Here is a 225,425-nt window from a genome sequence, read left to right as displayed (position 1 = left end):
TGGTGGCCGGTGCCATGCGGATCACAAGATCGCCTGCAGCCGCAGCGCGTCCGCCGCCGCCGCGCCCGATGCGGTGTTGTCGAAGATGCACCAGCGCTCGGCCGCCCGCGGCCAGCGCTGCAGTTCGGCCGCACGCGCGTGCAGCCAGTCGTCGCCGTAGGCCGAGTAGTAGGTGCGCGGCGAGCCATGCCACCGGTGGTAGACGACGGCGCCGGCCCCGTCGCCGGCCGGGCCCAGCCAGCCCCCGGGCACCGCCGCCGCGGGCCAGCGCGCCGGATCGGCCGCCACGCGGCCGATGCGCAGCTTCACCAACCAGCGGTCGGCAAGCGGCTCGAACCAGGTGGCATGGCGCGGCTCGCAGACCACGGCGCCCTCGAACAGGCCCGCCAGCAGGTCGAAGAAGGTGCGCACCGGCCGGGCCTCGAACACCAGCGACGGCGGCAGCTGGACGAGCAGCACCCCCAGGCGGTCGCCCAGCCCCGACACCTCTTCGAGGAAGCGCGTGAGCAAGGCGCGTGACGCCCGCAGCCGCTGGTCGTGCGTGATGGTGCGCGGCAGCTTCACGGCGAAGCGGAAGCCGGGCGGCGTCTGCGCGGCCCAGCGTGCGTAGGTCTCGGGCCGGTGGCTGCGGTAGAACGAGGTGTTGATCTCCGCGCAGTGGAGCACCCGGGCATAACGCGCCAGGTGGCTGCCTTCGCCTGGGAACGACCCGGCCACGGCACGGGGGATGCTCCAGGCCGCCGTGCCGACGCGCACGGGGTGCGAAGCCTGCTTCATGCAAACCGCCGGCTGACGAAGCGCGAGCCGTGCAGGCCGAAGCGCCACGGCATGTCGACGGCCTTCGAGATGCCGATGCGCACCCCGACGAGCACCTGCTGCGCCGACGGCGCAGGCTGCAGCTCGAACGGCGGCCGATCGAGCGGCAGGCCGTCGTGCGCCCGGGTGATGCCCAGCGCCTGCCCCACGCGCCCCGGGCCCGCGCACAGCAGCCGGTCGTCGACCGGCCCGCGGCGTTCCCGCATCACGGCCAGCCCGTGGGTGGGCTCCAGCGCCCGGATCAACACCCCGGCGCCATGGCCGGCCTCACGGCAGACGATGTTGAGGCACCAGTGCAGGCCGTAGGAGCGATAGACGTAGGCATGCCCGCCCGGGCCGAACATGGTGGCGTTGCGCGCCGTGGGGCCGCGGTGGCTGTGCGAGGCGGGGTCGTCCACGTCGTAGGCCTCGGTCTCGACGATCCGCCCGCCGACGCCGTCGACCAGCAGCACGGCGCCGATCAGGGCGCGCGCCACGTCCACCGAGGGGGCGTCGAAGTCGAACGGGGCGTGTCGCGGCATGCGGGCGTCGTCGTCTGCAGAGGTGATCCCCGCTCCGCAGCAACGGGGGTGCCCGCCCGCGGCCGCCCCTCTCAGCCCAGCAGCAGGCGGTGCGCCAGGCCCGCCAGCCCGCAGGCCAGCACCACCGTGATCACGCCGAGCCTGAAACGGAACAGCGCCACCGCGGCGGCCACGCCGATGAGGGCGGCCACGGCATCGAAGCGGCCGCCCAGGCCCTCAGGCCAGAGAACGTGGTAAGCGAAGAACACGGCGAGGTTGACGATGACGCCAACCACCGCCGCGGTGATGCCCATGAGCGGCGCCGTGAACCTCAGGTTGCCGTGCGTCGATTCGACGAACGGCGCCCCGAGCAGGATGAAGCAGAACGAGGGCAGGAAGGTGAAGAAGGTGACCACAACCGCGGCCGCCGCGCCGCCGAGGAACAGCGCATCCGGCCCGAAGATGGCCTTCGTCCAGCCGCCCACGAAGCCGACGAACGAGACCACCATGATCAGCGGGCCGGGCGTGGTCTCGCCGAGCGCCAGGCCGTCGATCATCTGCACCGGCGTCAGCCACTGGTAGTGCTCGACGGCGCCCTGGTAGACGTAGGGCAGCACCGCGTAGGCGCCGCCGAAGGTCAGCAGCGCCGCCTTGGTGAAGAACCAGGCCATGTGCGTGAGCACCGCCTCATGGCCGAACGCCAGCACCAGGGCGCCCATCGCGGCGGCCCACAGCCCCAGGCACACCGCCAGCACGCGGCGCAGGCGCGCCCAGGTGAACCGGGCGTGCTCGGGCACGGGCGTGCCGTCGTCGATCAAGGCGGGCGCGCCGCCGTGCGCGGCGTGCCCGCCGTGGGTTGACGCCGCGTGGAAGGCACGGGGCCGCCACCGGCCGCCGGCCATGCCGAGCACCCCTGCGGCCACGACGATCAACGGGAACGGCAGCCCGAACAGGAAGAGCGCGCAGAAGGCGGCCGCCGCGATGCCCCAGAGCCAGCGGTTGCGCAGCGTGCGGCTCCCCAGCCGCCACGCCGCGTGCACGACGAGCACCGTCACCGCGGGCTTGATGCCGTGGAACACGCCGGCCACCGCGGGCAGATGGCCGTACGCGAGGTACACCCACGACAGCGCGACCAGGATGGCCAGCGAGGGCAGCACGAACAGCACGCCGGCGACGACGCCGCCGGCCGTGCGGTGCATCAGCCAGCCGATGTAGGTGGCGAGCTGCTGCGCCTCGGGGCCGGGCAGCACCATGCAGTAGTTCAGCGCGTGCAGGAAGCGCCCCTCGGAGATCCAGCGGCGGCGCTCGACCAGTTCCGCATGCATCAGCGCGATCTGCCCGGCCGGGCCGCCGAAGCTGATGAAGCCGAGCTTGAGCCAGTACAGCACGGCCTCGCCGAAGCGGGGGTAGCCGGGCGCGCCGGGGGCGTCGGGCGCGGGGGGCGCGGCGTCTGCGGAGGTCATCCGCGGATTGTCGGTGCCCGGCTCGACCGGCGATGCGGCGGCGCCATCCACAAGATTGACGACGTCCTGGGGGGCGCCCCCTGCGAAGTGCCGTCGCCAGCCGTTAGGCTGAAAGCTTGCAGCAAACCTGCATCCGATGGGAGGCGACGATGGCTTCTGTGGTCATTACGGGCAACCGGTACCGGACCAAGCCGGAGGAGGCGGACAAGTTCGGCCCCTTCAGCCACACCTTCCTGGCGGAGGGCGACTCCTGGATGGATGCGAGCGCATGGCGGCAAGGTTCGTTGCCGGAGTTCCTCGCCCGGGCGTACAACACACAGGGACGCACGAACCTCATCATCAACATCTCGACATCGGGCCATACCCTGACGCGCATCGTCGACATGATGAACGACGACTTCGTGTGGTGGTTGAGGCAGTCGGCCTATGACGGCATTCTCCTCAGCGTAGGCGGCAATGACTTCATCGACGCCGCCCGCGACCCTTCGCCGGGCAAAGGCCTGTTGCACGACATGCGCGGACAGCCCCTGCCGCAGAACGGCTACGACTGCGTCAGCCAAGCCGCGCTGAAGCGCCTGGTCGACGACTACCTGAACCCGAACTTCGAGGCCATCTATCGCGCCGTCCGCCGCAACAGGACGAATGCTCTGGCGCCCATCTTCCTGAACTGCTACGACACCCCGACGGCACGCGATGCACCGGCCGTCCGCAACATCTCCGGCCCCTGGCTGTTTGCCGCCTACACGAAGAACGGCATCGCCCCTTCACTGTGGCCCAACCTGACGAGGGGGCTCTTCAGCGACATCCAACGGACGATCAAGGCCTGGGCGGTGGGGCGGACGGCCGTGGTGGTGGTCCCCACGACGGGCCTGCTCCAGCCAGCCGCCGGAGGGGAGACCGCCCAAAGCGGCGACTGGATCAACGAGATCCACCCCAACAAGAGCGGATGGCGGAAGCAGGCTGCGGCGTGGCTGCAATGCCTGCCAGCGTGAGCCCAAGGAAATACCTGGTAGCCCATTACAACCTTGACGCCCTATCCAGGCAGCAGGCCGACGCCCACGTGCGTGCCCTGGAGGATCTGGCCAGGGCCCTGCCTAAGGGAGGTGAGGCGTCGCTCGACACTGAGCCGGCGCCCACCGCGCACTCAGCGCCCGGTGAACACCGGCGCCCGCTTCTCGCGGAACGCCGCCTGCGCCTCGCGGGCGTCGTCGGTCTTGCCGATCATCGCGGTCATGTCCTGCTCGTAGCGGTAGCCGTCGCGCAGGCTCATGTCTTCGATGACGTTGAGGGTGTGCTTGCCCAGGCGCGTCGACACGGGGCTCTTCGACGCGATGGTGGCGGCCAGCTCCATCGCCGCGGGCATCAGCTCGGCCGGCGGCACGCAGGCCTCGACGATGCCCAGGCGGTACAGCTCGGCGCCGGGCACGCGCATGCCGGTCAGCATCATCCGGCGCAGGCGCGAATGGCTGAAGAGGCGCATCGCGTGCCGGCAGCCGCCGAGCAGGCCCACGTCCACCTCGGGCAGGCCGAGCGAGGCCGTCTCGCTGCACAGCAGCACGTCGCTCGACGCGGCCATCGCGAGGCCCGAGCCGAGCGCCGCGCCGTTGATCGCGCAGATCACGGGCTTGGCGCATTCGCGGATCGCGTGGAAGCACTCGCGCGTGCGGCGCGAATGGGCGGGCAGGTCGCCCGGGCCCTTGATGTTTTCGGCGCGGCCCTTCAGGTCGGCCCCCGCGCAGAAGACCTTGCCCGCGCCGGTGAGCACCACCACGCGCACCTCGTCCAGCTCGCTGATGCGGTCGAGCGCCAGCGTGAGCTCGTCGTTCAGCGTGCGCGTGAGCGCGTTGACGGGCGGCGCGTCCATCGTCAGGGTGGCGATGTGCGCCTCGATGTGCACGCGCAGTTGGGTCAGGTCGTCCATGCTTGTCGTCTCCGAGGTTCGCGGCAGCATACGGAACGCCCCGGGCAGGAGCCAGCCCCGGCGCGTCAGAGCAGCTATGCAGCGTGAACGCTTCGCCGCCGCGACGCTCCAACCTGCCGCCCCCACGGAGATCGCGCATGACGACCGCCCACGACCCGCACCGCTGCCCGCACCCCGCCCGCCGCCGCCTGGTGGCCGGCGCCCTGGCCGCCGCCACGCTCGGCTGCCCCGCCATCCTGCGGTCAGCGCACGCGCAGCAGCCGCTGCGCCCCACGCCGCGGCAGACCGAGGGGCCCTTCTACCCACCGGTCTTCGAGGGCGATGCCGACGCCGACCTGCTCGACCGCGCCGGCCGCCGCTACGCGCACGGCCGCCCGGCCTGGGTGCAGGGCCAGGTGACCGACACCGCCGGCCGGCCGCTCGACGGCGCGGTGGTGGAGATCTGGCAGTGCGACCACGCCGGCCACTACCGCCACGCGCGCGACGGCGACCGGGCCGACGAGGCCTTCCAGGGCTACGGGCGTGTCACGCTCGGACGCGACGGCCGCTACCGCTTCCGCACCATCCGGCCGGTGGCCTACGGCGGGCGCACGCCGCACATCCACCTCAAGGTGCTGCAGGGCCGCGGCGAGCTGCTGACGACGCAGCTCTACGCCGAGGGCGACCCGGGCAACGCGCAGGACTTTCTCTGGCGGCGGCTGGACGCGGCCGACCGCGCCGCCGTGACCCGGCCTTTCGCCGCCGGGCCGCAGGGGCTGGCCGCGGAGTTCCCGATCGTCGTCGCCGCGTAGCAGCGCCGCCCTGCTCAGCTGCCGCTCGGCGCCGGCGGCCGCAGCAGCGCACGCATCCCGATCAAGCCCAGCACCGGCCCCGGCGCCAGCAGCCACAGCGCCGGCGCGCCCCAGGCCGGCAGCGCGTGGCTCATCACGAGGATGCTGACGACGGTGATGAAGAAGCCGATGCCGTTCTGCACCAGCAGCCCGCTGGCCAGCACCTCCGGCGGGCACTGCTGCGCCGAGATGGCCGAGAACTGCGGCGAATCCGCGACCACGCACACGCCCCAGAAGCCCAGCGCCGCCAGCTGCCACAGCGGCGCCGTGGCCGGCAGCAGCGGATAGGCCAGGCACATCGCCCCCGAGCCCGCCAGCGCCAACGCGGCCACGCGCGCGCTGCCGATGCGCCGCGCCCACTGGCCGCCGAGGATGCAGCCCAGCGCGCCGACGCCGATCACCGCAAAGCTCAGCAGCGCCACCGAGGGCGCCGCCGCGCCCTGCCGCTGCGCCAGCGCGGCGCTGATGGGCGCGCACAGCCAGGGCAGCACACCCCAGAACGCATACAGCTCCCACATGTGGCCGAAGTAGCCGAACGCGGAGGCACGGAACCCCTGCACGGCGAACACGCGCCGCGCCACGCCCCACAAGCCCGCCCGCGGCGCCGCGGCGGCCGGCGGGTCGGTGACGCGGCCGGGCGTCCCGGGCACCGGGGTGGGCTTGCCGCCGGCGCGCACATGCCCGCCTTCGCCCAGCCAGGCCACCGCCGCGCCGCCGAGGACGGCCAGGGCCGAGGACGCCAGCAGCACCGCCTGCCACGGCCATTCGGCGCCTGCGGCCCGCAGGCCGTGGGGCATCGCGGTGCCCAGGGTCAGCATGCCGATCAGCCAGCCCAGCGCCGCGGCCGGCTTGCCGCCGACCCACTGCACGATCATCTTCATGCCCAGCGGGTAAATGCCAGCCAGGCACAGGCCCACCGCGAAGCGCAGCACGCAGGCCTCGGCAAAGCCCACGGCCGGCAGCGCCACCGCGGCGTTCACCAGCGCGCCGGCCACGCAGCTCCAGGCGAAGATCCGGCTGGCCGGATGGCGGTCGGCCGCGCCGCTGGCCGCGAAGGCCAGCGTGCCCGCAATGAAGCCGAGCTGCGTGGCGGCCAGCAGCACGCCGAACGCCGCCGGCCCGAGCTGCAGCCGCAGCATCAACCCGTCGGCCGCCCCGCTGGGGCTGAACCACAGCGAGGTGCCCAGCCATTGCGACAGCACGATCACCGCGACGGCGGTGCCGGGCCGGATCATGCGGGGCATGCCACGCAGCAGGGCGGCGCGGCTGGTCGGGGAGCGTGTGGGGGCGGCATGGCGTGAGTAGACATCAGGCTAAGCTCGCCGGCCCGACTGCAGCCACCGGCTTCCGCGCATGAGCGACTACACGATCTACCACAACCCCGCCTGCGGCACCTCGCGCAACGTGCTCGCCGCGATCCGCGCCGCCGGCATCGAGCCGGCGGTGATCGAGTACCTGAAGACGCCGCCCAGCCGCGAGACGCTGCTGGCGCTGATCGCCGCCACGGGCCTGCCGGTGCGCGAGGTGCTGCGCAGCAAGGGCGATGTCTACGAGCAGCTGAACCTGGCCGACCCGAAGTGGACGGACACGCAGCTGGTCGACGCCATGCTGGCGCATCCCATCCTGATCAACCGGCCCATCGTCGTGTCGCCGCGGGGCACGCGGCTGTGCCGGCCCGCCGACACGGTACTGCCGCTGCTGCCCGCCGGCAGCGCCTGAGCGCCGCCCGTCGGGCGGGGGCCGTCAGGCCGGCACGGCCTCGGCGCCGGGCGCCAGCCGGAACACGGCCACCGCGTCGACGAGTTGGCGCGCCTGCAGCTTCAGGCTCTCGGCGGCGGCGGCCGATTCCTCGACCAGCGCGGCGTTCTGCTGCGTGGCGTGGTCCATCTGGCTCACCGCCTCGCCGACCTGGGACACGCCGGTGCTTTGCTCGCCGCTGGCGGCGCTGATGCCGCCCATGATGTCGGTCACGCGCTGGATCGCCGCGACCACGCCCTGCATGGTCTCGCCCGCGCGGTCGACCAGCTCGGCGCCCCGGTCGACCTGGCCGACGCTGTGGGTGATCAGGCCCTTGATCTCGCGCGCCGCATCGGCGCTGCGCTTGGCGAGCTGCCGCACTTCGCCCGCCACCACCGCGAAGCCCCGGCCCTGGTCGCCCGCCCGGGCCGCCTCGACCGCGGCATTGAGCGCGAGGATGTTGGTCTGGAAGGCGATGCCGTCGATCACCTCGATGATGTCGCCGATGCGGCGGCTGCTGTCCTGGATGCCGCGCATCGTCTCGACGACCTGGGTGACGACGCCCCCGCCCTCGCCGGCGGCGATCGAGGCCTGCTGCGCCAGGCGGTTGGCCTCCACCGCGTTGTCGGCGTTCATGCGCACCGTGGAGCCCAGCTGCTCCATCGACGCGGCGGTCTGCTGCAGCGCGCTGGCCTGCTCCTCGGTGCGCTGGCTCAGATCCTGGTTGCCCTGCGCGATCTGCGCGCTCGCGGTGGCCACGCTCTCCGCGTTGCCGCGCACGGTGCCGACGACGCGGCTCAGGCTGGCGCGCATGGTGCCGAGCGCGGCCAGCAGCTGGCCGGCCTCGTCGCGCCCCGCGGCCGGCACCGCCACCGACAGGTCGCCCGCCGCCACCGACTGCGCCACGCGCAGCGCCGAGGCCATCGACGACGTGGTGACCCGGGTGATCAGCCACATCAGCCACAGCGCCGCCGCCGCCAGCCCGGCGATGAGGCCGAGCACCGCCAACAGCCGCTGCGTGGCGGCGGCCGCGTCGTCGGCCACCGTGCGGCCCAGCTCGCCGAAGGCCGTGTCGATCAGCTTGAACTGTTCGTCGATGACGCGGGTGATCGCTGCGAAGTAGTCGGCCTGCGGCAGCAGCGCGCCCTTGGGCAGCACCTTCTCCTCGATCAGGCGCAGGCCCTCGGCCGCCGACTGGTCGGCGCTGCCGGACTGGGCGGCCATCGCGTCGCGCAGCAGCGGATCGCCGCCGACGGCGAGCGCCAGCGACTTGTGCACCGCCAGGTGCTGCGCCCGCGCCTGCGCGACCAGCAGCTCGATGCGCCGGCGGTCTTCGGGCCGCGGGTCGAACTGCGCCAGCAGCGTCGCGCCGAGCGCACGCAGCTGGCCCAGCGATTCGGTCAGCCGCGGCAGGTGCTGCAGCACACCGTTCTGCAGGAAATAGGTGCCGCGGCGCGGATGCAGCACGATGCCGGAGGTGTTGGCGATGTCTTCCAGCAGGTCGACCTGCCGGGCGATCAGCGCGGTGTGGCGCGCGAAGCTCGCAGGCCCGTCGATCGAGCGGCCAGAGACCGCGCCCGACACCTCCCGCCACTGCGCGGCCAGCTGCTGCGCGGCCTCGGCGAGGGCCGCGTCGGGCAGGGCCCGGACCGCGGCGGCGACCGCCTCCAGCTCCTGACCGACCTGGGCCTGCTTGGCCTCGCGCTGCGCGGCCATCTCCTCGTTGCCGGCCAGCACCACGGCCGACAGGCCGCGGTGCTGCTGCGTCAGCCGCACCAGCGTCAGCACCGCGCGCGCCGGCGCGATGCCGGCCTGCTGCTGCTGCGCCGCATGCAGGTTGCCAAGGTCGGCCCGGACGATCATCACCGTGGGCGGGATCAGCATCAGCGCGGCGAGCAAGGCCACCAGGGCGAACTTCCGGGCCAGGCTGAGCTGGGACAAGTACTGCTTCATCTCGTGCTCTGTCGGCCGACGGGAGGGGCCGCTACCTCCTCCCTATCGGCGTGACCGGAACACGCCTTGAACCTGTTGCAACCTGTGCAAAGCTGGTGCGGTGCGCACGCACCATCCTGGTTCTTCCGGTGGTGCAGCGGCCTCGTCTTGGTGCGCGCCACCGGTGCAGATGCGCCGATCAGCCCACCGCGGCAGGCCGGATCCGCCCCGCCTGCCCCGCGCAGCCGAAGGCCTCGAAGCGCTCGGCGCACAGCTCGCGCGCGGCCGCCAGGGCCTCCTTCAGGAACTTGCGCGGATCGAACTCGCTGCGGTCCCGGGCCATCGCCCGGCGCATCGCGCCCGTCATCGCCAGGCGGATGTCGGTGTCGATGTTGACCTTGCGCACGCCGTGGCGGATGCCCTCGCGGATCTCGTCCACCGGCACGCCGTAGGTCTCCTGGATCTCGCCGCCGTGCTCGCGGATGACCGCCAGCCAGGCCTGCGGCACCGACGACGAGCCGTGCATCACCAGGTGCGTGTCCGGGATGCGCGCATGGATCGCCTTGATGCGGTCGATGGCGAGGATGTCGCCCGTGGGGGGGCGGCTGAACTTGTAGGCGCCGTGGCTGGTGCCGATGGCGATGGCCAGCGCGTCGACGCCCGTCCTCGCGACGAAGTCGGCCGCCTGGTCGGGATCGGTCAGCAGCTGCTCGTGCGACAGCTGGCCTGCGGCGCCCACGCCGTCCTCCTCGCCCGCCGTGCCGGATTCGAGCGAGCCGAGGCAGCCCAGCTCGCCCTCCACCGACACGCCCACCGCGTGCGCCATCTCGACCACGCGGCGCGTCACGTCGACGTTGTAGTCGTAGCTGGCGGGCGTCTTCGCGTCTTCCTTCAGCGAGCCATCCATCATCACGCTGGTGAAGCCGGAGCGGATGGATTGCAGGCACACCGCCGGGCTGGCGCCGTGGTCCTGGTGCATCACGATCGGGATGCCGGGGTACATCTCGGCCGCGGCCTCGACCATCTTGCGCAGGAAGGGCTCGCCCGCGTACTGGCGGGCGCCGGCGCTGGCCTGCAGGATGACCGGGCTCGAGGTCTTCTGCGCGGCCTGCATGATGGCCTGGATCTGCTCGAGGTTGTTGACGTTGAAGGCCGGCACGCCGTAGCCGTGCTCGGCGGCGTGGTCGAGCAGTTGCCGCAGTGAAATCATCGCCATGGGGCGTCTCCTCGGTTCGTGGGGAATCCGGTGGCCGCGCGTCAGTTGGCGCTGAGCGCCACGTGCTGCAGGGCCTCGTCGTGCACGGGGTGCGCCCGCGGCAGCAGCCGCAGCGCCCGCTCGGCCACCGCCTCCGGCGTGAAGCCAAAAAGCTTGAAGAGCTGCGCGGCAGGGGCCGATTCGCCGAAGCGGTCGAGCCCGACCACGTCGCCCTGCTCGCCGACGTGCTTCCACCACAGGCCGCTGCTGCCGGCCTCGATGGCCAGGCGCGGCAGGTGGCGCGGGATCGTGGCGGCCCGGTAGGTGGCGTCCTGGCGCTCGAAGCGGTCCAGGCACGGCACGGAGACCACCCGTGCCGGCACGCCCTGCTGCGCCAGCCACTCGGCCGCCGCCAGCGCAATGCCCACCTCCGAGCCGCTGGCCAGCAGGGCCACGCGCTCGCCCGCCGGCCGGCGCAGCACGTAGGCGCCGCGGGCGATGGCCTCGGTCCGGTCGAAGCCGTCGCCCGCGTGCGGCAGGCCCTGGCGGGTGAGCAGCAGGGCCGAGGGGCCGTCGCCCCGGCGCAGCGCCTCGCGCCAGGCCACCGCCGTCTCGGTGGCATCGGCCGGCCGCCACACGTCCAGCCCGGGGATCAGCCGCAGGCTGCTCGCATGCTCCACCGGCTGGTGGGTGGGGCCGTCTTCGCCCAGGCCGATGGAGTCGTGCGTGAACACATGCACCACCGGCAGCTTCATCAGCGCCGACATGCGCACCGCGTTGCGCGAGTAATCGGAGAAGGTCAGGAAGGTGCCGCCGTAGGGCCGGTGGCCGCCGTGCAGCGCCACGCCGTTCATCACCGCGGCCATGCCGAACTCGCGCACGCCGTAGTGCACGTGGTTGCCGGTGCCGCGGCCGGTGAGCGGGCGGTGGCCCTTCCAGTCGGTGAGGTTGGAGCCGGTGAGGTCGGCCGAGCCGCCCAGCAGCTCGGGCAGCTGCGGGCCGACCGCGTTCAGCAACTCCTGCGAGGCCTTGCGCGTGGCCACGGCCGCGCGGCGCTCCTCGGCGACGCGGATGGCCTCGGCCAGCGCCGCTTCGGCCGATGCGGGCAGCGCGGCCGCCGCCGTGCGGCCGGCGGTGCGGCGCAGCAGCTCGTGCGCCAGCTCGGGGTAGTCCTCCGCATAGGCGGCCATGCGCCGCTCCCACGCGGCATGCCGGCTGCTCCCCGCCGCGGCGGCCGACCACGCACGCGCCACCGCCTCGGGCACCTGGAACGGTGCTGACGTCCAGCCGAGCGCGGCGCGTGTCAGCGCGATCTCGGCCTCGCCCAGCGGCGCGCCGTGCACGTCGGCGGTGTTGGCGCGGTTCGGCGACCCATGGCCGATCTCGGTCTGGCAGCACACCAGCACCGGCCTGTCGCTCGCCATCGCCTGGCGGATGGCCTCGTCGAGCACCAGCGGGTCGTGCCCGTCCACGTCGCGCAGCACCGTCCAGCCGTAGGCCTCGAAGCGCGCAGGCGTGTCGTCGGTGAACCAGCCGCTCACCTCGCCGTCGATCGAGATGCCGTTGTCGTCGTAGAAGACCACGAGCTTGTTCAGGCCCCAGGTGCCGGCGAGCGAACAGGCTTCGTGGCTGATGCCTTCCATCAGGCAGCCGTCGCCCGCGAAGACCCAGGTGCGGTGATCGACCACGGGGTGGCCGGGGCGGTTGAACTCGTCGGCCAGCAGCTTCTCGGCCAGCGCCATGCCCACCGCGTTGGCCAGGCCCTGGCCGAGCGGGCCGGTGGTGGTCTCGACGCCGGGCGTCACGTCCACCTCCGGGTGGCCGGGCGTCAGGCTGTGCAGCTGGCGGAAGCGCTTCAGCTCGTCCAGCGGCAGCGCGTAGCCGCAGAGGTGCAGCAGGCCGTACAGCAGCATCGAGCCGTGGCCGTTGCTGAGCACGAAGCGGTCGCGGTCGATCCACTGCGGATGTGCCGGGTCGTGCTTGAGCACGTGGCGCCACAGCGCCTCGGCGATGTCGGCCATGCCCATCGGCATGCCGGGGTGGCCGGAGTGGGCGGCCTGCACCGCATCGATGGCGAGCATGCGCAGGGCGTTGGCGCACTGGGTGCGCAAGGGCAGATCTGTCGTCATGGCGTGGGTGTGCGTTGACACCCTCTCCCGCGCGCGGGAGAGGGTTGGGGTGAGGGTGTCGGCAGGGATGAGGTTCGCCAGCCTCAGGCCGCGAGCGCCTTCTTCCGCCGCTCGACCAGCCGCAGGATCATCGGCGTGAAGATCAGCTGCATCGCCAGCTCCATCTTCCCGCCCGGCACCACCAGCGTGTTGGCGCGGCTCATCCACGAGTCGTGCAGCATGCTCAGCAGGTAGGGGAAGTCGATGCCCGCCGGGTCCGCGAAGCGGATCACCACCAGGCTCTCGTCGGCCGTCGGGATGGTGCGCGCGATGAACGGATCGGAGGTATCGACCACCGGCACGCGCTGGAAGTTGATGTGCGTGCGCGTGAACTGCGGGCAGATGTAGTGCACGTACTCGTGCATGCGGCGCAGGATGACGTCGGTGACCGCCTCGGTGCTGTAGCCGCGGGTGGCCTTGTCGCGGTGGATCTTCTGGATCCACTCCAGGTTGATCACCGGCACCACGCCGATCAGCAGGTCGGCAAAGCGCGCCACGTCGACCTTGTCGGTCTTCACGCCGCCGTGCAGGCCTTCGTAGAACAGCAGCTCGCTGGGCGGCAGCGCCTGCCACGGCGTGAAGGTGCCGGGCGGCTGCTTGAACGGCTCGGCCTCGTTGGCGTCGTGCAGGTACTTGCGGCTGTGGCCGGTGCCCGACTCGGCGTAGTCGCGGAACAGGCCTTCCAGCTCCTCGAACAGGTTCGCGTCCTCGCCGAAGTGGCTGAAGTGCGGCCTGCCGCCCTGCTCGGCCTCGGCCATCGCGGCCTTCATCGACTGCCGGTCGTAGCGGTGGAAGCTGTCGCCCTCGATCACCGCGGCCTGCAGGCCTTCGCGGCGGAAGATGTTCTCGAAGGTGCGCGTCACCGACGTGGTGCCCGCGCCCGACGAGCCGGTGATCGCGATGATGGGATGTTTGTTCGACATGGCGAGGCTCCCGCTTCAGGCCATCGCCGTCGTGGCGAAGAGGCCGCGCTTGCCGAACAGCGGCGACTGGTAGGTGTCGATCGGTTCGTCGCGGTGGTAGCCCTCGATGCGCTCCACCTCCTCGGCCGAGCCGAACACGAAGCCGATGCGCTGGTGCAGCGCCTCCGGCTGCACGGTCATCAGGCGGCGGCGGCCGGTGCTGGCGCGTCCGCCGGCCTGCTCGATCAGGAACGAGATCGGGTGGGCTTCGTACAGCAGCCGCAGGCGGCCGGGCCTGGCCGGATCCTTCGTGTCGCGCGGGTACATGAAGACGCCGCCGCGCATCAGGATGCGGTGCGTCTCGGCCACCAGCGAGGCGATCCAGCGCATGTTGAAGTCGGCGCCGCGCGGCCCCGTCTGGCCGGCCAGGCATTCGTCGACGTAGCGCTTCACGGCCGGCTCCCAGAAGCGGCTGTTCGACGCGTTGATCGCGAACTCGCGCGTCTTCTCGGGGATGCGCAGGTGCGGGTGGCTCAGCACCCACTCGCCGAGCTGCGGCTCGAGCGTGAAGGCGTGCGTGCCGTTGCCCAGCGTCAGCACCAGCATCGTGGTGGGGCCGTAGATGGCGTAGCCCGCGCCCACCTGATCGGTGCCGGGCTGCAGGAAGTCCTCCGGCCTGGCGTCCTCGCCGGGCGTGCGCGCGCGCAGGATCGAGAAGATGCTGCCCACCGAGACGTTGACGTCGATGTTCGACGAGCCGTCGAGCGGGTCGAACAGCAGCAGGTACTTGCCGCGCGGGTACTGCGGCGGCAGCGTGTAGGCGGCCTCCAGTTCCTCGGACACCATGCCCGCGACGTGGCCGCCCCACTCGTTGGCCCGCAGGAAGATCTCGTTGCTCAGCACGTCCAGCGGCTTCTGCTCCTCGCCCTGCACGTTGACGCCGACCGGCGCGGTGGGCAGGCCGGCGTCGGCCGCCAGCACGCCGAAGGCGACGCGCTTGGCGATGGCCTTGCAGGCCAGCGACAGGTCGGTGACCAGCGCGTTGAGTTCGCCGGTTGCGTTGGGGTGGCGTCGCCGTTCCTCGATGAGGAACTGCGTCAGCGTGGGCCGGGCGCCGATGGGCATGGTGGGTCTCCTCAGAAATGAACCAATGTGTTCTGTGTTGTCACGGCCGTGCACATGGCCGGCAGCAGGGCATCGCGCAGCTCGGCCGGCGTGCCGACGCGCCACGGCGCCGGCCCGTCCCAGCCTTCGGCCCCGTAGCCCCAGCCGGCCAGCGCCACAGGGCAACCCGCCGCACGTGCGGCCATCAGGTCGGCCCGGCCGTCGCCCACCATCAGCAGCGGCGCGCCGGCGTCCAGCCCGAGCCGCGCTGCGGCTTCGTTCAGCAAGACGGGTGCCGGCTTGCGCTGCTCGGGCCGGTCGGCGCCGTGCACCGCGCCGAAGAAGGGCAGCAGCCGGGCCGCATCGAGCAGCGCACGCGCCAGCGGCGTGGGCTTGTTGGTGACCACCACCAGGCGGTACTGCCGCGCCAGGTCGGCCAGCAGCGCGGCGATGCCGTCGAACACCGTGCCCAGCGCCAGCGGCGCGGCGAGCGCGGTCTTGTCGAAGCCGCGGCGCAGGTGCGCCAGCAGTGCGCGGCCGGGCGCGTCGTGGGGGTCGATGCCCTGCGCCGCCATCGCGCGGGCGATGGTGGCCTCGGGGCCGTCGCCGATCCAGCCGCGCACCACCTCCAGCTCGAAGCTGCGCATGCCGGCCTTCTGCAGCGCCGAGTTCAGCGCGTGGCGGATGTCGGGCGCGCTGTCGACCAGGGTGCCGTCGAGGTCGAAGGCGATGGCCTCCAGCGCTTCGATGCGCGGCTTCATGCGGCAGCCTCCAGCGCGCGGGTGTCGGCGGCCTCGGCACGGGCCTGCAGGCGGCCGAGTTGCGCGCTGGCCCGGATCGCATCGATCGCGGCGCGGTACTGCCCCGCGCCGCCGCTGAACACGGCCGAGCCCGCCACCAGCGTGTCGGCACCTGCCGCGGCGATGCGGCCGGCGTTGGACGCCTTCACGCCGCCGTCCACCTCCAGCCACACGTCGCGCCCGCTGGCGTCGATGCGGCGGCGCACCGCCTCGATCTTGCGCAGCATGCCGTCGATGAAGGCCTGCCCGCCGAAGCCCGGGTTGACCGACATCACCAGCACCAGGTCGAGGTCGTCGAGCACATGGTCGAGCACCTGCACCGGCGTGGCGGGGTTGAGCGCGAGCCCCGCCTTGGCACCGTGCGACCGGATCAGCTGGATCGTGCGGTGCACGTGCTCGCTGGCCTCCGGGTGGAAGCTGATGAGCCCGGCGCCCGCCTGCACGAACATCGGCACCAGCGCATCCACCGGCCGCACCATCAGGTGCACGTCGATCGGCACCGCGCCGGCGTGCGGGCGGATGGCCTCGCACACCAGCGGGCCGACGGTGAGGTTGGGCACGTAGTGGTTGTCCATCACGTCGAAATGAATCAGGTCGGCGCCGGCCGCGACCACGGCCTCCACCTCGTCGCCGAGGCGGGCGAAGTTGGCCGAGAGGAGGCTGGGGGCCATGCGCAGGGACGGATCCATCGGCTGGCTTTCGGTGGAGTCAGTGGTACAGGGCCTGGATCGCGTCGGGCCGGCGCCGCGGCGCAGCGCATTGCAGCAGCTCCTCGATGCCGAGCCACGCGGCGCCCTGCAGCACGCCGCCGGGCTCGCCGGGCACCGGCTCGTCCGGGTCGCCCAAGTGCGGCAGCACGAGGCCGGCGGCGCCGAAATCGCTGCCTTCGGTCCAGAAGGTGGGGGTGACCAGCGTCCACAGCCCGGCGGCCACGGCCGACTTCAGGCCGTTGGGCGAATCCTCCACCGCAATGGCGCGCTCGGGCGCCACGCCCAGCGTGTCGAGCGCGAGCTGGTAGATGTCGGGCGCGGGCTTCTTGGCGCGCACCTGGTCGCCGCACGCGATCACGTCGAACAGCGACAGCCCGCGCGCGCCCCACGCCGCCTGCAGCAGCGCGTCGACGTTCGCGGCCGTGGTGGTGCTGGCGATGGCCAGGCGCAGGCCGGCGGCGCGCGCCTCGTCGAGCAGGCGCTCCACGCCCGGCCGCAGCGGGATGCCGCCGTCGCGGGCGATGGCGGTGTAGACGGCGGTCTTCTCGGCGTGGATCTCGGGCACGCGCGCCATCAGCGCCTTGCGCTGCGCCGGCGGCGGGTCGAGCTCGTCGATCCATGCGGCGATGCGCTCCTTGCCTCCGGTGGTGGCGAGCAGCCGGCGGTAGGCCTGCGGCGTCCAGTGCCAGCCGAGGTACAGGCGTTCGAAGGCCTGGTTGAAGGCCTGCCGGTGCGCCTCCTCGGTGTCCGCGAGCGTGCCGTCGACGTCCAGGATCAAGGCTTCTATGGTCATGTCATAGCCTCCTGCGTCTCACACCGCGCGCACCGCGGCGGGCGGCGCTTCGCCGAACACCCGCGAGGCCAGCACGTCCTCGGCCTGCAGCGTGCAGAGCTGTTCGCGCGTCAGCGCCGAGCCGGCGCCGAACAGGCGCGTGGCGTGGCGCAGGCGGATGCGGTCGAGCGCGTTGCGGATCGAGCGTGCGTTGGCGAAGTGCGGCTGCTGCCGGCGCAGGTGCACGTAGCGTGCGAAGGCGGCCGAGGCTCCGTCGTCGAAGCCGTAGTTCAGGCCCCTGAGCATCAGCTCGGCGATCTGCATCAGCTCGCCCTCGGTGTAGTCGGGAAAGTCGATGTGGTGCGCGATGCGCGACGCCATCCCGGGGTTGCTGCCGAAGAAGGTGTCCATGCGGTCCTTGTAGCCGGCGAGGATCACCACCAGGTCGTCGCGCTGGTTCTCCATCACCTGCAGCAGGATCTCGATCGCCTCCTGGCCGTAGTCGCGCTCGTTCTCGGGCCGGTAGAGGTAGTACGCCTCGTCGATGAACAGCACGCCGCCCATCGCCTTCTTGATCACTTCCTTGGTCTTGGGCGCGGTGTGGCCGATGAACTGGCCCACCAGGTCATCGCGCGTCACCGCCACCAGGTGGCCCTTGCGCACGTAGCCGAGCTGCTTCAGCACGCCGGCCATGCGCATCGCCACCGTCGTCTTGCCGGTGCCGGGGTTGCCGGTGAAGCACATGTGCAGCGAGGGCGGCGCCGACTGCAGGCCCTGCTCCTCGCGCAGCTTGTCGATCAGCAGCAGCGCGGCGATGTCGCGGATGCGGCCCTTCACCGGCGCCAGGCCGATCAGTTCGGCATCGAGCTGGTCGAGCAGGGCCTTGACGCCGGAACTCTCGAACAATGCGCGGGGTGCGGTGGCCGTGTCCACGATGGTGGGTCCTTCCGTAGGGCAGGCTCAGGCGGTGTAGCGGGCGCCTTCGGGGCGCTGCGCCACGGCGTAGCTCTCGATGCTGTAGCGGATCGACCGGCCCGGCTCTTCGGTGCGGATGACGCGGAAGCCGGGTTCCTCCGCCGGCCGGTTGACGATGAAGCTCAGCACCACCGACTCGGTGCCGTGCGTCGAGTCGAACGCGATCAGCCGGATGTAGTGGCTCGGAAAGGTCTTGCGGCAGGCGTTGACCTCCATCAGCACGCCGGCGGCGTCGCGCAGGTCGAACATCGGGTTGCCGAACATCTCCCAGAAGGTGTTGCGGGGGTGCGGGTCGTCGGTGTATTCGATGCCCAGCGCCCAGCCCTTGTCGAGGCAGTACTGGATCTGGCGGGTGATCTGGGCGTCGGTGAGTTCCGGCAGGAACGAGAAGGTGCCTTGCGTGATGCGCATGTGAAGCTCCAGGACGATGTCAGGCGACGGAGGGCGTGGGCACGAAGTCCGAGGTGTCGGTCGGCGTGTAGTTGAAGGTGATGTCGCCCCAGGTGTCGAGCGCGGCCGCCAGCGGCGAGCACCACTTGGCCGCGTCGCGCAGGATCTGCGGGCCTTCTTCCTTGATGTCGCGGCCTTCGTTGCGGGCCAGCACCATGGCTTCGAGCGCGACGCGGTTGGCCGTGGCGCCGGCCTGGATGCCTTGCGGGTGGCCGATGGTGCCGCCGCCGAACTGCAGCACCACGTCGTCGCCGAACAGGTCGATGAGCTGGTGCATCTGGCCGGCGTGGATGCCGCCCGAGGCCACCGGCATCACCTTCTTCAGCGCGCCCCAGTCCTGGTCGAAGTAGATGCCGCGCGGCAGGTCGACCTGGGTATGCGTGTCGCGGCAGACGTTGTAGTAGCCCTGCACGGTCATCGGATCGCCTTCGAGCTTGCCCACCGCGGTCCCCGCGTGGATGTGGTCCACGCCGGCCATGCGCATCCACTTCGCGATCACGCGGAAGCTCACGCCATGCGTCTTCTGTCGCGTGTAGGTGCCGTGGCCCGCGCGGTGCAGGTGCAGCACCATGTCGTTCTGGCGGCACCAGTGGGACAGGCTCTGGATGCCGGTGTAGCCGACCACCAGGTCGACCATGACGATGACCGAGCCCAGGCTCTTCGCGAACTCGGCGCGGCGGTACATCTCCTCCATCGTGCCGGCGGTCACGTTGAGGTAGCTGCCCTTGACCTCGCCGGTCGCGGCGCTGGCCTTGTTCACCGCATCCATCACGAACAGGAAGCGGTCGCGCCAGTGCATGAAGGGCTGCGAGTTGATGTTCTCGTCGTCCTTCATGAAGTCGAGGCCGCCCTTCAGGCCCTCGTACACCACGCGGCCGTAGTTGCGCCCCGACAGGCCCAGCTTCGGCTTGGTGGTGGCGCCCAGCAGCGGCCGGCCGAACTTGTCCAGCCGCTCGCGCTCCACGATGATGCCGGTGGGCGGGCCGGCGAAGGTCTTCACGTAGGCCACCGGGAACTTCATGTCCTCCAGCCGCGCGGCCTTCAGCGGCTTGAAGCTGAACACGTTGCCGATGACCGAGGCCGCCACGTTGGTGATCGAGCCCTCCTCGAACAGGCTCAGGTCGTAGGCCACGTAGCAGAAGTACTGGCCCGGGTTGCCCGGCACCGGTTCGACGCGGTAGGCCTTGGCGCGGTACATGTCGCAGGCCGTCAGGCGGTCGGTCCACACCACCGTCCAGGTCGCGGTGCTCGATTCGCCGGCCACCGCGGCGGCGGCTTCCACCGCGTCCACACCGTCCTGCGGCGTGATGCGGAAGAGGGCCAGGATGTCGGTGGCCTTCGGTTCGTAGTCCGGGTCCCAGTAGCCCATCTGGGCGTACTTCAGCACGCCGGCCGCATAACGCTTCTTGCTGTCGGTGATCTGCTTGGCTTCGCTCATGTTGCCCATGGGGTCTCCTCGTTGATGCGGATGACGTGGCGGGGGTGCCGTGAAGCCAATGTAGGGAGATCGCCCTTCGATGAGAAATCAAACTTTCTGCCCTTGGCATCAGGTTTAGCTAATATCAAAGCATGCCGCTGACCCGCAACGCCACGTTCCGACAGCTCGCGGCCTTCCACGCGGTGGCGCGGCTGGGCAGCGTGTCGCTCGCCGCCGACGAGCTGCACCTCACGCAGCCGGCGGTGTCGCTGCAGATCCGCGCGCTGGAGGATTCGGCCGGCACCGCGCTGCTGCAGCGTGCGGGCCGCGGCATCCGCCTCACCGAGGCGGGCGAGCTGCTGGCGGGCTACGCGGCCCGCATCGTCGACCTGTGGCGCGAGGCGGGGGAGGAAATGGCCACGCTGCAGGGCGTGTTCTCGGGCACGCTGCGCGTGGGCGCGGTCACCACGGCCGAATACCTGCTGCCGCCGCTGCTGGTGACCTTCGCGAACGAGCATCCCAAGGTCAAGGTGAAGCTGCAGGTCGGCAACCGCGACGAGATCGTGCGCATGCTGGCCGGGCAGGAGATCGACCTGGCCATCATGGGCCGCCCGCCGGCCGAGCTGAAGACGCAGGCGACGGCCTTCGCCAAGCACCCGATGGCGTTCCTGGCATCGCCCTCGCACGCGCTGATGACGGCGCGCCGCGTGACGCTGGCCGACGTGGGCGAATCACGCCTGCTGGTGCGCGAGCGCGGCTCGGGCACGCGCACCACGGCCGAGCGCCTCTTCCGCGAGGCGGGGCTGCCGCTGCGCATCGGCTCCGAGCTGTCGAGCAACGAGGCGCTGAAGCAGATGTGCGCCGCGGGCTTCGGCGTCGCCTTCCTGTCGATGCACACCTGCGTGCTGGAGCTCGACGCCGGCGTGCTGGCGCTGCTGCCGATGCCCGGCAACCCGATCGAGCGCGACTGGTACGTGATGCACCTCGACGGCCGGCAGCTGCCGCAGGTGGCGCTGGCGTTCGAGCAGTTCCTGGTGGCGCAGGGGCAGGCGCGCATCCAGCGGCAGCTGGCGCAGCACCCGGGCTTTGCCACCGGGCGGCGCCAGGCCGTGCGCCGGCGCCGTTAAGCGGCAGGACGGGTCGCGCGGCACGTCGGCGCCGCACTTCGCCCGCCGCTCAGGCGGCCGCGCCGGCCTGCTGCTGCGCGCGCCGCCACGCCGCCGGCGGCATGCCGGTGGCGCGCTTGAACGCACGGGCGAACGCGGCCTCCGAGTCGTAGCCGACCTCCAGCGCCACGGCCGCGACGGTGGCCCGGCCTTCGCGCAGCAGCTGGGCGCCGCATTGCATCCGCCAGCTGGTGAGGTAGTGCATCGGCGCCATGCCGGTCAGCGCGACGAAGCGCTCGTGCAGCGCCGAGCGCGACAGGCCGATGCGCCGGCCGAGCGCCTCCAGCGTCCAGGGCGCGGTGGGCTCGGCATGCATCAGCGCGATCACGCGGCCCACCTGGCGATCGCGCAGCGCGGCCAGCCATCCGCGCGACGCCGCGGGCAGCGCATTTAGGTAGCGCCGAGCGCCGTCGACGAACACCATCTCGCTGACCCGCTCCAGCATCGCCGCGCCGCCGGCACGCCGCGCGCTCGATTCCGCGGCCGCGTGCTCCAGCACCGGCGCCACCCAGGCGCCGACACCTTCGGCCGGCAGGTGCAGCAGCCTCGGCAGCGCGTCGATCAGCGGGTTGAACGGCCGCAGGTCGCAGGCGATGAAACCGCAGACGATGACGGTGCTGGCGTCCTCGGCCGGCAGCAGCACGCCGGGCTCGACCATGCCGCCGCGGTAGGTCACCGGGATCGGCTTCGGATCGCCGAGCATGCGGAAGAGCCGCTCGTCGTCGGGCGCGGGCCGCAGGCCCGGCGCGCTGGAGACCACGTGCGCGTCGCCGTGGGGCAGCATGACGATGTCGCCGCACGCGAGCCTCAGCGGCGGCTCGCCGTCCACCGCGACCCAGCCCTCGCCCTTGGCGAACAGGTGGTACTCGATGACGTGTTCGGCGCCCGGCATCACGGCGGGCGCGATCTCGCGCGAAGGCGCCGCCCGCGCGGCCCACTGGCCGTGGCAGCTGACCTGGAAGAAGACCGAACCGCGCAGCCGGACGCTGCGCAGGACGTCGGAGAGCGGGTCGGGGCCGGTCATCGTGCTGCAGCCGCCGGATCGGCGGACGCCCGAGCAAACAGGCGCGACGGCGGGTCAAGCGGGCCGCGGCCGGCGGGCGAATCATGGGCACACCGAACGCTGCCGCGTCGGCCCCCATTCATCGCCAAGGAATCCACCATGACCTCCATCACAGCCACCCCCGCCGCCACGCCGGACTATGCCGCGATCAAGCAGCGCCAGCAGGCCACCTGGGCCAGCGGCGATTTCGCCATCGTCGGCACCACGCTGCAGATTGTCGGCGAGATGCTGGCCGAAGCGGCCGATGTTCGTGCCGGCGAGCGGGTGCTCGACGTGGCCGCCGGCAACGGCAACGCCACCCTGGCCGCGGCCCGCCGCTTTGCCGAGGTGACCTCGACCGACTACGTGCCGGCGCTGCTGGACAAGGGCCGGCGGCGCGCCGAGGCGGAAGGGCTGGACGTGAAGTTCGAGGTCGCGGACGCCGAGGCGCTGCCCTACGAGGCGGCCAGCTTCGACGTCGTGCTGTCGACCTTCGGCGTGATGTTCGCGCCCGACCAGGCCCGCGCAGCGCGGGAGCTGCTGCGCGTGGTGCGCCCCGGCGGGCGCATCGGCCTGGCGAACTGGACGCCGGACGGCCTCATCGGCCGGCTGTTCAAGATCGTCGGCGCCCACGTGCCGCCGCCCGCCGGGCTGCGGTCGCCGGCCCTCTGGGGCACCGAGCCGCACCTGACGGCGCTGTTCGGCCCGCAGGCCCGCGAGCTGCGCGTGGAGCGCAAGACCTTCCCGTTCCGCTACCGCTCGGCCGCGCACTTCGTGCAGGTGTTCCGGGACTGGTACGGCCCCACGCTGAAGGCCTTCGCCGCGCTCGACCCAGCCGGGCAAGCCTCGCTGGAGCGCGAGATCACGGCGCTGCTGAACGAGATGGACATCGGCGGCGGGCGCGGCCTGGTCGCGCCGAGCGAGTACGCGGAGGTGGTGATCACGGTGGCGTGATGCCGCCGATGGCAATCCCTATAACGCCAGGCCCGTCCCGTCGGAACAAAGGATGACGGGGCGGCGCTTGTCCTGCATCGTGCTGCCGGCAAACCCGGCAACCGGAAGGAGACGATGCAGACCATGAGCACACCCATCGCCGCGTCCCTGGCCCTGCTGTCCTTGCTGGGCACGGCAGGGGCCCAAGCCGCCCCCACGTACCTCAACGGCACGAACATCACCGTGTCGGTCGGCCCGGGCACCTCGCCCGGCAGCTTCAACAACACGTTCGCCAACGGCGCCACGATCGCCAAGGTGATCGACGCGCCGTCCGCCGCGGCAGAGGAGTTCCACACGCAGGCCACGCACATCTGGTTTACCGCCGACCAGGCGGGCGGCGGGCTGGAACTGCTGTTCGACTTCGGCACGGCCTACGACATCGGCACGCTGCACTTCTGGAACTACACGAGCGAGGACTACGACGTCGACCACATCGCCTTCTCGTTCTTCAACCAGGCCAACGCCCTCGTCGGCACGCTGGAGGTCACGCCGGCGCTGGGCAGCAGCCCCGGCATCCGCGCACAGGACATCCTGCTGGCCGCACCGCTGAACGTGCGCTACGTGACGGCGTTCGTGAGCGGCAGCAACCGCCAGGTCGACTTCCAGAACATCGGCTTCACCGCCGACGTCTCGGCCCCCATTCCCGAGCCCGGCACGGTGGGACTGATGGCGGCGGGCCTGCTGGGCCTGCTCAGCCACCGGCGCTGGCGCCGGGGCGCACACCGCTGACCGGCACGCCGCCCGGCGCCGCGTGAAAGCGCCGGCCCGGGCGCGCATCGCGCCAGCGCAGCAGCAGCCGAACCAGCAGCAGCAGCAGCGCGGCGGGCGCCAGCAGTTCGCGCAGGTCCAGCGCCACCGGCACCTGCCGCTCGAAGGCCGGGGCGGTGAGCGCGGCCGCCAGATCCTGCGCGCCACCGAGCCGGTGGAAGCGCAGCCCGTCTTCCGAGGCCAGCAGCCGCAGGTAGGGCTCGCGCAAGCCCGAGAGGTGCTCGGTGCCCGGCGTGGCGCCCACGGCGGCGGCGGGCCCGGCCGCATCGTCCGCCAAGGCCTCGCCGGCCACGCTGCCGCCCCGCCCGCGGCTGCGCGGATCGGCCTGCAGCACCTCGTCGGGGCCCCAGGTGCCCAGCGGACGGCCCCGCGCGTCGAGCTTGGGGATGGGCGAGGGCTGCGCCTGCCCCACGCCGACGATCAGGCCCGCCACCTCGCCGGGCGTGCCGTCGAGCCGGGGCCGGTGGCGGGGGTGCAGCGGCGGCGCCTCGTGGCCGTCGGTGACGAAGACCAGCGAAGGCCGCTCCGGCAGCTGGCGCACGATGCCCATGCCGCTGTGCAGGCCCTTGGCCACCTCGCTGCCGCCGATCCAGGCCATGCGGCCGTCCAGGTTGGCCAGCGTGGTCCGCAGTTCGCCCAGGTTCGCGCACACCTCCACCGGCGCCATCACGAGCAGCGAGCGGTACTCGGTGAACACGCCCCAGCCCACGCGCGAGCCGCAGGGCAGCGCGTTCAACGCCTGCCGCAGGGCCTGCTTCGCGAACGCGAGCCGCGCCACCGGCCGGCCGGCGGCGGACATGTCGGGCACGTTCATGCTCTGGGTGATGTCGAGCACGATCACGTGGTCGAAGCGCGCGCGCTCGACGGTGAGGCGCCACGGCAGGAAGCAGGCGGCCAGCGCCAGCGCCGCGGCCGCGAGCAGCGCCGCGTCGCGGTGGGCGCGCAGGCCGCGCAGGCCGCGTACCGCGAGCGCCTGCAGCCGGCCGGGCGGCCGTGCGGCGCTCACCGAGGACCTCCGCCCTGCCGGGCTGCGGTGTGAGCGCCTTCGGGCGGCCGTGCGGCGCTCACCGAGGACCTCCGCCCTGCCGGGCTGCGGTGTGAGCGCCTTCGGGCGGCCGTGCGGCGCTCATGGCAACCCCGGCGAATGCCCGCGCATGGTGGTCACCGCGCGCTCGCTCTCGGGCGCCGGCTCGCCGGCCTGCAGCTCTTCCTCCTCCGCGTCGGGCAGCAGGCGCTGCGCGCGCTCGAGGTTGTAGCGCGCGGGCCAGAAGCCCGGGTCGTGGCGCAGCACCTCCCGGTAGCCCTCCTTGGCCAGTTCGAGCAGCGCGATGGCCTGCCCCGGCTGCTGCGTGGCGCGCACGGCCATCGCCTGGCGCATCAGCAGGTTGGCGCTGTTGAAGCGCGCCGCCTGGCCGAGCGGGGTGTCGCCCTGCAGCGGGCGGTAGCGGTTGAGCGCGGCCTCGGCCGCGGTGCGCGAGGCCTGCTGCCCGGCCTGCAAGGCCTGGGCATAGGCCGCGGCAAACCGCAGCTCCGGCAGCGCGCCCTCGGGCAGCGAGGCCGCGCCCTGCGGCGGCGCCGCCCCCGCCGCCACCTCGGCGATCGCGGCGTTGCGCTGCGTGTCCCGCCACAGCAGGCTGCCGTCGAGCGCCGCGGCCACGGCCAGGCCCGCCGCCAGCAGCAGCACGGCACGGGTGCGCCGGCGCGTTGCCCAGGCGGGCTTCGTCACGTCCATCGGCGTATCTCCGCCAGGTCGGCCGCCAGCAGCAGCAGCACGGCCGCGAGCGCCGCCGCCAGCGCCCAGGGCGCGAGGCTGCGGCGCGGCACCACGTCCTCGTAGACGATGGGCAGGTTTTCCAGCCGGTTCACGTCCTCGATGGCCTTCTGCATCGCTTCGGGGTTGTCGGCCTCGTAGGCACGGTACGGCGTGCCGAGCGACTCGAAGAAGCGGTGCAGGAAGTATTCGGGCGCGACCTCGGCGTTCTCGGCCGCGGCCTCGGCGCCCGGCGGGGCGACGAGGCCGGTGCTCATCGCCGAGCGCAGGTAGATCCAGTACACCGCCACCCGGTGCTTGCGCACGAGTTGCGCGATGCGCTCGCGGATGGCCGCGTCGAGCCGGTCGCCGCCGTCGGACACCAGCATCACGATGCGCGAGCCGGTGTAGGCCCGTTCGTCGAAGAAGCCCAGCGCGCTCTCCAGCGCGAGCCCGATGTTGGTCTCCGACAGGCCCCGCCCCACGTTGCCCGCCGCGATCGCCGCCTGGATCGGCTCGGGCTTCTGCGTGAACTCCAGCACCCGCAGCGGCAGCGTGCTGAACAGCACCATGCCGAAGCGGTCCTCCGGCCGGCGGGCCGCGAAATCGGCCAGCAGCTGGCGCGCCACCTGGCCCTTCGACTCGCGGTTCTGGGAAGCGCGCAGGCGCGCGTAGTAGTCCAGCGCCTCGGGGCCGGTGCCGCGGATGCCGTTGCCGGCGCCCCGCGTGCCGGCGAAGCCCTGGTCCATGCTGCGGCTGCGGTCGAGCACCAGCACGATCTCGGCGCCGCGGCCCACGCGCTCCACGGTGTACTCGGGCCGGTAGGGGCCGGCCAGCGCGATCACCAGCGCCGCCAGCGCCATCACGGCCGCGGCGTGGAGCAGCAGGCCGATCGCGTCGGAGGGCCCGTCGCGCGGCAGGCTCGCGAGCCAGGTGTTGGCGAGCGATTCGCGGCGGCGCAGCAGCCACGGCAGCGCCGCCAGCGGCAGCAGCCACAGCCAGCCCGGCGCGTCGAAGTGCAGCGCCGTCATGCCGCGCCCCGCTCCGCGTCGCGGCAGCGGCGGCAGAAGGCGCGCAGCCAGGCGAGGTCGTCGTCCGCCGGGCTGCCGGCAAAGAACGCACGCCGCGAGCGCTCGAAGAACGCATGCAGCTCGGCGCGCAGCGCCGCATAGCGCGGGTGAGCGGCCACGAAGCCCTCGACGCCGGCCTCGAACAGCGTGCTGCCCGCGGTGGAGTTGAGCGCGCCGTGCACCCGGGCCCAGGCCAGGCGGTGCTGCGCGCCGTCGGGCTGCGAGGGCATCGACTGCAGCCATTGCCAGGCGGCGCCGAACGGCCGCCGCCGCCGCGCCCACCACGGAAAGCCGACATACACATGGAACAGGTAGGCCGCCAGCACGAGGCCGGCCGCGCCGTACAGCAGCAGCCGCAGCCGGGGCGCCGAGACGTCGATGGGCGGGGGCGGCACGTCGGGCTGCAGCTCGCCGAAGCCGCGGCGTGCAGGCGCCTCGGCCGCCACCAGCGGCGAAACGGCGACGGGCCACGCCTCGACCCGCAGCGTGGTGGCCGCGCCGCGGGCATCCTCGAAGCGCAGTTCGAAGCCCGGCATCTCCAGCACGCGCGGGGCGCGCGGCGACAGCAGCACCTGGTACTCCAGCCACAGCTCGCGCCCCTGGCGGAAGGCGACGCTGCGCAGCTCCAACGCGCTGCCCCGGCGCCCCGGCCTGGGCAGCGACGCCGCATCGAGCCTGACGCCGGCGGGCAGGTCGAGCGTGACCGTGCGCGCCACCGTGTCGCCGACCAGGTAACCGTAGGCGCGCGGCTCGTCGGCCTGCACCGTCTGCGCGGCGGCGGGCCCGGTGGCGAGCGCCATCGCGGCGAGCAGCAGGGCCGGGCGCGTCGTCATCGCCGTCCCGTCATGCGAGGAAGTGGCGGGTGACGGCCTCGGCCTCGAAGCCGCCCTCGATGACCAGCGGCGACAGGCGCCGCGACCGCAGCGCCTGCAGCAGCCGCTCGCGGTGCGCGGCACGCGCCGCCTGCCAGCGCGCGCGCAGCGCGGGGCGCCACCACACCAGGCGGCGGTGGCCGGTCTCCGGGTCGACCACCGGCAGCAGGCCGCGCCGGGCGGCGGGCCCGAATTCCAGCGGATCCCACAGCACCACCGGCACCACCTCGTGCGCGGCCAGGCTGTCGAGCACCTGCTCGACCAGCGCGGGCGGCAGGTGGAAGTCGGACACGAGGAAGACCAGCGAGCGCTGCCGCGAGAGGTGCTGCACGGCATCGAGCAGCCCGTGTGCGCTGCGGCCGGTGGGCGTGTACAGCCGCAGCGCCCGGGCGACGATGCCGCCCGCGCCGCGGCTGCGGGTCTGCGGCTGCAGCATCGCATCGCACACCACCGCCTCGCAGCCGACGAAGCCGAAGCTGTCGCCCGTGCGCCAGGCCGACCAGGCCAGGCTGTCGACGAAGTCGGCCACCACATCGAGCTTGCGGCGCGTGCCCTCGAAGCCCATGGAGGCCGACAGGTCGACCACCATCGCCACCGGCACCGCCATGCGCTGCGCATGCACCCGCACCCGCCAGCCGCCGAACGGGTCACGCAGGCTGGCGTGCAGGTCGAGCCGGCGCGGATCGGGCGCATCGAGCAACGAGGCATGGCCGCGGAATTCGAAGCCGCTGTCGCCGCGCGTGCTGCGGTGGTGGCCGGGGAAGTGCCCGCGCACCGGCCCGCCGACGCGGTAGTGGATCTCCTCGATCATGGCGCCGCCACCGCGCCCAGGATGCCGGCCATCAGCGGCGCGGCGATCTCGCCGCGCCGCATCTCGTACACCGGCTGGAAGCACAGGCGGTGCGCCAGCGTGTCGACGAACACCGACTGCACGTCCTCGGGCGTTGCGTAGCCGCGCCCGTCCAGCCAGGCGGCCACGCGCGTCGCGCGCATCAGCATGCTCATGCCGCGCGGGCTGGCGCCGGCCAGCATGAGCCGCGCGGTGTCGAGGTCCGACAGGCGCACGCCGTACTCCGCCGGCACCGCCGTGGCGCGCCACAGCGCGAGTGCGTAGTCCTGCAGCGCGGGCGAGGCCTGCACGTGGTGCTGGATCGCCTCGGCCACGTCGTTCAGCTCGGCATGCGGGACCATGCCGCTGCGCAGCCCGCCGACGAGGCGGTCGGTGTCGTGGAAGCGGGGATCGAACATCAGCTGGCGGCGGTCGTCGTCGGTCGCCGGTGCGTCGATCGTCACCTCCATCATGAAGCGGTCGCGCGCGGCGGAGGAGATCTCGAAGGTCTCCTCCCGCTCCACGCGGTTCCGGTCGGCGAACACCAGCAGGTGCGGGAAGCGCACCTCGCGGTTGAAGGCCGAGACGCTGCGCTCGGCCATCACGCGCAGCAGCAGCGAGTGCACCTGCGGCCGGGCGCGGTTGATCTCGTTGAAGAAGAAGATCGCCAGGTGCTCGCCGTGCTCGATCAGCGGCCCCGGGTCCACCGCCGGCCGCCCGTCGGCGCCGATGTAGGTGTAGTAGACGAGGTCGTTGGGCATCAGGTCGATCGTGCCCTCGGTGCGCGCGAAGGCGCCGCCCAGCACCCGCGCGAAGGCGCGCAGCAGCGTGGTCTTGCCCACGCCCACGTCGCCTTGCAGCAGCACGTGGCCGCGGGCGAACACCGCGGTGCTGACGGCCCGGATCACCCGCCGCTGGCCGATCACGGCCTGCGCCACCTCGGCCTCCAGCGCCAGTGCACGCTGGCGCCAATCGTTCAGCAACGCGTCGTCTCGCTCCAATTGCAGGCTCCCGGGCCGCTCGGGCGGCCTCTGCCGGCCGGCCGCACCGCGCCCGATGCGCGGCACACACTGTCACGCCCGTGGCACAGGCGCGGCAGCGGCGGTCGACGCGTGGAATGGGAGCAAGAGCTGCGCCTTCCGGGCAAACCCGCGGGCGGCCGACGCTTGCGACGACCCAGGCAGACGAAACAACCGGATGGCTGACAGCCATGCACATACATTACTGCGCGACGCGGCGATATCAGCTTCGATGGACCGAGATCCCAGATGTCACGCCAATACAAAACGCTCCTCCTGGCCGCGATGGTCTTGGCCGGCGGGGTCGGGGTGCTGTTGATAGCGCCGTTTCACAGCGCAGAGGCACCAGGGCGGGCTGGAACAGCCCATAGCAGGGTTGCGGTGCCTGCTGGTCCGCCATCCGATCCCCCCGCCGCAGCGACACCAAACCAGCCGGCACAGGCCCCGTCAGAGGCCATCGGGGACATGCCAGCCCACCCGATGCTCAAGGCGTTCTATGAAACGAAATCCGGCAGGGCGTTTGTTCAATACGCCATGCAGCATCCAGAACGGGGGGGCATGTTCTATTCACGCGCCTTTCTAAGGCAGTGCGGACTTGTCCGTGCGCAGGACGATCAACTGCAACATCTGCAGGCCGCAACGGAGCAAGAACACGACGGTCATACGCATCGCCGCCGAGTGGAAGCTTTGCGGTTCCTGAGGGACAAGTGCACTGACTTTACCTCTGCAGAATTGAGCGGCGCCGACTTCCCCGCCACCCTGGTTGACCAAGACAGTTTGGAGGCCTCCTCTGCCAGCTTCTATAAGGAGACGCAGAATAAAAACATCGAAGCTGCTCGCCTCGCAATAAAGTCGATCCTGGGTCTCGCCGATCCGGTCCAACTGGACCAGATAGGCGTTCGGATCCTTACCCCGGGCCTCCAATCGACCAAGACGTTTCATTTCGACGGCCATCAGTATCCGGTTGCGTCGGAGGTGGTGCATACGGCTGCATACTTATTGCCTTGCGAGCTCGGGCTGGCCTGTTCGCTCGAAAATGACTTGGCACTGGCGCTCCAATGTGCCACCGGCCAGACTTGTTTTCAAACCCGCCAAGACCGTGCATTGGCAGAAATGGCCAGCGGGAGCGAAGACACTTATGAGAATGCGAAGCGGCTGTCAAAGCAGATGGCAAACGCCATTCGCTCCGGCAACGTCGACGCCTTTATTCCGGCAGCGAAATGATCTCCGGCTCGTGATGTCTGGATCCAGCTGCGGGGCATGGCAGCTTTCATCCCTTCGAAGATGCCTTGAGCCGCAAATCGGCGAATGCGGCTCACACCATGAGCCGCAAACGCTGCACGAACGGCGCCGCCTCGGCCCCTGCCCTCACTTCCCGAAGCTGTACCTCACCCCCGCCCACACCGTGCGCGGCGCGCCCGGGGCGTAGAAGGTGGAGTGCTGCAGCGGCCGCTCGCCTTCGGCATTGGCCGGGAAGGGCCGCGCCTGGAAGTTGCCGTTGGCGTCGAAGCCCGTGGCGCCAAGCTGCGCGGCCGTGGCGTACTGGCGGTCGAACACGTTGTTGACCTGCACGAAGAAGCGCCAGCTCGCGTTGGGCTCGTAGTCGGCGCTCAGGTTCAGCACCGCGTAGCCGCCGCTGCGGCCCTTGCCGAGGTAGTAGGTGCCGTCGGGCTCGTGCTCGCCGTTCTCGTTGCCGCGTGCGATGGAGCCGCCCACCGCAGTGACGTCCGCGCCCAGCGACCAGCCGCCGCCCACGCGCCAGTCGGCGAAGAGCTTGAGCATGTGGCGCGGGATCAGCGGGATGCGGTCGCCCGAACGGATGTTGATCGTGCCCTCGGTGCCCGGGTTGCCTTCCTCGGCCTCCTCGTTGCTGCTGTTGCTGGAGCCGTCGACCACCTCGGCGCTGCGGTAGGTGGCGTCGAGGTAGGTGTAGTTGACGCCCAGCGTCAGGTCGCGCGAGAAGGCGAAGTTCAGCCCGGCCTCCAGGCCCTGGCGGCGTGTCTTGCCGAAGTTCTTGAAGTAGCCGAAGCCGGCCTGGTCGTCGGCGACGAAGAGGATGTCGTTCTTGTTGTCGGCCCGGAAGACGCCGACGTTCCAGCCGTAGCGCCCCGGCACGCCGCCGCGCAGCCCGGCTTCCAGCGTGCTGGTGACGACCTGCTTGAGCGGCGGGTCGCCCGCCATCGAGTTCGGCAGCTTGCAGGGGTTGGCCGGGTCGGCGCAGCCCAGCTCGATCGCCGACGGCGCGCGGCTGCCCTGGTTGAAACCCACGTAGGCGTTGAGCGCATCGGTCGGCGAGAAGGTCAGCCCCACCGCCGGGTTGAAGCGCTTGAAGGTGTGGCGCCCGTCGAGCGATCCGGGGCCGCCGCCCGGCAGGATCGCGTCGCTGCTGCGGATCGTCGTGCGGTTGTAGCGTCCGGCGAGCGTCAGGTGGGTGCGGCGCGACAGCGCCAGCGTGTCGCTTGCGAACAGGCTCCAGGTGCGGGTGCGGGCCGAGAGGTCGACCCGGGTGTCGTAGGGCTCGCCATCCTCGTTGCCGCCGGTCACGCCGTCGCCGAACGCGCCGACACCGACCACGCCGCGGTCGGGCGTCAGGTAGCCCAGCTCGGAGCCCTGCAGGAAATGCACGCGGCTCCAGTCCATCGCCGCGCCCAGCGCGAGCTGGTTGCGCAGGCCGCCGAGCTGGCCGTCCCAGTTGAGCTGGCCCGACAGGCCCCAGTTGCGCTGCGTGGTGCGCGTGGTGTTGAGCAGGCCGTTGCACTTCTCGGCCGGCTCGTCGACGAGCAGCGCGTTGGCGATGCAGCGCCACTTCGGGAACGGGGTGTTGGCCGGGCTCTCGCCGCTGGTCGGGAAGCCGGTGTACCCCGCTTCGGCCAGCGCCTCCTGCTCCTCGTCGCCGGGCTGGTAGAGCGACTCGGTGAGCGAGTCGTCGTTCAGGTCGCCGTTGAGCGTGTGGGTGCGCACCCGGCGCCAGTAGGCGTTGCCCGACAGCGAGAAGCCGTTGCCGAGCTGGTGCGTGGCCGCCAGGTTCAGCAGCATCGCGCGGTTGTGCGTCTCGTCGGGCTTGGTGTAGATGCTGCTGTAGTCCCTGTCGAGCAGGCGTTGCTCCTGCAGGCCGTTGCCGGTGAGGTCGTTGTCGGCCACCGCGGCGCTGATCGCGATGCGCGTGTCGGCCGAGCGGAAGCCGAGCTTGCCGAAGAGCTGCCTCACGTCGCTGGGCGAGGCGTCGCGCCAGCCGTCCTCGCGGAAGCGGTTGCCGGTGACGTACCAGTCGAGCCCCGTCGCGCCCTGGTTGCCGCCGGTCTCGAAGGTGAGCTGCCGGCGCTGGTGCGAGCCGACGAGGAACTCCACCGACGTGCCCGGGTGGCTGATGCCGTCCTTGGTCTGCACCGACAGCGCGCCGCCGAGCGTGTTGAGGCCGAACAGCGGGTTGCTGCCCGGCATCAGCGTGATCGACGAGATCGCCGCGCGGGGGATGAGGTCCCAGCTCACCACGTCGCCGAACGGCTGGTTGACGCGCACGCCGTCGACGTACACCGACAGGCCCTGGCCGGTGCCGAGCAGCGGCGAGGCGGTGAAGCCGCGGAAGTTGACGTCGGCCTGGAAGGGGTTGTTCTGGATCTCGTTGACGTGCACGCCGCCCAGCGTGCGGTTCATGTAGTTGGTGAGGTCGGGGGCATGGCGGCGATCCATGTCGGCCGCGCGGCCGGTCTGCACGTTGGCCGGCACCTCGTCGCGCGGCACGCCCAGGCCCGGCAGCGGCGTGACGCCGATCACCGTGACCTGGCCGGCGGAGGGTGCATCGGCGGCCTGCGCCTGCGCCCAGGCCGGGGCACAGGCCGCGGCGGCGGCCAGCGCCAGCAGGGTGGGCCAGCCAGGCCGCTGCGCGGCGCTTCGGGTCGTCGTCATGGGGTCTCCTCGCGTGGTGTTGTCGAACGGCTCGCGCGTCGCGCGCGCATGGCCGCATGCTGACAAGGCCGCCCGGCGGACGACAGGGAAAACTTCCCGGCGGGGATGAGGACTGACCCCGATCCTGTGCCACCGCCCATGGCATTCATTGCCATTTCCTGCCACCCGTGCTGGCTTGACGGGCGGATATGACGTCTCTGGAGTCTGCGATGCAAAGCATGAACATTTCCCTGCCCGACCCGCTGAAGCAGTTCGTCGACGGGCAGATTGCGCAAGGCCGCTACAGCAGCGTCAGCGAATACATTCGTGAACTCATCCGGGCCGACGAAAAGCGCAAAGCCGAGGAGGAACTGGAAACCAAGCTGCTGGAGGGGCTGCAGAGCCCCAAGTCTGCGCTGACGGCCGCGGAATGGAGTTCCATCCGCAAGGAAGCGCTCTCCAGGATCGCCACGCCCAGATCCAGGCGCTGATGCCCACACTTCATCAACACGACGCCGCAAGGCGCGATCTGGTGGAGCACTTCGTCTACCTGGCGGAACACGCCAGCGTGGAGACGGCCGGACGCTTCTTGCACCACGCGGAGTCCACGTTTGATCACCTGGCCCGGCAGCCGGGTATCGGCTCGCCGATGCGCCTGCGACACCTAGAGCCGTCCTAAACCGCCGCCGGCAGCCCGATGACCCCGTGCAGCAGCGCCAGGTGCGCCAGCGCCGCGCTGGTGTGCACGCCCAGCTTGTCCTTGATCACCGTCTGGTGGTTGGCCACGGTCTTCGGGCTCAGCTTGAGCGCCTGCGCGCATTCGCTCGACGAGCGGCCCTCGGCCAGCAGCCGGAAGATCTCGAACTCGCGCGGGCTCAGGGCCGAGAGCGCATCGTCGCCGGCGGCGCCGGCCGCCGGCTCCAGCAGCGAGGCGGGCAGCTCCGGCCCCAGGTAACGGCGGCCGGCGGCCAGCGCCCGCACGGCGTCGACCAGGCTCTCCGGCGGGCTGGCCTTGGTGAGGAAGCCGCGGGCGCCGGCCTCGAAGGCCTGCCGCACCAGCGAGGCGCTGTCGTGCATGCTGAAGACCAGCACCCGGGCCCGCGGGTCGCGGCGCATCACGCGGCGGATCAGCTCCAGCCCGCCGCCGGGCATCGACAGGTCGGTCACCAGCACGTCGGGCATCTGCGCCTGGTGCAGGGCGTAGGCCTCGTCGCCGCTGGCGGCCTCGCCCACCACGCGCAGGTCGGCCTCCATGCCGAGCAGGCGCTGGTAGCCGCTGCGCACCACCGGGTGGTCGTCGGCGAGCAGCACGCGGATCATGCGGCCGCCTTCATCGCCGACGCCGCCGCCGTGGCGGCCGCACCCAGCGCCGTGCACGGCAGGGCCAGGCGCATCGCGCAGCCCGCGCCGGGCGCGCTCACCACCTGCAGCGTGCCGCCCACGGCCGCGGCCCGCTCGACGCAGCCCAGCAGCCCGAGCCCCCGCGTGGCCGCCTGCGGGTCCATGCCGACGCCGTCGTCGCACACCGCCAGCTGCAGGCCCTGGGCGGCATCGAGCCGCAGCAGCACACGCACCGCCCGCGCCTGCGCATGCCGCTGCACATTGGTCAGCGACTCCTGCACCACGCGGTAGACGGTGATGTTGACGAGGTCGGGCAGCGGTGCGTCCAGCCCGTCCTGCTCGAAGCTGCAGGCCACGCCGGTGCGCCGCGACCAGGCCTCGCACAGCGTCTGCACCGCCGCCACCAGCCCGAGTGCGTCGAGGTCGGCGGGGCGCAGCCGGCGCAGCAGCTCGCGCACCTGCTGGTAGAGCGTCTGCGCCGCCAGGTCGGCCCGGGCCGCCGCGGCGAGCAGCACGGTGTCGCCGGCCGGCGCGCAGCGGCGCAGGCAGGCGGTCTCGACGCGGATGGCGCTGCAGCCCTGGCCCAGCTCGTCGTGCAGCTCGCGCGCCAGCGCCAGCCGCTCGCGCTCCTGCACGCCGATGAGCTGTTGCGCCAGCTCGCGGTTGTGCGCGAGCAGCGCAGCGGCGTGCGCCTCGGCCGCGCGGCGCCGGCCCAGCTCGACCCGCACCTCGCCCATGCGGCGCCACGCATACCAGGCCAGCCCGACGGCGAGCACCAGCGCCGTCAACGGCAGCTCGTCGACCTGCCAGCGCTCGTAGCGGCCGAACCAGCGCACCATGCGCTCGTGCAGGTCGATGCGCACGGAGACCACGTAACACGCCGCGGCGGCCAGCAGCACGCGCAGCAGGTCGCCACGCCAGCGCGGCGACGGCGGAAGTGGGACGGGGTCAGCCACCGGTGCTCTCCCTGGCGACGCCGAGACGCTCGGCATTGAGGCGCTCCTGCGCGTGCAGCGCCCGGCACGCGGCTGCATAGTCGGCCGGGCCGAGGTAGTCGACGTCCTGGTCGTACTTCGCGATCTCCTGCACGAAGCGCGGATCGAACAGTGCCTTGCGGAAGGCCTGGTGCAGCACCTCGACCACCGACGAGGCCATGCCCCGCGGCCCGACCAGGCCGTAGGGCGACTGCGCGACGATGTCGAAGCCCAGGTCGCGCAGCGTCGGCACCTCCGGCCAGCGCCGCGAGCGATGCGCCGCGAAGGTGGCCAGCAGCCGCAACCGGCCGGTATCGACCGCCGGCCCGAAGCCCGTGGAGTTGACGCCGGCCATCACCTGCCCTGCGGAGATCGCGTTGAGCTGCTCGCCCGTGCCCTTGTAGGGCACGTGGATGTAGCGCATGCCGCGGGCGGTGAACAGCGTCTCCAGCACGACGTGCGGCGTGGTGCCGACGCCGTTGGTCGCGATCGACAGCTCGCCGGGGTGCGCCCGCGCGTAGGCGAACAGGTCGTCGAGCGACATGAACGGGCTGCCCGCCGCCACCAGCACGCCGAAGGTCACGCCCGAGACCTGCAGGATCGGCGTGGTGTCGCGCACCGGGTCCCACAGCACCTTCTGCGTGTGGGCGATGCGGAACACCGGAAAGGGCATCTGCGCGATGGTGTAGCCGTCGGGCGCGGCGCTCTGCAGGATGGGCATCACCAGCGTGCCGCCGCCGCCGCCGCGGTTCTCGGTGACCACCGGCTGGCCGAGGTGGTGCGAGGCCAGCTCGGCCAGCAGCCGCAGCGCGATGTCGGTCGCGCCGCCCGCGGCCCAGGGCACCCACAGCGTGACGGGCCGCGTCGGAAACGCCGGGCCGGCTGCCCGCACCGCCGACATCGCCGCGCCGCCGGCCGCCCAGGCCGCCGTCCCCGCGAGGAGCTGCCTTCGCGTGACCATCTCAGCGGCTCCCCGCCAGGCCAGGACCCAGCGGCCACCGCGGATCCGGCTTCGCCGGTCCGCTGGTGGCACCCCCTCGAGAGGGAGTGCCGAAGGCGCAACGGGGGTGGTTCATCATCCCCGCTTGGCCAGGCCGCCAAAGCCGCGCTGCGGGTCGTAGCCCCAGCAAGCGACGACGAAGAACACCACCAGGCAGCCCACCACCACGTAGGGCGCGAGGCCCGGGTCCTTGCCGTAGAGCGCGAAGCGGATCCACTCGATGGCATGGGTGAAGGGGTTGACGCGGGCGAGCTGGTAGACCCATTCGGCGCCCGACTCCTGCAGCTTCCACAGCGGGTACAGCGCGGTGGACATGAAGTACATCGGGAAGATGACGAAGTTCATCGTGCCGGCGAAGTTCTCCAGCTGCCGGATGTGCACCGACAGCAGCAGCCCCAGCGCGCCCAGCATCAGCGCACCGCACAGCAGCGCGAGCAGCGCATGCAGGCCCGCCCACGACAGCACCGGCAGCGTGGTGCCGACCAGCGCCGCGACGGCCACGAAGGCCAGCGCCTGCAGCACCGACAGCAGCGCCGTCGCGCACAGCTTGGAGAACAGCAGCCACGGCCGAGGCAGCGGCGCGGTCAGCAGCAGCCGCATCAGGCCCATCTCGCGGTCGTACACCATCGCCAGCGACGACTGCATGCCGTTGAACAGCAGCACCATGCCCACCAGCCCCGGCGCGATGTAGACGTCGTAGGGGATGTAGGTGTCGTAGGGCTCGACGATGGCCACGCCGAACACGTTGCGGAAGCCCGCGGCGAACACCGCCAGCCACAGCAGCGGCCGCACCAGCGCCGACACCAGCCGGCCGGTCTGCTGCGAGAACTTGAACAGCTCGCGCAGCACGATGGCCTGCAGCGCCTGCAGCGCGTGGGCGGGGCCGCTGCGGGCGCCGGTGGCGGCGGGCGCGCCGGCGGCGCCCAGCCCGCCCGGCGGGCGCTCGGCGAGGTCGCGGGCGGGGCGGCGGTCGTCGCTCATCGCGCGGCCTTGCACAGCTTCTCGGGCCCGTCGGCGCCGAGGGTGTCGAGCGTGTTGGTGGGATGCAGCAGCCCCTCCACCGGCGCCTGCGCCACCACGCCCTGGCCGTCGGTCAGCAGCAGCGTCTGGCGCAGCTGCCCGTCCCACGGCCGAAAGCCGAGCGGGGTGCCCTTGGAGCCGTCGAGCGAGAGCCCGGGCAGCGCCTGCGTCCAGGCCGCCGCCGCCACGGCCTTGCCCGGCGGCGCGGAGGTCGCCAGCGCCACCAGCGCCTTGCCGGCCATCCACGCCGCCCAGTCGTTCGCGGTCATCGGGCGCTTGGCCGCCTTGGCGAAGCGCCGGGCGACCTGCGGCGCACCGTAGCGCTCGAACTGGGCGTGCCAGCCCAGCGCGACCAGCCCTGCATCGCCCACCACCGGCCGCGGCAGCACGGTGCGGTACGGCAGCGTGCGGGCGAATTCGCCGTCGCTGTCGACCACCCACACCACGTCGTAGGTGCTGCCGGCGGTCAGCAGCAGCGGGTTGGCGAGGTCGCGCTCGCGCGGATCGGCCGAGAGCTTGTACGGCTTGTTCGCCACCAGCTGCAGCCCGTAGCGCTTGAGCGATGCCTGCGCGGCGGCCGCCCGCGCCTGGTCGGCCGCGCCCTGCCCCGCGAGCAGCAACACCTTGCTCCATTTGCGCGACACCAGCAGCTGCGCCAGCGCATCGGTGCGCATGCGCTCGCTCGGCAGCAGGTGGTACAGGCGGGCGCGGCAGTCCTGCTGGCGCAGCCGGTCGTCGGCCGCGCCGATGTTGAGCACCGGCAGCTTCACCGCATCGGCCACCGCCAGCGTCCACGCGGCGGACAGGTCGGTGAGCAGCACGGCGGCGCCCGCCTGCTCCGCCTTCTGGGCGGCGGCGCGGGCGGCCTCGAGCGACGCGGCCTCGGCGGTGTCGAGCGCCACCTCGTGGCCGGCCGCGTCCAGCTCGAAGCGGCCCTCCTCCAGCGCCACGCCCACGCCGTCGGAGGCGGGGCCGGTGGGGTGGCCCAGGTAGGCCCGCTCGACGCGGCTGCGCTCCAGGCGCGGGTCGTCCTGCGGCGCGATCAGCGTGGCCTTGAGCGTGGCGGCGGCTGCCAGCCCCGGCACGGCGGCCGCCGCCAGCAGCGCCGCCAGGCACGCCGCGCGCCTCGGTGGCCGTGCTCCGGTCATTCGACGATCACCAGCCCGTAGGGCACGCGGCCCACCGGGATGCTCTTGAGCGCCTTGGCGCCGGCCACGTCGACGACGGTGACGTCGTCGCTCAGCCCGTTGACGACGTAGAGCCGCTGCTCGGCCTTGTCGAGCGTGACGTTCCAGGCCCGCTTGCCGACCAGCACGAGTTGCGTCACCTTGCGCGACGCCACGTCGACGAACGCGACGTGGTTGGCGCGGCCGAGCGCGACGAAGGCGCGCTTGCCGTCGCGCGTCAGCTGGATGCCGACGGGCGTGATGTCCTCGGTGCGCGCGCCCTTGACCTCGAACTTCAGCGTGCCCACGACGCTGTGGTCGACGGTGGAGACGATGCTGACGGTGGCGTCCAGCTCGTTGGTGACCCACAGCTCCTTGCCGTCGGGCGTGAAGGCCATGCGGCGCGGCCGCTTGCCGGCCTTGATGTTCTTCACCACCTTGGCGCTGGCCACGTCGATCACGTGCACGAGGTTGGCGACCTCGGAGGTGACGTAGAGCGTCTTGCCGTCCGCGCTGACCTTGACGCCCTCCGGCTCGCCGCCGACCTTGACCGACTGCAGCACCTTGCCGGTCGCGAAGTCGATGAAGCTGGCCTCGCCGTCGTCCTCGTTGGAGACGTAGATCGTCTTGCCGTCGGGCGAGAGGTCGAAGGCCTCCGGCTCGTCGCTCAGCGGGATGCGGCGCAGCGACTTGTTAGTCGCCGGGTCGATCAGGTCGGCCGCGTTGCTGTCGGTGCAGGCCACCAGCAGCTTGCGGTCGGGCGTGAGCTGCAGGTGCCGCCCGCGCTTGCAGGTGGGCACCGTGCCCTTGACGGCGAGCGTGCCGAGGTCGATCAGCGTGAGCGCGTCGTCCTTCTCGCTCGACACGTAGGCCGTGCCGTTGGCGAAGGCGCCGCCGCAGGCGGCCAGGAGGGCCAGCGCGGCCAGTCGGGTGGGAAAGTGCATGGGCGTGTCTCCATCGTTGTCATGCCGTGCGCCGGATGAAGCCGGCTTCGAGCGTCGCTTCTCCGAGCGACTGGGCGACCGCCGCCGGCGTGCCGTCGGCGATCAGGGAACCCTTGTGCAGCACCAGCACGCGGTCGGCGGCCTCGGCCTCCTCGACCCAATGCGTGGCCCACAGCACGCAGGTGCCGCGTTCGCGCACGTCGGTGCGCAGCGCGGCCAGCAGGTCGCGGCGCGACTTCGGGTCGAGCCCGACGGTCGCTTCGTCCATCAGCAGCACCGCAGGCTGGTGCAGGCCGGCCCGCACCAGTTCGACCTTGCGGCGGTTGCCGCCCGACAGCTCGCGCACCTTGCGGTCGAGGTCCGGCTCCAGGTTGAGCCGCGCGCAGCCGGCCTCGATGCGCTGCAGCGCCAGGCGCCGCGGCAGGCCGTGCAGGTCGGCCTGGAACAGCAGGTTGCGGCGGATGCTCAGGTCGAGGTCGAGCGAGACCTGCTGGAACACCACGCCGATGTGCCGCAGCGCCGCCGTCGCGGCATGGCGCAGCGAATGGCCGGCCACTTCGGCCTCGCCCTCGTCGGCGGCGAACAGGCCGGTGAGCACCTGGAACAGCGTCGACTTGCCCGCACCGTTGGGCCCCAGCAGCGCGACGAATTGGCCGGCGTGCAATTGCATCGACAGCGATTGCAATGCCGTGTGCTTGCCGTAGCGCTTGGTGAGGCCGTGGGTTCGGAGCATTGGATGGGGGTCTCTCGGTGCATCGTGGCCTGCAACTTCCGCGCCCTGGGCACGGTGCCCGGCCCGCAGAGGGAAGACCTCCCTGCATGAGCAGGGCGCCTGCGCTCATCCTGCAACACTCTGCGCCAAAAAAAGGATCGCGACTGTCGCGAATCGCATCGACGGACACCCAGGTCGCCATGCCATCCGGGCATCGCCAGCGCTCTGCAACTCCCCGTGCTTTCCCTGATGTTGCCCGCCGCGACCGAATTGAATTAGCCGCCACCGGCGGCAATGCAAGGACCAATTAACAGGGTTTCACCTGATGGCCCGCACCCTCCTGCGGCGTTGCCAGGAAAAGTGGCTCGCGGGCCGCACGCCGGCCGCCGCCGGCCGGCATCGATGGGCATGGTTGTTGCGGTCAGCGCTGTCTGCGTATCAGCACCGAAGGGCCTCGGTGGCGGACCTTCGCACAAACACAGACCACCTCCAGAGAAGGAGACATCGATGAAGCTTTCCCGGCAATCAAGCGTATGCCTTGCGCGTCGCTTGGGGCTCGCGCTGTTGGCTCTCCCGGCCTTGGCCTTTGCCAACGCCGACGTGGAGAAGAACATCGCCAACTCCAAGAACTGGGCGATGCAGGCGGGTGACATGTTCAACCAGCGCTACAGCAAGTTGAACCAGATCAACAAGGGCAACGTCGGCAAGATGCAGGTCGCGTGGACCTTCTCCACCGGCGTGCTGCGCGGCCACGAAGGCTCGCCGCTGGTGATCGACGGCACGATGTACCTGCACACGCCGTTCCCCAACAAGGTCTTCGCGCTCGACCTCGAGACGCAGAAGATCAAGTGGAAGTACGAGCCCAAGCAGGATCCGGCCGTGATCCCGCAGATGTGCTGCGACACCGTGAACCGCGGCCTGGCCTACGCCGAGGGCAAGATCATCCTGCAGCAGGCCGACTCGATGCTGGTGGCCCTGGACGCGAACACCGGCAAGCTGCTGTGGAGCACCAAGAACGGCGATCCGAAGCTGGGCGCGGTGAACACCAACGCGCCGCACATCTTCAAGGACAAGGTCATCACCGGCATCTCGGGCGGCGAGTGGGGCGTGCGCGGCTTCATCGCGGCGTACAACCTCGCGGACGGCAAGCTGGCCTGGAAGGGCTACAGCGTGGGCCCCGACGCCGAGATGCTGATGGACCCCGAGAAGACCATGACCTGGACCGACGGCAAGATGGCGCCGGTGGGCAAGGATTCGTCGCTCAAGACCTGGCAGGGCGACCAGTGGAAGATCGGCGGCGGCACCACCTGGGGCTGGTTCAGCTACGACAAGGCCACCAACCTGATGTACTACGGGACCGGCAACCCGTCGACGTGGAACCCGTCGCAGCGCCCGGGCGACAACAAGTGGTCGATGACCATCTTCGCGCGTGACCTGGACACCGGCATGGCCAAGTGGGTCTACCAGATGACCCCGTTCGACGAATGGGACTTCGACGGCGTCAACGAGATGATCCTCGCGGACATCGACGTCAAGGGCAAGCCGACGAAGGCGCTGGTGCACTTCGACCGCAACGGCTTCGCCTACACGATGGACCGGGTGACCGGCGCGCTGCTGGTGGCCGAGAAGTACGACCCGCAGGTGAACTGGGCCACGCACGTCGACATGAAGACGGGCCGCCCGCAGGTGGTGTCGAAGTACTCGACCGCGCAGAACGGGCCCGACGTCAACACCAAGGGCATCTGCCCGGCGGCGCTCGGCTCGAAGGACCAGCAGCCCGCCTCGTACGACCCCGAGACCAAGCTCTTCTACGTGCCGACCAACCACGTCTGCATGGACTACGAGCCGTTCAAGGTCGAGTACACGGCCGGCCAGCCGTACGTGGGGGCGACGCTGTCGATGTACCCCGCGCCGGGCAGCCACGGCGGCATGGGCAACTTCATCACCTGGAACGCCGGCACCGGCAAGATCGTGCAGAGCAAGCCCGAGAAATTCTCGGTGTGGAGCGGCTCGCTCAACACCGCGGGCGGCCTGTCCTGCTACGGCACGCTGGAGGGCTACCTGAAGTGCGTCGACAAGAACGACATCAAGAAGGAGTTGTTCAAGTTCAAGACGCCCTCCGGGATCATCGGCAACGTGTTCTCGTATGAGTTCAAGGGCAAGCAGTACATCGGGGTGTTCTCGGGCATTGGCGGCTGGGCCGGCATCGGCATGGCGGCAGGCCTCGAGAAGGACCAGGATGGCCTGGGCGCCGTGGGCGGCTACCGGGAACTGTCCCAGTACACCGAACTGGGCGGATCGCTGACAGTGTTCGCGCTGCCCAACTGATCGATCGACAGCGACTGCGGAAGTTTGAATGGGTGGGGGGGCCGGTATCCGCCGGGCCAACGGCGGGTCCGCCCCTCTTTTTTTCTCCGGATCCTAGGGATGGAAAAGACATGAAGTTGAAGTTGAAGCAGCTGCTGGCCCTGGTGGCGTGCGCGGGCGGCACGGTGGTCGGCGCGGCGCAGGACAAGCTCTACACGGTGGTCGACGGCACGAAGGTCGACGCGAAGACGATGGACGGCTTCCGGGCCTGGCGCGCCGCCGCCTGCGACCGCTGCCACGGCGCGAACCAGGAAGGCATGGTCGGGCCCTCGCTGATCGCCAGCCTGAAGACGCTCAGCAAGGACGAGTTCGTGAAGACCGTGCGCGACGGCCGGCTCGACAAGGGCATGCAGAGCTTCGGCAACAACGAGATGGTCATGAAGAACATCGACAACCTGTACGCCTACCTCAAGGGCCGCTCCGACGGCGCCATCACGCAGGCCAAGGTCTCCCCCCTTCCCTGAGGACACCCCGCATGACCCACCGCACACCCGTGCTGCGCCCGGCCCTGGCCGCGCTCGTGATGGCGGTGCTCGGCTCGGCGGCCTGCGCGCAGCAGGCCCCGGCGGGCGCCGCCGAGGCGCCCGCGCCGCGCAAGGCGCTGCGCGTGTGCCAGGACCCGAACAACCTGCCCTTCTCCAACACGAAGGGCGAAGGCATCGAGAACCGCATCGCGGAGCTGTTCGGCCGCTCGCTCGGGCTGCCGGTCACCTACTACTCGTTCCCCAACCGCATGGCCTTCATCCGCAACACGCTGCGCATGAAGGTGCCGGGGCAGGATTACCCCTGCGACATCGTGATGGGCGTGCCGGTCGGCTTCGACCAGGGCGTCTCCATCACGAAGCCGTACTACCGCTCCACCTACGCGCTGGTGCTGCCGCGCGGCAAGGGGCTCGACGCCGTGCAGACCGCGGACGACTTCCTCAAGCTGCCGCCCGAGCGGCTGAAGTCGCTGCGCATCGGCATCTACGACCGTTCGCCCGCCACCGAGTGGCTGAAGAAGCACGGCCTGATCGACCAGGGCGTGCCCTACAAGATGATGAACGCCGACCCGGCGCAGTACCCGGGCGAGATCATCGAGAAGGAGCTGGCCGCCGGGGCCATCGACGCGGCCATCGTCTGGGGCCCCATCGCCGGCTACTACGCGCAGCGCGTGCGCCAGCCCGCGCTCGCGGTGCTGCCGCTGGCCTCCGAGGACGGCGTGCAGTTCGACTACGAGATGGCCATGGGCGTGCGCTACGGCGAACGCGAATGGAAGCAGCAGATCGAAGGGCTCATCGCCGCCAAGCAGGCCGACATCCAGGCCATCCTGAAGGAGTTCGGTGTTCCGCTGCTCGATCCCGCCCCGGGCGACCGGCGCAACTGAGCGCCCGCGCGCCCCGCTCGCGGCCGCCCGCCGGCGTGCCGGGATGCTGGCCTGCGCGCTGGCGCTGCTGCCGGCCGCGGCACCGGCCTCCACGCTCGACCGGGCCGGGCTGATCCGGCTCAGCGCCAGCGTGGTCAGGGTCGAGGCGGCGCGGGCGCAGGGCGGCTACTCGCTGGGCTCCGGCGTGGTCGTCGGGCCCGGCAAGGTGGCGACCAACTGCCACGTCACGCGCGAGGGGCGCACGATCCACGTCGTGCGCGGGGGGCAGCGCTGGCCCGCCGACGGCCAGGCGAGCGACCCGCACCACGACCTGTGCGTGCTCTCGGTGCCGCTGCTGGAGGCACCCGCGGTGCCGCTCGGCGACACCCATGCGCTGCAGCCGGGCGAGCGGGTCAGCGCGGTGGGCTTCACCGGCGGCATGGGCCTGCAGCACAGCGCCGGCAAGGTGGTGGCCCGGCACCGCCTCGACAGCGCGGAGGTGATCCAGAGCACCAACTGGTTCAACTCCGGCGCCAGCGGCGGCGGCCTGTTCGACGGGTCGCAGCGGCTGGTGGGCATCCTCACCTTCCGGCTGCGCGGCAGCCATGCCCACTACTACGCGGCCTCCGTCGAGTGGCTGCAGCCGCTGCTGGACGACGGCGCGCTGCGCAGCGTGCAGCCGCTCACCGGCAGCGAGGCGCCGTTCTGGGAGCAGCCGCTGCCCGACCAGCCCCGCTTCCTGCAGGCCGCCGTCTACGAGCGCGAGCAGCGCTGGGAAGACCTCGACGCGCTCGCCACCGCCTGGGCCGAGGAAGACACCACCGACGCGCAGCCCTGGGTCGTGCGCGGCCTGGCGCAGCAGGAGCTCGGCCGGTGGCCCGCCGCGCAGGCCTCGCTCGAACAGGCGCTGGCGATCGAACCCGCCTCGCGCAGCGCGCTGCTGCGCCTGGGGCTGCTGCATGCGGCGCAGGGCCGCATCGACAGCGCCCGGGCGCTGCTGCTGCGGCTGCAGCGCCTGCACTCCGAACTCGCGGCCGAACTGGGCCGTGCGATCGAGGGCCGCTGAGCCTTCGCCCCTCACCGCAGGACAGGCCCGCACCATGCCACGCCCGAACCCGCCCGACCGCCGCGGCGCCGATGCCGGCCGCCGCCGGCTGCTGGCCCTGGCGGCGCTCGCGGCCGCGGCGCCGCTGGCCCGCGGCCAGGCGAGCGCTGCGTACTCGCCCGCCGAGCAGGCCCTGTTCGTGCGGCCGCACCTGAGCGGCCTGCGGCCGGGGCAGGCGCTCGGCTACCACTTCCGCCACGGCGGCTCGATGGAGCCCGGCTTCGAGGACCAGGTGACGATCCGGCTGGGCCCCGCGGCCGACGGCCGCTGCTGCAGCGCCCGCGGCGAGTTCCTCACCGGCGCGCGCGCGCTGATGCTGCCCGACCTGCCCTCGGCCACCAGCAACCCGGTGATCCTGTACTTCCTCGAGCGCGACGTGCGCGAGATGCAGCGCCTGACGCGCGGGCAGCAGAACCACTTCCGCAAGCGCATCCGCGTCGCGCTGGCCGACCACGCGCAGGTGCGCGAGCTCGCGCTGCGCTACCGGGGCCAGGCCGTCGGCGGCAGCGAGATCACCGTGTCGCCCTACCTCGACGACCCCCACCGCGCGCGCTTCGAGCGCCTGGCCGGCAAGCGCTACCGCTTCGTGCTGAGCGAGGCGGTGCCGGGCGGTGTGGCGGCGATGTCCACCACCGTGGCCGATGCCGCCGCCGGCACGCCGCTGATCGAGGACACCCTCACGCTGGAGGGCGCGGAGCCCCCGCCACCGGCCTAGCGTTTTCCACCCCCGCACGACCCACGAGAACGAGACATGAAGCAGCACCTCCCCTCCCTGCTCCTGGCGGCCCTGGCCGGCGGCGCCAGCGGCCTGGCCCAGGCCAATGACTACCCCACCGCCGAGCGGGTGCTCTACGTGCAGGAATGCGTGGCCACGCACCCGGGGCCGCAGTACGAGATGGTCAGCAAGTGCTCCTGCGCGCTCGACGCGCTGGCGCGCGAGCTGAAGTACGACGACTACGTCGAGCTGAGCACCGCGAGCAAGGCCACCACGATCGGCGGCGAGCGCGGCAGCTACATCCGCGAGGCCCCGGCCCTGCAGAAGGAGGCCCGGCGCTACCGCGAGCTGCAGTCCAAGGCCGAGAAGGGCTGCTTCCTCGGGGCCGCCGTGCCCCGCTGAGCCGGCACCGGCCATGACGCTGCAGGCCGCCGCACCGCTCGCCCGGGCCCTCGTGGCCGGCTGCGCGCTCGCCGCGCTGCAGGCCGCGGGCGCGGTCGAGCCGCTGCCCGTGCGGCAGCTGGCACAGGGCGTCTTCGTGCACGCCGGGCAGGTCGACGACTGGCTGCCGCGCAACGGGGGCGACGTGGCCAACCTCGGCTTCGTGGTCGGCAGCCGCTGCGTCGCGGTGATCGACAGCGGCGGCACGCCGGCGCTGGGCGAGGCGCTGCGCGCCGCGGTGGCGCAGGCCACGCCGCTGCCGGTGTGCTACGTGATCAACACCCACATGCACCCGGACCACGTGCTCGGCAACGCCGCGTTCCGCGGCGCGGGGGCGCGCTTCGTCGGCCACGCCCGCCTGGCCGCCTCGCTCGCGGCGCGCGAGCCCTACTACCGGCAGGCGCTGCAGCGCACCTTCGGCCGCACGATGCCGGCCGAGGACATCGTCCCCCCCGACCTGCCGGTGGCCGGCCGCCTGGAGCTCGACCTCGGCGGCCGCGTGCTGCAGCTCGACGCCTGGCCCACCGCGCACACCGACAACGACCTCACGGTATACGACCGCCGCACGCGCACGCTGTTCCTGTCGGACCTGCTCTTCATCGGCCACCTGCCGGTGATCGACGGCAGCCTGAACGGCTGGCTCAAGGCGCTGGACGCGCTGTCCGCGCTGGACGTGGCGCTCGCCGTGCCCGGCCACGGCGCGCCGACGGCCGACTGGCCCGCCGCGCTGGCGCCGCAGCGCCGCTACCTGGAGGCGGTGCGCAGCGAGACACGCGCGGCCCTCAAGGCGGGGCTGCCGCTGTCGCAGGCGGTCGACCGCATCGGGCTCGATGCGGCGGCGCCCTGGCAGCTCGTCGACACCTTCCACCGCCGCAACGTCACCGCGGCCTATGCCGAACTGGAGTGGGAAGAATGAACCGCGGCCTGCACCACCTGCTCGTCGCCGTTGCGCTGGCGCTCGCCGCGTCTGCCGCTGCGGCCGCCCCCACCTCCGTCGAGGGCCAGCCCGATGCCAGCCCCCACTGGCTGAAGATCCGCAGCAGCCTCTTCGCCCAGCGGGAGATCACCCCCGCCGGCAGCGAGTTGCTGACGCTCGAGATGCCGGTGCGCGCGGAAGACGCCGCCGTGGTGCCCATCGCCGTGCGCACCCGGCTGCCCCAGGGCGCGGCTCCGTACGTCGAGAAGCTCTACCTGGTGATCGACAACAACCCCTCGCCGATCGCCGCGGTGTTCAGCTTCACGCCCGGCAGCGGGCAGGCCGACATCGAGACCCGCGTGCGCATCGACGAATACACCCACGTTCGCGCGATCGCGCAGATGAGCGACGGCCGGCTGCTGATGGCCACGCGCTGGGTCAAGGCCTCGGGCGGCTGCAGCGCCCCGCCGGGCAAGGACCCGCAGGCCGCGCAGGCCAGCCTGGGCAAGATGCGCCTGCGGGTGGAGGGCGAGCCCGCCCCCGGCCGGCCGGTGCTGGCGCAGCTGATGGTGAGCCACCCCAACAGCTCGGGGCTGGCGATGGACCAGTTGACGCGCCACTACGTCCCCGCGCACTTCGTGCGGCGCATCGACATCAGCTACGCGGGCCGGCCGGTGCTCTCGGCCGACCTCGACATCTCGATCAGCGAGAACCCGAACCTGCGCTTCTGGTTCATTCCGCAGGAGGCGGGGGGCGAGCTGAAGGCCCAGGTGGTCGACAACCGCGACCTGCAGTTCGAGAGCAGCCTGCGGCTGCAGCCGGCGCGCGGATCGTGAGGCGCCGTGCACCGGGGCCTGCGCGGTGGCTCGCGCTGCTGCTGCTGGCCCTGCCCGGCGCAGCGGCCACGGCCGCGCCGCTGGCGTGGATCACCAACCAGGGCAGCCACGACGTCTCGGTGATCGACTTGGCCACGCAGCGCGTGATCGACACGGTGCCGGTGGGCCGCTCACCCGCCGGCGTGGTGGCGGCGGTGCGCGCGGGCAAGGTCTTCGTCAGCAACCCCGACAGCCAGACCGTCTCGGTGATCGACATGGCCACGCGCCGGGTGGCCGCGACGCTGCCGGCGGGCAGCGGGCCGGTGGGCATCGACGCCTCCCCCGACGGCACGCGGCTCTACGTGGCCGACTGGTTCGCGCAGCAGCTGCTGGCCTACGACGCCGGCAGCGGCCGCCTGGTGGGCCGCGTGGCCGTGGGCCGCGCCCCGGCGGGCGTGGCGGTGCATGCGGACGGGCGCACGGTGTTCGTCGCCGAGCGCGACGACAACACGGTGGCGCTGGTGGATGCGGCCACGCTGGCGGTGCGCGCGCGGGTGGCGGTGGGCGACCATCCCTTCGCGCTGCTGCACGACGCGGCCCGCGACCGGCTCTATGCACTCAACGTGCAGAGCGACGACCTCACCGTGATCGACACCCGCGGCGCCGCCACCCGCCCGCCCGAGGTGCTGGCGACGGTGAAGACCGGCAAGGCGCCCTACGGCGCGGCGCTGGCCGACGGCGGCGCGCTGCTCTACGTGACCAACCAGCATGCCGACAGCGTCAGCGTGATCGACGCCGCCACGCTGCAGCCGCTGCGCACGCTCGGCGGCTTCGGCTACCCCGAGGGCATCGCCGCGCACGGCGACCGGGTCTACGTCGTCAACTGGATGGACGACCGGCTCAGCGTGCTGGACGCCCGCAGCGGCCGCACGCTGCACACCATCGCCACCGGCCAGGGGCCGCGCGGCTTCGGCGCGTTCATCGGCGCGCCGGCCGCGCCCTGAGCCCGGCCCGATCCCCGATTCCCGATTTCCCAACGACAACCCCCAAGGAGACCCGACGCATGCCGATGACCCCACCCGCCCCCCCGCTGCGCCGCGGTGCGCTGCTCGCCGCCGCCTCGGCCCTGCTGGGCCTGGCCGCCCTGCCCGCCGCGGCGCACGGCCCCACGCGCCAGAAGGTGGTCGAGACCATCGCCATCGATGCCCCGGCCGACGCCGTGTGGGCGCGCATCCGCGACTTCGCCGCGCTGAAGGACTGGCACCCGGCGGTGGCCGAGAGCCCGGCCGACCGGGGCAACACGCCGGGCTCGGTGCGCACGCTGAAGCTCAAGGACGGCGGCCAGCTCGTCGAGACGCTGGAGGCCTACAACGAGGCGCAAAAGAAATACAGCTACCGCGCCAAGGACGGGGGCGCGCTGCCGGTGACCAACTACACCTCGACGATCAGCGTGGCGGCAGCCGGCGACCAGAAGTCCACCGTCGAGTGGCGCGGCGCCTTCTACCGCGGGCACCCCAACAACGATCCGCCGCCGGACCGCAACGACGAAGCCGCCGTGGCCGCCGTCACCGGCGTCTACCAGGCCGGGCTGCGGCACCTGAAGCAGATCGCCGAAACAAAATGACCGGGCACGCCTTGCCATGAAGCTGCGCGGCGGCCTCGCCCACGCGGCCGCCGCCGGGCTGCTGGGGCTGGCGCTGCTGCTCGCGGGCTGCGCGCAGGGCGGCGCGCCGCGCATCGACGCCGAGCTGCGGGCGGTGCCGGTGGCGCCGGGCGTGTACCTGCTGCCGGGCGTGCCCGGCGAGGCCGACCGGCGCACGCTGGGCCGCATCGGCAATGCCGGCTTCATCGTCGGCCCCCACGGCGTGCTCGCCATCGACGCGGGCACCTCGACGCTGCACGGCCGGGCGCTGCTGCGCGCGATCCGCCGCACCACGCCGCTGCCGGTGCGGGCGGTGCTGCTGACGCAGACCAAGCCCGACTTCCTCTTCGGCGCGCTGGCCTTCCGCGAGGCCGGCATTCCGGTGCTGATGCACCGCGAGGCCGCTGCGCTGATGGCGGCGCGCTGCCGCGTCTGCCTGGAGCGGCTGCGGCGCGACGTGGGCGAAGCGGCGATGGCCGGCACCGAGCTGTTCGTGCCCGACGAACTCTTCGACCAGGCCCACGTGCTCGACCGCACCGGCCGGCCGGCGCAGGTGCTGTACTTCGGCCACAGCAGCGGGCCGGGCGACGTTGCTGTGCTCGATCCGGCGACGGGCGTGCTGTTTGCGGGCGGGCTGCTCGACGAGCGCCGCATCCCCGACCTGCACGACGCCGACCTGCCCGGCTGGCACGGCGCGCTGGCCGCGCTGCGGGCGCTGCCCGGCGTGCGCGGGGTGGTGCCGGGCCACGGGCCGCCGGCGACGCCGGCGGTGATCGACGCGGTGGAAAGCTACCTGTCGCAGTTGGAAGACCGCGTGCAGGTGTTGCTCGACGAGCATGCGCCGCTGAGCGAGGTGGCCGACCGCGCGGCGCTGCCGGGCTACGCGGGGTGGGATGGCTACCCGGGCCTGCATCGGCGCAATGCGGCCACGCTGTTTTTGCGCCGGGAGCAGGAGGCGTTTGGGCGGTGAGGGGCCAGCGCAGGCAGCGCTACGCGTGATACTTCGCGTAGCTCAAGTCGAACCGGTCTGCATTCATGACCTTGGTCCATGCGGCGACGAAGTCCTGGACGAACTTCTGCTCGCCGCCCTTTTGTGCGTAGACCTCGGCGACCGCGCGCAGCTCGGCATTGGAGCCGAAGACGAGATCGGCGCGCGTCGCGCGCCAGGTTTCCTTGCCTTCCTTGCGGTCGCTGGCGACGAACTCCCAGTCGTTGTCCTGGCTCGCCTTCCAGACGTTGGTCATGTCGAGCAGGTTGACGAAGAAGTCATTGGTCAGCTGGCCCGCGCGCTTGGTGAAGTGGCCGTGGCCGCGCTCGCCGTGGTTGGCGCCGAGCACGCGCAGGCCGCCGATCAGCACCGTCATCTCGGGCAGCGACAGGCCCAGCAGGCTGGCCCGGTCGAGCATGATCTCCTCGACCTTCACCGCCAGCTTCTTCTTGCCGACGTAGTTGCGGAAAGCGTCGGCCTCGGGCTCCATCACGTCGAAGCTCGCGGCGTCGGTCTGCTCCTGCGTGGCGTCGCCGCGGCCGCCGGTGAAGGGCACCTCGCACGACTGGCCGGCGTCCGTGATCGCCTTCTCGAGGGCGACCACGCCGCCCAGGACGATCGCATCGGCCAGGCTCATCGAGCCCCGCAGACCGTCGAGCGTGCCGATCACCTTGGCGAGCATCGCGGGCTCGTTGACCTCCCAGTCCTTCTGCGGGGCCAGCGCCACGCGCGCACCGTTGGCGCCGCCGCGGAAATCGGACTTGCGGTAGGTCGAGGCCGAGGCCCAGGCGGTCTTGACGAGCTGGCTGACCGTCAGGCCGCTGGCGGCGATCTTCGCCTTGACCGCGGCGACCTCGCTTTCCGAAGGTTGCTTGCCGGCGGGAATCGGGTCCTGCCAGATCAGGTCTTCCTTCGGCACCTCCGGCCCGAGGTAGCGGATCTTGGGGCCCATGTCGCGGTGCGTCAGCTTGAACCAGGCCCGTGCGAACGCGTCCTTGAAGGCGGCGTGATCGTTGCGAAACTTTTCAGAGATCTTGCGGTAGGCCGGGTCGCGCTTGAGCTGCATGTCGGCGGTGGTCATCATCGTCGGGACCTTCTTCGACGGGTCCCAGGCCGCCGGGGCCAAGTCTTCTTCCTTCGGGTTGATCGGGGTCCACTGGTGCGCGCCCGCCGGGCTCTTGACCAGCTCGTAGTCGTAGTCCAGCAGCAGCCGGAAGTAGTTCTCGCTCCAGCGGTTGGGCGTGTTGGTCCACGAGCCTTCGAGGCCGCTGGTGACCGTGTGCTCGCCGATGCCGCCATGGTCCTGGTTCGAGACCCAGCCGAAGCCCAGCGCGGCGATGTCACCACCCGCCGGCGCCTGGCCCAGCGTGGACGGGTCGCCATTGCCGTGGCACTTGCCGAAGGTGTGCCCGCCGGCGGTCAGCGCGACGGTTTCCTCGTCGTCCATCGCCATGCGCTTGAAGGTCTCCTTCATGTCGCGCGCCATGCCGGCGTCGTCGTGTGGGTTGCCCTGCGGGCCCTCCGGATTCACGTAGATCAGGCCCATCTGGATCGCGGCCAGCGGGCCCTCGATCTGCTGCATGCCGTGTTCGGGCGAGATGCGGGTCTGGACGCCCTGGTTGACCCACTTGTCCTCAGAACCCCAGTAGATGTCTCGCTCGGGCTCGAAGACGTCGGGCCGGCCGCCGCCGAAGCCGAAGGTGGGCCCGCCCATGCTTTCGATCGCGACGTTGCCCGCCAGGATCATCAGGTCGGCCCACGAGATGTTCTGGCCGTACTTCTGCTTGATCGGCCACAGCAGGCGGCGCGCCTTGTCGAGGTTGCCATTGTCCGGCCAGCTGTCCAGCGGGGCGAAGCGCTGCTGCCCGCTGTTGGCGCCGCCGCGGCCGTCGGCTGTGCGGTAGGTGCCCGCTGCGTGCCAGGCCATGCGGATGAAGAAGCCGCCGTAGTGCCCGTAGTCCGCCGGCCACCACGGCTGGCTGTCGGTCATCAAGGCCTTGAGGTCGGCCTTCAGCGCAGGGTAGTCGAGCGCATTGAACGCCGCCGCGTAGTCGAAATCCGCGCCCAATGGGTTGCTCGCACCATTCGGGTTGAGGATCTCGGTGGGCAGCATCTCCGGCCACCAGTCCTTGTTGGTGCGGCCCAGCAGCGACCTCGTATCACCATGCTGCATGGGGCAACCGCCCAAGGTTCCCGTCTTTGCGTCCATCATCGATCTCCTCAGTTAATGTCTCGAAGCCGCGACGGTCGTCGCACTGTCTTCTCGGGCCGCCTGCACGCGCTCGTTCACGTCGAAACGCCAAGCGCCGTTCGAGATCGGCCTGCGAGCGGCAGGGCGTCGGGACCCATACCGACACAGTCATCATGCGTAAGCGGAGACCGACCGCTATTGAAGTTCTTCATGTCCGTCATTGGCGCCGTATATGCGCGGGGGCGGGCAAGCTGTTGCACCACGCGCCGGGTCGATGCATCCACCGCGCGATTCGGGTTCACACCGGTTCCGTGACGCACACCGCGGTGCACTATCGGCGCCGTCGACCCAGCGGCATCGCGACAGGAGGCGACATGGACGATCTCGACCGACTGCCCTGCATCAAGCAAGGCCTGTGGTTCTACGGCGGCGTCACCTGTTGCCATGTGCGCATCGTGCGCGACCAGATGCTGCACGGCAGCCACGACGCCGACGACCCGCCCGAGCTGGCGCTCGATCGGATGATGGACTGCTTCTACGTGCGCTACGACCTGCCGCATGCCCCACGCCAGCCTGCCGACTGGCACGACGGCGGCGCTGCGCTGTCTCTGCGCGAAGCCGTGTTCCTGGCCGAGCGGCGGCTGGGCCCGTCGATCCATTGGAACGATTGAGCGCCCGGCACGAAGTGGCCATGCCGACGCACATGGGGTCGGCAAGTGGATGTGCGGGCTGGGCGCCGACCCCTATTGCGGCACCAGGCCCGCGGCCTTCACCAGTTCGGCGTGCAGCTTGATGTCGTGCGCGATCAGTTGCTGCAGCTCCTCGGGCGTGCTCGTGGCCACCTCGATGCCGCTCTCGGCCAGCTTGGCGCGGAGTTCGGCATCGAACGCCGTGGACACGGCCCGGTTGAGCTGGTCGATGATGGCGCGCGGCGTCTTGGCCGGGGCCAGCAGCGCCATCCACGCGGAGAGGTGGAGGTCGGCCACGCCGGCCTCGGCCATGGTGGGCACCTGGGGCAAGGTGGGGGAGCGCTTCGGGCTCATCACGCCGAGCGCCTGCAACCGGCCCGTCTGCACGAACGAGACCGCCTCGGGCATCACCGCGAACATCACGTCCACCTGCCCGCCGATCGTGTCGTTGATGGCCAGCGAGCCGCCGCGGTACGGCACGTGCAGCAGCTTGGTCTGGGTGCGCGACTCGAACATCAGGCCGGCCAGGTGCTGCGGGCTGCCGTCGCCCGACGAGGCGTAGGTGACGGTGCCCGGCGCGGCGCGGGCCGCGGACACCAGTGCGGCAACGGTCGGGAATTTCTGGCGGTCCTTCACGACCAGCACCATCGGCTGGTTCACCAGGCGCGAGATGGGCGCGAAGTCGGCTTCCGGGTCGTAGGGCAGCTTCTTGAAGACGCTCTTGTTGGTCGTCAGGAACGACGCCGGCGACACCGTGAGCGTGTAGCCGTCGGGCGCGGCACGCGCGACCGCCGGCATGCCGATCTGCCCGGAGCCGCCGCCGCGGTTGTCGACGATCCAGGGCTGGCCGCTGGCGGTCTGCAGGCGCTGCGCGAGGGCGCGGGCGATCATGTCGACGCTGCCGCCGGCGGGCAGGGCGACGATGAGCTTGGTGAGTTGGTCGGGGTATTTGGCTTGGGCCCACGCGGGCAGCGCGGCGGGCAAGGTGCTGGCGGCGGCCAAGGAGCCGATCCAGCGCATCGCCTCGCGGCGGGACAGGGTGTTGGGCTTGTTCATGCGGACGTCTCCTGGTGGCTGGCTCCCAAAGGAGCGGCTAGCAGGCTCTGTGCCATCTGGCGCTGCTCGGCCCATTGACAGCGTCGGCTTGACCAGCATCGACCACCTCGCAGGAGACGATCGGCTAAGCGCTTAGTGACGGCGCGGCGATGAGGAAAATCCCATCAGCACCAGCACACAGGCAAGCTGGCAGATCTCGGCAACAGCGGCTATACCAGCGTCGCAACAGTTGGGGCGCTTAGGAGGATTGCGGCTGCGACTCGGTCTGCGGCGTGAGAGAGCCTTCTGGAGGCGATAAGCGACCAAGGCTAAGCCTAAATAGAGATCGATCCGGTCTGAGAACCGATCCGACTTCATGCAAATATTGACATCAGAGATGCCGCCGCGGCCGGTAACTGATAGAAACATGGCACTGCCTGCGTGTGCAGCTCCGGTCTTCTTAAACGACTCGCGGACATATACCCCATGCCAATTTCTCAGGCAGACCTTCGCAACGCAGCGAACCAAGCAGGCGCTCAAACGAGAGTCGCAAAAAGGGCCGACCAGAGGACGGCATTTCTCTGCCACAGCCACCATGACCACGAGCTTGCGTTAGGTCTACAAGCCCTCCTTCGTCAACAAGGACTAGATCTCTACATTGACTGGCAAGACTCGACCATGCCGCCTGAGCCAAACGCCGAAACTGCGAAACAACTGCGTCGGCGCATCATGAACTCCGAGTGGTTCCTATTCCTCGCAACGGCCAACTCTACAGCGTCACGCTGGTGCCCATGGGAGCTCGGCTACGCCGACGGCAAGATGCCCAACGAGAAAATCGTCATCGTGCCGACCCGCGATAGTCAGAAGACTCACGGTAACGAATACCTGCAGCTCTATCGAACGATTGAAACGGACAGCGTTGGAGGCCTCAGCATATTCAACCCCAACACCAAGTCCGGCTATCGCGTCAGCAGCATCTGACTTGCGCCATGCCAGTACCTCTCTACCAGTGTCTGATCTTCGGCAAGCCGACACTGCAGCAGTTCGAAGCCCTGAACGCCACCATCATGAAGTCGATGGAGGACTTCGGCCTCAAGCTTGGCGATCACTTCACCATCACTGATGGATATGGCGATCACTTCGTCGAAACGACGCCGGCCGTAGCACTGTTCTTCGGTGCCCCTGGTGCCACGTTCCCTGAGCACGCCAACCTTCTTCGGCTAAGCATCCCGGTCATTCCCCTGGTAAGCCACCTGCACAACGTCAGCGCTGAGCTCCCGGAATGCCTCTGGCCCATCAATGCCCTCGCCTTGAATACAGGCGATAGCAACTTGGTCAAACCCGCCGGTTCGGCGCTCCAGTGCCTCGGCCTGCTGCCTGCTCAGCGTCGTGTCTTTGTAAGCTATCGGCGCAGCGATTCTCGCGACGCCGCTGTTCAGCTATTTGAAGAGCTGTCCGCCAGGCAGTTCGACGTATTCCTCGACACCCATTCTGTCGGTGTTGCCAAGAACTTTCAGGCCATGCTGTGGCACCGCCTATGCGACTCCGACGTAGTCGTGATGCTCGACACCCCTGGCTTCTTTGACAGCCGCTGGACTCGCGCCGAGTGGGGTAGAGCCACGGACAAGCACATCTCTATGCTGCAGGTGCTTTGGCCAGGACACAAGCCATCGCGCTTCAGCGCCCTGGCCACGCCCCTGCAGCTTGACGAAGACGATCTGGTTGACAAATGCTTCACCGACGCCGTCGTCGAAGCTATCGCACTGCGAGTTGAGGTTCTCCGAAGCAAGAGCGTGGCCGTGCGCCACGCCAACATAGCTGGGCATCTACGCAGCTCCATCGAGCGCCTGGGCGGCAAAGTGGAAGGTGTTGGCCAGCGGCGAACAATCTTGCTCAACATGCCCTCTGGTGCGCCTCTTGTTGCGCATCCCAGCGTGGGCGTGCCGACGGCCGTCACGTTGCATGAAGCCGTCCGCGAGGGGGACGAACGGCCCGCAGTCGTCGTCTATGACCACGTCGGCCTATCCGATGACTGGATGACCCATCTCGAATGGCTTGGCACCAACTTCAAGCCTGTGAAGTGGATTAGGAGCCGTCAAGCAGGCTGGGACCTGTCTGAGCTCGAAGGCATCTGACATGGGAGCAATCTTCATGTCGGCCAGCGTGCCTCTTCCAGGGCGCGCTCCCTTCGACCAAGACTGCGAGCCACAGATGATCCAGTCGGCCGTCAGCGCCTTGGCGACCGTCGCGCTCGGTCGCAAGACTCTCGTATGGGGCGGACACCCCGCAATCACCCCGATGCTCTGGGCTTCTGCTCAAGACCTGGGCGTGCAATACGCCACCGCCGTTCGCCTCTTCCAGACAAAGTTCATTCCCACAGAGGACTTCCCAGAAGAGAACAAACACTTCGCGAATGTGACGTACGTCGAGGCGGTCGACGGCGACTGCACGAAGAGCCTGCTGGCCATGCGCGTGGCAATGCTTCAGTCGACCAAGTTTGATGCCGCGGTTTTCATCGGCGGCATGGACGGCATCATCGACGAGCACGCTCTATTCAGTCAGATGCATGCCAATGCCAGATGCATTGTCATCGGAAACACTGGGGGAGCAGCCCGGAGTTTGGCAGCATCGCTCAACTACACAGTCCCGGCGGACATCGGACCGCTTGATTTCATAAGCCTCCTTTACCGCGAACTCGACATTTCACCCCTCGACAAGCGGCACAGTTAAGCCGGTTAGTGCGAGTTTTTTATCCTGCATCTGATGGCCAAACGAGTTTTCTTCAGTTTCCACTATCAGGACGTCATCGACTTTCGGGCGAACACAGTTCGCAACCACTGGATGACAAAGTCGGACCGCGAAGAGGCTGGGTTCTTCGACGCATCCGTGTGGGAAGAATCCGAAAAGAAGGGCGACCAGGCACTCAAGCGGCTTATTAACGGAGCCCTATACAACACGAGCAACACCTGTGTGCTCGTCGGCTCGCAGACCTATCTGAGACCCTGGGTCCGCTACGAAATCATGAAGAGCTTTACTCGCGGCAACCATCTTCTAGGCGTCCATATCAATTGCATAAAGGGCAAGGATCAGAAACTCAAAGCCCTTGGCCCCAATCCATTTCCGAAGACGGCCAAGTAGGCACCCTCCACGAGGTGATTAAAGGGGAGTGGGTCAAGTACGAGAAGATCGATGGCTCAGCAAACTTCAGTGTCAATGTGCGACCCGAGCACAAAGGCAAAGGCTTCAAGCTATCGCGCTTTTTCAAGCTGCACGACTGGGTTGAACATAATGGCTATGAACGCTTCACCACTTGGTTGAATTAGTTGTAACAGACAGCTATGGAACACTCAGAGACATCCAGACTCAGAAAATTTTCCCATAACCATCAGCACTTATCTGATTGCATTTTTACTAGTCAGACCTATCAGGTCAGTGACACAGATAATATTTCTTCAGCAAATGACAACGACTCTGAAGCAATTATATGTGGAGGCTTATCCGCTATCGTTGAATCAAGTCTCAGATGTTCGGCCGTAAGTGCGCCGTCATCTTTGTTGGTCATCTAGTAGATGTCGTCTTGGACTACAGCGGCCGCTACCGTTGCAGGTCGATAGAGCGTCATGGAAAACAAGCTCAAGCACCTGGAGTTCCTCCAAGGGGCCGTCAACAGAATGGCGAGCAACTTATTTCTACTCAAGGGCTGGACCATCACGCTAATAGCAGGCCTCTTCGCACTCTCAGCCAAGGATGCCAACGCGGCGTATGTGCTCGTAGCGTTTTTCCCCGCGCTGGTCTTCTGGATTCTGGACGGCTACTTTCTCTCTCAGGAGAGGCGCTTTCGCGCGTTGTACGACGAAGTCCGCAAGCTGCCGGAGGATCAAATTGATTTTTCAATGGATACCAGACCGTTCAAGCGCGAATATCGGAATACGTGGATTGGCGCGATGTTTTCCAGAACGCTGCTGATTTATTACGGCATGCTGGTGACTTTCATGGTCGCTCTAACGTTCGTCCTGAGATAAAAACCCGGATCAAGGATGAGATTGAAATATGACCAAGCAAAAGAATGTTTTTATTAGCCATGTACATGCGGATGATCATGGACTAGGAAAGCTGAAAAATCTTCTCAAGCCTCAGGGCGTTGAGATCCGTGACTCTTCTATACACACTGGAAAATTCAACAATGCAAAAGATCCCGCCTACATAAAGACGCAAATCCTTGCTCCCGCTATTAATTGGGCTGGCGTATTCATCTGCTACGTATCCCCAAAGACCAAAAGCAGCGATTGGGTCAACTGGGAAATTGAGTACGCGGCGAAACAGGGCAAGCGGATCGTCGGCATCTGGGCGCATGGCGAAAAGGAGTGCGAGCTACCGGCGGCGTTGAAGGAGCATGCCGATGCGCTCGTTGGATGGAACAGTGGCGCGATCGTGGATGCCATCAACGGCAAAGACCAGTTTGAGACTCCCGATGGTGGCCCCTGTGCGGTCGTTCCGATCAAGCGACACCCCTGCTGATGGCAACCGCCCTGCACTCATACGTAGTCCGCTACGACAGTGGATTTGCGCCAAACCCCTTCTTTGACTACTGCACGCTGGCCACATGCAAACCCAAGATCCGGGCTGCCGCCAAGGTCGGGGATTGGATCCTCGGCAGCGGAAGCACGTCGGCCGATCCGGGTCAGGCGGGCCGACTGGTGTATGCCATGCGTGTCGAGGAAGTGCTGTCATGGGATCAGTACAGCGCGGATCCTCGATTTATCAGGAAGCGGCCCTTCCGGCGCGGAAGCAGGAAGCTGACTTGCGGCGACAACATCTACTTCCGGAAAAGCCCCACGGCTCCTTGGCAGCAACGCGACTCTTTCCACAGCTACTCTGACGGCAGCATTGATGCAAAGCACTTGGGTATCGACACTGGCGTTGACCGGGTCCTCGTGAGTCAGCAGTATCTCTATCTCGGTGGTGAGGGGCCCGCGATCCCAGATATCCGTGATGCGAGGGGACGTCCGCTCTGCAAAATAGGGATCGGTCACTCGAAGTTTCAAGACCCGCAGCTAATCGACTCATTCGTCGCATGGCTACATTCCCTGCGAATGACCGGGTTCAAAGGTGTACCGTATGAATGGCTCAGTTTGCGACCAAAAGAATCATATGGTGACTGAATCCATAGCGCTGTCAGCGTACGCAAGAGAAATCGCCCCCACTGATATTCTCGACCCGACAGATCTTCGCCCTGTTCTGCTGGGCCTCTACGGAGAAGTAGGCGGAATTATGTCGGCCGCCAAAAAGCACAAGCGTGACCCAGCCAGTTTTCCTGGCTATGAGCGCGCGGCACGCGAGGAGTTTGGTGATGCGCTTTGGTACTTGGCAGCGCTGTGCCGACGCCTTTCGATCGACTTGGAAGGTCTCTTTGCGGAGGCGTCATCGGGTGACGGGTACCGTTTAGTCAGCATTGCGAGTGATCTCGCGGGAGGCGCCTGCGCAAGTGCCTTTCTCCCGACATCCACTGCAGATCTGGACGCTAGGCTCTTCAAGTTGGGGCGTTCGGCTGCTGCCCTGCTTGTCAGTAAACCTGAACGAACGATGCTTGTTGGGCTTGCGAGCGACTACCTAGAGGCTCTTCATGGAACCGGCCTCTCATTCGCCAATGTTGTTCGTTTCAACCTAGCAAAGGCTAGGGGTGCATTTCTGGAGCCGAATTCCACTCAACTCAGAGACTTCGATGCAGATTTTGACTCTGAGGAACAGTTGCCTCGCGCATTCGCGATTCGCGTTAGCCAGCGGCCAAGCGGCAAGACTTACTTACAGTGGAACGGCGTCTTCGTAGGCGACCCACTAACCGACAACATCGGCGATCCCGATGGTTATCGATTCCACGATGTGTTCCATCTTGCAAACGCCGCCGTTCTACATTGGTCACCTGTTATGCGTGCGCTTATCAAGCACAAGCGTAAGAGCAAGCCCAGTTACGACGAGGCCCAGGATGGAGGGCGCGCGATCGTCGTCGAAGAGGGCGTGACAGCCTGGATCTTCAGCCAGGCCAAGGAACTAGACTTCTTTGATAATCAGAAGAGCGTGTCCCTAGGTCTCCTCAAGTCAATCGGCGACTTCGTGAAAGGCTTCGAGGTCGATACGTGCCCCCTTAAGCTATGGGAGAGGTCCATACTTCAGGGTTATGAAGTGTTTCGGAATATCCGTAAGGCCGAAGGTGGTTGGATCGTTGGCAATCGAGAGGAGCGGACTGTGACTTACAAGCCACCTGAGTGGAGACCTATGTGAAGCTGAAGTGCCACCCCTTTGTTGATGCCGTCGCCGCTCTTCGGTTCGAAAACTGCTTCAACCCTTACATTGATCGCTGCAAGGTGCACGACGTGCCCGACGCACCGCATCGTCGTGCTGCAATGCTCTCCGCATTGATCGAAAAGGCTACCCTTGCCCCAGTCGATGCGATTTGGATCGGCCGTGACCTGGGCTACCGGGGTGGTCGAAGGACGGGGCTGGCGCTCACTGACGACGTCCACATGCTGCGCCACGGGCAGCGTTGGGATGTGCCGCTCGAGAAGCCAACAAAAGGGGACGCCGTGGCCGAACGTACCGCCTCGGTGATCTGGGACGTGCTCGACCTAATCGAGGATCGAGTCTTTCTGTGGAACGTCTTCCCACTGCATCCCCATGAGGCTGGGGATCCATTCACCAACCGCACCCATAACGCCAGGGAGCGGCGGGCGGGTCAGGAACTCCTGAGTGTGCTTGTTGATCTGCTTAAACCGCGCAGGGTGGTTGCGATCGGCAACAACGCTGCGCAGGCTGCCGAACGCTTGGACCTTTCTAAGGTACCAGTGATCAAGGTTCGCCACCCAAGCTACGGTGGCCAAGCAGATTTCCTACGGGAGATCGCAATTCTCTACAAGCTACCCCGCAAGCAGCCGGCGCTCTTCTGACCGGCGATGTTAGCCAACGACTGAGAGCCTGCAGTGCTCTTCCTGTATAGCGATCCGTAGTGGAGGCAAGTGACCGCGTCAGCAAGGGCACCGAACGCCCGGCCAACCAGTCACGGAGGCCCGCACAGGTTGACGCAAAGGACAGGGGCGGTGATAGTTCCATCTCAACGCCAAGCACCTTGCTACTCGCAGCACTATGGCGAGCGCAGCTCTTAGGCGTTCAACAGCGGCCTGGTCTACGGCAACGCCTGCGACACGGCCAGCGCAGCCAACCGCCGCGAGTTGGCCGGATCCCGAAACACCAGCGGCCTTTCCACCACTGTGACGCCACCGCTCTCCGCCTGCGCCAAGGCCGCCGCCACCACGCCATGCTTCGGGCTCTTCGGGCACACCGGGTCGGCCGCCGCCGGGTCCTGCGCCAGCATGTACGCCTGGCACCGGCACCCGCCCAGATCGACCTCGCGCTGGTCGCAACTGCTGCAAGGCTCCTTCATCCACCCCGTGCCGCGGTAGCGGTTGAAGCCTTCCGACTCGTACCAGATCTCGCGCAGCCAGTGCTCGCGCACGTTGGGGAAGGCCAGGCCCGGCAGCATCTTCGCGGTGTGGCACGGCAGCGCGGTGCCGTCGGGCGTGATGGTGAGGAACATGCTGCCCCAGCCGTTGACGCACTTCTTCGGCTTGCCGTCGTGGTAGTCGGGCGCCACGAAGAAGAGCCGCATGCGCTCGCCCAGCTTCTCGCGCCACTCGGCGGTCACGGCCTCGGCCCGGCGCAGTTGCTCGGCCGTGGGCAGCAGGTGCGCGCGGTTCTCCAGCGCCCACGAGTAGTACTGCGTGTTGGCCAGCTCCAGGTACTCGGCGCCCAGCTCGGCGGCCATGCCGATGATGCGGTCGACGTGGTCGATGTTGAGGCGGTGGATCACCACGTTCATCACCATCGGCCAGCCGTTGTCCTTGATGATCCTGGCGACCTTGTTCTTCAGCTCGAAGGTCTTGGTGTGCGACAAGAAGTCGTTGACCTCGCGCGTCGAATCCTGGAACGAGAGCTGCACGTGGTCGAGCCCCGCGGCCTTCAGCGCAGCCGCGCGGTCGGCCGTGAGGCCGACGCCGGAGGTGAGCAGGTTGGTGTAGTAGCCCAGCCGGCGCGCTTCGGCCACCAGCACTTCCAGGTCGTCGCGCAGCAACGGCTCGCCGCCTGAAAAGCCGCATTGCACGGCCCCCATCTCGCGGCCCTGGCGCAGCACGCGCAGCCAGCCTTCGGTGTCGAGCTCGTCCGGCTGCGTCGCGTAGTCGACGGGGTTGTAGCAAAACACGCAGTGCAGCGGGCAGCGGTAGGTCAGCTCCGCCAGCAGCCACAGCGGGGGGCCGATCGTGCTCATGGCCGCCCCTTCATTCCCACGCCAGCCAGCGCTGCTTGCCCGCCATCTCCACGAAGGCCACCACGTCGGGCTGCAGGCCTTGCGCGTTGAACGCGGTCTCCAGGTCGACGACGATCGCCTCGATGTCGCGCTCGCCGTCGCAGCGCTTCAGGATCTCGCCCGCGCTCTGGTTCAGCTTGACCATGCCTTCGGGGTACAGCAGCACGTGGCAATCCTGCGCGGGCTCCCATTGCAGGCGGAAGCCGGCGCCGATGCGCGGGCGCGTGGTGGGGGTCACGGCCGCGGTCACGCCTTCACCTCATCAACGCCCTGCACGCCGTAGCGAGTGGCCATCGCGTCGTTCATCGCCCACAGGATGTCGAGCTTCAGCTGCAGCACCTCCAGCGCACGCTGCTGCAGCGGCCGCGTGGTGAAGTGGTCGAGCGTGATCGCCAACCCCTGCTCCACGTCGCGCCGCGCCTGGCTCACGCGATTGCGGAAGTAGCTCAGGCCCTCGGGCTCGATCCACGTGTAGTGCTGCGGCCAGGTGGCCAGGCGCTGCTTGTGGATCTCGGGCGCAAACAGCTCGGTGAGCGACGAGCACACCGCTTCCTGCCACGGCGCGCGCCGCGCGAAATTGACGTAGGCATCCACCGCGAAGCGCACCGCCGGCACCACGTGGCGCAGGTCTTCCACCTCGTCGCGCCGCAGGCCCACGGCCTCGGCCAGCCGCAGCCAGGCCTCTATGCCGCCGGGGTCGCGCACGCCGTTCAGCTCGAAGCCGTCGTGGTCGAGGATGCGCTGCACCCAGCCCCGGCGCACCTCGCGGTCGGGGCAGTTCGACATGACCGCCGCGTCCTTGATGGGGATCGCGATCTGGTAATAGAACCGGTTGGCCACCCAGCCGCGCACCTGCTCGGGCGTCGCATGGCCGGTGTTCAGCATCACGTTGAACGGGTGGTGGATGTGGTACGCGCGGCCCTTGGCGCGCAGCTGCACCTCGAATTCCTCACGGGTCCAGGCAGGCTCGGTCATCGCGTTTGTCTCACAGCTCGATGTGCATGCCGTCCTCGCAGACTTCGACGCCGGCACGCGCCACTTCGGCACGCGGGGCCGAGTCCTCGTCGAGGATCGGATTGGTGTTGTTGATGTGGATCAGCAGCTTGCGCGTGGCCGCGGGCAGGCGGGCCATCACCTCCAGCATGCCGCCTTCGCCCGATTGCGGCAGGTGGCCGATGGCACGGGCGCGCTGCGGGCCGGCGCCGGTGGTGATCATCTCGTCGTCGGTCCAGAAGGTGCCGTCGACCATCACCGCGTCGGCGTTCGACATCGCATCGAACACCGCGGGCGTGACGGCCGCCAGGCCCGGCGCGTAGAAGAGCCGGCCGCCGCTGCGGCGGTCGGTCACGGTGATGCCGAGGTTGTCGCCGGGCTCGCCGCGCTCGCGGTGCGGCGAATAGGGCGCGGCCTTGCTGTCGAGCGGCATCGCGCGGAACAGCAGGTCGGGCACGCCCGGCACCTCGAACGGTGTGCCGTCGAGCGCGATGGCGTGGCGGTCGACGCCGCAGTAGTGGCCCAGCACCCGGAAGACCGGGTGGCCGGTGGTGAGGTCTTCCGCCACGGCGTCGGTGCACCACAGCGGCAGCGGATCGGGCGCACGCCCGCCGGGCCGCTCGGGCGCCGGGCGCGAGCGTTCGCGCAGCATGAAGAGGCCGGTGACGTGGTCGATCTGGCCGTCCATCAGCACCACGCCGGCGATGGCCGAGTCGCGCAGCGCGCGGCCGGGCTGCAGCTCGGGGTTGGCGCGGATCTGCGCCAGGATGTCGGGCGAGGCGTTGAACAGCACGCCGTCGGCGCCGCCGTCAGGCCGGATGAAGATCGACGACTGCGTGCGCGCCTTCGTGCGCAGCGTGCCGGCGCGCAGGCCGGCGCAGTTGCGGCAGTTGCAGTTCCATTGCGGGAAGCCGCCGCCGGCAGCCGACCCGAGCACGGTGATGCGCATGGGAACCCGTCAGGTCAGAAGAAAGAGGAGGAAGGGGCCACCGGAGTGGTTTGCCGGTGGCCGGGCACCGTCAGCGGTTCGCGACGTACAGGCTGATCTCGAAACCGAAACGCCAGTCGATGGCCGCCGGGGTTTGCCATTGCATGTTCATAAGAGTCTCCTTTCTCGGGTTGCACAGCGCCGGCTGGCGGCTGCGGGAACGGCTTGTGTTCCGTGGCCCATGGTCGCTGCAAGCGCGGCCCGGGCCCAGCCGGGTGAGCATGAATCGCGGTTCATGATTTCCATGAACCGGATTGCGGGTTCGGGCCGATAGGATCGGCCGTGCCCGCTGTATCCCTGTACCCCGACGTTCCGCCGTTCCACCGCTTCATGCTGCCCGTGTCGAACGGGCATGTGCTGCACGTCGAGCAATGGGGCTCGTCCTCGGGCCTGCCGGCGCTGGTGCTGCATGGCGGGCCCGGCTCGGGCTGCTCGCCGCTGCTGCGCCGCTTCTTCGACCCGGCCCGCTACCACGTGGTGTGCGTCGACCAGCGCGGCGCCGGCCGCAGCCGGCCCGCGGGCGGCATCGTGCACAACACCACCGGGCACCTGGTCGCCGACCTCGCCCAGTTGCGCCGGCACCTGCGCTGGCCGCGCTGGCTGGTGGCGGGCGGCTCGTGGGGCGCGACGCTGGCACTGGCCTACGCCGCGGCCGAGCCGCAGGCCGTGGCCGCGCTGCTGCTGCGCGCGGTGTTCCTCGCGCGGCCGCAAGACATCACCGGCTTCTTCGACGGCGGCGAACGGGCCGCCGCCTGGGCGCCGCTGCGCGCGCTGCTGCCGGGCGGCGCGGCATTGCCGGCGGCCGGGCTGCCGGCCGCGCTGGCCCAGGCCTTCGACGCCGCCCGCGAGAGCGACGGCGACCACGTCCGCGCCTTGGCGCTGGCCTGGCGGCAGGCCGAATCGCGCCTGGCCGGCGAGGCGCCGGGCGAGGCCCCGGAGGGCGCCGCGCTCGATGCCCTGGTGCAGCGCTACCGCGTGCAGAGCCACTACCTGCGTGCCGGCTGCTGGCTGCAGTCGCCGCCGCTGCTGGCTCGCTGTGCCGGCGTGCCGGCGGTGCCCACGCTGCTCCTGCACGGCACCGAGGACCGCGTGTGCCCGCCCGAAGGCGCCGCGGCGCTGCACGCCGCGCTGCCGCAGGCCGCGCTGCACTGGGTGGCAGGCGCGGGGCACGATCCGACACATCCCGCGATGGTCTCGGCCATGGTGGGCGCGCTCGACCGCTACGCCACGCACGGCGCCCTGGACATCACCGGGGGGCCGGTGTGAGCTTGAGGCTCAAGATCAACCTGCTGGTCAGCGTGCTGACGCTGCTGTTCCTCAGCGGCGTGATGGCGCTGCAGCTGCAGAACATGCGCGAATCGGTGCGCGAGGAGGTGGTCGCGGCCAACCGCGTGGCCTCGCAGATCCTGAAACGCACGGCCTGGGTCTACGCCTCGCAGGGCACCGGCGCGCTGCTCAGCTTCCTCGAGGGCATGGGGCGCGTGCGCTCCACCGACATCTCGCTGGTCAACGTGCATGGGGCGGAGCTGTACCACTCGCCGCCCTCGCCCTACAAGGCGGGGCGCGACGCGCCCGACTGGTTCGAGCAGATGATCTCCCCGCCGCCCAGCGAGCAGTTCATCGACTTCCCCGGCGGCCGCATGGTCGTGCGGGCCGATGCGTCGCGGGCCATCATCGACGCCTGGGACGACGCCACCGTGCTGATGGGCTCCGCGCTCGGGCTGCTGGCGGCGGTGAACCTCGTCGTGTTCTGGCTCGTCGGCCGCGCGGTACGGCCGTTCGGGCGCATCGTCGACGCGCTGGGCGAGGTCGAGGCGGGGCGCTTCGGCGTCACGCTGCCGCGGCTGCCGGGCATCGAGGCCGGCGCGATCGGCGCGGCCTTCAACCGCATGGTGCTGCAGCTGGAGGACCACATCGAGACCGAGCGCCGCGCTGTGCGGGCGGAGATGCAGCTCTCCGACAGCCGCGAGCTGGCGCGCTGGCTGGAGCAGCACATCGAGCAGGAGCGCCGGCTGATCGCCCGCGAGCTGCACGACGAGCTGGGCCAGTCGGTCACCGCGATGCGCAGCATGGCGGTGTCGGTCGCGCAGCGCATGAAGGCGCAGGACCCGCAGGCCGAGCAGGCGGCGCGGCTGATCGCCGAGGAATGCTCGCGCCTCTACGACGCGATGCACGGCATGATCCCCCGCCTCGCGCCGCTGGTGCTCGACCAGTTCGGCCTCGGGGAGGCGCTGGCCGACCTGGTCGAGCGCACGCGCCGCGCACAGCCCGGCGTGCACGTGGCCCTGCACGTCGACATGGACAACATCGACGTGGCGCCCGACACCGCGCTCGCGCTCTACCGCGCCGCACAGGAGGGCATGACCAACGCGTTGCGCCACGGGCAGGCCCGCAACGTCCGCATCGAGCTGACGGGCGGCGCCCCAGAGCTGCGGCTCGCCGTCACCGACGACGGCAGGGGCCTGCCGGCCGATGCGGCGGCACGGCTCGGCGGCCCCGGCCACCACGGCCTGCGCTGGCTGGCCGAGCGGGTCGAGGGCCTGGGCGGGCACTTCGGCCTGGCCCCCGCGCCGGGCGGCGGCGCCTGCCTCGAAGTTAAGCTGCCGCCGGTACCGCAGGATCCCCGATGAGCCCCCCCTCCACCTCCCCGCTGCGCGTGATGCTGGTCGACGACCACGCGCTGGTCCGCATGGGCTTCCGCATGCTGCTGGCCGATGCGCAGATCGACGTGGTGGCCGAGGCCGGCACGGGCGAGGACGCCTGCGCGGCCTACGCGCAGGCCCAGCCCGATGTGGTGGTGCTCGACCTCTCCATGCCCGGCATGGGCGGCCTGGAGGCGCTGCGCCGCCTGCTGGCGCAGGACCCGAAGGCCCGCGTGCTGGTGCTCTCGGCCCACGAGGACACGGCGCACCCGCGCCGCGCGCTCAAGGCCGGCGCGCTCGGCTACCTGGGCAAGCGCAGCGCGCCCGATGCGCTGATCGCCGCCGTCACCGCCGTCGGTGCCGGCCGGCCCTATGTCGATGCGGCCACGGCCCAGGTGCTGGCCCTGGCCACCGTGACCGGCGAGACCAGCCCCGCCGAAGGGCTGAGCGAGCGCGAGTTCAGCGTCTTCGTGCAGCTGGCCCGCGGCCTCAGCGTGGCGCAGATCGCCGAGAACCTGAAGCTCTCGCCCAGCACCGTCGGCACCCACCTCTACCACGTCAAGCAGAAGCTCGGCGCCAGCAACCAGTCGGAGCTGACGCTGGTGGCGCTGCGCTGGGGCTTGATCGAAGCCTGAGCTTCGCGTCAGCCGCGCGCGATCGACACGCCGCCGTCGACGAGCGAGGCCGTGCCGGTCACGAAGGACGCGTCGTCCGACGCGAGGTAGAGCACCGCGCGCGCCAGCTCCTCGGGCCGGCCCACGCGCTTGAGCGCATGCAGGCCGGCGACGAAGGCCTGTGATTCCGCGGTGCCGTTCTTCGCGCGGTACATGTCGGTATCCACCGCGCCGGGCAGCACGGCGTTCACGCGCACGCGCTGCGGACCGTATTCGGCGGCGAGGGCCTGGGTCAGGCCGATCAGCCCCGACTTGCTGGCCGCATAGGCCGCCATGCCGGGGAACGCGGAGGTGTGGCCGATGAAGGTGGAGGTGAAGATCACCGAGCCGCCGCCGTTCTCGAGCATCTGCGCGATCTGGTGCTTGGCCCCCAGGAAGGCGCCGGTCAGGTTGATCGCGAGCGTGTCGTCCCAGCCCGCCTGCGACACGCCGGTGCTCGGGCCGCCCTCGCCCAGCGTGCCCGCGTTGTTGAAGGCGACGTCGAGCCGGGCCCCTTCGGCCGCGAACAGCCGCGCGGTGGCGCGGCCGATGCCGGCGCTGGCGCCGGTGATGAGGGCTGTTTTTCCTGAAAGACGGTCCATGGGGTTCTCCGGGTGGGCGCCTGCGGGTATTCGCGGGCATGGAGGCAGTGTGGAAGCCGGCCGTCGTTCTCGGTAGAGTGCAGCTCATGGATCTGCCTTCCGGAATCACCGAACAATGCTGAAGCTCGACGGCATCGCGGCCTTCGTCTCCGTGGCCGACAGCGGCTCCATCAGCGAGGCGGCGCGGCGGCTGCACCTGTCCAAGTCCGTCGTGAGCGAACGGCTGGCCGAGGTGGAGCGCGCGCTGGGCAGCCGCCTGCTGCACCGCACGACGCGCAAGGTCAGCCTGACCGAAGACGGCGCGGCCTTCCTGGAGCGGGCGTCGCGCATCGTGCGCGAGGTGGCCGACGCCACGGCCGACATGGCGGAGCGGCGCGGCACCTTGACCGGGCCCCTGCGCGTCTCGGCGCCCGTGACCTTCGGCCGCATGCACCTGGGCCCGGCGCTCTACCCCTTCCTCGCGCAGCACCCGCAGCTCGAGCTGACGCTGGACCTGGACGACCGCCGCGTCGACGCCGCGGCCGACAGCTACGACGCCGTGGTGCGGCACGGCGCGCTCGACGACTCGCGGCTCGTGGCCTGGCAGCTCGCGCCGAGCCGGCGGGTGCTGGTGGCGTCGCCGGCCTACCTCGCGCGGCACGGCACGCCCGCGTCGACCGACGCGCTGCAGCAGCACCGCGGCCTCTTCTACATGAACCGCGGCGTGGCCGACTGGCGCTTCCAGGGCCCGGCGGGCGCCGTGGTTGTGCGGGCGCCGGTGGCGCTGCGGGTGAACAACGGCGACATGCTGCGGGACGCCGCGGTCGCGGGCCTGGGCATCGCGCTGCTGCCCACCTTCATCGCAGGCGAGGCGATCCGCTCGGGTGCGCTGCGCGCCATCGACCTCGGCATGCAGCCGGCGGCCGAAGCCGTCTACGTCGCCCACCCCGAAGGGCGCCGGTCCTCGGCCAAGCTGCGCGCCTTCGTGCAGTGCCTGCGCGAGGCCTTCGGCGATCCGCCGTACTGGGATGCATGACGGCGCCGATGCCGTTGCGCCGCCCGCGTGTTTCGCCTACCGTGCCCTGCACGCCGCACCCGCGGCCGACGCGGCCCACACCCCAGGAGACACGCATGATCAAGGTATCCGTGATGTACCCGAACACCCCGGGCGCACGCTTCGACCACGACTACTACCGCGACCGCCACATGCCCATGGTGCAGGAGCGCCTGGGCCCGGCCTGCCGGTCGTACACCGTCGACAAGGGCCTGGCCGGCGGCGCGCCCGGCTCGCCGCCCACCTACGTCGGCATGTGCACGCTCTTCTTCGATTCGGTCGAGGCCTTCCAGACGGCCTTCGGCCCGCAGGCCAAGGAGATCCTCGGCGACATCCCGAACTACACCGACCTGCAGCCGGTGATCCAGATCAGCGAGGTGGTGGTCGGCTGAGGGCGCCCGCCCCTCAGAACAGCCAGCGCATCCCGGTAGCCACCGAGGTGCCGCGCGACAGGCCGTCGATGCGGTCGGACTTGACCGCGGCGTAGAGCCAGCAGTCCGGCGCCAGCCGGTGGTCGGCGCCCAGCGACACCACCCGCTCCGATGCCGCGCTCCCGCCGTCCAGGTCGGTCTGGCGGATCCGCGCGACGGACACCTTCAGCGTGGTGCGTCCCAGCGGCACGGTGGCGCCCAGGTCCCAGGCGCGCGACTTGGCCCGCACCTGCGTGTCGCGCTGCGTCGCGTAGGCGACGAAGAGCTTCGCCACGCCGAAGTCGTGGCTCAGCGCCGCGAGGCCGATGCGCGAGCTGCGCCCTTCGTCCAGCCCGGTCTTGGCCTGGGCCAAGCCCAGCGTGGCGTGCCAGGGGCCGCCGGCGTATTCGGCCGTGGCCGCCACGTCGTTGCCGTTGGACTTCTCCTCCTTGGGCGCCCACAGCACCGAGAAATGCGCACCGCCCCACGTGGGCGAGGTGTAGCGCACCGAGTTGTCGTGCGCCCGGCCGATCACGTGCCCGCGGCGGAACGCACCGACCGTGAGCGCCGGCGAGAAGTAGGACTCGCCGAACGCGTTGCCCGCGGTGGCCGCGTAGTAGAACGGGTTGCGGTTGCGCCCGAGCGTCAGCGCGCCCAGGCGGCCTTCGAGGCCCACGTAGGCCGCGCGCCCCCAAAACGGATCGTCCGGGTAGAAGGCGCTGTAGGCCACGCCGTTGTCCAGCGCGACGTAGGTCTCCAGCGAAAACACCGCGCGCAGCGAGCCGCCCAGCGGCTCGGCGCCGGAGAAGGCCAGGTAGCTCGGCGACCACAGCCCGCTTTCGACCCGGCCGACCCGCTCGCCGCCGGGCGGCTTGAAGGTGCCGAAGCCGGCGTCCAGCTCGCCGTGGATGCGCAGGCCGCCGGCCGCACCGGCCCCTTGCGCGTGGGCCGCCACCGCCGCGGCGGCCAGGCAGGCCGCGAGCGCGGCGGCGGCAGGGCGCGGCCGCGCACCGGCCGGCCGGAAGCTTGGCGCCCTCACCGGGCCTTGGCGCCGGTGGCGCGGCAGGCCAGCGCGCGCATCGGGCAATAGCCCACCAGGCCCGAGACCGCCGTGCCGGCCGCGCAGGCGGCCGCGATGGCGCCCAGCAGGCCGGGCAGCCAGTGCAGGCAGGCCCAGACGCCGGCCGCGCCGGCGACGAGGCGGAGCACACGCTCCCAGGCGGGGAGATTCTTGACGAACAGCATGGCGGTTCCTTGTGGCTTCGACGACAGGCGTCGGGGGGCACGACTCTAGGAACAACCCGCCGCCAAAGCCACTGGCTACCTGGCCAGTGGTCCGGCGGCGGCGGCGCGGTTGCAATGGCCGCCCGCGATCGGCAGCCCGCCGCGCGACCCAGACCACTGCAGCAGGGATACGTGATGAAGATCGGCGAAGCCGGATCCGAGAAGGTGCCGACGACGGTCGTCCACAAGGAGTTCGACGAGGACGTGCTGGTGGCGAACATGCGCGGACTGATCCCGTCGTGGATCGGCCCGCACGTGCTCGCGGCGCCAGGGCTGGCCGAGGTGCACCGCGAGGCGCTGCGCGCGGCCTACTGCGTCGAGCGGCCCGGCCCGACGCCGGGCGAACGCCTGCTGGGCCTGCGCACGCTGCCGGCGGTGCTGGAGGAGCGCCGGATCGCACCGCTCGCCGAGGAGACGCGCGAGGCCGTGCGCCGCCACTACCGCGCGGAGCACGGCCGCTGGTGGCTGGCGTCCGAGTACGTCGACGAACTCGACCAGGTGGTGCTGATGAGCCACCTCGCCGACCGCTCGGCCCACCTTTCCGACGTCGACCGCTACGTGATCTCCGCCGCGCTCGACGGCATCCCCGGCCTCGTGCGCCCGAAGGTGGCGTGCTTCAGCATGGTGATGGACACGCAGAACTACTTCTTCTACCGCAAGCACCACGAGCACGTGCCCGGCATCATGCTGATCGAGGTGGTGCGCCAGGCGATGTACGCCCAGTACTACCGCTACGCGGCGCTCGCGCGCGGCGAGGTCTCGCTGACGATCGAGAACCTGTCGGTCGACTTCCTGGGCTTCGTCAACGCCAACTATCCCGTGCGGATCCAGGTCGAGGACGTGCGCACGCCCGAGCAGATCGCCGCCACCCCGACGGAGGAGCGGCTGGCGACGTTCTCGCAGCTGGGCCGCGTGGTGATGAAGGCGACGATGCGCGCCAACCCGATCCGGATGAGCCTGTTCAAGCGCCTGCGCAACATCAAGCCGCCGGCCAAGGCCCGCTTCATCCCGACCAAGAACATCGCGCCGCAGGGGGTCTTCACCTGGCCGGGCAGCCCGGCGCTGGACGGCCGCATCCAGGACCTGTCGGCCGGTGGCGTGAAGGCGCTCTTCGACGGCGCGCCGGTCATCGAGCCCGGCAGCCAGGCCCGCTTCTCGATGCTCGTCGAAGGCATGGGCTTCGTGCACGCCACCCTGGCCGTGCGCTGGACCCAGGACGAGCACGGCCGCACCGGCGTCGGCTTCCAGATCGTGGACATCGACCTCACCTCGGTGCAGCGGCTGCGCGAGGCGATCAAGAACTTCACCTTCGTGAACACCCGCCGGGGCGAGCTGTGAGCACCGGCACCCCGGGCCTGGCGCCCGACGCCCCGGTCGCCCGGGCCGCGGCGGGCCGCGACCGCTACCCGCTGGCACTGGCGCCGCTGCAGGTGCGCGGCGTGACGTTTGCCAACCGGCTCTTCTTCGCGGCGATGGGCGTGGACCTGGCCGACCATGCCGGCGGGATGTCGGAGGCGCTCGACGGCTTCCTCGACGGCCTGCTTGGCAGCGGCTGCGGCGCGCTGGTGCTGAGCAACGCCTCGGTGTCGCGCGATTCGATCCTGCAGCCCAAGGGCCTGCGCATGGTCACCGCGGCGCATGCCGATGCGATGCGGCCGTTCCTGCAGCGCGCCGAACGCGCCGGCGTCGTCGCCGGCGTCCAGCTGCAGCACTACGGCGGCCAGGGCACCACCACCTTCACCCGGGGGCAGCCGCTGTGGACGCCGAGCGGCATCGGCTCCAAGGCCGTGGCGAAGCTGGATCCCCGGTACCGCACGAAGGCCATGTCGGTCGACGAGATCCACGCCGTGCAGCAGCAGTTCGCCGCCGCCGCGGCGCTGTGTCGCGGCGCGGGCGCGCGCATGGTGCAGCTGCAGGCGTCCAACGGCTACCTGCTGGGCAGCTTCATGTCGCGCCACACCAACCGCCGCACCGACGGCTACGGCGGCAGCCAGCCGGCGCGCAACCGCATGCTGGTGGAGACGGTCGCGGCCGTGCGCCGCGCGCTCGGCGACGAGATCGTGCTGGGCGTGCGCATCGGCATCGACGACGGCCTGGGCCCTGAGGGCCTGGTGCCCGACGACCTGAACGAAGCGCTGCCGGCGCTGGAGCAGGCGGGTGCCGACCTCTTCGAGGCCTCGTTCTACATCGCCGACACCTTCGGCCAGCTGGCGGCCCGCACGCCGGAGGCGATCGCCCGGCTGCACGGCCAGGTCGCCGCGGTGCGCCGCCGCTGCCGCGTGCCGCTGGGCTTCGCGGGCTACGTGGACGGGCTGCCGCACGCCGAGTCGGTGCTCGCGGCCGGCGTGGCCGACATGGCGGGCATGGCACGCGCCCTCTTCGCCGACAACGACCTGATCCTGAAGACCGTGGAAGGCCGCGAGCACGAAATCCACCGCTGCCTGTGGGACGGCAAGTGCTTCAAGGACAAATACAACCCGCGCTTCGACCGGGTGTATTGCTGCGTCAACCCCAAGTACCTGCGGCCGGCCTGAGCGCCCGCCGCGCATCGGAGGACATCGAGATGACGACAAGACGCTTCGAGGGGCGCCACGCGCTGGTCACCGGCGGCACCGACGGCATGGGCCTGGTGGTGGCCGAGCACCTGGCGCGCGAGGGCGCATCGCTGGTGGTCTGCGGCCGCGACCGCGGCAAGGGCGCCGCCGCCGAACGGCAGCTCGCCGCCCACGGCGGCCGGGTGCGGTTCTGGCCCTGCGACATCGCCCGCCCCGAGGAGGTGGCATCGATGGTGGAGGGCGCGGCCGACTGGCTCGGCGGCCTGGACACCGTCTTCAACAACGCCGGCGTGACGTCGAAGCGCGCGCTGGTGGGCGAGTCCTCGCTGGACGACTGGCAGCACGTCGTCGGCATCAACCTGAACGGCATGTACTACTGCCTGCGCAGCCAGCTGAAGTACATGGCCGCGGCCGGCGGCGGGGCGATCGTCAACAACAGCTCGCTGGCGGGCATCACGGCGATCGCGGGCCAGTGCGCCTATGTGGCCAGCAAGTTCGGCGTGGTCGGCCTGTCGCAGGCCGCGGCGCTGGAATACGCGGTGGCGACCGGTGAACGCGCGGCGGTGCGGGTCAACGTCATCGCGCCCGGGCCGATCGCCGGCGGCATGAACTCCTCCGAGAACCTGGCCGCCCACCCCGAGCACACCCGCCGCAAGATCGCCGCCACCGCCATGCAGCGGCTGGGGCAGCCCGAGGAGGTGGCGTCCGCGGTGCTCTGGCTGCTGAGCGACGGCGGCAGCTACATGACGGGCGCGGTCATCCCGGTCGACGGAGGCGCCCGTGCAGGCAAGTTCTGAAGCGCCGCCGGACAGCGTGCCCGGCGACGTGCTGGTCACCGGCGCGAGCCGCGGCATCGGCCTGGCGCTGGCGCGGCAGCACCTGGAGCGCGGGCACCGCGTGTTCGGCCTGAGCCGCACGGTGCCGCCCTCGCTGGCCGGCCACGCCGGCTACGTCCACGTGACGCTGGACCTCGCCCGCTGCGACGGCCTGGGCGATGCGCTGCGCGGCAAGCTGATCCGCCCGCACGGCCTCACGCGCCTGTCGCGGCTCTTCCTCAACGCCGGGCAGTTCAGCCCGCGCATCGCGGATGTGGCGCAGGTGCCGCTGGCCGAGCTGCAGGCGCTGATGGACCTGAACGTCTGGGCCAACAAGCTGCTGCTCGATGCCCTGCTCCAGCACGGCGTGGGCATCGAGGCCTGCGTCGTCTCCTCGTCGATCGCCGGCGTGCGCGCCCGCGGCGGCAACAGCGGCTATGCCATCTCGAAGGCGGCGCTCAACATGCTGGTGCGCCTGTATGCACTCGAGCAGCCCGCCACCTACTTCGCGCTGCTGGGCCTGTGCAACGTCGATACCGAGCTGGCCCGGCGCATCGGCGCACTGCCGCTGGAAGGCACGTTCCCGGACCTCGAAGGCCTGCGCCGGCGCGGCGCGCAGGCGGGCTACCTCGCCACCGCCGCGCAGCGCGCGGACGACATCCACCGGCTGCTGGTCGCAGGCCTGCGCGAGCACCTGCCCAGCGGCGAGTTCGCCGAAGTCCGCACGCTGAAGGAGGCGCCCTGGTTCCAGGCCGCCGCGTGCGCACCGGCCCCTTGCAAGGAAACCGCATGAAGACCCTGGTGCTCGTCGCCCACCCCAACCTGGAAACCTCCCGCATCAACAAGGCCTGGGCCCGGGCGCTGCGCCGGCAGCCCGGCGTCACCGTCGTGGACCTCGCCGCGAAGTACCCCGACCATGCGATCGACATCCTCGAGGAGCAGGCGCTGCTGCTCGCGCACGACCGCTACGTGCTGCAGTTCCCGCTGTACTGGTACTCCAGCCCGCCGATCCTCAAGTCGTGGATCGACGCGGTGCTGCAGCCCGGCTTCGCCTACGCGGTGGGCGGCACCCGGCTGCGTGGCAAGGAGTGGATGGTGAGCACCTCGGTCGGCAGCACGGAAGACGGCTACCGGGCGGGCGGGCACAACCAGTTCACCGTCGACGAGATGTTGCGGCCCTTCCAGCAGACGGCGGCCTACACCGGCGGGATCTACCGCTCGCCCTACTGCTTCTACCGCGCCATGCTGGCCACCGAGGCCGACATCGTCGAGGGCACGCGCCGGATGCTCCAGCACGTGCTGCGCCCCGGCATCGATCCGGAAGGCGAGCATGAGCGGTTCGTGATCGACTCGCTGAACGCCATCTTCCAGCGGGCCGATGAGACCCCGGCCTGAGGCCGGCCCGGCGGACCCGCCCGGCATGGACTGGCTGCCGGCGGTGCACTTTCATGAGCGGCACGGCCGGCGCGGCGTGCCTTGCACACCGGAGGCGCTGATCGCCGCGGTGCGCGGCTTCGACGACCGCAGCGACCCGCTGCTCAACGGCCTGCTGTGGCTGCGGGAATGGCCGGCGCGGCACCTGCTGCCGGCCGGCGCCCGCCGCCGCATTCCTGCCGAGCGGCCGCGGTTCGGGCTCGCGCAGTTCGTGGTGCTGGAATCGACGCCGGCCCGCATCGTCTACGGGCTGGCAGGCCGTTTCTGGCAGGCCGACTTCGGCCTGGTGCCCCTCGCCGACGGGCAGGCCTTCCGGCGGTTCGGCGAGCCCGGCGCGGCCAAGCTGGTGCTGGCCTTCGGGGCGCGCGCCGCGGCGAGCGGCCGCGGCAGCGACCTGGAGACCGTGACCGCGGTGCACTGCTGCGACGCCGCCGCCCGCAGGCGCTTCCTGCCCTACTGGCTGCTGGTCCGCCCCTTCAGCGGGTGGATACGCCGGCGGCTGCTGTCGCGCATCCAGGCCGCGTGCGCGCCGGATCGGCAGGGTGCGTGACCAGGCTGAACACGAGCGAGGCCCGCGACGACACCTGGTGCATGCGCATCAGCCTGCTGACGTGGTACTTGATGTTGGCAACGCTGGTGCCGACGATCTGGGCGATCTCCCAGTTGGTCTTGCCGAGCAGCAGCCATTCGACGATGTCCTGCTGCCGGGAGGTCAGCGCCGCCGGGGCCTCCCGGTCCGGCAGGCCCTGCATGCGCACCCGCGTGGCCGCGCAGTGCAGATGCGGCATCAGCCGCGCCACCAGCCGGCGCTGGTCCTCGGTGACCGAGGCCGCGAAGCGGTGGAAGCTGAAGTAGGTCAGCAGCCCTTCGCGCGGCATGAAGTGCCCATGGGCCAGCACGTTGCGGAACTCGAAGCGGCGCGCCAGATGGAGCTCCTGCGCCGACAGCTCCGCGTTGCTGCGGCCGAGCTCCATGCACACCGGCTTGCCGCTGCGCAGCCAGCGGGCCAGCACCGCGCTGCGCAGGCTGGCCGACGGCCCCCGGATGGTCTCGAGGTACTCGGCAGGAAAGTCGTCGGTGACGAGCATCTCCGGCACGACGCGGCCGCCCGACACACGGCCCAGGCCCCCCACCACGCAGCCATAGGGCAGCAGCGCCTGCACCTCGCGGCGCAGGCAGTCGACCAGTTCCTCGACGCTGTTCACCAGCAATAGCGCGTCAACTGCCGCCAGGAAGGCGTTGCGCCCGTGTGGCGCCGCCAGCAGTGACTCCGTCATCCCTTGTTCCCGTTTCCTCTGTCAAATCGCACGCACCTGCCGGGACTGCTTCGGGGCCGCGCGGGGGCGCCAGGGAGCAGGTGCATGAACGGCGTGCGATCACCAGGTCGCCCGCCAGCCGGCAGCATAGCTTGCAGGCTGTGAACAATTCCCCACAGGGCCGCCGCTTCGATGCTGCCGCACCACACAGACCGGCGGCGACGTGACGAAGTGGCTGCCGGCCCGGCTGCTAGCATGCCCCGCATGTTCGAACAGATCACGCCCTTCCTCGTCCACTGGGCCATCACGGCGCTGTCGCTCTGGGTGGCCAGCCACATCTTCAAGGGCCTCCGGTTCGACAGCACCGGGGCGCTCGTCGTCTCGGCGCTGCTGCTGGGCTTCGCCAACGCCATCGTCAAGCCGCTGCTGATCGTGCTGACGCTGCCGCTGACGCTGCTGAGCTTCGGGCTCTTCCTGCTCGTCATCAACGCGCTGATGATCCTGCTCGTCGCGGCCCTTGTGAAGGGCTTCCGCGTCTCGGGCTTCTGGACGGCGCTGTTCGCGAGCCTGTTCGTCTCGGTGCTCAGCCTGCTGATCGGCGCCTTCGTCAGCGGCAGCGATCCGGCGATGCAGATCCAGATGCCGCAGGGCTCGGGCACCTGGCTCTAGTCAGGCCCGCTCGCCCGTCTGCCGCAGTTGCGGCTGGCGCCGCAGCACCTCCTCGCGCGGGCCGGCGTCGCGCACCTGGCCGGCTTCCATCAACACCACCGTGTCGAAGTGCGACAGCAGGCTCAGGCGGTGGATCGACGCGATCAGGCACGCCTGGGGAAAACGCTCGGCGATGCGGTCGAGCACCTTGGCCTCGGTCGCCGCATCGAGCGCGCTGGTCGGCTCGTCGAGCAGCAGCAGCGAGCTGCCCTGCGAGGCGAGCACGCCGCGCGCCAGGCACAGCCGCTGGCGCTGGCCGCCCGAGAGGTTGAAGCCGCGCTCGGTGAGCGGCGTGTCGAGGTCGCCGTGCATCGCGGCCAACACCTCGTCGAACGCACTGGCGTGCACCGCGGCCTGCAGGTCGGGTTCGGGCTTCGGCTGGCCGAAGCCCAGGTTCTCGCGCACGCTGGCCTCGAACACCTCGGTCTCCTGCGGGATCAGCGTGGCCAGCGTGCGCAGCACCGGCCAAGGCTGCACCTGGCCATCGAGCGCGACCGTGCCCTGCGTCGGCACGTACAGGCCCGCCAGCAGCCGCAGCAGCGTGCTCTTGCCGCCGCCGCTGGGGCCCACCAGCGCCACGCGCTGGCCGCGCCGCAGCGCGAGCGCCACGTCGCGCAGGCCGCCGCCGCGCGCGCTGTCGGCATAGGCCCAGCCGAGGCCTTGCACGTCGAGCCGCTGCCAGCCCGCGTCCGCCCGCAGCGCCTCGGCCCCCTCGTCGGGCCGCGCCGGCGCATCGAGGATGGGCTGCGCGCTGCGGAAATCGGTGTGCATGCGCGCGAAGCTCTGGAAGTTGCCCGCCATCGAGCCGATCACGCCGGCCGTCTGCTGCGCGTACTGGTAGATCATGAACACGCCGCCCAGCATCACCGCCTCGCCGGGCGTGCGCGTCTGCCACACGTACATCACCACCAGGCCCCAGGTGAGCCCCAGGCCCATGATGTCGACTGCGAACCACTTGCTCTCGTTGACGACGACCGCGCGCTTCAACGGCCCGGACACCGCCTGCATGCGCCGGCGCATCAGCAGCCGCGACGCCGAGGCCAGCCGCAGCCCGATGACGGTGGAGGCGTTGCCGATGAAGTCGAGCAGCGCGGCCACGTAGCGGCGGTCGGCATCGTTCTCCTGGCGCACCAGCAGCATCAGCGCGCGGTCGAAGCGCAGGATCACCAGCGCGATGCACACGTAGCCGCCCAGCGCCAGCAGGCCGCTGCCGAGCGACAGCAACGACAGCGCCACCAGCGGCCCGACGAAGTTGACGATGTTCTGCAGGTACACGAACTGGTTCTGCGCGAAGTCGGACAGCGCCCGGCTGGCCTGGTGCACGCGGTGCTGCAGCTCGCCCGAGTGGTGCCCGCCGTGCCAGGCGAGCGGCGCGCCGGCGATGCGGCCGTAGAGCCGGTCGGCCAGCGCCTCGCGCACGCGCACACCCACGTTGCGCTCCAGCACGCGGCCGGGGCCATGCATCAGCCACGAGACGAGGTACACCAGCATCAGCCCGCCGATCCACTTGGCCGACGCCTCCATCTGCCCGCGCTGCAGCGCGTTGATGGCCTGTGCCGCCAGCCAGGGCATCGTCAGCCGGATGAGCTGCGAGCCGCCCAGCAGCGACAGCGCGCCCACGAGCTGGCCGCGCGCGCCTTGCGCGTAGTGCCACAGCGCGCCGTACAGCTCGCGTGCGGCGCGGGCGGGGGTGGCGGGTGCCGCAGGCGATGATGAGGATGTCAAACGGGAGGTTCCAGGGCAGGCCGTTGCCCGACGATGGGCCAACCGCGTTGCAACGCATGTGCCTGCAACGCCGCATCGGGCGCCACCGCGACCGGGTGCGTGACGGCGCTCAACAGCGGCAGGTCGCCTGCGGCGTCCGAATAGAAATGGCTTTCGGCGAAGCCGGACAGCGCCAGGCCCTGCCGCGCCAGCCAGGCATCGACGTGGCCGAGCTTGTGCTCGCGGTGGCAGGGTTCGCCGACGATGGCACCGGTGGGCACGCCGCGTGCGTCGAGCGCCGGCTCGGTCGCCAGCACGTGCGGGATGCCGAACAGCCGGCCGAAGGGCTCGGCGATGAAGCGCGTGGTGGCGGTGACGATGGCGCACAGGTCGCCAGCCTCGCGGTGGCGCCGCACCAGCGCCTGCATGTCGGCAGGAAGGCGCGGGGCCATCGCCAGCTCGAAACGGCGGGCCCAGTCATCGAGCTGCACCCGCGTGAACGCGGCCAGCGGCGCGACGGTGATGCGGTGCATCTCACGGATGTCCAGCTCGCTGGCCACGTAGCGGTGGCACAGCGCCAGGTAGGCGCTTTCCGCATCGGCGGGCAGCGCGCCTTCGGCGGCGAGGAAGCGCGTCCACGCCATGCCGCTGTCGAACGGGATCAGCGTGAGGTCGAGGTCGAACAGCGCCAGGCGCATGCGGTGCGGGCGGCGGGCCGTCAGGCCGCGGCGCGATGGCCCGGAGCCTCGGCCGGCCGTTGCGCGGCGGGCGACAACAGGCGCGCGGGCAGCGTGCCGCGCAGGGCGTTGCACACCATCAGGCCTTGCGCACGCTCCACGTCGGCCAGCGTCAGCGTGCGTTCGGCGGCGGCCCAGGCCGGGTCTTCGAGCACCAGGCCGCGCAGCGTGCCGGGCAGCACGCCGTCGGCCACCGGCGGCGTGTACCAGCGGCCGTCGAGCTGGACGAAGACCGAGCTGCGCCCACCTTCGAGCAGGCGGCCGTCCTCGGCGAAGAAGAGGCTGTCGAAGCCGCCGGCGCGCTCGGCGGCCTGCACGCCCGCGTCGTACACGGCACGTTGCGTGGTCTTGTGCATGGCGAGCGCTTGGCGCACCGGCAGGCGCTGCGGCGCGATCAGCAGGCCCACCGGCGTGGCGGCCAGCGGCGGCAGCGCGGCGTGCGTGAGCGACAGCTGGCCGTCGTGCGCCAGGGCCAGCCGCACGCGCGAGGTGACGGCCGGCGCCTCGCGCGCCGCCCAGTCGTGCAGCGCCGCGCGCGCGGCCGCCTCGTCCCACGCGAAGCCCAGCGCGTGGGCGCTGCGGCCGAGGCGGCCAAGGTGACGGTCGACATGCACCAAGCCGGCGCCGGGCTGCCACCGCATCGTCTCGAACAGCTCGAAGCCGGGGTTCAGCCCGGTGAGGAAGCGGGCCTTCAACCGGCATTCCTCGTATTCGTCCTCGGGCACGCTGTCGAGCACGATGCCGGCGCCGATGCCCAGGCGCGCGGGGCGCAGGCCGCCCTCGTCTTCGGCACCCAGCGTCAGCGTGCGGATGGCCACCGACAGGCAGAAGTCGCCGAGCCGGCTGCCCTGCGGCGGCGCGTCGATCCAGCCGATGGCGCCGCAGTAGAGGCCGCGCGGCGTGGTCTCCAGGCCCGCGATCAGTTCCATCGTGTGGTGCTTGGGCGCACCGGTGATCGAGCCGCAGGGGAACACGGCGCGCAGCAGCTCGGCGAAGCCCACGTCGGCCCGCGGCTGCGCCTGCACGGTCGAGGTCATCTGGAACAGCGTGGTGTACGGCTCGATCGAGAACAGCGCCGGCACGCGCACCGTGCCCGTGCGCGCGAGGCGGCCGAGGTCGTTGCGCAGCAGGTCGACGATCATCAGGTTCTCGGCGCGGTTCTTGGTGTCGATGGACAGCAGCCGCGCGGTCTCGCTGTCGCCCTCGGGGCCGCCCAGCGGCGCGACGATGCGCGGCGCCGTGCCCTTCATGGGCCGCGCGGTGAGCAGCCCGCGCTCGTGCCGCAGGAAGAGCTCGGGCGAACACGACAGCACCGCCTCCTCGCCCGCTACGATCAAGGCCCCGTACGACACCGGCTGCCGCGCCCGCAGCCGCCGGTACAGCGCCAGCGGGCTGCCGTAGGCCTGCCCGGTGAGCCGGTACGTGTAGTTGATCTGGTAGGTCTCGCCCGCGCGGATGGCCTCGTGCACGCGGCCGATGGCGTCGACGAACGCATCGTGCCCGACGCTCGCCTGCAGCGCCCCCACGCCCGCCGCGGCCGGTTCCGCGGCGCCTTCCTGCGCCGCCAGCCACGCATCCACCTCGTCGCGCGACAGCCGTGACAGCCGGCGGAACATCAGCACCCGCAGCGCCGAAGCGTCGTCCGCCGCAAGCCCGGCGTGCCCTGCCTTCAGCAGCTTGGCGCCCCACTCGTAGTCGGCCAGCAGCACCGCATGCAGGCCCGCCCGCTGATCGGCTTCGACATCAGCCCACACCGCATCCAACGTCGCCGGATCGACGCAGCGCCGCTCGTGCGAGAAGTCCTCGTACAGCCGACTCGTCGGCCGCAAGGACGTCGCATCGCGATCGTCGAGCAGTGCAAAGCAATCGTTCATCACCGGGAAGATAACCCAGCCCACCCGCCAACGACGGCGCAGCCTACCTCTTGACCAAGCCCCACACCGAGGATCCGGCTCCGCCGGTCCTACGGTGTGCTCCCCCTCGGGGGGGCGACGCCGCCAGGCGTCTTGGGGGCTCAATCAGCTCCAATCATTCATGTCGTGCTTGATCCTGTGCCGGTTCGCGATCAGCTCCTCGACCGTCGGCTCGTTATTCAGCGCCCGCTTCAGGGCCAGCTTGGTGGCCTCGTAGTTGGTGCGGTACATGTCCCGCTTGTCCAGGTTCGGATCCTTCGCGCAGCGCGGGTCGATCCACACCAGGCTGATGATGCACAGCTCGTTGGCCAGGTCCTTCGGGATGATGCCTTCGACCAGGCAATCGACCACCGCATCGGCCGTGGCGCTCTGCACCACCCCGCCGAAGAGGTCGATGTTGGCGGTGTCCTTCAGCGTGACCTTGGGCACCATGATGGTCGCCGGCCGCACGAGCTGGTTGCAGGCACGGATCGCGAACATCGCGGTGTGGCCCTTGCTCTGGGCCATCATGTTGGCGAAGGCCTGGCCCACCGGGCCGTCGGTGCGGCCGATCAGGATCTCCGGCATCGCGTCGGTGAACTGGCCGTCCTTGGCCAGCACGGTGGCCTCGCCGGCGTGGAACAGGTATGTCTGCGTCATGGATGGTTCCGTGGTCAATCGGGTTCTACGAAGATGAGTTCGCCCTTGCCTTGTGCAGACAAGTCGCCGAGGTGGCGAACGATGCGCCGCGTGGCCAGCATCGCGAACGGGCCGCCGTGGCGGGCCAGGCTGCGGGCGAGCAACTGCCAGGCCACCGGCACGTCGGCAATGGCGGGCACGAAGGTGGGCGAGACGTCGCAGCGCGCAGCCGCGAGCACCACGCTGCCGCGCCGCATGCCGTAGCCCACGTGGGCGCCGGCCCGGCCGCCGAGGCCGATGGTGCCGGCCACCAGCCGCGATGCAAGGAAATCGCCCGCGTTGCCGAACACCAGCGCGGTGCCGCGGCGCATGCGGTCGCCGAAGCGCTGGCCGGCATGGCCCTGCACGATGAAGAGGCCGCCGCGCATGCCATCCATGCTGCCGGGCAAGGCCGCCGCGGCGAAGTCGCCGACGTTGCCGTCGATGCGCAAGGTGCCGCCGGCCATCTCGCAAGCCGCCAGCAGGCCCGCGTCACCCGCTACTCGCATCTCGCCGCCGGCCAGCCCGGCGCCGGCGTAGTCGCCCACCGGGCCGTCGACGACGAGGCGGCCTTCCAGCATCTGCGTGCCGATGCGGTCGAAGCGGCTGCAGTCGCCCGACAGGCGCAGCTCAGCGCCCTCGCCCTGCGTATCGGCGCGCTGCACGCCGAACCATTCGGCCAGCGGCACGCGCCGGTTGCCGTGGCCGAAGGGCAGGCGCTCGATCTCGCCGACCGACAGGCCCGCCAGCGCCGAAGGCAGCAGGCCGCGCAGGTCCACACGCAGCGCGGGCGCCTGCTTCAAGGAAAGTTCGATGCGCACGCCGGTCATGCCCCCACCTCCGGCAGCAGCTGGTGCAGGTGGAAATGGAAGGGCCCGAGCTTGCCCCCGTAGTTGCCGGCCGAGATGCGCAGCAGCCCGCCCGCCGCGCCGATGGCCACGCCCGCGGCGATGCCGGCGCGCATCGCGGCAGCCACGTCGGCCTCGGCCAGGCCGTCGATCACCACCTCCATCACGCAGCGCGTGTCGGGCGTGATCTCGCTGCGCTCGACCAGGCCGTACAAGGTGGGGCAGAACGCGTCGTTGGTCGAGGCGCCGAGCGACGCGTACTTGCTGCCGACCTTGGAGCCCGAGCGCACCACGCCGCCGGGGAAGGGCATCACCACGTTGGGCAGCTTCTTCATCGCGGCCACCGCGGCTTCGGCCACGGCCAGCGCGGCGTCGACATCACGCGCCATGAACAGCAGGTTGCCGCCGCCCACGGCCTTGGTGATGGCGGTGGTTTCCTGCGCGACGAACTCGCCGTCCATCACCGGCACGCGCCAGTAGCGGATGCCGTCGATCACCTTGGAGATCTGCCAGCCGTCGCCGAAGAAGCGCAGGTTCCTGCCGAGCGCCACCGCCTCGCCTTCGGGCAGGCCGGCGCCGGGCCGCCCCAAGCCGGCCTGCGCCCCCTCGGGGGGCGGGGCGGCGTACCCGCCGACCCGGGGGCCGACAGGAAGACCCGCGTACACCGCGGTGGTCGGGCACGTCAGCACACATTGGCCGACACGCCGCTCGAGCTGCTTGGCCAGCTCCTTGCCGCTCATCGAAAAGATCAGCACGCTGACGCCCGGCCGGCCGTCGGGCGTTTCATCGGCCCCCAGCTCGCGCTCGATGCCCGCTTCGCAGCCGCAGGCGATCACCGAGGTGGCGAAGCCGGTGGCGCTGGTGGCGGCGTTCAGCGCCCATTGCCGCGTGTGCGCGGTGATCAGGATGCGCGTGGCCTTCATCGGGAAGGCTTCGGCGAAGCCGTCGTCGATGGCGACGCCGTTGAGCACCTGGGAGGCGCCCCCGCTCACGCCGCCACTCACGGCGCCGCCCCTTCACCCGCGAGGCACTCCACCGGCAGCAGGCGCCCGCCGTTGCAGCAGCTGCACAGCTCGTCGTGGCTGATGGCGGCCGAATCGAAGGGCACCGAGCCCAGCCGGTCGAAGTGCTTGCGCAGCGTCTTCTCGATGCCCTTGTCGAACGCGGGCTCAACGAAGTGCGTGCCGCCGGTGGGCACCGCCATCACGCGGCCGGCCTGGGCAACGAGCACGCCGTCCTTGAACACCTGCTCGGGCTGGCGGAACATGGCCTCGCGGTCGGGCCCGTCGCGGTACACCGCCACGTCGGCGCCCGCGCCCACGCCCAGGTGGCCGCGGTCCTTCAGGCCCAGCAATCTTGCGGGCGCAGCGCGGGTCATGATGGCGATCTCGCTCAAGCTCAGCTCGCGGGTGATGGACTTCAGCGCCGACTGCTGCGCCACCTCGGGGTGCAGCTTGGCGAGCTGCTCCTCGCGGAAGCCGCGGTCCATCAGCAGCCGGATGAGGTGCGGGTAGCTGGTGAACGGGCCGCCGTTGGGGTGGTCGGTGGTGAGCACCACGCGCCAAGGGTCCTTCACCATCAGGAAGATCTCTAGCCCGATGACCCACTGCAGCGCGTTCACATAGCTCTGCTCTCGGTAGCGGAACGGCACCACGCCGCAGCCGGCCTCGCATTCGATGTCGGCGCCGATCCACTTGCGCGGGTGCGCGAAGCCCGACTGGGCGTGCTGCCGCATCGTGTCGCCCGAGGCGGTGACGGTCTGGCCGAACATGATCTGGCCCACGTCGATGCTGACGTTGGGGTTGGCGTTCACCGCTTCCACCAGTTGCAGCGCGGCCGATGAGAACTTCTTCGGCCCTTCCTTGCCGTAGGCGTGGAACTGGATGTGCGTGAGGTGCGCCGGCAGACCGTCGAGCGCCTGGATGGTCTGCAGCGTCGATTCGATGTTGCCCGCCACGCCCAGGTTGCTGCCGTGGATGTGCAGCGGGTGCGGCACGCCCAGCTCGCGCAGCGCGCGCGCCAGCGTGTGCACCACCTGCCGCGGCGTGACCTGCCAGTGCACGTGGGCCTCGTCCACGTCGAGCTTGCGCTGGTTGAACTTGAAGGCCGAGATGCCGGCCGGGTTCACCACCTTGATACCCATGGCCTTGGCGGCGTTGATCGTCCAGCCGGCGTAGTCGCGGATGCGCTCGAAGTCCTCGCCGCGCGCCAGCATCTCGAGGAACAGCTCGTCGTTGCCGAGCATCACGTAGGCGCCGTGGTCGAGGATGGGCGTGTCGCCCATCTCCATGTGGGTGTGGCGGGCGTTGCAGGCCATCATCGCCGGCTCGAACGCGGCGGTGTAGCCCATCTCCACGTAGCGGTAGCCGGTGGCCAGCGTGCCCGGCGTGCAGGTGCCGCACGAGGCCAGCTCCAGCGCGTTGCCGGGCAGCGCGATCGGCGAGCCGCCGGGGCCGCGGTGGTCCTCGGGCAGCAGCAGCCGCGCGAGGTTGACCTTGCCGCCGCCGATGTGGGTGTGCAGGTCGATGCCGCCGGCCATCACCACGCAGCCGATGGCGTCGATCACCTCGGCGCCGTGGGTGGATGCGGCGTCGGGCGCCACCACGCGGCCGTCGCGCAGGTACAGATCGCGGACGTCGTCGGTGCCGTGGGTGGGGTCGATCACCCGGCCGCCGCGCAGCACGGTGGTCTTGGTCATGAATGCCCCTGCGGAAGCGCCTGCGTGATGCGGCGGAGCACGTCGGCCGCGGTGGGGAGCGTGTCGTCGTAGAGCGGGCGCAGCGGGAGCACCACCGAGCCGTCGGCGCGAAAGAGGTGGCCGGCCGAGCCGATGCCGGGGGTGGAGACGGGGATGAAGACCGCGTCGCCGTCATCCGCATCGCTGGCGGCCTGCTCGGGATGGCCGATCACGATGCGCGGCACGCCCGCGGCCTCGGCCGGCACCGGCAGCACGCCGAAGCTCGACAGCCACAGCAGCACGTCGGCCGCGCCGTCGGCCAGCAGGCGCCGCGCATCGAAGCGCAGCGGCTCGTGCTCCAGCCCCGCCGGGCCGGCGCGCGAGCGCAGCGGCAGGCCCGACAGCCAGGTGAACACCTGGTTCACCGTGTAGGCGCCATCGCCGCCGCCCAGGCCCAGCGCGGCCGCGCGCGTGCTGCGGTTCAGCGCCGCCACCGTGCGCTGCAGCGCCTCGATGGCCAGGCCGCCGTGGGCCGGCAGGCGCCTGGTTTCGTAGACCAGAACCGCGTAACGCGCGGCACGCAGCCGGTCGGCCACCTCGACCAGGGCGGCCGGCGCACGCGCCCGCACGGCACCGCGGCCCTCGGCCAGCGCGGCCAGCAGCGCCAGCGTGTCGAACAGGTCGCCGGCTTCGACCGGCAACGCGAGCAGCTCGGGGCCGGGCTCGCCGCAGCGGTCGAGCAGGTCGCGCACATCGTCGGCGGGGGACGCGTCGGTGTCGGGCGTGATGCGCAGCAGCAGGTCGGCGCGTGTCGCCACCTCGGCGATCGTGGTGGTGAAGCCGCCGCGGTCCTGCTGCGCGCGCACGCCCTCGAACAGCACGGCGCCGCCGGCCGCGTCGCAGATGGCGCCGGTGGCACAGGCCAGCGGGTAGAGGGCGCGGGCGCCGGCCACGTCGGTGCCCAGCCCGCCGAAGAGCGGCTGGCCGGCGGCCGCGAGCAGCCGGGCGGCCTCGGCCACCGCCTCGTCGAGCGTGGCGGCGCGGCCGGCCACCCGCGGCGTGGCGGCCGAGGGGGTGTCAGCGAAGCGGGCCAGGCCGCCGGCCGCGCGGCGGCAGCTGCCCCCTGCGGGCGCGAGCTGCGGGCCGGGCCGCACCCCGGCCGTGCTGCACAGCAGCGGGCAGAAGGGGCAGGTCCACGGGGACGTCCATGAATCGGTCATGCAGGCTCGGCAACGCAAGCGATGTGCCACGCGCAGCCTGCGGTGCGGCCCGGGCGGTCGGTGTGCGCCCACCCGGTGCCGAGGCCAGATGTGCCACACAGTGTTCCGCTTTTGGCGGCCGGCAGCCCGCGCAGCGCCGCGCGGGCCGGTGGCACGAATCGTGATGCAGGCACCGCCCGTGACAGGGCGAGGAGGTGATCGGTGTCTGTGTGCGCTCGTCGGCGCTTGCCAGGGTTTTGCCGGATGGCTGCCGCAGGGCGTCAGGACGCGGCACGCGCGGCGGGTGGCAGCTGCAGGTCGTGCAACGCACTGGCGACGAGCCAGGCGTCGGCCCCGGCCTGGCGTGCAGGCGCCAAGTCCTCCGGGCCGCGGATGCCGCCGGCGCCGATCACCGTCGCGGCCGGCGCACGCTGGCGCACCGAGCGCAGCGTCTCCAGGTCGGGGCCGGCGCCGGTGCCCACACGCTCCAGCGTCATCACGATGACCCGCTGCGGCCACAGCTCCGGCGCCTCCCAGCAGCCGGCGGGATCAAGGGGCCGGCCGTCGCGGCGGTCGAGCGACAGCGCCGCGCGGGCACCGAGCTCGTCGCTGCGGTCGAACGCCTGCGCCATGGCCTCGCGCGAGCGCAGCGATTCGCTGCCGTACACCGGCACCACGTGCGGTGCCGACATGTTGCCCAGCCGCGTCATCAGCGCCGCGGCCGCGGCCGCATCGGCAAAGCCGGCGTCCAGCCACAGCTCGATGCCCGGCACGGCCTCCAGCAGCGTGTGCAGCACCCCGAACTGGGCCGGGCCGCCCATCAGCGCATCGAGGTCGGCCACGTACAGCCGCGTGGCGGCGCAGTGCGTGCAGAGCACCTGGGCGACGGTGGCCGGATCGCTGCTGCGGCACAGCGCCGACTCGATCGGGCGGTATGCCTGCCGGTCGCCGCGCACGCCCCGAACCACCTGGCCGCCGAGCAGGTCCATCACGGGAATCAGCGAGGTGTCGGCGGTCATGCAGGAGCAAGGATGAAGCGCGTTTTCGTGTTCGAGTATCTCACCGGGGGGGGCGATGCCGGCATGGCCGAGGCGGGCGAGGCGCTGCTGCAGCAAGGCCGCGCGATGCGCGATGCCGTGGTGGCGGACCTGCTCGAGGTGCCCGGCGTGCAGGTGTCGGCGGCGGTGTGCGAGCAGGCCGCGCGGCTGCCGCCGGGGGCCGCCTCCGCCTGGGCCCGGCCCGGTGAATCGGCCGCGGCCTTCGTCGCCCGCGAGGCCGCCGCGCACGACCTGGCCTGGGTGATCGCGCCCGAGACCGGCGGGCTGCTCGCCCAGCTCAGCCGCCGGGTCGACCCCGCGCGCTGGCTGGGCTGCGACACCGCCGCGATCGAGGTGGCCTCGTCCAAGCGCGCGACGCTGCAGCGGCTCGCGCAGGCCGGCATCGCCACGCCGCTGGCCTTTGGCGACGAGGCGCGGCGCTGGGTGGTCAAGCCCGACGACGGCGCGGGCACCGTCGACACGCGTGTGCACGGCCACGTGGGCGCCGCCGAGCAGGACCATGCCCGCCGCCTGCGCGCCGGCCAGCCGTCGACCCTCGAGCCCTGGGTGGAGGGCGAGGCGCTCAGCCTCTCGCTGCTGTGCGAGCCCGGCCGGGCCGACCTGTTGAGCGTGAACTGCCAGCAGGTCGACGTCGACGTGGCGGGACGGGTGTCGTTCGACGGCGTGCGCATCAACGCGCTGCCGGGCGCCGAATCGCTGGTGCGCATCGCGGACGCGGTGGCGCGGGCGCTGCCGGGGCTGCGCGGCTTCGTCGGCATCGACCTGGTCTGGCACCGGCTGCGCGGCCCGGTCGTGATCGAGGTCAACCCGCGCGTGACCTGCGCCTACGAAGGCCTGTCGGCCGCGCTCGACCGCAGCATCGCCGCCGAAGTGCTGGCCGCGCATGTCCGGGAGCCGGCCTGTGCGTGAGGGCCTCGTCGTCGGCTGGGACATCGGCGGCGCCCACGCCAAGGCCTGCCTGATGGTGGACGGCCGCGTGCTCGACGTCGCGCAGTGGGCGTGCCCGCTGTGGCAGGGCCTGGAGCACCTGGAGCAGGTGCTGGCAGCGGCCCAGGCGCGCTGGCCGGAGATGACCGGCGCCCCCCACGCGTTGACGATGACCGGTGAGATGGTCGACCTCTTCGCCCACCGCGAAGAAGGCGTGCAGCGCATCGCCGCGCTGGCGGCGCGCCGGCTCGGCCAGGTGAGGTGCTTCGCCGGCGACGGCGGCTGGATCGACGTGCACGAGGCCGGCGCCCACTGGGCGCAGATCGCGTCGGCCAACTGGCTGGCCACCGCGCGCCATGCCGCGCAATGCGTCGACGAGGGCGTGCTGGTCGACATCGGCAGCACGACGACCGACCTCATCGCCTTCCGCAAGGGCCGCGTGCTCGCCCGCGGGCGCAGCGACGCGGGGCGCCTGGCCACCGGGGAGCTGGTCTACCACGGCGTGGTGCGCACCCCGCTGTGCGCGCTGGGGCCGCGCATCGCCTGGCGCGGCGAGCCGCTGAACGTGATGAACGAGTTCTTCGCGACCACGGCCGACGTGTACCGGCTGACCGGCGAGCTCGACCTCGCGCACGACCTTCATCCGGCGGCCGACGGCGGCGCCAAGGACATGCAAGGCACCCGCCGGCGCATGGCCCGCATGATCGGCCTCGATGCGCGCGACGGCACGCCGGCCGACTGGCTGTCGATGGCACACGCCTGGCGCGCCGCGCAGGTGGCCGAGCTGGGCGGGCAGTTGCAGCGCGTGGCGGCGCTGCACGGCCTGTCGGAGGCGGCGGTGGCGGTCAGCGCCGGCTGCGGCGATTTCCTCGTGCCCGACGTGCTGGCGCATGCCGGCCGGCCGCACCGCTGCCTGCCCTACGGCACCGCGGTGGCGCGTGCCGAGCCAGGGCTGGCCGGCTGGGCGCAGGTCTGCGCGCCCTGCGTGGCCGTGGCCGCGCTCTACGACAAGGAGTGGCGCTAGATGTGGATCGTCAAGCTCGGCGGCAGCGTCTGCACCGACCCCCTGCTGCCGCAGTGGCTCGCCCTGCTGGCCGAACTGGGCGGCGGGCGCGTCACGGTGGTGCCGGGCGGCGGGCGCTTCGCCGACGAGGTGCGCCGCGCACAGGCGCAGTGGCAGTTCGACGACCTCGCGGCCCACAACATGGCGGTGCTCGCGATGGCGCAGACCGCCTACCAGCTGCAGGCCCTCAACCCCGCGCTGCTGCTGGCCACGCGGCGCGCCGACATCCACCGCGTGCTGCACGCCGGCCGCACCGCGCTGTGGCTGCCGCTGGAGCTGCAGCGCCACGAGGCCGATGACCGCACGCACTGGGAAGCCACGTCCGACACCATCGCCTTCGACCTCGCGCAGGGCCTCAATGCCGAGCGGCTGGTGATGATCAAGTCCTGCGAGATCGATCCGCAGCACACGCTGGACGACCTGGGCCAGGCCGGCGTGATCGACCAGCCGCTGGCCGCGCTGGCGCGCAACGCGGCCTTCCCGATCGAGGTGCTGCACAAGGCCGATCTGGCGCAAATGCGCGCGATGCTGCTCGGCGGCGTGGGCGGCTACCTGCGCGCGTAGGCCGCGTCGACGTCGAGCGACACGGCCCGCACCAGACCGCCGAACTCGAGCACCAGCGCCGAGACGTCGTCGCTGCGCCGGTTCATGATCACCGGCGACACCACGCCCGGCTCCTGCAGCGGCACGTAGGTCACGCCCTCGCGGTGCATCGCCTGCACCGACGACGGCACCAGCGCGTAGCCGATGCCGGCGGTGATCAGCCCCACCGCCGTCTGCAGCTCGTTGGCCTCCAGCGCGATGCGCGGCTGCAGGCCCCGGCCCTCGAACACCGCGAGCACCTGGTCGGCATAGCTCGGCCGCGGCTTGGCCGGGTAGAGCAGCAGCGGCTCCTGGGCCAGCGCCTTCAGGCCCACGCGGCGCCGGCGCGCCAGCGGGTGGCCGGCCGGCAGCGCGGCGACCAGCGGCTCCTCGGCCACCACCACGCCGGCCACCTTCGGGTCGCCCAGCGTCAGCCGGCCGAAGCCCACGTCGATGCGCCCGGCCTTCAGCGCCTCGATCTGCTGCACCGTCGTCAGCTCGGCCAGCCCGACCTCCACCTCGGGATGCAGCGCCCGGAAGCGGCGCAGCACCTCCGGCAGCACGCCGTAGAGCGTGGACGGCACGAAGCCGATGCCCAGCCATGCGCGCTGGCCTTGCGCGATGCGGCGCGTGGCCTCCTGCAGCTCGCCCACGCGCTCCAGCAGCTGAACCGCCTGGGTATGGAAGAAGTGCCCCGCGGGCGTGAGGCGAAGGGGCCGGGCACCGCGGTCGAACAGCGCCGCGCCGAGCTCGTCCTCGAGCTGGCGGATCTGCCGGCTCAGCGGCGGCTGGGCGATGTGCAGCCGCAGCGCGGCGCGGCTGAAGTTGAGTTCGCCGGCCACGGCGACGAAGTAGCGCAAGTGCCTCAGTTCCATGTCTATACCTGGTGGGTATGGAGAGCGACCCAAACGATATTGGACGCCATGCACGCCCCCGGGCGACGATGGCGGCCATGCAAACCGCTCCCGCCTCCCTCCGCGTCGACGCCGTCGAGGCGCTGATCGTCGACCTGCCCACCATCCGCGCCCACCAGCTGGCGATGACCACGATGACGAAGCAGTCGCTGGTGATCGTGCGCGTGGCGTGCAGCGACGGCATCACCGGCATCGGCGAGGCCACCACCATCGGCGGCCTGGCCTACGGCGAGCAGAGCCCCGAGGGCATCCAGCTCGCGGTGGCCACCTACATCGCGCCGCTGCTGGCCGGCGCGGACGCCGCCAACCCGGGCGCCGCGATGGCGCGTGTGCACCGGCACGTGCAGGGCAACTCGTACGCCAAGTCGGCCGTGGAAACGGCGCTGCTCGACGCCCAGGGCCGCCGCACCGGGCTGCCGGTGCACGCGCTGCTGGGCGGCGCGCAGCGCACCGCCCTGCCCGTGCTGTGGACGCTGGCGAGCGGCGATGCCGCGCGCGACGTGGAGGAAGGCCTGTCGCTGATCGAGGCACGCCGCCACAAGGTGTTCAAGCTGAAGATCGGGCGCCGCTCGCTGGCCGACGACCTGCGCCACGTGCAGGCCATCCGCCGCGGGCTGGGCGACGAGGTGATGCTGACCGTGGACGTCAACCAGGCCTGGGACGAGTCCACCGCCGTGCGCGGCATCGCGGCGCTGCAGGACATGGGCGTGGGCTTGGTCGAGCAGCCGATCGACCGGCGACAGCACCGCGCACTCGGCCGCCTGGCCGCCCGCTTCGACGTGCCCATCATGGCGGACGAGGCGGTGCACGACGCCGTCGATGCGTTCGACCTCGCGGCCGAAGCGGCCGCCGACGTCTATGCGTTGAAGATCTCGCAGGCCGGCGGGCTGTGGCCCACGCTGCGCGCCGCGGCGGTGGCCGATGCGGCCGGCGTCGGCCTGTATGGCGGCACCATGCTCGAGGGCACGGTGGGCAGCATCGCCGCGGCCCACGTGTTCGCCGCCTGCCCGCAGCTGCGCTGGGGCAGCGAGCTGTTCGGCCCGCTGCTGCTGACCGACGACGTGGTGCAGGCGCGCCCCGTCTACCGCGACTTCGAGCTGCAGGTGCCCGGCGGCCCCGGCCTGGGCGTTGACCTCGACGCCGACAAGCTCGCCTTCTACCGCCGCGACCGCGGCCCGCGCCCCGTCGCGATGACCGCCTGAAAGGCCCTGCCATGCTGTTCCACGTCACGATGACCGTGCGCCTGCCGCACGACATGCCCGCCGCCGAGGCCGATGCGCTGAAGGCGCGCGAGAAGGCGCTCGCCCAGGAACTGCAGCGCGCCGGCACCTGGCGCCACCTCTGGCGCGTGGCCGGGCGCTACGCCAACGTCAGCATCTTCGACGTGGCCGACAACGCCGCGCTGCACGACACGCTGATGAAGCTGCCGCTCTTCCCGTACATGGACGTCGAGGTGCAGCCGCTGTGCCGCCACCCCTCGTCCGTGCACGAGGACGACCGCTGACCCCTTCGACCCACCCAGGCACCCCGAGGAGACAAACCCATGAACGAATTCTCTTTCGGCCAACGGCTCGAACGCGCGCACGCCCTCGACCACGCCTGAACCACGGACCCGACCGACATGCAACGACGCACCCTGCTGGCGGCCACCGCCGGCCTCGCCGCCGCGCCTCTGGCCGGCATCGCCCACGCCCAAGGCACCTACCCCGCCAAGCCCGTGCGCTGGGTCGTGCCCTTCCCGCCTGCTGGCGCGATGGACGTGATCGCCCGCACGCTGGGCGAGCAGATGGGCCGCCAGCTCGGCCAGACCTTCGTGATCGAGAACCGCCCCGGCGCCGGCGGCAACATCGGCAGCCAGGACGTCGCGCGCTCGCCGGCCGACGGCTACACGATGATGATCGTGGCCAACGGCATGGCGGTGAACCGCTACCTGTACACCAGGCTGGCCTACGACCCGGTGAAGGACTTCGCGCCCGTCTCGCTGGTGGCGGTGGTGCCCAACGTGCTGGTGGTGCCCGCGGCCCATCCGGCACGCACCGTGGCCGACGTGATCCGGCTGGCCAAGGCGGAGCCGGGCCGGTTCACCTATGCGTCCGCCGGCAACGGCACCTCCATCCACCTGGCGGGCGAGCTGTTTGCGTCGATGGCCCGGCTCGACGTGCTGCACGTGCCCTACAAGGGCAGCGGCCCGGCGGTGACCGACCTGATCGGCGGCCAGGTCGACATGATGTTCGACAGCATCACCTCGGCACGGCCGCACATCGAATCGGGCCGGCTGCGGGCGCTGGGCGTGACCACCGCGGCCCGCTCCAGCGCGCTGCCCGACGTGCCCACGATCGCCGAGGCCGGCCTGCCGGGCTACGAGCTGTCGCCGTGGTTCGCGGTGTACGTGCCCGCCGGCACGCCGGCGCCCGTGATCGACAAGCTGAACGGCGCGCTGCTGGCCGCGATGCGGCTGCCCGAGGTGAAGGCGCGGTTCGCGGCCATCGGCGCCGAGGCGGTCGGCGGCAGCCCGAAGCAGCTCGCCGCCCACCTGGAGGCGGAAATGGCCAAGTGGGGCCGCATCATCGCGGAGCGCGGCATCCGCGCCGACTGAACGCCGGCCCGGCGCTATGCCGGCAAGCCGGCGACGGCGGGCACCCGCAGCCCGCCCATGAAGCGCGCGACCGTCGGGACGGCGGAGGCCCGCGCGACGGCCACCAGCGCCTGCAGGCGCGCCGCATCGAGCGCCGAGCCGCGGCTGCCGTTGCACACCGCCGAGCGGAAGCCGGCGAAGTCCGGCGCCAGCGCGTGCACCGCAGGCAGGTGGTGCACGCGCAGCGCGCCGGCCACCCCCACCCGCTGTCCGGCCGCGCGAACGGTATCGACGAACCGCTGCAGGTCGGCCGCCGGCAAGGCGTCGAACAGGCTGCCGGCCCGCTTGTCGGCGGTGTCGACCATCACGCCCGCCAGTGGCAGGCCCGCCGCGTGCGCGACGGCGGCGAAATCCAGCCCCTGGTCGGCCAGGAACACCGGCACGACGTCGTGGCTGCAGGCGGCCAGCGCATCGAGCACTGCGAAGGCCTGCGGCCCGCGTTCGATGCCCACCTTGACGATGTCGACGCCGCAGGAGCCGACGGCCCCCACGCAGTCGAGGATGCCGTTGAGGTCGCCGAGCGGCACGTCGCCGATGGTCGCGCTCACCGGCAGGGTGCTCCCGGCTTCGCGCAGCGCTGCGACGATGCCGCGGATGATCGCGCGCGGCAGCCCGCCGAGCGCCCCCGTGCGCGGCTCCTTCAGGTCGATGAAGTCGGCGCCGCCCCTCAGGGCGGCCAGCGCCTCGTCGGCGGTCCTCACGCTCACCAGCAACTGCACGGCCATCACGCCATCTCCTTCGCCCGCTGCGCGCGGTGGGCCGCAACGGCCTCGTGGAGCCAGCCCCAGGCTTCCAGTTCGCCGGGGCCGGCCGTCTTGTCGATGGCGATCTGCAGGTAGGCCATCTCGTCGTCCACCTTCTGCGGCGGCAGCATCCGCAGCCGGCTGACCAGCACCGCGCCTTCGAGCACCGCCGCCTGCGCGCGGTTGAAGCCGATGAACGGCGCATGCTGGGCCTCGTGCACCCGCGCCATCCGCAGCACCGGGCGCTGCGCGTCGTCCTGCCGCTCGGCGAGCTTCAGCTCGACGTGGCCGAGCGCGCAGGCCAGGCGCACGCCGGGCACCCGCTCGGCCGGACGCGTGGGCCACTGCCTGCGGCCGGTGACGCAGCCGGCGAAGACCCGCACGTCGGTCAGCAGGTTGAGCACGGCGTGGCCGGTCGCGACGACGTTGTCGTGCGTGGCCGACGGCTTGAAGGGCATCAGGATCACGTCCGGCCCGCCGCCGGCGGCCGACTCGCGGTAGCGCACGCCCATGGGGGCCACGTGCGGCGCGCCGTCGGGGGACACGGTGGTGACCACGGTCTCGAAGATCACGTCATTCATCGCGAGGGGACTGTTCGAATCCTGCGCACTCTGTGCCACCCGTGCCGGCTGTGCAGCCGCTGCCCTGGCGCCCGGCCTCCGCCGGACCGCCTTGCACCGCAACGTCTGCAAATTCCGCGCCGGGGCGGGCAGCGGCCGCCGTCCGGGCGTCGCGCGCCTGCCCGAACGCACGGCGGTCGGAAATCCGGCCGAAACGGCGGCGGGGCAGGCGTGAATCCGACCGCCGCCGGGCCCGGCGGGCGCGGCCGCGGGCCACCCCTCGTCAGGCCTTGCCGGCCGGCGCCTCGGTGGTGCCGGCCGGTGCGCGGACATCACCGCGCGCGCGGCCAGCCGGCATCGTCGTGCCCGGCGCACACCAGCCGGCCAGGTCCTGCACCGTCGCCTCGGCCGCGCAGCCCCAGGCCAGCGGCTGGTCCTGCACGTAGCGCTTGCCCAGGCGCCAGGCGATCTCGGCGTGCGCCAGTTCCACCCCCATGTAGAAGGCATGCGCGGCGTCGTGCTCGAGCTGCAGCTGCGGCCACAGTTCGAAGGCGCCCTGCCCCAGCCGCAGGCCGTCGCGGTTGTAGACGTGCAGGCCCTGCGCCGACACCTGCACGCGGAAGTTCGGGTCGCGCACCTGCGCCGCGGTGTCGGCGATCTCCTGCGGCGAATCGGGGAACGGGTGCTTGTCGTGCACCGTCATCAGCGCGTCGCTCATGCCCTTGGGCAGCGTGTTGCGGCTGCGCGCGGCATGCATGATGCGGCGCGCCCAGTCGGCCTCGCGCACCGCGCGGCGTGCATGGGCGCTGACCTGCGTGGTGAGCACGGCGGCGGCATCCAGCTCGGCGCAGATGCCGAACAGCACGGCGTTGATGCCGCTGGTGTCGGCCTCGGTCAGTTCGGTGACGTTGCCCACGCCCACCATGATCGGGATCTCGGGGAAGCGCTCGCGCAGCCGGTGGTAGCGCACCACCGACGCGGTGAAGCCGAACGGGATCGGGTCGAGGATCGCGTCGGCCAGGAAGGGCTTGCCGCGGTCGAGCAGGCGCTCGACGGCCTCGTGCAGCGAGGCCTCGTCGGCCGGCGTGCGCGGGATCAGCACCGGCACGGCGGCCACCTCGTCGGCCACCCACAGCGTGTCGAGTGTCAGGCTCAGCAGGTAGTCGGCGCCCGCTTGCGCACCGCGCAGCAGCTCCTGCGGGTCGCTCGAATCGACACTGACCTGGAAGCCCTCGGCCTTCAGCGCGCGCACGCTGTCCTCCAGGTGATCGAAAGCCGTTTCGGGCAGGCTGCCCAGGTCGATGACGTTGGCACCATCGGCGGCCAGCATGCGGGCGCGCTCGACGATCTGCGGCACCGCGAGCCGCGGGGCATCGACGATCTCGGCAAAGATCGCCACCTCGTACTCGCTCAGGTCGACCGCCTTCGCGGCGCGGTTGAAGAAGCGCGGCAGGTCCTTCAGCTCCTCGGGCCCGCGCTGCACGGGCATGCCGTAGTGTGCCGCCAGCGCCTCGACGTCGCCCCGGCAGCGGCCGGGCAGGATGATGCGGTCGGCCTGCACCGGCGCGGGCACGCGGCGGCGGACCATCTCGGCCGTCATCAGGCCGGCCACCTGCAGGCCGATCTCGCGGACCTCCCAGGTGAACGGTGCGGCCGCCATGGACCGCAGCACACGCTCCAGACTCGGTTGCGCGAGGCGGCCGGTCAGGAAGACGATGTGTTCCATGCGAGTGACAGTTCCTTCAGGCGCGTGTCGAGCGCCGCTTCGAGTTCGGCCGGGGAGCTGACGACCTGGCAGAAGTCGATCTGCATCAGCCGCTCGACGTTCTCCAGCTCGATGCGCCGCGGCCGCAGCGTGACCCAGTCGTGCGGCGACTTCGTCACCACCACCGGCTCCGTATCGCATGCAAACACGATGCCGGGAATGCCGAGCTTGCCGGCCTGCGCGAACATGTTGGTCGGCAGCGAATCGCTGATGCCGAACGCGCACTTGGCCACCGTGTTGCTGGTGGCCGGCGCCACCACCACGGTGTGGTAGACGTCGTCGTACAGCATGCCCACCGGCACGCCGCTCGCGCTCTTGTCGCGCAGCACGCGGAAGCGCTTGCGCAGTGCTTCCAGGCCCAGCTTGTAGAGCGGCAGCACCTCTTCGCCGGCCGCCGAGAGGAACAGATCGACGTCGGGCAGACGCGCCGCCAGCGCCATCGATTCCTCGAGGTAGTGGCCCGAGCCCGTCACGCACCACGCGAAGCGCGAGCGCGGCGTTGCAGGTACCACGGCCAGCGCGTCGTCGCCCTCCCCAGCAGTCAAGGGCAGCGGCGCATGTGTTGATCCAGCTCCCCGCCACGGATCCGGCTCCGCCGGTCCGCTGGCGGGCGGCCCCCCCGGGGGGTAGCGAGCGTCAGCGAGCTTGGGGGCTCCATCAGGGGTGGCTGATCTCGATGTGGAGCTTGTGGAGCTTGCGGTAGAGGGTGTTGCGGCTGACATCGAGCGCCTTGGCGACGTTGCTGACGTTCCAGCGGTGCTGTTCGAGCATCTGCAGCAGCACCTGCCGCTCGTTGGCCTGGATCGGGTTGAGCTTGGGCAGCGGCGCGGGCTCGGGCGCTTCGCCGCCGTCGGCCACCGCCTCGGCCGGCAGCACCGCGGGGCCCGCCGGCGGCAGCGCGGCCTGGGGGCGCGGCACGGCCGGGCCGCCGTCAGCGAACAGCGAAGGCAGGTGCTCCCGTCCGATCGGCTTGCCGTCGGCCAGCGCGGCCGCGCTGCGCAGCACGTGGCGCAGCTGCCGGATGTTGCCCGGCCAGGCGTATTCGAGCAGCAGGCGCTCGGCCTCCGGGCTCAGCACGCCGTCGCCGCCCGATTCCGAGGCCAGCAGGCCGTGGATCAGCTCACGCTTGTCGCTGCGCTCGCGCAGCGGCGGCAGCGTGAGCTCGATGCCGGCGAGCCGGTAGTACAGGTCTTCGCGGAAGCGGCCCTCGCGCACGAGGTCAGGCAGGTGGCCGTGGCTCGCGCTGATGAGCTGGAAGTCGACCGGGTGCGTCTCCTCGGTGCCCAGCGGCGTGACCTGCCGCTCGTCGAGCACGCGCAGCAGCCGCGCCTGCAGCTCCAGCGGCATGTCGGCGATCTCGTCGAGGAACAGCGTGCCGCCGTCGGCCTGCAGGATCTTGCCGCGCCGGCCGGTGCGCTGCGCGCCGGTGAAGGCGCCGGCGCGGTAGCCGAAGAGTTCGGACTCGATCAGCGTCTCGGGCAGGCTCGCGCAGTTGACGGCGACGAAGTTGCCGTGTGCGTGCGGGCTGCCGTCGTGCACCGCTCGGGCGAACACTTCCTTGCCGGAGCCCGTCTCGCCGCGCAGCAGCACCGGGGTCTGCCGCGTGATGACGCGGCGCGCGGTCTCGAGGTGCGCGGCCAGGCGCACGTCCTTGAACGTGGCGCCGGCGGGCGCCGGCCGCGCCGCGCGCGCGGCGGCACTGCGGCCGGCCAGCGACGAGGCCGAGACGCCGCCGCCGGCCGCGGGCGTCGACAGCGCACGCAGCGGCGCGGCATCGGAGGCCGGGCGCCGCGCGACCGCGAAGAAGCGCAGCGCGGCGTTGGTGCGGTAGGTGACGACGGGGTGGAACGACGACGAGCTGCTGCGCTGCAGCATGTCTTCGAGCGAGGTCTGGAACAGGTCTTCGATGCGGCGCGAGCGCACCTCGTCCATCGACTGCAGGCCGAGCTGGAACAGCGCGCTGCGGTTGGCGGCCAGCACCCGCCCGTCGCCGTCGACGGCCAGCTTGCCTTCGTGCAGCGTGTAGACGAACTCGGGCCGGCTGTGGAAGTGCAGCGGGTGCGCGTTGCTGAAGCGGCGGTCGATCAGGCGGTTCTCGATCATGCGCGCCGTCATGCCCAGCAGCACGAGCAGGTGCTGCTGCATCAGGCTGGAGCGGCTGGTGACGTCGAGCACCGCGGCGATCTCGCCGGACGGGTCGAACACCGGCACGGCCGAGCAGGTGAGGCCGGTGAACTGGCTGAAGAAGTGGTCCTCGCGCCGGATCGACACCGGGCTGGCCGAGGCCAGGCAGGTGCCCATGCCGTTGGTGCCGGCCTCGCGTTCACTCCAGACCGCGCCCACGCGCAGGCCCAGCGGCGCGGACTCGGCCGCGAACTCGGGCGACGAGACCATGTGCACGATGGCGCCGTCGGTGTCGGTGAGCACCACGGCCGATTCGGCATCGCCGAGCTGCTGGTACAGCGTGGTCATCTCGTAGCGGGCGCACTCGATGACGTCGGCCTGGCGCTCGAAGCGGCTCTGCATCGCGGCGCTCGAGATGATGGCCGGCTCGCGCGGATGCTCGGGATGCAGCTGGTACTCGTTGAGGCAGCGCATCCACGACCGCGTGACCACCTCGTTGCCCGGGTCCTGCAGCCCGTTGCGGACGACATCGAGAATGCGGTCGGCGTGTCGATCGTGGCCTTGCAGCACCAATGTCATCGGGACTTCCTCAGCATCTGGCCCATCGGCCTGGGCGGGACGACCATTCTGTGCCCAACCACCGTCGACGGTACCGGGTGAAACACCGTGTCGAAAGCGCCGAAGGCACTGGCTCGCATTTTGCACCTCGAGGCGTGCGCACCCCAGCGCGGATACGAACGGAGACAAGCCTTGAGCCCGACCCCCAGCGCCCTGCCGCCGGCCCTGCCTTCGCGTGCGCCCGCCCGCATGGACATCATCTTCATCGAAGGCTTCGTCGGCCACACGGTGATCGGCATCCACGACAGCGAGCTGCACGCCACGCAGCCGGTGGTGATCGACGTGCACGCGGGCGTGGCGCGCGCACGCGCCTGCGACACCGACCGCATCGGCGACACGATCGACTACAGCGTGGTGCGCGAACGGCTGCTGCGCCTGCTCGCCGAGCACCGCCTGCAGCTGCTGGAGGCGCTGGCCGAGGCGATCGCGGACATCCTGCTGCTGGAGTTCGGGGCGCGCTGGGTGCGCGTCAGGGTGGCCAAGCCGCGCAAGTTCGACGACCTGCAGGCCGTGGGCGTGCAGATCGAGCGCGATGCGTCCGACCTGCCCGCCCCGCCGAACCGCGATGCCACGGTGATCCAGCTGCTCGGCAGCGGCTTGGCGCCGGCGCCGCGCAAGGAATGAAGGGACACGCGCCGCGCCCAGGGCGCGGCATGAGGGCCGCCCCGGGCCTCGCGGCCCGGGCGGCTGTGTCCGCCGGGCCGTCGTGCTATTGGTGGGCAGCGAACGGATGGGCCGCGGAGCCCTTCTTGGCCACCACCTCGGCCGCCGTCGGCGTGCCGGCCACGGCGCGCTGGATCGACTCGCGCACGGCCTGGTAGTTGTAGTCCTGGATCTTCTTGTCGTCCTCGGCCAGCCAGTGGATGAAGACACCGACGCAGATGAACAGGTTGTCGGCCTCGTCGGCGGGGATGGTGCCGTCCTCGACCGAATCGGCCACGGCCATCGCGACGGCGCGCTGCGCCGGGCCGAACATCTGCACCGCCTGCTTGGCGCCCTTGATGGTGACCTTGTTGAACATCACCGTGGCCGGCTTGGTGAGCAGGTTCGGCGCGACGACGGCCAGCAGCGAGGTGAAGCCGTCCTTGTTGTTGGTGAGTGCATTGGCGAACGCCGACTCGGCCGGGCTGCCGCGGGGGCCGATGATGAGGTCGATGTGCGCCACTTCGTTGCCGTCGCCGACGAGCGATTCGCCGACCAGCATGCGATCAATCTTTGCCATGGCTTGGGGTTCTCCTGTCTAGTCTTTCGGGTGAGCACGACACCGGCAGCAGGGCCGGCGTGACACCTTCGGTATCACGTTCCGTGCCATGCGGGCCCCAGCGCCGGGGCCGGTACGCACAGGGCCGCGAGCAGCAGCGTGGCCACCGTCAGGTCCGCCGTCGTACCGGGGTTGATGCGGGCGCCCTTCAGCGCTTCGTCCCATGCCGCGAACGCGGGATCGGCCTCCCATCGCGCCGCTTCCCGCGGCGCCCAGCCCTGCGCCGCGGTCATGACACTGTGTGCCAGCGCCTCGCCGTGCTTGCGAACAATGTGTGAATCGGGCCAAGCCGCCAGCAGCGTCACGTACAGCGCCTGCACGGCCGCGGCGGTGGACGCGGAATCGGACGCCGCCATCGGCGAAAGCGCTGCCGGCCAGGCCGCCAGCGCCAGGCCGAACAGGTCGTCGAAGCCGTCTCGGTACTGGCGGGCGATGCGATCACGCCCGGCGGCCAGCGCCATCGCCTCGCGCAGGCCCATGCTGGGCGGCGCATGCACGTCCTGCTGCGGTGCCTCGCCCAGGCCTCCCGGGTTGGCGCGGGCGATGGCGCGGAACGCTGCGGCGGCGTCCTGCACGTCGAGCCCTTCCAGCACCCGCCGCAGGCCGGCGTGCAGGCCCGCCGCCGTGACGGCGCAGCCGGGCGCCTGCACCGACTCCCAGGCCGCGGCGATGGGCGCGCACAGCAGCACGATGCCCAGGTTGGTGTTGCAGCCGGCGGCCGCCCAGCTCGCCTGCACCGCCGCCTCGATGCGCTCGCCCACGCGGGCCCCGGTGCGGAACAGCGGCCCGGCCGCGGCTTCGGCACTGGCGATGAACTGCGCGGCCTGCATGCCGTGGCCCGGCGACACGCGGCTCACGTTGCCGGGCTTGCGCACGGCCACGTCGAGCGTGCAGGCGCGCACGAAGGCCGCCTCGGCGAAGGACCGCGGCGTCGTCATGCCCGTCGCACGACGGCCTGTGCGAGCCGGCGGTCGATCAGGTCGGCCACCAGCGCCTGCGCGATGTTGAAGGACGTCACCCGCTGCAGCCCGCGCCACGCGGCGACGCCGTTGACCTCCAGCACCACGATGCCCTGTGCCGACGGCATCAGGTCCACGCCGGCGTAGTCCATGCCCAGCGCAGCCGCGGCGGCCTCGGCGGCCTGCGCCAGCGCGGGGGTGAGCGGGGCGGCCACGCAGCGCGCGCCCTGGGCCACGTTGTGCACCCAGTGCTCGCTGACGCGCCGCATCGCGGTGGCGGCGCGGCCGCCGACCACCAGCACCCGCCAGTCGAAGCCCGGCACGCCCTGCGGCGGCACGAAGCGCTGCAGGTAGGCCAGGCGGCCGTCGACCTGCTGCAGCGGCGGCAGCGGATGGTGCGTGCCGTCGATGCAGCCGATGCGCTGCAGCCCCTTGCCCTGCGAGCCGAACAGCGGCTTGAGCACCAGCGCATGGCCGGCGGCGCTCTCGCGCATCACGATGCGCTGCGCCTGCGCGGCCGACTCGGTGGCCCAGGTGGGCGGCGCCGGCACGCGTGCGGCCTGCAGCAGCAGGCTGGTCATCGACTTGTCGACGCTGCGCTCGATGGCCCGCGCATCGTTGTAGACCGGCACGCCCAGCTCGCGCAGCGCATGCAGCACGCCCAGGCGCTTGGTCACCTGCTCGAAGCTGCCGGCAGCGATGCCACGCACGATGGCCGCGTCGGGCAGCTCACGGCCGAAGCCGGGGATCACCAGGCCGTGCCAGGCGGCCGTGGTGTCGACGTGGCAGTCGGCGAGGTCGACGCAGCGGCCCACCGCGCCGCGCAGGCGCAGCGCGGCCTGCAGCTGCCTCGTATGCCAGCCGGCCTCGTCCGCGAAGATCGCGACGCGCAGGCCCCGCGCCGTCACGCCTGCGCCTCCCGCAGCCAGAGCCTGCGCAGCAGGTCCATGTCGACGGCCCCGGCATGCCAGGTGTTGCCGCTGTCGACGTTGCTCACCCATACCTCGGCCGGCGCGAACAGGGCCGGGTCGATCTTGTAGAAGTCGTACGCCACTTCCTTGAAGATCTCCGCGAACGAGCGGCCGTGGTCGCGGGAGTTGCCCGAAGGCAGCCGCTGCGCGAGCGCACGCGCCGCCTCGTCGCTGCCGCGCACGGTGAGCTGCACGCGCCCGCCGTAGAGGATGGCGTCGTTGGTGCGGCCCATGGCTTCCACCCCCTCCGGGCTGGGCGCCGGCAGCGGGGCGGTGCCGGCGCCGTCGACGATGTCCGCCAGCGCGAAGCCCAGCTCGTGCGCCTTGTGCATCGCCACCTCCAGCACCCGCGCCACCACCTGGGTGGTGCCGGCGCGGCTGCTGGTGGGCGTCAGCACGAGGGTGAGCCCGTCGGGGGCGAGCCGGCAGTCCCGCAGCACCTTGTCGACGACCACCGACGGCGGCGGGCGGTCGACCTCGAGCACCAGCACGCCGGCGTCGCTTTCGTCGCGCCAGCCCAGCTCGCCGAAGAGCTTCTCCTTGGCCGCCAGCGCCCGCGCCGGACCCGAGCCGAGCGCGAAGAACTTCTTGCCGCCGGTTTCCTCCTTGCTCGCCGCCAGGCTCCAGCCGGCGTACTGGCTGCCCAGGCAGGCCAGCACCGGCTGCGAGCTGCGCACGTCGAGCCACGTGGGCCAATCGGCGCCGCCGGCGCGCAGCCTGACGCGGCCCAGGCCGCCCATGCAGATCTCGCCCACCAGCAGGCCGGCCGCCACGCTGCCGGGGGCCTCGACGCCGGCATCGACGATGCACAGGCCGCGCTCGTCGCGGTGCACCGCCACGCCCAACGCGTCGGCCTCGGCGAGCAGGCGCGCGACCAGTGGCCGGGCGAGCGTGTTCACGCTCAGGGCGGGCAGCGCCGCAGGTCGGGGGGTGGTCATGATGCAGTCTCCAGCAAGTCCAGCAGGTGGGTGTGGGCGGCCGCCAGGCGCTGGCGCACGCCGGCGGCATCGGCGCCGCCGGCGCTGACGCTGCACACCGGCTCGCCGGCCGCGAAGCGGGCGCCGGCGCAGGGCAGGTCGTGTGTGTCGGCGCGGTCGGCCAGCGTGCCCGCCAGCTCGGCGCCGAGCCGCAGCGCACGGGGCGCGAAGACGATGCGATGGCCTTCGACGTGGCGCGGCGCATCCGGCCGCCGCGGCAGGCCGGCGGGCAGCGTGCCCTGCGCACAGGCCTGCACGTGGGCGGCCATCGGGGCGGCATCGGCATAACAGGCCAGGCTGGCGGGCGGCCGGGGGTTGATCTCCAGCACCTGCCAGCGGCGGCCGTCGAGCAGGAAATCCAGGCTGCCCAGGCCGCGCAGGCCGAAGGCGCCGGCCAGCCGGTCGACCGCATCGGCCACCGCGCCGGCCACCTCGCCCGGCAGCGGCACCGGCCCCACCAGCCCGGCGAACACCCAGCGGCGCTCCCCCATCGGCTGCACGATCTGCGCGTTGAAGCCCAGCACCGCCGCACCCCGGGCGTCGGCGATGAACGTGGCCGACATCGGCCTGCCGTGGGCCAGTTGCTGGTAGACGTGCCGCGGCGGCGCGGGCCGGCCCGCCGGTGCGCCGTGCGCCGGCCGGACCTGCCAGCCGCCGCACCCGCCCAGGTCCTTCAGCAGCCAGCCGCTCGGGTCGGGCGGCGACACGGGCGACACCGGGGGATGCGGCACACCCAGCGCCGCGAGCGTCGCGAAGAAGCCTTGCGGATCGCGCACGGCACGCACCACGTCCGCCGGGTTGCCGATCAGCGGCAGCCCGGCCGGGCCGTCATCGTCCTCCAGCAGCGACGGCAGGCCTTCGAAGCCGGGGCCGGGCACCCAGCCGGCCACGTCGCCATGCTGCGCGAGCAGGCGCAGCGCCGCCCGCGTGCAGCCCGGGTCGATGCGCAGCGCGCCCGGCTCGCCCAGCGGCAGCCAGCGCGATGCGGCGCGGCAGGTGTCGACGTCGCCGAACAGATCGAGCGCGACCACGCCGAAGCCGTCGCGCGCGGCCGCCTCGGCCATCGCGCGCGCCGACACGCCCGCCACGGCCAACGTCGGGGCCACGTCAGCCTGCCTGGCCGGCCACGATCTCGCGCGCCTTGGCAAAGGCCTCGGCAAAGCCCAGCACCACCGCCTGGTTGCCCTCGACCATCTGCACCAGCAGGCGGTGCTGGGTCTGGTACTTGACGTTGCCAACCGCCAGCGCCCCGATGCCCACGGCCCCCGCCGCGCCGGCGGGCAGCGGCTTGCCATCGTCCATCACGCCGACGCCGGCGATGCCCTCGGGCGGCACGGCGTTGACGTCGGCCGCCACCTTGAGCGATGTGGCCAAGCCCAGGTCCTCGGCCGACAGCACCTGCACGCCGGCCGCGGCGCAGGCCAGCACCACGTCGGCCTCGGCCACCGAGCTGCGCACCGCGGCGCGGTCGCCGCCGGACACGCCGTGCAGCACGACGCCGAAGCGCCGGGCCGTCTGCTGCGCGGCCTCCTCCGCCACGTCGATGCCGTTGCGGCTGGACAGGTGCACCTCGGCACCGGCCTGCGCCGCGATCACGCCGGCAATGCGGCCCACCGGGCCGGTGCCGCCCAGCACCACCACCCGCCGCCCGTCGAGCCCGAGGCCATGGTGCTTCCGCAGCGCGCCCTCCACGCAGGCCACCATCGCGGCGGCGGTGGTGTAGGCCCCGCTGGGGTCGGCCATCAGCGACACGATGAAGGGCTTGACCATCGAGTCGCGCGCCCGCTCCAGCATGTCGGCTGCCAGCACCGCGTCGCGTCCGCCGATGAAGATGCCGGTGCGGGCCACGCCCTTGGGGCCGCGGGAGAAGATGGTGTCCTGCGTCAGGCCGCGGATGGCGTCGAGCCCGACGTCGGCATAGGGCACCACGAGCTGGTAGCCGGCGTCGGCGGCCATGTTGATGTCGAACGGGCTCATCTGCCGGCCGGGCGTGAACATGTGGAGGATGTAGGGGCGTTCCATGGCGTTGTCTCGGTGGTGTTCTGGGAGGAGAAGGCTGCAGCCGTTGGGCGTGCCGGTCACGGGGCCTCAGGGCATGCGGTGGCCGCGGGCGTCGAGCAGGCAGGCGCCGTGGTCGCGCGCCGTGACGATGCGCAGCGACAGGCCCGGCGCGACCCGCCCGGCCGCCTGGGCTTCGGCGACCAGCGCCGCGGCCTGGGCCTCGGACGGCAGGATCGCGAAGCCCGTCGGGCCCCAGGAGCTCTGGCCGACCGCGGCGCCCGGCGCGCCACCGGGGCCGCGGGCGGCCTCGGCGATCCCGTCGAGCAGGCGGCCCACGGCCGGGCTGGTGTAGCGGCCGCCCTGCGCCGGCGCGAAGTGGTCGCCCAGCACCTGCTGCACGTGGCTGACGCCGGCGGCGAAGGGCGCGAACTCGCCGCCGGCGGCGCCGGGCAGCACCCGCATCAGCACCTGGTGGCAGATGTCGGCGGCGAGCGGCCGCGGCAGCGGCGGCAGCACGGCCAGGGCCTGCTTCTCGCGCTGGCCCGACAGGCCGTGCAGGCTGTGGTCCTGCACGACCAGCACGCGCCAGGCGGCGGGCAGCGTGAGCCGGGCCAGCAGCGGTGCCGGCCGGCCGTCGGCCCCGGGACCGCCATCGACCAGCAGGCCGCCCTGGTCGAAGCCGGCGATGCCCACGCCCGAGCGCAAGCCGCGGCCCAGCCAGTGCGCGAGCGTCGGCGTGTCGACGTCGAGCCGGTGCCACTGCGCAAACGCCCGGCCCACCGCCAACGCGAGCTGGGTGCCCGAGCCCAGGCCGGCGTGGGCGGGCAGCACGTCGAGCAGCCGCAGCCGCAGCGGCGTGCGCAGGCCGCTGCGCTCGCGCAGCACCTCGAGGTGCCGGGCGGCGCGGGCCAACTCCCCCTGCGCGGCCGGCGTGGCGGCTTCCAGCACGTCGGCCGGCGCCGCGCTCAGCTCGACCGCCGTCTCGAACCCGTCGATCACCAGGCCAAAACTGCCGAAGGCACGGCCGAGCGTGGCGGTGGGGTCGAGGAAGCCCAGGTGCAGGCGCCCGGGGGCGCGCAGCGTCACCGCCTCGCGCGGGACGGCCGGGGGGCGGACGATGGCGGCATCGCAGGAGTACATGGGGTCGCTTCAAGCAAGCACCGTTCCCCCGCTCCAGCGCGCGCCGGCAGCCGCTGCGGGCCGGCGGATGTGCCGGGTTCAGGACACTGTGTCATGGCCTTGCGTTGATCGTCCACGGGACGGTGCTCTGCCTGCCGTCAGCCCCGGGCGACGTGGTCGCGTCGATCACGATCGGGCGCGGATCACGGTCGTTGAGGTTGATCGTTGCATCGCCGCCCGCGTGCAACGCGTGCAGCCAGCGGTAGCCGCCGGGCGTGGGTTCCCGGAAATGCGGCACGCGGAACCAGGCGCCCGCGGGGCGCTGGATTCGTTGCGACTGGCCCACTGCCCGAGGCGCGAGGGGTCTGTTGACAAGCGTGTTACGCGTCGCCGCCGTCGCGAACCAGCGTTGAGAGAGTGCAGGTGCTGGCCGAGCGCCACCTCCCCGAGGGTGCGCCTCCTGCATCTCCCTGGCGCCGCGGCTGCGATGGGCCGCTTCGGGGCGGTCAAGCCTGCGCGGCGGTCGCCCGCTGTCGACCCTCGGCCGACATCCGCGGCCCTGGATTGGCCGCCCCGAAGCGGCCGCTCGAGTTCGTGCGGAGGCCCGTAGGAGGTCCCGCAACTGCGCGCGCACGGCTGCAGGCGCCGGATGGCGCTCCCCGCCACTACGGGCGGGTGGTACGAAGCAGATGGCCTATTGCTTTGCAATCTCGGGCTTGGGCCACGGCTTCTGGCCGCGCCTCTAAGAGTAAGCGCCGCGGTGCTTCCGCCCGCCGCAAGCTGGCAGCCGTGGAATCGGCAGTCCATGTTGTGCTGGCCCATCGCGTTGCAGCGACCGAGCGACGTCTCATCTGAACGGGTTGTCCGCGGCGCCGGACGCAGCTGTCGGGCTTGCATCATCGCCAGGCTTGGATGCCTCCCCCGCCGCGGCCTGCAAACGAACCTCGCCAGTGGCGCCGTTGTGCCGCTCAGCTGCGTAGGCAATCCATGGTGGCTCGCTGCACATGAGCACTCGCACTTCCTTAAGCTCCCCTGCGTCGGTCTTCTGAGCGGCCTGTCGCCCCTCTTGAATGGCCGCGCGCAGTAGTTGTTTGCGCACCGTTGCGTCGTCGCCGATTGGCAATGCTCGCAGGACAGCATCCAACAGCTTGCGTTCGAGATCGCTCGGGGCGTCCTTGTGCCGAAACAGTGCTTCCGCGAGTCGCTGAAGAATTCGACTTGCCGCTCCGAAATGGCACGGGCCTCCAGTCGCTAGCCGCTGCAAGAACTCAACCGCCACCCTGAGAGCGGAATTGAACTCAGTTTCGGGCAACGCCAAGTGCTTCGCGAAGCGGGACATGCCGAACTTGAGCCAGTCGGTTCCTTGGTACGCCATAAGCGCGAGGTCTTCGGCTGCCACCGAGATGAACGTTCTGTTCGCGAACATCTGGCGAATCGTGGCTAAGGAGTAAGCCGAACGCGGGAGCTTACCTAGGTCGCGCGCGTACATCAGTAGCACCTGTGGCCACACGCCCGGAATGCCCAGATGAGCAGCCAAGAAGCGCAGACGGGCATCCAGCGAAATCAACGTTGCTCCGTGCTCGGCAGCGGCGAGGACAGCCGAGAGCTCCTCGCCTGAAATAGCCCGTTCTAGCTGACTTGCGATTGGAGCCAACGCATCGGTGCCGTAGGCCGGAACTACCCGACAGTGCATCCGCATGGCATCGACGACACCTTGCAGGAAGCGAATCTCTTGCTGGCGCTGCTCCGCAGTCACTTCGACGAAGCCCAGCTTTCCGTCCTGCTCAAAAGCCCGGCCCTCGGTCCTCTCGGTCCGCGCTTCCGCGAGCTTCGCCTCCAAGGCGTCTCTCGTATGGGATGTAACGAGGAGGCCAGGCACGACGGTCAAGACATCAAGACACTCCAACGTGCCGAGTTCCACAAGTGTCGCCGCGTCGATGAGGTACGGGCCCTTGCCTGACTCGAGGCCTGCAATGACCTGTCCGCGCTCTTCCGGGCTGCCCCCACTGACCTGCATAGCTGGCCCATCCAACCGCCAGCCACGCACGACATCGAGCACATCGCGCCCAAGCAGCTTGGCAAGCCCGCCCAAAGTAATCGGGGCGGACACGTATGCGTCGATGGACTTCGCGGCATGGTCGCTGAATCGCTTGAGCTGTCGGGTGAGACCACTGAAGTCAGGTTCCCCGGTCTCCTCGTCGTGAATCGACACCATGCGCGCTACGGGCGACGGCGTCAGAGGTGCGTTGAGAGCAAGTTGCGAGAGCTCAAGCAAACGCCGATACGCCGAGTAGATACGTCGAACCGTCAGTACCCTCGGCTCGCCTTCCCCATCCGGTATTGAAATGTTGGCGCCAATGCTGAGGTCGACAATGACAGCAGCCTCTTTCGACCCAGCTCGTAAGAACTCCGAAGTCGCTGGAAGCTCCGGAAGATTGCCCGGGTCGATGGTGAAGACCTGGTTTCTGCCCTCCTTGTCCACCACCGTCACGCAGGTGCCCGCAGCCACGACGGGAAGCTCTTCCTCCATGTGAGGTAGCTCATCCGTGACTGCCAAATGCGCGACGACGTGCGCGGCAGCGGCTTCCGTGCTGTCCAGCCGCGCTCGCCGCATGACGTAGAGACGGCGAAGTGCCCGCTCCTTGTACCCGTGCCGTAGTTCGAGAGTGGCGAGCTGAGTCACCTCTTGGATGCTCCCGGACAGCTCGAGAGGTGCTTCCCGCAGAACGTTGCCAACTTCCTCAGAGGAGGTCCGGGTTGCGACCATGACTCTCAGAAGCCAGCTCCGAACCTCTCCCGGCGCCTGGCTGAACTCGGCCGGGACTAGCTGGGCGAGCAACGACCAGTCGCCAGCGAGCTGCCCAAGCTCCATGGCCATATGGCGCGTGTCGGCATGCGACTCCCAGCCTGCAGGGAACGCCTCTATGAGTTCCTTTGCCTTTGCGCGTCGGCCGGTCCTGAGATAGCAGAACAGAAGGTCAGCGTGTAGCTGGCTATGCTTGCCCGGAGGCGCGAGCTGTTCAAAGACTGCGGCAGCCTGTCCGTACTCCCGCGCGAACAGCAGGGCCTGCGCGACAAGGTACCGGTCGCCAGATTCGCTGTCGTCCTTGAGCGACTCCAGCGCCCGCTTGAGACGCTCCGCTGCCTCGTCAGGAAACCCTGCGTTTCGCAGGACTTGCGCTCCCGCCACCAATTCAGGCACCGAGTGGGACGCGGCCCAATCGGCGACACGCACGGCTTCAAGCGCAGCCGGCTGATTTGACCTGGCCAGCACGGTCCACCGCATTCCGGTGATGTTCCGCACCAAGGCCGGCTGCGGCGGGTCAAGCCGCGTTGCCGCCTCGAGAGCCTTGTCGACTGCATCAAGGTCGTCGGCCTCGCCGGCCAGCTGCGCAAACGTCGCAAGTGCCTCCTTCGGCAGGGCATCGATCTGAGGCTTGCCAACCGCGATTGCGCCTTCCCTGTTGCCCGTCGCCGTCAAGCCTTCGAACTCGACTCGCAGGAAGGCGGGGGAAGAGATGCCGTGAGCGCGCGCCTCTTGCAGCACCGTCAATGCGACGTCTGGCTGTCCGAGTAGAAGATGCGCCGTCGCAAGATTTGCAGCGGCCGCGGCAACCGTCTCGGGGCTCTGGACTTGCCACAGACGCTCCTCACGCGGCGTGAACTCACAGGCGCAGCGCTCAAGTGCGAGCCTCTCATCCGTACCAAACACGCGAAACGTCGCCGAAACTCCGTCGCCAGCAGCTTGGTCCAAGCACAGAGTCAGAGCAGTGTCGCGTGTGAAGAAGCTTGGAGTAGCCGCGTCAAGCGCCTGAAGCGCGGCCTGCGCTGCTCCGACTTTGTCGCCGTGCCTGTGGCGGCTCCACGCGAGCATCTGCAGGGCATCCGCCTCGGTCCTCAACGCTGGTGGAATGTCCTCAAGGGTCAGCTGCGCGCCGAGGTTCAGTCGCGCATTCGCAGTCGCCTGCCACACCGCGAGCGAATCCGGGAAGGTCTTCAAGGCCTCAGCGCCTGCCGACGCAGCCGCAGCGGCATCTCCCTGCAGCAGAAGCCCGCGGACTCCTGCCGCGGCAAACTTGTCCTCGCCCTTGTAGAGTTCCGCAGCGCGAATGAAGTCGGGTGCGGCCGCGTTCCCACCTTCAATGTGCCACTTGCACGTGCCACGCAACAGATGCCAACGTGCCTTTTGGTGCGCGTCGAACTGGTCATGGGACTCGCCCACCCTGACCAAGTCCTCTAGCGCGTTCCGATACCGAAGCTCCTTGATGCGCGAGTGCACTGCGTCAAGCTGCCCGGAAATCAGCTTGTTGACAGAATCGTCACGCGCCGCAGGTAGTTGGTCTCGAAGTGCGGACTGGAGACTGCTCTCCTTGATGGACTCGACCAACCCCGACAGGCGCGCCAGTTCCGCAGCAACCGCTTCGGGTGATGGGCTCCTTGGCCCTTGCTTCGCCAACGGGGCCACTGCGTAGGGCGAAGCGAGAAAGCTTCGCGCACCGGCGAAGAGGCCGTTGAGACGTTTGCCGATAGCAACGTCCAGGTTGTCGAACGTGACAGTGCCTGCCGCGCCGTTAGCCGACATGCAGGCGGTCACCAGTGCGGACCAAATTTCCTGCGGGTGGGCCACTTCCCCGACCAACGCAGCCGCATGCCGTATCGAGTTCAGCTGAAAGACATGCTCAGCAGTGCCGTCTTGGTCGAGGTCATGTGCCAAGCAGTTCAGATGCTTGACGAAGTCATAGAGCTCGCGAGCTTCGACGTCCCTGCCGGCGTAGGCCTCGGCAATCTTCTTGATTGCCGCCAGCGCGTTGCGGTTTGCTGGGTTGCTGAAGTTCGGTTCGTCTACCTTCTTGAGAAACTCGGCCGGCGTTGCCGAGTAGCGGGCCCAGTCGCAGACGGTTGATGCCCCCTTCATCGCGGCCGCGCTGGCCGTGTCATAGACGAGGAAAATGGAGTCCTGGCCGCGAACGAACTCCGTGGAGTTGTAGTCGGTCCAAGCCGCACCGATTGACTCCTTGAACGCCGCATCCTTCTCGCGTGCGCTCAGCGAGCGTTTCATCTGCAGCAGCGTTCGAAACCGCTGGCCGTCGCTTCGCTCAATGCTGCAGACTAGGTCGTCCGTGTGGTGCCCGTGGATTCGCGCTTGGAACCGCAGTTCGACGATGCGCCCGTCATCGACGCCAGGCACCAGTGCGCCGAGGCACATCGCAAGCAGGCGAGAGGCTTGAACGCGGCTTTCAAAGGACGAGCCACCTCCCCCAGTGGATGCCGGGTTCGACAGCTTCTTCGCCTTTGGCTTGTCGGTGCCTTTGCCCTTACGAGACGTCATTGAAGTGCGCTTCTCACCGCGCATTGTCTGCTATGACGTTCCCATCCCCATCGTCCAGCGCCGACGCATCTCCGGGTCGGCATACGGTGCAGCCATCGAGCGAAAGTTGGATGCCAACATGCACGCTGCAGCCCTCGACCTTTGCTACCTGAACGCGCGCGTGCACTGGAAGTGCCACCAGACGTTTCTCGTCATGGCCAAACTGGCCGAGGTCATCGGATTGAAGTCCGCCGGTACGTTCGCGGCATCGGCCGTCAGAGGCGGGCTACGGTGGAAGGCGCCAGCATGCTCGACACCCGTCGCTCGCGAGCGTCCGCAACTGGCCGGTACGCGACCCAAAGGAGCGGCGGCTGCCTGGCAATTTGATCTCCCTGGAATCTGCGCGTTCAGGGCAACAACTTTGCCGCCAAAGCCCCCAGGCGAAGAAACTGGTGCAGGACCTGCAAGCACTGACCGGCGCAGGCCTCGCTACGTGCTTGTCGGCGCTGGCGCGCAAAATCAACTACTGCGGCGCCCTAGGGCCAGTCCATCCCCGCCGACTCGATCATCCGCAGGCCCGGCCGATGGCCAGCTGACGTGCCGACTTGCGCCCATACCGCGCGCCAGGCCAGGCTCTGGCGCATGCCCCGGTGCACGACGTCTTAGACCTCACCCGAGGACTGCGCCGAGTCAGCCAGACCCAGCCGTTGAAATCGGCGATCCGCCCGCCGCGGTCAGTCGTACTTGAGGTACTTGAAGCGCGGATCGTCCGGCGTGCCTTCGAGCACCCGGGGCTCCGCGGCGCCCGGCTGCCACATCACCACCTCCTCGATCTTCGCGGCCAGTGCGAAGTCCTTGTCGGTGATGCCCTTGGCCGAGTGCGTCACCAGCTTCACGACCACGAACGCGTACGACACGGTCAGGTCGGGGTGGTGCCAGGCCGCCTCCGCCAGGTGGCCGACGGTGTTGACGACCATCAGCGTGGCCTTCCAGCCGCTGGTCTTGTACTTGCGGCGCAGCCAGCCGTCCTCGACATACCAGCGGGGCAGTTCCGCCTGCAGGCGGGCCTGGATCTCCTCGTCGGTGTAGGTCTCGCCCGCCGAGGTCTTGCGCCAAGCGCTCATGGTCGTCTCCTGAAGCCCAGGGTGCGATCGTGCCCCCGAGGCCTTGTCCGCGCCAGCCGCCGGGTCAGAACAGCACCGGCCCCGCGCCGAACCGGCCCAGCGTGGGCAGCACCGTGCGCAGCTCGTCGGTGCCCAGGCCTATCCAGGCGCCGAGGCTGGCGGCGAGCTGCGTCACGCTGGTGGTGGGCAGCAGGCGGCCCGAGCCGACGTCGTCGGCCGTGCCCAGCGCGGTGACCGGGAAGCGGCCCTGGATCGTGCGGCCCCTCACCGCGCCGCCCAGCACCAGGTGGTGCGAGCCCCAGCCGTGGTCGCTGCCGTCGCCGTTGCTCACCAGCGTGCGGCCGAAGTCGCTGGCGGTGAAGAGAGTGACGTTGCTGCCCATGCCCAGGCCGGCGAGCGTGCCGTGGAACCAGGCGGCGGACTGCGCCACCCGCGCCATCAGCAGCGGCTGGTCGTGCATCTGGTGGCTGTGGCTGTCGAAGCCGCCCAGTTGCACCATGAACACCTGGCGCCGCATGCCCATGCGCGGGGCGGCCGCGATCATCTGCGCGACCACCCGCAACTGCTTCGCCAGCGGATCGCCGGCGAGCACGATGCGGGCCCCGCCGGGCAGCGTGAGCGGCGCGGTGGGCAGCGCCGGGACCGGGCTCGCCTGCAGCGCCGCCTGCAGCGCGGCCGCGGTCTCGAGCGAGCGCTGCACGGTGCGGCGGACCTCGGCCTGGTACAGCGTGTCGCCCTCCATCTTCAACACCCGGGCCAGCGCGGCGGCGGCCGTGCTGCTGCCATGCAGCCAGGGCTCGCCGAGCCCCCGGATGGCGAGCGGCCCGTCCAAACCCACGCGGTACGGGATCACGCTGCTGCCGCTGAGGAACACCGCATTGCCGGCCGCCGACACCGCGGTGAACACCGGGTGCGGGTTGGCCGAGGCCAGCAGGTCGCCCATGCGGCCGCCCCAGCCCGACGGAGCGCCCTCCGGCGCCAGCGCCTGCCACATCGACTGCTGGTCGTTGTGGCTGAAGAGCTTGCTCGGCAGGCCCGCGCCGCCGGCCAGGTACTGGGCCTGCGTCAGCGGCTGCTCCAGCGGGCCCACGTTGGCCACCACCGCGCACTGCCCCGCCTCGTACAGCGCCTGCAGCGGCTGCAGTTCCAGCGGCATGCCGAAGCTGCGGCCGCTGCCCTGGTGGCTGCTGGTGATCGGCAGCAACTGGCCGCGCGGCCAGGCCAGCTCCTGGCGCACGCGGGCGTAATCCGCGTAGCCAGTGGCGTCGGTCGGCACGATCCAGTTGTGCTGGTCGCTGCCGCCGGCCATGAAGAGACACACCAGCGCCTTGTAGCCGCTGGTGTCGGCCGCGTGCGCGCTCTGCGCGGCCATCGCCCCAAGGCCGGCCAGGCCCAGCGCCATGGGGGCATGGAAGCCCAGGCCGGGGCGGCTGGCGGCGGCGAGCAGGCCGCTGCCGGCCCGCAGGAACTCGCGTCGGGATGCGTTCATCGGGCGAAACCTTGTCAGCGTTGCACTTGGAATTCGTTGGAGGCCAGCGCCACCAGCAGCGCGGCGCGGGCGCGGTGCAGGTGGCTCTCCTCGGTCGTGCCGCCGACGCCGAGGACCGTGTCCACCACCGCCTGCCGCAGGCCGGCCGACATGCGCCCGGCGAACAGCAGCAGGTCCAGCCGGTCGACCAGGCCGCCCACGTTGCCCGCGCGGGCCAGGGCCGCCAGCGGCGCGACGTCGGGCACGATGTCGCGACCGGCGCCTGTCCAGCCCAGGCCGTCCCAGCTCATTGATAACGCCAGGTCCACCCAGGCCGCGGCGCTGACCTCGTTGACGATCTGCAGCTCCGGCGCCGTCACCCCGCCGGCGGCGAAGCCCGGCAGCGGGGGCACGTAGCCCGGCCGGTAGTAGCCGAACACCGAGGGCGGGAACATCGGGTGCTGGCCGCTCGGCTCCAGCTCCCACGACAGCAGGTACTCGCCGGTGACCGAGCGGGCGCCGAGCGCGCGCATCCAATGCGCGACGCGCAGCACCGGCTCGCGCAGCTTGCCTTCGGCGGGGCCGGCGCCCGGCGTGCGTGCCTCGGCGTCGAGCAGGATGGCCTTGACCACGGCGCCGAGGTCGCCGCGCACCCCCTGCCCGTTGTTGTTGAACACGCCGGCGACACGTCCCACGTAGCCCGGGCTCGGGTGGCTCTTCACCAGCCGCTGGATGAGCTGCCGACCGATGAACGGGCCGACGTTGGGGTGCCTGAACAGCGCGTCCAGCGCCAGGCGCACGTCCTCCTGGGCGGTGTTGCCCGCGGCGAGCACGACCGCGTGCGGCTTGCCCGCGAAGAGCCGCTTCTCCGCGCCGGAATGCTGGCCGGGGTAGGCCTTCATGCGCTGCAGGTCGGCCTGGTCGTCGCGGGCGGCGCTGAGCTCGGGCTCGCGCCAGCGGAAGTTGGCATCGGTCAGCTGGTTGTCGGCGAAGCCCCAGCTCCAGCCGGTGAACACCCTGGCCAGCGCCGACACGTCGGCATTGCCATAGGTCTCGATCGGCCGGCCTGCGGCATCGCGCCTGGGTGTGCCGTCGATGTTCAGCTCGTGCAGGCCGATCGTGAAGAGCTGCATCAGCTCGCGAGCGAAGTTCTCGTCCGGCACGCGGCCGGTGGCGGCGTCTTCCTTGCGGTTGCGCAGGTGGCTCAGGTAGAGGCCCGTGGCCGGGCTCAGCGCCACCGCCTCCAGCAGCGCGCGGTAGTTGCCGAAGGCATGCCGGTTCAGCGTGTCGAGGTAGCCGGCGTAGGCACGGGTGTGCGCCCACAGGTTGGGATCGGCTTGCGACACCGTCAGCACCTGGTGCAGCGCCCAGCCGACGCGGTGGCGCAGCTGGTCGGGCGCCTTGGCGGCGTTGGCCCAGAAGTGCTGGCCGATCCAGGTGGGGTCGTAGTTGGCGCCGCCGGGGCGCCACGCGTCGCCCCGCGCGTACCGGCCCTGTACGTGGTCGACGTAGCTCGGCGTGAAGGGCAGCGCCATCTGCTCGGCGATCCACGCGGCCGGCGTCATCTGGCTCACGCGCGTGAGCTCCGCCATCGTGGGCCCGAAGCTGCCCTGCATCAGCAGCCGCGCCGCGGCCTGCTTGGCAGCCACCGCCGGGTCGACCGGGGCGGCGGGCCACGTGAGCCGCAGCGCGCCGGACCAGTACAGCCCGCTCTGCGCAGGCAACAGGTCAAGCCCGTCGAAGGCCAGGGCGCCGCCGCCGCGGTCGAACACCGCACCGGCGGCCTGCGGCGTCACCGTCTGGCTGCCGCTGGCCAGCGAGCCGACATGGAGGTTGCGGTCCTGTCCGTTGCCGCCGCCGTCGTTGAGGAACACAACCTCGACCTTCGAGCCGGCCTGCAGCGCCGGCACCGTGAAGCGGTAGTCCGACGCCGCGGTGCTGCGCACCTCGACCGTGCCGATCACCTGGCCGTCGACACGCAGTTGCATTTGCGCGCCCACGTCGGCGGCCAGGTCGGCCCAGGCGCGCAGGGTCAGGGTGGCGGCGCCGAACGCCGGAGCCGCGGCGCAGGCCAGCAACGCCAGCGCAGCGGCCCGCCGCGGGGCAGGAAAAAAGGTGGACGGTGTCATCGGTCTCGCGTTGAAAGTGCGTCTCGGTGCCACACCGCTGGCGCCGGACACGAGCTGCCCGCCACCGACCCCGAAGGATCAGTCTTTCATGGCGCTTCGCGCCATCACAAGCGCTTTAGCACGCTGTTGCTTCTGACGGCGCGGTCTGTCTTGCCGGAGCGACAGCACCGCCGGGCGCCCCTACCGCGCCGGGCCGCCTGCCGCTTCCTCGAAGCGGTCGACCTGGCGCAGCGGCTTGAACGCCACCGCCCAGGTGCCGACGACCGCCAGCGTGCACACCGCCCCCGCCACCGCCGCGGGCACCGCGCCCAGCCACGCGGCGCTGCTGCCGGCGCGGAACTCGCCCAGCTCGTTCGACGAGCCGATGAACAGCATGTTGACCGCGTTGACGCGGCCGCGCATGTCGTCGGGCGTCGAGAACTGCACCAGCGCGCCGCGCACGTACACGCTCACCATGTCGGCGGCGCCCGCCACCATCAGCGCCGCGAACGACAGCCAGAACAGCGTCGACAGCGAGAACACCAGGTTGGCCACCCCGAACACCGCGACCGCGATGAACATGCGCGACCCCACGTGGCGCTTGAAGGGCCGCGCGCTGAGGTAGAAGCCGGCCCCCACCTCGCCGATGGCCATCGCGCTGCGCAGCGCTCCCAGGCCCTGCGGCCCCACGTGCAGCACCTCGTGTGCATAGATGGGCAGCAGCGCGACCACGCCGCCCAGCAGCACCGCGAACAGGTCGAGCGAGATCGTGCCGAGGATGATGGGGCGCGAACGGATGAAGTGGATGCCGGCGCCGAAGCGCTGCCAGATCGTGCCCTGCGCCAGCCCGCGCGGCCCGGCGTGGGCGACCGACACGCGGGCGAGCAGCAGCGTGCCGAGCCCGAAGCACGCGAGGCACACGAGGTAGGTCAGCTCGCCGCCGCCGGCCGCATACAGCAGGCCGCCGATGAGCGGGCCGCCGATCGCGGCGCCGCGCATCAGCATGCTGTTGGCGGCAATGGCCTGCGCGAGCTGCTCGCGCGGCACGATCTGCGGCAGCAGGCTTTGCAGCGCGGGGCCGGAGAACGCCCGCGCGCAACCGAAGAGCACGAGCACCGCGTAGATGCCGTTGACACCCGATGCCCCGTGCCCCGACAGCCACCACAGCAGGCCGCTGCACACCGCGCTCGCCGCCCAGGCCATCGCGAGGATCGGCTTGCGGCTGAAGCGGTCGATCAGGTCGCCGGCCGGCAGCAGCAGCGCCAGCATCGGCAGGAACTGCGCAAGCCCGACGTAGGCCAGCGCGAGCGGCTCGCGGGTGAGGTCGTACACCTGCCACGCGACCACGACCGCCTGCACCTGGCTGGCGACGACGGACAGCATCCTGGCGACGAGGAAGGCGGTGAAACCGGTGTGGCGGTAGACGCTGGAAGCGGCTTGGGCCGGCGGCGACGAGGGAGAAGGGACGGCCACAGAGTTCTTCTTGTGCGGGGGCGCGGCAGTTTAGCCAGCGGCCCGCGGCGCCGCAGGCGCGGCCCGCCATGGCCGCGCCGCCCGCTCGGACTCAGCCGGCCGCCGCTGCGGCGGCCGTGGCCGCCAGCACCTGCGGGTGCGCCCGCAGGGCTTCCAACACGAACGGATCGAGCGGCACGGCCGCCAGCGCGGCCGGGTCGTCGATGTGGGCCTGCAGCGCCCGCCGCATGCGCGGTTCCCAGAACTTCTGGATGTGCTGGGCCACGCCTTCCAGCGCCTCGGCCCGGTCGGGCATCGCGTCGAAGAACTGCCCGATGCGGTTGGCCATGCGCACGAGGTTGTCGGCCGGCATCGTCGTGCCGCCGGCCGCCGGCATGCCGCCGCTCATTTGCCCACCACTTCCGCAGCGGCATGGCGCTGCTGCAGCAGGTCGTTCTGCACTTCGTTGAAGCGCGAGTAGGCCTGCTGCCATTCCGAGGGCTGCGCCACCGGCATCACCTGCACCGCCGTCACCTTGTACTCGGGGCAGTTGGTGGCCCAGTCGGAGCTGTCGGTGGTGATCACGTTGGCGCCCGACTCGGGGAAGTGGAAAGTCGTATAGACGACCCCCGGCTGCATGCGCTCGCTCACCACCGCGCGCAGCACGGTCTCGCCGGCCCGGCTCTGGATGCCGACCCAGTCGCCGTCCTTCACGCCGCGGTCCTCGGCGTCGACCGGGTGGATCTCCAGCCGGTCCTCGCTGTGCCACCGGTTGTTGTCGGTGCGGCGCGTCTGGGCACCCACGTTGTACTGCGACAGGATGCGGCCGGTGGTCAGCAGCAGCGGGAAGCGGCGCGTCACCTTCTCGTCGGACGCGACGTACTTGGTGATGATGAACCTGCCCTTGCCGCGCACGAAGTGGTCGATGTGCATGATCGGCGTGCCCTCGGGCGCGTCGTCGTTGCAGGGCCACTGCACGCTGCCGAGTTCGTCGATCTTGCGGTAGCTGACCCCGCGGAACGTGGGCGTCAGCGCGGCGATCTCGGCCATGATCTCCTCGGGATGCGCGTAATTCATCGGGTAGCCCAGTGCGTTCGAGAGCTTGGCCGTCACCTCCCAGTCCGAATAGCCGGCCTTCGGCGGCATCACCTTGCGCACCCGCGAGATGCGGCGCTCGGCGTTGGTGAAGGTGCCGTCCTTCTCCAGGAACGAGGAACCCGGCAGGAACACGTGCGCGTACTTGGCCGTCTCGTTCAGGAACAGGTCCTGCACGACGATGCACTCCATCGCCATCATGGCCGCGGCCACGTGCTGCGTGTTGGGGTCGGACTGCACGATGTCCTCGCCCTCGCAGTACAGGCCCTTGAAGCTGCCCGACAGCGCGGCCTCGAACATGTTGGGGATGCGCAGCCCCGGCTCGGGCTGGATGGGCACGCCCCAGGCCTGCTCGAAGAGGTGGCGCGTGGTGCCGTCGGACACGTGGCGGTAGCCCGGCAGCTCGTGCGGGAACGAGCCCATGTCGCACGAGCCCTGCACGTTGTTCTGGCCGCGCAGCGGGTTCACGCCCACGCCTTCGCGGCCGACGTTGCCGGTGGCCATGGCGAGGTTGGCGATGGCCATCACGGCCGTCGAACCCTGGCTGTGCTCGGTGACGCCCAGGCCGTAGTAGATGGCACCGTTGTGGCGCCGGCCGTCGTTCAGCGTGGCCGCGGTGCCCTGGCTGTCGCCGGTGGCGAAGAGCCGCGCGGCGCCGCGCAGCTCGGCCGCGGGCACGCCGGTGACCGCCTCGGTGGCCTCGGGCGAATGCTCGGGGCGCGCGACGAAGGCCTTCCATTCGTCGAAGGCCTTGGGCTCGCAGCGCTCGGCGATGTAGTCCTGCGCCAGCAGGCCCTCGGTGACGACCACGTGCGCCAGCGCCGTCAGCACCGCCACGTTGGTGCCGGGCTTGAGCTGCAGGTGGTGCGCGGCGCGCACGTGCGGCGACTTCACCAGGTCGATGCGGCGCGGGTCGACGACGATCAGCTGGGCGCCTTCGCGCAGCCGCTTCTTCAACCGCGAGCCGAACACCGGGTGGCCGTCGGTCGGGTTGGCGCCGATGACCATGACCACGTCGGCCTGCTCGACCGACTTGAAGGTCTGCGTGCCGGCCGACTCGCCCAGCGTCTGCTTCAGGCCGTAGCCGGTGGGCGAATGGCACACGCGGGCACAGGTGTCGACGTTGTTGTTGCCAAAGGCCGCGCGCACCAGCTTCTGCACCAGGTAAGTCTCTTCGTTCGTGCAGCGCGACGAGGTGATGCCACCGATGGCATCGCGCCCGTGCTCGGCCTGGATGCGGCGGAACTCGCTGGCCGCGTAGCCAATCGCCTCGTCCCAGCTCACCTCCTGCCACGGGTCGGTGATCTTCTTGCGGATCATCGGCGTGGTGATGCGGTCCTTGTGGGTGGCGTAGCCCCAGGCGAAGCGGCCCTTCACGCAGGCATGGCCCTCGTTGGCGGCGCCGTCCTTCCAGGGCACCATGCGCACGACCTCGTTGCCCTTCATCTCGGCCTTGAAGCCGCAGCCCACCCCGCAGTAGGCGCAGGTGGTGGTCACGCTGTGCTCGCCCTGTCCCATCCAGATGACCGACTTCTCCTGCAGCGTGGCGGTGGGGCAGGCGGCCACGCAGGCGCCGCAGCTCACGCACTCGCTCTCCATGAACGGCTCGTCCATGCCGGCCGACACGCGCGATTCGAAGCCGCGGCCGCTGATGGTGAGCGCGAAGGTGCCCTGCGTTTCCTCGCAGGCGCGCACGCAGCGGTTGCAGACGATGCACTTGCTGGCGTCGTAGGTGAAGTACGGGTTCGACTCGTCCTTCGTGCTCTTCAGGTGATGGGCCCCGCCGTACTGGTCGCCCACGCCGTAGCGCACCTCGCGCAGGCCGGTCACGCCGGCCATGTCCTGCAGCTCGCAGTCGCCGTTGGCGGCGCAGGTCAGGCAGTCGAGCGGGTGGTCGGAGATGTAGAGCTCCATCACGCCCTTGCGCAGTTCCTGCAGCTTGGGGCTCTGCGTGCGCACCTTCATGCCGGGCTCGGCCGGCGTGGTGCACGAGGCCGGGTAGCCCTTGCGGCCGTCGATCTCGACCAGGCACAGCCGGCAGGAGCCGAAGGGCTCCAGGCTGTCGGTGGCGCAGAGCTTGGGCACCATCACGCCGGCGTCGGCGGCCGCGCGCATCAGCGACGTGCCCTTGGGCACGGTGACCTGCTGGCCGTCGATCTCGAGCGTGACCTCTTCGGTGGACGTGCGCAGGGGGGTGCCGCGGTCGATGTCTGAGTGGTGGTCGAGCATGGGTGTCTCCTTGCGCCGGGTCAGGCGGCCTCGCGCTGCGGGCCGGCCAGACCAAAATCTTCGGGGTAGTGGTTCAGCGCGGACAGCACCGGGTACGGCGTCATGCCGCCCATCGCGCAGAGGGAGCCGTACAGCATGGTGTCGCACAGGTCGCGCAGCAAGGTGGCCTGCTGCTCGCGCTGGCCCGGGTGATCACGGTGCAGCGTGATGCGGTCGATCACCTCCACGCCGCGCGTGGAGCCGATGCGGCACGGCGTGCACTTGCCGCACGATTCGATCGCGCAGAACTCCATCGCGTAGCGCGCCAGCGCCGACATGTCGGCCGTGTCGTCGTGCACCACGATGCCGCCGTGGCCCACCACCGCGCCCACCGCGGCGTAGGCCTCGTAGTCGAGCGGCAGATCCCACTGCGATTCGGGCACGTAGGCGCCCAGGGGCCCGCCCACCTGCACCGCCTTGATCGGCCGGCCGCTGGCGCTGCCGCCGCCGAAGTCGTACAGCAGCTCGCGCAGCGTCAGGCCGAAGGCTTTTTCCACCAGGCCGCCGTGCTTGATGTTGCCGGCCAATTGGAAGGGCAGCGTGCCGCGCGAGCGGCCCATGCCGTAGTCCTTGTAGAAGGCCGCGCCGCGCGCCAGGATGATGGGCACCGTCGCCAGCGTGATCACGTTGTTGATCACCGTCGGCTGGCCGAACAGGCCTTGGATCGCCGGCAGCGGCGGCTTGGCGCGCACGATGCCGCGCTTGCCTTCCAGGCTTTCGAGCAGCGCCGTCTCTTCGCCGCACACGTAGGCGCCGGCGGCCTTGCGCACCACCAGCTCGAACGCGCGGCCCGAGCCCATCACGTTGCTGCCGAGGTACCCCGCCTGCCGCGCGATGGCGATGGCGGCCTCGAGCACGGCGATCGCGTGCGGGTACTCCGAGCGCACGTAGATCCAGCCCTGCGTGGCGCCCACGGCCAGGCCGGCGATCGTCATGCCCTCGATCAGCACGAACGGGTCGCCCTCCATCGTCATGCGGTCGGAGAAGGTGCCCGAGTCGCCCTCGTCGGCGTTGCAGACGATGTGCTTCACCGCACCCGGCGTGGCCGCCACCGTCTTCCACTTGATGCCGGCCGGGAAGGCCGCGCCGCCGCGCCCGCGCAGGCCGCTGTCGAGCACCGCCTGCACCACCTCGGCCGGCGCCATCGCGATGGCGTTGCGCAGGCCGGCGTAGCCCTCGTGCGCCTCGTAGTCGGCCAGCGACAGCGGATCGGTGAGGCCCATGCGGGCGAAGGTCAGGCGCTCCTGCTTCTGCAGGTAGGGGACCGCATCGGTCAGGCCATGCGCCAGCGCGTGCGCGCCGCCCTGCAGGAAGCCGGCGTCGAAGAGGGCCGGCACGTCGCCCGGCTCCACCGGGCCGTAGGCCACGCGGCCCTGCGGCGTGGCCACCTCGACCAGCGGCTCCAGCCAGAAGAGGCCGCGCGAACCGTTGCGCACGATGTTCACGGCCAGGCCGCGGCGTTCGGCCTCGGCGGCGATGGCCTTGGCGACGCGGTCGGCACCGACCGCCAGCGCGGCCGAGTCGCGCGGAACGTAGAGGGTGACGGCACTCATCGGACCGCCTCCGTGGCGGCGACCGTCTCGGCGAGCAGCGCATCGAAGCGGGCCGGCGTCATCCGCGCATGCAGTTCACCGTCGATCGACATCGCGGGCGACGAGGCGCACAGGCCCAGGCAGAACACCGGCTCCAGCGTGACCCGGCCGTCGGCCGAGCGGCCGTGGTGCCCGTCCGCCGCGCAGCCCAGGCGCAGCCGCGCATGCGCCATCAGCGCGTTGCCGCCCATCGACTGGCAGGCCTCCGCCCGGCACACCTGCACCACGTGGCGCGCCGCCGGCTCGCTGCGGAAGTGGTGGTAGTAGGTGACGACGCCGTGCACCTCGGCGCGCGAGAGGTTGAACACCTCCGCGATCGCCGGCACCGCGTCGCGCGGGATGTGGCCGTAGCGGTCCTGCACCGCATGCAGCGCCGGCAGCAGGCCGCCGGGCGTGTGCTCGAACCGCGCGGCCAGTTCGCGGATGGCGACCACGTCGATGGCCGTTGTCTCGGGGTGCGGCGCGCCTCGTGGGGCATCGCCGGCATATGTAGGGCTGGGCATGGTCACCTCGCTTGTCCGTCGACTCTAGAAGCGCGCCCAGAGCGTGGCAATAGGGCGTGCCGGCCGCGTTGCTTGTGCTTCGACTGACCTACGAACTAACCCTGTGACCCCGGGCTGCAGGCAGGCCTTCAGGGCAAGGGGGCGGGGGCGCGCCGGGGCTTCATCACGAGCATCCAGGCCCGCTCGGGCTCCGGCCAGCGGTGCAGCAGGCCATCGGCGCCCAGCGGGACGATGCTGCGCGACACCGCCTGCTGCACATTGCCGCCGATGACGTCGAGGGTCCGGGCCTCCAGGTCGCGCCGCACGACGATGTCGCAGTGCATCGGCGTGATGCCGTCGCGGCCGCGGACCTCGTCGACGCCGAGCGGCCGGCCGCTGTCGCCGGCCATCGCACGAGGCAGGCAGACCAGGTCGCCGACATCGGCCGCGGCCGGCGTGGGGACGACTTCGAATGCCGAGGCGTGGCCGTCCCGCGCGGCCGCGACGTACTGCGCATGGGCGGCGGCGAAGCGGAACTCCGACCGGCTGAAGCCCGCCGCCTTCATCAGCGCGCTGACAAACGCCGCCGACCAGGCGGGCGTGAAGTCCGGCGGGCCCTGGTCCGCGGGCCATTCGGCCTCGCACACGTCGGTGCGCCGGCAGTCGTGGTACTCCCGCAGCGGCCCGAGCGCGCGCCAGTAATCGTCCACCACCGGGCAGAGCGCCGCGCTCTGCTCCCGGCCGCAGCCATCGTCGATGGGACGGCAGCTGCCATCGGCGATCACCGCGCAGGTGCCGCCGCCGGGCACGAAGCGCACTTCCTGCCTGCCCCAGCGCAGCCACTCCGCCTCGGCCGCACGCACCAGGGCCTCGACCTGCCCGGCCGGCACGGTGGTCGGCGCCACGGGCAAGGTGCCGGCACAGCCCGCCAGCCCCAGCAGCACCCCGCACACGATGGCCAGACGTCCCACAGCACCTCCTCCTTCCCGGCGGCGCATTGTCACGGCGCCGCGCGGGAATGGCGTTTGCTGCACCGGCACGATGCCGGCGCCCGTCGGCCAGGAGACCTGCATGACCACCCCGCCCCCCGCCGGCCCGGCGCAGCCCGGCCCGGCGGCCCCGCACGACGAGGGCCAACGCACCACCGGCGGCAGCAACTACGGCGACTACGTGCCGCCCCGTGTGCTGTCTCATCCCCCCGAGCCGCCCGAGCCCTGCGTGCCGCCGGACATCGCGCCCGACGACCCGGACTACGCCCTGTGGCAGGCGCGCCGCGCCCAGCGGGCGGCGCGCGCCGCCGCGACGCACGGCGTTACGCCGGCGCCGGATGCAGCGGCGTCCCAGGTCGGGGAGGAGGACCCGGGCAGCGCCGCCGACGAGAGCCAGCCGCGCTAAGCCGGCCCCGCCGGCCGCTCAGATGGCGCCGACGCTGCCAGTCACCGGCAGCACGATGCCGGTGACGTAGCCCGACATCACCGGCGAGGCGAGAAACACATAGGCGGGCGACAGCTCCTCGGGCTGGGCCGCACGCTTCATGTCGGACTGCTGGCCGAACTTGGCGACGTCCTCGGCCGGCGCATCGGCGGGATTGAGCGGTGTCCACACCGGGCCGGGCGCCACCGCGTTGACCCGGATGCCCTTGTCCAGCAGGTTGCTGGCGAGCGACTTGGTGAAGGCATGGATCGCCCCCTTCGTGGCCGCATAGTCGAGCAGGTGGGCGCTGCCGCGCAGGCCAACCACCGAGCCGGTGTTGATGATCGACGCGCCCTTCTTCAGGTGCGGCACCGCGGCGCGCGTCATCCGGAAGTAGCCGCCGATGTTGGTGTCCAGCGTCTCGTCGAGCCGCTCGTCGGTGATGTCCTCGATCGACTGCGCATGCTCCTGGAAGGCGGCGTTGTTCACCAGCACGTCCAGGCCGCCCAGTTCGTCCACGGTCCGCTGCACGGCCTGCCGGCAATAGGCGCTGTCCTTCACGTCGCCCGGGATCAGCAGGCAGCGGCGGCCCTCCGCCTCGATGCAGCGCCGGGTCTCCTGCGCGTCCTGCTCCTCGCCGGCGCCGAGGTAGGCCACGGCCACGTCGGCCCCCTCCCGCGCGAACAGCACCGCCACCGCACGGCCGATGCCGGAGTCGCCGCCGGTCACCAGCGCCACCAGGCCCTTGAGCTTGTTGCTGCCTTCGTAGCCGGGCGCGGTGAACCGCGGCGCCAGGTCGAGCTCGGCCTCGCTGCCGGGCTTGTCGATGTGCTGGGCCGGCAGGTCGACGGGCTGCTCCCGGGCGCCGGCCTGCACGGCGCCAGGCGCCTTGCCATCGCCATCGGGCTGGCGCTCGTCCTTGCGGTCCTGCTGGCGCTGGATCTGCCGCTGCTGCTCGGCGGTGGCTTGGGGATCGCTGGGGGTGTTCATGCGGATGCTCCTTGGAGACTGTGTTTTCCAGCCCTGGGATGGCAACCGCCGTTCCCGGCGCGCAGCGTTCAGGCGTCGACGATCATCTGGAAGCCGCCGTAGATCATGCGCCGGGCGTCGAACGGCCTGGGCTCGGTGCCGGCCTGCAGGCGCGGATCGGCCATCGCCAGCTTCATGCCCTCGTCGCGCACGGCGCGCGACGGCCAGGTGATCCAGGCGAAGACCACCGTCTCGCCCGGCTCGCGCTTGACCGCCATGGGGAACGAGGTGAGCTTGCCTTCGGGCACGTCGTCGCCCCAGCATTCCACGACGCTGAGCGCGCCATGCTCCCTGAACACGACCGCGGCCTGCTCGGCACGCTGGCGGTAGGTCTCCCGGTTGGCGGTGGGCACGGCCGCCACGAATCCATCCACGTAGTTCATCGTCAGTCTCCTTGCAAGCGGTGTCGAAGGGAAGCGCCCCGCCGACACGACGATCGGCGGCACGCATCATCGACGCGGACGGCCGCCGCATGCGTAAGCAGACGCGCCGGCAGCGGCGGCCATCGGCGAATTCCGACAAGCAACTGCAGCCCGGTCCTATGCGACGCAGAAAAAATGCCGGGACGATGGAAGCCATTGCCACGCGCCGGAGTTCCCCATGCCCATGTGCAGTGCCTGCCACGGCCTGGAGCGCGAAGCCCATTCGCCCGCCCATGCTGCCCTGACGATCACCGACGCGCGAAAGCGCCCGGGTGGTCTGGCGCGCGGCGTGGTGTTCCGCTACCGTTGCGTGGCCTGCGGACTGGTCTGGAGCCGCGCGACGGACACCCGTACGCTGGAGAGCAGCTGGCTGACGCAGCGCACGGCATGATGGAGGAGACGCCATGGCTGCACCGGAGTTCATCGCGGTCTACAACTACCTCACCCGCCAGCGCCTGTCCGCGCGCAAGGCCACGCGCGAAGCCATCCAGTACGTGTTCCACGGCACCGTGCTCGACAGCACCGTCGAACTCGTGCACCGCGACGAGGTGAACAAGGACGGCGTCTACGTCGGCAGGCCGAGGTTCCCCGCGAAGAAGCAGGCCTGAGCGCGCGGCCGCCGGCACCGGGCGGCGCGCCGGGGTGTCCGGCGCGCGCCGCCTCAATGCGCGTGCATCGTGATGTGGCAGGCCTCGTCCTGCTGCCCGAAGCCGCCGAACAGGCACATGCGGCGCCAGGCACGCAGCGACTCGGCCCGGGCCGCCAGCGCCTGCGGCGTGCGGAACGGCGCGAGGATGTCGTCGACCGTGCGCGTCACCCCGTTCTTGATCACGTAGCGCACGTCGGCCGCGGCCTTCAGGTCCTGCAGCGGGTTGCCGTTGACGACGACCAGGTCGGCCAGCTTGCCGACCTCGACCGTGCCGAGGTCGGCATCGACGAAGCTCATGCGCGCGGCGTTGATGGTCACGTTCTGCAGCGCCCGGTGGTTCGTCGTCGCCATCCCCGAACCGCGCAGGTTCATGTGCAGGCCGATGCCTGGCGCGACCAGCGGCGAGTCGGTGCCGATCGCCAACAGGCCACCCGCATCCGCCACCTTCTGCGACTGCAGCGCGTCACGCCGGATCGTCGCGAGCGTCGTCTCGCTCGGCGCCGGCGTGGTCAGCAGGCCGTTGACGAAGTTCGGCGGCACCAGCAGCGCGAAGCGGTCGCCCGCCAGCACGGCCGGATCCTGGCCGACCAGCGCCATCGACGAGAACAGCGTGTCGACGACGTGGAAGTCCGTCTTCGCGTGCAGGTCCGCCGCGTCCTGGTAGGTGATGCCGCCCGGGGACTTGGCCCAGCCGTAGCCCATGCGCTGCGTGGCCGACAGGTGGGTGGTGCCGGCGATGCCCGCGGCCGAACCCGGCGCCAGCATGTGCGTGCCGGTCGGGATGCCGTAGTCCAGCGCCGCCTGCGCGATGCGGTTCATCACCGGGATCGGCGCTCGCACGTACGACTTCATGTAGTCGGTGCCCATCGCCACGGCCTTGGCGATCTCGCGGTCGGCCACCTCGGTGGTGCGCAGCGTGCGCGCGAAGCTGTAGAAGAGGCGGTTGCCTTCCCACAGCGGCGGCGAGACGAACACCCGCGGCCCCACCAACCGGCCGGCGTCGAGCGATTCGCGGATCTCGATGCTCTGGTGCAGCGGCCCCGCGACCGACTGCGTGCTGGTGATGCCGTAGGCCAGCATCAGCGCCGAGATCTGGCCGAACTGCCCGCCCTGGTAGAGCGTGAGCGGGTGGATGTGCGGATCCCACAGGCCGGGCATCACCGTCAGCCCGCTCGCGTCGACGTAGCGGTCGGCCGTGGTCTCCGAGCCGGCCTGGTGCGGCCGGATCGCGGTGATGCGGTTGCCGCTGATGACGATGTCGACGTCGGTCTGCAGCGTCTCGGTCTTGCCGTCCCACAGGCGGCCGGCGCGCACGATGGTGGTGGCCGGGCCGGTGGCCTGCTGCCAGTTCAGCGTCAGCGGCACCTCGGCCGCGCCGGTGCCGTCGGCTTTCACCGTCTTCAGCTTCGCGCCCGCCTTGTAGAGCAGGGTGCCCGAGTCGCCCGACCACGACGGCAGGTCGGCCGCCTCGGTGGTGATCGCCACCGGCGCGCCCGAGGGCCGGCCGTCGGCCGCGAGCGGCATCACGTGCAGCAGCGAATCCATGATGAACGCGACCTTGGTGCCGTCGGGCGACACCGCCGCCGCGCCCTCCTCGCGGTCGGAGATCTGCCGCGGTTCCTCGGCCACCGCGTGGAACGCGCCGGTCTTGGTGGCCAGGTCGATCACGCGCAGCTTGTTGTAGCCCTCGCGGAAGCGGTTGTTCTTGCGCTCGTTGTCGACCAGCACGATCTTGTCGCCGGCCGGCAGCCAGTACGGCGTGCTGACCTGCGAGCTGACCTGCGGGATCACAACCTCGGCGGTCTTGGAGGCGATGTCCCACAGCTCGAGCTGGCCCGAGCCGGTGGTGTAGGCGATGCGCGTGCCGTCGGGCGACATCATCGGCGTCACCATCGACTTCGCCGCGATCGCGCCCAGCCGCGTGCGCGCCTTGGTGGCCACCTCGACCCGGTCGATCGCCAGCGCGCCGGCGTTGCCCTTCTCGGACGAGAAGTACACCGCCGTGCCGTCGCGCGTCCATTGCGGGCTGCCATCGCGGTCGAGGTCGTCGGTCAGCCGCACCGGCGCCTGGCCGATGCGCATCACCCACACGTCGTTCAGCGCCACGAAGGCGATGCTCTGCCCGTCCGGCGACAGCGCCGGCGCGCTGATGCCCATCACGGGCTGCGCCGTGAGGCGGTCGAAACCGCGATCCTTCTTCTTGTCGAAGACCGGGCGCCGCACCGTGAGCTGGGCACTGAAGCCGATCTCGCTGCGGCTGCCGCCGGCCGCGTCGCGCAGCACCAGCTTGCCGTCGGCCGTGTAGAGCATGCGGCCGTCGGGCATCCAGCGCACCGGGAAGGTGAAGACGTCCTCCGTCCCGGAGACGGGGTTGCCGCCCACCGTCAGCACGCGTGCCGGCGTCTGGTAGACCAGGGCCGCGCCATCGGGCGTGTAGTTGGGCGCGATGCCCGGGCCCACCAGCGTGCGCGTGCCGCCCGTGGCCGGCACGGTGTAGAGGTTGTTGGCGTCGACGAAGGCGATCTGCTGGCCGTTGGGTGACACGACGGGGTTGCTCTCGGCGCCGGCGCCGGTGGTCACCTGCTGGTAGGCGCCGCTGGCCAGCGTGTAGCGCCAGATCTTGTACTGGCCGTCGTTGCTGCGGTCGGAAGAAAACACCAGCGCGCTGCCGTCCGGGGTCCACGCCGGTTCGCGGTCATCGTGGAAGCCGGTCGTCAGCTCCTTCAGGTTGCCGCCGTCGGGATCCACCGTCCACAGGTGGTAGTTGCCGTCGGGCGTGTAGTTCTGGAACACGATGGTCTTGCCGTCGGGCGACCATACCGGCGCGGTGGGCTCCACCGTCCACGGCGTGATGCGCCGGGCATCACCGCCGCTCGACGCGATGACCCACAGCGCGCCCTGTGCGGAGAACACGATGCGCCTGCCGTCGGGCGACGGGTACGCCGCCATGTTGGTGCCTTCGCGCAGCTCGATCGTCACGTCCTTCGTCGACCCCCGCAGGTCGCTCACCGCGCGGGGCTTGGGCGGGCCGTCGTCGCCGCCGTCGAAAGGACACCCCGCCAGCAATGCGGCGGCCGCCGCGCCGGCCATCCAGCCGTACCGTCTTCCCATGGTCATGTCTCCTCGTTCGTGGATGTCATTCCCTGAGGTTTTTGCGGACTATCCCGGCCGGCGCACCAGGATGCAGCATGGATAACCCGCCAGTGTTGCCGCGCTGTCGCCAAATTAACGTCTTGATACGCGGTACGCCGCGGATCGGTGCGGCGTGCACCGCGGCAGCGTCCTACGCACGCTGTTGGCCCTGGCTGACCAGGGGTGGCGTGTGCGGCCCGGAAGATGGCCCTGTTCACAGGGAGACAGGACATGCAGGACACCATCGTGCAACGAAGTGGCATTTCGCCGGCCCTGGCCGTGGCGGCCCCCACGGCCTCCGCCGTCTCCTGGGGCGCCGTGCTGGCGGGTGCCGCGGGCGCCGCGGCGCTGTCGATGATCCTGCTGATCCTCGGCACGGGCCTGGGGCTCTCGTCGGTGTCGCCATGGGCGGGCGAAGGCGCCTCGGCCGGGCGCATCGGCGCCTCCGCCATCCTGTGGCTCGCATTCACCCAGCTCGCCGCCTCGGGCATCGGCGGCTACCTGGCAGGCCGCCTGCGCACCCGCTGGACGGACACCGCCGCCGACGAGGTCTACTTCCGCGACACCGCCCACGGCTTCCTGGCCTGGGCCGTCGCGTCGCTTGCCACCGCGGCCCTGCTCACCTCGGTGATCGGATCGATCCTGAGCGGCGGCGCGCAGGCCGGCGCGGCGCTGGCGGGTGCCGGCGCCGCCGGTGCCGCCACGGCCGCGGCCAATGCGCCGGACGACGGCGCGCAGGATGCGCGCTACGTCGCCGACACGCTGTTCCGCCGCGACCCGGCGTCGCCGGCGCCGGTGCCCGCTGCGCAGGAAGCGGAAGCCACGCTGTCGGAGGCGACGAGGATCCTGCAGCGCGGCGCCCTCGGCGACGCCCTGCCGCCCGCGGACAGGACCTATCTCGGCCAACTGGTCGCCCAGCGCACCGGCCTGGCCCAGGCCGACGCGGACCAGCGCGTGGCCGCCGCCTTCACGCAGCTGCAGGCCGACCGGGAGCGCGTGCGCACGGCCGCCAAGGAGGCCGCCGACAACGCCCGCCGCGCCTCGGCCTACGCCGCGTTGTGGTTCTTCGTGTCGCTGCTGGCCGGCGCCTTCTTCGCCAGCCTGATGGCGACCTACGGCGGACGGCGCCGCGACCTGCCCTGACGCCGCCGCCCACCCCCATCGACCTGGAGACTCCCCATGCGATCCCTGCTCCTGCTGCTGCTCGGCGTGCCGCTGCCCATCGTGATCCTGATCGCCCTGTTCACCTGACGCTGCCATGGACACCACCCCGGCGGCGGCCCCCACCCGCGACCCGTTGACGCACGGCAGCTGCGACCTGCCCGACGTCCGCATCGATGGGTACAGCCTCGACATCGAGGACGAAGACGGCCAGGTCGGCGACCGGGCGAGCCAGACAGCGTTCCGCGAGCTGCTCACCGAATGGCGGGAGCGGCTGGAGAAGGCGGGGCGGGATCCCCTGGGCCCGACGCCGAGCGAGGAGATGAGCAAGAGCGAACTCGACCGCCTTGCGCGCGAAGGCGACACCGAGGCGGTGCGCACCATCTCGCTGGCGGTGGTCGATTTTTCGGAGCAGCTCAGCCACGTCGTGCAGCGCCTGCGGCAGCACCCGAGCTGGAAGGGTGTCGAGGGCATCGTCGTCGGCGGCGGATTCAAGGAAAGCGACATCGGCCGCCTGGCGATCCGGCAGGCGGGGCACCGGCTGGCCTACGAGGGTGTCGACCTCTGGATGCGGCCGATCCACCATGCGGCCGACGACGCCGGGCTGGTCGGCGGGCTGCACCTGATCCCGCACCTCGCCGAGGCCGATGCGGGCGGACTGCTGGCCGTGGACATCGGCGGCACCAACGTGCGCTGCGGCGTGGTGGTGTACGACGGCACCGAACGCGCCCACCTGGCCAAGGCACGTGTCGTGGAACGCGAGAAGTGGCGCCATGCCGACGACGACCCGCAGCAGAACGACCTGGTCGAGGGCATCGTCGGAATGCTCAAGCGCCTGATCCGCTATGCCGAGGGCGAGGGCATCGCGTTGGCGCCCTTCATCAGCGTGGCCTGCCCGGGCGTGATCCTCTCGCACGGCGCGATCGAGCGCGGCGCCCACAACCTGCCCGGCGACTGGCACCGCGCCAGCTTCCACCTGCCGCGCCGGCTCCAGGAGAACATTCCCGTCATCGGCGGCCACGAGACCGCCGTGGTCATGCACAACGACGCCGTCGTGCAGGGCCTGAGCGAGTTGCCCTTCCTCGACGACGCCGAGCGCTGGGCCGTGCTGACCATCGGCACCGGCCTCGGCAATGCCAGCTACACCACCCGCCGGAGGTCCTGAGATGCCCCGCACCCCCCAAACCCCGCCGCCCGCCGACGACAAGGCGGCCAACGACTGGATGGCAGAGCGCATGAACGACACCGGCGCAGGCGCCGCGCCTGCGCCGGGCACCGCCCTGCCGACCCACCAACGCCCGAGCACGCACCGCGGCAAGGCCGAGGAGGCCAAGCGCGGTTCGCACAACTGATCCACCCGGGCCCTGGCCGGCGTGCGGCAAGTTTTGCCGCAGGTCCGGCGGCGCCCTCTCAACGGATGGCTGCCATGCAACAGACTCCCACGCCCGCCGGCCCTCCGCCGCCGCGCCGCGACGACGAGACCGCGGTGCCCGAGCGGCAGACGCAGGACGACCCCGATGACGACACCGTCGCGGACGCGCCTGACGAGTCGCCGCCCGAACCGGGGCGCGACAGCATCGAAACACCGTGACGGCCGCCAAGCGCCACGGCCCCTAGGTTGGACGTACCCATTGGCATCCCCCTTGCTCCGAACTCTCCATGGACACCCTGCACACCCCCTCCTCCCCTGCGGCCCATCCTGTTGTCGTGCAAGAGCTGCTCGCCGCGCCCCCGGCCGGTGCGGACGAATGGATGACGGATGCGCTGCGGCAGGCGATCGCCAACGTCAACGCATGGCACTGGGAACACGAGCAGCTGCGGCTGCAGTCCATGTCCGCGCCGTTGTCCTGACGCCGGTCAGGGCGGCGGGGGCGCCCTGCCCCAGGCGACGCTCGCACTGGCCTGTGCGTCCATGATCCATTCCGCCGAAGACCTCCACACCGCCCCCCGCGGCGAAGAGCGCGCCCGGGGCGAGGCCCTCGCCACGGGGCTGCTGCCCTTTGGCGTGTGGGCGCTGCAGTTCGCGCTGAGCTGCCTGATCACCGGCATGGTGTGCACCGATGCGGAGGCGGGCCGACCGGCGGAGGATGCCGCGGGCCTGATCCGGGTGCTGGGCGGCATTTCCTTGGCCGCGCTGGCTGCATCCACCGCGCTGGCTGTGCATGCAGGCCGGCGCCTGCGGGCCTCGCCACGCGGGCTGCTGCCCCTCACGCGGGCCGCGGGGGCGGCGTTTGCACTGCTGGCCGTGCTCTGGACGGCGGCCCCGCTGCTGCTGCTGGAGGGCATGTGCCCGGCCGGCCCGCAGTCGATGCCGGACAGCAGCGCCGGCCCCGCGCGCTGACGGCGGGGCCGCGGCGCCTCAACGCGCGGGCCGATCCTGCGTCTGCAGTTCGTCGTCGTCCGCGGCGGTGCGCAGGGGATCGGTCACGGCCTTACCCAGCGACTCCAGCACGCCGTCGTCGTCCTTCTGGCGGGGACGGCCCGGCGGCGTGTCTTCTGGACGCCGCGCATCGGCGTCCGGCGGGCGGGGCTCGGAGCGAGCGGGGGTCAACGGGACGGGGCGTTCGGTCTTCATGGGGGGCTTCTCCTTCAGAGCGCCCATCGTGCGACGACCCTGGCCCGCCGCACAGCGGGCCAGGGTCGCAAACGGCCGTGCGGCATGTCCTACGGCGGCCGGTCACGGCCACGAGGTCTCGCCCATCGGCAGCACCATGATCTCGGGAACCACCGTGCCCTCGGGCTGCAGCAGCACGAAGCGCACCGCCCGGGCGACGTGGAGCGGGTCCTGCAGCCCGTCGGGATCGGCCTGGGCCACGCGGTCGAGCGCGAAGGGCGTGCGCATGCCGCCGGCCAACACCGCGCACACCTTGATGCCCTGCGGGCGCAGTTCCGCATGCAGCGCATGCGACAGGCCCAGCAGGCCCCACTGCGTGGCCTGGTAGGCGCTGGCGTTGGGCCAGGCGCGCTTGGACGCCGTGGACAGCACGTTGACGATGTGGCCGCCGCGGCCTTCGCGCGCCATCACCCGCAGCACATGCTTGGCGACGAGGAAGGGCCCGCAGAGGTTGGTCCGCAACACCCGGTCCCAGTCGGACACGCTGAGTTCGTGCAGCGGCAGCGGCACGTCGACCGCCGCGTTGTTCACGACGATGTCGATGCCGCCGAAGGTGGCGTCGACGTGCTCCATCAGCGCCTGCACCTGCTCGTCGTCGCCGACGTCGACCAGGTGCGCCTCGCAATCGATGCCGTGCGCGCGCAGCTGCAGCGCGCGTTCCTGCGCCCGGTCCAACGACAGGTCGCCGATCACGACGCGCGCGCCGTCGCGGCCGAGCACCTCGGCGATCGCGGCCCCGAGTCCCCGCGAGCCGCCGGTGACGATGACCACCTTGCCGCTCAGCGGCGCGGTACCGGCAGCTTGCGTATCCATGGCGTGCGGCCTCGCGGCTTCTGGAGGGACGAAGCCGAGCGGCAATGCCCATGCCCGCGGGCGTGCGCACCTGCGCCGCCTTGCTGCACAGTACGGCCGCATGGTCCCGCCCTCCCCTGCCCGCCCGCGTCGGGCCGACCCGGTCCTCGCCTGGTTCTTCGTGCTGGTGTGGGGCTCGGGCTACCTGGCCAGCAAGATCGGCCTGCAGTACGCCGCGCCGTTCACGTTCCTGGCACTGCGCTTCCTGTTCGGCCTCGTCTGCCTGCTGCCGTGGCTGCTGCTGTCGCGGCCGCGCTGGCCGCGCGGCCGTGCCGAGTGGTTCCATGTCGGCGTGGCCGGGCTCTTGATGCACGCCGTCAACCTCGGCGGCAGCCACCATGCGCAATACCTCGGCCTGTCGGCCGGCATCACCGCGCTGCTGCTGGCCACGCAGCCGCTGCTCACCGCGTTGATCGCCCACCGCTTCATGCGGCAACGGCTGGGCGGTCGGCAGTGGCTGGGCGTGCTGGCCGCCCTGCTCGGGGTGGCGCTCGTGGTCTGGCACAAGGTGGACGTGCAGGCGGTGCCCACCGGCGCGTTCGCCGCGGTGCTGGTGTCGCTGGCGGCCATCACGGCCGGCACGCTCTACCAGCGGCGCTACTGCCCGCAGGCCGACCTGCGCAGCGCGAGCTTCGTGCAGCTCGCGCTGTCGGCGGCGGCGCTGACGCCGCTGGCCTGGGGCCTCGAAGGCTTCGTGGTGCGCTGGAGCTGGGCGCTCGCGGGGTCGGTGCTCTTTCTCGTGGTCTTCGCGTCGATCCTGGCGGTCAATGCGCTGCACCTGCTGATGCGGCGCGGCCATGCCACGCAGGTGACGAGCCTGCTGTTCCTCACCCCGATCGTCGCCGTGCTGCTGGAGTGGGCGTTGTTCGGGGTGGTGCCCACGCCGCTGGGCGCGCTGGGCATCGCGGTGACCTGCGCCGGCGTGGCGCTGGTGTCGTCGAACGGCGCGCGGCCGCCCTGAACCGGCCGCTGCCGCCGCGCCGCAGGTTCAGGGCCGCAATGCCGCGGCGTACAGCGCGGTGGTCGACGGCGCGGCGTGGCCGAGGCGGTGCTGGGTGGTGCCGAGGGGCACGCCGCGCGCCAGCGCCTGCAGCGCGTGCGTGTGGCGCAGCCAGTGGGTGCTGGCGCGCCGCAGCCGGTCGGCGTCCGCGGTGTCGCCGCGGGCGCGGCACGCCTGTGCGCACCGCCTGAAGAGCGTCTTGAACTGGTCGTACAGCGTCTGGGGGGCGATGCCCTGGCGGGGATCGATGTTGCGGCCAGCGGCCAGGCCCGGGGCCCGCACCTCCATGTCGGTGGCGTGGCCGAGCAGGTAGGCATCGGCGCTGCCGGGGTGCAGCGGGTCGGCCGGCAGCCCGCGCAGGACGAGGGAGCGCCGCAGCACCTCCCCCAGCGCGGGCGGCAGCAGCAGATCGCGTCCCCGGTGGCCCGGACCGGCCACGTGCAGCCACAACGTGTCCGGCGCCTGCGCGGCGCGCAGATCGCGCAGGCGCACTGCGACTGCCTCGGCCAGCCGCAGGCCCGTCGACTGCAGCAGCAGCCAGGCCAGGCGCAGCCGCAGCGCCGCGGCGCTGTCGGGCAGCAGGTGCAGGCGGTGCTCGATCGCCAGCCGCTGCGAAGGCGACAGGCTGCGCGCCGCATCGAGCGCGGGCCGGCGCACGCAGCCCGCGGCCGCGCCGTGCCAGGGGTTGCCCGCCAGGTGCCCCTGCTCCTCGAGAAAACCGTAGAGGTTGCGCAGGATGGTGACGGTCTGCCGCCGCGCCGCGGGCGACAGCGGCCCCTCGAAGGGCCGCCACAGCGGCGACCAGCGCGGATGGTGCCGCGGTCCGCACCAGGTGTCGCGCGGCTGGGGATTGGCGACGAAGGCGAGGTAGGCCGCCGCATCGGCCTGCGCGACCGACGACAGCGCGACACCGCGCTCGAGCACCGCCCAGAGCAGGAAGCGTTCCGCCTCTCTGCGGTAGGCCCGGCGGGTGTGCGGCGAGGCCTGCGATTTGGCAGCCAGCCAGGCCTGCAGCGCCTCGCGGTCGGCCAAGGCGCCGAGCCGGGACTCGCCCGCCGGCCGGCGGAAGCGGCCCTGCCGCCCGTCGAGGGCGGCGGGAACGACGAACTTCTCGAGCGGCCGCACCGCGGTCGCCGGCACGACGAGCGCGGCCTGGGCGGCACGCCGGCCTGGCCCGGCAGGGGCCTGCGCGTGCGGCGCGTCGTCCGCCGGCGACAGGAAGGCCGCTTCCTGGAGCGCGGGCCGCAGCAGCGCCAGCCCGAGCACGGCTTCGTGCTCGCGCAGCCAGGCCTCGACGCGCCGGGCCTTGACGCGGCCGACCCCCCTGACGGACGACCACCAGCGCCCCGGCGCGCCGTTGATCCGGTCGACCAGCCGCAGCAGGGTCGTCAGCCCCGCCGAGGCCAGGCGCGCAGCGATCTGCGGGGGCAGCCAGGCTTCGACGGCGTCGGCCGGGCGCGGCGGCTGCGCGGCCAGGGTTTCGAGCCAGCGCAACGCCTCGAGCTGCCGCTCGACCAGCCTGGCCCGCCGCCCCTGCCGCGCGGCGGCGCGGCCGTGGGCAGCCTCGTAGGCCTCGACCTGTTCGGCCTCGGAGAAGTCTTCCAGGCCCCGCTCTGCCGCAAAGGCTTCCAGGCTCGGCAGGCTGGCGTCATCGTCGGGAACCCGGCTGAGATCGACCAGCACCAGGCGCGCGATACCGTGACGCCGCTCGCGGCGCGCGGCGGCGGCAAAGGCGTCCCGGATCCATTGCACCGTGGCCCGCATACCCGCCTGATCTGCGAGCGCACCGCCCGCTTCCTGCGGGTGCAGGTAGCGCAGCCAGCTCTCCCGCAGCGGCACGCCCTGCACCAGCGCGCGCATGAACGCGAAGTGGCTCGCACCCAGCTGCAGCGGCCGCAGTGAGGGCGTGGGGCGCGAAGAGGCGTCGGCAGAGGGGGAAAAGAAAGAAGAAGGCATGCAGCCTGCAAATCGGCAGTTTTGTCGCCGTGATTTTTGGTGGTTGATTACTGAATTTGGATTCTAGGCGAGCTTCGAGGCAGCGTTCAGCTCGTCCAGCGGGCTGCGCGTGGGCGCCGCAGAGCTGGGACGGTCGAGCTGCACGGTGTGGAGGACGGTGCGGGTAGCCGGCCTACGGCGCCATCGGAGGTATGCGTGGCGCGAGCGACGCCGATCATGCCCATCACCCCAGCACCCAGCGCGCACACGCAGCCTCGCGGTGGTCGGCAGAGCCATGGCCGCACCGCTTGAGCACATTCGGAGCGGGCCCGGCTGCTGCGCCGCGCACGCCGAGGCCGGGGCAGGCGTCACGCTGGGCCAAGCCGGAGTCAGTCTCCCGTGGAGAGTTTTCAGGAACCGACTTCTCGCCGGTTCAGCGTCTGGCAGGAACATCGGCGGCCGGCGACGCGTGCCGTGTCTGTTTAAAGTTGGACGGACCTCCGCACGTTCGGCCGGCACATCGGCCCGCCCAAGCCTTGCGCCCCCCGTAGCCAGGGTCGATGTGTTGGGAATTGCGGCACTACGGGCACCTGGGGGCGACATCGGGTGTCACTGCCGGCGCCAACGGGCCGTTCGAACACTCAAATGCACACGGCAGGCGTGCTCAGCGGCGACACAGCCCTGCTCGCCCAAGCCAGGCCTGCACTGCGCCCTACTGCCGGGGGTCCAGCCTATCAAGCTCCGCATAGGCCCATCGGGCGAAGTGCCGCTGCAAGCGGAGACTTTTCAGGAGGCCGCTTGACGCTTTGGTGACGCCTGGACAAAAAAAGGGGGTTGGACCGTCCAACCCCCTTTGCCTGCGGTTCGCCTGCGTTGCGAGCAACGTCAGGTACAGGGAAAAGCCTCCAGCAGCGAATCAGGAAGCACGCGGCACACCAAGGAACTCCGCCAGCGCCGAAGCCAACGCCGCCCGCTGCTGTGGATCCAGCGGGCGCTCAAAACGCACTACCGTCCGGCCTTGTTCGTCGGTGGTGATGACGGCCACCCTGCCGCCCAGCGCGTTGTGCACAGCAATGTCTTCCGCTTGTGCAACGGGACGGGCGTCGTCCTGGTCCAGCAAGCGGGCCAGCACCTGCTTGGCCCCGAGGGCTTCGGTACGGGCCGCCAGCGCCTTGGCACGCGCCAGCAGTCCGTCCGGATCTTTCTGCTGCGCATCGTTCAACAGCTTTGCCCAGCGGAACTGCAGATCGAGCGGCGAAGCGAATGCGTCGACGACCGCCTTCGGCAGGCGCGCCAGAGACAAGGCCTTGCCCACATCGCCGAGGTCTCGCCCGATGGCCGCCGCCAGTTGGCGGTTCGATGCATACAGGCCGGCGTCCAGGGCCCGGGCATACATCATTCCCTGCTCCCAGGCGGACAGATCCTTGCGCGCGCGGTTCTCGCGCTCCATTGCAACGAACAGTGCCTGCTCGTCGACCGCCTCGACCATCGACAACACGGGAAGGCCCAGTTCCAAACACGCCCGGTGGCGGCGGTGTCCGAAGACGATCTCATACAGCGGCTCGCCCGCATCGCTGGGGGGGTTGGACGGTCCAACCCCCTCGGCCGCGCGCCGCGGCGTTTCGATCGGCCTCACCTTGATCGGCTGCACATTGCCGCCGGCCGCAGAGATTTCTTCCTTCAGCGCAGCGAAATCCGGCCCCTCGAAAGACGCCGCGTGCCGGTTGGCCCAGGCCGAAGGGCGGATCAACCGAGGGTCCAGCGACCGCACCGGCAACGCCCCCTCATAGCGCGAAAGTTCTTCCCGCAAAGTCTCCGCCTCCTTGATGGCGGTCGACTGCGCGGTCATGAAATGGAGCATCGAGCCGGGCGCGGTTTTCGCGCGCACATCCTCGGTAGGCTTCGGCGCCGGCTCCTTCGGCGCCGCCATCGGCATCTGGATCAACCCTGCCTTTTCGAACAGCTTCTTCGCCATCACCGCACTCCTGCACCCGTCGGCACGCCGACGCCTGTCTGTTCAGCCACCTGGCGCCGCCATACCCCCCAGACGGAGCGCTCGATGTGCGACACGAAGGTGTCGTACGCGTCGCGGGCGCGTTTGAAGGTCTTCGCGCTCCCGTCGTAGCGCGCGATGTCGTACACCGTGCCGAACTCCGCGCTGGTGGTGGCCGCCACGGCCGTCTTGGGAATCTCCACCGGCAGCAGCTTCTCGGCGTAGGTTTGTCCGATCCACTGGCGCACGATGTTGCTGGCGGCGTCCGACGAATCGACCCGCGCCAGCAGCACGTGGATGAAGTCGAATTCCTTCGTCAAACCCCGCTTGGTGAGCAGCTCGGATGTCAGGTCCGCGAACAGGCTCCAGAACTGCGATGCCGACGCAAAATCCAGCGCGTTGGGCGGCAGCGGCATGATGATGCCGTTCGAAGCCATGAAGGCGTTGATCGTGGTGTAGGACAGCGCGGGCGGCGTGTCGATCACGATTACGTCGTAATCGCCCCGCACATCGTCGATGCCGAGGTCGAGTACCCGCCAGAACTCGAAGCCCGGCTCTTGCGTCTGCCGCGCCGGCAGCGCGAACTCGGCACCGAACAGCATCGGCGCCGCGGCGACGAGGTCGATCCCGTCCCAGTAGGTCGGCCGGATCGCATAGCGGATCGAGGTCTCCGAGCCCATCGTCAGCGGCAGGATGGTGTCGTCCTCTTCCACCTCGGTATCCGGCAGGATGCCGAACAGCGTGGTCAACGACCCCTGCGGATCCGTGTCGATCACCAGCACCTTGTGGCCGAGCAGCGTCAGGCCCTGTGCCAGGGTCACCGCGGTGGTGGTCTTGGACACGCCGCCCTTGAAGTTGCCGATGGCGATCGTCACCGCCTCGCCACCGGCCGGGCGCAACCACTCCTTGCGGTACTCGCGGATCCAAGTCCGCGCCTCGGCGAGGCTGAACTCCCGGCGGCTGCCCGCATCGTTGAGCCGGCCGGCGGGCAGGTCCCCCCGGGTGATGCGGTGGCTGAGCGACCCCTTCTCGATACCCACCATCGCCGCCAGCTGGCTCAGGTTGAACACGGGGGGCGACTTCCGCGCGGTGGGCGCGAGCATCGCAGTGCGGATCTCCCCCATCATCGCCACGGCGCGGTCCGCCTGGTCTCGGATGCCATCCAACGGAATAGGCCGGGGGGGCTTGATAGTCATGTGGTCCAACAGAACGCTCCTGGTTTCACGAACTTGGCTAGCTTGACGATAGTTCGTTTCAGGAACCGATTCTGTCAACGAGGGAGCCGCTTGGAAAGCAAAAGATGCCCGATGGTCTCATTCGCCCTGGACTGGGGGCAAGTTCCACCGGCGCCCCGGGGGTTTAACAGATTCCTTACCCTTCAACTCCTTTAATTCTTTAGCGCCGAAAATATCCTTTAAAAACAATAGCTTGGTCATGTCCAGGTGAGTGGATTCGGTAGCATGCGGAGACTTTTCGGGACACGGCGGCAGGGTGAACAGGAGGCCTGCGGAGCGTTTTCAGGAGCGCCCGGAGGGGCTACGGGAGGACGGCGCAGAGGCTCCTTTGCAGGGTCCCGCAGCCCTTCGGACACCGCAGTAAGGGCGTGCAAAGCCCCGAAAACCCTCCGCCGCATGCCGCAGGGCGCGGCACAGGTGAGACTTTTCGGGGCGCTTGGCCACTGGCGGCCAAGGGTTCATGTGAGGGTTTTCAGGAAGCAGGCGCTTGAGGCTGCTGCGGCTTTGATGTGAGGTGCCGTACTCACATCAGCGCGTCTCCGCTAAAGTGGCGGGCATGACGTCCGAGCTCCTCCTGACCTCGCCGGCGCCGGCCGCCGAGGGCATGCCGGAAAGCCCGGCCACCCCGCCGCCCCGGCGGGCCCTGCGTGCGCGCTCGCCGGCCGTCGCCGACATCGCCGTGCCGCTGCGCAAGCCGGTCAACACGCTCGCCATCGTGCCGAAGTCGCAGCGCATCACCTCGCTCGGGCGCAAGAGCTACAACGTGCTGCTCTTCGAGGCCCAGTCGCAGGGGCTCGACAAGGACGTCTTCAGCGCCCCCCTCGAACGCATCATCCGCGGCGTCGATTTCGACTCCAACGACCAGGAGCTGATCAAGAAGCACCTGCGCGCGATGGTGTCCACGACGGTCGAATGGCAGTCGCCCACCACCGGCGAGGGCATGAGCTGGAACGTCAGCGGCCTGCTCGCCCACGCGCGGCTCAGCAAGGTGCGCGGGCAGGTGTGGGTCGAGTGGTCGTACGCGGTCAACCTGAAGCAGGAGCTGCTGCAGCCCACGGTGTTCGCGCGCCTGTCGCTGGAGATCATCTCGCAGCTGCGCTCGCACGCCGGCATCGCGCTCTACGAGATCTGCTCGCGCTACAAGGACATCGGCCGCACCTCGCGCCAAGCCTGGGCCTGGTGGCGCCCCGTGCTCAGCGGACGCCCGGAGAGCGAGAAGACCGCCAAGCTCGAGTACCGCATCTTCAAGCGCGACACGCTGAAGCCTGCGATCGCCGAGGTGTGCGCGATCACCGACATCGACGTCGAGCTGGTCGAGCACAAGGCGGGCCGCTTCGTGTCCGAACTGCAGTTCCTGATCCACCCGAAGGCGCGTGCGGTGATGCCGGCGCGCCAGCCGCCCGAGCCGGTGGACCTCGGCGCCGTCACGCAGGCGCGGGCGCTGGGCATCGACGACGCGCGGGCCGAGGAGCTGATCGAGGCCTACGGCATGCCGTCCTTCATGGCCGGCCTGGAAGCCTTGCGCAAGCGGCTGGAGACGGCCTTCCCCGAACCGCTGCGCGACCCGTTCCGCTACCTGAAGGCGCTGCTGTCGGGCGAAGCCACCACCCGCGCCGCGAAGGCTGCGGCCGAACGCCACGATCCGCCGCCCGACGCGCCGGCCCCCGCCCGCAGCGACGAGGACCGCGCCGCGCAGGCCCGGCGCGAAGCCCGCTGGACCGAGGCGTGGATGCGCCAGCGCCGCGAGCACATCGTGCGCGACATCGCCGCGCTCTCGCCCGAGGAGCAGTCCCGGCTGTCGCACGCGCTGCTGGAGGACATGGAGGCCCGCCAGGTGCATCCGTCGATCCGCAAGCGGCTGCAGACCAGCGGCTGGCAGCACGCCCTGGTGGTGGCGGAGATGATCCGGTTCTATGCGGTGGGCGCCATCGGCGACGACTGGGACCGGCCGACGACCGAGCAGCTGCTGGCCATCGCCGCGCAGCTGGGCGACGGACCGGCGCAGCGCTGAGCGGACGGCGCACGCCGCCGGGCGCGGCTCAGCGCGGCCCGCTGCGCTCAAGTCCCGCGGCGGCGCGGTCGATACAGGGTCATCGTCCCCCGGCCGCTGGTTGGCCGGGCGGACCCCTCGCAGGACCCCCATGCCTTTTCCCTCCGCACCGGCGCCGCGACCGCGGCCGGCACTGCACTGGCTGGCCGCCACCCGCCAGTCGGCGGCGGCGATTGGCCTGTCGGGCTTCGTGCTGGCGACGCTCTGGGTCGCGGTGGCCTACGAGCTTCGGCGCGATGAACGCGAGACGGTCGAACGCACCGAGCGCAGTCTCGCCAACCTGACGCGGGCCTTCTCCGAGCACACGGCCAAGACGCTCGAGGGAGCCGACATGGCGCTGCGCTACACGCGAGCCGAGGCGCTCGCGCAGGGGCCCGCCTTCGACATCGGGGCATTCCAGGCGCGCAACATCGTCGGCCCCGAGTACCACCTGCTGTCGGTGGCCGGGCCGGACGGCCGCGTTGTCCACTCCACGCAGCCCTTCCAGCAGGTCGACCTGAGCGACCGTGACCATTTCCGCGTGCACCGGCAATCCAGCGAGGACCGCCTCTTCGTCAGCAAGCCGGTGCTCGGCCGCGTGTCCGGCAAGTGGTCGATCCAGCTCACGCGCAGGATCGAGGGCCCCGGCGGCCACTTCGACGGCGTGGTCGTGCTGTCGCTGTCGCCCGACTACCTGGCGCGCTTCTACGGCAGCGTCGACCTGGGCGGCCAGGGCGCCATCGCGCTGGTCGGCACCGACGGCGTCGTGCGCGCGAGCGCCGGGCCCGACGGGCCGGCGGACTTCCGCGATGTCTCCTCGAGCCCGCTGTTCCGCGACGCGCTGGCCCGCGGCAGCGGCACCCTGCGGGCCGTCAGCCCGATCGACGGCGTCGACCGCTTGTGGGCGTTCCGGCGGCTCGATCCCTACGGGCTGATCGTGATGGCCGGCACCGGCGCCGAGGACGCGCTCGCGGGCGTGCAGGCCCTGCGCGGCAACATGCTGCTCGCCGCCGCGCTGGTCACCGCCATCGTGCTGGGCTTCCTCGTGCTGCTGGTGCGGCGCACCCGGGAGCAGCTGGGGCTGATGGCCGCGCTCGATGCGGGCCGCGAGGCCGCCCAGGCCGCCAGCCGGATCAAGACGCGCTTCCTCGCCTCCGTCTCGCACGAGCTGCGCACCCCGCTCAACGGCATCCTGGGTTTTGCAGAGACCCTGCGCGACACCGGCGGCGATCCCGAGGCCCGCGAGTTCGGCGGGGCGATCCACCGCAGCGCGGCCCAGCTGCACCGGCTGGTCGACACCATCCTCGACCTCGTGAAGATCGAGACCGGGCGCATGACGGTCGTGCCCGGGGCCGTCCGGGTCGAGGAGCTGCTGCGCAGCGTGCACGGGGCGCAGGCCGCCGAAGCGCAGGCGCGCGGCCTGCGGCTGTGGCTCGCGCTGCAGCCGGGCTGCCCGGCCATGCTGCAGACCGACGCGCGCCACCTGCGCCAGGTGCTGGAGCGGCTGGTGGACAACGCCGTCAAGTTCACCGGCGAAGGCGAGGTGTCGATCCTCGCGCGCGGCGACGCCGCCGGCGCGCTGGTCATCGAGGTGGGCGACACCGGCCCCGGCATTCCCCCCGGCAAGCTGGCCACGATCTTCGAGCCGTTCGACTCGGCGATGGGCTCGTTCCAGCACGCGCTGCAGGGCGCCGGCCTCGGCCTGCCGCTGGCGCAGGCGCTGGCGCGCCTGCTGGGCGGCACGCTGACCCTGCGATCCCAACCGGGGCAGGGCACGACCGCGACGCTGTGCCTGCCCGCCGCGGCCCCGGCCGCACGTTCGCTCCCCCCGAAGGAAGAGCTTTTGCATGAATGACCCCCGACACGCCCTGGTCGTCGACGACAACCAGCTCAACAGCCAGCTCGTGGCCATGTTCCTGCGCCGGCTCGGCTGGCAGGCCGACATCGTCGATGCCGGCCAGGCCGCGCTCGCCCGGCTCGCGCAGCGCGCCTACGACCTGGTGCTGCTGGACCTGCGCATGCCCCAGATGGGCGGCGAGCAGGTGTGCCGCCGCATCCGGGAGACCCCGGCCCTGGCGGCGCTGCCCGTCGTCGCCTACACCGCCCACAGCATGCCCGAGGAGCGCGAGCGCATCCTCGCGGCCGGCTTCAACGGGCTGCTGATCAAGCCGATCTCGTTCCAGGACGTCCGGCAGCTCTGCCATGGACTCTGACGCCGGCCCGCCCGCGGCCCCCGACGCGGCCGACGCGGCGGTGGTCTGGGTCGCGGTCAGCGAGCCCGAGGTGGCCGGCGACGTGGCCCGTGCGCTGGCCGATGCCGGCCGGCCGCCGGCGGCCGTCGTGCACGACGTGGCCGGCGTGCAGCGCCTGCTGGCGCAGCGCGCGCCGCCGGCGCTGCTGGTGATGGGCCTGCGCTTCGCCGACGGCGATGGCTTCCAGCTGATGCGGCTGCTGGCCCGCCGCGCCCGCGCCCCGGCGGTCTTCATCCTGAGCCGGCAGCAGCGGGCGGTCATCAAGACGGCCAGCAGCCTTGCCGAAAGCTGCGGGCTGCCGCTGGCCGGCGCCGCGGAGCTGCCCGCGCAGGCCGATGCCATCGTGCGCAGCGTGCTTGCGTACCGGCCCGACGTGCAGCGGCCCGCGCCGCCGGTGCGGCCGGAGCTGTCGCGGGACGAACTGCTGTCGCTCTTCGACCGCGATGTGCTGCAGCCCTGGATGCAGCCGAAATGGCGGCTGGCGACCGGCGAGATCGTCGGCTTCGAGGCGCTGATGCGGGCACACGACGCCGAAGGCCGCCTGGTGATGCCCGACCGGCTGGTCGCCGCGCTGGGCCGCCACCAGCTGCTCGACGAGGCGACGCTGCACATGGCGCGCCGCACGGTCGACTTTGTCGCCAGCTGCCTGGCCGAAGGGATGGCGATCAGCGCCTCGATCAACGTCTCGATGCAGTCGCTGTCGAACTTCTCGTTCTGCCAGGAGCTGGCTGCGGCCGTCGACCAGGCGGGGGTCGATCCGAGCTGGATCACCATCGAGATCACCGAGACGGATGCGATGGCCGACCTGGCCTCGGTGATCGAGAACACCGGGCGCATCCGCATGCTCGGCTTCAACCTCGCGATCGACGATTTCGGCACCGCCTATTCCAGCCTGTTCCAGCTGTCGCGCATCCCCTTCTCGGAGTTGAAGATCGAACGGGCGTTCGTCACCGGCATCGCGGCCGACCGCGGCAAGCAGGGCATCGTGAAGGCCTGCGCCATGCTGGGTGCGTCGCTGGGCCTGCACGTCGTCGCCGAGGGCGTGGAGACGCTGGAGGAACTGCAGTGGATCCGCGACGCCGGCTGCACCGAGGTGCAGGGCTACCTCGTGTCGCGGCCGATGCCGGCCGGCCGGGCGCTCGACTGGCTGCGCGGCCTGCCCGACCAGCGCTTCGAGCTGCCCGTCTCAGGTTGAACGGCGCAGCACGCCCTGCAGCGCCAGCAGCAGGCCTTCGCACAACACGGCCGCGCGCCGCGGGCGCTGGGCCTTCAGCTCCGCCTCCACCTGCGCCGCCATCTCGCCGAGCCGCGGCTGGCCGAACGAGCCCGCCGTGCCGTGCAGCGTGTGGGCGACGCGGCCGAGGGTGTGCCAGTCGTCGCTGCGCAGCGCCGCGCGGATCGCCTCGATCTGCGCCGGCAGCCCGGCGCGGAAGGCGGCCGTGAGCTGGGCCATCTCCTGCTCGAAGTCGTCGGCCTCGCCGCCGTCGCCGACGGCGGCGCCCAGGTGGCGCGACACCACGTCGTAGAAGCGCTCGCGGTCGACCGGCTTGGCCAGCACGTCGCTGCAGCCTGCCTCGCGGTAGCGCTGCACGTCGGCCTTCATCACGTTGGCGGTCAGGGCGACGATAGGTGTGCGGCAATGGGCCGCCCGCAGCCGGCGGGTGGCGGCCTCCCCGTCCATCACGGGCATCTGCATGTCCATCAGGATCAGGTCGAATTCCTGGCGCAGCGCCGCATCCACCGCCTCGCTGCCGTTGCCCACGACGGTGACGGCCAGGCCCGCCTGGCGCAGGAAGGCCGTCAGCAGGCGCTGGTTGTCGGGCCCGTCCTCGGCCAACAGGATGCGGCCGGCCAGGTCGGGCACGGCCGTCGTCGTCAGCGCGAAATCGCCGCGCCCGTAGTCGAGCAGGTCGCCTTCCAGCGTCAGCAGCTGCGCACGCGGCGGGGCGGCCGGCAGCGGCAGCACCAGGTGGAAGCGGCTGCCCCGGTGCGGCTCGCTCTCCACGTGGATGCTGGCGCCCAGCAGCGCCGCCAGCTGCTGGGAGATGTAGAGCCCCAGACCGGTGCCGCCGAACTTGCGCGTGGTCGTCACGTCCGCCTGCGTGAACGGCTGGAACAGCCGCGCCAGCTGGGCGGCGTTCATGCCGATGCCGGTGTCGACCACGGTGAAGCGCACCGCAGGCACCTCGGGCAGGTATTCCAGCTCCAGGGTGACGCTGCCGCGCTGCGTGAACTTGATGGCGTTGCTCAGGAAGTTGAGCAGGATCTGCTTCAGCCGGACCGGGTCGGTGCGCAGCGTCGGCGGCAGCGGCAGCCGGGGCACCACGCTGAACTCCAGCGAGCGCTCCGCGGCGCGGCCCGCGGCCAGCGCGTTCAGGTCGCGCAGCAGCACCGGCAGCGGCACGTCGATGCGTTCGACGTCGACCTGCTGCGTCTCGATCTTGGCCAGGTCGAGGATGTCGTTGATGACCTCGAGCAGGTGGCGGCCGTTGCGGATGATGGTCTGCAGCGCCTCGTTGCGGTCGACCGGCCCGGCCCCCGGCTGCATCAGCAGTTCCGCAAAGCCGATGATGGAGGTCAGCGGCGTGCGGATCTCGTGGCTCATGTTGGCCAGGAAGGCGCTCTTCGCGTTGCTGGCCGACAAGGCCAGGTCGCGCGCGGCGCGAAGCTCCTGCGTGCGCTCGCCGATGGCCTGCTCACGCTCGGCCGCCAGGCGCTCCAGCTGCGCCTGCGCGGCCTCCAGCGCCTGCTCGGCCTGTTTGCGCGCCGCGCGCTCGATGGCCAGGCGGCGCTCGAGCGCGTCGATCAGCGGCTTCAACGCCGGGCTCCCGCGCGCGGGAGCGCGGAAGGGGCGGGCAGGGGGTGGGAGTGCACGATGCGTAGGCTATCGGCGCACCCGCGCCCCGGCTTGAGGCGCCACGACGCCGGGCGTGCGGCGTCTTCAGCGGTTGCGCGACAGCGCCACCAGCAGGCCCGCCACCGCGCCCACGGCCGCCGCCACGCCGATGGCGGCGTACGGATGGCTGTGCACCTGGTCGTCGATGGCACGCGCCGCATGGCGGGCGCGGTGGATGGCGGCCTCTTCCAGTTCATCGAGCTGCACGCGGGTGCGGCGCAGGCGGGAGGCCAGCCGGTCGCGCAGCGCCTGCACCTCGGCGTCGCCTTGCTTCAGCCCGGATTTCAGCAGCGCATCCGCTTCGTCGACCGCATGGCGCAGGCCCTCGGTGATGCGGTCCTGGATGGCGTGTTCCTTGGAAATTTCGGTCATGTCGACTCCTGGTGTGTCGGTGCGGGCGGGGCCGGGCCCCAGATCCGCACTGTAGGCCCGCAGCGGACGCCGCGGGGGGCTCTTGTGACCTGCCGGCATGGCCTTCGTTCCATCGCGCGGCGGCACCTCAACGGGCCAGCGCCCGCCAGCGCACGGCCAGGTCGCCGGGGGCGGGGGGACGGACGCCGGGCACTTCGAGCGCGCGGCCGTGCTCGGCCGGCGTCAGCGGCTCGGCGATGGCGGCCAGCCGGGCGAGCACGGTTTCGTCGGCTTCCGAGGCATCGCCCCCGCGCGCCTGCCGCTCGCGCAGGCGCTGCCGCAGCACGCCGGTGGGCGCATCGCAATCGACGATGGCCAGGGGCACCCCCAGCGCGGCGGCCAGCGAGGCGAAGGCGTCGCGTTCGGCGGCGCGCAGGAACGCGGCATCCACGATCACCGGCCAGCCCGCCTGCAGGCCGATGCGCGCCAGCGCCAGCAGCCGCTCGTAGGTGCGGGTGTTGCTCGCGCTGCAGTAGATGCCCGGCGCCCGGCCCTGCGACGACGCCAGCGCGTGCAGGCCGTGCAGCCGCTTGCGCTCGACGTCGGAGCGCAGCCGCACCGCACCGGCGGCTTCGAGCATGCCCTGTGCGACGAAGCTCTTGCCCGAGCCCGGCAGCCCGTGGGTGATCGCCAGCCGCGCATCGGCGCTCTGCAGGATGCGCAGGGCCAGCGCCAGGTAGCGGGCCGGCCCCGGCCCGGGCGCGGCGATGCCGCCGGCCGGTGCCATCGCGGCGACCTGGGCGCGCACCAGCGCACGCGCCACCAGGTAGCAGCGCAGCACGGGCAGGCCCTCGTGGTCGCCGCTCGCGTCGAGGTAGGCGTTGAGGAAGCGGAAGGCCAGCGCGTCGGCGCCGTGCGCCATCAGGTCCATCACGACGAAGGCGATGTCGTGCAGCACGTCGATCCAGCGCAGCGCGGGATCGAAGTCGATGCCGTCGAAGGCGGTCGATGCGCCGTCCCCGTCCACCACGATGAGGTTCGCGAGGTGCAGGTCGCCATGGCCCTCGCGCACCCGGCCCGAGCGCAGGCGCTGTTCGAACACCGGCGCCAGCGCGGCGAGCTCGCGCTGCAGCCAGCCGCGGACGGCGGGCCAGGCCGCGGCGTCGGCCCGCCGGTCGTCGGGCAGGGCGGCCTGCCACGCGTCGAGCGCATCGGCCACGCGGCCGGCCACCGCCGACAGCACCGCCGGCGTGCCGTACGGCCCGCCGGCCGGCGCCGCGGCGGCCGCGTCGTGGAAATCGGCGAGGCGCTGCGCCAGCCGGTCGGCGTGCGCCGGCCCCAGCGTGCCGGCGGCGATGCGCGCCGTCCACAGCGCGTCGGGCGCAAAGCGCCGCATTCGCACGGCCACGTCCACCACCGGGCCGGGGCCGTCCCCGAGCGCCGGGCCCGCAGGGGTCTCGTGCACCTCGTCGACGCCGAGGTACAGCGTGGGCGCGAGCCGGCGGTTCAGGCGCAGCTCCTCCTCGCAGCACTGCCGGCGCCGGGCCAGCGTGGCGCAGTCGATGAACGGCAGCCGCAGCGGCTTCTTCAGCTTGTACGCATGCGACGGCGTGAGCAGCACCCACGAGATGTGCGTCTCGACCAGCGCCACCGGCCCGCCCTCGCGCGCGGCGAGCCAGGCCCGCAGCGACTCGGCGCGGGCGGCGGCGGCCGACAGGTCGGCGGGGGCAGGGGGCGCGGACATCGACCGATGTTGCCCCCGGGCTCGGCGGGGCGGCTTGTCCGGCGTCAAGGCCGCCGCAGCACGGCCCGCTCCAGCAGCTCGAACGCCGCTTCGCAGGCCAGCGCCAGCAGCGCCGCCGGCAGCGCGCCGGCCAGCATCAGCGCGTTGTCGTTCAGCGCGAGGCCGGTGACGATGCGCTCCCCGTAGCCGCCCGCGCCGATGAAGGCGGCCAGCGTCGCGGTCCCCACGCAGATCACCGTGGCCGTGCGCACGCCGGCCACCACGGTGGGCAGCGCCAGCGGCAGCTCGATGTGGCGCAGCACCGCGCCGCGCCGCAGGCCCAGCGCCATCGCGGCGGCTTTCAGCCCCGCGGGCACGCCGGCCAGCCCGGTGCAGGTGTTGCGCACGATGGGCAGCAGCGCGTAGAGCGTGAGCGCCGCCAGCGCCGGCAGGGTGCCGATGCGCCCGAAGGCCCAGATCAGCACCGCCAGCATCGCGAGCGACGGCACGGTCTGGAACACGCCCGTCACGCCCAGCACCCAGGCGCGCCACACCGGCCGGGACGCCACCGCGATGCCCAGCGGCACGCCGAGCAGCACCGCCAGCACGACGGAGGCGGCCACCAGCCCGACGTGCTGGGCGGTGAGCCGCGCCAGGTCGGCGCCCAGCAGCTTGCCGGCGAAGCCGCGCGGTGCCGGGCCGCCGGCGGCCGCGGCGTCGCGGCCGGCAAGATGGTCGCGCGCGATGGTCTCGAACGGCACGCCGTCGAGTTCGGCGCGGGCGTTCATCGCGATCATGCGGCGCTCGTCGATGCTGCCGGCCAGCTGCTGCAGGGCCTGCCATGCGGCCGGAAAGCGCTGTGGCACGTCGAGCCGGTACAGCACCACCGCGTCGTAGCGCGGGAAGTACGCGCGGTCGTCCTCCAGCACACGCAGGCCCAGGTGGCCGATCTTCGCGTCGGTGGTGTAGATGTCCATCACGTCGATCTGGCCGCGGGCCAGCGCGTCGTAGGCCAGGCCGTGGTCGATGCCGCCGGGCCGCTGCGCCAGGCCGTAGGCCCGGGCGAGGCCGGGCCAGCCGTCCTGGCGGCCGATGAATTCGTTGGAGAGCCCGAACTTCAGGCCCGCGTGCGCCGCCAGGTCGGAGATGCGCCGGATGCCCAGCCGCGCGGCGTCCCCCTCGCGCATCGCCAGCGCATAGCCGTCATTGAAGCCGAGTGGGATGCCGACCCCGAAGCCCAGCGCCGCGAGCTGCCGCGCCATCGCGTCGGGCGTGCTGGGCTGCGGGTTCTTCAGGATCTCCTGGTCGATGGTGCCCAGGTACTCCGGGTAGAGGTCGATGCGGCCCGAGCGCAGCGCCTCGTAGACGATGGCGGTGTTGCCCAGGCCGGACAGCACCTCCGTGCGCGCGTGCGGCGCGGCCGTCTGCGCCAGCACCTGCGCCAGCACGTAGGCCTCGGTGAAGCGCTTGGAGCCGATGCGCAGCGGCGCGTCGTCGGCCGCGCGGGCCGCGTTCCACGCCAGGGCGGCCAGCGCGCCCAGCAGGGCCGCGACGGCCCACCGCCAGCAGCGGCCGGCACGGGGCAGGGCGCTTGCGCGGCGGCGCCCCGCGGGCGGCCCGTCAGTCGCCCGGCAGCGCATCGGCGAAGGCTTCGACGAAGGCCTGCGCAAAACGCGGCGAGGCCGTCAGGGTCAGCGTCACGGTGTGCCAGCCGCCGTCCTCCACCTGCACCTGCAGGTCGTGGTCCCAGTCCATGCCGTCGTCGGCCGGCCCGTGCGTGTGCGGGAAGCGGCGCCACGCCCACTCGAGGACCTGCTGCACCTCGGCCATCACGGCCGCGTGCTGTTCCGCCGGCGTGGAGGCCATGGCCTCCAGGGTGGTGACGCCGTCGGCGCCTTCGCTGGGGTCGAAACCGAGGTACTGCACCGCCCCATTGTGTCGTGTGGGCAGCCGCCGGACACTCGGCGGCCCCGAGAAGGAGACGCCCATGCCGCCCGAACCGCTTCTGCAGGCCCTCGACCTGACCACGCTGACGCTTTTTGCGATGGTCGCGCTGGTGGCCATCGCGACGCCCGGCCCCACCGTGCTGCTCGCGCTGGCCAACGGCTCGCGCCATGGCGTGCGCGCGTCGGTGCCCGGCATGTTCGGCGCGGTGCTGTCCGACTTCGTGCTGGTGGGCGCCGTGGCGCTGGGCCTCGGCGCCCTGCTCGCGGCCTCCGAGTTCTGGTTCTCGGTCGTCAAGTGGATTGGCGCCGCCTACCTGGCCTGGCTGGGGCTGAAGCTGCTGCGTTCGCAGGGCAGCCTCGACCTGTCCGAGACGGGCACGGCCCAGGCCGGCGCGGCGCCCGGGCGCCTCTTCGCCAAGTCGTTCCTGGTGGCGGTCACCAACCCCAAGGGCTACCTGTTCTGCTCGGCGCTGCTGCCGCAGTTCATCGACGCCTCGGCCCCCCAGTGGCCGCAGTACGTGGCGATCGGCCTGGTGTTCGCCGGCCTCGACTTCGTCGTGATGCTGGGCTATGCGCTGATCGGCGCGCGCGCCGTGCGGCTGCTGCGCCGGCGCGCGGTGCTGTGGCTCGACCGCAGCTGCGGCGCCGCGCTGCTGGCCCTCGCGGGCTCGCTGGCGTTCTACCGCCGCGGGGCTCCGTAGGCGCCTGCAGCGGGCACCGGGGCAGCGGGTTGCACTCGATCTCGCCCCCTCAGCGCGCGGCGGTGTCGCGGTAGCGCTCGCGCGCCAAGCGTCCGATCGGCGCGGCGTCGGCGGCGCGCGCCGGGCTTGCCGCCAGCATGGTGGCGAGCGCCGCCACCGTCGGCGCCTCGAAGAACCCGCGCAGCGTCAGGTCGCGCCCCAGCGTCTGGCGCACGCGCGAGACCAGCTGCGTGGCCAGCAGCGAGTGGCCGCCCAGGTCCGAGAAGAAGTGATCGTGCACGCTGATGTGCGCCAGGCCCAGCAGCTCGCTCCACAGGCGCGCGAGCTGCGTCTCCAGCGGCGTGCGCGGGGCGACGAAGGGACGCGCGCTGCGGCCTTCGTCCTGGCCGGGCATGGGCAGCGTGCGGCGGTCGAGCTTGCCGCTGGGCGTGTGCGGCAGCGCGTCGACGAGGAAGAAGTGCGCCGGCACCATGTACTCGGGCAGCCGCGCCGCCAGGTGGCGGCGCAGCACGGGCACGAGCCGTTGCGTGAACAGCCCCTGCAGGGGGTTGTTCGTGTGCTCGGCGAGCGCGCGCGCGCGCAGCCCGCCCAGGCGCTGCAGCGCGGCGACCTCGGCGTCGCTCGCGGCGGCGCCCCCGTGCAGGAGCAGGGCGTCGAAGCGGTCGTCGCTGCCGGGGCCGCTCCACAGCAGCTCGGCGCTCCAGCCCGCCTGCTGCGCCGCCTGCGCCAGCGCTTCGGGGTCGACGCCGTGCCGGGGGCGGGCGGCGAGCCAGGCGCGCAGCTCGCCAGCGTCGCGCGGCGCGTCGGCAGCCGGCGTGGCCAGCAGCGCGGCCAGCGCCACCGCCTCCTCGACGCGCGCGTTCGGCACGCCGCGCAGCAGCAGCGGCCTGCCTTGCGCCTGCGCCAGCACGCCGGGCAGGTCGGCAGGCGTGAGCTTCTGCGCTTCCCAGTCGATGCGCGTGACGGCCGGGGCCGCGGCCGCCGCGCCCACGTGCAGGAAGACGTCGGCGCGGTAGCGGCAGAACTCGTCCTGGATCGTGCCGCGCTTCCATTCGATGCGCACGCCAGCCACGCGCGGCAGGCGAGGCTGCAGCGCGTGGAAGTACAGCGGGTCGACGGCCAGTTCCTGCTCGCGCGCCAGGCGGCGGTGCACGCCGTCGCGCAGCGCGGCGGCCGACGTCGACGGCGCCGCGCGTTCCAGCGCCAGCGCGGCGTGGAAGGGCTCCAGCAGGCCGAGCACGCGCAGGTCGCCCACGTAGACGAAGCCGCCGCCCGCCGTGGCGCGTACCGCCCCTTCGAGCACACGCGCCAGGTGCTCGGCATCGGGCAGGTACTGCGCCACCGAGTGGATCACCACGGCGTCGAAGGCGCCCTCGTCGATGCCCGAGAAGTCGTCGGCGGCGCGTTCCAGCAGCGTCAGCTGCGCCAGCGCGCGGCGTTCGGCCAGCGCGCGCAGCTTGCCCAGCGCGGCGGCCGAGAAGTCGGTGCCGACATAACGCTCGCAGTGGGGGGCGACGCGCAGCGCCAGCAGCCCGCCGCCGCAGCCGATCTCCAGCACCCGCCGCGGGCGGCGCTGCAGCAGCTTGCGCACCGCCTGCGCCACCCACTGCTCGATCTCGGGGCGGGGGATCGCTTGGCCGGTGCTGCTGCTGACGAAGCCGCTGGTGTCAAAGCCGCTGCCATCGTCGGGCGAGCCGCGCCGGTACGCGTCGTCCCAGACCGACTGCCATTGCGCCACCTTCTGCGCGCTCCAGCCTTCTTGCCCCTCGGCGTCGCCCTCCCCGTCCGCCTCGCCCCCCCGGTAGCCGGCGGCCTGCACGACGTAGGCCACGAGCATCGGCTGGCCGGCGGCGTCGTCGCAGGGCACGACCGCGGCCTCGCGCACGCCGGGGTGGCTGAGCAGCACCGTCTCCACCTCGCCGGGCTCGACACGGAAGCCGCGGATCTTCAGCTGCTGGTCGCGTCGGCCGATGAATTCGAGCAGGCCGTCGGGGCGCCAGCGCACCAGGTCGCCGGTGCGGTACAGCTGCGCGCCGGGGGCGTCGCTGAAGGGGTGGGCGACGATGCGCTCGGCGCTCAGCTCGGGCCGGTTCAGGTAGCCGCGCGGCAGCCCGGCGCCGCCCACCAGCAGTTCGCCGGGCACGCCGATGGGTACCGGCTGCAGGTGGCGGTCGAGCACGTGGCATTCGACGTTGCCGATGGGGCGGCCGATGGGCACGCGCCATGAGGCGTCGGCGCCTTCGGCGGGGTCGTACCAGGTGGCGTCCCACACCTCGGAGGTGCCGTACAGGTTGTGGAGCGCAGCGCCGGGGCAGCGGCGGCTGAAGAGCGCATAGAGGTCGGCCGGCAGCACCTCGCCACTGGCGACCCAGAAGCGCAGGGCGGGGGCGCGCTCGGCGAGGTCGGGCTGTGTCTCCAGCAGCACGCGCAGCAGCGAAGGCACGAGCCAGAGCCGCGTGACGCGGTGGCGGGCCAGCGCGTCGACCAGCGCCGCCGGGTCGCGCAGCGCGGCGTCGGGCACGATCGCCGCCGGCACGCCGCGCAGCAGCCCGCCGAACAGCTCCCACAGCGCGTCGATGAAGTTCAGCGCCGTCTTCTGGCAGCCCACTTCGCCAGCGGCGAAGGGGTAGGCGCGCCACATCCATTCGAGCCGGTTCATCAACTGGCGGTGCGTGTTCGCCACGCCCTTGGGCCGGCCCGTGGAGCCCGAGGTGTAGAGCACGTAGGCCAGGCGATCGGGGTCGAAGGCCGGTGCGGGGAACGGCGCCGGCGCGTGCGGCAACTCGCCGTCGATGCACACCGCGGCAACGCCGGCGCGCGCGTACGTGTCGCGCCACGCGCTGCGCGTGACGACGATGCGCGCCCCGGCGTCGTCCAGCATGAACTGCAGTCGCTCGGCCGGGTAGGCCACGTCCAGCGGCAGGAAGGCGGCGCCGCACTTGAAGACCGCCAGCAGCGCGACCACGGCGTCGAACGAGCGTTCCAGCGCCACCGCCACCAGCGCCTCGGGGCCGGCGCCTCGTGCCGCCAGCACCGCCGCCAGCACGTCGGCGCGCCTGCGCAGTTCGGCATAGCAGAGCACGGCCTCGCCGCAGAAGAAGGCGGGCGCGTCGGGCGTGGCCGCCGCCTGGGCGTCGAACAGCGCGGGCACGCCGGCGCGCAACCCGCCCGGCTCGGGCTTCGCGCTCCACTGCATGATCCGGCGCCACTGCGCTGCGTCGAGCAGCGGCAGCCGCGACACCGGCCGGTCGGGGTCTTCCACCAGCCCTTCGAGCAGCAGCGTGTAGTGGCGCAGCAGCCGCTCCACCGTCGCGCGGTCGAAGAGGTCGGTGCCGTAGACCACGCCGCCGGTGTAGCGGCCCTGTTCTTCGCTCAGTTCGAACACCAGGTCGAAGATCGCGCTGCGGTGCTCGGCCGCCGGGGCGGCTTCGCCGGGGGCCGCGGCCTGCGGCACCGCGTTGGGCGCGTTGAAGAGGTGGAACACCACCTGGAACAGCGGGTTGCGCGCGAGGTCGCGTTCGGGCTGCAGCTCGTACACCAGCTTCGCGAAGGGCACGTCCTGGTGGGCGTAGGCGTCCAGGCAGGCGGACTGCACGCGGCCCAGCAGCTCGCGGCCGGTCGGCTCGCCGGCGGTGCTGACGCGCAGCACCAGCGTGTTGATGAAGAAGCCGATCAGCCCTTCGATCTCCCGCTGGTTGCGGTTGGCGATGTAGGTGCCGACGGCGATGTCGTCCTCGCCGGTGCAGCGCGCCAGCAGCGCGTCGAAGGCGGCCAGCATCACCATGAACGGCGTCGCGCCGTGCGCCGCGGCGAGCGCCTTCACGGCTTCGGTGAGGCGCGGCGTCATCGCGTACGGAACGTGGTCGCCGCGGTAGCTCTGCTGCGGCGGGCGCGGCCGGTCGGCCGGCAACTGCAGCGGCGTCAGCTCGGCGAGCTGGCTGCGCCAGTACGCGAGCTGGCGCTCCAGCGCGTCGCCCTGCAGCCAGTCGCGCTGCCACTCGGCGTAGTCGGCGTACTGCACCGGCAGCGGCGCCAGCGGCGAAGGCAGGCCCATCGTGAACGCGGTGTACAGCCGCGTCAGCTCGTCGAACAGCACGCCCATCGACCAGCCGTCGGCGACGATGTGGTGCAGCGTGAGCAGCAGCAGGTGGTCGCTGTCGGCGCGCCGCACCAGGCCGGCGCGAAAGAGCGGGCCGCGCTCCAGGTCGAAGGGGCGCGCCGCCTCCTCGGCGGCCAGGCGGTCGGCGAGCGCCGCGCGCTCGGCGGCAGGGCGCTCGCGCAGGTCGGTCTGCGGCAGCGCGCGCGGCTGGTACGGCTGCACCACCTGGCGCGGCTGGCCGTCGGGCGACTCGAAGGTGGTGCGCAGCGACTCGTGGCGCCTGACCAGCTCGTTGAGTGCACGTTCGAGCGCCGCCGCGTTGACGGCGAAGCGCAGCGGGATCGCGGCGGGGATGTTGTAGAACGCGTTGCCGGGGTTCATCTGGTCCAGGAACCACAGCCGCTCCTGGGCATGCGACAGCCGGAAGCGCTCGTCCCCGCTGCGCGGCCGCGGCGTGATGCGCGGCGCGCCGCCTTCGGTGCCCTGGCTGCGCGCGCGCAGCCGCTGCGCGAGCAGCGCGCGCTTCTCGGGCGACAGGCGTTCGATCTGTTGCGCGAGGTGGTCGCTCATGGGGTACCTGGGTGAGTGGCAAGGAGTTCGGCGGCAGCCCCCTGCGGCAGGCGGGCCAGCTCGGCGGCCAGCGCTTCGAGATCGAGGTCGAGGTCTTGGCCGGGCCCGGCGCTGGCGCGCGCGCCCGCGGCGGCGAGCGCGCGCGCCATCGCCGCCAGGCGGGGTGCGTCGAACACGGTGCGCAGCGCGAACTCGACGTTGAAGCGCTCGCGCACGCGTGCCGCCAGCTGCGCGGCGAGCAGCGAGTGGCCGCCCAGGTCGAAGAAGCTGTCGTCGGCGCCGACGCGCGCCACGCCGAGCAGGCGCTGCCACAGCGCGGCGAGTTCGCTCTCCAGCCCGGCGGCCGGGGCGACGAAGGCGCTGCGGCGCGCCGCGTCGGCGTCGCCTTCCAGCGGCGGCAGCGCGCGGCGGTCGATCTTGCCGTTGGGCTTGAGCGGGAAGCGGTCGAGCACGCACACGTGCTGCGGCAGCATGTGTTCGGGCAGGCGCTCGCGCAGCCGCTCGGCCAGCTCGGCGGCGACACGCGCCTCGGCGGCGGCGTGCCAGGGCTGGTTGGCGGTGGGCGCGTCGGCAGCCAGGCCCGCAGGGGCGTAGGCCAGGCGCGCCGGCCTGGGATCGCCAGGCGGCAAGAGCAGCGCATCGGCGCGGCCCGGGTCGGCGGTGGCGTGGAACACGCAGCGCCAGCCGGCGGCCGCGGCGGCGGCTTCGACGTCGCACATCGGGTCGCCGGCGGGCGCGTCGGCGGCCAGGCCGCCGGCCGGGGCCAACGCGTCGGCCCGCTCCAGCGCTTCGAACAGCCGCAGCGGCGGCAGCGTGCGCGCGTTCGGCACGTCGCGCAGCACGAATGCGCTGCGGGTGCCGCTCAGCCTGTCCGTCAGCGTGCGCAGGCCTTGCCAGCCGAGCTGTTCCTGAGGCGCCGCCGGCGCGGCGGTATCGAGGTGCAGCGTGGCGTCGAAGCGGAAGCAGCTCAGCTCGTTGGCGACCGCGCCCCGCTTGGGCTGCAGCTCCACCCAGCCGACACGCGCCAGCCGGCGCGGCAGCGCGGTGAAGAAGGCTTCGCCGAGCAGCAGTTCCTCTTCGCGCCGGCCACGCCGGCGCACGCGTTCGAGCACCGCGCCGGCGCCGTCGTGCGGCGCCGCGGCGGCTTCCAGCGTGGCGTGGAACGGCGCCCGCAGCGAGAGCATGCGCACGTCGCCGATGAAGACCGTGCCGCCCGGCCGCGCCGCGCGCACCGCCTGTTCGAGCACGGCGAGCAGATGCGCCTCGCCGGGGAAGTACTGGACGACGGAGTTGAGCACGACGAGGTCGTAGGAGCCGTCGGCCAGCTCGGCCAGCGCATCGGCACGCCGCTGCAGCAGCCGCACGCGCGGCGCGAGGCCGCAGGCCTGCACCTTTGAGGCGAGGGCCTGCACGGCGCGGGCGGAGAAGTCGATGCCGGCGTAGTGCTCGCAGTCCGGCGCCAGCGCCAGTGCGACCAGCCCGGTGCCGCAGCCGATCTCCAGCACGCGCCGCGGCGCGCTGTGGCCGGCGGCGCGCAGCCGTGCGAGCGTCGCATCCAGCCAGTCCTGCATCGCGCCGCTGTCGATCGGCGCACCGGTGTCGCTGCGGTGCCAGCCGGTGAAGTCGGGTTCGCGCGCGTCGCCGTGCAGGTCGCGGTAGACGACCTCGTCGTAGACGCGGTTCCAGGCCGCGACCTGGCGCGCGGCGGCGGCCTCGGCGCGCAGCGTGACGTGGGCGACCAGCCGTTGCGGCGCCCCGTCGCCGACGGCGCGCAGCATCACCAGCGCCTGGTCGACCTCGGGGTGTTCGCGCAGCAGCGCCTCGATCTCGCCCGGCTCGATGCGCACGCCGTGCCACTTCAGCTGCTGGTCGATGCGGCCCAGGCATTCCAGCACCCCGTCGGCGCGCCAGCGCGCCAGGTCTCCGCTGTGGTAGCGCAGCCGGCCCGGGTGCTCGGGGTCGGGCTCGAAGCGCCGTGCCGTCAGCCCGCTTTCGCCCTCGTACCCCAGCGCCACGCCGGCGCCGCCGATCACCAGCTCGCCGGCCACGCCCAGCGGAACCGCCAGGCCGTCGCGCTCGATCGCGACGTGCACGTTGGCGATCGGCCGGCCGATCGGCACCGGGTCGTCGTCGGTGCCCGGCGGCAGCACCCAGCAGGTGGCGTCGATGCAGGTCTCGGTGGGGCCGTAGAGGTTGACGAGCGTGGCGTCCAGGCGCGACCGGAAGCGCTCCACGAGGTCCGACGTCAGCGGCTCGCCGCCGCAGAACACGCGCTGCAGCTGCGCCGCACCGGCAAGCGCGGGCTCCTGCAGCAGCAGCCGCAGCAGCGAAGGCACGAGCTGCACGGTGCCGATGCGCTGGCGGCGGATCGCCTGCGCCAGCGCCGCGGCGTCGAAGTGCGGCTCGCTCGCGTGCATCACCAGCGTGGCGCCGGCTACGAGCGGGGCCCAGAACTCCCACACCGAGGCGTCGAAGCCCACCGGCGTGCGTTGCAGCACGCGATGCCCGGGCCCTATCGGGAAGGCCTGCTGCATCCAGCGCATGTGGTTGCACAGCGCACGGTGCGGCACGCGCACGGCGTGCGGCCGGCCGGTGGAGCCGGAGGTGTGCAGCAGGTAGGCGGGCGCTTCGGGGTCGACGTCGACGGCCGGGGCCGCGTCCGCCTGCGCGTCGATCAGGGCGCGGTCGGCATCGAGCAGCACGCAGCGCCACGCGTCGAAGCGGGCGCGGTGCGCGGCGCGGGTGACGACGAGGCCGGCGCCCGTGCCGTGCAGCATCGACCCGAGGCGCGGCGCCGGCTCGCCGGGCTCAAGGGGCAGGTAGGCGCGCCCGCTCTTCAGCACCGCGAGCAGCGCGACGACGAGGTCGATCCCGCGCTCCAGCACCACCGCGATCGGCCGCCCGGCGTCGGGCGCCACCGCCGCGAGGTGGCGCGCCAGCCGGTTGGCGCGTACGTCCAGCGCCTGGTACGTGATCTCGGCGCCCTCGGCATCGCGGACCGCGGGCGCGCCGGGCGTGACCCGCGCCTGCGCCTCGACGATGCGGTGCAGCCCCCGGTCCTGCGGGAAGGCCACCGCGGTCGCGTTCCAGTCCGCGATCGCGCGGCGCTCGCCGTCGGTCAGCAGCGGCACGCGCGCCAGCGGGCGATCGGGGTCCTGCAATGCGGCGCCGAGCAGGGCGACGTAGTGCTGCCCCATGCGCGCCATCGTCGTGGTGTCGAACAGCTCGGTGTCGTATTCGAAGCCGCCGGCCAGCGTGTCGCCCTGTTCCACGAGCGTGCACGCCAGGTCGAAGATCGCGGTGCGGCGGTCGATCGTCACCGTGCTGGCATCGATGCCGGCGCCGGGCGTGTTGAGCAGCTGCAGCGTCACCTGGAACAACGGGTTGCGGCCGGGGTCGCGCTCGGGCTGCAGCACCTCGACCAGGTGCTCGAAGGGCACGTCCTGGTGCTGGTAGGCCTCGAGCGTGACCTGGCGCGTGCGCGCGAGCAGATCCCGCAGGCCGGCGCCGCCGCCGGTGTCGATGCGCAGCACGACGGAGTTGACGAAGAAGCCGATCAGCGGCTCGATCTCGGCGTGGTTGCGGTTGGCCACGGGCGCGCCGATGACGATGTCGTCGTCGCCGCTGTAGCGCGCGAGCAGCGCGGCGAAGGCGGCGGCCAGCACCATGAACGGCGTCGCCGCTTCGGCGTCGGCGAAGGCCCGCAGGCGCGCACAGGTGGCGGCGGGCAGCGCGAACGCGTGCTGCGCGCCGCGGTAGGCCTTGGCCTGGGGCCGTGGGCGGTCGGTGGGCAGGCGCAGCGGGGGCAGGTCGGCGAGGCGCCGGCGCCAGTAGTCCAGCTGCGCCTGCAGCCGCGGGCCGGCCAGCCAGCCCTGCTGCCACTCGGCGAAGTCGGCGTACTGGATGGGCAGCGGCGGCAGCGCCGGCGCACGGCCGGTCAGCGCCGCCGCATAGGCGGCGTTGAACTCGCGCGCGAACACCCCCATCGACCAGCCGTCGGAAACGATGTGGTGCATGCACAGCACGAACAGGTGGTCATCGTCGGCCAGGCGGACCAGGTGCACGCGCAGCAGCGGGCCGCGCGCCAGGTCGAAGGGGCGCCGCGCTTCTTCGGTGGCGGCGTCCAGCGCGGCCTGGTCGCGGCCGGCGGCGTCGGCCTCGCGCACATCGGTGAGGCCGAAGTCGAAGCGCACCTCGGGCCAGACGACCTGGCGCGGCTCGCCGTGCACGGCGACGAAGGTGGTGCGCAGCGCCTCGTGGCGGGCGACGACGGTGGCGACGGCCCTGCGCAACGCCGCGGTGTTGACCGCCACGCCGCGCCAGCGCAGCGCGAAGGCGATGTTGTAGTAGGGGTTGCCGGGTGCGAGCTGGTCCAGGAACCACAGCCTGCGCTGCGCGAACGACAGCCGCGCCGGCCCGCTGCCCTGGCGGCGCGGAATCGCCCCCGGGGCCGTGCCGGCGCGGTCGGCCGCTGCCGCCAGGCGTCGCTGCAGCAGCGCCTGCTTCTCGGTGCTGAGGCCGGCGCGGCGCGCGTCCGTCGGGCCCATCGCGTCCACCGGCCCTAGGCCTGCGCCGCGAGGCGCGCCGCGTCTTCGTTCGACAGCGCGTCGATTTGCGCCACCAGCGCCTCTTCCACCGCCTCGGCGAGCGCGGCGACGGTGGGGGCGCCGAAGAAGTCGCGCAGCGGCAGCTCGACGTCGAACGCGCCGCGCACCCGCGACACCAGCTGCGTGGCGAGCAGCGAGTGCCCGCCCAGGTCGGCGAAGAAGTGGTCATGGCGGCCCACGCGTGCGCGGCCGAGCACCTCGCACATCAGCGCCGCGAGCGTCCCTTCCACCGGGCCGCGCGGCTCGTCGCTGCCGCCGGCCGCGGCGGCCGGCGCGGGCAGCGAGCGCAGGTCGACCTTGCCGTTGGCGGTGAGCGGCAGCGCCGGCAGCACGACCACCGCTGCCGGCAGCTCGTGCTCGGGCACGCGCCGCGCCAGCGCTTCGCGCACGCCCTTCGCGAACACGGCCTCGTCATCGGTCTGCGCGCCGTCCTGCGCCACCACGTAGGCGGCCAGCCGGCCGTCGTCGCGCAGCACCACCGCGGCCTCGCGCACGCGCTCGTCGCGCCGCAGCGCGCTCTCGATCTCGCCCAGCTCGATGCGGTGGCCACGCACCTTCACCTGGCGATCCGAACGGCCGCGGAATTCGAGCGTGCCGTCGTCGCGCCAGCGTACGACGTCGCCGCTGGCGTACACGCGCTCGCCGTGCCAGTCGACGAAGCGTTCGGAGGTCTGCGCCGCGTCGCCGCGGTAGCCGCGCGCGACGCCGGCGCCGCCGATGTGAAGCTCGCCCCACACGCCCACCGGCACCGGCCGGTGCTGTGCGTCGAGCACGTAGAGCCGGGTGTTGGCGATCGCGCGGCCGATCGGCGGCGGCAGGTCGTCGCCCTGGGGCGCCAGCGGCATCGACGTCGCGACCACCGTGCATTCGGTCGGCCCGTAGTTGTTGTGCACGACGAAGGGCAGCCCCGGCGCGGGCGCGCGGTGCAGCCGGTCGCCACCGGTCAGCAGCGCGCGCAGCGCCAGCCCGGCAGGCATGCGCTCGGCAAGCATGGGCTCGGCCACCGGCGTGGGCACGAAGCCGACGCTGATGCGCTCGCGCGCCAGCCAGGCCAGCAGCTCGCGCGGCGCGGCGCGCAGTTCGTCGTCGGCGAAGTGCACGCTGGCGCCGGCGCACAGGCTGGGCCAGACCTCCCAGCCGAAGGCGTCGAAGGCCGGGCCGGCGACCTGGCTCGTGCGGTCGTCGGCGTGCAGGCCGAAGGCGCGCAGGTGCCAGTGCACGAGGTTGGCCAGGCCGCCGTGCCGCACCTCCACGCCCTTGGGCACGCCGGTGGAGCCCGAGGTGAAGATGACGCAGGCGATGTCGTCCGGGCCGGTGCCGGCGGACGGCGGCGGGGCTGCGTCGGCTTCGGAGAACGCAAGCGCGGCGCTGTCGAGCATCGGCTCGCGCCTTCCGGCCAGCCGCCGCGCCGCTGCGGCGTCGACGAGGAGCGCGCGCGCCTCGCAGCGGTCGAGCAGCAGGTGCAGGCGCTCGTCGGGCGCGCAGGCGTCCAGCGGCACGTAGGCGGCGCCGGCCTTCATCGTGCCCAGCATCGCGGCGACCAGCTCGATGCCGCGCGGCAGGCACAGCGCCACCGCGTCGCCGCGGCCCACGCCCCGGCTGCGCAAGGCCCGGGCGATCGCGCCGGCCTGGCGCTCGAGCGCGCCGTAGCCGAGCTGCCGGCCGCCGGCGGCCAGCGCCAGCCGTTCAGGCGCGCGGTCGGCCTGCGCGGCGAAGAGGGCGTCGATCGTCGCCGCCGGCACGTCGGCCGCGGTGCGGTTCCAGTCCACCAGCACGCGCCGGCGCTCGGCGGCGTCCATCAGCGCCAGCCTGCCGATCGGTTGCTGCGGTGCGGCGACGATGTCTTCGAGCAGCGTCTCGAAACGGCGCGCCATGCGCTCGACGGTGGTGGCGTCGAACAGGTCGGCCGCGTACTCGAAGTGGCCCGCCACCTCGCCGCCGCCGTCCCACAGGTTGAGCGACAGGTCGAAGGCCGCGCTGCCGCGCTGCGCCTGCGGCTCGCCCGCCGCGGCAGCCACCGCCGCGGGGGCGGTGGACAGCAACTGGAAGGTCACCTGGAACAGCGGGTTGCGGCTCAGGTCGCGGTCGGGCTGCAGCGCCTCGACCAGCTTCTCGAACGGCAGGTCCTGGTTCGCGTAGGCGCCCAGCGCGACCTGGCGCACGCGCTGCATCAGCGCGTCGAAGGGCGGGTCGCCGGCGAGGTCGCAGCGCATCACCAGCGTGTTGACGAAGAAGCCGATCAGCCCTTCCAGCTCGGCGCGCGTGCGGCCCGCGGTGGGCACGCCGACGACGACGTCGGTCTGGCCGCTGCTGCGCGCCAGCAGCGTGGCGAAGGCGGCGAGCAGCGTCATGAACAGCGTCGTGCCCTGGCGCTGGCCCAGGGCGCGCAACTGCGCCGCCAGCGGCGCGCGCAGCCGCACCGGCTGTTGCGCCCCGCGGTAGCTGGCCACCGGCGGGCGCGGGCGGTCGGTGGGCAGATCGAGTGCGGGTGCGCCCTGCAGCCGCTCGCGCCAGTAGTCCAGCTGCGCCTGCAGCGCCTGGCCCTGCAACCATTCGTTCTGCCAGACCGCATAGTCGGCGTACTGGATCGGCAGCTCGGGCAGCGGCGAGGGCCGGCCGAGCAGGAAGGCGTTGTAGAGCGCGGTCAGCTCCTGCCAGAAGACGTTCATCGACCAGCCGTCGCTGACGATGTGGTGCAGCGTGACCAGCAGCACCTGGTCGCCCGGCGCGCGCCGCAGCAGCCGCGCGCGCAGCAGCGGCCCGGCCGCCAGGTCGAAGGGGCGCTGCGCCTCGTCTTGCGCGGCCTCGGCGACGCGGCGCGCGCGCGCATCGAGCGCAAGCGCGGCCAGGTCCTCGGCCGGCAGCTCGATGTGCAGCGACTCGGCGACGCGCTGCATGGGCTCGTCGCCGGCGACGACGAAGGTGGTGCGCAGCGCCTCGTGGCGTTCGACCAGCGCGTTCAGCGCCCGCGCCAGCACCGCGGCGTCGACCGGTCCCTTCAGCGGCACCGCCGCATGCAGGTTGTAGAACGCGTTGCCGGGCACGAGCTGGTCGATGAACCACAGCCGCCGCTGCGCGAACGAGACCGGGAACATGTACGCGTCATCGGCCATCGGGCGCTGCCTCCTCGCCGGGGGCCGCCGGGTCGGCCTGCGGCCGCAGGGTCACCTGGCGCACCGCAGGCGCCGGCATGTCGGCGGCCCGCTGCGCAGCGATCGCAGCGATGGGCGCGGCGTCGCCGCGCGCGGTGAGCGCGGCATCCAGCTGCTGGGCAGCCCAGCCGGCGAGGCCGCGGCTGGCCGGCCCCAGCACGACCGCCATTGCCACCAGGTTGTCGCGCACGAAGGCGACGCAGCCGCCGTGGGGCGCCGCGAAGGCCACCTCGCCCGGCGCCCCCGCGCCCTGCCAGCGCTCCAGCGGCACCTGCGCCTGGGCGAGCAGCGCGAGCAGCATCTCTCGCGCCCGGCGCGCCGAAGCCGCCTCGTGCACGTCGGTGCGCACGAGCCCGCCGCCGTGCGCGGCCGGCAGCCGCCACACGGCCTGCGTGCAGCGCGCATGCCCGGGCGCCTCCAAGCGCAGCTCGGCCTGGCACGTGGCGCCGTCGGCCAGCGCCTGCGGCAGCGGCCAGGCGTCGGCGGCAGCGTGCTTCGCGGCCGCGGCAGCGGCCGCCGGCCGGCTCCACTCGTCGAAGCGGTACAGACGCTTCCATGCGCTGTGCGCCGCTTCCACCGCCGGCCCCTAGAAGACCGCGCGCCGGCGGCGCTCGGCAGCGCGCGGCACGCAGTCCAGGCGGCCGGCCGGCGTGGCCAGGCGGTCGCGGTAGCCGCCTTCGCCGGCGCGCCCGAAGCGCGCCGCCACCGGCAGCACGGCCTGGCGCGGCGCGAGCCACGGCATGGCGTCGACGTCGAGCAGCAGGCAGGCGTCGTACACCGTGTCGTCGTCGCCGCATGCGCCCGTCCACGCCACCTCGTGGAAGCTGAACGCAGGCCAGATGCCGCACGGGATCTGCCACTGCGCGGCGCCGACGGCCAGGATGGGGAAGGTCTCGAACTGCGGCAGGTAGCGCCCCATGCGCGACTGCCAGAGGTCGCAGCCCAGCGCGTTGGCGAAGGTGGAGACGGCGGTGGCGCAGTCGGTGCAGTTCACATACGGGCCGTTGCCCCAGCCGCCTGCCAGCCGCTCCAGCCAGGCCGTGAGGTCGAAGTGGTTCCAGGGCGCGAACGAGCGCGCGTACATCTCCATCGCCCACACCGGGCAGCCGTAACGGATGACGCCGAGCAGGCCGAGCGTGTAGACCTGGGCCGTGACGGCGGCCGCCGCGGCGTCGGGCGTGGTGGCGCCGGCGGCCCAGGTGCAGGCGTGGTCCAGCACGGCGGCCCAGGGGAGCTGGGTGTCGTCGCCCTGCTCCGGCGCCTGCTGCCAGGGGTCGGTGGGCACGCCCAGCAGCAGGTAGACGGTGTGTGACGTCCAGGCGAAGTCGGTCCAGGCCGCGGCGGGCGTGGCGCGGTACTGCCAGCGCCAGTGCACCGCGTAGCGGCCGACGCCGCGGCTGCCGATGCGCGAGCCTTCGAGCGTGAAGCGCACCGCGCCGCTGCGCGCCGCGGCGCCCAGGCGCACGCGCTGCGGGCTCACGTCGCCCAGCAGGTTGGGCGCGCTCCAGGCGCTGGCGGGGAAGTCGATCGCGCGCACCTCCACCTCGTCGGGCAGCGCGCCTGTGCGCTCGAACGTGGCGTCCAGGCGCAGCGGCTGGCCGGCGGCGTCGCGCCGCGCGTAGGCGGCCGGCGCGCTGTGCACCCGGCCCGCGGCGTCGAGGCGCCATTCCGGCGGCTCGATGGGGTGCGTGGCGTCGATGCGAAGCGCCAGCGCACCGTGGCGCGCGTCGGCATCGTGGTGCAGCCGCACCGAGGTGAGCACGAGCGCCACGGGCCGGGGCCTCTCAGGCGGCGGCGCCCTCCGGCGCCGCGCCGGCAGGTGCCTTGTAAGCGCGCAGGCCGTCGATCGTGGCGTCGATGCCCAGGTCCCGCGCCTGCGCCAGCGCGGAGGCCATCGCTTCCTGGATCGGCGCCAGCTCGTCCTGCAGGCGCCGCCACAGCGTGTCGTCCTTCAGGATCTTGTCGACCTCGGCGAGGTAGGCCTGCTGCGCGGCGGTGGCGCGGCGGCCGGCGGCTTCCAGGGCGGCGCGCAGCTTGTCGTTGTAGTCCTGCTGCGCGCGCTGCGCCGCGTCAAGCGCGCCTCGGCGGTCCCAGATCGACGCCAGCTGCGTCACGTAGTCGTCGTAGACCTGGCGCGTGCGCTCGGCCGCGTCGCCTTCGGCGCTGCCCGCTTCCGCCAGGCGCTGCAAGGCCGACTGGCCGGCCTCCTGCGTGGCGCGCAACCCCGGTTGCACGTCGTACAACGCATGCAGCGCCTCGGCCCAGCGCTGGGCGGCCTGACGCGCTCCCTGCACGTCGGGGCCGCTGGCGTAGAGGTCGGTCAGCGCCTCGCTGTAGCTGCGGTAGGCCTCCAGCCAGCGCCGCTGCGCTTCGGCTTCGCACTCCTGGCGCACCCGCTCCACCACGGCGGCGGCGCGCGCCTGGTGGCGCTGCAGCTCGAACTGGTACTGCAGCGCCGCGTTCTCGTACGACTTCAACGCGGCCAGCAGCCCGGTTTCCTGCGCCTGCTCCTGCGGCGCGGGCGGCGCGCCGTCGGCATGTTTGCGAGAGGGCATGGCAGTCCTTCCTTGACCCACCGGCCGCGGATGGTGTGGCGCCCACCGTCCCCCGTCACTCCCTAACTCGCCGGACCTTGCAACAAATCGATTTGAATCATGTCCGGCGACGCGATGACCATCGGGTTCGCGCCGAGCGGCGCTCAGGCGGCACGGGCCGTGCGGCCGTGCGGGGCTAACCCGCTTGACAGCCTGGGTGCCGCCCGCAAAATTCAGAACAATATTCCGTTTAACGGAACTCTAGATCCCAACCCCAATGAAGAAGCAGAAGCAGAAAGACCAGACTCGCCTGGCCGCCTTCGAGAGGGCCTTCACACCGGAGGAATGCGCTCAGCTGATTGCCGATTTCACGCCGCTTCTCCAGCCCGCCTGGGTGGAAACCTTGGACGTGGCCGAATCGCAGAGCATCCGCAAGTCCTCCGCGGTGTTCATCCCGCCGAGCGAGTCGACGAACTGGGTCTTCAAGCGCCTGGGCCGCTTCGCGCGCGAGATCAACGACGCGGTCTATGGTTTCGACCTGGGCCAGTTCAGGGAAGGCTTCCAGTTCACCCGGTACGAGGTGGGCGAGTATTACGGCCCGCACTTCGACATCGGCCCCGGCAGGCTGACGGAGCGCAAGCTGAGCATGACGGTGCAGCTGTCCGATCCCGCCGACTACACCGGGGGCGAACTGGTCATCTATCCGGAGTTCGTCGCGGCCAAGGACCGGGGCTCGATGACGGTGTTCCCGTCGTTCATGTGCCATGACGTCCGCCCGGTGCAGACCGGGGTGCGCTACTCGTTGGTGAGCTGGCTCTCGGGGCCGCCCTTCAAGTAGGCGCCGGCATGAAGAAGCACAAGCAGAAGGCGCACAAGCCCGCCGGCGTGATCGAACTCACCGAGCGGAACTTCGCGTCCGCCATCGACGGCCACCCGCTCGCCGTGGTCGGCTTCTGGGCGCCGTCGCTCGCGAGCAGCCGCGCGCTCGTGCAGGCTTTTGCAGCCGCTTCGTCCCGGCACCCCGATGTCCTGTTCGCGACGGTCGATGCCGAGGCCCAGCCGGCCATCGCGGCACAGTTCGACGTGCACTCGGTGCCGACGTCGGTCATCTTCCGCCACAACATCATCGTGTACGCCAGAGGCGGCACACCGCCGCCCGAAGCGCTGGACAAGGTGCTGGGCGCGGTGCGGGCACTCGAGATGGAACAGGTGCGGCGCAACGTCACCAGCGTGGACGAGGTCGCGCTGGGCGGCGGTGGCGTGCCGGCCGACACCGACTCCATCGAAGCCTATCTGCGCCCCGCGCTGCGCGGTGCGGGTTCGGCACTGGCGGAGGTCGGCCCGCGGCTGGCGGCCGGCGAACTGATCGCGATACGGGATGCCTTCGAGCCGGACTTCGCCGAGCGGATGTTCCGCAGCCTCGACCAGTGCGCCGCCTGGCGTGTGTACGAGGGCCACGAGGCCGACTTCCACTACCACCACCACAACCTCTACCGCTCCGAGGAGTATCCGCAGGACATGGCCTGGTGCTCGGGGCTCTTCGACTCGCCGGGCACGAAGGCCTGGGTCGGGCGCCTGTCCGGCCGCGCCTGCCCCGGACCGGCCGAGGTGGGCGCGAGCTGGTACCTGCCGGGCGACCACTCCCTGCCACACAACGACGTGGCCGCCAGCGGGCCGGAACTCCATCGGCAGGTCGCCTTCGTGTGGCACCTGGCCAAGGACTGGCGGCCGGAGTGGGGCGGCGCGTTGTTCTGGTGCGCGAAGGGCAGCTACGTGCCGGCGGCCTTCAACACGCTGTTTCTTTTCAACGTGACGCCGGCCTCGACCCACTTCGTGACGCACGTGTCGCCGTTTGCGCAGGGCAAGCGCCTGGCCATCAACGGCTGGTGGACGGGGCCGGCCGCGACGCAGGCCCCGGCCTGGAACGGGCCGGACCGCATCGCCGCGGGCGGCTCGGAGATCCTGGTGTATTGACCGGGCCCGCGCCGGGCACGGCCTACTGCAGCATCAACGCCATCGCCTGGACCACCGGCGCGTAGTCGACCACCGCGCCTGTCTGCCGCCGCTGCCCGGCGTACGAGCGCAGGGCGTGGCCTGCCGGGTCGTCGCAGCCGCTGCAGGCGGCCCGCTGGAGCACGGCCGCAGCCAGCCCCAGCGAGCGGCACTCGTCCATCAGGGCGCTGGCCATCGCCCGGTCGTCGGTCGCCAGGCGCTGCCACGACGCGTCGACCGGCGCGCCGCTGCCCAGCAGGCGCCGCACGGTGGAGGGCCGGATCTGCGCGGGGCCGAGCGACAGGTCGGGCAGCCGGCCGGTGGCGGCCAGCATCGCCTGCGCGTAGAGCCACTCGGCGCGCCGCTGCAGCGCGCTGCGGTGGAACTTCTCGACGGCCACCGCGGCGATGGCCAGCAGCCGTGCTTCGTCGGCCTGCATCGGCGGTGGGCCGCCCGCCTGGCCGGCGCCGGCCGTCTCCATCGGCGACGAGGCGCACTCGCCCACCTCCGGCCGCAGCACCATCGTGTACAGCGGCCGGTTCGTCGTGGGGTCGTCCTGCACGCTGGCCTCCAGCAGGTAGCCCGACTGCAGCAGCAGGTTGGCCGCGACGCGGCGCTGCGTCGCCATCGCCTGCTCCGGGTCGACCCCCTCGGCGAGGCGCCCCCGCTGCTCCAGCTCGCGCACGGGCACGGGCAGCACGCGGGCCTGCGGCGGCGCATCGGCCGACGACTGCAGCCCCATGTACTGCGGCGCCGGCAGGCACAGCGCGGCCACCAGCGCCAGGCAGCCCAGCACCAGCGGGGCCCACAGCCCGCGCCGCGCCTCGCCGCCGAGCGGCGCAGGGGGCGGCGTGGCGGGCGCGGCGCGCTTGTGCAGCAGCTTCACCGCCTCACTCCGTCAGCACCTTCATCGCCGCGGCGGCCAGGCCCGAGTTGAGCAGCCACAGCGCCCCCACGCGCGACAGCTCGCGCATCGACACCGATTCGCTGCCCGGCGGGCCCTGCTGCCAGTGCTCGCGCAGGTACACCGCGAGCAGCAGGCCCAGCAGCGTGACGTAGCCGAAGCCCAGCATGTAGAGCACGTAGAGCCCGAAGAACGCGAGCTTCAGGTGGGCCAGCGCGGGGTTGGCCATCAGGTCCCAGTAGATCATCGCCGGCCAGGCCGCGACGAAGGCCGCGAAGAAGCCGCCGGCGAACGCGGTGGGGCCGAACACGAAGCGCACGCGCCGGGCGAAGCCGTGGCGGGCCCCGCCGCGGGTGCGCGCGGCCCGCTGCCAGGCCGCGATGCACCACAGCCCGAGGGCCAGCCCCACCGCCAGCGGCGCCGCCATCTTGCCGATCAGCGAGACCAGGATGCTCTGCGGCGTGCGGTCCGAGAACAGCGACTGGAAGGTGAAGTAGAAGTCCGTCGGGATGGCCAGCGCCAGCAGCCGGGCGAGCACCAGCGTGCCGAAGACCGTGGTGACGAACAGGGGGCCGTGCAGCTGGGCGAAGGGCAGCTTCATCGAGTCGCGACTCCCGCCCGGCGCAACAGGGCGATGGCCGAGTCTATGCGCCGAACCGGTCTACAGTGCCGGCTCGACGGACCGTGGCGGTGGATGGACAGCCTGGCGATGCGATGCGCATATTGCTTGTAGAGGACGACAAGGTGCTGGCGGATGCGCTCTCGCGCACGCTGGTGCAGGCTGCGCACGCGGTCGACATCGTGGCCACCGGCGAGGAGGCCGACCACGCGCTGGGCCTGGGCGTGCACGACCTCGCCATCCTCGACATCGGCCTGCCCGGCCTGAGCGGGCTCGACGTGCTGCGCCGGCTGCGGGGGCGCAAGTCGACCCTTCCCGTGCTGCTGCTCACCGCGCTCGACAGCGTGGAAGACCGTGTGCGCGGCCTCGACCTCGGCGCCGACGACTACCTCGCCAAGCCCTTCGACCTGCCCGAGCTGGAAGCGCGGGTGCGCGCGCTGCTGCGCCGCAGCCACAACGCCACGCCCGACCTCGAGCACGGCCTGCTGCGCTTCGACACCGTGGGCCGGCGCGTGTTCTACGACAAGCGGCCGCTGGAGCTGTCGCCGCGCGAGCTGGCCATGCTGGAGCTGCTGCTGATGCGCGCCGGCCGCGTGGTGAGCAAGGAGCAGCTCGTCAACCACCTCTACGGCTGGGGCGACGTGGTGGGCGACAACGCGATCGAGGTCAACGTGTACCGGCTGCGCAAGAAGCTCGAACCGCTGGGCTGCGAGATCCGCACCGTGCGCGGCATGGGCTACCTGATGGACCGCGGCGATGAAGCCGGTTGAGCCGCGCCTGCAGCGCAAGCTGCTGGCGTGGCTGCTGGGGCCGCTGGCCGTGCTGCTGGTGATCGACACCGCGGCGGCCTACTGGAACTCGGTGCGTTTCTCCGACCTGGCCTACGACCGCGCATTGCACGAGATCGGCCGCGAGATCGTGCTGCACGTCAAGCTCGATGGCGGCCAGCCGCGGCTGGAGCTGTCGGAAGCCGCCGGCAACATCCTGCTGCTCGACCCGGACGACCTGCTCTTCTACCGCGTCACCGGTGCCGACGGCACGGTGCTGGGCGGCGATGCCGACATGCCGCCGCCGCGCGAGGCGCCGCGGGCCACCGGCACCGAGGCGCTCGCGCCGCGCTTCTACCGCGATGACGTAGGCGACGCGCCGGTGCGCATGATGGTTGCGCGCATGCGGGCCGGCACGGGCACGGGGCCCGGCACGCCGCTGGTCCAGGTGCAGGTGGCCGAGACGCTCCACAAGCGCACACGCTTCGCGTGGGAGATGGTGGCCAACATCGTGCTGCCGCAGCTGCTGCTGATGGTGATGGCCACCGCGGTGGTGTGGTTCGGCGTGTCGCGCGGGCTGCAGCCGCTGCAGCGGCTGCGCCGCGCGGTGTCCGACCGCTCGCACCTCGACCTCAGCCCGATCGACACCCACGACGTGCCCGGCGAAGTGCGGCCGCTGGTCAACGAGGTGAACGACCTGATGGCGCGCCTGGGGCAGACCTTCGACTTCCAGAACCGCTTCGTCGCCGATGCGGCGCACCAGCTCAAGACACCGGTCAGCGGCCTGAAGGCGCAGATCGAGCTGGCCCAGCGCGAGACCGACCCCGAGCGCGTGCGCCATTCGCTGGCGCAGCTCTACATCAGCGCCGACCGGCTGTCGCGGCTGGTGCGGCAGCTCCTCTCGCTGGCACGCAACGAGCCGGGCGCGCTGGCCTCGATGCAGCTGCGCCCGCTCGACCTGAACGCCTATGCGCTGGAAGTGAGCATGGAGTGGGTGCCGCAGGCCATCAAGCGGCGCATCGACCTCGGCTTCGAGGGCGCCGACCGGCCTCTGATGATCGACGCCGACCCCGACCGGCTGCGCGAGCTGATCAACAACCTGATCGACAACGCGATCCGCTACAGCCAGTCGGGCGGCCGGGTGACGGTGCGGGTGAACGTGGGGGGCAGCAACGAATGCCGCCTCGCCATCAGCGACGACGGCCCCGGCATCCCGGTGCCGGAGCGCGCGCGCATCTTCGAGCGCTTCCACCGCCTGCTCGGCACGCAGGAAGACGGCAGCGGCCTGGGCCTGGCCATCGTCAGCGAGATCGCGACGCTGCACGGCGCGCGCATCACGCTGGAGGAAGACACCGACGGCGTGGGCAACACCTTCAGCGTGTTCTTCCCGCTGCGGGGCGCGGGGCCGTCGCCGGGGCTGTCAGCTTCCTGACAGTTTTCAGACAGCCTCCTGACAGCAGCCCGGCAGAAGGGTGACAGGCCCGGTCCGTAGTCTCGGGGGGTCCGGAACCGACCGCAGTTCCGCGGCGTCACCCAGGAGACCCCATGTCGTTTTTTTCCAGTTCCGATTTCTGGATCGCGCTCACGCAGATCGTCCTCATCAACATCGTGCTGAGCGGTGACAACGCCGTCGTCATCGCGATGGCCTCGCGCTCGCTGGCGCCTTCTCAGCAGAAGAAGGCCATCCTCTTCGGCAGCATCGGCGCGATCGTGCTGCGCGTGATCCTCACCTTTTTCGCGGTCTACCTGCTGACGCTGCCCTACCTCAAGCTGATCGGTGCCGGGCTGCTGTTCTGGATCGGCATCGGCCTGTTGAAGGGTGACGACGGCGACGAGGAACTGGCCGGCCATTCGAGCCTGGCCGCCGCCATCAAGACCATCGTGGTCGCGGACCTGGTCATGAGCCTGGACAACGTGGTCGGCGTCGCCGCCGCGGCCAAGGGCAACGTGCCGCTGCTGGTGCTGGGCCTGGTCATCAGCATCCCGCTGATCATCTTCGGCTCGACCGTGCTGCTGAAGCTGATGGAGCGCTTCCCGCTGATCATCACCGCCGGCGCGGCCCTGCTGGGCTGGGTGGCCGGCGAGATGGCCATCGGCGACCCCGCCATCACCAACTTCGCCGAGCACCACCACCTGCTGCACACCGTGGTGCCCGCCGTGGGCGCCGTGGCGGTGGTGCTGGCCGGCAAGTGGCTGGCGAGCCGGCAGGGCGGCGCGCCGGCGGAAGCGGCGGCCTGACGGCCGCGCAGCCCGGCTTGTTGCATGGCGGACGCGGTCAGCGCGCGCCGGCCACGCCGAACGTATAAACGAACGACAGCTCGGCCACCGACGCACCCAGCCGCCCCCTGGCCGAATCGATGCGGCCCACGCTGAGGCGCGCCGAGGTCGCGCGGCCGAGCGCCCGGTCGACGTAGACCGTGGGCTGCAGCAGCGCGCCGCCCTCCGTGTCCACTCCGCCGCCGCCGCCCGCGCCGACGATGAACTCGCCGCCGGCCCGCCAGCCGGCCCACGCCGGGCTCTGCACGCCCGCGCCGATCAGGCCGACCGTGTAGCCGCCCGCGCCGCCGCCGTAGGCGCTGTGCACCTGCGCCGTGAGGTAGACCGTGTCGCCGACGAAGCGGTTGGCCTTCAGCACCACGTTCTCCAGCGGGCGCGTGCTGCCATCGCGGCGCGCCGCCTGGTAGCGCTCGACGCCGGCCACCCATTCCATGCGCGTGGCGGGCGCCGGGCCCGCAGCCGCCTGCCGCGGCTGTGCACGGCCGTCGATCTGCCAGTTCAGGTTGACGGCGCCGAAGCTGGCCTTGAACCGGCCATCGGGCGCACGCGCCAGGCCGCCTTCCAGGCCCAGCGACACCGAAGGCGACAGCCGCACGTTGCCGTAGACGGCCGCCTTGGCGAGGAAGCCGCCGCCGGTCGACACGTCGCCACCGCCGCTCATGCCCAGGCCCAGGCGCGCACCGGCGGTGAAGAGGCCGCCCTGCAGGCCGGTCTCGGCCGCCAGCGTGCCGAGGTATTCGGCATAACCGCCCGCGCCGCCGCTGGCCGCGCCGTTGGTTTCCAGGCCGGCCAGCAGGCCGGGCGAGAACTCGCGCTCGAAGCGCGCGCCCACGTAGCCGACGCTGCGCTCCATCGGCGTGCCGCTGACGCGCGTGCTGCTGCGTGAGGGGCGGTACACGCCGGCCACCGCCACCACACGGTCGAGCCCCACGCCGTCGGCATGGCGCGAGGCCGGGGTGGCACCGCCGGGCCACGAACCGAAGCCCGTGTCGGCCAGCAGCACGAAGCCGAGCTGCGTGCTGCCGATGTCGCCGCTGGGGAACGACACGCGCGACCACGACAGGCCGCCGCGGAAGGGGCCGAAGCGCGCCAGCAGGTCGACGTGCGGCCGCAGCATCAGCCCGCTGCCCACCGGGGCCACGCCGCCGCCGCCCCCGCCCGCGTAGAAACCGGCATTGGCCGACCACCGGCCGCCCAGCGGCTGGTGCCAGGCCACCTCGCCGCCGATGGTGAAGAGCCCGCCGCGCTCGCCGGTGAGGGCGCCGTAGGCGGCCGGGCCGATCACCAGGTTCGGCGTCAGGTGCAGGAGGTAGCTGGTGCCGACGAGGCCGAGCCCTTCGTTCTTCGGCAGGGTGATGCGCTCGAAGCCGATGCTGATCGCGGCCGGCCGGCGGTGCGCCGCGGCGTCGCCGTCCCCGGCGGGTTGGGCCCAGGCGGGCGATGCCGCTGCGGCGGCCAGCGCGGCGAGGGCCAGCTTCGGCGAGCGGGCTCGGGCAGCGGTCGGCGGACGGCCGGAACGGTGGGTGGGCAGGGGGGAAGGGGAGCGCAGGGGTCCGGTCATCGGGCAACAGCAAAGGAAGGTTCGCACCTTCGGCGGCTGCCCAAGGCCGCGCGAATATATGCGCAGCCGGCGACGCCGCCCGCCGGCCGGTCAGCCGCGCGCTGGGAACAGCCCTTCGGGCCGCCAGAACAGCACCCCTGCCATCAGCACGTAGATCAGGATCGACGCGATCGCCGGGCCGGCGCCCGAGGCCGCCGCCGGCCCCAGCAGCCCGCCCAGCGCCCAGGGCACGGCCGTGCGGCCCACGGTGTCGACCAGCCCCACCAGCAGCGCCCCCACCAGCGCGCCGCGCACCGAGCCGATGCCGCCGATCACCACCACGACGAAGGCGAGGATCAGGATGCTTTCGCCCATGCCCACCTGCACCGCCAGCAGCGGGCCCAGCAGGCCGCCGGCCAGCGCGCACAGCGCCGCGCCGGCGCCGAACACCAGCGTGAAGAGCCACCGTACGTTGCCACCCATGGCCTGCGCCATCTCGCGGTTGGAGGCGCCCGCGCGCACCTGCATGCCGACGCGCGTGCGCGTGATCAGCAGGTACAGCGCCAGCGCCACCGCGATGCCCACGCCGATGATGACCAGCCGGAACGCCGGGTACACGAAGCCCGGCGTCAGCGTGACCGGGCCCGCCACCGCGGCCGGCAGGTTCAGCATCAGCGGCTGCGAGCCCCACACCATGCGGACGGCTTCGTTGCACATCAGCAGGATGGCGAAGGTGCCCAGCACCTGCGACAGGTGGTCGCGCTGGTAGAGCCGGCGCAGCACCGCCACCTCCAGTGCCATGCCGAAGGCCGCGGTGCCGACGATGCCGGCGCCCAGCCCGGCGAGGAACGAACCCGACGCCTGCGTGGCCGCCGCGGTGAGGTAGGCCCCCACCATGTAGAGCGAGCCATGGGCCAGGTTGATCATGTCCATGATGCCGAACACCAGCGTCAGGCCGGCCGCCAGCAGGAACAGCATCAGCCCGAACTGCAGGCCGTTCAGGGCCTGCTCGGCGAACAGCGCCGCGGTCACGACGCCATCTTGCAGGCGCCGGCGTAGGCGTCGGTGTGGGCCTTGAACACCGTGCTGAGCGTGCGGTTGGTGATGCGGCCCTGGGCGTCCTTGGTCACCACGCGCAGGTAGTAGTCCTGGATCGGGTACTGGTTGGCGTTGAACTTGAACGCACCGCGCACCGAGTCGAACCTGGCGGCCTTCAGCGCCCTGCGCACGGCCTCCTTGTCGTCGAGCTTGCCCTTGGCGTCGCGCACCGCCGCGTCCATCAGCATCGCGGCGTCGTAGCCCTGCGAGGCGTACAGCGTGGGCAGGCGGCCGTAGGCCTTCTGGAAATCGGCGACGAAGCGCTTGTTGGCGGCGTTGTCGAGGTCATGGGCCCACTGCGAGGTGTTGAACATGCCCAGCATCGGCTCGCCCACCGCGCCGATCACGTCCTCGTCGGCCGAGAAGCCGGGGCCGAACAGCGTCGCGTCCTTGGACATGCCGGCCGCCACGTACTGCTTGACGAAGTTGATGCCCATGCCGCCCGGCAGGAAGATGTACATCGCGTCGGGCTTGGCGGCGCGCACCTGCGCCAGCTCGGCCGCGTAGTCGAGCTGGCCGAGCTTGGTGTAGATCTCCTGCACCACCTCGCCCTTGTAGAAACGCTTGAAGCCGGTGAGCGCGTCCTTGCCGGCGGGGTAGTTCGGCGCCAGCAGGGCCACCTTCTTGAAGCCCTTGTCCTGCACCGTCTTGCCGACCGCCTCGTGCTGGTTGTCGTTCTGGTACGAGACGCTGAAGAAGTACGGGTTGCACTGCTCGCCGGCGTACTGCGACGGGCCGGCGTTCGCGCTGAGGTAGAAGGTCTTGGCCGCGAAGGTGGGCGCGCCCACCGCCAGCATCACGTTGCTGAAGACGATGCCGGTCATGAAGTCGACCTTGTCGCGCTTGACCATGCGGTCGGCCGCCTGGCGGCCCACGTCGGGGCTGGCCTGGTCGTCGGCGACGATCACCTCGGCCGGCAGGCCGCCCAGCTTGCCGCCGGTGTGCTTCAGCGCCAGGTTGAACGCATCGCGGATGTCGATGCCGAGCGCCGCGCCGGGGCCCGAGAGTGTGCTGATCAGGCCGACCTTGACAGTGTCGGCCGCCTGGGCCGGTGACCCGGCGGCCGCCAGCAAGGCACACACGAGGGAAGCAAAGCGCATCGAAGACTCCTGCGGTGGGGGATCGGGCAGCCGGCGTCTGCGATGCAAAAACAGCAAGGGCGCAGGCAGCCGGCCGGAACCGGCCGGAGCTTACCTGCGCCCGAGCAAGGGAGGGGCGGGGCTAGGACCCGGCCGGCTCCGCCTGCACGATCGTGCGGATGGCGCCTTCGGCGACGTAGCGCTTGTAGTCGGCCAGCGGCATCGCGGCCAGCCCGCGCGCTTCGCCGTCCTCCCAGCTCAGCGTGGCGTCGCGCTCGGTCAGCTCGATCTCCACCGGGCCGGGCCGGATGACCATCTGCGGGCCGTCGCCCTCGCGGTAGAACACCTCGCCAACGATCTCGGCATGCTGCGTCATGGTGGTGCTCCTTCGGTGTGCAGTCCAACATCGAACCTGCCTGCATCGTCGCAAGCCGCCCGGGTCGTCGATGCCGGACGGCGGCCCTGGCCGCTGTAGCGCTTGTCCTACCCCGGCCGCGCCGGCATGGCCCGAACTGGGTGGCAGGGCGCCCGCTGTTCGGCCGATCGGGCCGCGCCCGCCTGCGCACAATGGCTACTTGAACGAGGCGAACAACCGACCGCAGATTGGGCGGAATCCCGGAACCCGTCACCGGCGCCAAGACCCCGTCACCGCAGCAGCGCTGCGGTGCCCGGTAGCGACAAGGGCCACCTTTGGGTGGCCCTTTGCTTTGGTGCCGCCCCGGGCGTTCGGCGCCGGTCAGCGGCCCTCCACCCAGCTGTCGCTGTGGATGATGTTGCCGTCGGCGTAGGTCCAGGTGATCTTCTCGTAGCGCAGTTCCACGGCCTCGAGGTGGTTGTAGCGCTCCTTCGAGGGCTCCTTGATGTTGTGCATCACCGGGCGCACCGCGATGACCTTCACCTTCTCCAGCCTGTGGCTGAAGTACTCCTCCTCGCGGCCGGCCGCGCTGATGCGGTACCAGCGGATCAGCACTTCGTTGAGCGTCTGGCCGTTGGTCACGGCCTTGTAGAGGTACGGCGACGAGGCATCGAACTGCTTGACGAGGATCATGGGCTCGTGCACCCGCGTGCCGGTGAGCTTGCCGGTGTTGGCATCGGTCGGGATGCGCACCTCGTGGTTGAACTCCACGACCTCGACCGAGCCGGTGCGGCCCTCGACGTCGACCGAGCCCTTGATGTCGGCGCCGCCGTCATCCTTGATCCATGCATAGGCGGGAATGGCCATGGGAAATCTCCTGAGCGAAGGGGTGGGCGAAAGGACTGCTGGCGGGGAAATGCAACCTTGTTGCGACGGCGGGTGCAGCACGGTCGCAGCCCAGGTTGCACAGGGGGTCTGCGCCGGTCAAGCGGATTTCCGCCGTGCGGGCGCCGGCTCACTGCGTGGTGGCGCTGCGCGCGGCGATCAGCACGGCGCCGCAGGCGGCGCGGTCGCCATCGCGTGCAACCGGCCGGCCGTCGACGCGGTGCGTCTCGCTGCCTTCCACGATGGCGAAGCGGTGGGGCCTGCAGCGCGGGCAGGTCACGGTGTCGCCGAGGCGCGCCACCGGCCGCCCGAGGATCCGTGAATGCGGGCTGCCCGACACGACCCGCCCGCCGTGGCTGGTCGTGTCGCCGATGCAGGCGATGGGGCGCTGGGCCATGGCGCTTCGTCAGCGCCGCGGCCGCTCGAGGGGCTTCGGCCCGGCGGCCAGCACCATCCGGTCGCGGTCGAAGGCCAACGTGATGCCGCGGGTGCCGAACGACATCGCGTCGAGCAGCAGGTACGCCGGCGCCGGCGGCTTGCGCATCACCGCCAGCAGCGCGATGAAGCGCACCTCGGGCTTGATCGGGAACGCGTGCGCCGCGGACTCGCCCGGGTACGCGACGAACTCGTAGCGCTGCAGCAGGGTGGCGCCGAGCACGGTGCGGTCCTGCCCGACCAGGTCGGCGTAGCCCGCGCGCTCGATCTCCTCGCGGGCGCCCAGCTGGTAGATGCGCACCGTGACGGGCAGGGCGCCGCCGCGGTCGTCGGGGTTGATGATGGCGTCGGCGTGCACGTCGATCTTCAGCACCTCGACGCTCGGGTACAGCGCTGCCTTGGCCAGCTGCTTGGCGCCCTGGTAGGCACCGCATCCGGCGAGCGTTGCGCCGGCGCCGCACGCACCGAGCAGCCAGCGGCGCCGGCCGATCGCCGAAGGGGCCGGGCCGTGCCGCGGGAGGGGAGGTGCTGGCGCCGTCATGCGCGTGGTCCTGTTCATGCGGGGTGGGAGATCGCCGCGGCGCGCACCGGATCGATGGCGCAGAGGCGGGCGTGGAGGTCCTGCGCACGGCCGCGTGCCGTGGCGTCGCTGCCGCGCAGCGCCAGCCGGTGCAGCGCGTGGAGGGTGTCGAACGCCAGCTCCGGCTCCCATTGGCCGAGGCGGTGGGTGTCGATCTGCACGGCGAGGTCGGCGAGCACGCCCCAGGCGAGCTCGGCCTGGCCGCGTTCCTGCGCCAGCTCGGCCATCGCACGGTGCAGCACGAAGCGCTCGCGCAGCGAGCCGGCCTGGCGCGCCTGGGCCTGCAGCCCGGCCAGCGCTTCCTGCAGCGAGCCGGTGCGCAGCGCCGCCCGCGCGCGGTCGATCAGTGTGCGCACATCGGCCACCCGGGGTGGCCTGGCGGCGCCGGGCTTCGCCGGTGCGGGCGCCGCGCCCGCCGCCAGCGCGTCGATCCAGCGGCGGGTGGGCTCGCTGGCGAACGGGGTGCCGTCGTCGAAGGCGAGGCCGGCCAGCGCCGGCAGGCGCCGGTGCAGCATGCGCACCTGCAGCTCCAGCTCGAGGCGCGGCAGCTCGTGCTCGACGCCCAGCTGGGCATGGGCCTGCGCGCTGCGGTGCGCCAGGTCCAGCCACAGGTGGTTGTGGCCCTCGTTGAAGGCCTGGGCGCAGGCGTCGATGAGCCCCTGCCATTCGGCCTGGCGGAAGAGGGCGTCGAGCGACTGGACCGTCTCCCTGCGCGGCGGCGGCAAGCGGGTGCGCCCGGCCTCGGCCGGCGGCGCAGCGGCCAGCGACTGCCAGCGCGCCCCGCGCTGCACCGCCCGGCCTGCCGCCGCGGCGAGCGGGTCGGCGCGCAGCACCGTGCCGGCGCGCCGGATGGCGGCCCAGGCTTCCTCGGTGGTGGCCGGCTCCGGGGCTGCGTCGGCGACCGGCGGGGGCACGGGCGCCGCCGGGGCGGGCGCCCGCCGCAGCGCGTGCGCGGCGTGCTGATCGAGGTAACGCTGCGTCCGCCGCTGCAGGCTGCCGAGGTCGGGGCGCGCATCGGGGGGCCAGGCCTGCGCGGCGTGGCCAAGCGCCTGCGCCAGCGCGTGCAGGCAGCGCAGCGCGGTGTCGTCGGCGTCCTGCGCCGCGGCGTCCAGCGGGTCGGCGAAGCGGTCGGTGGCCAGCCACTGCAAGCCGGCACGGCGGGCGGCGGGCTTGCGGGGGTGCAGCTGATCGCCGTAGCGCAGCATCAGGGCGAGCAGGAGCTTCAGCACCTCGTTGCAGCCCGGCAGGCCCTCGGTGCGCAGCGCGGCGAAGGCCATGAAGACGACCGGCCGCAGGTCCTTGCCGCGCTCGCGCAGCAGCACGGTGGCGTTGGCGGCGATGCGCAGGTCGTCGATGCCGCCGCGCTTGGCCATCTCGTCCTGGATGGCGGTGTATTCGTCCTCGTAGCCGACGTCGGTGCCGGCCGCGTCGCCGGGCAGCGGCGCCAGCAGCTCGGCGAGCGCGCCGCGCAGTGCCAGCGAGGGCGCGGCCTCGGGTGCGCCGGAGAACCAGCGGCTCAGCATCTTGGCGACGGCAGGCATGTCGGGGCTCCGGGTCGCCGCGCTTCAGTCCAGCGGATCGACTTCGATCCGGCTGGCCGGCGCGCACTGGCGCACGGCGACCATCGCCTTGTCCAGCCGCGAGCGCCACGGATAGGGGCGGCTGCGGCCGAGCACGTGCTCGCCGTCGCGCACCAGGAAGTACCAGTGGCCGCCGAGCGACCGCCGCACCTCGATCGCCTCGGGCCGCGCGACGGCCTCGCGCAGCCGCTCGATCGACGAGGTCGCGGATTCGACGCTGCCGTGGCCGGCATCGCTGTGCAGGATGGTCTCGCCGTTGCGCGCGGTGAGGGCGTACACGTAGCTGTCCGCCGGGCGGCGGGTGACGAGGAATTTCGAGGGCATGGTCATCGGCGCCTGACGGGCGCATCAGGCGGGAGGGCCGGCGGGCGGTGCCGCCGGAGAGGCCGCGTCGTCCAGCACCAGGCGGCGCAGCTCCAGGCCCTGCGTCCACCGCGGCACGAACGCGCGGTAGAGCAGGGTGAGCTGCTGCCGGTCGGCCTCGATCAGCACGGTGTCGAGCGGCACCGGGCAGGACGCCAGACTGCCCGGCCGCCAGCCGTGCGCGGTGAAGCGATGGTGCGGCAGGACGAAGTCCACCGCCGGCAGCAGCTGCGCGAAGCCTTCCAGGCGCACGGGTTCGCCGCCCTGCAGCCGGGGCCGGAACTGGAGCGCGGGGTGCGCCGTGTCGTGCCATCCGGGGCGCGCGTCGGCGGGCAGCGCCGGGGCGCGTGTGGCCTGCCATTGCCCGTCCTGCGTCCCGCCGAGTGCCCGCCGCGGCAGCCACCGGGGGTGCACCGCGCCGGGCAGGTGGGGCGCGGCGGGCGCCTCGTCCCAGCGGCGCAGCGGCGCACGCGGGTCGTCGATGCGCGGCAACGCCAGTCCGTGCAGGTCGGCCTTGGCGGGGCCCGCCGGATGGCCGGTGCCTGCCGGGTTGCCCGGCCAGCCGGCCCCGCCGTACGCGTGCCGCCACGACAGCGCCAGCCGCCGCACGCGGCCCGTGCGGACGCACTTGAAGCGCCGGGCGATGAACAGCGACGCCAGCCGGGTTGCCCAGCCGCGCGCGCGCCACTCGCGCGGACCGTGCACCCGCAGCGGGAACACCGTCGCGCCGATGCCGATCCAGGGCTCGAAGGCCGCCACCTCGCCGCCGGCCGCCTCGACGCTGCCGAGCACGATCACGTTGGTCGCGCTCTGCGGCGCCATCACGTCGGCCGGGCGCCGCAGCGGCGCGCCGGGGCCTGCCCCGCCGTCGCCGCCACCATCACCTTCGGCCTCGTCGTCGTGCCGCAGCGGATCGGCCTCCATCGCCTCGAGCGGCCGCCCGGCGGCAAGCCGGTACTGCAGCTTGACGACGACCAGCCGGCCCTCCCGGGCGTCGTCGTCGAAGAAGGGCAGGGCCTGCGCGCGCCAGGGCGTGCGGTTGTCCAGCAGGCCGCCGTCCGGCAGCGCCTCGGGGGGCCAGGCGGCGTTCATGGCAGCGCCTCGGCGGGCGCGCGCGCGGCCCGGCGCGCGGCGGCCTGCGCCTGCAGGGCCTGCAGCGCCGCGGGCACCTGCGCCGGGTCGGCGGGGTAGTCGATGTCGATGCCGCCCTCGCCGTCGCTGCTCAGCAGCACCGCGGCGGGCGGCGCCTCGCGCGACAGGCGCGTGAGCACTTCGCGCGATATCGACGGCATCAGGACCTGCTCGATCAGCCGGTCGATGTTGCGGGCGCCGCTGTCCGGCGTGCTGCACTGCGCCGCCAGCAGCGTGTGCAGTTCGTCGGTGCTGTGCAGCGGCACCTGCCAGGTCGAGTGCAAGCGCTGCGCGAGCCGGGCAAGCTTGAGCTTCACGATGTCCGCGAGCCGGGCGGCGTCGAGCGGCAGGTAGGGCACGACCCGCATGCGGGCGAGCAGCGCGGGCTGGAAGTGCGCGACCAGCTCGGGGCGGATGCACGCCAGCGCCTCGTCGGGGTGGAGGCCGTGCGAGGCGGGCGCGTGCTGCATCAGCGTGCCGCTGCCGAGGTTGGACGTCATCAGGATGACGGTGTTGCGGAAGTCGATCTCGCGGCCCTCGCCGTCGCGCATGAAGCCGCGGTCGAACACCTGGTAGAACAGGTTCGCCACGTCGCGGTGTGCCTTCTCGATCTCGTCGAGCAGCAGCACACCGTACGGCCGGCGCCGCACCGCCTCGGTGAGCACGCCGCCCTGGCCGTAGCCGACGTAGCCCGGCGGCGAGCCCTTGAGCTGCGACACGGTGTGGGCCTCCTGGTACTCGGAGAGGTTGATCGTCGTCAGCGCCCGTTCGCCGCCGAACAGGACGTCGGCGATCGACAGCGCCGTCTCCGTCTTGCCGACGCCCGAGGGGCCGACGAGCAGGAACACGCCGAGCGGCGCGTCTTTGCCGCGCAGCCCCGCGCGCGCGCTGCGCAGGCCATCGGCCAGCGTCGCGAGCGCGGCGTCCTGGCCGAGCACGCGTTCGCGCAGCCGGTCTTCGAGCGACAGCAGGCCCGCCAGGTCGTCCTTCTGCAGCCGGCCGGCCGGCACGCCCGTCCAGTCGGCCACGACGGCCGCGATGGCGGCGGCGTCGACCTCCGGATGCACCAGCGGCGCCGCCTGCTGCAACTGCCGCAGGCGCAGGCGCAGCGCGGCGCGGTCGGCCTGCGGTGCGTCGAGGGCGTCCACCAGGGCCTGCTCGCCGCGCCAGCGCGCCTGCAGCTGCGCGGCCTGCGCCTGCGCCTGCGTGCATTCGGCGGCGATCGTGGCCAGGCGCTGCTCGGCCGCCACGGCCCGCTCGACGCGGGCCGTGGCCAGGTCGGCTTCCAGCGCGCTGCGTTCGCGCTGCAGCGCCTCGACCCGCTCGTTCGCCTGGCCCAGGGCGGCCGGCGCCACGGCGCGCGCCATCCTCACACGGGCGGCCGCGGTGTCGATCAGGTCGACGCCCTTGTCGGGCAGCTGCCGGCCGGTGAGGTAGCGCATGCTGAGCCGCACCGCAGCGACCACGGCGTCGTCGGCGATCGCGACGCCGTGGTGCTGTTCGTAGCGGCCCTTCAGGCCGCGCAGCATGCCGATGGCCGCCGCTTCGTCGGGCTCGCCGACCTTCACGGCCTGGAAGCGCCGCTCGAGCGCGGCGTCGCGCTCGATGTGCTGCTTGTACTCGCTCCAGGTGGTGGCGGCGATCGTGCGCAGCTCCCCGCGCGCCAGCGCCGGCTTCAGCAGGTTGGCGGCGTCCCCGGCGCCGGCGGCGTTGCCCGCGCCGATCAGCATGTGGGCCTCGTCGATGAACAGCACCACCGCGACCGGCGACGCCTTGACCTCGTCGATCAGCCCGCGCAGGCGGCTCTCGTACTCGCCCTTCACGCTGGCGCCCGCCTGCAGCAGGCCGAGGTCCAGCGCGCGCAGCTCCACGCCGAGCAGGGGCTCCGGCACCGCGCCTTCGGCGATCTGCAGCGCCAGGCCCTCGACGATGGCGGTCTTGCCCACGCCGGGCTCACCGACCAGCAGCGGGTTGTTCTTGCGGCGCCGCGACAGGATGTCCAGCACCTGGCGGATCTCGTCGCCGCGGCCGAACACCGGGTCGATCGCGCCGGCCCGTGCCCGCGCGGTCAGGTCGACGGTGAAGCGGTCCAGGTGCGTCGTGAGGCGCGCCTGCGCCTTCACCGCCACGCGGCCCGGCTCGGGTGCAGCGGCGTCCCCGGCCGGGCTGCGGGCCGGCGCGGCCTCGTCCTGCTCGGCCGAGCGTCGGGTGATGTCGCGGAACTCGCGCCGCAGCATGGCCAGCGGGATGGCCTCCAGCGGCAGCAGGGCCTGCGGCAGGCCGTAGCCACGCAGCGAGAGCACGGCGAGCAGCAGCGCGCCCGAGCGGATGCGCGGGCTGTCCAGGTCGGCGCCGCAGAAGCGCCACGCCTCCTCGAGCAGGTCGGCCAGCGCACGGGAGAACGCCGGGTTCTCGTGGCTGCCGCCCCGGTAGTCGTCGAGCTGCTGCAGCAGCGCGGTCCACAGCCGCTCGGTGTCGATGCGGAAATGCTTCAGCAGGTGCGGCACGTCGCCGTCCCCGGCTTCCAGCAGCTTGATCAGCCAGTGCTCGATGCCGACCTCGTGGTGGGTGCGTGCGATGGCCAGCCCGGCCGCGCCGTCCAACGTGCGGGCGCAGTGGTTGTTCAAGCGATGGAGCAGCTGGTGCAGGCGGTTCGAAGGGTCGCTCGGCATGGGCCTCCCCGGTGGCAGCGGGCGGCCATCTTGAAACGATAAAAATGATTGGGCAAGGACGCATAAATATCAAATACCTGCCCAAAACGCCGTCACTTCGTCCGATCGATGGCGGGCGCTGCGGGTGCAATCCGGTCCCTCGGACGCCAGCGGTCACCGGCGACGAACCAAGTGCAAGGAGCACACGATGGGTCGTTTGTTCAAGCCGCTGTGGAACGAGGGCGTGTTCCTCGGTCCGGAGCACTTCCAGCAGCAGGACCGGTACGTCGAGGCGCGTGTGTGCGATGCGGCGCGCCTGGGCAGCGTCGCCCCCTGGGGCGTGCACGCGGTCGAGATCGACCCCGACGGCCTGGCGCTCGGACAGCTGCATGTGCTGCGCCTGAAGGTGACCTTCCCCGACGGCGAGACCTTCGATTCCGACGGCGCCGACCGCGTGCCCCCGGGCCGGCAGCTGGCCGACGCCGTGCCGGCGGCCGCCGCCGAGGCCTGTGTCTATGCCGCGCTGCCGCCCTTCGACGGCCGGGCTGCGAACTACCGGCTGCAGGACGCCGAAGGCGCCCGGGCCCGGCGCTACTACCGCGAGTTCGAGGACGTTGTCGACGTCGTCAGCGGCCACGCGGGCGCGCAGCTCGCGGTGTCGCGGCGCAACGTCACGCTCATGCTGGACGGCGAGCCCCTGGGCGACTACCAGGTCTGCCCCATCGCGCTGCTGCGGCGCGACAGCAGCGGCGTGCTGCGGGTGGCCCGCGACTTCGTGCCGCCCAGCGTCGCACTCGGCGCGAGCGAGTACCTCCTGCACCTGCTGCGCCGGCTGCACGACATGCTGCAGGCAAAATCGCAGGCGCTGTCGGAGCAGCGGCGCGAACGGTCCAGCCAGCTCGTGGAGTTCGGGGCGGCGGACGTGTCGCTGTTCTGGCTGCTGCACACCGTCAACACCGCGTGGCCCGAGGTGCGCCACCTGATGCAGCACCCGGCGGCCCATCCGGAGCGCGCCTTTGCGGTGCTGTCTCGCCTGGCCGCGGCGCTGATGACCTTCGCCCCCGACACGGGCCTCGAAGAGCTGCCGAGCTACCGCCATGCGGAGCCGGCCGAGCATTTCCGGCGCCTCGACGCGCTGCTGCGCCGCCTGCTGGACACGGTCATCCCCTCGCGCTTCGTGCCGCTGCCGCTGGAGCCGGTGCGGCCGGCGCTGCACTACGGGCGGCTCGACAACGATGAGCTGATCGGCAAGGCGGACTTCTACCTGTCGGTCCACGCGGCGCTGCCCGCGCAGCAGCTCGTCGAGCTGGCCACGCGCGTCATCAAGGTCGGATCGCCCGACGACGTCGACCGGCTCGTCAACTCCGCGCTGCCCGGCGTGGGGCTGATCCACATGGCGCGTGTGCCTTCGGCCCTGCCGGTGAAGATGGGCAGGCACTACTTCGGGCTGCTGGCCGACGGGCCGCAGTTCCAGCGCATGCTGCAGTCGCGGACCATCGCGGTGTACGTGCCGCGTGCGCTGCCCGAGGCGGCCGTCGAACTGATGGCGGTGATGAGGTGAGTACCGCCCGCTTGCCCGAGGGCGCCCGCGCCGCCGGCCGGGTGGACGCTGCCGCCGGGCGCACCGCCTTCTTCGGCCTGTGGCGCCGCCGTGCTGCCCGCCGCAGCGGCCCCCTGCGGCCTGCGCAGGCGGTGCGTCTGGCCGATCTCTACGGCGATCCGCTGTACCTTGCGCTCGACATCCAGCGCGGCTGCCAGGTCGACCACCCCGAGCACCTGCGCACGCAGTGCCTGGCGGCGCTGGACGAAGCGGGCGGCCGCGCGCTGGCCGCGGGCTACGACGCGGCGCAGGTGGCCGACGCCCGGTACGCGGTGTGTTCCTACCTCGACGAGGCGATCCTGCACTCCGACAACCCGGTGCGCGAGTTCTGGCAGGTCAAGCCGCTGCAGCTCGAGTTGTATGGCGAGAACCTTGCGGGCGAGGGGTTCTTCGGCCGGCTGGTGACATTGAGGCACGCACCGGAGGCCAACTTCCGGCTGCTCGAGCTGTACCACCTCTGCCTGATGCTGGGCTTCCAGGGCCGCTACCACCTGGAATCGGGCGAGGAACTGGCCCACATCTCGGCCGGCCTGGCCCAGGAGATCGGCCGCCTGCGCGCCCGGCCGGCCACCCCGCTCGCCCCGCACGCGGTGCTGCGCGAGCGGCGGCGCAGCTGGCGCATCGGCGTGCCGCTGTGGGCCTGGCCGCTGCTGCTGCTGGCGGGCCTGGCAGCCGGCTACCACGCGCTGTGGCAGCGGCTGCATGCGCGGTCCGCCGAGGTCGCGGCGGCCGTGGCGCGGCTGGATACGCTGGCGCCCACGGCAGCGCCGGACCTGCAGTCCGCGCTCGACACGCTGCTGTCCGGCAAGACCGTCGCCTTCACGCGCGGCCGCGCGACGCTGGCGCCCGAGGGTGCGGCCTTCCTCGACACGCTGTTGCCGGTGCTGGCCGGCGAGCCCGAGGCCCGGGTCGCCATCGAGGGGCACACCGACAGCAGCGGCCCGCCGCAGGCCAACCAGGCGCTGTCGGAGGCGCGTGCGCGCAGCGTCGTGCAGTACCTGGCCGCGCGCGGCATCGATGCGGCGAGGCTGTCGGCGCGGGGCTTCGGCGCCACGCGTCCGCTGGCCGACAACGGCACCCCGGCCGGCCAGGCCGCCAACCGGCGCATCGAGTTCCGGGTGCTGCCCGCCCGCTGACCGACGAGGCCCCGCCATGAAGAAGCTGATCGGCATCGTGCTCTCGTACCGGTTCGTCGTGAGCCTGCTCGCGCTCGCCGCGCTGGCGGCGGTGTGGGGCGCCGGCGCGCGCCTGGGGCTGGGCGACCGCGAGGCGCGGCTGGTGGCGAGCCTGGTCGTCTTCGCGCTGTGGGTGCTGCTGCTGCTGGTCGGCGAGCTGCTGCGGCGCGCCTTCGCCGACGGCTGGCGCCAGTGGGCCGAGCAGCGGCAGCGCGAGGCGAGCGCCGCCCCGGACAGGACCGGCCGCGAGGTGCAGGACGAGCCGCTGCGCGCGCGGCTGCTGGCCGCCCTCCACACGCTGAACCATTCGCGCCTGGGCCGCCGATGGCTGCCGTTCATCGGCCCCGGGGCGCGGTACCGGCTGCCCTGGCTGGCCGTGCTGGGGGCCGGCGGCGCGGGCAAGACCCGCTTTGTGACCGGCAGCGACCTGTCCTTCCCGCTGCTGGAGTTCTCGCCCTACGAGGAGAACCGCGACCGCGGCTACGACGGCTGCGAATGGCACTTCGCGTCGGACGCCGTCATCCTCGACACGAACGGCCGCTTCGCGGAGAGCGCCGAGGGCCGGCAGGAGTGGCGCACGCTGCTCGGCCTGCTGCGCAGGTACCGCCGCGCCAAGCCGCTGGACGGCGTGCTCATCGTCGTCGACGCGCCCGGGCTGGCGGCGGCCGGCACCGGCCAGGTGGACCAGCTGGCGCGGCAGCTGCGCGACCGCGTGCATGACCTGTCCGACCGCACCGGCTTCCAGGTACCGGTGTACGTGGTGTTCAGCCAGATGGACCGCATCGAGGGCTTTGACGCCTTCTTCCAAGGGGCCGACGCCGCCGAACTCGCGCAACCCTGGGGCGCGATGCTGTCCTGGCGCGCGCGGCGGCGCACCGGCGCCGCGCGGGCGTTCGCCCGGGAGTTCGGGCTGCTGGCCTCGGCGCTGCGCGAGATCGCCGAACAGCGCCTGCTGCAGCAGCAGCGCAGCACGGCGCAGCGGCTGGGGCTGTATTCGTTCCCGATCGAGTTCGCCAAGCTGGGGCCGGTGCTGGAGGACTTCGTCGGCCGGCTCTTCCAGACCAACCCCTACCAGTTCCGCCCGCTGTTCCGCGGCTTCTACTTTGCCAGCGTGGGCAGCGGCGGCGAGCTCGTGAGCCCGGCCGGCTCGCAGATCCGCCAGGCCTTCGGCGTCGCCGAGGGGCTGCAGCGCACGGCCCCGGCGGCGGGCACGGTGCGCCGCTGCTTCAGCGCGCAGTTCTTCGGCCAGCTGCTGTTGCCCGACCGGCACCTCGCCCTGCGCCTGCCATGGCGGCTGGCGCGCTGGCAACGGGTGGCGCTGGGGCTGTGCGCCGCGGGGGCCGTGCTGGCCGCGGCCGCCTGGACGGCCAGCTACCTCCAGCAGCGCGGCGCGCAGCGGCAGCTCCTGCAGGCCGTGCAGGCGATGGCCGCGGCGCGCGGCTCCGAGGCGCCGGCGGCGTGGATCGAGGCCCTCGACGGCCTGCGCGAACAGGCCGAGCTGGCGGGTGCGCGCCGCGGCGGCGGCCTTCTGTCCTGGCGGTTCGGGCTCGACGCGCGCGATGCCCTGGCGCAGCAGGCCCGCGCCGCGTTCTTCGGGCAGTTCGGCCGCGTCGTGCTCGATCCGGTGGGCCGGCGGCTGGAAGCCCGGCTCTCCGGGCTCGACCTGCCGGCCGCGCGGGCAGGCCGGCATGCGCCGCCCCCCGCGCCGCCGGCGCAGCGGCTGGGCCTGTCGGACGACGAACGCCTGGCCGGGCCCGACCCCGTCGAGGAAGGCTATGCGCTTTACCGGCTCTACAACGGCTTGGCCCATCCGCCGGCGGCGGACGAGGCGGCCGTGCGCGCGCAGCTGCCGGCGCTGTGGGGCCAGGCGCTGGCCGGTGCGCAGCCGTTGGCGCCCGGCGCGTCGGCGGCGCTGGCGCGCTGCGTCGCGTTCTACGCGAGCCAGCTCAAGTCGGCCGACGTGTCGCGCCACGACGCCCGGCAGGCGGTGCTGGGCCAGGCGCGGGACAGCCTCCGAAGCCTCGTCAACGAAGTCGATCCGGTGCGCCGCCAGTACCTGGCCGTGCGGGCGCAGGCGGCCGGCTTTCCGCTGCTGTCGCTCGACCACATGATCGGCGCCGCCGGGGCCGGCGTGCTGCAGTCGGACGGCCGGGTCTCGGGGCTGTACACCAAGCAGGCGTGGACGTCCTACTTCAAGCCGGCGTTCGAGGAGGCCAGCCGCAAGCCGCGGGTCGACGACGGCCTGCTCGCGATGGACGGTGCCGCGGCCCGCGCCACCGCGGCCGATCCGCAGGCCCGGTTCGAGGCGCTGAAGCGCCACTACCTCGACGACTACGCCAGCGAGTGGCAGCGCTTCCTCGGCACCGTGCGGGTGCTGCCGTTCGGCAGCCTGGAGGCCACCATCGCCGGCCTCGGCCGCCTGGCGGACGTGCGGTCGTCGCCCTACGTCGAACTCGTCAGGACGCTGGACGAGCAGACCTCGTGGGACGCCCCGACGAAGCCGATCTTCGAGGAGATCGCGGTGCGGGCCGAGTCGCTGAAGGACCGGCTGCTCGGCGCCGAGGCCGAGAAGCGCCAGGTGCACAAGGGCGAGCAGATCGTCGGCCGCGGCCGCCTGGAAGGGCGCTTCCTCGCGCTGACCGGCCTGGGCCGCCCGGCGGAGCGCGGCGGCGACGTCACCGTGAGCATGGCACGCTACCTGGAGCAGCTGCTGGCGGTGCGCACGCGCCTGGCCAAGCTGCGCACCGGCCATGCGCAGGGCAGCGCGGCGGTGCAGCTGGTCAGGGCGACCCTCGACGGCACCGGCTCGGAAATCAACGACGCCTATGTGTGGACCGAGCAGCTGCTGGCCGGCATGGACGGCCAGACGCAGGATGCGGTGCGTCCGCTCTTCCTGCAGCCGCTGCAGTTTGCATGGGAGGCGACGCTGGCGCCGGCGGCGGTCGAGGTCAACCAGGCCTGGCGCAATGCCGTCGCCGAGCCGTGGATCTCCGCGTTCACCGGGCGGTATCCGTTCGCCGAGGCGCAGGCCGACGCCTCGATGGCCGAGCTGACGCGCTTCCTGCGCGAGGGCGACGGGCTGGTCTGGACGTTCATGCGCCAGCACGTCGACTTCCTCGTCGCCCGCCAAGGCCGGCAGATCGTGCCGCGCACCTGGGGCGGGCGGGGCATCGCGCTGCGGCCCGAGTTCCTCGAGACGCTGAACCGGCTGGCCCGCGTGGGCGAGGCCATCGCGGTCCAGGGCGACACGGGCTTTCGCTTCTACCTGAGGCCCGAGCCCTCGCCGGGCATCGTGCAGTCCAGCCTCGAACTGGACGGCCAGCAGATGCGCTACCAGAACGGCCCGGAAGAGTGGCGCCTGTTCACCTGGCCCGGGCCCAGCACGGCACCGCTGGCCAAGGTCGAGATCAGCCTGCAGGACAGCGGGGTCCAGGTCGCGCAGTTCCAGCGCGGCACCTGGGGCCTCCTGCGGGCCCTGTCCAACGCGCGGATCGAACGGCTGGACGCCGGCCGGACGCGCATCACCTGGGCCTTGCCCGACAACCAGAGCGTGAGCTACCAGATGCGCGCAGACGCCAGCTTCGGTCCGCAGGACCTGTCCCCCCTCTTCGGCCTGCAGTTGCCGATGCAGATCCTCGATGCCGCCGCGCTGCCCGCGCCGGCGCCCGACACCGCGATGCCCGCGGCCGTGGCGGACGCTGCGCCGCCGCTGGTGGCCGGGGCGCAGGGCCGGCCCGATGGCCCGGACCCGCGGCGCGCCGCACGGGGGACGGTCGAGTGAACCGCGTGCCACCCCTGCATTGCCGCGTCGCGGGAGGCGGCGCGTGCACCGCCGCCGGCGGTGTCGAGGCCACGTCGCTCGCCCTGGCGCCCGAGGCACCGCCGCTGCCCCTGCCGCTCTGCGGCGAGCACGATGCGGCCGGCGCGGCGGTCGCTGCGCGGCTGGCGCTGGCCAGCGGCCTGGCGCCGCTCGAACGCATCAGCCGGCTGGTGGCCGGCGCGGCGGCCGACCTGGCCGCGGCCAGCGGCGGGGCGCCGCACCGCTGGCGCCCCGCGCGGCTCTTCGTCGTGATGCCGGAAGCGACGCCCGTGTGGCCGGAGGCGGGCCTGGCCGCGGCGGCGGCGTGGCTGGCCTGGTGCGGCTCGGAAAGAGGCGCGCCGGCGGTTGGTTTCCATGCCGGCACGCTGCAGGCGCTGCAGGCCGCGCAAGCCTTCCTCGCAGGTGCAGCGCCGCAGGCCGAGGCCATCGTGCTGGCGGCGGAGAGCTGGGTGGCGCTCGGGCCGCTGCAGTGGCTGGACACGCTCGACCAGCTGGCCACGCCGTCCTCCGCCGGCGTGGTGCCTGGCGAAGCCGCGGTGCTGCTGTGGCTCAAGCGCGACGAGGGCACGCCGCTCTGGCTGGCCACCGCCGACGAGCGGCTCGACCGCCATGTCGCCGACATCCACCTGGGCAGCGCCTGGAGCCACGCGGTGCTCGCCGCCTGCCAGGCCGCGCGCTGCGAACCGGCCGAGGTGCAGCGGGTGACACGGGGCGCTCATGCGTCGCACATGGGGCTGGCGCGCGAGGAGGGCTTCGTGCGTGCCCGCAACTGGCCGCACCTCGATCCGCTGCAGGCGGTGGCCGACAGTGCCGTGCTGGGCTACCTGGGCCATGCCGCGACGCTGCTGGACCTGCTGCTGCTGTGCCAGTCCAAACCACCGGTCAAGGGCGCGGCGCTGGCGAGCTCGCGCTCGCTTTGGCGTGCCACCAGCGTGGCGCTGCGGGAGGCCGCCTGATGTCCTGGGCGGCACCGTCGATGGAGCCCGTGCCGGGCGATCCGGCAGCGTCGGGCGTCGAGGCCCTGCCGGGCTGCTGGGTGCTTTCGCCCGCGGAGCAGCTGCGGGCCGCGCGCCGCCTGCAGCGCCTGCAGAGGGAGCGGGCGGCCTTGCCTGTGCCGCGGCCGCTGCCCCTGCTGTTCGTGCCGGGGGTCGGGGCCACCCGGCTTGCACTGCACGATGGCGCAGCGCTGTGGGATCCGGATGCCGCCGCGCTGCCGGACGGCGGCGAGGGGGCCGCGAAGCCATGGCGGCAGCCGGTGCGGGTGCTGTCGGACCATGGCGCCGATCCCTGCGGTGCACAGGGCGCCGCGCTCGTGGCGGCGGCCCATCGCTTGCCGGCGTCGGCAAGGGCGGCCGGGCTCGGCGCGCTGCCGCCGCTGGGCGCTGCGCTGCAGGCGCGCTATCAGGCGCTGAAGGACCGCGGCTGGACGGCGCTGCTGCAGGCCTACTGGCCGCTGGCCGAACGCCTGCAGGCCGGCGACAGCACCCTCGTGCCGATCAGCGCGCATGCCTTCGGCTGGGACTGGCGGTCGCTCTCCGCCGCCACGGTCGAGCGGCTGCGCTGGCATGTCGCGCGCCTGCTGGAGCGCACCGGTGCCCCGGCCCTGGTGCTGCTGGCCGAGGGCGCCGGCCAGTCCCTGGTGCAGCAGGCGCTGCATGGCGCCGCCGGCGGCCATGTGCTGGCGGTCTACGTGCTCGATGCGGTGGCGCCGCTGCCGGCCGCCGCCGGCGTGCCGTGGGTACCGGTCTGCCGGCGCGGGGCGGGGCCGCGGCCGCCGGGCGGCGCGGTGGCGTCGTTCGGCCTGCGCCGCTGGCAGGCCATGGCGGCAGGCCATCCCGGGCTGGCGCCGGACGTGCCGGAGTGCCTGGGAGGCAACGCCCACATGCCCGCGGCCGAAGCGGCGCCCGCGCTGCTCGCCGACACGCTCCCGCAAGCCTGCAACGGCCTGCTGCGCGATGCGGCGCTGCGCGCATGGAGCCGGGCTGCGGCAGGCATGGCGGCGTACCCGCCGTTCGAGGGGCCGGCATGAACCGCGCGGGCCTCTACGAGCTGCTGACCGGCCGCTTCGCCGACGGGCGCCTGCTCGAGGAGGTGCCCGAGCGCCAGCACCTCGCGCTGAGCGTGGCGGACCACATCGAGCGCCTGCTGAACTGCCGCGAAGGCGCGCTTGCCACGGCAGCCGGCTACGGGCTGCCGGACACGAGCCTGATCCATGCCAACCAGGCCGTCTCGCGCGAGCAGCTGCGCAGCGCGATCGTGCGCGCGGTGTCGGCCCACGAGCCGCGGGTGAGCGAGGTTGCCGTGCACGACCGGCCCGCCGCGGGCCGGCCGTTCGTGCCCGGCTTTCGCATCATGTGCCGCCTGCGCGGCGGCGGCAGGCTGGAGATCGACGGCTGGCTGGCCGAGGAGGGCGCGCTGCGCCTGCGGCCCCGTCCGCCCGCCGCGGGAGGGGACGGCGCATGATCGATCGCTACTACGAGGCCGAGCTGCGCTACCTGCGGGAGGCCGGCAAGGAGTTCGCGCAGGCCCACCCCGAGCGCGCCGCGGCGCTGAACCTCGACCGGTTCGGCCCGCCCGATCCTTATGTGGAGCGGCTGTTCGAAGGCTTCGCGTTCCTCGCCGCCCGCCTGCACCAGCGCCTGGACGACGACCTCCCGGAGCTGACCGAAGGCGTCGTCGGCCTGCTGTGGCCGCACTACGTGCGCACGATCCCCTCGCTGGCGATCCTGGAGCTGCAGCCCAAGCCCTTCGTGCTGCGGCAGGTGCAGCGGCTGCCCCGGGGCCTGGCCGTGCGATCGGCCCCCGTCGGGCCGGCCGGCGTGCGCTGCCAGTACCGCAGCACCCAGCCGGTGGCGCTGGCGCCGCTCAGGCTGGTGAGCGCCGAGGGGCGGGTGAGCAGCGGCGGGCGCAGCGTGATTTCGCTGGGCTTCGAGATCGAGCCGCAGGTGGCGTGGAACCAGCTCGGCCTGGAGACGCTGCGGCTGTACCTCCATGCGGACATGCCGGTGGCGCTGGCGCTGCGCCGCCACCTGCTGGACCACGTGGGGCACGTGGTCGTGCGGTCGGACGACGGCCCCGCCCGGCGCATCGAGCTGGACGGCGCGCACCGGTTCCGCGCCGTCGGCTTCGGCGCCGACGAGCGGCTGTGGCCGTCCGCCAGCACCAGCTTCGCCGGCTACGAGCTGCTGCAGGAGTACTTCGCCTTCCGCGAGAAATTCCTGTTCGTCGACCTGTGCGGGCTGGAGGCGCTGGGTTTCGCGGCGCAGACCACGCGCTTCACGGTCGAGGCGGTGCTCGACAAGGCCTTTCCGGCCGACCTGCCGTTCGACGCCGACAACATCCGCCTGCACTGCACGCCGATCGTCAACCTGTTCGACCTCGAGGCCGAGCCCATCCGCGTCGATTTCACGCGCGACGAATACCGCCTCGTGCCGATGCTGCGCGAGGCCGACCACGTCGAGACCTACAGCGTCGACGACGTGCTGGCCTTCGACCACGCGAGCGGCCGGCGCCTGCCCTACGTGCCGTTCTCCTCCTTCAAGCACCGCGGCGGCCTGCCGCGCGGCGACAGCCCGGAGCGCTACTTCCACGCCCGTCCGCGCCGCAGCCCATCGGGGCGGCACGAGGTGTGGCTGGCGCTGGGCGGCCATGCCGGCATCGACCCGGCCCAGCCGCCGGCCGAGACCTTGTCCGTGCGCATGACGGGCACCAACGGCCTGCTGCCGCGCAAGGCGCTGCGCGACGCCGGCATCACGGAGCTGGTGGCCGGTTCACCGGACCTCGCCGGCTGCCGCAACCTCACCGCGCCGACGCTGCCGCAGTACCCGCCCACCGACGACCGCTTCCACTGGCGGCTCATCTCGCACCTGATCCCGAGCTTCCTGTCGCTGATCGATGCCGAGGTGCTGCGCAGCACGCTGGCGCTGTACGACTGGAATCCGCTCGACGCGAACCGCCGGCGCATCGAGGGCATCGTCGACGCACGCGGCCGCGCGGTGCATCGCCCGTGCCGCGGTGCGGTGGTCGCCGGCCATGCGATCGAGGTCGACGTGCTCGGCAGCCATTTCGCGGGCGAGGGCGACCTGCACCTGTTCGGCGGCCTGCTCAGTGAATTCCTGAGGCTCTACGTGCCGGTGAACTCGTTCGCCGAACTGACGCTGGTGGTGCAGCCGGCGGGTACGCGCCTGTCGTGGCGCTGCGACTTCGGCGCGCTGAGCCCGCTGTGAGCCGTCCAGTGCCCTCCTCGAAGGCCCGGATGGCGCCCTGCACCGCCGGAGGCCGCACGATGCACAGTGCCTGCGAGGCGCGGCCGTGAGCAGCCCGGCCGCCGTGCCGTTCTGGCGCTACAACTTCTTCCAGCTGATGCGGCTGATCGAGGGCCGCCTGCAGCCGCCCGGGCAGGCCGGGCTGGCGGGCCGCCTGTCGCTGGCGCCGCTGCGGGTGCTGCCCGAGCCCGCATTGCGCTTCCCGGCGGCCGAGGTCAGCGCCTACGACCCGGCCGGCGCCTCGCCGTCGCAGCCGGCGCGGATGCGGGTGACCTTCGGCGGCCTCTACGGGGTGCAGTCCCCGCTGCCCGGCTACTTCCTCGACGACATCGCGCGCGGCGCACCGGGGGCCGATGCGCTCGCCGGGTTCCTCGACATCTTCAACCACCGCCTGAACCTGCTGCATTACGAGGCCTGGAAGAAGTACCGCTATCCCCAGCGCTTCGAGCCGGGCGGCCGCGACCGCCTGTCGCGCAGCCTGCTGGGGCTGGCCGGCCTGGCGCTCGACGGTGCGCAAGCCGGCACGCCGCTGCCGCCCGCCCACCTGCTGGCCTACCTCGGGCCGTTCTCGCAGCGCTCGCGCAGCGCGGAGGGGCTGCGCGGCGTGGTCGCGCAGCGGCTGGGTGGCACCGCGGTGCACATCGAGCAATGGGTGCCGCGCTGGATCGAGCTGGCGCAGCCGCTGCCGCTGCGGCGGGCCGGGGGCGCGGCAGGCGCGCCGTGCATCGGCGACGACGCCGTGCTCGGCCGCCGGATGCCGGACCGGGCCGGCAAGGTCCGCATCGTCGTCGGGCCGCTGGCGGCCGACGGCGTCGCCGCCTGCCTGCCGGGGGGCCGGGACTTCGACGACGTCGTGGCGCTGGCCCGGCTCTACCTTGGCCGCACGGTCGATTTTGATCTCTGCGTGCTGCTGTCCACCGCCGGCCTGCCGCCCGCCGCGCTGCGGCGCGGCGGCCCGCGCCTGGGCTGGACCAGCGCTCTGCGCGGCCCGCTGCCCGGCCGGCTGCGCATCACGGTGCACGACTGCGGCAGCCGCGCCGGGCCGCGCGCCCCGCTCGATCCCGTTGCCCCGCTGTCCCTGCCCGCGCCGCTGCTGTCCGGCGCATCCGGCGGTCCGCCTCCCGGTTGACCGCGCCTCCCGCCGGCGTGCCGACCCGCGCCTGCACCACGAACCGAAAGGTCTCCACCATGTCCCACAGTTTCCAGGCGGAAATCCCTGCCGCCCGCGTCAACATCAAGCTCGACGTGCACACCGGCGGCGCCCAGAAGAAGGTCGAGCTGCCGCTGAAGATGCTGGTGCTCGGCGACTTCAGCAACGGCAGGACGCAGGGCCCCGTGCAGGCTCGCAAGAAGATCAACGTCAACAAGAACAACTTCGATGCGGTGCTGCGCGACCTGCAGCCGGGCGTGTCGTATGCCGTGCCCGACACGGTGGCCGGCGACGGCTCGGAGCTGCCGATCCGGCTCGATTTTGCGAGCATGAAGGACTTCCATCCCGAGCAGGTGGCCAAGAAGATCCCGCAGCTGGCCAAGCTGCTGGCCACCCGCAACCTGCTGAAGGACTTGAAGTCCAACCTGCTCGACAACGCCACGCTGCGCCGGGAGCTGGAGAAGGTGGTGAAGGACGAGAAGACGCTCGCCGCCCTCAAGCGCGACCTCGACGCCATCGCGCCGCTCGGCACCGATGCGCCCCAGGCCTGAACCGCAACGATCCCCGGAGCATCCGTCCATGAACACCCAAGCCACCGCCGCGGCCACGGCCGATCCGGTCGAGACCGTCTACGAATCCCTGTTCCGCAAGGTCAACCTCACGCCGGTGCGCCACGCCACGGGCATCGACGGCTTCACCGACAACGACAAGCTGGCCGAGACCGCGCTCGACGACCGCCTGACCGTGGCGGTGAACGTGCTGCTGGAGTCGATCCAGAAGTCGGCGCAGCACGTCGACCACGTCGACAAGGCGCTGCTGGATTTCCACATCGCCCGCATCGACGGGATGATCAGCCTGCAGCTCGACGAGGTCATGCACCATCCCGACTTCCAGAGGCTGGAGTCGGCCTGGCGCGGCCTGCGCCACCTGGTCGACCGCTGCGACTACCGCAAGAGCGTGAAGACCGAGCTGATCGACATCGGCAAGGAGGCGCTGCGGCAGGACTTCGAGGACACGCCGGAGATCGTGCAGAGCGGCCTCTACCACCACACCTACGTGCAGGAGTACGACCAGCCCGGCGGCGAGCCCTTCGCCGCGATGGTCTCGGCCTACGAGTTCGACCGCAGCCCGCAGGACATGATGCTGCTGCGGCAGGTCTCGAAGGTCGCGGCGGCCTCGCACTGCCCCTTCCTCGCGGCCGCCGGCGCCGCCTTCTTCGGCAAGGAGAGCATGGACGAGGTGGCGCGCATCCAGGACATCGGCGTCTACATGGACCGCGTGGAGTTCACCAAGTGGAAGAGCTTCCGCGAGACGGAGGACGCCCGCTACGTCGGCCTGACGCTGCCCAGCGTGCTGGCCCGCCTGCCCTACGGCACGCAGACCGTGCCGGTGCGCAGCTTCAACTACGAGGAGGGAGTGAAGGGACCGGACCACCGCCGCTACCTGTGGACGTCCGCTGCGTTCGCGATGGCCGCGGGCATGGTGCGCTCCTACGTGCGCAACGGCTGGTGCGTGCAGATCCGCGGGCCGCGCGCGGGCGGGCTGGTCGAGGACCTGCCGATCCACCTGTACGACCTGGGCACCGGCGCGCAGGCGAAGATCCCGACCGAGGTGCTGATCCCGGAGACACGCGAGTTCGAGTTCGCCAACCTCGGCTTCGTGCCGCTGTCGTTCTACAAGAACCGCGACTACGCCTGCTTCTTCTCGGCCAACTCGGCGCAGAAGCCCGCGCTGTACGACACGCCCGAGGCCACGGCCAACAGCCGGGCCAACAGCCGGCTACCCTACATCCTGCTGATCTCGCGGCTGGCGCACTACCTCAAGGTGATGCAGCGCGAGAACATCGGCATGACCAAGGACCGCAAGCTGCTCGAGCACGAGTTCACCAAGTGGATCCGCGGCCTGGTCACCGAGATGAACGACCCGAGCGACGAGGTGCGTGCGCAGTTCCCGCTGCGCGACGCCCGCGTCGTGGTCGAGGACATCGAGGACAACCCCGGCTTCTTCCGCGTCAAGCTCTTCGTGATGCCACACTTCCAGATCGAGGGCATGGACGTCGACCTCTCGCTGGTGGCCCAGATGCCGAAGGACAAGAAGTAGCCGCCGCGCCGGCGGCGCTGCGGCTCAGATGGTCACGCCGCCGTCGACCACGATGCTCTGGCCCGTCATGTAGGCGCTGGCCGGCGAGGCCAGGAACACCGCCGCGCCGGCGATCTCGTCCGGCTCGCCGATGCGGCGCAGCGGCGTGGTCGACATGCGCTGCGCCAGCATCGCCTCGTCCTCCCACAGCGCGCGGGCGAAGTCGGTGCGGATCAGGCCCGGCGCGATGCAGTTGACGCGCACGTTGTGCGGGCCGTACTCCACCGCCAGGTTGCGAGCGAGCTGGAAGTCGGCCGCCTTGGAGATGTTGTAGGCGCCGATCACCGGCGAGCCCCGCAGCCCGCCGATCGAGGAGACGATGACGACGGAGCCCCGCCGCCGCTCGATCATCGAAGGCGCGACGAAGCCGATCAGCCAGTGGTTGGCGATGACGTTGTTCTCGAGGATCTTGCGGAACTGGTCGTCCTCGATGCCCGCCAGCGGGCCGTAGTAGGGGTTGGAGGCGGCGTTGCACACCAGCGTGTCGATCGGCCCGAGCCGGCGGCGCGTTTCGTCCGCAAGGTGCTGCAGGTCCTGCTTCGACGAGATGTTGGCGGGGATGGCGATGGCGCGGCCCTCGCCATGGCGCGCGTTGATGGCGGCGGCCACTTCGTCGCAGGGCGCGGCCTTGCGCGACGAGATCACCACCCGTGCACCCTGTTCGGCCAGGCGCTCGGCGATGGCCTTGCCGATGCCTCGCGAAGAGCCGGTGACGACGGCCACCTGGCCGTCGAGCGAGAAGAGGGACATGGCGCAGACTCCTTGCAAAACCGGCACCGTACCAGCGCTTCCGAAAGTAGGCCATCCGCAACAACGCTAGGCGAGGCGCCGGCATACTTTCTCTTCGAAACCCTATGATCCGCGACATGAAGTACGCCTTGCCGCCCCCGCTTGCCGTGCCGGCACAGACGCCCCGCTTCCAGGAGAAGCGCGAAGCCCTGCTGCAGGCCGCGGTGGCGGTGTTCAACGAGCACGGCGTCAAGGGCGCGACGCTGGCCGACATCGCCGGCCGCGTGGGCCTGGCCACCAACAGCGTCACCTACTACTACCGCAAGAAGGAAGACCTGGCCATCGCCTGCGCGCTGCGCGCGATCGACCTGCACGACGCCATCGTCGCCGAAGCGGCCACGCAGCCCACCGTGCCCGAGCGCGTGCTGCGCTACCTCACCGGCCATGCCGCGGCGTTGGCCGAGATGGAGCGCGGCGAACGCCCGCCGGCCATGCACTTCAACGACCTGCTGGCGCTGCCCAGCCCGCAGGCCGACGAGGCCTGGGCCCGCTACACCGAGATGTTCCGCCGCGTGCGCGGCCTGCTGAAGGGGCCGGAGACCGCGTCGCTCGGCCGGCGCGAGCGCAACGCACGGGGCCACCTGCTGCTGTCAGCGGCGCTGTGGCTGCGGGTGTGGCTGTGGCAGTACGAGCCGGCGCAGTACGTGCGCATGGCCGCCGTGGCGGCCGACGTGATGCTGCACGGCGTGGCCGGCGGGCCGGCCGCCTGGCCCGCGGCCGATGCCCTGCCCGAGGCCGGCTGGCGGCTGATGCCTCGGTCGGGCGACGGGGCCGACGAGTCCACCGAGGCGGCCGATGCCTTCCTGCGCGCGGCCACCGCGCTGGTCAACGAGCAGGGTTACCGGGGCGCTTCGGTCGACAAGATCTCGGCACGCCTGAACGTCACCAAGGGCTCGTTCTATCACCACCACGACAACAAGGACGACCTGATCACCGAGTGCTTCGAGCGCAGCTTCGCGGTGCTGCGCGCGGCGCTGGTGCAGGCGGCCGATGCGCCGGGGAGCGGCGGCGCGCGGGTGTGTGCGGCGGGGAGGGCGCTGGTGCGCTTTCAGCTCTCAGACGACGGGCCGCTGCTGCGCGCCTCGGCCACCAGCGCGCTGCCCGACCAGGCGCACCGCGACACGGTGCGCATCACGCTGCACCAGCTCACGCAGCGCATGGCGGGGCTGCTGGTGGACGGTGTGGTCGATGGCTCGGTGCGGCCGATGGACACGCACGTGGCGGCGCAGGTGGTGGTGGGGGGGATCAATGCCGCTTCGGAGCTGCGGCGCTGGGTGAGCGACGCGGGGCCGGACGATGCGGCTGGGCTCTATGCGCGGCCGTTGATGCTGGGGTTGATGGCGCCGGCGGCGTAGCGCAACTTTTTAAATGATGGGCCCGTTGCTGTCGCTCAACTGGCATGACGGCTGTCAGCGGGAGCAGCCATTCAGCCTTTGCGAGGAAGCCCAATGTCATCGCCACCGGACCTCAGAGTGTTGGCGCCGACCGAAAACTGAGCCACTTTTGAGGGCTGTGCCGATCTAAAACTGAGCCAGGTGTTCGACCTACCCTGCTGCATTTTTGTGCAGCTGGGGATGAGGAGTGATCACCATGGACATGATTGGCAGGATCCGGCGCTTGCATAGCCGGGGCAAGAAGGGCGAGCGCGAGATATCGCGCATGACGGGGCTGTCGCGCAAAACGGTGGCCAAGTGGCTGCACGGGGAGGTCGACGGCCCGCCGAAGTACCGGCGCGAGAAGCAGCCCAACAAGCTGACGCCGTACGTCGAATCGATCAAGCAGGCGTTGAAGGCCGACGCGCGCAGGCCGCGGCACGAGCGGCGCACGGCCAAGGCTCTGTACGCGCAGATCAAGGCTGAGGGGTACGACGGGGGCTACACGCGCGTGACCGACTTCATTCGGGCCTGGCGCCAGGGTGAAGGCCAGGGGGCGGCGATGAACGCCTTCGTGCCGCTGGCCTTCGAACTCGGCGAGGCGTTCCAGTTCGACTGGAGCGAAGAGGGCTTGGTGGTCGGCGGCATCTACTACCGGGCGCAGATCGCGCACATGAAGCTGTGCGCATCAAGGGCGTTCTGGCTGGTGGCCTACCCGAGCCAGGGTCACGAGATGCTGTTCGATGCGCACACTCGCGGCTTCGCCGCGCTGGGCGGCGTGCCGCGGCGCGGCATCTACGACAACATGAAGACGGCAGTGGACAAGGTCAAGAAGGGCAAGGGGCGCGTCGTCAACGCACGCTTCGCCGTGATGTGCGCTCACTACCTGTTCGACGCCGACTTCTGCAACGTCGCCTCGGGCTGGGAGAAGGGTGTCGTCGAGAAGAACGTGCAGGACAGCCGCCGGCGCATCTGGATCGAGGCGGCCAAGCAGGGCTGGGGCAGCTTCGCCGAACTCAACGCCTGGCTGGGCCAACGCTGCCGCGCCCTGTGGGCCGAAGTGCGCCATCCCGAGCACGACCAGTTCAGCGTGGCCGAGATGCTGGAGCACGAGCGGCCGCACCTGATGCCGATGCCGGCGCCGTTCGACGGCTACGTCGAGAAGCCGGCGCGGGTGTCCAGTACCAGCCTGGTGTCGGTGGCGCGCAACCGCTACTCGGTGCCTTGCGAGTTGGTGGGGCAGATGGTCTCGACGAGGCTGTACCCGAACTGCGTGGCCGTTGCCGCCGGCGACGAGATCGTCGCCCGCCATGATCGGCTGAGCAATGCCGGCGAGACGCGCTACGACTGGCAGCACTACATCCCGCTGCTGCTGCGGAAGCCGGGCGCCTTGCGCAACGGGGCGCCGTTCGCCGACATGCCCGAGCCGCTGCAGCGACTGCGCCAAGGGCTGCTGCGCCGGCCGGGCGGCGACCGCGTGATGGCGCAGGTGCTGGCCATCGTGCCGCAGGCTGGACTGGACGCGGTGCTGGTGGCGGTCGAACTGGCGCTGGAGACCGGCCCGCCGGGCAAGGTCAGCGTCGAGCACGTGGTCAACGTGCTCGCGCGCCTGAACGCGGCGCCGGCGCCGCAGACGGCGGCCACGTCGCTGCAGGTGGCCACGCCGCCGCTGGCCGACACGGCGCGCTACGACAGCCTGCGCGCTGGCGCCGACATCGCGGTGGGGGCCAGCCATGACGCGTGACCTGACCCTCGAACTCAAGGCATTGCGGCTGCACGGCATGGCCGGCGCCTGGGCTGAACTACAGGAGCAGGGCCGCAACGCGGGCCTGGACTCCTCGCGCTGGCTGCTCGAGCACCTGCTGCAGGCCGAAGGCACGGACCGCGCGATGCGCTCGGTCAGCCACCAGATGCACGCGGCGAAGTTCCCGATGCACCGAGACTTGGCCGGCTTCGACTTCGCGGTGTCGCCGGTGGACCGCAAGCTGGTGACGACGCTGGCGGAGGCGGCATTCACCGACGACGCGCACAACGTTGTGCTGGTGGGCGGACCGGGCACGGGCAAGACGCACCTGGCCACGGCCATCGGCGTGTCGGGCATCACCCGGCACGGCAAGCGGGTGCGCTTCTACTCGACGGTGGATCTGGTCAATGCGCTGGAGCAGGAGAAGGCACAGGGAAAGGCCGGTCGCATCGCGACGAGCTTGCTGCGCATGGACCTGGTAATCCTGGACGAGCTGGGCTACCTGCCGTTCAGCCAGGCCGGCGGGGCACTGCTGTTCCACCTGCTGAGCCGCCTGTACGAGCACACCAGCGTGATGATCACGACCAACCTGGACTTCGGCGAGTGGTCCAGCGTCTTTGGCGACGCCAAGATGACCACGGCGCTGCTGGACCGGCTCACGCATCACTGCCACATCGTGGAGACCGGCAACGAGTCTATCCGCTTCAGCCGCAGCACGGCCGAGGCCAAGAAGCGCATCAAGGCACGTGAGCAGGCTCGCAAGGGTGCCAAGGCCGAGCCCGAGCAGAGCGACATCTGATCGGCCCCGCGCGGGTGAAGCCGCTGCGGGCTACGCCCTTCGCGGCTTCCCCCGCGCCGATCAAACCAGCATCGAGGAGGCCGACAAGACAGGCAGGGACCTACACTTATCCACAGCCGACGATCTCAACGTCGGCTTCCACCCCTGGCTCAATATTGAGTCGGCACGGTGGCTCAAAATTGAATCGGCGCCGACAGTCGTGGCCAGAGAGCCGATCGATGCGACGTCCCACCCGGTAGCAACGCTCACTGCCCGGCCTCCCGCAACGTCTCCTCCAACTCCCGCCGCAAGGCCTCCCGGTCCGGCAGATACAGCTGGTACTTCTGCACGAACAGCTGGCTGCTCATGCCATAGGTCGCGTACTCCACCAGCAGTTCGTCCTTCTGCCGGCTGAGGATGATGCCGACCGGCGGGTTGTCGCCTTCCACGTTCTCTTCATTGGCGAAGTAGCCCAGGTACAGGTTCATTTGCCCGATGTCGTGGTGCTGCACCTCGCCGAGCTTGAGGTCGATGAGCACGAAGCAGCGCAGGATGCGGTGGTAGAAGACCAGATCGACCCGGTGGTGCGTGCCGTTGATCGTGACGCGGTACTGCCGGCCGACGAAGGTGAAGCCTTTGCCCAGCTCCAGCAGGAAGGGCTGCAGGTGGTCGCACAGCAGGGTTTCAAGCTGGGTTTCCGACACCTGGTAGGGTTCGGGGATTTTCAGGAACTCGAAGACGTAGGGCTCGCGCAGCAGGTCGGCCGGTTGTTCGACCACCTGGCCTTGGGCTGCGAGTTGCAGGATGCCCGCCTTGTCCTGGCTGGCGGCCAAGCGCAGGAAGAGCGCGCTGTCTTTCTGGCGCACCAGTTCGCGCACCGACCAGCGCTCACGCAGCGCCTGCTGCTCGTAGAAGCCGCGTTCCAGCGGGTCATCGATCTTCAGCAGCTCGACGATGTGCGACCAGGTCAATTGGTGCGACAGCGTCGCACCTTTGTCGGCCAGGCCGGGATAGGCCAGGTAGAACTGGCGGAAGCGGATGAGGTTGCTCCGGCTGAAACCCTTGCCATGGCGCAGGCCCAGGTCGGCTGCCAGGGTGTCGATGAGGGCCTTGCCGTACTCGGCGCGCACCTGTCCGGCCTGCTCGAACTCGACGATGTGGCGGCCCACCTGCCAGTAGGTCTGCACGAGCTGGGCGTTGACGGCTTGCACCGCCTGCACCCGGCCCTGGGTGTAGGTGTCGGAAATCTGCTGCACCAGCTGGCGGTAGCCGTCGCTGGCGTTCAGGGGCGTGCTTGGGGTGGTGTTCAGGTCCATGCGAAGCCCATCTTTTTCAGATGCTCGTCAACGCGGCGAGCCAGGGCTTCGACCTCGTCGGTGAGCTGCGGCAATGGGGTGGCGTAGCGCTCGGCCAGCTCGCGAATGCGGCCGGTCAGCGTTTGCGAGATGCGATCAAGCTCGCCCTGCACGTCGGCGTGCAGGCGGGCCAGCCACTTGTCGTCGATGACCAGGGCCTTTACCTCGGCTTCTTTCAACTTGGGGACCTTCTGGAAGGCCAGTGTGTCGAGCGCGGCCTCGGCCTCGCGCAGCTGCTTCTTCAGCGCAGCCACCGTGTCGACGAGGCGCTGCCATTGCTTCAGCACCGCCAACTCGTCGGCGTCGTCACCATCGCCGCTCTCGCTCAGTTCGCGGATGCGGTCTTTCACCGCTGCGGCGGTGATGCTGTCGAAGCCGGAGAACACAGCCTCCTCGCCACTGTGCTCTTCTTCCAGCTCGGTGAGCTGCGCTTGCAGTGCTTCCAGTTCGGCGCGGGTGGCGTCGATGGCGGTTTGCTCCTTGGCGAAATAGCGCGCTACGAGCAAGGCCTTGGGGATCAGGTCGGACTTGAAGCGCCGCTTGCCCTGCAGGTAGTCGTGCGCTTCGGGCCAGACGAGCTTGTTGTCCTTGTTGGGCACCTTGACGATCTCGCGCGGCTGCGCGCCCTTCACCCAGCCGTCGGCGGCCACGAGGTAGGCGTCGTCTTGCATGGTCTCGGCCCAGTAGTCCATCAGATGCTGGTACACGTCATACGCGTCCAGCAACGGGGCGGCCTGGAAGGCGGCGAGCAGGGTTTCGGACACGGTGTCGATCAAGGCCTTGGGGTGGTCGCCCTGGCCAAAACCCATCAGGCGCGGCGTGATCGCCTGCTGCCACTTGTCCAACAGGGTGTTCACATTCCTCGTGAACGAGGCGAACTCCGGGTGGCCGAGCACGGTGGACTTCACTTCAGTCAGCGGCAGCTTCAGGCGGGCGTAGCCGGCCCGGCCGGCAAACTCGAACAGGGATTGCCGCACACCGGGCAGCACCTGCCAATCGGCAGCGAAGGCATCAAGGTCGCGCTCGGGGATGCCCCCGCGCAGGTGGCCGTCGATGTCTTGCAGGTCTTCAGGTTCGCTGCTGTCGATGTAGCGCGGCAGGTTGAGGTTGAAGTCGTTCTTCGGGTCGGCAATCTCGGCCAGCGGCACCATGCGGGCGTAGCGCGCGATGTCGATCTGCCGAGTGAAGGTGTCCACGATGCGGTGGATGTCTTGCTCGCGCAGGCGGTTCTTGTTGCCGTCTTTGATGAAGCCCTTGGAGGCGTCGATCATGAACACACCCTTGCGGGCCGAGGCGTTCTGCTTGTCGAGCACCACGACGCAGGCTGGAATGCCGGTGCCGTAGAACAGGTTGGCCGGCAGGCCAATGATGCCTTTCAGAATGCCCGAGCGAACCAGTTGCTCACGGATCACCGCTTCGGCATTGCCACGGAAGAGCACGCCGTGGGGCAGGATGCAGGCGCCTTTGCCCGTGCTCTTCATCGACCGGATGATGTGCAGCAGATAGGCATAGTCGCCCTGCTTGGCCGGTGGGTCGCCCCAGCTGAAGCGCTTGTAGGGGTCGTTCTCTTTCAGCGGCGTCACCAGGCCGGTGCTCCAGGCCTTGTCGGAAAACGGCGGGTTCGCCACCACGTAGTCGTAGCTGCGCAGTTGTTCGCCGTCTTTGAACTTCGGCGCGGCCAGGGTGTTGCCCGAGAGGATGTTGGCCGTGGGAAAGTCGTGCAGGATCATGTTCATGCGGGCGAGACCCGCGGTGGTCACGTCCTTCTCCTGCCCTTCGAGCGTGATGCGCTTGCCTGCCTGGGCGGCCACTTTCAGAAGCAGCGAGCCCGAGCCGCATGTCGGGTCGTACGCAGTCGTTGAGGCTTTCGCGTTCTCGGGCGAGATGCCGATCACCTGCGCGATGACACGGCTCACCTCCGACGGGGTATAGAACTGCCCTTTCGACTTGCCCGACTCGGTGGCGAAGTGCCGCATCAGGAACTCGTAGGCATCACCGAGGATGTCGTCGTGCTCGGCGCGGTTGTTCGAGAAGTCGAGTTCAGGCTTCTGGAAGATGCCGATCAGGTTGGACAACGTGTCCACCATGTCCTTGCCTTCGCCGAGCTTGTTGGGGTCGTTGAAGTCGGGGAAGTCGGTACGGGCTAAGCGGGTGTTGGCATCGACCAGCGGCTGGATGATGTCGGTGTTGATCCGGTCGCCGATGTCACTCTTGCCCTTGAGCGCCACCATGTCTCTGAAGCTGGCGCCTTGCGGGATGACGATGGCGGGGCGGAGGTCTTGGCTGTCGGCGTACTTGTCCGAAACGTACTTGATGAACAGCATGAACAGGACATAGTCCTTGTATTGGCTGGCATCCATACCGCCGCGCAGCGCGTCGCACGAGGCCCACAGAGAGGAATAGAGGTCGGACTTCTTGATGGCCATGAGCGAACGGACTGGATCTGACGGGCGCCCCACCATTCTGCCCAAGTGCGTCGCTGGCGCCGTGGGGTGCCTCTCGGCTGGTACCGGCAGTCAGGCAACCAAAGGAGTTATGCATCGCGAGGTAGCCACTCAATCGGCTCTTCGGAGCGGCAAGTTGGACGAGCCAACGGATCGAGGGGTCGCCATGGAACCGTCACAAAGATGCGTCCAACCGCGGCCTCTGAGCAGAACGGCATGGGCGCTAAGCGCTCGCACCCACATACAAGTCCCGCAACTCCCGCTTCAACACCTTCCCAATCGCGCTGCGCGGCAGCTCGGCCACCAGCCGCAGATCGGCCAGCCGCTGCGTCTTGCCGACGCGGGCGTTGAGCCAATCCCTCAGCTCGGCCGCCGTTTCACCGCGGCCTTCGCGCAGCACCGCGTAGGCCACCGGCGTCTCGCCCCATTCCGCCGACGGCACGCCGATCACCGACACCTCGGCCACCGCCGGGTGCTCGCGCAGCACGGCTTCCAGGTCGCTCGGGTAGATGTTGAAGCCGCCGCTGATGATCATGTCCTTCTTGCGGTCGACCAGCGTCAGGAAACCGTCCTCGTCGAAGCGGCCCACGTCGCCGGTGCGGATGAAGCGCTTGCCGGTCTCGTCGAACCACTCGACCGCGCGCGTCTGCTCGGGGCGCTGGTGGTAGCCGGTCATCATGCCGGGCGAATGGCCCACCACCTCGCCGGCCTCGCCCACCGGCAGCGTGCGGCCCTGCTCGTCGATGACGCGGATGTCGTGGCCTTCCGATGGCCTGCCCACCGTGTGCAGCTTGCCGGGCCACGCGTGGGCCTCGAGGATGCAGGTGCCGCCGCCTTCGGTCATGCCATAGAACTCGACCAGCCCGCCCGGCCAGCGCGCCAGCACGTCGGCCTTCAGCGCCGCGTTGAACGGCGCGCTGGTGCTGAACTTGACGCGGTACGACGAGAGGTCGAAGCGGTCGAAGTCGGGCTGCGACATCAGGCGCTGGTACTGCACCGGCACCAGCATCGTGTGCGTCACACGCTCGGCCTGCGCGATCTCCAGGTAGCGGCGCGCGTCGAACTTGGGCATCAGCAGCACCGTGCCGCCCCAGGCCAGCGCCGGAAAGAACACCACCAGCGTGGTGTTGGAGTAGAGCGGCGTCGACAGCAGCGCGACCGTGTCGGGCCCGTAGGCATAACCCCGGCCACGCCGCACGTGCGCCCAGCGCATGCCGTGGCCCTGCACGATGCCCTTGGGCTCGCCGGTGGTGCCCGATGAATAGATGATGTTGAACGGCCAGTCGGGCCGCGGGGCCACGGGCACCGGCCGGCTGCCCGCAGGGGGGAGCCAATCCTCCAGCGGCTGGCCTGCGGTGCTGTCGTCGAGCGCCACGCGCGGGATGCCGCCCGCCTCGGCCGGGCCCACGGTCGAGGCGACGCCGGCATCGACGAAGAGCCGCCGCGCGTCGGCGTCGGCCATCATCCGCGCGAAGCTCTCGGGCAGCACGCCTGGCGCCAGCGGCGCCACCACCACGCCGGCCCGCAGCGCGCCTAGGAACACCGCCGCGTAGGCCGTGGACGGCGCCGCGCAGATCGCGATCGTGTCGCCCGGCTTCAGGCCGTCACGCTGCAGGGCGGCGGCCACGCGGTCCATCAACGCATCGAGCGCGGCGTAGTCGAGCGTGCGGCTGCCGTCGGCCAGCGCGCGGCGCTGCGGGGCGTGCTGCGCGGTGCGGTGGATCAGTTCGGCGATGACGCCGAAGTCGTGGTCGAAATCGCTGGCGGAGAGGGGTTCGTTCGTCATGGCCGTGAGGAGGGGGCACTCAGTAACCGGCGCTGCGGTCCACGAGCCATTGTGGTGGTTGCCCGGCGCGCAGTCGCCTCAGGGTATCGACGCATTGCGCGGCGACGGTCTCGAACGAGGCCTGCGCCGCGATGTGCGGCGTCGCGAGCACCCGCGGGTGCGTCCAGGTCCAGTCGTCGGGCGGCGGCGGCTCGCGGTCGAAGACGTCCATCACCGCGCCGCCGAGGTGGCCCGCGTCGAGCAGCGCGCGCAGGTCGGGCTCCACCATCTGCTCGCCCCGGCCCACGTTGACCACGATCGCGCCGCGCGGCAGCTGCGAGAGCCGCTCGTGGTCCAGCAGGCCGCGCGTGGCCTCGGTGAGCGGCAGCGCGCACACGAGGATGTCGGTCTGCGCGAGCATCGCGGGCAGCTGCGCATCGCCGTGGAAGCAGGCGATGCCGTCCAGTGCGCGGGGGCTGCGGCTCCAGCCGGCCACCGGGTAGCCCAGCGGCGCGAAGGCACGGGCGATCGCCTGTCCGACCGCGCCGAGACCCAGCAGGCCGACGCGGCACTGCGCCGCGGGCCGCACCGGATGGCGCTCCCAGGTGCGCTGCGCCTGCTGCTGCGCATAGCGGCGCAGGTCGCGCGTGAACTGCAGCGTGCCGGCCACGACGTACTGCGCGATCTGCACGCCCTGCATCGGATCGACCACGCGCGTCAGCGGCAGGTCCGCCGGCAGGTCCGGCACGGTGATGAGCTTGTCGACACCGGCGGCCAGGGAGCACAGCGCGCGCAGCTTCGGCAGGCGCGGCAGCACGCCGGCCTTCAGCCGCCACGCTAGCAGGAGTTCGACCTCGTCGGCCGGTGCGGATGCGAGGTCGGTCCAGACCGGCACCTCGGGCGCCGCGGCGCGCAGCGCATCGACGAACGGTGCCGGGGGCAGGGGGGACGACAACAGCAGGATGCCCATGGAACTCCAAAAGTGATTGCAAGGCCGCGGACACCTCGGCCATGCCGGGAATTCTAAACACCGCATTTTCTAAGGAGGAACCCGACGTGCCTGGCACCTCGGAGACATGCCAGCAGGAGGGTTTGCTTGGTACTTTCCCCGGTTATTGCGCCATGCGAAATACATACCGCTCTTTCGGTTGACGCTGGCCCAGCGGCCCCTCCACCATCACGCCCCAGGTCTCCAACCAGGACAACGCTCGCCGTGGATCTCTTCCTTCAGCAAGTGCTCAATGGCCTGACGCTCGGTGGCATCTACAGCCTCGTCGCCCTCGGCCTCACGCTGGTGTACGGCATCCTGCACGTGCCCAATTTCGCCCACGGCGCGTTCTACATGGCGGGGGCGTTCTTCTCGTACCACCTGATGGCGGCCCAGGGCGCCAACTACTGGATCGCGATGGCGGGCTCGGCCGCCGCCGTCGCGGCGCTGGCCACGCTGGCCGAGCGGCTGGTGTTCCATCCGTTGCGCCACGCCTCCGGCCTGCACCCGATGATCGCGGCGATCGGCATGCTGCTGTTCCTGGAGGCCGCCGCGCAGGCGATCTGGGGCGCCGACTTCCACCGCATGCAGACGCCGTACACCGGCATCATCGACCTGGCCGGCGTTACCGCGCCGGTGCAGCGGCTGCTGATCATCGGCGCCGCGTTCGGGCTGATGGTGCTGCTGCAGCTCTTCCTGCGCCACACGGTCACCGGTTCCACCATCGTCGCGATGGCGCAGAACCGCGACGGCGCCTCGCTGGTCGGCATCGACGCCAACCGCGTCGCGATGATGACCTTCGCGATCTCCGGCGTGCTGGCCGCCGTGGCGGCCACGCTGTACGCGCCCATCAACCTCGTGTACCCGGCGATGGGCCACCTGGTGATCACCAAGGCGTTCGTGATCATCATCCTCGGCGGCATGGGCAGCGTGCCGGGCGCCATCGTCGGCGGGCTGATCATCGGCTTCGCCGAGAGCTTCGGCGCCTTCTACATCTCCACCGACTACAAGGACATCATCGCCTTCGCGCTGCTGGTGCTGATCCTGTCGTTCCGGCCCCAGGGCCTCTTCGCCAAGGGAGCCCATTGAGATGGCCCACCACCGGAGATTGACATGACGGACCGTGCCAACCTGGGCTGGGGGGCGCTGTTCGTGCTCGGCCTCGCCTTCCCGCTGATGGCGGGCAACGACTACCACCTCACCGTGATGTCGACCGCCTACATCTACGCCATCGCCACGATCGGGCTGAACCTCATCACCGGCTACACGGGCCAGTTCAACCTCGCGCACAGCGGCTTCATGGCCGTGGGCGCGTACACGGTGGGCATCCTCACGGTCGACCACCAGGTGCCGTTCTGGGTGGCCTTCGCGCTGTCGGGCGTGGTCACGGCGGTGCTGGGGGTGGCCGTCGGCGCGGTGTCGCTGCGGCTCAAGGGCCACTACTTCTCGATCTTCACGCTCTGCGTGGGCTACATCATGTTCCTCGTGATCGAGAAGTGGGAGGGCCTGACGCACGGCGCCGTCGGCATCATCGGCATCCCCGCGCCCACGCCGATCGGCCCGCTGTCGTTCGACACGCCGCGTGCGCTGTACTACCTCGTCTTCTTCTTCCTCGTGGTGGGCGTGTGGGCGATGCGGCGCATCGTCAATTCGCTGCTCGGGCGCAGCTTTGTCGCCATCCGCAACAGCGACGCGCTGGCGGAGGCGCTGGGCATCCGGCTCATGCGCGCCAAGCTGCTGGCCTTCGTGCTGTCGGTCTTCTATGCGGGCCTGGCGGGCGGGCTGTATGCGGGCTTCGTGCGCTTCCTCGGCCCGGGGGTGGCCGGCGTGGAGCACACCTTCGACATGACTATGTACATGCTGGTCGGCGGCCTGGGCACGCTGCTGGGGCCGCTGCTGGGCGCCATCGCGCTGCCCTGGCTCACGCAGTACCTGCAGTTCCTCCAGGAGTACCGGTTCCTCGTGTTCGGGCCCATCCTGATCCTGCTGGTGATCTTCGTGCCGCACGGCATCGTCGGCAGCTGGCAGGGGTGGCGGGCGCGCAAGGCATCGCTCGCGGCGCAGCCCGCGGCCGGCCGCGCCGGCGATGCCCGCCGGCCGGTGGCCTCGGGAGTGCAGGGCCATGCTTGAGATCCGGCACCTCACCAAGCGCTTCGGCGGCCTCGCCGCGGTGAACGACGTCAGCACCACGGTCGAGCGCGGCAAGGTCAACGCGATCATCGGCCCCAACGGCGCCGGCAAGACCACGTTCTTCAACCTGATCAGCGGCGTGCACAAGCCGAGCGCCGGACAGATCCTGTTCGAGGGCACCGACGTCACCCAGATGCGGCCCGACCAGGTCGCCTGCCTGGGCGTGTCGCGCACCTTCCAGACCACCGCGCTGTTCGACATGGCCACCGTGCTCGACAACCTGATCGTCGGCCACCGGCTGCGCACCCGTTCGAACCTGTGGGACGTGATCACCGGCTCTGCGCGCCTGAAGGCCGAGGAGCGGCTGTGCCGCGAGAAGGCGCGCGCCGCGCTCGACTTCGTCGGCCTGTCGCACATCGGCCATCGCATGGCCGGCGACATCTCGCAGGAGGAGCGCAAGCGCGTGGCCTTCGCGCTGGCGCTGGCCACCGATCCGAAGCTGGTGCTGCTGGACGAACCCGCGGGCGGCGTGAACCCCGACGAGACGATGGGCCTGGCCGAGCTGATCCGCAAGTTCGTGCGGCACGGCATCACCGTGTGCCTGATCGAGCACAAGATGAACATGATCATGAGCCTGGCCGACAAGATCCTGGTGCTGAACTATGGCGAGAAGATCGCCGAGGGCACGCCCGCGGAGATCCGCCGCACCCCTGCGGTCATCGATGCCTACCTGGGCGCGGAGCATGCCGATGCCTGAGCAACGCAAGGCGGCCGCCGGCCTGGTGATCGAGAACCTGTCGCTCGACTACGGCAGCTTCCGCGCGCTCGACGGCGTGCGGCTGGAGGCGAAGCCGGGCGAACTGGTCGTGCTGCTGGGCGCCAACGGCGCGGGCAAGAGTTCGATCTTCCTGGCCACCAGCGGCATCCACCCGGCGGCCGGCGGCAGCATCCGCTTCGGCGGACGGGAGCTGGTGGGCATGAAGCCGTCGCAGATCGTCGGCCAGGGGCTGGTGCTGTGCCCCGAAGGGCGCAAGCTGTTCCCGCAGATGAGCGTGCTGCAGAACCTGAACCTGGGCGCCTACGTGCACCGTGGCGACAGGGCGGGCAACGAGCGGAGGCTGGCCGAGGTGATGGCGCTGTTCCCGATCCTCCAGGAAAAGCAGCACCAGCCGGCCGGCTCGCTGAGCGGCGGCCAGCAGCAGATGGTGGCGATCGGCCGCGCGCTGATGGGCCGGCCCCAGGCGCTGCTGCTCGACGAGCCCTCGCTCGGCCTTGCGCCGCTGGTCGTCAAGCAGGTGTTCGAGGTCATCCAGCGCATCAACCGCGCCGGCACCACCGTGATGCTGGCCGAGCAGAACGCCTACGCGGCCCTGAAGATCGCCGACCGCGCCTACGTCATCGAGAGCGGCCGCATCGTGATGGAGGGCGATCCGCAGAGCCTGCTGAAGAACGACGAAGTGCGGCGGGCTTACATCGGCGCTTGATGGAGCCCCCAAGCTCGCTTTCGCTCGCTACCCCCCCGAGGGGGCCGCCCGCCTCCGGACCGGCGGAGCCGGATCCGTGGCTTGTAGCTTGATCAAAGACGGCTGTTTGACGGCCTTGTACTGAACGCAATCACTGACCGCAAGGAGACAACCATGCATCACCCGCTACGCACCCTGGCGCTCGCCGCCGCCGCTGTGGCTGCGCTCCCGGCCTGGGCGCAGGACGTCGTGAAGATCGGCTACTCGGGGCCGCTGAGCGGCGGCGCGGCGCTGTACGGCAAGAACGTGCTCGACGGCATGCAGATGGCCGCGGCCGAGATCAATGCCGCGGGGCTGGAGGTGGGCGGCAAGAAGGTCAAGCTCGAGATCGTCGCGCTTGACGACAAGTACAACCCCAGCGAAACCGCGATCAACGCCCAGCGCCTCGTGCAGGAGAGCAAGACGCCGGCGATCCTCGTGCCGCATTCGGGCGGCATCTTCGCGCTGCAGACCACGAACGAGCAGCAGAAGTACCTGCTGCTGGCCTACAGCAGCGTGCCGCAGATCACCGCGCGCAACAACAAGCTGACCATCCGCATCCCGCCCGAGTACACCGGCTACGTGCAGCCCTTCGTGAAGTACACGATGGGCAAGTACGGCAAGAACCTGGCCATTGCCAACGCCGACCACGACTACGCCAAGGCCTGGACGGCGGCGTTCAAGCCGGCCTGGGAGGCTGCCGGCGGCAAGGTGGTGGCCGAGAACCCGATGAGCTACAACCGCTCGGCGGATTTCTACAGCGGCGTGAGCCGCGTGATGGCGGCCAAGCCCGAGGTGCTGTTCGTCGGCGGTGCGTCGGAGCCCACCGGCCTGGTGGTCAAGCAGGCGCGGGAGCTGGGCTTCAAGGGCGGCTTCGCGATCATCGACCAGGCCAAGCTGGACGAGATCTCGGCCGTCACCGGCGGCTACGCGATGCTGGAAGGCTCGATCGGCGTGCTGCCGCTGGCCGAGGACAGCAGCCCCGACGCGAAGGCCTTCGTCGAGCGTTTCCGCAAGCGCTACCCGGGCCGCACGCCGAGCTCGGAGGTCTCGTACAACTACACGATGGTGCATGCCACCGCGATCGCGATGAAGCTGGCCGGCACCGCCACCGACGCCACGGCCATCCGCGCGCAGATGGACAAGGCCGTGAAGTCGCTGCCCGCCGAGCACAACCCGAACACGCTGGACGCCATCGACGAGCGCGGCGGCACCGTCAACGACACCCGCGTGGCCGTGGTCGAGGGTGGCAAGCTGCGCGAGGTGAAGCTGAGCACGCTGAACGCGGCGAAATAGGCGCCGCGCGGGCGGCACGTCAACGGTCGATGATGACCAGCGTGCCGTTGCTGCCAGGCGCCACCGCGTGCGGCAGGCCGGCAGGGACGATGATGAGTTCACCGGCCTCCACCACGACGACGTGGCCCTGCATCAGCAGGTTCATGCGGCCGTCGATGACCAGCAGGGCTTCGTCGAAGTCATGCGTTTCGTCCGGGTAGGCCGAACCGTCCATGCGCAGCACCTTGAGGTTGGCACCGGCAGCGCGGCCGAGCACCTTCGAGTGCCATGCCATGGCGAGGTCACCGGCGGCGGCGGCGAGCTTGTGTTGTCTGGGGTGTGTCATCGGAGAAGCCGGGTGCTATCGGCGGCGTGAACCGCGCTGCGTAGCGTGGTGACATCAATGCTTTGAGTGCCGGCCAGCGCTTGTCCCAGAAGGGGCCGGCCGGTATCAAGGACGGGTCGATGGCGTCGGCAACATGCAGAGCGTGTCGCGCCGCTGCTTTCCTCGCGGCATCTTCGATGGCGAGCCGTTCTATTTCCGAAACCCAAGCTTGCAAAGGGCTTCGGCCGGTTGCGAGGTTTGTAGCACTGCTGGTCGCTGCCTGCGCCCGAAGGAATGCCCGCACCACCTCGATGTTGGCCTGCAACTGCTGCAGGCTCATCAGGAGCTTGTCTGGTGTCGAGCTCTTGGCGGGTAGTCTGTGCAGGTTGGCCAGCCGGCTTCGCAATACGTCCAGTGGATGCATGACGCGGAAGACCGTCTCGCCTGCTTCGATGCGGACCGACCGCTTCATCACCGCTTCGGGCGAGATGCCGACCACGTCGAACAGCACATCGATGTTGATGTATTCGTCCGCGGAAACGTCTGCGACAGCTTGCCCGACCAATGCCGTAAGGGCTCTGCGGCTCGGGATGATGGCCTGGCCCTTGATGGCAACGGCCGCCGGCGGACGATGGCAAAGATCGTTGGGCGAAGGTGCCAAGAAGCCGACGTCACGAGAGATCGCGGCAAGGCCGTCTGGCAAGCGTATGCCGTAGCGTTGCATCCAGAAGCCGAGTGCCTGTCCGCCGATCAGCACCACGCTGTCGCCTGCCCATCGAAGCGCTCGCTCGACGAGCTCGGGGGGCGTGATGGCCTCGATCTTCTTTTTTGTCACCACGACGGCTGGATCCTCGGCATCCGTTTCGGGCAACGTGACCTTCGCATTGCGCGCCATGGATTCGGGAATGGCAATCAGGCTGTGCGCCGAGATCCTGCCCTCGCTCGCGTCCAGTTCGTCCTGGCACAGCCGGGCTCGCAGCGTGGCCGAGCGTACGTCGTCGAGGCCGACACCGGACGATTCAAAGCCCAGGCCCAACTTCGCCCAATGTTCTATCTGCTGGGCAAGGCTGAGGCTCATGCGTCGTGCTTCGGCCTGCGCCAGCAAGTACAGGTCGTCGGAGACGCGGATGCTTTGAGCCATGGTTGCAGTGCAGTGTGGCGTTTTGCCACATGCAACCGCGGCGTGTCGAACCGATGCCGTTTCAGGCATCGCCAGCGCCCCCTTGCGTTTCCCGCTCCTGCAGCGCCCGCCACTGCACCTTGCCCGTCCCCGACTTCGGCAGCGCATCGACGAACTGCACGGTGCGCGGCGTCTTGTATGCGGCCATGTGCTCGCGGCACCAGTCGACGATCTGCTGCTCGGTGACGCGGCCGGCGGCAGCGGGCTTCAGCACCACGACCGCCTTGACCGTTTCGCCGCGCCGCGCATCCAGGCTGCTGATCACGCAGGCTTCCTGGATGTCTGGGTGCTGGTACATCAGCGCCTCGACCTCTGCCGGCCACACCTTGAAGCCCGCTGCATTGATCATGCGCTTGAGGCGGTCGACCATGAACCAGTAACCGTCCTCGTCGATGGTGGCCAGGTCGCCGGTGCGCAGGAAGCGCTTGCCGTCGATCTCGATGAACACCTCGCGCGTGGCAGCCTCATTGTTCCAGTAGCCCTGCATCACCTGCGGCGCGTGGATCACGATCTCGCCGACCTCGCCTTGCGGCACGGCCTGCAGCGTCGAAGGGTCGATGAGCCGTGCGTCGACGTCGAACACCGGAATGCCCAGGCATTGCGGCTTGGGCCGGTGCGTCGGGTTGATGTGCGTGCCGGCGATGGTCTCCGACATGCCGTAGCCTTCGACGTAGTCCAGCCCCGTCAGCGCCTTCAGCCTGGCGGCCACGGCGGCCGGCATGGCCGCACCGCCGCCGCGTATGCCGCTCAGGCTGGAGAGGTCAAAACGCTCGATGCCCGGCTGCGAGAGGAAATCGATCACCATCGTCGAGATGGCCTGCCACACCGTGATGCGGTAGCGCTCGATGCAGCGCGCGGCGGCCTCGCGGTCCCAGCGCGGCAGCACGACGACGGTGGCGCCCGTGAACATCGGCCCGTTGAGGCCGCCGGTGAGCCCGGTGACGTGGAAGTACGGCAGCACGCCGAGGTAGCTCGCGTCCTGCGTTCGCGTGAACCACTGGACACCGCCCACCGTCGTGCACATCACGCTGCGGTGCGTGTGCATGCAGCCCTTGGGGTGGCCGGTGGTGCCCGAGGTGTAGGGCATCACGCAGAGGTCGTCGGGCCCGTTGCGCAGCGGGGCGGGCCCATGCGCTTGGGCCACGGCGTCGGCCCATGCATGCACGCCGGGGGCGTCGGGCACGTCGCGCGCGGCGCTCACGAACGCGGGCACGGCCAGGTCGGTGGGGTGGCGCAGGTGGTCGGCGTAGGTGGCGACGACGATGTGCGCCAGCCCGCCGGGCTGCAGCAGGGGTTGCAGTTCGGGCAGCAGGTCCTGCGCGACGAAGGCGACACGCGCACCGCTGTCCTGCACGTAGTGGCGCAGTTCCTCGCGCCGGTTCATCGGGTTGACGGGCACCACCACCGCATCGGCGCGCAGGATGGCGTAGAACGCCAGCGCCCATTGGGGGCTGTTCTGCAGGTCGAGCAGCACGCGGTCGCCGCGCTGCACGCCGCACACCTGCTGCAGGTGGCCGGCCAGCGCCTCGGCCTCGCGCTTGAACTCGGCGAAAGTGAGCGGCGTGTCGTAGAAGACGATGAAGGGCTTGTGCGGGAAGCGCGCCGCCGACACCTCGACGTTGAACCACAGGTGGGTTTCGGGGATGGTCAGGTGCCGCGGCTGGCCCGGCGGCCAGTGCTTCATGACAGCCCCTCGACCGACGAGGGACGCATCGGGCGTTCGCTCATGCCACGCGCCCGCCGTCGAGCCGCTGCGCCATCGCCCACGCCTGCTCCGCCAGTGGTCTGGCGCGGCGGCCGGCTTCCAGCGCACGGGCGCTGGAGGCGTTGCCCTGCAGGGCCCGCGCCAGCACGCCCTGCAGGATGCCGACGAGCCGGAACAGGTTGAACACGAGGTAGTAGCCCCATTCCGCGGCCGACACCGCCGGTGCGCCGCCCGCCGTGGCGACGCGGCCGGTGCGTTCGAGGTAGCGCTGCAGGTAGGCGCCCTCGGTGGGGATGCCGAGCGCGCCCAGGTCTTCACCTGCCATGCCGCGCGCACCTTCGCCCGCGGCCATGTGCCAGGCGAGGCAGTGGTAGGCGAAATCCACCAGCGGGTCGCCGAGCGTGGACAGCTCCCAGTCGAGCACCGCAAGGATGCGCGGCTCGGTCGGATGGAAGATCACGTTGTCGATGCGGTAGTCGCCGTGCACGATGCGCGGCGTCTCGTCGCCCGCCGGGAGGTGGCGCGGCAGCCAGTCGATCAGCGCGTCGGCGGCCGCGATGGGCTCGGTTTCGGCGGCGCGGTATTGCTTCGTCCAGCGGTCGATCTGCCGTTCGAGGTAGCGGCCCGGCTTGCCATGGCCGCCCAGGCCCACGGCCTGCGGGTCGACGCGGTGCAGCGCGGCCATCACGCGGTTCATCTCGTCGTAGAGCGCGCCGCGCTCGGCGGGGGCGATGCCGGGCAGCCGCGGGTCCCAGAAGATGCGGCCCTCCACGTAGTCCATCACGTAGAACATCGAGCCGATGACGTCCGGGTCTTCGCACAGCAGGTGCGCACGTGCGACGGGCACGTCGGTGCCGGCGAGCCCGCGGATCACGCGGTATTCGCGGTCCACCGCGTGGGCCGAAGGCAGCAGCACGCCGGGCGGTTTGCGGCGCAGCACGTACTGGCGTTCACCCGCCGCGAGCCGAAACGTGGGGTTGGACTGCCCGCCGTTGAACTGCGCCACCTGCAGCTCGCCGCTGTAGCCCGGCAGATGGCCGCGCAGGTAGGCGTCGAGCCGGCCGACATCGAAGGCATGGGCTGCGGCCACGGGCCGGGTGCCGCTGAAGAGTTGCTGCTCGGTGGCGCTCATCGTGGGCTGGTCGGGTCGAGGGGGACGCTGCGGCCGGGCGGCCGCCTGCGGAAGATTCTGCCAGCGCCGTCCGCTTTGGAATGGCTGGTATACCCGAGTACCGCGCCCGTCGGGCAGGGCGATCGCGCAGCGTCTCGATCGGCAATCAGAAACTGCGGTATGGTGCCGGGCATGAGCACTGCCACGTCCGTTGCCGACAACGACATCCCCGCCGGCTTCCATCCCCTGGAGCAGGGCGGCCCATATTTCCAGGCCTTGGGGCCGGTGTATGCCAAGCGCCAGCCCGATGGCACCGCCTTGATGGGCCTGCGCATCGAGGCGAAGCACACCAACATGCTCGGGGTGACGCACGGCGGCATGCTGGCCACGCTGGCCGATTCCGCGCTGGGCATGAACGTGTCGATGCTGCGCCAGCCCCGCCAGCACCTGGTGACGGTGAGCCTGAGCGTCGACTACCTCTCGGCCGCCCAGCCCGGCGACTGGCTCGAAGCCCATGTCACCGTGCGCCGCCAGGGCCGGCAGCTCGCGTTCGCCGAATGCCTGTTGCGGGTGGGCGAGCGCGTGATGCTGCGCGCCAGCGGCGTGTTCTCGGTCACCGGCCGCCCGAGGCACATCGGCTGACGTCGCCGTCGGGTGCCCCACCGGTCGCGGCCGGCGCCGGGCCGCCCCAAGGCGGCCGCGCAACCCGCCCGGCGGGTGGCGGCGTGTACTCACGACGCCGGGTGCTGGTGTTTCCCCCGCTCGCGGGCCTCGTGCAGCGTCGCCAGCGTGATCTTGCGCACCTCGGCCTTGCTCTGCTCGACGTGCGTCTTCAGCAGCAGCTGGGCCTGGTCGAGCTTGCGCTGCATCACCGCGCGCAGGATCTTCGCGTGCTCGGCGTAAGTGGCCTCGACGCGGTCGGGCCGCGTGAAGTCGAGGTGGCGGATGACGCGGATGCGCTCGGTCACGTCCCAGTGCACGCGGGCGATCTCGGCATTGCCGGCGGCGCGCACCAGCGTCGCATGGAACTGCTCGTCGAGCCGGCCCACCTCGCGCGAGTCCGCCAGCCGCTCGGCGGCCGGCACCAGCCAGATGGCCTTCAGCGATTCGAGCTCGTCGGGGGGCGTGCCGGTGTGGGCGCACAGCCGCGCGACGCTCGCGCTCTCGAGGATCACGCGCAGGTCGTACAGCTCCTCGAGCTTGCCGAAGTCGATCGGCCGCACCGACCAGCCCGACTTGGGCTCGACGTCGAGGAAACCCTCGTTGCGCAGCCGGAAGAGCGCCTCGCGCACCGGCGTGCGGCTCACGCCCAGGCGTTGGCCCAGCTCGGCTTCCGAGAACCGGTCGCCCGGCACGAGCTGGAAGTCGATCATCTCGGCCTTCAGGCGGGCATAGACCTGCTCGGCCAGGTTGGGTCGCAGGGGGGCCGCTGACGGGGGGGCTGCGGTGGCGGAAGCGGCGAGGGCGCGCATGCGGCCGATCTTACCGAGGGGGCGCCGCCAGCAGGCTCACGTGCGCGGCCACCACGCGCCAGCCTTCGGGCAGGCGCACCCAGGTCTGGCTCTGCCGGCCGATGGCGGTGCTGCCCTCGCGCACGAACTCGGTCATCGCGGTGGCGAAGTCGCGCCCGTAGGTGGTGATGACGGTGTGGCGCAGGCTGCGCGCCAGGCCCGCGGGCGAGCGGCCGGCGCGGAAGGCCTGGATCTGCGCATAGCCCACCAGGTTCTCGGTGGCGCCGTAGCGCACGGTGTGCGGCGAGTTCCAGAACAGCTCGTCGAGCACGTCGACCTTGTTGTGGACGAGCGCGTCTTCATAGCGGGCGAAGACGGCCTGCACTTCGGCGAGGATGTCGGGGAGGTTGATGGTGTCGAGGGTCATGGGAGGGTGGCGACAGGCGCCTGAACGACGCCCGCCTGTTCGAGCGCATGCGCGACGCGCAGCGCGTGGTCTTCGCGCCAGGGCGCGGCGATGATCTGCACGCCGATCGGCATGCGCGGGTGGCAGCCCCACACCGGTGCCGCACACACGGGCAGCCCGATGCAGGACAGGGGTTGGGTCAGCAGGCCGAGGCTGGGCCGCGCGGGCAGGCGCTGGCCGCCGACCTCGATCCATTCGGAGCCGATGGGCGGCGCCACCACCGGCGTGGCGGGCGCGATCAGCACGTCCACGTCGCGCAGCAGCTCGGCCGCGCGCAGGGCGAACCAGCGCCGCACGCGCTGGGCCTGCAGCACCCAGGCCGCGGGCAGCAGCGCGCCGGCCAGGAAGCGGTCGCGCGACAGCGGCTCGAAGTCGCCGGGCCGCAGCCGAAGGTCGGGCAGGTGCAGCGTGGCGCCCTCGGCGTTGCTGATCACGAACGCAGCCGCGCGGGCGCGCGCCACTTCCGGCAGCTCGACCGCATGCAGCCCGCCCAGGGCCTGCGCGACACGCGCGACGGCAGCCTGCGCGTCGGGCCCGGCGTTGTCGTGGAAGTAGCCGCCCAGCACCGCGATGCGCAGGCCGCTGAGGCTCTGCGTGATCGTCGGTGCGGTGGGCTCGACGGCGCGCCGCACGCAGGCCGGGTCGGCGCCGTCGTGGCCCTGCATCGCGTCGTAGGCCAGCGCCACGTCGAGCGCCGAACGGCCGAAGGGGCCCAGGTGGTCGAGGCTGGCCACGAAGGGATAGCTGCCGTTGCGCGGCAGGCGGCCGTAGGTGGGCTTCAGCCCGAACACGCCGCAAAGCGACGAGGGCACGCGGATCGAGCCGTTGGTGTCGGAGCCGAGCGTGATCGGCACCTGCCCCGCGGCGACGGCGGCGCCCGAACCGCCTGAAGACCCGCCGGCCACGCGCGACAGGTCGTGCGGGTTGCGCGTCGGCCCTTCGTGGCTGTTCTCGGTGGTGAAGCCGTAGGCGTATTCGTCCATGTTGAGCGCGCCGACCAGCACCGCGCCCATCGCATCCATGCGCTGCACGAGCGGGCCGTCCTGGCGTGCCGCGGGCTGGCCGCGTTCGATCTTCGAGCCGGCCAGCGTGGTCAGGCCTTCGACGTCGAACAGGTTCTTCACCGCGTAGGGCACGCCCAGCAGCGGCAGCTTGCGCGTGGCCTCGTCGCCGGCCTTCAACCGTGCGTCGATGCCCTGCGCGGCAGCCAGCGC

206 protein-coding genes (2 of these 206 cut by a window edge) are annotated in these 225,425 nt (G+C 71.4%); 87 read left to right on the top strand and 119 right to left on the bottom strand.

The window, feature by feature from the left end; genetic code table 11:
- The 4 genes from V4F39_RS03940 to chrA all read right to left on the bottom strand — a co-directional run.
- On the bottom strand, positions 1–16 hold the start of the coding sequence (locus V4F39_RS03940) for a DUF3253 domain-containing protein (RefSeq protein ID WP_332287968.1). Its footprint begins 236 nt before the window's first position; the window shows 16 of its 252 coding nt (coding positions 1–16); its start codon is at positions 14–16; its stop codon lies beyond the left edge, outside the window.
- A 5-nt stretch (positions 17–21) separates the two neighbouring features.
- Entirely contained in the window at positions 22–777 is a 756-nt protein-coding gene (locus V4F39_RS03935; RefSeq protein ID WP_332287967.1) for a DUF72 domain-containing protein, read from the bottom strand.
- Complete coding sequence (locus V4F39_RS03930; RefSeq protein WP_332287965.1) at positions 774–1,337, bottom strand: DNA-3-methyladenine glycosylase; 564 nt, start codon at positions 1,335–1,337, stop codon at positions 774–776. Before V4F39_RS03930 ends, V4F39_RS03935 begins: the two co-directional genes overlap by 4 nt.
- A 71-nt stretch (positions 1,338–1,408) precedes the next feature.
- Positions 1,409–2,779 carry a chromate efflux transporter gene (chrA, locus tag V4F39_RS03925; protein WP_332287964.1) on the bottom strand — a complete coding sequence of 457 codons (1,371 nt, stop codon included), beginning with the start codon at positions 2,777–2,779 and terminating at the stop codon, positions 1,409–1,411.
- A 149-nt stretch (positions 2,780–2,928) separates the two neighbouring features.
- Here chrA and V4F39_RS03920 point away from each other — a divergent pair, with 149 nt between their 5' ends.
- Positions 2,929–3,771 (top strand): GDSL-type esterase/lipase family protein, encoded by an 843-nt coding sequence (locus tag V4F39_RS03920; RefSeq protein WP_332287963.1) that lies wholly within the window; start codon positions 2,929–2,931, stop codon positions 3,769–3,771.
- A 152-nt stretch (positions 3,772–3,923) separates the two neighbouring features.
- On the opposite strand, the gene V4F39_RS03915 is transcribed toward V4F39_RS03920, so the two are convergent.
- Positions 3,924–4,700: an enoyl-CoA hydratase/isomerase family protein gene (locus tag V4F39_RS03915; protein WP_332287962.1), complete on the bottom strand. Its 777-nt coding sequence runs from the start codon at positions 4,698–4,700 to the stop codon at positions 3,924–3,926.
- 137 nt (positions 4,701–4,837) lie between these two features.
- Here V4F39_RS03915 and V4F39_RS03910 point away from each other — a divergent pair, with 137 nt between their 5' ends.
- The gene (locus tag V4F39_RS03910) at positions 4,838–5,491 is read left to right on the top strand and encodes a protocatechuate 3,4-dioxygenase (protein WP_332287961.1); all 654 of its coding nucleotides are present in this window, start codon (positions 4,838–4,840) and stop codon (positions 5,489–5,491) included.
- Positions 5,492–5,505: 14 nt separating this feature from the next.
- Here the strand turns inward: V4F39_RS03910 and V4F39_RS03905 are convergent, their stop codons facing one another.
- On the bottom strand, positions 5,506–6,774 hold the full coding sequence (locus V4F39_RS03905; RefSeq protein ID WP_332287960.1) for an MFS transporter: 1,269 nt from the start codon (positions 6,772–6,774) through the stop codon (positions 5,506–5,508).
- 109 nt (positions 6,775–6,883) lie between these two features.
- Between V4F39_RS03905 and arsC the strand changes: the two genes are divergently transcribed.
- Positions 6,884–7,249, top strand: coding sequence for an arsenate reductase (glutaredoxin) (arsC, locus tag V4F39_RS03900; RefSeq protein ID WP_332287959.1), 366 nt, complete (start codon positions 6,884–6,886; stop codon positions 7,247–7,249).
- 24 nt (positions 7,250–7,273) lie between these two features.
- Here the strand turns inward: arsC and V4F39_RS03895 are convergent, their stop codons facing one another.
- From V4F39_RS03895 to V4F39_RS03845, 11 genes are all read right to left on the bottom strand, one after another.
- On the bottom strand, positions 7,274–9,220 hold the full coding sequence (locus V4F39_RS03895) for a methyl-accepting chemotaxis protein (protein ID WP_332287958.1): 1,947 nt from the start codon (positions 9,218–9,220) through the stop codon (positions 7,274–7,276).
- Positions 9,221–9,398: 178 nt separating this feature from the next.
- Positions 9,399–10,415: a class II fructose-bisphosphate aldolase gene (fba, locus tag V4F39_RS03890; protein ID WP_332287957.1), complete on the bottom strand. Its 1,017-nt coding sequence runs from the start codon at positions 10,413–10,415 to the stop codon at positions 9,399–9,401.
- Positions 10,416–10,456: 41 nt separating this feature from the next.
- The gene (gene tkt, locus V4F39_RS03885; RefSeq protein WP_332287956.1) at positions 10,457–12,523 is read right to left on the bottom strand and encodes a transketolase; all 2,067 of its coding nucleotides are present in this window, start codon (positions 12,521–12,523) and stop codon (positions 10,457–10,459) included.
- Positions 12,524–12,606: 83 nt separating this feature from the next.
- Entirely contained in the window at positions 12,607–13,485 is an 879-nt protein-coding gene (locus V4F39_RS03880) for a phosphoribulokinase (RefSeq protein ID WP_332287955.1), read from the bottom strand.
- Positions 13,486–13,500: 15 nt separating this feature from the next.
- The gene (locus V4F39_RS03875; protein WP_332287954.1) at positions 13,501–14,589 is read right to left on the bottom strand and encodes a class 1 fructose-bisphosphatase; all 1,089 of its coding nucleotides are present in this window, start codon (positions 14,587–14,589) and stop codon (positions 13,501–13,503) included.
- Between the two features lie 11 nt (positions 14,590–14,600).
- Positions 14,601–15,329 (bottom strand): HAD family hydrolase, encoded by a 729-nt coding sequence (locus tag V4F39_RS03870; protein WP_332287953.1) that lies wholly within the window; start codon positions 15,327–15,329, stop codon positions 14,601–14,603.
- Positions 15,326–16,039 (bottom strand): ribulose-phosphate 3-epimerase, encoded by a 714-nt coding sequence (gene rpe / locus V4F39_RS03865; RefSeq protein WP_332287952.1) that lies wholly within the window; start codon positions 16,037–16,039, stop codon positions 15,326–15,328. Before rpe ends, V4F39_RS03870 begins: the two co-directional genes overlap by 4 nt.
- Before the next feature lie 37 nt (positions 16,040–16,076).
- Complete coding sequence (locus tag V4F39_RS03860) at positions 16,077–16,871, bottom strand: HAD-IA family hydrolase (RefSeq protein ID WP_332287951.1); 795 nt, start codon at positions 16,869–16,871, stop codon at positions 16,077–16,079.
- 18 nt (positions 16,872–16,889) lie between these two features.
- Positions 16,890–17,783 carry a CbbX protein gene (gene cbbX / locus V4F39_RS03855; RefSeq protein ID WP_332287950.1) on the bottom strand — a complete coding sequence of 298 codons (894 nt, stop codon included), beginning with the start codon at positions 17,781–17,783 and terminating at the stop codon, positions 16,890–16,892.
- Positions 17,784–17,810: 27 nt separating this feature from the next.
- On the bottom strand, positions 17,811–18,236 hold the full coding sequence (locus tag V4F39_RS03850; RefSeq protein WP_332287949.1) for a ribulose bisphosphate carboxylase small subunit: 426 nt from the start codon (positions 18,234–18,236) through the stop codon (positions 17,811–17,813).
- Positions 18,237–18,255: 19 nt separating this feature from the next.
- Positions 18,256–19,713 (bottom strand): form I ribulose bisphosphate carboxylase large subunit, encoded by a 1,458-nt coding sequence (locus V4F39_RS03845; protein WP_332287988.1) that lies wholly within the window; start codon positions 19,711–19,713, stop codon positions 18,256–18,258.
- Positions 19,714–19,850: 137 nt separating this feature from the next.
- Between V4F39_RS03845 and V4F39_RS03840 the strand changes: the two genes are divergently transcribed.
- On the top strand, positions 19,851–20,819 hold the full coding sequence (locus V4F39_RS03840) for a LysR family transcriptional regulator (RefSeq protein ID WP_378235041.1): 969 nt from the start codon (positions 19,851–19,853) through the stop codon (positions 20,817–20,819).
- 49 nt (positions 20,820–20,868) lie between these two features.
- On the opposite strand, the gene V4F39_RS03835 is transcribed toward V4F39_RS03840, so the two are convergent.
- A complete protein-coding gene (locus tag V4F39_RS03835) occupies positions 20,869–21,882 on the bottom strand; it encodes an AraC family transcriptional regulator (protein ID WP_332287947.1) in 1,014 nt (337 codons plus the stop codon).
- Between the two features lie 138 nt (positions 21,883–22,020).
- On the opposite strand from V4F39_RS03835, the gene V4F39_RS03830 reads away from it, so the two are divergent.
- Both V4F39_RS03830 and V4F39_RS03825 read left to right on the top strand, forming a co-directional pair.
- On the top strand, positions 22,021–22,854 hold the full coding sequence (locus tag V4F39_RS03830) for a class I SAM-dependent methyltransferase (RefSeq protein WP_332287946.1): 834 nt from the start codon (positions 22,021–22,023) through the stop codon (positions 22,852–22,854).
- Positions 22,855–22,977: 123 nt separating this feature from the next.
- The gene (locus V4F39_RS03825; RefSeq protein WP_332287945.1) at positions 22,978–23,622 is read left to right on the top strand and encodes a PEP-CTERM sorting domain-containing protein; all 645 of its coding nucleotides are present in this window, start codon (positions 22,978–22,980) and stop codon (positions 23,620–23,622) included.
- Here V4F39_RS03825 and V4F39_RS03820 read toward each other — a convergent pair.
- The 6 genes from V4F39_RS03820 to V4F39_RS03795 all read right to left on the bottom strand — a co-directional run bounded on the left by V4F39_RS03820 (position 23,585) and on the right by V4F39_RS03795 (position 29,183).
- The gene (locus V4F39_RS03820; protein WP_332287943.1) at positions 23,585–24,667 is read right to left on the bottom strand and encodes a vWA domain-containing protein; all 1,083 of its coding nucleotides are present in this window, start codon (positions 24,665–24,667) and stop codon (positions 23,585–23,587) included. The genes V4F39_RS03825 and V4F39_RS03820 overlap by 38 nt on opposite strands.
- Before the next feature lie 120 nt (positions 24,668–24,787).
- Entirely contained in the window at positions 24,788–25,393 is a 606-nt protein-coding gene (locus tag V4F39_RS03815; protein WP_332287942.1) for a hypothetical protein, read from the bottom strand.
- Entirely contained in the window at positions 25,384–26,442 is a 1,059-nt protein-coding gene (locus V4F39_RS03810; RefSeq protein WP_332287941.1) for a vWA domain-containing protein, read from the bottom strand. The genes V4F39_RS03815 and V4F39_RS03810 overlap by 10 nt, the downstream gene beginning before the upstream one ends.
- A complete protein-coding gene (locus tag V4F39_RS03805) occupies positions 26,439–27,314 on the bottom strand; it encodes a hypothetical protein (RefSeq protein WP_332287940.1) in 876 nt (291 codons plus the stop codon). Before V4F39_RS03805 ends, V4F39_RS03810 begins: the two co-directional genes overlap by 4 nt.
- A 10-nt stretch (positions 27,315–27,324) precedes the next feature.
- Complete coding sequence (locus V4F39_RS03800) at positions 27,325–28,164, bottom strand: DUF58 domain-containing protein (RefSeq protein WP_332287939.1); 840 nt, start codon at positions 28,162–28,164, stop codon at positions 27,325–27,327.
- Positions 28,161–29,183, bottom strand: coding sequence for an AAA family ATPase (locus V4F39_RS03795; protein ID WP_332287938.1), 1,023 nt, complete (start codon positions 29,181–29,183; stop codon positions 28,161–28,163). Before V4F39_RS03795 ends, V4F39_RS03800 begins: the two co-directional genes overlap by 4 nt.
- Positions 29,184–29,681: 498 nt before the next feature.
- Between V4F39_RS03795 and V4F39_RS03790 the strand changes: the two genes are divergently transcribed.
- A complete protein-coding gene (locus V4F39_RS03790) occupies positions 29,682–30,425 on the top strand; it encodes a hypothetical protein (protein ID WP_332287937.1) in 744 nt (247 codons plus the stop codon).
- 144 nt (positions 30,426–30,569) lie between these two features.
- Here the strand turns inward: V4F39_RS03790 and V4F39_RS03785 are convergent, their stop codons facing one another.
- A complete protein-coding gene (locus V4F39_RS03785) occupies positions 30,570–33,107 on the bottom strand; it encodes a TonB-dependent receptor (protein ID WP_332287936.1) in 2,538 nt (845 codons plus the stop codon).
- 209 nt (positions 33,108–33,316) lie between these two features.
- Here V4F39_RS03785 and V4F39_RS03780 point away from each other — a divergent pair, with 209 nt between their 5' ends.
- Positions 33,317–33,577: a type II toxin-antitoxin system ParD family antitoxin gene (locus V4F39_RS03780; RefSeq protein ID WP_332287935.1), complete on the top strand. Its 261-nt coding sequence runs from the start codon at positions 33,317–33,319 to the stop codon at positions 33,575–33,577.
- A gap of 184 nt (positions 33,578–33,761) precedes the next feature.
- Here V4F39_RS03780 and V4F39_RS03775 read toward each other — a convergent pair whose 3' ends face one another.
- The 7 genes from V4F39_RS03775 to V4F39_RS03745 all read right to left on the bottom strand — a co-directional run bounded on the left by V4F39_RS03775 (position 33,762) and on the right by V4F39_RS03745 (position 40,264).
- Complete coding sequence (locus V4F39_RS03775; protein WP_332287934.1) at positions 33,762–34,406, bottom strand: response regulator transcription factor; 645 nt, start codon at positions 34,404–34,406, stop codon at positions 33,762–33,764.
- Positions 34,403–35,383: a sensor histidine kinase gene (locus tag V4F39_RS03770; RefSeq protein ID WP_332287933.1), complete on the bottom strand. Its 981-nt coding sequence runs from the start codon at positions 35,381–35,383 to the stop codon at positions 34,403–34,405. Before V4F39_RS03770 ends, V4F39_RS03775 begins: the two co-directional genes overlap by 4 nt.
- On the bottom strand, positions 35,376–36,362 hold the full coding sequence (locus V4F39_RS03765) for a tripartite tricarboxylate transporter substrate binding protein (protein WP_378235034.1): 987 nt from the start codon (positions 36,360–36,362) through the stop codon (positions 35,376–35,378). Before V4F39_RS03765 ends, V4F39_RS03770 begins: the two co-directional genes overlap by 8 nt.
- Before the next feature lie 114 nt (positions 36,363–36,476).
- Positions 36,477–37,382, bottom strand: a complete 906-nt coding sequence (locus tag V4F39_RS03760) for an ABC transporter permease (protein WP_332287932.1) — start codon at positions 37,380–37,382, stop codon at positions 36,477–36,479.
- Positions 37,379–38,569: an ABC transporter substrate-binding protein gene (locus V4F39_RS03755; protein ID WP_332287930.1), complete on the bottom strand. Its 1,191-nt coding sequence runs from the start codon at positions 38,567–38,569 to the stop codon at positions 37,379–37,381. Before V4F39_RS03755 ends, V4F39_RS03760 begins: the two co-directional genes overlap by 4 nt.
- Positions 38,566–39,531: a PQQ-dependent catabolism-associated beta-propeller protein gene (locus tag V4F39_RS03750; protein WP_332287929.1), complete on the bottom strand. Its 966-nt coding sequence runs from the start codon at positions 39,529–39,531 to the stop codon at positions 38,566–38,568. Before V4F39_RS03750 ends, V4F39_RS03755 begins: the two co-directional genes overlap by 4 nt.
- A 19-nt stretch (positions 39,532–39,550) precedes the next feature.
- A complete protein-coding gene (locus V4F39_RS03745; protein WP_332287928.1) occupies positions 39,551–40,264 on the bottom strand; it encodes an ABC transporter ATP-binding protein in 714 nt (237 codons plus the stop codon).
- Positions 40,265–40,750: 486 nt separating this feature from the next.
- On the opposite strand from V4F39_RS03745, the gene xoxF reads away from it, so the two are divergent.
- The 11 genes from xoxF to V4F39_RS03690 all read left to right on the top strand — a co-directional run bounded on the left by xoxF (position 40,751) and on the right by V4F39_RS03690 (position 50,559).
- The gene (gene xoxF, locus V4F39_RS03740; RefSeq protein ID WP_332287927.1) at positions 40,751–42,571 is read left to right on the top strand and encodes a PQQ-dependent ethylene glycol dehydrogenase XoxF; all 1,821 of its coding nucleotides are present in this window, start codon (positions 40,751–40,753) and stop codon (positions 42,569–42,571) included.
- Between the two features lie 110 nt (positions 42,572–42,681).
- A complete protein-coding gene (locus V4F39_RS03735; protein ID WP_332287926.1) occupies positions 42,682–43,074 on the top strand; it encodes a c-type cytochrome in 393 nt (130 codons plus the stop codon).
- Between the two features lie 11 nt (positions 43,075–43,085).
- The gene (locus tag V4F39_RS03730) at positions 43,086–43,976 is read left to right on the top strand and encodes a quinoprotein dehydrogenase-associated putative ABC transporter substrate-binding protein (protein WP_332287924.1); all 891 of its coding nucleotides are present in this window, start codon (positions 43,086–43,088) and stop codon (positions 43,974–43,976) included.
- Positions 43,977–44,019: 43 nt separating this feature from the next.
- Entirely contained in the window at positions 44,020–45,021 is a 1,002-nt protein-coding gene (locus V4F39_RS03725; protein WP_332287923.1) for a trypsin-like peptidase domain-containing protein, read from the top strand.
- Between the two features lie 34 nt (positions 45,022–45,055).
- On the top strand, positions 45,056–45,775 hold the full coding sequence (locus V4F39_RS03720; protein WP_332287922.1) for a hypothetical protein: 720 nt from the start codon (positions 45,056–45,058) through the stop codon (positions 45,773–45,775).
- A gap of 36 nt (positions 45,776–45,811) precedes the next feature.
- Positions 45,812–46,177 (top strand): hypothetical protein, encoded by a 366-nt coding sequence (locus V4F39_RS03715; RefSeq protein ID WP_332287921.1) that lies wholly within the window; start codon positions 45,812–45,814, stop codon positions 46,175–46,177.
- A gap of 13 nt (positions 46,178–46,190) precedes the next feature.
- Entirely contained in the window at positions 46,191–47,132 is a 942-nt protein-coding gene (locus tag V4F39_RS03710; RefSeq protein WP_332287920.1) for a quinoprotein relay system zinc metallohydrolase 2, read from the top strand.
- The gene (locus V4F39_RS03705) at positions 47,129–47,968 is read left to right on the top strand and encodes a quinoprotein dehydrogenase-associated SoxYZ-like carrier (protein ID WP_332287919.1); all 840 of its coding nucleotides are present in this window, start codon (positions 47,129–47,131) and stop codon (positions 47,966–47,968) included. The genes V4F39_RS03710 and V4F39_RS03705 overlap by 4 nt, the downstream gene beginning before the upstream one ends.
- On the top strand, positions 47,965–48,951 hold the full coding sequence (locus tag V4F39_RS03700; protein ID WP_332287918.1) for a YncE family protein: 987 nt from the start codon (positions 47,965–47,967) through the stop codon (positions 48,949–48,951). Before V4F39_RS03705 ends, V4F39_RS03700 begins: the two co-directional genes overlap by 4 nt.
- Positions 48,952–49,010: 59 nt before the next feature.
- Entirely contained in the window at positions 49,011–49,571 is a 561-nt protein-coding gene (locus tag V4F39_RS03695) for an SRPBCC family protein (RefSeq protein WP_332287917.1), read from the top strand.
- Between the two features lie 16 nt (positions 49,572–49,587).
- Entirely contained in the window at positions 49,588–50,559 is a 972-nt protein-coding gene (locus V4F39_RS03690; protein ID WP_332287916.1) for an MBL fold metallo-hydrolase, read from the top strand.
- A 19-nt stretch (positions 50,560–50,578) separates the two neighbouring features.
- Here V4F39_RS03690 and katG read toward each other — a convergent pair whose 3' ends face one another.
- Positions 50,579–52,750, bottom strand: coding sequence for a catalase/peroxidase HPI (katG, locus tag V4F39_RS03685; RefSeq protein WP_332287915.1), 2,172 nt, complete (start codon positions 52,748–52,750; stop codon positions 50,579–50,581).
- A 392-nt stretch (positions 52,751–53,142) separates the two neighbouring features.
- Between katG and V4F39_RS03680 the strand changes: the two genes are divergently transcribed.
- Positions 53,143–53,439, top strand: coding sequence for a hypothetical protein (locus tag V4F39_RS03680; RefSeq protein ID WP_332287914.1), 297 nt, complete (start codon positions 53,143–53,145; stop codon positions 53,437–53,439).
- A 72-nt stretch (positions 53,440–53,511) separates the two neighbouring features.
- On the opposite strand, the gene V4F39_RS03675 is transcribed toward V4F39_RS03680, so the two are convergent.
- Positions 53,512–54,513 carry a Bug family tripartite tricarboxylate transporter substrate binding protein gene (locus tag V4F39_RS03675; protein ID WP_332287913.1) on the bottom strand — a complete coding sequence of 334 codons (1,002 nt, stop codon included), beginning with the start codon at positions 54,511–54,513 and terminating at the stop codon, positions 53,512–53,514.
- 465 nt (positions 54,514–54,978) lie between these two features.
- Between V4F39_RS03675 and V4F39_RS03670 the strand changes: the two genes are divergently transcribed.
- The 9 genes from V4F39_RS03670 to V4F39_RS03630 all read left to right on the top strand — a co-directional run bounded on the left by V4F39_RS03670 (position 54,979) and on the right by V4F39_RS03630 (position 61,433).
- A complete protein-coding gene (locus V4F39_RS03670) occupies positions 54,979–55,473 on the top strand; it encodes a toll/interleukin-1 receptor domain-containing protein (RefSeq protein WP_332287912.1) in 495 nt (164 codons plus the stop codon).
- 8 nt (positions 55,474–55,481) lie between these two features.
- The gene (gene thcB4, locus V4F39_RS03665) at positions 55,482–56,627 is read left to right on the top strand and encodes a Thoeris type III anti-phage system protein ThcB4 (RefSeq protein WP_332287911.1); all 1,146 of its coding nucleotides are present in this window, start codon (positions 55,482–55,484) and stop codon (positions 56,625–56,627) included.
- Position 56,628: 1 nt separating this feature from the next.
- Complete coding sequence (gene thcA, locus V4F39_RS03660; protein ID WP_332287910.1) at positions 56,629–57,222, top strand: Thoeris type III anti-phage system protein ThcA; 594 nt, start codon at positions 56,629–56,631, stop codon at positions 57,220–57,222.
- 33 nt (positions 57,223–57,255) lie between these two features.
- Positions 57,256–57,630, top strand: a complete 375-nt coding sequence (locus V4F39_RS03655; RefSeq protein ID WP_332287909.1) for a TIR domain-containing protein — start codon at positions 57,256–57,258, stop codon at positions 57,628–57,630.
- Positions 57,631–58,112: 482 nt separating this feature from the next.
- Positions 58,113–58,514, top strand: coding sequence for a hypothetical protein (locus V4F39_RS03650; protein WP_332287908.1), 402 nt, complete (start codon positions 58,113–58,115; stop codon positions 58,512–58,514).
- Positions 58,515–58,542: 28 nt separating this feature from the next.
- Positions 58,543–59,010 carry a TIR domain-containing protein gene (locus tag V4F39_RS03645; RefSeq protein ID WP_332287907.1) on the top strand — a complete coding sequence of 156 codons (468 nt, stop codon included), beginning with the start codon at positions 58,543–58,545 and terminating at the stop codon, positions 59,008–59,010.
- Positions 59,010–59,654, top strand: a complete 645-nt coding sequence (locus V4F39_RS03640) for an Nmad2 family putative nucleotide modification protein (protein ID WP_332287906.1) — start codon at positions 59,010–59,012, stop codon at positions 59,652–59,654. The genes V4F39_RS03645 and V4F39_RS03640 overlap by 1 nt, the downstream gene beginning before the upstream one ends.
- The gene (locus V4F39_RS03635) at positions 59,647–60,771 is read left to right on the top strand and encodes a nucleoside triphosphate pyrophosphohydrolase family protein (protein ID WP_378235032.1); all 1,125 of its coding nucleotides are present in this window, start codon (positions 59,647–59,649) and stop codon (positions 60,769–60,771) included. Before V4F39_RS03640 ends, V4F39_RS03635 begins: the two co-directional genes overlap by 8 nt.
- The gene (locus tag V4F39_RS03630) at positions 60,768–61,433 is read left to right on the top strand and encodes a uracil-DNA glycosylase (protein ID WP_332287904.1); all 666 of its coding nucleotides are present in this window, start codon (positions 60,768–60,770) and stop codon (positions 61,431–61,433) included. Before V4F39_RS03635 ends, V4F39_RS03630 begins: the two co-directional genes overlap by 4 nt.
- A 236-nt stretch (positions 61,434–61,669) precedes the next feature.
- Here V4F39_RS03630 and pqqE read toward each other — a convergent pair whose 3' ends face one another.
- Genes pqqE through pqqB form a run of 4 tightly spaced genes read right to left on the bottom strand, consistent with a single transcriptional unit; the run spans position 61,670 to position 64,790 of the window.
- On the bottom strand, positions 61,670–62,809 hold the full coding sequence (gene pqqE / locus V4F39_RS03625; protein WP_332287903.1) for a pyrroloquinoline quinone biosynthesis protein PqqE: 1,140 nt from the start codon (positions 62,807–62,809) through the stop codon (positions 61,670–61,672).
- 10 nt (positions 62,810–62,819) lie between these two features.
- Entirely contained in the window at positions 62,820–63,086 is a 267-nt protein-coding gene (gene pqqD / locus V4F39_RS03620) for a pyrroloquinoline quinone biosynthesis peptide chaperone PqqD (protein WP_332287901.1), read from the bottom strand.
- An 8-nt stretch (positions 63,087–63,094) separates the two neighbouring features.
- The gene (gene pqqC, locus V4F39_RS03615; RefSeq protein ID WP_332287900.1) at positions 63,095–63,823 is read right to left on the bottom strand and encodes a pyrroloquinoline-quinone synthase PqqC; all 729 of its coding nucleotides are present in this window, start codon (positions 63,821–63,823) and stop codon (positions 63,095–63,097) included.
- Positions 63,824–63,833: 10 nt separating this feature from the next.
- Positions 63,834–64,790, bottom strand: coding sequence for a pyrroloquinoline quinone biosynthesis protein PqqB (gene pqqB, locus V4F39_RS03610; RefSeq protein ID WP_332287899.1), 957 nt, complete (start codon positions 64,788–64,790; stop codon positions 63,834–63,836).
- A gap of 321 nt (positions 64,791–65,111) precedes the next feature.
- Here pqqB and V4F39_RS03605 point away from each other — a divergent pair, with 321 nt between their 5' ends.
- The 3 genes from V4F39_RS03605 to V4F39_RS03595 are packed head-to-tail and all read left to right on the top strand — an operon-like array spanning position 65,112 to position 68,106.
- The gene (locus V4F39_RS03605) at positions 65,112–66,095 is read left to right on the top strand and encodes an alpha/beta fold hydrolase (protein WP_332287898.1); all 984 of its coding nucleotides are present in this window, start codon (positions 65,112–65,114) and stop codon (positions 66,093–66,095) included.
- Positions 66,092–67,459: a histidine kinase gene (locus tag V4F39_RS03600; protein ID WP_332287897.1), complete on the top strand. Its 1,368-nt coding sequence runs from the start codon at positions 66,092–66,094 to the stop codon at positions 67,457–67,459. The genes V4F39_RS03605 and V4F39_RS03600 overlap by 4 nt, the downstream gene beginning before the upstream one ends.
- Positions 67,456–68,106 (top strand): response regulator transcription factor, encoded by a 651-nt coding sequence (locus tag V4F39_RS03595; RefSeq protein WP_332287896.1) that lies wholly within the window; start codon positions 67,456–67,458, stop codon positions 68,104–68,106. The genes V4F39_RS03600 and V4F39_RS03595 overlap by 4 nt, the downstream gene beginning before the upstream one ends.
- A gap of 8 nt (positions 68,107–68,114) precedes the next feature.
- Here the strand turns inward: V4F39_RS03595 and V4F39_RS03590 are convergent, their stop codons facing one another.
- The gene (locus V4F39_RS03590) at positions 68,115–68,726 is read right to left on the bottom strand and encodes an SDR family oxidoreductase (protein WP_332287895.1); all 612 of its coding nucleotides are present in this window, start codon (positions 68,724–68,726) and stop codon (positions 68,115–68,117) included.
- 115 nt (positions 68,727–68,841) lie between these two features.
- Between V4F39_RS03590 and V4F39_RS03585 the strand changes: the two genes are divergently transcribed.
- Positions 68,842–69,741, top strand: coding sequence for a LysR family transcriptional regulator (locus V4F39_RS03585; RefSeq protein WP_332287894.1), 900 nt, complete (start codon positions 68,842–68,844; stop codon positions 69,739–69,741).
- 95 nt (positions 69,742–69,836) lie between these two features.
- The gene (locus tag V4F39_RS03580) at positions 69,837–70,151 is read left to right on the top strand and encodes an EthD family reductase (RefSeq protein WP_332287893.1); all 315 of its coding nucleotides are present in this window, start codon (positions 69,837–69,839) and stop codon (positions 70,149–70,151) included.
- A gap of 13 nt (positions 70,152–70,164) precedes the next feature.
- Here the strand turns inward: V4F39_RS03580 and V4F39_RS03575 are convergent, their stop codons facing one another.
- Entirely contained in the window at positions 70,165–71,208 is a 1,044-nt protein-coding gene (locus V4F39_RS03575) for a porin (RefSeq protein WP_332287891.1), read from the bottom strand.
- Positions 71,205–71,414: a YgaP-like transmembrane domain gene (locus V4F39_RS03570; RefSeq protein ID WP_332287890.1), complete on the bottom strand. Its 210-nt coding sequence runs from the start codon at positions 71,412–71,414 to the stop codon at positions 71,205–71,207. The genes V4F39_RS03575 and V4F39_RS03570 overlap by 4 nt, the downstream gene beginning before the upstream one ends.
- Before the next feature lie 174 nt (positions 71,415–71,588).
- On the opposite strand from V4F39_RS03570, the gene V4F39_RS03565 reads away from it, so the two are divergent.
- Genes V4F39_RS03565 through V4F39_RS03540 form a run of 6 tightly spaced genes read left to right on the top strand, consistent with a single transcriptional unit; the run spans position 71,589 to position 76,807 of the window.
- Positions 71,589–72,791, top strand: a complete 1,203-nt coding sequence (locus V4F39_RS03565) for a PilZ domain-containing protein (RefSeq protein WP_332287889.1) — start codon at positions 71,589–71,591, stop codon at positions 72,789–72,791.
- Positions 72,788–73,987, top strand: a complete 1,200-nt coding sequence (locus V4F39_RS03560) for an oxidoreductase (protein ID WP_332287888.1) — start codon at positions 72,788–72,790, stop codon at positions 73,985–73,987. Before V4F39_RS03565 ends, V4F39_RS03560 begins: the two co-directional genes overlap by 4 nt.
- Positions 73,988–74,016: 29 nt before the next feature.
- Positions 74,017–74,805 carry an SDR family NAD(P)-dependent oxidoreductase gene (locus V4F39_RS03555; protein ID WP_332287887.1) on the top strand — a complete coding sequence of 263 codons (789 nt, stop codon included), beginning with the start codon at positions 74,017–74,019 and terminating at the stop codon, positions 74,803–74,805.
- On the top strand, positions 74,789–75,616 hold the full coding sequence (locus V4F39_RS03550) for an SDR family NAD(P)-dependent oxidoreductase (protein WP_332287885.1): 828 nt from the start codon (positions 74,789–74,791) through the stop codon (positions 75,614–75,616). The genes V4F39_RS03555 and V4F39_RS03550 overlap by 17 nt, the downstream gene beginning before the upstream one ends.
- The gene (locus tag V4F39_RS03545; protein WP_332287884.1) at positions 75,613–76,218 is read left to right on the top strand and encodes an NAD(P)H-dependent oxidoreductase; all 606 of its coding nucleotides are present in this window, start codon (positions 75,613–75,615) and stop codon (positions 76,216–76,218) included. The genes V4F39_RS03550 and V4F39_RS03545 overlap by 4 nt, the downstream gene beginning before the upstream one ends.
- Positions 76,202–76,807: a hypothetical protein gene (locus V4F39_RS03540; protein ID WP_332287883.1), complete on the top strand. Its 606-nt coding sequence runs from the start codon at positions 76,202–76,204 to the stop codon at positions 76,805–76,807. Before V4F39_RS03545 ends, V4F39_RS03540 begins: the two co-directional genes overlap by 17 nt.
- Here the strand turns inward: V4F39_RS03540 and V4F39_RS03535 are convergent.
- Positions 76,734–77,534 (bottom strand): response regulator transcription factor, encoded by an 801-nt coding sequence (locus V4F39_RS03535; protein ID WP_332287882.1) that lies wholly within the window; start codon positions 77,532–77,534, stop codon positions 76,734–76,736. The genes V4F39_RS03540 and V4F39_RS03535 overlap by 74 nt on opposite strands.
- Before the next feature lie 243 nt (positions 77,535–77,777).
- Here V4F39_RS03535 and V4F39_RS03530 point away from each other — a divergent pair, with 243 nt between their 5' ends.
- On the top strand, positions 77,778–78,182 hold the full coding sequence (locus V4F39_RS03530) for a phage holin family protein (protein WP_332287881.1): 405 nt from the start codon (positions 77,778–77,780) through the stop codon (positions 78,180–78,182).
- Here V4F39_RS03530 and V4F39_RS03525 read toward each other — a convergent pair whose 3' ends face one another.
- The 9 genes from V4F39_RS03525 to V4F39_RS03485 all read right to left on the bottom strand — a co-directional run bounded on the left by V4F39_RS03525 (position 78,183) and on the right by V4F39_RS03485 (position 88,975).
- Positions 78,183–79,946, bottom strand: a complete 1,764-nt coding sequence (locus tag V4F39_RS03525) for an ABC transporter ATP-binding protein (RefSeq protein WP_332287880.1) — start codon at positions 79,944–79,946, stop codon at positions 78,183–78,185.
- Positions 79,943–80,623, bottom strand: coding sequence for an HAD family hydrolase (locus V4F39_RS03520; protein WP_332287879.1), 681 nt, complete (start codon positions 80,621–80,623; stop codon positions 79,943–79,945). Before V4F39_RS03520 ends, V4F39_RS03525 begins: the two co-directional genes overlap by 4 nt.
- A 20-nt stretch (positions 80,624–80,643) precedes the next feature.
- Entirely contained in the window at positions 80,644–82,536 is a 1,893-nt protein-coding gene (gene pabB / locus V4F39_RS03515; protein ID WP_332287878.1) for an aminodeoxychorismate synthase component I, read from the bottom strand.
- Positions 82,537–82,680: 144 nt separating this feature from the next.
- On the bottom strand, positions 82,681–83,214 hold the full coding sequence (gene fae / locus V4F39_RS03510) for a formaldehyde-activating enzyme (protein ID WP_332287877.1): 534 nt from the start codon (positions 83,212–83,214) through the stop codon (positions 82,681–82,683).
- A gap of 14 nt (positions 83,215–83,228) precedes the next feature.
- Positions 83,229–84,062: a formylmethanofuran dehydrogenase subunit C gene (locus V4F39_RS03505; protein WP_332287876.1), complete on the bottom strand. Its 834-nt coding sequence runs from the start codon at positions 84,060–84,062 to the stop codon at positions 83,229–83,231.
- Complete coding sequence (locus V4F39_RS03500; RefSeq protein ID WP_378235040.1) at positions 84,059–85,003, bottom strand: formylmethanofuran--tetrahydromethanopterin N-formyltransferase; 945 nt, start codon at positions 85,001–85,003, stop codon at positions 84,059–84,061. Before V4F39_RS03500 ends, V4F39_RS03505 begins: the two co-directional genes overlap by 4 nt.
- A 77-nt stretch (positions 85,004–85,080) precedes the next feature.
- Complete coding sequence (locus V4F39_RS03495) at positions 85,081–86,778, bottom strand: formylmethanofuran dehydrogenase subunit A (protein WP_332287874.1); 1,698 nt, start codon at positions 86,776–86,778, stop codon at positions 85,081–85,083.
- Entirely contained in the window at positions 86,775–87,977 is a 1,203-nt protein-coding gene (locus V4F39_RS03490) for a molybdopterin-binding domain-containing protein (protein ID WP_332287873.1), read from the bottom strand. The genes V4F39_RS03495 and V4F39_RS03490 overlap by 4 nt, the downstream gene beginning before the upstream one ends.
- Positions 87,978–88,237: 260 nt before the next feature.
- Positions 88,238–88,975, bottom strand: a complete 738-nt coding sequence (locus V4F39_RS03485) for a HisA/HisF-related TIM barrel protein (protein WP_332287872.1) — start codon at positions 88,973–88,975, stop codon at positions 88,238–88,240.
- A gap of 12 nt (positions 88,976–88,987) precedes the next feature.
- Here V4F39_RS03485 and V4F39_RS03480 point away from each other — a divergent pair, with 12 nt between their 5' ends.
- From V4F39_RS03480 to V4F39_RS03470, 3 genes are read left to right on the top strand one after another with little or no spacing between them, the layout of a single operon-like run.
- Positions 88,988–89,923 (top strand): ATP-grasp domain-containing protein, encoded by a 936-nt coding sequence (locus V4F39_RS03480; RefSeq protein WP_332287871.1) that lies wholly within the window; start codon positions 88,988–88,990, stop codon positions 89,921–89,923.
- Complete coding sequence (locus tag V4F39_RS03475) at positions 89,916–90,965, top strand: hydantoinase/oxoprolinase family protein (RefSeq protein ID WP_332287870.1); 1,050 nt, start codon at positions 89,916–89,918, stop codon at positions 90,963–90,965. Before V4F39_RS03480 ends, V4F39_RS03475 begins: the two co-directional genes overlap by 8 nt.
- Positions 90,966–91,568: an amino acid kinase family protein gene (locus V4F39_RS03470; protein ID WP_332287869.1), complete on the top strand. Its 603-nt coding sequence runs from the start codon at positions 90,966–90,968 to the stop codon at positions 91,566–91,568.
- Here the strand turns inward: V4F39_RS03470 and V4F39_RS03465 are convergent.
- Positions 91,553–92,461, bottom strand: a complete 909-nt coding sequence (locus tag V4F39_RS03465; protein ID WP_332287867.1) for a LysR family transcriptional regulator — start codon at positions 92,459–92,461, stop codon at positions 91,553–91,555. The two genes, V4F39_RS03470 and V4F39_RS03465, sit on opposite strands and share 16 nt — an antisense overlap.
- 77 nt (positions 92,462–92,538) lie before the next feature.
- Between V4F39_RS03465 and V4F39_RS03460 the strand changes: the two genes are divergently transcribed.
- The 3 genes from V4F39_RS03460 to V4F39_RS03450 all read left to right on the top strand — a co-directional run bounded on the left by V4F39_RS03460 (position 92,539) and on the right by V4F39_RS03450 (position 95,096).
- A complete protein-coding gene (locus V4F39_RS03460; protein WP_332287866.1) occupies positions 92,539–93,702 on the top strand; it encodes a muconate/chloromuconate family cycloisomerase in 1,164 nt (387 codons plus the stop codon).
- An 11-nt stretch (positions 93,703–93,713) separates the two neighbouring features.
- A complete protein-coding gene (catC, locus tag V4F39_RS03455) occupies positions 93,714–94,004 on the top strand; it encodes a muconolactone Delta-isomerase (protein WP_332287865.1) in 291 nt (96 codons plus the stop codon).
- A gap of 117 nt (positions 94,005–94,121) precedes the next feature.
- Entirely contained in the window at positions 94,122–95,096 is a 975-nt protein-coding gene (locus V4F39_RS03450) for a tripartite tricarboxylate transporter substrate binding protein (protein ID WP_332287864.1), read from the top strand.
- Between the two features lie 14 nt (positions 95,097–95,110).
- Here V4F39_RS03450 and V4F39_RS03445 read toward each other — a convergent pair whose 3' ends face one another.
- The 5 genes from V4F39_RS03445 to V4F39_RS03425 all read right to left on the bottom strand — a co-directional run bounded on the left by V4F39_RS03445 (position 95,111) and on the right by V4F39_RS03425 (position 100,906).
- Entirely contained in the window at positions 95,111–95,860 is a 750-nt protein-coding gene (locus tag V4F39_RS03445; protein WP_332287863.1) for a (5-formylfuran-3-yl)methyl phosphate synthase, read from the bottom strand.
- Entirely contained in the window at positions 95,860–96,459 is a 600-nt protein-coding gene (locus V4F39_RS03440; RefSeq protein ID WP_332287862.1) for a DUF447 domain-containing protein, read from the bottom strand. The genes V4F39_RS03445 and V4F39_RS03440 overlap by 1 nt, the downstream gene beginning before the upstream one ends.
- A 262-nt stretch (positions 96,460–96,721) precedes the next feature.
- Positions 96,722–98,164 carry a DUF6513 domain-containing protein gene (locus tag V4F39_RS03435; protein ID WP_332287861.1) on the bottom strand — a complete coding sequence of 481 codons (1,443 nt, stop codon included), beginning with the start codon at positions 98,162–98,164 and terminating at the stop codon, positions 96,722–96,724.
- Positions 98,143–98,748: a flavoprotein gene (locus V4F39_RS03430; RefSeq protein WP_332287860.1), complete on the bottom strand. Its 606-nt coding sequence runs from the start codon at positions 98,746–98,748 to the stop codon at positions 98,143–98,145. The genes V4F39_RS03435 and V4F39_RS03430 overlap by 22 nt, the downstream gene beginning before the upstream one ends.
- Positions 98,749–98,860: 112 nt before the next feature.
- Positions 98,861–100,906: a sigma-54-dependent Fis family transcriptional regulator gene (locus V4F39_RS03425; RefSeq protein WP_332287859.1), complete on the bottom strand. Its 2,046-nt coding sequence runs from the start codon at positions 100,904–100,906 to the stop codon at positions 98,861–98,863.
- Between the two features lie 228 nt (positions 100,907–101,134).
- Between V4F39_RS03425 and V4F39_RS03420 the strand changes: the two genes are divergently transcribed.
- Positions 101,135–101,569 (top strand): dihydroneopterin aldolase, encoded by a 435-nt coding sequence (locus V4F39_RS03420; RefSeq protein ID WP_332287985.1) that lies wholly within the window; start codon positions 101,135–101,137, stop codon positions 101,567–101,569.
- An 85-nt stretch (positions 101,570–101,654) separates the two neighbouring features.
- Here the strand turns inward: V4F39_RS03420 and fae (V4F39_RS03415) are convergent, their stop codons facing one another.
- The 18 genes from fae (V4F39_RS03415) to V4F39_RS03330 form a co-directional block, all read right to left on the bottom strand.
- The gene (gene fae / locus V4F39_RS03415) at positions 101,655–102,167 is read right to left on the bottom strand and encodes a formaldehyde-activating enzyme (RefSeq protein WP_332287858.1); all 513 of its coding nucleotides are present in this window, start codon (positions 102,165–102,167) and stop codon (positions 101,655–101,657) included.
- Positions 102,168–102,241: 74 nt separating this feature from the next.
- Positions 102,242–103,144, bottom strand: a complete 903-nt coding sequence (locus V4F39_RS03410) for a triphosphoribosyl-dephospho-CoA synthase (protein WP_332287857.1) — start codon at positions 103,142–103,144, stop codon at positions 102,242–102,244.
- On the bottom strand, positions 103,141–104,073 hold the full coding sequence (locus V4F39_RS03405; protein WP_332287855.1) for an ATP-grasp domain-containing protein: 933 nt from the start codon (positions 104,071–104,073) through the stop codon (positions 103,141–103,143). The genes V4F39_RS03410 and V4F39_RS03405 overlap by 4 nt, the downstream gene beginning before the upstream one ends.
- On the bottom strand, positions 104,070–105,074 hold the full coding sequence (gene mch / locus V4F39_RS03400; RefSeq protein ID WP_332287854.1) for a methenyltetrahydromethanopterin cyclohydrolase: 1,005 nt from the start codon (positions 105,072–105,074) through the stop codon (positions 104,070–104,072). The genes V4F39_RS03405 and mch overlap by 4 nt, the downstream gene beginning before the upstream one ends.
- Positions 105,071–106,219 carry an ATP-grasp domain-containing protein gene (locus V4F39_RS03395; RefSeq protein ID WP_332287852.1) on the bottom strand — a complete coding sequence of 383 codons (1,149 nt, stop codon included), beginning with the start codon at positions 106,217–106,219 and terminating at the stop codon, positions 105,071–105,073. Before V4F39_RS03395 ends, mch begins: the two co-directional genes overlap by 4 nt.
- Before the next feature lies 1 nt (position 106,220).
- A complete protein-coding gene (locus tag V4F39_RS03390; protein WP_332287850.1) occupies positions 106,221–107,135 on the bottom strand; it encodes an NAD(P)-dependent methylenetetrahydromethanopterin dehydrogenase in 915 nt (304 codons plus the stop codon).
- A 66-nt stretch (positions 107,136–107,201) separates the two neighbouring features.
- Positions 107,202–108,254 (bottom strand): beta-ribofuranosylaminobenzene 5'-phosphate synthase family protein, encoded by a 1,053-nt coding sequence (locus V4F39_RS03385; RefSeq protein WP_332287849.1) that lies wholly within the window; start codon positions 108,252–108,254, stop codon positions 107,202–107,204.
- 91 nt (positions 108,255–108,345) lie between these two features.
- The gene (locus V4F39_RS03380; protein ID WP_332287848.1) at positions 108,346–108,579 is read right to left on the bottom strand and encodes a hypothetical protein; all 234 of its coding nucleotides are present in this window, start codon (positions 108,577–108,579) and stop codon (positions 108,346–108,348) included.
- Positions 108,580–109,080: 501 nt separating this feature from the next.
- Positions 109,081–113,562, bottom strand: a complete 4,482-nt coding sequence (locus V4F39_RS03375) for a tetratricopeptide repeat protein (protein ID WP_332287847.1) — start codon at positions 113,560–113,562, stop codon at positions 109,081–109,083.
- Between the two features lie 713 nt (positions 113,563–114,275).
- A complete protein-coding gene (locus V4F39_RS03370) occupies positions 114,276–114,665 on the bottom strand; it encodes a 4a-hydroxytetrahydrobiopterin dehydratase (protein WP_332287846.1) in 390 nt (129 codons plus the stop codon).
- A gap of 64 nt (positions 114,666–114,729) precedes the next feature.
- A complete protein-coding gene (locus tag V4F39_RS03365; RefSeq protein ID WP_332287845.1) occupies positions 114,730–116,154 on the bottom strand; it encodes a DUF1501 domain-containing protein in 1,425 nt (474 codons plus the stop codon).
- 14 nt (positions 116,155–116,168) lie between these two features.
- A complete protein-coding gene (locus V4F39_RS03360; protein WP_332287844.1) occupies positions 116,169–118,262 on the bottom strand; it encodes a DUF1800 family protein in 2,094 nt (697 codons plus the stop codon).
- A 180-nt stretch (positions 118,263–118,442) separates the two neighbouring features.
- Entirely contained in the window at positions 118,443–119,714 is a 1,272-nt protein-coding gene (locus V4F39_RS03355; RefSeq protein WP_332287842.1) for an MFS transporter, read from the bottom strand.
- A 91-nt stretch (positions 119,715–119,805) separates the two neighbouring features.
- Positions 119,806–120,066: a formate dehydrogenase subunit delta gene (locus tag V4F39_RS03350; protein WP_332287984.1), complete on the bottom strand. Its 261-nt coding sequence runs from the start codon at positions 120,064–120,066 to the stop codon at positions 119,806–119,808.
- A gap of 32 nt (positions 120,067–120,098) precedes the next feature.
- On the bottom strand, positions 120,099–123,017 hold the full coding sequence (gene fdhF, locus V4F39_RS03345) for a formate dehydrogenase subunit alpha (RefSeq protein ID WP_332287841.1): 2,919 nt from the start codon (positions 123,015–123,017) through the stop codon (positions 120,099–120,101).
- Between the two features lie 20 nt (positions 123,018–123,037).
- Complete coding sequence (locus tag V4F39_RS03340; protein ID WP_332287840.1) at positions 123,038–124,609, bottom strand: formate dehydrogenase beta subunit; 1,572 nt, start codon at positions 124,607–124,609, stop codon at positions 123,038–123,040.
- The gene (locus tag V4F39_RS03335; RefSeq protein WP_332287839.1) at positions 124,606–125,151 is read right to left on the bottom strand and encodes a formate dehydrogenase subunit gamma; all 546 of its coding nucleotides are present in this window, start codon (positions 125,149–125,151) and stop codon (positions 124,606–124,608) included. The genes V4F39_RS03340 and V4F39_RS03335 overlap by 4 nt, the downstream gene beginning before the upstream one ends.
- A gap of 128 nt (positions 125,152–125,279) precedes the next feature.
- The gene (locus tag V4F39_RS03330) at positions 125,280–126,101 is read right to left on the bottom strand and encodes a DUF2272 domain-containing protein (protein WP_332287838.1); all 822 of its coding nucleotides are present in this window, start codon (positions 126,099–126,101) and stop codon (positions 125,280–125,282) included.
- 100 nt (positions 126,102–126,201) lie between these two features.
- Between V4F39_RS03330 and V4F39_RS03325 the strand changes: the two genes are divergently transcribed.
- The gene (locus tag V4F39_RS03325) at positions 126,202–126,525 is read left to right on the top strand and encodes a hypothetical protein (protein ID WP_332287837.1); all 324 of its coding nucleotides are present in this window, start codon (positions 126,202–126,204) and stop codon (positions 126,523–126,525) included.
- Between the two features lie 18 nt (positions 126,526–126,543).
- Here V4F39_RS03325 and V4F39_RS03320 read toward each other — a convergent pair whose 3' ends face one another.
- Both V4F39_RS03320 and V4F39_RS03315 read right to left on the bottom strand, forming a co-directional pair.
- A complete protein-coding gene (locus tag V4F39_RS03320) occupies positions 126,544–127,533 on the bottom strand; it encodes an SDR family oxidoreductase (protein ID WP_332287836.1) in 990 nt (329 codons plus the stop codon).
- Positions 127,534–127,601: 68 nt separating this feature from the next.
- Complete coding sequence (locus V4F39_RS03315) at positions 127,602–127,955, bottom strand: DUF1428 domain-containing protein (protein WP_332287835.1); 354 nt, start codon at positions 127,953–127,955, stop codon at positions 127,602–127,604.
- A gap of 217 nt (positions 127,956–128,172) precedes the next feature.
- On the opposite strand from V4F39_RS03315, the gene V4F39_RS03310 reads away from it, so the two are divergent.
- Positions 128,173–128,385, top strand: a complete 213-nt coding sequence (locus V4F39_RS03310; RefSeq protein WP_332287834.1) for a hypothetical protein — start codon at positions 128,173–128,175, stop codon at positions 128,383–128,385.
- Positions 128,386–128,398: 13 nt separating this feature from the next.
- Positions 128,399–128,602: a hypothetical protein gene (locus V4F39_RS03305; RefSeq protein ID WP_332287833.1), complete on the top strand. Its 204-nt coding sequence runs from the start codon at positions 128,399–128,401 to the stop codon at positions 128,600–128,602.
- 53 nt (positions 128,603–128,655) lie between these two features.
- On the opposite strand, the gene V4F39_RS03300 is transcribed toward V4F39_RS03305, so the two are convergent.
- A complete protein-coding gene (locus V4F39_RS03300; protein WP_332287832.1) occupies positions 128,656–131,754 on the bottom strand; it encodes an amidohydrolase family protein in 3,099 nt (1,032 codons plus the stop codon).
- 252 nt (positions 131,755–132,006) lie between these two features.
- Between V4F39_RS03300 and V4F39_RS03295 the strand changes: the two genes are divergently transcribed.
- The 6 genes from V4F39_RS03295 (at position 132,007) to V4F39_RS03270 (ending at position 135,277) form a co-directional block, all read left to right on the top strand.
- Complete coding sequence (locus tag V4F39_RS03295; RefSeq protein WP_332287831.1) at positions 132,007–132,918, top strand: hypothetical protein; 912 nt, start codon at positions 132,007–132,009, stop codon at positions 132,916–132,918.
- A gap of 115 nt (positions 132,919–133,033) precedes the next feature.
- On the top strand, positions 133,034–134,101 hold the full coding sequence (locus tag V4F39_RS03290; protein ID WP_332287830.1) for an ROK family protein: 1,068 nt from the start codon (positions 133,034–133,036) through the stop codon (positions 134,099–134,101).
- Position 134,102: 1 nt separating this feature from the next.
- Complete coding sequence (locus V4F39_RS03285) at positions 134,103–134,288, top strand: hypothetical protein (RefSeq protein ID WP_332287829.1); 186 nt, start codon at positions 134,103–134,105, stop codon at positions 134,286–134,288.
- A 74-nt stretch (positions 134,289–134,362) separates the two neighbouring features.
- Positions 134,363–134,527, top strand: a complete 165-nt coding sequence (locus V4F39_RS03280; RefSeq protein ID WP_332287828.1) for a hypothetical protein — start codon at positions 134,363–134,365, stop codon at positions 134,525–134,527.
- Positions 134,528–134,595: 68 nt separating this feature from the next.
- The gene (locus V4F39_RS03275) at positions 134,596–134,787 is read left to right on the top strand and encodes a hypothetical protein (RefSeq protein WP_332287827.1); all 192 of its coding nucleotides are present in this window, start codon (positions 134,596–134,598) and stop codon (positions 134,785–134,787) included.
- Between the two features lie 61 nt (positions 134,788–134,848).
- The gene (locus tag V4F39_RS03270; protein WP_332287826.1) at positions 134,849–135,277 is read left to right on the top strand and encodes a hypothetical protein; all 429 of its coding nucleotides are present in this window, start codon (positions 134,849–134,851) and stop codon (positions 135,275–135,277) included.
- Positions 135,278–135,295: 18 nt separating this feature from the next.
- Here the strand turns inward: V4F39_RS03270 and V4F39_RS03265 are convergent, their stop codons facing one another.
- Both V4F39_RS03265 and V4F39_RS03260 read right to left on the bottom strand, forming a co-directional pair.
- The gene (locus V4F39_RS03265; RefSeq protein WP_332287824.1) at positions 135,296–135,511 is read right to left on the bottom strand and encodes a hypothetical protein; all 216 of its coding nucleotides are present in this window, start codon (positions 135,509–135,511) and stop codon (positions 135,296–135,298) included.
- 102 nt (positions 135,512–135,613) lie between these two features.
- On the bottom strand, positions 135,614–136,363 hold the full coding sequence (locus V4F39_RS03260; protein WP_332287823.1) for an SDR family oxidoreductase: 750 nt from the start codon (positions 136,361–136,363) through the stop codon (positions 135,614–135,616).
- A gap of 100 nt (positions 136,364–136,463) precedes the next feature.
- Here V4F39_RS03260 and V4F39_RS03255 point away from each other — a divergent pair, with 100 nt between their 5' ends.
- Entirely contained in the window at positions 136,464–137,363 is a 900-nt protein-coding gene (locus tag V4F39_RS03255) for a DMT family transporter (RefSeq protein WP_332287822.1), read from the top strand.
- Between the two features lie 27 nt (positions 137,364–137,390).
- Here the strand turns inward: V4F39_RS03255 and V4F39_RS03250 are convergent, their stop codons facing one another.
- The 3 genes from V4F39_RS03250 to V4F39_RS03240 form a co-directional block, all read right to left on the bottom strand.
- Positions 137,391–139,358, bottom strand: a complete 1,968-nt coding sequence (locus V4F39_RS03250; RefSeq protein ID WP_332287821.1) for a phage integrase family protein — start codon at positions 139,356–139,358, stop codon at positions 137,391–137,393.
- Between the two features lie 895 nt (positions 139,359–140,253).
- Complete coding sequence (locus tag V4F39_RS03245; RefSeq protein ID WP_332287820.1) at positions 140,254–141,312, bottom strand: ParB/RepB/Spo0J family partition protein; 1,059 nt, start codon at positions 141,310–141,312, stop codon at positions 140,254–140,256.
- A complete protein-coding gene (locus V4F39_RS03240; RefSeq protein WP_332287818.1) occupies positions 141,312–142,604 on the bottom strand; it encodes an AAA family ATPase in 1,293 nt (430 codons plus the stop codon). Before V4F39_RS03240 ends, V4F39_RS03245 begins: the two co-directional genes overlap by 1 nt.
- Positions 142,605–143,121: 517 nt before the next feature.
- Here V4F39_RS03240 and V4F39_RS03235 point away from each other — a divergent pair.
- The 4 genes from V4F39_RS03235 (at position 143,122) to V4F39_RS03220 (ending at position 148,041) form a co-directional block, all read left to right on the top strand.
- Positions 143,122–144,576 (top strand): replication initiation protein, encoded by a 1,455-nt coding sequence (locus V4F39_RS03235; RefSeq protein WP_332287816.1) that lies wholly within the window; start codon positions 143,122–143,124, stop codon positions 144,574–144,576.
- Positions 144,577–144,706: 130 nt separating this feature from the next.
- The gene (locus tag V4F39_RS03230; RefSeq protein WP_332287814.1) at positions 144,707–146,449 is read left to right on the top strand and encodes a sensor histidine kinase; all 1,743 of its coding nucleotides are present in this window, start codon (positions 144,707–144,709) and stop codon (positions 146,447–146,449) included.
- Positions 146,442–146,807: a response regulator gene (locus V4F39_RS03225; protein WP_332287813.1), complete on the top strand. Its 366-nt coding sequence runs from the start codon at positions 146,442–146,444 to the stop codon at positions 146,805–146,807. The genes V4F39_RS03230 and V4F39_RS03225 overlap by 8 nt, the downstream gene beginning before the upstream one ends.
- Positions 146,797–148,041, top strand: coding sequence for an EAL domain-containing response regulator (locus V4F39_RS03220; protein ID WP_332287812.1), 1,245 nt, complete (start codon positions 146,797–146,799; stop codon positions 148,039–148,041). Before V4F39_RS03225 ends, V4F39_RS03220 begins: the two co-directional genes overlap by 11 nt.
- Here V4F39_RS03220 and V4F39_RS03215 read toward each other — a convergent pair.
- The 5 genes from V4F39_RS03215 to V4F39_RS03195 all read right to left on the bottom strand — a co-directional run bounded on the left by V4F39_RS03215 (position 148,033) and on the right by V4F39_RS03195 (position 153,742).
- On the bottom strand, positions 148,033–149,664 hold the full coding sequence (locus V4F39_RS03215; RefSeq protein WP_332287811.1) for an ATP-binding protein: 1,632 nt from the start codon (positions 149,662–149,664) through the stop codon (positions 148,033–148,035). The two genes, V4F39_RS03220 and V4F39_RS03215, sit on opposite strands and share 9 nt — an antisense overlap.
- Positions 149,665–149,787: 123 nt before the next feature.
- Positions 149,788–150,114: a glycine zipper domain-containing protein gene (locus tag V4F39_RS03210; RefSeq protein WP_332287809.1), complete on the bottom strand. Its 327-nt coding sequence runs from the start codon at positions 150,112–150,114 to the stop codon at positions 149,788–149,790.
- A 127-nt stretch (positions 150,115–150,241) separates the two neighbouring features.
- Complete coding sequence (locus tag V4F39_RS03205; RefSeq protein ID WP_332287808.1) at positions 150,242–151,837, bottom strand: bifunctional aminoglycoside phosphotransferase/ATP-binding protein; 1,596 nt, start codon at positions 151,835–151,837, stop codon at positions 150,242–150,244.
- Between the two features lie 44 nt (positions 151,838–151,881).
- Positions 151,882–153,456 carry a glycine betaine ABC transporter substrate-binding protein gene (locus V4F39_RS03200; protein WP_332287807.1) on the bottom strand — a complete coding sequence of 525 codons (1,575 nt, stop codon included), beginning with the start codon at positions 153,454–153,456 and terminating at the stop codon, positions 151,882–151,884.
- Positions 153,437–153,742, bottom strand: coding sequence for a hypothetical protein (locus V4F39_RS03195; protein ID WP_332287806.1), 306 nt, complete (start codon positions 153,740–153,742; stop codon positions 153,437–153,439). The genes V4F39_RS03200 and V4F39_RS03195 overlap by 20 nt, the downstream gene beginning before the upstream one ends.
- A 61-nt stretch (positions 153,743–153,803) precedes the next feature.
- Here V4F39_RS03195 and V4F39_RS03190 point away from each other — a divergent pair, with 61 nt between their 5' ends.
- Positions 153,804–154,463, top strand: a complete 660-nt coding sequence (locus tag V4F39_RS03190) for a LysE family translocator (RefSeq protein WP_332287805.1) — start codon at positions 153,804–153,806, stop codon at positions 154,461–154,463.
- A gap of 49 nt (positions 154,464–154,512) precedes the next feature.
- Here the strand turns inward: V4F39_RS03190 and V4F39_RS03185 are convergent, their stop codons facing one another.
- The 6 genes from V4F39_RS03185 to V4F39_RS03160 are packed head-to-tail and all read right to left on the bottom strand — an operon-like array spanning position 154,513 to position 169,446.
- Positions 154,513–159,132: a non-ribosomal peptide synthetase gene (locus V4F39_RS03185; protein WP_332287804.1), complete on the bottom strand. Its 4,620-nt coding sequence runs from the start codon at positions 159,130–159,132 to the stop codon at positions 154,513–154,515.
- Positions 159,129–163,679 carry a non-ribosomal peptide synthetase gene (locus tag V4F39_RS03180; RefSeq protein ID WP_332287803.1) on the bottom strand — a complete coding sequence of 1,517 codons (4,551 nt, stop codon included), beginning with the start codon at positions 163,677–163,679 and terminating at the stop codon, positions 159,129–159,131. Before V4F39_RS03180 ends, V4F39_RS03185 begins: the two co-directional genes overlap by 4 nt.
- A gap of 14 nt (positions 163,680–163,693) precedes the next feature.
- On the bottom strand, positions 163,694–166,852 hold the full coding sequence (locus V4F39_RS03175) for a non-ribosomal peptide synthetase (protein WP_332287801.1): 3,159 nt from the start codon (positions 166,850–166,852) through the stop codon (positions 163,694–163,696).
- A complete protein-coding gene (locus tag V4F39_RS03170) occupies positions 166,842–167,468 on the bottom strand; it encodes a hypothetical protein (RefSeq protein ID WP_332287800.1) in 627 nt (208 codons plus the stop codon). The genes V4F39_RS03175 and V4F39_RS03170 overlap by 11 nt, the downstream gene beginning before the upstream one ends.
- 9 nt (positions 167,469–167,477) lie before the next feature.
- The gene (locus V4F39_RS03165; protein ID WP_332287799.1) at positions 167,478–168,662 is read right to left on the bottom strand and encodes a hypothetical protein; all 1,185 of its coding nucleotides are present in this window, start codon (positions 168,660–168,662) and stop codon (positions 167,478–167,480) included.
- A 13-nt stretch (positions 168,663–168,675) separates the two neighbouring features.
- A complete protein-coding gene (locus tag V4F39_RS03160) occupies positions 168,676–169,446 on the bottom strand; it encodes a hypothetical protein (RefSeq protein WP_332287798.1) in 771 nt (256 codons plus the stop codon).
- 256 nt (positions 169,447–169,702) lie between these two features.
- Between V4F39_RS03160 and V4F39_RS03155 the strand changes: the two genes are divergently transcribed.
- On the top strand, positions 169,703–170,263 hold the full coding sequence (locus tag V4F39_RS03155) for a 2OG-Fe(II) oxygenase (protein ID WP_332287797.1): 561 nt from the start codon (positions 169,703–169,705) through the stop codon (positions 170,261–170,263).
- An 8-nt stretch (positions 170,264–170,271) separates the two neighbouring features.
- Complete coding sequence (locus V4F39_RS03150; protein WP_332287796.1) at positions 170,272–171,399, top strand: 2OG-Fe(II) oxygenase family protein; 1,128 nt, start codon at positions 170,272–170,274, stop codon at positions 171,397–171,399.
- A gap of 22 nt (positions 171,400–171,421) precedes the next feature.
- Here V4F39_RS03150 and V4F39_RS03145 read toward each other — a convergent pair whose 3' ends face one another.
- Together V4F39_RS03145 and V4F39_RS03140 are read right to left on the bottom strand one after the other, a co-directional pair.
- Complete coding sequence (locus V4F39_RS03145) at positions 171,422–172,303, bottom strand: hypothetical protein (protein WP_332287795.1); 882 nt, start codon at positions 172,301–172,303, stop codon at positions 171,422–171,424.
- 4 nt (positions 172,304–172,307) lie between these two features.
- Positions 172,308–172,922 carry a hypothetical protein gene (locus V4F39_RS03140; RefSeq protein ID WP_332287794.1) on the bottom strand — a complete coding sequence of 205 codons (615 nt, stop codon included), beginning with the start codon at positions 172,920–172,922 and terminating at the stop codon, positions 172,308–172,310.
- Positions 172,923–173,035: 113 nt separating this feature from the next.
- Between V4F39_RS03140 and V4F39_RS03135 the strand changes: the two genes are divergently transcribed.
- The 3 genes from V4F39_RS03135 to V4F39_RS03125 all read left to right on the top strand — a co-directional run bounded on the left by V4F39_RS03135 (position 173,036) and on the right by V4F39_RS03125 (position 175,945).
- On the top strand, positions 173,036–173,710 hold the full coding sequence (locus V4F39_RS03135) for a response regulator transcription factor (protein ID WP_332287793.1): 675 nt from the start codon (positions 173,036–173,038) through the stop codon (positions 173,708–173,710).
- On the top strand, positions 173,697–175,139 hold the full coding sequence (locus tag V4F39_RS03130) for a sensor histidine kinase (protein ID WP_332287792.1): 1,443 nt from the start codon (positions 173,697–173,699) through the stop codon (positions 175,137–175,139). The genes V4F39_RS03135 and V4F39_RS03130 overlap by 14 nt, the downstream gene beginning before the upstream one ends.
- Before the next feature lie 113 nt (positions 175,140–175,252).
- A complete protein-coding gene (locus V4F39_RS03125) occupies positions 175,253–175,945 on the top strand; it encodes a TerC family protein (RefSeq protein WP_332287791.1) in 693 nt (230 codons plus the stop codon).
- Positions 175,946–175,982: 37 nt separating this feature from the next.
- On the opposite strand, the gene V4F39_RS03120 is transcribed toward V4F39_RS03125, so the two are convergent.
- The 11 genes from V4F39_RS03120 to tssH form a co-directional block, all read right to left on the bottom strand.
- Positions 175,983–177,545 (bottom strand): hypothetical protein, encoded by a 1,563-nt coding sequence (locus V4F39_RS03120; protein ID WP_332287789.1) that lies wholly within the window; start codon positions 177,543–177,545, stop codon positions 175,983–175,985.
- Positions 177,546–177,635: 90 nt separating this feature from the next.
- A complete protein-coding gene (locus V4F39_RS03115) occupies positions 177,636–178,556 on the bottom strand; it encodes a branched-chain amino acid ABC transporter permease (protein WP_332287788.1) in 921 nt (306 codons plus the stop codon).
- Positions 178,553–179,722, bottom strand: coding sequence for an ABC transporter substrate-binding protein (locus V4F39_RS03110; RefSeq protein ID WP_332287787.1), 1,170 nt, complete (start codon positions 179,720–179,722; stop codon positions 178,553–178,555). The genes V4F39_RS03115 and V4F39_RS03110 overlap by 4 nt, the downstream gene beginning before the upstream one ends.
- A gap of 121 nt (positions 179,723–179,843) precedes the next feature.
- On the bottom strand, positions 179,844–180,077 hold the full coding sequence (locus V4F39_RS03105; RefSeq protein WP_332287786.1) for a hypothetical protein: 234 nt from the start codon (positions 180,075–180,077) through the stop codon (positions 179,844–179,846).
- A gap of 360 nt (positions 180,078–180,437) precedes the next feature.
- Complete coding sequence (locus tag V4F39_RS03100; protein WP_332287784.1) at positions 180,438–180,923, bottom strand: Hcp family type VI secretion system effector; 486 nt, start codon at positions 180,921–180,923, stop codon at positions 180,438–180,440.
- A gap of 148 nt (positions 180,924–181,071) precedes the next feature.
- A complete protein-coding gene (locus V4F39_RS03095) occupies positions 181,072–181,338 on the bottom strand; it encodes a PAAR domain-containing protein (protein WP_332287783.1) in 267 nt (88 codons plus the stop codon).
- Between the two features lie 9 nt (positions 181,339–181,347).
- Positions 181,348–181,917, bottom strand: a complete 570-nt coding sequence (gene tssJ, locus V4F39_RS03090; RefSeq protein ID WP_332287782.1) for a type VI secretion system lipoprotein TssJ — start codon at positions 181,915–181,917, stop codon at positions 181,348–181,350.
- A gap of 14 nt (positions 181,918–181,931) precedes the next feature.
- Positions 181,932–183,497 carry a type VI secretion system protein TssA gene (gene tssA, locus V4F39_RS03085; RefSeq protein ID WP_332287780.1) on the bottom strand — a complete coding sequence of 522 codons (1,566 nt, stop codon included), beginning with the start codon at positions 183,495–183,497 and terminating at the stop codon, positions 181,932–181,934.
- 24 nt (positions 183,498–183,521) lie between these two features.
- Entirely contained in the window at positions 183,522–183,860 is a 339-nt protein-coding gene (locus V4F39_RS03080; protein ID WP_332287778.1) for a YegP family protein, read from the bottom strand.
- Positions 183,861–183,884: 24 nt separating this feature from the next.
- Entirely contained in the window at positions 183,885–184,991 is a 1,107-nt protein-coding gene (locus tag V4F39_RS03075; RefSeq protein WP_332287776.1) for a DUF2169 domain-containing protein, read from the bottom strand.
- Positions 184,988–187,702, bottom strand: a complete 2,715-nt coding sequence (tssH, locus tag V4F39_RS03070; protein ID WP_332287774.1) for a type VI secretion system ATPase TssH — start codon at positions 187,700–187,702, stop codon at positions 184,988–184,990. Before tssH ends, V4F39_RS03075 begins: the two co-directional genes overlap by 4 nt.
- A 187-nt stretch (positions 187,703–187,889) precedes the next feature.
- On the opposite strand from tssH, the gene tssK reads away from it, so the two are divergent.
- From tssK to tssC, 10 genes are all read left to right on the top strand, one after another.
- Positions 187,890–189,242, top strand: a complete 1,353-nt coding sequence (tssK, locus tag V4F39_RS03065) for a type VI secretion system baseplate subunit TssK (protein WP_332287772.1) — start codon at positions 187,890–187,892, stop codon at positions 189,240–189,242.
- Positions 189,239–190,417, top strand: coding sequence for a type IVB secretion system protein IcmH/DotU (gene icmH, locus V4F39_RS03060; RefSeq protein ID WP_332287771.1), 1,179 nt, complete (start codon positions 189,239–189,241; stop codon positions 190,415–190,417). The genes tssK and icmH overlap by 4 nt, the downstream gene beginning before the upstream one ends.
- A gap of 16 nt (positions 190,418–190,433) precedes the next feature.
- Complete coding sequence (tssM, locus tag V4F39_RS03055; protein WP_332287770.1) at positions 190,434–194,237, top strand: type VI secretion system membrane subunit TssM; 3,804 nt, start codon at positions 190,434–190,436, stop codon at positions 194,235–194,237.
- Positions 194,238–194,242: 5 nt separating this feature from the next.
- Entirely contained in the window at positions 194,243–195,232 is a 990-nt protein-coding gene (locus V4F39_RS03050; RefSeq protein WP_332287769.1) for a hypothetical protein, read from the top strand.
- Positions 195,232–196,305 carry a hypothetical protein gene (locus tag V4F39_RS03045; RefSeq protein ID WP_332287768.1) on the top strand — a complete coding sequence of 358 codons (1,074 nt, stop codon included), beginning with the start codon at positions 195,232–195,234 and terminating at the stop codon, positions 196,303–196,305. The genes V4F39_RS03050 and V4F39_RS03045 overlap by 1 nt, the downstream gene beginning before the upstream one ends.
- Complete coding sequence (tssE, locus tag V4F39_RS03040; protein ID WP_332287767.1) at positions 196,302–196,739, top strand: type VI secretion system baseplate subunit TssE; 438 nt, start codon at positions 196,302–196,304, stop codon at positions 196,737–196,739. Before V4F39_RS03045 ends, tssE begins: the two co-directional genes overlap by 4 nt.
- Positions 196,736–198,502 (top strand): type VI secretion system baseplate subunit TssF, encoded by a 1,767-nt coding sequence (gene tssF / locus V4F39_RS03035; RefSeq protein ID WP_332287766.1) that lies wholly within the window; start codon positions 196,736–196,738, stop codon positions 198,500–198,502. The genes tssE and tssF overlap by 4 nt, the downstream gene beginning before the upstream one ends.
- Before the next feature lie 85 nt (positions 198,503–198,587).
- On the top strand, positions 198,588–199,670 hold the full coding sequence (gene tssG / locus V4F39_RS03030) for a type VI secretion system baseplate subunit TssG (RefSeq protein ID WP_332287764.1): 1,083 nt from the start codon (positions 198,588–198,590) through the stop codon (positions 199,668–199,670).
- Between the two features lie 59 nt (positions 199,671–199,729).
- Positions 199,730–200,242 (top strand): type VI secretion system contractile sheath small subunit, encoded by a 513-nt coding sequence (gene tssB, locus V4F39_RS03025; protein ID WP_332287763.1) that lies wholly within the window; start codon positions 199,730–199,732, stop codon positions 200,240–200,242.
- Positions 200,243–200,270: 28 nt separating this feature from the next.
- Entirely contained in the window at positions 200,271–201,791 is a 1,521-nt protein-coding gene (tssC, locus tag V4F39_RS03020; RefSeq protein ID WP_332287762.1) for a type VI secretion system contractile sheath large subunit, read from the top strand.
- A 24-nt stretch (positions 201,792–201,815) separates the two neighbouring features.
- On the opposite strand, the gene V4F39_RS03015 is transcribed toward tssC, so the two are convergent.
- The gene (locus tag V4F39_RS03015; RefSeq protein ID WP_332287761.1) at positions 201,816–202,580 is read right to left on the bottom strand and encodes an SDR family NAD(P)-dependent oxidoreductase; all 765 of its coding nucleotides are present in this window, start codon (positions 202,578–202,580) and stop codon (positions 201,816–201,818) included.
- 116 nt (positions 202,581–202,696) lie between these two features.
- Here V4F39_RS03015 and V4F39_RS03010 point away from each other — a divergent pair, with 116 nt between their 5' ends.
- The 3 genes from V4F39_RS03010 to istB all read left to right on the top strand — a co-directional run bounded on the left by V4F39_RS03010 (position 202,697) and on the right by istB (position 206,535).
- Positions 202,697–203,974 (top strand): TetR/AcrR family transcriptional regulator, encoded by a 1,278-nt coding sequence (locus V4F39_RS03010; protein ID WP_332287760.1) that lies wholly within the window; start codon positions 202,697–202,699, stop codon positions 203,972–203,974.
- Positions 203,975–204,209: 235 nt separating this feature from the next.
- On the top strand, positions 204,210–205,736 hold the full coding sequence (istA, locus tag V4F39_RS03005) for an IS21 family transposase (RefSeq protein WP_332287759.1): 1,527 nt from the start codon (positions 204,210–204,212) through the stop codon (positions 205,734–205,736).
- Positions 205,726–206,535: an IS21-like element helper ATPase IstB gene (gene istB, locus V4F39_RS03000; RefSeq protein ID WP_332287758.1), complete on the top strand. Its 810-nt coding sequence runs from the start codon at positions 205,726–205,728 to the stop codon at positions 206,533–206,535. The genes istA and istB overlap by 11 nt, the downstream gene beginning before the upstream one ends.
- Before the next feature lie 245 nt (positions 206,536–206,780).
- Here istB and V4F39_RS02995 read toward each other — a convergent pair whose 3' ends face one another.
- From V4F39_RS02995 to V4F39_RS02980, 4 genes are all read right to left on the bottom strand, one after another.
- On the bottom strand, positions 206,781–207,830 hold the full coding sequence (locus V4F39_RS02995; protein WP_332287757.1) for a PDDEXK nuclease domain-containing protein: 1,050 nt from the start codon (positions 207,828–207,830) through the stop codon (positions 206,781–206,783).
- On the bottom strand, positions 207,821–210,295 hold the full coding sequence (locus V4F39_RS02990; protein ID WP_332287756.1) for a type I restriction-modification system subunit M: 2,475 nt from the start codon (positions 210,293–210,295) through the stop codon (positions 207,821–207,823). The genes V4F39_RS02995 and V4F39_RS02990 overlap by 10 nt, the downstream gene beginning before the upstream one ends.
- A gap of 241 nt (positions 210,296–210,536) precedes the next feature.
- Positions 210,537–212,099, bottom strand: coding sequence for a class I adenylate-forming enzyme family protein (locus V4F39_RS02985; protein WP_332287755.1), 1,563 nt, complete (start codon positions 212,097–212,099; stop codon positions 210,537–210,539).
- 19 nt (positions 212,100–212,118) lie between these two features.
- Entirely contained in the window at positions 212,119–213,048 is a 930-nt protein-coding gene (locus tag V4F39_RS02980) for a 2-hydroxyacid dehydrogenase (protein WP_332287754.1), read from the bottom strand.
- Positions 213,049–213,291: 243 nt separating this feature from the next.
- Here V4F39_RS02980 and V4F39_RS02975 point away from each other — a divergent pair, with 243 nt between their 5' ends.
- The 5 genes from V4F39_RS02975 to V4F39_RS02955 all read left to right on the top strand — a co-directional run bounded on the left by V4F39_RS02975 (position 213,292) and on the right by V4F39_RS02955 (position 217,994).
- Positions 213,292–214,155, top strand: coding sequence for a branched-chain amino acid ABC transporter permease (locus V4F39_RS02975; RefSeq protein WP_332287752.1), 864 nt, complete (start codon positions 213,292–213,294; stop codon positions 214,153–214,155).
- A 24-nt stretch (positions 214,156–214,179) separates the two neighbouring features.
- A complete protein-coding gene (locus tag V4F39_RS02970; protein ID WP_332287751.1) occupies positions 214,180–215,196 on the top strand; it encodes a branched-chain amino acid ABC transporter permease in 1,017 nt (338 codons plus the stop codon).
- Positions 215,189–215,953 (top strand): ABC transporter ATP-binding protein, encoded by a 765-nt coding sequence (locus V4F39_RS02965; RefSeq protein WP_332287749.1) that lies wholly within the window; start codon positions 215,189–215,191, stop codon positions 215,951–215,953. The genes V4F39_RS02970 and V4F39_RS02965 overlap by 8 nt, the downstream gene beginning before the upstream one ends.
- Complete coding sequence (locus tag V4F39_RS02960; RefSeq protein WP_332287748.1) at positions 215,946–216,680, top strand: ABC transporter ATP-binding protein; 735 nt, start codon at positions 215,946–215,948, stop codon at positions 216,678–216,680. The genes V4F39_RS02965 and V4F39_RS02960 overlap by 8 nt, the downstream gene beginning before the upstream one ends.
- Before the next feature lie 153 nt (positions 216,681–216,833).
- On the top strand, positions 216,834–217,994 hold the full coding sequence (locus tag V4F39_RS02955) for an ABC transporter substrate-binding protein (RefSeq protein ID WP_332287747.1): 1,161 nt from the start codon (positions 216,834–216,836) through the stop codon (positions 217,992–217,994).
- Positions 217,995–218,013: 19 nt separating this feature from the next.
- Here V4F39_RS02955 and V4F39_RS02950 read toward each other — a convergent pair whose 3' ends face one another.
- The 4 genes from V4F39_RS02950 to V4F39_RS02935 form a co-directional block, all read right to left on the bottom strand.
- The gene (locus V4F39_RS02950) at positions 218,014–218,268 is read right to left on the bottom strand and encodes a cupin domain-containing protein (RefSeq protein ID WP_332287746.1); all 255 of its coding nucleotides are present in this window, start codon (positions 218,266–218,268) and stop codon (positions 218,014–218,016) included.
- Positions 218,269–218,275: 7 nt separating this feature from the next.
- A complete protein-coding gene (locus V4F39_RS02945; RefSeq protein ID WP_332287745.1) occupies positions 218,276–219,439 on the bottom strand; it encodes a TA system antitoxin ParD family protein in 1,164 nt (387 codons plus the stop codon).
- Between the two features lie 61 nt (positions 219,440–219,500).
- Positions 219,501–221,162, bottom strand: coding sequence for a long-chain fatty acid--CoA ligase (locus V4F39_RS02940; RefSeq protein ID WP_332287744.1), 1,662 nt, complete (start codon positions 221,160–221,162; stop codon positions 219,501–219,503).
- A 40-nt stretch (positions 221,163–221,202) separates the two neighbouring features.
- Positions 221,203–222,315 (bottom strand): phosphotransferase, encoded by a 1,113-nt coding sequence (locus tag V4F39_RS02935; RefSeq protein ID WP_332287743.1) that lies wholly within the window; start codon positions 222,313–222,315, stop codon positions 221,203–221,205.
- A gap of 171 nt (positions 222,316–222,486) precedes the next feature.
- Here V4F39_RS02935 and V4F39_RS02930 point away from each other — a divergent pair, with 171 nt between their 5' ends.
- Positions 222,487–222,936: a PaaI family thioesterase gene (locus V4F39_RS02930; protein WP_332287742.1), complete on the top strand. Its 450-nt coding sequence runs from the start codon at positions 222,487–222,489 to the stop codon at positions 222,934–222,936.
- A gap of 89 nt (positions 222,937–223,025) precedes the next feature.
- On the opposite strand, the gene V4F39_RS02925 is transcribed toward V4F39_RS02930, so the two are convergent.
- The 3 genes in view from V4F39_RS02925 to V4F39_RS02915 are tightly spaced (at most 10 nt apart) and all read right to left on the bottom strand, a layout consistent with a single transcriptional unit that may run on beyond the window.
- Positions 223,026–223,766: a GntR family transcriptional regulator gene (locus V4F39_RS02925; protein WP_332287740.1), complete on the bottom strand. Its 741-nt coding sequence runs from the start codon at positions 223,764–223,766 to the stop codon at positions 223,026–223,028.
- 10 nt (positions 223,767–223,776) lie between these two features.
- Complete coding sequence (hpxZ, locus tag V4F39_RS02920) at positions 223,777–224,172, bottom strand: oxalurate catabolism protein HpxZ (RefSeq protein ID WP_332287738.1); 396 nt, start codon at positions 224,170–224,172, stop codon at positions 223,777–223,779.
- A protein-coding gene (locus V4F39_RS02915; RefSeq protein WP_332287737.1) for an AtzE family amidohydrolase crosses the window boundary here: on the bottom strand, positions 224,169–225,425 show its 3' portion. 159 nt of this gene lie beyond the right edge of the window; the window shows 1,257 of its 1,416 coding nt (coding positions 160–1,416); the start codon falls outside the window, past its right edge — the gene reads right to left on this strand; the stop codon is at positions 224,169–224,171. Before V4F39_RS02915 ends, hpxZ begins: the two co-directional genes overlap by 4 nt.

It is taken from the genome of Aquincola agrisoli, from assembly GCF_036621135.1.
GTDB classification, from domain to species: domain Bacteria; phylum Pseudomonadota; class Gammaproteobacteria; order Burkholderiales; family Burkholderiaceae_C; genus Aquincola; species Aquincola agrisoli.
Note: the sequence above shows the minus strand (reverse complement) of the source record. Positions and strands in the feature narration are given on the sequence as shown.

Bases quoted from the DNA above. Each gene is read 5' to 3' on its own strand.
- tssA (WP_332287780.1), bottom strand. From the start codon at position 183,497: ATGCCTGCCGTCGCCAAGATGCTGAGCCGCTGGTTCTCCGGCGCACCC.
- V4F39_RS03880 (WP_332287955.1), bottom strand. From the start codon at position 13,485: ATGTCGAACAAACATCCCATCATCGCGATCACCGGCTCGTCGGGCGCG.
- V4F39_RS03480 (WP_332287871.1), top strand. From the start codon at position 88,988: ATGAAGCGCGTTTTCGTGTTCGAGTATCTCACCGGGGGGGGCGATGCC.
- fae (WP_332287858.1), bottom strand. From the start codon at position 102,167: ATGGCAAAGATTGATCGCATGCTGGTCGGCGAATCGCTCGTCGGCGAC.
- V4F39_RS03745 (WP_332287928.1), bottom strand. From the start codon at position 40,264: ATGCTCCGAACCCACGGCCTCACCAAGCGCTACGGCAAGCACACGGCA.
- V4F39_RS03810 (WP_332287941.1), bottom strand. From the start codon at position 26,442: ATGACGGCGCTGCACTTCGACGCGCCGGGCTGGCTGTGGCTGCTGCCG.
- tssC (WP_332287762.1), top strand. From the start codon at position 200,271: ATGAACACCCAAGCCACCGCCGCGGCCACGGCCGATCCGGTCGAGACC.
- V4F39_RS03280 (WP_332287828.1), top strand. From the start codon at position 134,363: ATGCAACAGACTCCCACGCCCGCCGGCCCTCCGCCGCCGCGCCGCGAC.
- V4F39_RS03790 (WP_332287937.1), top strand. From the start codon at position 29,682: ATGCTCAAGGCGTTCTATGAAACGAAATCCGGCAGGGCGTTTGTTCAA.
- V4F39_RS02980 (WP_332287754.1), bottom strand. From the start codon at position 213,048: ATGGGCATCCTGCTGTTGTCGTCCCCCCTGCCCCCGGCACCGTTCGTC.
- V4F39_RS02995 (WP_332287757.1), bottom strand. From the start codon at position 207,830: ATGGACCTGAACACCACCCCAAGCACGCCCCTGAACGCCAGCGACGGC.
- V4F39_RS03570 (WP_332287890.1), bottom strand. From the start codon at position 71,414: ATGCTGTTCGTCAAGAATCTCCCCGCCTGGGAGCGTGTGCTCCGCCTC.
- V4F39_RS02945 (WP_332287745.1), bottom strand. From the start codon at position 219,439: ATGGCTCAAAGCATCCGCGTCTCCGACGACCTGTACTTGCTGGCGCAG.
- V4F39_RS02965 (WP_332287749.1), top strand. From the start codon at position 215,189: ATGCTTGAGATCCGGCACCTCACCAAGCGCTTCGGCGGCCTCGCCGCG.
- V4F39_RS03290 (WP_332287830.1), top strand. From the start codon at position 133,034: ATGGACACCACCCCGGCGGCGGCCCCCACCCGCGACCCGTTGACGCAC.
- istA (WP_332287759.1), top strand. From the start codon at position 204,210: ATGGACATGATTGGCAGGATCCGGCGCTTGCATAGCCGGGGCAAGAAG.
- V4F39_RS03440 (WP_332287862.1), bottom strand. From the start codon at position 96,459: ATGAATGACGTGATCTTCGAGACCGTGGTCACCACCGTGTCCCCCGAC.
- V4F39_RS03350 (WP_332287984.1), bottom strand. From the start codon at position 120,066: ATGCCGGCCGACAACCTCGTGCGCATGGCCAACCGCATCGGGCAGTTC.
- V4F39_RS03190 (WP_332287805.1), top strand. From the start codon at position 153,804: ATGCCGCCCGAACCGCTTCTGCAGGCCCTCGACCTGACCACGCTGACG.
- V4F39_RS03135 (WP_332287793.1), top strand. From the start codon at position 173,036: ATGCGCATATTGCTTGTAGAGGACGACAAGGTGCTGGCGGATGCGCTC.
- V4F39_RS03205 (WP_332287808.1), bottom strand. From the start codon at position 151,837: ATGTCCGCGCCCCCTGCCCCCGCCGACCTGTCGGCCGCCGCCGCCCGC.
- tssF (WP_332287766.1), top strand. From the start codon at position 196,736: ATGATCGATCGCTACTACGAGGCCGAGCTGCGCTACCTGCGGGAGGCC.
- V4F39_RS03185 (WP_332287804.1), bottom strand. From the start codon at position 159,132: ATGAGCGACCACCTCGCGCAACAGATCGAACGCCTGTCGCCCGAGAAG.
- V4F39_RS03295 (WP_332287831.1), top strand. From the start codon at position 132,007: ATGCAGGACACCATCGTGCAACGAAGTGGCATTTCGCCGGCCCTGGCC.
- rpe (WP_332287952.1), bottom strand. From the start codon at position 16,039: ATGGCCCCCAGCCTCCTCTCGGCCAACTTCGCCCGCCTCGGCGACGAG.
- V4F39_RS03270 (WP_332287826.1), top strand. From the start codon at position 134,849: ATGATCCATTCCGCCGAAGACCTCCACACCGCCCCCCGCGGCGAAGAG.
- V4F39_RS03155 (WP_332287797.1), top strand. From the start codon at position 169,703: ATGAAGAAGCAGAAGCAGAAAGACCAGACTCGCCTGGCCGCCTTCGAG.
- V4F39_RS03435 (WP_332287861.1), bottom strand. From the start codon at position 98,164: ATGGAACACATCGTCTTCCTGACCGGCCGCCTCGCGCAACCGAGTCTG.
- V4F39_RS03245 (WP_332287820.1), bottom strand. From the start codon at position 141,312: ATGGCGAAGAAGCTGTTCGAAAAGGCAGGGTTGATCCAGATGCCGATG.
- V4F39_RS02940 (WP_332287744.1), bottom strand. From the start codon at position 221,162: ATGAAGCACTGGCCGCCGGGCCAGCCGCGGCACCTGACCATCCCCGAA.
- V4F39_RS03705 (WP_332287919.1), top strand. From the start codon at position 47,129: ATGAACCGCGGCCTGCACCACCTGCTCGTCGCCGTTGCGCTGGCGCTC.
- V4F39_RS03520 (WP_332287879.1), bottom strand. From the start codon at position 80,623: ATGCGCCTGGCGCTGTTCGACCTCGACCTCACGCTGATCCCGTTCGAC.
- V4F39_RS03275 (WP_332287827.1), top strand. From the start codon at position 134,596: ATGGACACCCTGCACACCCCCTCCTCCCCTGCGGCCCATCCTGTTGTC.
- pabB (WP_332287878.1), bottom strand. From the start codon at position 82,536: ATGAACGATTGCTTTGCACTGCTCGACGATCGCGATGCGACGTCCTTG.
- V4F39_RS02990 (WP_332287756.1), bottom strand. From the start codon at position 210,295: ATGGCCATCAAGAAGTCCGACCTCTATTCCTCTCTGTGGGCCTCGTGC.
- V4F39_RS03140 (WP_332287794.1), bottom strand. From the start codon at position 172,922: ATGAAGCTGCCCTTCGCCCAGCTGCACGGCCCCCTGTTCGTCACCACG.
- V4F39_RS03640 (WP_332287906.1), top strand. From the start codon at position 59,010: ATGGCAACCGCCCTGCACTCATACGTAGTCCGCTACGACAGTGGATTT.
- xoxF (WP_332287927.1), top strand. From the start codon at position 40,751: ATGAAGCTTTCCCGGCAATCAAGCGTATGCCTTGCGCGTCGCTTGGGG.
- V4F39_RS03100 (WP_332287784.1), bottom strand. From the start codon at position 180,923: ATGGCCATTCCCGCCTATGCATGGATCAAGGATGACGGCGGCGCCGAC.
- V4F39_RS03530 (WP_332287881.1), top strand. From the start codon at position 77,778: ATGTTCGAACAGATCACGCCCTTCCTCGTCCACTGGGCCATCACGGCG.
- mch (WP_332287854.1), bottom strand. From the start codon at position 105,074: ATGACCACCCCCCGACCTGCGGCGCTGCCCGCCCTGAGCGTGAACACG.
- V4F39_RS03915 (WP_332287962.1), bottom strand. From the start codon at position 4,700: ATGGACGACCTGACCCAACTGCGCGTGCACATCGAGGCGCACATCGCC.
- V4F39_RS03690 (WP_332287916.1), top strand. From the start codon at position 49,588: ATGAAGCTGCGCGGCGGCCTCGCCCACGCGGCCGCCGCCGGGCTGCTG.
- V4F39_RS03200 (WP_332287807.1), bottom strand. From the start codon at position 153,456: ATGCGCTGCCGGGCGACTGACGGGCCGCCCGCGGGGCGCCGCCGCGCA.
- V4F39_RS03935 (WP_332287967.1), bottom strand. From the start codon at position 777: ATGAAGCAGGCTTCGCACCCCGTGCGCGTCGGCACGGCGGCCTGGAGC.
- V4F39_RS03080 (WP_332287778.1), bottom strand. From the start codon at position 183,860: ATGCCCTCGAAATTCCTCGTCACCCGCCGCCCGGCGGACAGCTACGTG.
- tssH (WP_332287774.1), bottom strand. From the start codon at position 187,702: ATGCCGAGCGACCCTTCGAACCGCCTGCACCAGCTGCTCCATCGCTTG.
- V4F39_RS03220 (WP_332287812.1), top strand. From the start codon at position 146,797: ATGGACTCTGACGCCGGCCCGCCCGCGGCCCCCGACGCGGCCGACGCG.
- V4F39_RS03670 (WP_332287912.1), top strand. From the start codon at position 54,979: ATGCCAATTTCTCAGGCAGACCTTCGCAACGCAGCGAACCAAGCAGGC.
- V4F39_RS03095 (WP_332287783.1), bottom strand. From the start codon at position 181,338: ATGGCCCAGCGCCCCATCGCCTGCATCGGCGACACGACCAGCCACGGC.
- V4F39_RS03720 (WP_332287922.1), top strand. From the start codon at position 45,056: ATGCCACGCCCGAACCCGCCCGACCGCCGCGGCGCCGATGCCGGCCGC.
- arsC (WP_332287959.1), top strand. From the start codon at position 6,884: ATGAGCGACTACACGATCTACCACAACCCCGCCTGCGGCACCTCGCGC.
- V4F39_RS03905 (WP_332287960.1), bottom strand. From the start codon at position 6,774: ATGCCCCGCATGATCCGGCCCGGCACCGCCGTCGCGGTGATCGTGCTG.
- V4F39_RS03230 (WP_332287814.1), top strand. From the start codon at position 144,707: ATGCCTTTTCCCTCCGCACCGGCGCCGCGACCGCGGCCGGCACTGCAC.
- V4F39_RS03535 (WP_332287882.1), bottom strand. From the start codon at position 77,534: ATGACGGAGTCACTGCTGGCGGCGCCACACGGGCGCAACGCCTTCCTG.
- tssJ (WP_332287782.1), bottom strand. From the start codon at position 181,917: ATGACGGCGCCAGCACCTCCCCTCCCGCGGCACGGCCCGGCCCCTTCG.
- chrA (WP_332287964.1), bottom strand. From the start codon at position 2,779: ATGACCTCCGCAGACGCCGCGCCCCCCGCGCCCGACGCCCCCGGCGCG.
- V4F39_RS03695 (WP_332287917.1), top strand. From the start codon at position 49,011: ATGCCGATGACCCCACCCGCCCCCCCGCTGCGCCGCGGTGCGCTGCTC.
- V4F39_RS03930 (WP_332287965.1), bottom strand. From the start codon at position 1,337: ATGCCGCGACACGCCCCGTTCGACTTCGACGCCCCCTCGGTGGACGTG.
- V4F39_RS03120 (WP_332287789.1), bottom strand. From the start codon at position 177,545: ATGACCGGACCCCTGCGCTCCCCTTCCCCCCTGCCCACCCACCGTTCC.
- V4F39_RS03255 (WP_332287822.1), top strand. From the start codon at position 136,464: ATGGTCCCGCCCTCCCCTGCCCGCCCGCGTCGGGCCGACCCGGTCCTC.
- pqqB (WP_332287899.1), bottom strand. From the start codon at position 64,790: ATGCGCATCACCGTGCTCGGGTCGGCTGCCGGCGGCGGCTTCCCGCAA.
- V4F39_RS03505 (WP_332287876.1), bottom strand. From the start codon at position 84,062: ATGACCGGCGTGCGCATCGAACTTTCCTTGAAGCAGGCGCCCGCGCTG.
- V4F39_RS03495 (WP_332287874.1), bottom strand. From the start codon at position 86,778: ATGACCAAGACCACCGTGCTGCGCGGCGGCCGGGTGATCGACCCCACC.
- V4F39_RS03875 (WP_332287954.1), bottom strand. From the start codon at position 14,589: ATGCCCATCGGCGCCCGGCCCACGCTGACGCAGTTCCTCATCGAGGAA.
- V4F39_RS03365 (WP_332287845.1), bottom strand. From the start codon at position 116,154: ATGAACGCATCCCGACGCGAGTTCCTGCGGGCCGGCAGCGGCCTGCTC.
- V4F39_RS02935 (WP_332287743.1), bottom strand. From the start codon at position 222,315: ATGAGCGCCACCGAGCAGCAACTCTTCAGCGGCACCCGGCCCGTGGCC.
- V4F39_RS02925 (WP_332287740.1), bottom strand. From the start codon at position 223,766: ATGCGCGCCCTCGCCGCTTCCGCCACCGCAGCCCCCCCGTCAGCGGCC.
- istB (WP_332287758.1), top strand. From the start codon at position 205,726: ATGACGCGTGACCTGACCCTCGAACTCAAGGCATTGCGGCTGCACGGC.
- V4F39_RS03225 (WP_332287813.1), top strand. From the start codon at position 146,442: ATGAATGACCCCCGACACGCCCTGGTCGTCGACGACAACCAGCTCAAC.
- tssK (WP_332287772.1), top strand. From the start codon at position 187,890: ATGGGTCGTTTGTTCAAGCCGCTGTGGAACGAGGGCGTGTTCCTCGGT.
- V4F39_RS03125 (WP_332287791.1), top strand. From the start codon at position 175,253: ATGTCGTTTTTTTCCAGTTCCGATTTCTGGATCGCGCTCACGCAGATC.
- V4F39_RS03325 (WP_332287837.1), top strand. From the start codon at position 126,202: ATGACCACCCCGCCCCCCGCCGGCCCGGCGCAGCCCGGCCCGGCGGCC.
- V4F39_RS03490 (WP_332287873.1), bottom strand. From the start codon at position 87,977: ATGACCGATTCATGGACGTCCCCGTGGACCTGCCCCTTCTGCCCGCTG.
- V4F39_RS03105 (WP_332287786.1), bottom strand. From the start codon at position 180,077: ATGACGCAGCATGCCGAGATCGTTGGCGAGGTGTTCTACCGCGAGGGC.
- V4F39_RS03805 (WP_332287940.1), bottom strand. From the start codon at position 27,314: ATGACGACGCGCCCGGCCCTGCTGCTCGCCGCGATGGCGCTCGCCACC.
- V4F39_RS03680 (WP_332287914.1), top strand. From the start codon at position 53,143: ATGGACGATCTCGACCGACTGCCCTGCATCAAGCAAGGCCTGTGGTTC.
- V4F39_RS03485 (WP_332287872.1), bottom strand. From the start codon at position 88,975: ATGACCGCCGACACCTCGCTGATTCCCGTGATGGACCTGCTCGGCGGC.
- V4F39_RS02985 (WP_332287755.1), bottom strand. From the start codon at position 212,099: ATGACGAACGAACCCCTCTCCGCCAGCGATTTCGACCACGACTTCGGC.
- V4F39_RS03845 (WP_332287988.1), bottom strand. From the start codon at position 19,713: ATGAGCGAAGCCAAGCAGATCACCGACAGCAAGAAGCGTTATGCGGCC.
- V4F39_RS02955 (WP_332287747.1), top strand. From the start codon at position 216,834: ATGCATCACCCGCTACGCACCCTGGCGCTCGCCGCCGCCGCTGTGGCT.
- V4F39_RS03850 (WP_332287949.1), bottom strand. From the start codon at position 18,236: ATGCGCATCACGCAAGGCACCTTCTCGTTCCTGCCGGAACTCACCGAC.
- tkt (WP_332287956.1), bottom strand. From the start codon at position 12,523: ATGACGACAGATCTGCCCTTGCGCACCCAGTGCGCCAACGCCCTGCGC.
- tssM (WP_332287770.1), top strand. From the start codon at position 190,434: ATGAAGAAGCTGATCGGCATCGTGCTCTCGTACCGGTTCGTCGTGAGC.
- V4F39_RS03305 (WP_332287833.1), top strand. From the start codon at position 128,399: ATGGCTGCACCGGAGTTCATCGCGGTCTACAACTACCTCACCCGCCAG.
- V4F39_RS03830 (WP_332287946.1), top strand. From the start codon at position 22,021: ATGACCTCCATCACAGCCACCCCCGCCGCCACGCCGGACTATGCCGCG.
- V4F39_RS03235 (WP_332287816.1), top strand. From the start codon at position 143,122: ATGACGTCCGAGCTCCTCCTGACCTCGCCGGCGCCGGCCGCCGAGGGC.
- V4F39_RS03730 (WP_332287924.1), top strand. From the start codon at position 43,086: ATGACCCACCGCACACCCGTGCTGCGCCCGGCCCTGGCCGCGCTCGTG.
- V4F39_RS03310 (WP_332287834.1), top strand. From the start codon at position 128,173: ATGCCCATGTGCAGTGCCTGCCACGGCCTGGAGCGCGAAGCCCATTCG.
- V4F39_RS03445 (WP_332287863.1), bottom strand. From the start codon at position 95,860: ATGGCCGTGCAGTTGCTGGTGAGCGTGAGGACCGCCGACGAGGCGCTG.
- V4F39_RS03015 (WP_332287761.1), bottom strand. From the start codon at position 202,580: ATGTCCCTCTTCTCGCTCGACGGCCAGGTGGCCGTCGTCACCGGCTCT.
- V4F39_RS03420 (WP_332287985.1), top strand. From the start codon at position 101,135: ATGGACATCATCTTCATCGAAGGCTTCGTCGGCCACACGGTGATCGGC.
- tssB (WP_332287763.1), top strand. From the start codon at position 199,730: ATGTCCCACAGTTTCCAGGCGGAAATCCCTGCCGCCCGCGTCAACATC.
- V4F39_RS03565 (WP_332287889.1), top strand. From the start codon at position 71,589: ATGAAGATCGGCGAAGCCGGATCCGAGAAGGTGCCGACGACGGTCGTC.
- V4F39_RS02930 (WP_332287742.1), top strand. From the start codon at position 222,487: ATGAGCACTGCCACGTCCGTTGCCGACAACGACATCCCCGCCGGCTTC.
- hpxZ (WP_332287738.1), bottom strand. From the start codon at position 224,172: ATGACCCTCGACACCATCAACCTCCCCGACATCCTCGCCGAAGTGCAG.
- katG (WP_332287915.1), bottom strand. From the start codon at position 52,750: ATGCAGCATGGTGATACGAGGTCGCTGCTGGGCCGCACCAACAAGGAC.
- V4F39_RS03645 (WP_332287907.1), top strand. From the start codon at position 58,543: ATGACCAAGCAAAAGAATGTTTTTATTAGCCATGTACATGCGGATGAT.
- V4F39_RS03760 (WP_332287932.1), bottom strand. From the start codon at position 37,382: ATGAGCGACGACCGCCGCCCCGCCCGCGACCTCGCCGAGCGCCCGCCG.
- V4F39_RS03390 (WP_332287850.1), bottom strand. From the start codon at position 107,135: ATGGAACGCCCCTACATCCTCCACATGTTCACGCCCGGCCGGCAGATG.
- V4F39_RS02950 (WP_332287746.1), bottom strand. From the start codon at position 218,268: ATGGCATGGCACTCGAAGGTGCTCGGCCGCGCTGCCGGTGCCAACCTC.
- V4F39_RS03410 (WP_332287857.1), bottom strand. From the start codon at position 103,144: ATGACGACGCCGCGGTCCTTCGCCGAGGCGGCCTTCGTGCGCGCCTGC.
- V4F39_RS03450 (WP_332287864.1), top strand. From the start codon at position 94,122: ATGCAACGACGCACCCTGCTGGCGGCCACCGCCGGCCTCGCCGCCGCG.
- V4F39_RS03675 (WP_332287913.1), bottom strand. From the start codon at position 54,513: ATGAACAAGCCCAACACCCTGTCCCGCCGCGAGGCGATGCGCTGGATC.
- V4F39_RS03765 (WP_378235034.1), bottom strand. From the start codon at position 36,362: ATGGTCACGCGAAGGCAGCTCCTCGCGGGGACGGCGGCCTGGGCGGCC.
- thcA (WP_332287910.1), top strand. From the start codon at position 56,629: ATGGGAGCAATCTTCATGTCGGCCAGCGTGCCTCTTCCAGGGCGCGCT.
- V4F39_RS03580 (WP_332287893.1), top strand. From the start codon at position 69,837: ATGATCAAGGTATCCGTGATGTACCCGAACACCCCGGGCGCACGCTTC.
- V4F39_RS03160 (WP_332287798.1), bottom strand. From the start codon at position 169,446: ATGCCCTCTCGCAAACATGCCGACGGCGCGCCGCCCGCGCCGCAGGAG.
- V4F39_RS03460 (WP_332287866.1), top strand. From the start codon at position 92,539: ATGCAAACCGCTCCCGCCTCCCTCCGCGTCGACGCCGTCGAGGCGCTG.
- V4F39_RS03250 (WP_332287821.1), bottom strand. From the start codon at position 139,358: ATGCCTTCTTCTTTCTTTTCCCCCTCTGCCGACGCCTCTTCGCGCCCC.
- V4F39_RS03265 (WP_332287824.1), bottom strand. From the start codon at position 135,511: ATGAAGACCGAACGCCCCGTCCCGTTGACCCCCGCTCGCTCCGAGCCC.
- V4F39_RS03750 (WP_332287929.1), bottom strand. From the start codon at position 39,531: ATGCACTTTCCCACCCGACTGGCCGCGCTGGCCCTCCTGGCCGCCTGC.
- V4F39_RS03375 (WP_332287847.1), bottom strand. From the start codon at position 113,562: ATGACGTCTCGTAAGGGCAAAGGCACCGACAAGCCAAAGGCGAAGAAG.
- V4F39_RS03465 (WP_332287867.1), bottom strand. From the start codon at position 92,461: ATGGAACTGAGGCACTTGCGCTACTTCGTCGCCGTGGCCGGCGAACTC.
- V4F39_RS03590 (WP_332287895.1), bottom strand. From the start codon at position 68,726: ATGGACCGTCTTTCAGGAAAAACAGCCCTCATCACCGGCGCCAGCGCC.
- fdhF (WP_332287841.1), bottom strand. From the start codon at position 123,017: ATGCTCGACCACCACTCAGACATCGACCGCGGCACCCCCCTGCGCACG.
- V4F39_RS03735 (WP_332287926.1), top strand. From the start codon at position 42,682: ATGAAGTTGAAGTTGAAGCAGCTGCTGGCCCTGGTGGCGTGCGCGGGC.
- V4F39_RS03870 (WP_332287953.1), bottom strand. From the start codon at position 15,329: ATGAAGCCGCGCATCGAAGCGCTGGAGGCCATCGCCTTCGACCTCGAC.
- V4F39_RS03500 (WP_378235040.1), bottom strand. From the start codon at position 85,003: ATGAAGGCCACGCGCATCCTGATCACCGCGCACACGCGGCAATGGGCG.
- tssE (WP_332287767.1), top strand. From the start codon at position 196,302: ATGAACCGCGCGGGCCTCTACGAGCTGCTGACCGGCCGCTTCGCCGAC.
- V4F39_RS03545 (WP_332287884.1), top strand. From the start codon at position 75,613: ATGAAGACCCTGGTGCTCGTCGCCCACCCCAACCTGGAAACCTCCCGC.
- V4F39_RS03710 (WP_332287920.1), top strand. From the start codon at position 46,191: ATGACGCTGCAGGCCGCCGCACCGCTCGCCCGGGCCCTCGTGGCCGGC.
- V4F39_RS03300 (WP_332287832.1), bottom strand. From the start codon at position 131,754: ATGGGAAGACGGTACGGCTGGATGGCCGGCGCGGCGGCCGCCGCATTG.
- V4F39_RS03800 (WP_332287939.1), bottom strand. From the start codon at position 28,164: ATGATCGAGGAGATCCACTACCGCGTCGGCGGGCCGGTGCGCGGGCAC.
- V4F39_RS03470 (WP_332287869.1), top strand. From the start codon at position 90,966: ATGTGGATCGTCAAGCTCGGCGGCAGCGTCTGCACCGACCCCCTGCTG.
- V4F39_RS03920 (WP_332287963.1), top strand. From the start codon at position 2,929: ATGGCTTCTGTGGTCATTACGGGCAACCGGTACCGGACCAAGCCGGAG.
- V4F39_RS03340 (WP_332287840.1), bottom strand. From the start codon at position 124,609: ATGAGTGCCGTCACCCTCTACGTTCCGCGCGACTCGGCCGCGCTGGCG.
- V4F39_RS03860 (WP_332287951.1), bottom strand. From the start codon at position 16,871: ATGACCATAGAAGCCTTGATCCTGGACGTCGACGGCACGCTCGCGGAC.
- V4F39_RS03425 (WP_332287859.1), bottom strand. From the start codon at position 100,906: ATGACATTGGTGCTGCAAGGCCACGATCGACACGCCGACCGCATTCTC.
- fae (WP_332287877.1), bottom strand. From the start codon at position 83,214: ATGACGCAGACATACCTGTTCCACGCCGGCGAGGCCACCGTGCTGGCC.
- V4F39_RS02970 (WP_332287751.1), top strand. From the start codon at position 214,180: ATGACGGACCGTGCCAACCTGGGCTGGGGGGCGCTGTTCGTGCTCGGC.
- V4F39_RS03555 (WP_332287887.1), top strand. From the start codon at position 74,017: ATGACGACAAGACGCTTCGAGGGGCGCCACGCGCTGGTCACCGGCGGC.
- V4F39_RS03260 (WP_332287823.1), bottom strand. From the start codon at position 136,363: ATGGATACGCAAGCTGCCGGTACCGCGCCGCTGAGCGGCAAGGTGGTC.
- V4F39_RS03010 (WP_332287760.1), top strand. From the start codon at position 202,697: ATGAAGTACGCCTTGCCGCCCCCGCTTGCCGTGCCGGCACAGACGCCC.
- V4F39_RS03385 (WP_332287849.1), bottom strand. From the start codon at position 108,254: ATGTACTCCTGCGATGCCGCCATCGTCCGCCCCCCGGCCGTCCCGCGC.
- pqqC (WP_332287900.1), bottom strand. From the start codon at position 63,823: ATGACCGAGCCTGCCTGGACCCGTGAGGAATTCGAGGTGCAGCTGCGC.
- V4F39_RS03895 (WP_332287958.1), bottom strand. From the start codon at position 9,220: ATGAAGCAGTACTTGTCCCAGCTCAGCCTGGCCCGGAAGTTCGCCCTG.
- V4F39_RS03585 (WP_332287894.1), top strand. From the start codon at position 68,842: ATGCTGAAGCTCGACGGCATCGCGGCCTTCGTCTCCGTGGCCGACAGC.
- V4F39_RS03130 (WP_332287792.1), top strand. From the start codon at position 173,697: ATGAAGCCGGTTGAGCCGCGCCTGCAGCGCAAGCTGCTGGCGTGGCTG.
- V4F39_RS03075 (WP_332287776.1), bottom strand. From the start codon at position 184,991: ATGAACGCCGCCTGGCCCCCCGAGGCGCTGCCGGACGGCGGCCTGCTG.
- V4F39_RS03775 (WP_332287934.1), bottom strand. From the start codon at position 34,406: ATGATCCGCGTGCTGCTCGCCGACGACCACCCGGTGGTGCGCAGCGGC.
- V4F39_RS03785 (WP_332287936.1), bottom strand. From the start codon at position 33,107: ATGACGACGACCCGAAGCGCCGCGCAGCGGCCTGGCTGGCCCACCCTG.
- V4F39_RS03315 (WP_332287835.1), bottom strand. From the start codon at position 127,955: ATGAACTACGTGGATGGATTCGTGGCGGCCGTGCCCACCGCCAACCGG.
- V4F39_RS03910 (WP_332287961.1), top strand. From the start codon at position 4,838: ATGACGACCGCCCACGACCCGCACCGCTGCCCGCACCCCGCCCGCCGC.
- V4F39_RS03335 (WP_332287839.1), bottom strand. From the start codon at position 125,151: ATGCCCAGCCCTACATATGCCGGCGATGCCCCACGAGGCGCGCCGCAC.
- V4F39_RS03835 (WP_332287947.1), bottom strand. From the start codon at position 21,882: ATGACCGGCCCCGACCCGCTCTCCGACGTCCTGCGCAGCGTCCGGCTG.
- V4F39_RS03655 (WP_332287909.1), top strand. From the start codon at position 57,256: ATGGCCAAACGAGTTTTCTTCAGTTTCCACTATCAGGACGTCATCGAC.
- V4F39_RS03370 (WP_332287846.1), bottom strand. From the start codon at position 114,665: ATGAGCGCTTGGCGCAAGACCTCGGCGGGCGAGACCTACACCGACGAG.
- V4F39_RS03825 (WP_332287945.1), top strand. From the start codon at position 22,978: ATGAGCACACCCATCGCCGCGTCCCTGGCCCTGCTGTCCTTGCTGGGC.
- V4F39_RS03210 (WP_332287809.1), bottom strand. From the start codon at position 150,114: ATGACCGAAATTTCCAAGGAACACGCCATCCAGGACCGCATCACCGAG.
- fba (WP_332287957.1), bottom strand. From the start codon at position 10,415: ATGGCGATGATTTCACTGCGGCAACTGCTCGACCACGCCGCCGAGCAC.
- thcB4 (WP_332287911.1), top strand. From the start codon at position 55,482: ATGCCAGTACCTCTCTACCAGTGTCTGATCTTCGGCAAGCCGACACTG.
- V4F39_RS03320 (WP_332287836.1), bottom strand. From the start codon at position 127,533: ATGAACACCCCCAGCGATCCCCAAGCCACCGCCGAGCAGCAGCGGCAG.
- V4F39_RS03755 (WP_332287930.1), bottom strand. From the start codon at position 38,569: ATGACCGGAGCACGGCCACCGAGGCGCGCGGCGTGCCTGGCGGCGCTG.
- V4F39_RS03725 (WP_332287923.1), top strand. From the start codon at position 44,020: ATGCTGGCCTGCGCGCTGGCGCTGCTGCCGGCCGCGGCACCGGCCTCC.
- V4F39_RS03360 (WP_332287844.1), bottom strand. From the start codon at position 118,262: ATGACACCGTCCACCTTTTTTCCTGCCCCGCGGCGGGCCGCTGCGCTG.
- V4F39_RS03110 (WP_332287787.1), bottom strand. From the start codon at position 179,722: ATGCGCTTTGCTTCCCTCGTGTGTGCCTTGCTGGCGGCCGCCGGGTCA.
- V4F39_RS03175 (WP_332287801.1), bottom strand. From the start codon at position 166,852: ATGGCCGATGACGCGTACATGTTCCCGGTCTCGTTCGCGCAGCGGCGG.
- V4F39_RS03595 (WP_332287896.1), top strand. From the start codon at position 67,456: ATGAGCCCCCCCTCCACCTCCCCGCTGCGCGTGATGCTGGTCGACGAC.
- V4F39_RS03045 (WP_332287768.1), top strand. From the start codon at position 195,232: ATGTCCTGGGCGGCACCGTCGATGGAGCCCGTGCCGGGCGATCCGGCA.
- V4F39_RS03715 (WP_332287921.1), top strand. From the start codon at position 45,812: ATGAAGCAGCACCTCCCCTCCCTGCTCCTGGCGGCCCTGGCCGGCGGC.
- V4F39_RS02960 (WP_332287748.1), top strand. From the start codon at position 215,946: ATGCCTGAGCAACGCAAGGCGGCCGCCGGCCTGGTGATCGAGAACCTG.
- V4F39_RS03180 (WP_332287803.1), bottom strand. From the start codon at position 163,679: ATGGGCCCGACGGACGCGCGCCGCGCCGGCCTCAGCACCGAGAAGCAG.
- catC (WP_332287865.1), top strand. From the start codon at position 93,714: ATGCTGTTCCACGTCACGATGACCGTGCGCCTGCCGCACGACATGCCC.
- V4F39_RS03815 (WP_332287942.1), bottom strand. From the start codon at position 25,393: ATGGACGTGACGAAGCCCGCCTGGGCAACGCGCCGGCGCACCCGTGCC.
- V4F39_RS03650 (WP_332287908.1), top strand. From the start codon at position 58,113: ATGGAAAACAAGCTCAAGCACCTGGAGTTCCTCCAAGGGGCCGTCAAC.
- V4F39_RS03540 (WP_332287883.1), top strand. From the start codon at position 76,202: ATGAGACCCCGGCCTGAGGCCGGCCCGGCGGACCCGCCCGGCATGGAC.
- V4F39_RS03780 (WP_332287935.1), top strand. From the start codon at position 33,317: ATGCAAAGCATGAACATTTCCCTGCCCGACCCGCTGAAGCAGTTCGTC.
- V4F39_RS03285 (WP_332287829.1), top strand. From the start codon at position 134,103: ATGCCCCGCACCCCCCAAACCCCGCCGCCCGCCGACGACAAGGCGGCC.
- pqqE (WP_332287903.1), bottom strand. From the start codon at position 62,809: ATGAGCACGATCGGCCCCCCGCTGTGGCTGCTGGCGGAGCTGACCTAC.
- V4F39_RS03150 (WP_332287796.1), top strand. From the start codon at position 170,272: ATGAAGAAGCACAAGCAGAAGGCGCACAAGCCCGCCGGCGTGATCGAA.